The 208,438-nt window shown below is 69.1% G+C and carries 179 protein-coding genes, 2 tRNA genes and 1 pseudogene (1 of these 182 running past the window's edge); 77 read left to right on the top strand and 105 right to left on the bottom strand.

Annotated features, from left to right (window positions below):
* Positions 1-43: 43 nt before the first annotated feature.
* The 4 genes from ACTJKJ_RS01155 to ACTJKJ_RS01140 all read right to left on the bottom strand — a co-directional run bounded on the left by ACTJKJ_RS01155 (position 44) and on the right by ACTJKJ_RS01140 (position 4,287).
* A complete protein-coding gene (locus ACTJKJ_RS01155) occupies positions 44-1,810 on the bottom strand; it encodes a M61 family metallopeptidase (protein WP_440819335.1) in 1,767 nt (588 codons plus the stop codon).
* Positions 1,811-1,885: 75 nt separating this feature from the next.
* Entirely contained in the window at positions 1,886-2,353 is a 468-nt protein-coding gene (locus ACTJKJ_RS01150) for a DUF3429 domain-containing protein (protein WP_183482384.1), read from the bottom strand.
* Between the two features lie 4 nt (positions 2,354-2,357).
* The gene (locus tag ACTJKJ_RS01145) at positions 2,358-3,137 is read right to left on the bottom strand and encodes a DsbC family protein (RefSeq protein ID WP_440819334.1); all 780 of its coding nucleotides are present in this window, start codon (positions 3,135-3,137) and stop codon (positions 2,358-2,360) included.
* A gap of 40 nt (positions 3,138-3,177) precedes the next feature.
* Positions 3,178-4,287, bottom strand: coding sequence for an FAD-dependent monooxygenase (locus tag ACTJKJ_RS01140; protein WP_440819333.1), 1,110 nt, complete (start codon positions 4,285-4,287; stop codon positions 3,178-3,180).
* A 147-nt stretch (positions 4,288-4,434) separates the two neighbouring features.
* Between ACTJKJ_RS01140 and ychF the strand changes: the two genes are divergently transcribed.
* Complete coding sequence (ychF, locus tag ACTJKJ_RS01135) at positions 4,435-5,529, top strand: redox-regulated ATPase YchF (protein WP_091726829.1); 1,095 nt, start codon at positions 4,435-4,437, stop codon at positions 5,527-5,529.
* A 24-nt stretch (positions 5,530-5,553) separates the two neighbouring features.
* Here ychF and ACTJKJ_RS01130 read toward each other — a convergent pair whose 3' ends face one another.
* A complete protein-coding gene (locus tag ACTJKJ_RS01130) occupies positions 5,554-6,543 on the bottom strand; it encodes a helix-turn-helix domain-containing protein (RefSeq protein ID WP_440819332.1) in 990 nt (329 codons plus the stop codon).
* Between the two features lie 143 nt (positions 6,544-6,686).
* Here ACTJKJ_RS01130 and ACTJKJ_RS01125 point away from each other — a divergent pair, with 143 nt between their 5' ends.
* The 3 genes from ACTJKJ_RS01125 (at position 6,687) to rpoH (ending at position 11,358) form a co-directional block, all read left to right on the top strand.
* Positions 6,687-7,382, top strand: coding sequence for a hypothetical protein (locus ACTJKJ_RS01125; RefSeq protein WP_440819331.1), 696 nt, complete (start codon positions 6,687-6,689; stop codon positions 7,380-7,382).
* Positions 7,383-7,519: 137 nt separating this feature from the next.
* Positions 7,520-10,285, top strand: a complete 2,766-nt coding sequence (locus ACTJKJ_RS01120) for a CHASE domain-containing protein (RefSeq protein WP_440819330.1) — start codon at positions 7,520-7,522, stop codon at positions 10,283-10,285.
* Positions 10,286-10,443: 158 nt separating this feature from the next.
* On the top strand, positions 10,444-11,358 hold the full coding sequence (rpoH, locus tag ACTJKJ_RS01115; RefSeq protein WP_091726835.1) for an RNA polymerase sigma factor RpoH: 915 nt from the start codon (positions 10,444-10,446) through the stop codon (positions 11,356-11,358).
* Between the two features lie 89 nt (positions 11,359-11,447).
* Here the strand turns inward: rpoH and ACTJKJ_RS01110 are convergent, their stop codons facing one another.
* The 5 genes from ACTJKJ_RS01110 to ACTJKJ_RS01090 are packed head-to-tail and all read right to left on the bottom strand — an operon-like array spanning position 11,448 to position 15,781.
* Positions 11,448-12,065 carry an SCO family protein gene (locus ACTJKJ_RS01110; RefSeq protein ID WP_091731470.1) on the bottom strand — a complete coding sequence of 206 codons (618 nt, stop codon included), beginning with the start codon at positions 12,063-12,065 and terminating at the stop codon, positions 11,448-11,450.
* A gap of 47 nt (positions 12,066-12,112) precedes the next feature.
* Entirely contained in the window at positions 12,113-13,021 is a 909-nt protein-coding gene (gene cyoE, locus ACTJKJ_RS01105) for a heme o synthase (protein WP_091726838.1), read from the bottom strand.
* On the bottom strand, positions 13,018-14,226 hold the full coding sequence (locus ACTJKJ_RS01100) for a COX15/CtaA family protein (protein WP_440819329.1): 1,209 nt from the start codon (positions 14,224-14,226) through the stop codon (positions 13,018-13,020). The genes cyoE and ACTJKJ_RS01100 overlap by 4 nt, the downstream gene beginning before the upstream one ends.
* A gap of 27 nt (positions 14,227-14,253) precedes the next feature.
* A complete protein-coding gene (locus ACTJKJ_RS01095; RefSeq protein WP_440819328.1) occupies positions 14,254-15,012 on the bottom strand; it encodes an SCO family protein in 759 nt (252 codons plus the stop codon).
* A complete protein-coding gene (locus ACTJKJ_RS01090) occupies positions 14,993-15,781 on the bottom strand; it encodes an SURF1 family protein (RefSeq protein WP_440819327.1) in 789 nt (262 codons plus the stop codon). Before ACTJKJ_RS01090 ends, ACTJKJ_RS01095 begins: the two co-directional genes overlap by 20 nt.
* A 70-nt stretch (positions 15,782-15,851) precedes the next feature.
* On the opposite strand from ACTJKJ_RS01090, the gene ACTJKJ_RS01085 reads away from it, so the two are divergent.
* The gene (locus tag ACTJKJ_RS01085; protein ID WP_091726850.1) at positions 15,852-16,061 is read left to right on the top strand and encodes a DUF2909 domain-containing protein; all 210 of its coding nucleotides are present in this window, start codon (positions 15,852-15,854) and stop codon (positions 16,059-16,061) included.
* A 134-nt stretch (positions 16,062-16,195) separates the two neighbouring features.
* Here ACTJKJ_RS01085 and ACTJKJ_RS01080 read toward each other — a convergent pair whose 3' ends face one another.
* From ACTJKJ_RS01080 to ACTJKJ_RS01050, 7 genes are all read right to left on the bottom strand, one after another.
* Positions 16,196-17,080, bottom strand: coding sequence for a cytochrome c oxidase subunit 3 (locus ACTJKJ_RS01080; RefSeq protein WP_343603818.1), 885 nt, complete (start codon positions 17,078-17,080; stop codon positions 16,196-16,198).
* 25 nt (positions 17,081-17,105) lie between these two features.
* A complete protein-coding gene (locus tag ACTJKJ_RS01075) occupies positions 17,106-17,357 on the bottom strand; it encodes a DUF2970 domain-containing protein (RefSeq protein ID WP_091726857.1) in 252 nt (83 codons plus the stop codon).
* Between the two features lie 30 nt (positions 17,358-17,387).
* The gene (locus ACTJKJ_RS01070) at positions 17,388-18,008 is read right to left on the bottom strand and encodes a cytochrome c oxidase assembly protein (RefSeq protein ID WP_091726861.1); all 621 of its coding nucleotides are present in this window, start codon (positions 18,006-18,008) and stop codon (positions 17,388-17,390) included.
* 31 nt (positions 18,009-18,039) lie between these two features.
* Complete coding sequence (locus ACTJKJ_RS01065) at positions 18,040-18,159, bottom strand: cytochrome oxidase small assembly protein (RefSeq protein ID WP_217648442.1); 120 nt, start codon at positions 18,157-18,159, stop codon at positions 18,040-18,042.
* Positions 18,160-18,184: 25 nt separating this feature from the next.
* Positions 18,185-19,816 (bottom strand): cytochrome c oxidase subunit I, encoded by a 1,632-nt coding sequence (gene ctaD, locus ACTJKJ_RS01060; RefSeq protein ID WP_091726864.1) that lies wholly within the window; start codon positions 19,814-19,816, stop codon positions 18,185-18,187.
* An 85-nt stretch (positions 19,817-19,901) separates the two neighbouring features.
* Positions 19,902-21,086 (bottom strand): cytochrome c oxidase subunit II, encoded by a 1,185-nt coding sequence (coxB, locus tag ACTJKJ_RS01055; protein ID WP_440819326.1) that lies wholly within the window; start codon positions 21,084-21,086, stop codon positions 19,902-19,904.
* Between the two features lie 290 nt (positions 21,087-21,376).
* Positions 21,377-22,294, bottom strand: coding sequence for a biotin synthase (locus tag ACTJKJ_RS01050; RefSeq protein ID WP_255511730.1), 918 nt, complete (start codon positions 22,292-22,294; stop codon positions 21,377-21,379).
* Between the two features lie 117 nt (positions 22,295-22,411).
* Here ACTJKJ_RS01050 and ACTJKJ_RS01045 point away from each other — a divergent pair, with 117 nt between their 5' ends.
* Positions 22,412-23,236 (top strand): ComF family protein, encoded by an 825-nt coding sequence (locus tag ACTJKJ_RS01045; RefSeq protein WP_440819325.1) that lies wholly within the window; start codon positions 22,412-22,414, stop codon positions 23,234-23,236.
* 32 nt (positions 23,237-23,268) lie between these two features.
* Positions 23,269-23,739 (top strand): tRNA (cytidine(34)-2'-O)-methyltransferase, encoded by a 471-nt coding sequence (locus tag ACTJKJ_RS01040; protein ID WP_297383237.1) that lies wholly within the window; start codon positions 23,269-23,271, stop codon positions 23,737-23,739.
* A 174-nt stretch (positions 23,740-23,913) separates the two neighbouring features.
* Here the strand turns inward: ACTJKJ_RS01040 and ACTJKJ_RS01035 are convergent, their stop codons facing one another.
* The 8 genes from ACTJKJ_RS01035 to ACTJKJ_RS01000 form a co-directional block, all read right to left on the bottom strand.
* Positions 23,914-24,942 (bottom strand): Bug family tripartite tricarboxylate transporter substrate binding protein, encoded by a 1,029-nt coding sequence (locus ACTJKJ_RS01035; protein ID WP_440819324.1) that lies wholly within the window; start codon positions 24,940-24,942, stop codon positions 23,914-23,916.
* A 134-nt stretch (positions 24,943-25,076) separates the two neighbouring features.
* Positions 25,077-26,087: an NAD(P)H-dependent glycerol-3-phosphate dehydrogenase gene (locus ACTJKJ_RS01030; RefSeq protein WP_440819555.1), complete on the bottom strand. Its 1,011-nt coding sequence runs from the start codon at positions 26,085-26,087 to the stop codon at positions 25,077-25,079.
* Between the two features lie 109 nt (positions 26,088-26,196).
* Positions 26,197-26,667: a protein-export chaperone SecB gene (secB, locus tag ACTJKJ_RS01025; RefSeq protein ID WP_091726883.1), complete on the bottom strand. Its 471-nt coding sequence runs from the start codon at positions 26,665-26,667 to the stop codon at positions 26,197-26,199.
* A gap of 121 nt (positions 26,668-26,788) precedes the next feature.
* The gene (gene grxC / locus ACTJKJ_RS01020; RefSeq protein ID WP_091726888.1) at positions 26,789-27,046 is read right to left on the bottom strand and encodes a glutaredoxin 3; all 258 of its coding nucleotides are present in this window, start codon (positions 27,044-27,046) and stop codon (positions 26,789-26,791) included.
* Between the two features lie 72 nt (positions 27,047-27,118).
* The gene (locus ACTJKJ_RS01015) at positions 27,119-27,538 is read right to left on the bottom strand and encodes a rhodanese-like domain-containing protein (RefSeq protein ID WP_091726892.1); all 420 of its coding nucleotides are present in this window, start codon (positions 27,536-27,538) and stop codon (positions 27,119-27,121) included.
* Positions 27,539-27,610: 72 nt separating this feature from the next.
* Complete coding sequence (locus tag ACTJKJ_RS01010; RefSeq protein ID WP_440819323.1) at positions 27,611-29,125, bottom strand: methyl-accepting chemotaxis protein; 1,515 nt, start codon at positions 29,123-29,125, stop codon at positions 27,611-27,613.
* Positions 29,126-29,234: 109 nt separating this feature from the next.
* On the bottom strand, positions 29,235-29,651 hold the full coding sequence (locus ACTJKJ_RS01005) for a hypothetical protein (protein WP_091731487.1): 417 nt from the start codon (positions 29,649-29,651) through the stop codon (positions 29,235-29,237).
* A gap of 29 nt (positions 29,652-29,680) precedes the next feature.
* On the bottom strand, positions 29,681-30,889 hold the full coding sequence (locus ACTJKJ_RS01000) for a porin (protein WP_440819322.1): 1,209 nt from the start codon (positions 30,887-30,889) through the stop codon (positions 29,681-29,683).
* A gap of 206 nt (positions 30,890-31,095) precedes the next feature.
* On the opposite strand from ACTJKJ_RS01000, the gene gpmA reads away from it, so the two are divergent.
* Positions 31,096-31,839: a 2,3-diphosphoglycerate-dependent phosphoglycerate mutase gene (gene gpmA, locus ACTJKJ_RS00995; protein WP_183482425.1), complete on the top strand. Its 744-nt coding sequence runs from the start codon at positions 31,096-31,098 to the stop codon at positions 31,837-31,839.
* Between the two features lie 39 nt (positions 31,840-31,878).
* On the opposite strand, the gene ACTJKJ_RS00990 is transcribed toward gpmA, so the two are convergent.
* The 7 genes from ACTJKJ_RS00990 to ACTJKJ_RS00960 form a co-directional block, all read right to left on the bottom strand.
* Positions 31,879-32,751 carry a ribose-phosphate diphosphokinase gene (locus ACTJKJ_RS00990; protein WP_440819321.1) on the bottom strand — a complete coding sequence of 291 codons (873 nt, stop codon included), beginning with the start codon at positions 32,749-32,751 and terminating at the stop codon, positions 31,879-31,881.
* A 230-nt stretch (positions 32,752-32,981) separates the two neighbouring features.
* Entirely contained in the window at positions 32,982-33,719 is a 738-nt protein-coding gene (locus tag ACTJKJ_RS00985; RefSeq protein ID WP_440819320.1) for a lysophospholipid acyltransferase family protein, read from the bottom strand.
* Positions 33,719-35,047, bottom strand: coding sequence for a dihydroorotase (locus ACTJKJ_RS00980; protein WP_183492809.1), 1,329 nt, complete (start codon positions 35,045-35,047; stop codon positions 33,719-33,721). Before ACTJKJ_RS00980 ends, ACTJKJ_RS00985 begins: the two co-directional genes overlap by 1 nt.
* Positions 35,044-36,006: an aspartate carbamoyltransferase catalytic subunit gene (locus tag ACTJKJ_RS00975; protein ID WP_091726920.1), complete on the bottom strand. Its 963-nt coding sequence runs from the start codon at positions 36,004-36,006 to the stop codon at positions 35,044-35,046. Before ACTJKJ_RS00975 ends, ACTJKJ_RS00980 begins: the two co-directional genes overlap by 4 nt.
* A gap of 4 nt (positions 36,007-36,010) precedes the next feature.
* Positions 36,011-36,511, bottom strand: a complete 501-nt coding sequence (gene pyrR, locus ACTJKJ_RS00970; RefSeq protein WP_297384062.1) for a bifunctional pyr operon transcriptional regulator/uracil phosphoribosyltransferase PyrR — start codon at positions 36,509-36,511, stop codon at positions 36,011-36,013.
* Positions 36,508-36,912, bottom strand: coding sequence for a Holliday junction resolvase RuvX (gene ruvX, locus ACTJKJ_RS00965; RefSeq protein ID WP_440819319.1), 405 nt, complete (start codon positions 36,910-36,912; stop codon positions 36,508-36,510). The genes pyrR and ruvX overlap by 4 nt, the downstream gene beginning before the upstream one ends.
* Positions 36,913-36,926: 14 nt before the next feature.
* Positions 36,927-37,505, bottom strand: a complete 579-nt coding sequence (locus ACTJKJ_RS00960) for a YqgE/AlgH family protein (protein ID WP_091726932.1) — start codon at positions 37,503-37,505, stop codon at positions 36,927-36,929.
* Positions 37,506-37,540: 35 nt separating this feature from the next.
* Between ACTJKJ_RS00960 and ACTJKJ_RS00955 the strand changes: the two genes are divergently transcribed.
* On the top strand, positions 37,541-39,067 hold the full coding sequence (locus ACTJKJ_RS00955; protein ID WP_440819318.1) for a cryptochrome/photolyase family protein: 1,527 nt from the start codon (positions 37,541-37,543) through the stop codon (positions 39,065-39,067).
* A 24-nt stretch (positions 39,068-39,091) separates the two neighbouring features.
* Here the strand turns inward: ACTJKJ_RS00955 and ACTJKJ_RS00950 are convergent, their stop codons facing one another.
* The 11 genes from ACTJKJ_RS00950 to ACTJKJ_RS00900 form a co-directional block, all read right to left on the bottom strand.
* Positions 39,092-39,976 carry a response regulator gene (locus tag ACTJKJ_RS00950; RefSeq protein ID WP_175538339.1) on the bottom strand — a complete coding sequence of 295 codons (885 nt, stop codon included), beginning with the start codon at positions 39,974-39,976 and terminating at the stop codon, positions 39,092-39,094.
* Positions 39,977-40,131: 155 nt separating this feature from the next.
* On the bottom strand, positions 40,132-40,770 hold the full coding sequence (locus ACTJKJ_RS00945) for a response regulator (protein ID WP_091726945.1): 639 nt from the start codon (positions 40,768-40,770) through the stop codon (positions 40,132-40,134).
* On the bottom strand, positions 40,751-42,175 hold the full coding sequence (locus tag ACTJKJ_RS00940) for a CHASE3 domain-containing protein (protein WP_440819317.1): 1,425 nt from the start codon (positions 42,173-42,175) through the stop codon (positions 40,751-40,753). The genes ACTJKJ_RS00945 and ACTJKJ_RS00940 overlap by 20 nt, the downstream gene beginning before the upstream one ends.
* Before the next feature lie 415 nt (positions 42,176-42,590).
* Positions 42,591-43,643 carry an alpha/beta hydrolase family protein gene (locus ACTJKJ_RS00935; protein ID WP_440819316.1) on the bottom strand — a complete coding sequence of 351 codons (1,053 nt, stop codon included), beginning with the start codon at positions 43,641-43,643 and terminating at the stop codon, positions 42,591-42,593.
* Between the two features lie 4 nt (positions 43,644-43,647).
* A complete protein-coding gene (locus ACTJKJ_RS00930; protein WP_297384081.1) occupies positions 43,648-44,706 on the bottom strand; it encodes a GGDEF domain-containing protein in 1,059 nt (352 codons plus the stop codon).
* 65 nt (positions 44,707-44,771) lie between these two features.
* A complete protein-coding gene (locus ACTJKJ_RS00925; RefSeq protein ID WP_440819315.1) occupies positions 44,772-51,620 on the bottom strand; it encodes an Hpt domain-containing protein in 6,849 nt (2,282 codons plus the stop codon).
* A gap of 84 nt (positions 51,621-51,704) precedes the next feature.
* Positions 51,705-53,969 (bottom strand): methyl-accepting chemotaxis protein, encoded by a 2,265-nt coding sequence (locus ACTJKJ_RS00920; protein WP_297384085.1) that lies wholly within the window; start codon positions 53,967-53,969, stop codon positions 51,705-51,707.
* A 61-nt stretch (positions 53,970-54,030) separates the two neighbouring features.
* Complete coding sequence (locus tag ACTJKJ_RS00915; RefSeq protein ID WP_440819314.1) at positions 54,031-54,549, bottom strand: chemotaxis protein CheW; 519 nt, start codon at positions 54,547-54,549, stop codon at positions 54,031-54,033.
* A gap of 4 nt (positions 54,550-54,553) precedes the next feature.
* A complete protein-coding gene (locus tag ACTJKJ_RS00910; RefSeq protein WP_088406380.1) occupies positions 54,554-54,919 on the bottom strand; it encodes a response regulator transcription factor in 366 nt (121 codons plus the stop codon).
* A gap of 122 nt (positions 54,920-55,041) precedes the next feature.
* The gene (locus ACTJKJ_RS00905; protein WP_091726969.1) at positions 55,042-55,437 is read right to left on the bottom strand and encodes a response regulator; all 396 of its coding nucleotides are present in this window, start codon (positions 55,435-55,437) and stop codon (positions 55,042-55,044) included.
* Positions 55,438-55,532: 95 nt separating this feature from the next.
* A complete protein-coding gene (locus ACTJKJ_RS00900) occupies positions 55,533-55,724 on the bottom strand; it encodes a rubredoxin (RefSeq protein ID WP_084452486.1) in 192 nt (63 codons plus the stop codon).
* 133 nt (positions 55,725-55,857) lie between these two features.
* Between ACTJKJ_RS00900 and thiD the strand changes: the two genes are divergently transcribed.
* The 4 genes from thiD (at position 55,858) to ACTJKJ_RS00880 (ending at position 60,893) form a co-directional block, all read left to right on the top strand.
* On the top strand, positions 55,858-56,817 hold the full coding sequence (thiD, locus tag ACTJKJ_RS00895; protein WP_404932646.1) for a bifunctional hydroxymethylpyrimidine kinase/phosphomethylpyrimidine kinase: 960 nt from the start codon (positions 55,858-55,860) through the stop codon (positions 56,815-56,817).
* Positions 56,818-56,892: 75 nt separating this feature from the next.
* Positions 56,893-58,179 (top strand): glutamate-1-semialdehyde 2,1-aminomutase, encoded by a 1,287-nt coding sequence (hemL, locus tag ACTJKJ_RS00890; protein ID WP_440819313.1) that lies wholly within the window; start codon positions 56,893-56,895, stop codon positions 58,177-58,179.
* Between the two features lie 122 nt (positions 58,180-58,301).
* Positions 58,302-59,666 (top strand): UDP-N-acetylmuramate:L-alanyl-gamma-D-glutamyl-meso-diaminopimelate ligase, encoded by a 1,365-nt coding sequence (mpl, locus tag ACTJKJ_RS00885; RefSeq protein WP_091726979.1) that lies wholly within the window; start codon positions 58,302-58,304, stop codon positions 59,664-59,666.
* A 147-nt stretch (positions 59,667-59,813) separates the two neighbouring features.
* Complete coding sequence (locus ACTJKJ_RS00880; RefSeq protein WP_183482450.1) at positions 59,814-60,893, top strand: AI-2E family transporter; 1,080 nt, start codon at positions 59,814-59,816, stop codon at positions 60,891-60,893.
* Positions 60,894-61,044: 151 nt separating this feature from the next.
* Here the strand turns inward: ACTJKJ_RS00880 and ACTJKJ_RS00875 are convergent, their stop codons facing one another.
* Complete coding sequence (locus tag ACTJKJ_RS00875) at positions 61,045-63,801, bottom strand: zinc-dependent metalloprotease (protein WP_297384098.1); 2,757 nt, start codon at positions 63,799-63,801, stop codon at positions 61,045-61,047.
* A 258-nt stretch (positions 63,802-64,059) separates the two neighbouring features.
* Here ACTJKJ_RS00875 and ACTJKJ_RS00870 point away from each other — a divergent pair, with 258 nt between their 5' ends.
* On the top strand, positions 64,060-64,680 hold the full coding sequence (locus tag ACTJKJ_RS00870; protein WP_297384100.1) for a YqiA/YcfP family alpha/beta fold hydrolase: 621 nt from the start codon (positions 64,060-64,062) through the stop codon (positions 64,678-64,680).
* Positions 64,681-64,711: 31 nt separating this feature from the next.
* Here ACTJKJ_RS00870 and ACTJKJ_RS00865 read toward each other — a convergent pair whose 3' ends face one another.
* Entirely contained in the window at positions 64,712-65,734 is a 1,023-nt protein-coding gene (locus tag ACTJKJ_RS00865) for a transporter (RefSeq protein ID WP_297384102.1), read from the bottom strand.
* Positions 65,735-65,738: 4 nt separating this feature from the next.
* Entirely contained in the window at positions 65,739-66,632 is an 894-nt protein-coding gene (gene asd, locus ACTJKJ_RS00860; RefSeq protein ID WP_440819312.1) for an archaetidylserine decarboxylase, read from the bottom strand.
* Between the two features lie 79 nt (positions 66,633-66,711).
* Between asd and ACTJKJ_RS00855 the strand changes: the two genes are divergently transcribed.
* The gene (locus tag ACTJKJ_RS00855) at positions 66,712-68,382 is read left to right on the top strand and encodes an aminotransferase class III-fold pyridoxal phosphate-dependent enzyme (protein ID WP_440819311.1); all 1,671 of its coding nucleotides are present in this window, start codon (positions 66,712-66,714) and stop codon (positions 68,380-68,382) included.
* A gap of 37 nt (positions 68,383-68,419) precedes the next feature.
* Here ACTJKJ_RS00855 and ACTJKJ_RS00850 read toward each other — a convergent pair whose 3' ends face one another.
* Complete coding sequence (locus ACTJKJ_RS00850; RefSeq protein ID WP_147239835.1) at positions 68,420-69,316, bottom strand: alpha/beta fold hydrolase; 897 nt, start codon at positions 69,314-69,316, stop codon at positions 68,420-68,422.
* An 88-nt stretch (positions 69,317-69,404) separates the two neighbouring features.
* Complete coding sequence (locus ACTJKJ_RS00845; protein ID WP_091727019.1) at positions 69,405-70,046, bottom strand: hypothetical protein; 642 nt, start codon at positions 70,044-70,046, stop codon at positions 69,405-69,407.
* A gap of 133 nt (positions 70,047-70,179) precedes the next feature.
* Between ACTJKJ_RS00845 and ACTJKJ_RS00840 the strand changes: the two genes are divergently transcribed.
* Positions 70,180-71,490: a glycosyltransferase family 4 protein gene (locus ACTJKJ_RS00840; protein ID WP_440819310.1), complete on the top strand. Its 1,311-nt coding sequence runs from the start codon at positions 70,180-70,182 to the stop codon at positions 71,488-71,490.
* Positions 71,491-71,652: 162 nt separating this feature from the next.
* Here the strand turns inward: ACTJKJ_RS00840 and lplT are convergent, their stop codons facing one another.
* Positions 71,653-72,891 carry a lysophospholipid transporter LplT gene (gene lplT, locus ACTJKJ_RS00835; RefSeq protein ID WP_440819309.1) on the bottom strand — a complete coding sequence of 413 codons (1,239 nt, stop codon included), beginning with the start codon at positions 72,889-72,891 and terminating at the stop codon, positions 71,653-71,655.
* Positions 72,892-73,090: 199 nt separating this feature from the next.
* On the opposite strand from lplT, the gene ACTJKJ_RS00830 reads away from it, so the two are divergent.
* The 12 genes and pseudogenes from ACTJKJ_RS00830 to ACTJKJ_RS00775 all read left to right on the top strand — a co-directional run bounded on the left by ACTJKJ_RS00830 (position 73,091) and on the right by ACTJKJ_RS00775 (position 84,271).
* Positions 73,091-75,154 (top strand): ribonuclease catalytic domain-containing protein, encoded by a 2,064-nt coding sequence (locus ACTJKJ_RS00830; protein ID WP_440819308.1) that lies wholly within the window; start codon positions 73,091-73,093, stop codon positions 75,152-75,154.
* 20 nt (positions 75,155-75,174) lie between these two features.
* Positions 75,175-76,032 carry a TonB family protein gene (locus ACTJKJ_RS00825; RefSeq protein WP_297384308.1) on the top strand — a complete coding sequence of 286 codons (858 nt, stop codon included), beginning with the start codon at positions 75,175-75,177 and terminating at the stop codon, positions 76,030-76,032.
* Between the two features lie 52 nt (positions 76,033-76,084).
* Entirely contained in the window at positions 76,085-77,002 is a 918-nt protein-coding gene (gene aroE, locus ACTJKJ_RS00820; RefSeq protein ID WP_440819307.1) for a shikimate dehydrogenase, read from the top strand.
* A 36-nt stretch (positions 77,003-77,038) separates the two neighbouring features.
* The gene (locus ACTJKJ_RS00815; RefSeq protein WP_440819306.1) at positions 77,039-77,785 is read left to right on the top strand and encodes a transglycosylase domain-containing protein; all 747 of its coding nucleotides are present in this window, start codon (positions 77,039-77,041) and stop codon (positions 77,783-77,785) included.
* 50 nt (positions 77,786-77,835) lie between these two features.
* The gene (locus tag ACTJKJ_RS00810; RefSeq protein ID WP_440819305.1) at positions 77,836-78,432 is read left to right on the top strand and encodes a hypothetical protein; all 597 of its coding nucleotides are present in this window, start codon (positions 77,836-77,838) and stop codon (positions 78,430-78,432) included.
* The gene (locus tag ACTJKJ_RS00805; RefSeq protein WP_343605461.1) at positions 78,433-78,993 is read left to right on the top strand and encodes a TlpA disulfide reductase family protein; all 561 of its coding nucleotides are present in this window, start codon (positions 78,433-78,435) and stop codon (positions 78,991-78,993) included.
* Positions 78,994-79,160: 167 nt separating this feature from the next.
* Positions 79,161-79,613, top strand: a complete 453-nt coding sequence (aroQ, locus tag ACTJKJ_RS00800) for a type II 3-dehydroquinate dehydratase (protein ID WP_297384126.1) — start codon at positions 79,161-79,163, stop codon at positions 79,611-79,613.
* 79 nt (positions 79,614-79,692) lie between these two features.
* Positions 79,693-80,163, top strand: a complete 471-nt coding sequence (gene accB / locus ACTJKJ_RS00795) for an acetyl-CoA carboxylase biotin carboxyl carrier protein (protein ID WP_297384128.1) — start codon at positions 79,693-79,695, stop codon at positions 80,161-80,163.
* Between the two features lie 11 nt (positions 80,164-80,174).
* Positions 80,175-81,524: an acetyl-CoA carboxylase biotin carboxylase subunit gene (gene accC / locus ACTJKJ_RS00790; protein ID WP_091727054.1), complete on the top strand. Its 1,350-nt coding sequence runs from the start codon at positions 80,175-80,177 to the stop codon at positions 81,522-81,524.
* 167 nt (positions 81,525-81,691) lie between these two features.
* Positions 81,692-82,588, top strand: a complete 897-nt coding sequence (gene prmA, locus ACTJKJ_RS00785; protein WP_147242897.1) for a 50S ribosomal protein L11 methyltransferase — start codon at positions 81,692-81,694, stop codon at positions 82,586-82,588.
* Between the two features lie 187 nt (positions 82,589-82,775).
* Positions 82,776-82,844: pseudogene (locus ACTJKJ_RS00780) on the top strand (MJ0042-type zinc finger domain-containing protein); the annotation flags it as partial.
* Positions 82,845-83,065: 221 nt separating this feature from the next.
* Positions 83,066-84,271 carry a DUF3426 domain-containing protein gene (locus ACTJKJ_RS00775; RefSeq protein WP_440819304.1) on the top strand — a complete coding sequence of 402 codons (1,206 nt, stop codon included), beginning with the start codon at positions 83,066-83,068 and terminating at the stop codon, positions 84,269-84,271.
* 170 nt (positions 84,272-84,441) lie between these two features.
* Here ACTJKJ_RS00775 and ACTJKJ_RS00770 read toward each other — a convergent pair whose 3' ends face one another.
* From ACTJKJ_RS00770 to ACTJKJ_RS00735, 8 genes are all read right to left on the bottom strand, one after another.
* Positions 84,442-85,065 (bottom strand): histone, encoded by a 624-nt coding sequence (locus tag ACTJKJ_RS00770; protein WP_091727062.1) that lies wholly within the window; start codon positions 85,063-85,065, stop codon positions 84,442-84,444.
* A 15-nt stretch (positions 85,066-85,080) separates the two neighbouring features.
* Entirely contained in the window at positions 85,081-85,227 is a 147-nt protein-coding gene (locus tag ACTJKJ_RS00765) for a hypothetical protein (protein ID WP_297384134.1), read from the bottom strand.
* A 61-nt stretch (positions 85,228-85,288) separates the two neighbouring features.
* The gene (locus ACTJKJ_RS00760) at positions 85,289-86,461 is read right to left on the bottom strand and encodes a ribonucleotide-diphosphate reductase subunit beta (RefSeq protein WP_183482473.1); all 1,173 of its coding nucleotides are present in this window, start codon (positions 86,459-86,461) and stop codon (positions 85,289-85,291) included.
* Between the two features lie 315 nt (positions 86,462-86,776).
* Positions 86,777-89,704: a ribonucleoside-diphosphate reductase subunit alpha gene (locus tag ACTJKJ_RS00755; protein WP_440819303.1), complete on the bottom strand. Its 2,928-nt coding sequence runs from the start codon at positions 89,702-89,704 to the stop codon at positions 86,777-86,779.
* 560 nt (positions 89,705-90,264) lie between these two features.
* The gene (locus ACTJKJ_RS00750; protein ID WP_440819302.1) at positions 90,265-91,965 is read right to left on the bottom strand and encodes a sigma-54-dependent transcriptional regulator; all 1,701 of its coding nucleotides are present in this window, start codon (positions 91,963-91,965) and stop codon (positions 90,265-90,267) included.
* A complete protein-coding gene (locus tag ACTJKJ_RS00745; RefSeq protein WP_440819301.1) occupies positions 91,955-93,691 on the bottom strand; it encodes a sensor histidine kinase in 1,737 nt (578 codons plus the stop codon). The genes ACTJKJ_RS00750 and ACTJKJ_RS00745 overlap by 11 nt, the downstream gene beginning before the upstream one ends.
* Positions 93,692-93,703: 12 nt before the next feature.
* A complete protein-coding gene (locus ACTJKJ_RS00740) occupies positions 93,704-93,994 on the bottom strand; it encodes a PP0621 family protein (RefSeq protein WP_440819300.1) in 291 nt (96 codons plus the stop codon).
* A 46-nt stretch (positions 93,995-94,040) separates the two neighbouring features.
* The gene (locus ACTJKJ_RS00735) at positions 94,041-94,874 is read right to left on the bottom strand and encodes a cytochrome C assembly family protein (RefSeq protein WP_183482490.1); all 834 of its coding nucleotides are present in this window, start codon (positions 94,872-94,874) and stop codon (positions 94,041-94,043) included.
* Between the two features lie 37 nt (positions 94,875-94,911).
* On the opposite strand from ACTJKJ_RS00735, the gene ffh reads away from it, so the two are divergent.
* The gene (ffh, locus tag ACTJKJ_RS00730; RefSeq protein ID WP_183482492.1) at positions 94,912-96,306 is read left to right on the top strand and encodes a signal recognition particle protein; all 1,395 of its coding nucleotides are present in this window, start codon (positions 94,912-94,914) and stop codon (positions 96,304-96,306) included.
* Between the two features lie 86 nt (positions 96,307-96,392).
* On the opposite strand, the gene ftsY is transcribed toward ffh, so the two are convergent.
* Positions 96,393-97,691: a signal recognition particle-docking protein FtsY gene (gene ftsY / locus ACTJKJ_RS00725; RefSeq protein ID WP_297384148.1), complete on the bottom strand. Its 1,299-nt coding sequence runs from the start codon at positions 97,689-97,691 to the stop codon at positions 96,393-96,395.
* A 99-nt stretch (positions 97,692-97,790) separates the two neighbouring features.
* Between ftsY and ACTJKJ_RS00720 the strand changes: the two genes are divergently transcribed.
* Positions 97,791-97,867: transfer RNA gene (locus ACTJKJ_RS00720), tRNA-Met, on the top strand.
* Positions 97,868-98,025: 158 nt separating this feature from the next.
* Here ACTJKJ_RS00720 and ACTJKJ_RS00715 read toward each other — a convergent pair.
* From ACTJKJ_RS00715 to ACTJKJ_RS00700, 4 genes are all read right to left on the bottom strand, one after another.
* On the bottom strand, positions 98,026-99,474 hold the full coding sequence (locus ACTJKJ_RS00715; RefSeq protein ID WP_440819299.1) for a pectate lyase family protein: 1,449 nt from the start codon (positions 99,472-99,474) through the stop codon (positions 98,026-98,028).
* Between the two features lie 300 nt (positions 99,475-99,774).
* Positions 99,775-101,241: an efflux transporter outer membrane subunit gene (locus ACTJKJ_RS00710; RefSeq protein ID WP_440819298.1), complete on the bottom strand. Its 1,467-nt coding sequence runs from the start codon at positions 101,239-101,241 to the stop codon at positions 99,775-99,777.
* Positions 101,238-102,461, bottom strand: a complete 1,224-nt coding sequence (locus ACTJKJ_RS00705) for an efflux RND transporter periplasmic adaptor subunit (RefSeq protein ID WP_440819297.1) — start codon at positions 102,459-102,461, stop codon at positions 101,238-101,240. Before ACTJKJ_RS00705 ends, ACTJKJ_RS00710 begins: the two co-directional genes overlap by 4 nt.
* Entirely contained in the window at positions 102,451-105,702 is a 3,252-nt protein-coding gene (locus ACTJKJ_RS00700) for an efflux RND transporter permease subunit (protein ID WP_440819554.1), read from the bottom strand. Before ACTJKJ_RS00700 ends, ACTJKJ_RS00705 begins: the two co-directional genes overlap by 11 nt.
* Before the next feature lie 354 nt (positions 105,703-106,056).
* Here ACTJKJ_RS00700 and ACTJKJ_RS00695 point away from each other — a divergent pair, with 354 nt between their 5' ends.
* The 3 genes from ACTJKJ_RS00695 to miaB all read left to right on the top strand — a co-directional run bounded on the left by ACTJKJ_RS00695 (position 106,057) and on the right by miaB (position 108,686).
* A complete protein-coding gene (locus tag ACTJKJ_RS00695; protein ID WP_440819296.1) occupies positions 106,057-106,719 on the top strand; it encodes a hypothetical protein in 663 nt (220 codons plus the stop codon).
* A 100-nt stretch (positions 106,720-106,819) separates the two neighbouring features.
* Positions 106,820-107,290, top strand: coding sequence for a hypothetical protein (locus ACTJKJ_RS00690; RefSeq protein ID WP_440819295.1), 471 nt, complete (start codon positions 106,820-106,822; stop codon positions 107,288-107,290).
* 55 nt (positions 107,291-107,345) lie between these two features.
* On the top strand, positions 107,346-108,686 hold the full coding sequence (miaB, locus tag ACTJKJ_RS00685) for a tRNA (N6-isopentenyl adenosine(37)-C2)-methylthiotransferase MiaB (protein WP_440819294.1): 1,341 nt from the start codon (positions 107,346-107,348) through the stop codon (positions 108,684-108,686).
* 15 nt (positions 108,687-108,701) lie between these two features.
* Here miaB and ACTJKJ_RS00680 read toward each other — a convergent pair whose 3' ends face one another.
* Positions 108,702-108,974, bottom strand: a complete 273-nt coding sequence (locus ACTJKJ_RS00680) for a hypothetical protein (RefSeq protein WP_091727104.1) — start codon at positions 108,972-108,974, stop codon at positions 108,702-108,704.
* A gap of 130 nt (positions 108,975-109,104) precedes the next feature.
* Between ACTJKJ_RS00680 and hemA the strand changes: the two genes are divergently transcribed.
* From hemA to ACTJKJ_RS00650, 6 genes are all read left to right on the top strand, one after another.
* Positions 109,105-110,433 (top strand): glutamyl-tRNA reductase, encoded by a 1,329-nt coding sequence (hemA, locus tag ACTJKJ_RS00675; protein ID WP_091727109.1) that lies wholly within the window; start codon positions 109,105-109,107, stop codon positions 110,431-110,433.
* 132 nt (positions 110,434-110,565) lie between these two features.
* On the top strand, positions 110,566-111,657 hold the full coding sequence (gene prfA / locus ACTJKJ_RS00670; RefSeq protein ID WP_440819293.1) for a peptide chain release factor 1: 1,092 nt from the start codon (positions 110,566-110,568) through the stop codon (positions 111,655-111,657).
* The gene (gene prmC / locus ACTJKJ_RS00665) at positions 111,654-112,529 is read left to right on the top strand and encodes a peptide chain release factor N(5)-glutamine methyltransferase (protein ID WP_440819292.1); all 876 of its coding nucleotides are present in this window, start codon (positions 111,654-111,656) and stop codon (positions 112,527-112,529) included. Before prfA ends, prmC begins: the two co-directional genes overlap by 4 nt.
* A 212-nt stretch (positions 112,530-112,741) precedes the next feature.
* Positions 112,742-113,359, top strand: a complete 618-nt coding sequence (locus ACTJKJ_RS00660; protein WP_091727117.1) for a hypothetical protein — start codon at positions 112,742-112,744, stop codon at positions 113,357-113,359.
* Positions 113,360-113,508: 149 nt separating this feature from the next.
* Complete coding sequence (gene grxD, locus ACTJKJ_RS00655) at positions 113,509-113,823, top strand: Grx4 family monothiol glutaredoxin (protein ID WP_091727119.1); 315 nt, start codon at positions 113,509-113,511, stop codon at positions 113,821-113,823.
* Positions 113,823-114,416: a UbiX family flavin prenyltransferase gene (locus ACTJKJ_RS00650; RefSeq protein ID WP_175538343.1), complete on the top strand. Its 594-nt coding sequence runs from the start codon at positions 113,823-113,825 to the stop codon at positions 114,414-114,416. The genes grxD and ACTJKJ_RS00650 overlap by 1 nt, the downstream gene beginning before the upstream one ends.
* Positions 114,417-114,505: 89 nt before the next feature.
* Here the strand turns inward: ACTJKJ_RS00650 and ACTJKJ_RS00645 are convergent, their stop codons facing one another.
* The 3 genes from ACTJKJ_RS00645 to ACTJKJ_RS00635 all read right to left on the bottom strand — a co-directional run bounded on the left by ACTJKJ_RS00645 (position 114,506) and on the right by ACTJKJ_RS00635 (position 118,065).
* Complete coding sequence (locus tag ACTJKJ_RS00645; protein ID WP_440819291.1) at positions 114,506-115,147, bottom strand: lytic transglycosylase domain-containing protein; 642 nt, start codon at positions 115,145-115,147, stop codon at positions 114,506-114,508.
* 78 nt (positions 115,148-115,225) lie between these two features.
* Entirely contained in the window at positions 115,226-116,326 is a 1,101-nt protein-coding gene (locus ACTJKJ_RS00640) for a DUF418 domain-containing protein (RefSeq protein WP_440819290.1), read from the bottom strand.
* Positions 116,323-118,065: a proline--tRNA ligase gene (locus ACTJKJ_RS00635; protein WP_440819289.1), complete on the bottom strand. Its 1,743-nt coding sequence runs from the start codon at positions 118,063-118,065 to the stop codon at positions 116,323-116,325. The genes ACTJKJ_RS00640 and ACTJKJ_RS00635 overlap by 4 nt, the downstream gene beginning before the upstream one ends.
* A 134-nt stretch (positions 118,066-118,199) precedes the next feature.
* Here ACTJKJ_RS00635 and ACTJKJ_RS00630 point away from each other — a divergent pair, with 134 nt between their 5' ends.
* Positions 118,200-118,910 carry an RNA pyrophosphohydrolase gene (locus ACTJKJ_RS00630; RefSeq protein WP_343605505.1) on the top strand — a complete coding sequence of 237 codons (711 nt, stop codon included), beginning with the start codon at positions 118,200-118,202 and terminating at the stop codon, positions 118,908-118,910.
* A 98-nt stretch (positions 118,911-119,008) separates the two neighbouring features.
* On the opposite strand, the gene proB is transcribed toward ACTJKJ_RS00630, so the two are convergent.
* From proB to rplU, 4 genes are all read right to left on the bottom strand, one after another.
* The gene (proB, locus tag ACTJKJ_RS00625) at positions 119,009-120,154 is read right to left on the bottom strand and encodes a glutamate 5-kinase (RefSeq protein WP_147240013.1); all 1,146 of its coding nucleotides are present in this window, start codon (positions 120,152-120,154) and stop codon (positions 119,009-119,011) included.
* Between the two features lie 63 nt (positions 120,155-120,217).
* Positions 120,218-121,462: an Obg family GTPase CgtA gene (cgtA, locus tag ACTJKJ_RS00620; protein WP_175538345.1), complete on the bottom strand. Its 1,245-nt coding sequence runs from the start codon at positions 121,460-121,462 to the stop codon at positions 120,218-120,220.
* A 230-nt stretch (positions 121,463-121,692) separates the two neighbouring features.
* On the bottom strand, positions 121,693-121,950 hold the full coding sequence (gene rpmA / locus ACTJKJ_RS00615; RefSeq protein WP_091727137.1) for a 50S ribosomal protein L27: 258 nt from the start codon (positions 121,948-121,950) through the stop codon (positions 121,693-121,695).
* Between the two features lie 37 nt (positions 121,951-121,987).
* Positions 121,988-122,299 (bottom strand): 50S ribosomal protein L21, encoded by a 312-nt coding sequence (rplU, locus tag ACTJKJ_RS00610; protein ID WP_067065598.1) that lies wholly within the window; start codon positions 122,297-122,299, stop codon positions 121,988-121,990.
* 366 nt (positions 122,300-122,665) lie between these two features.
* Here rplU and ACTJKJ_RS00605 point away from each other — a divergent pair, with 366 nt between their 5' ends.
* From ACTJKJ_RS00605 to ACTJKJ_RS00565, 9 genes are all read left to right on the top strand, one after another.
* Complete coding sequence (locus ACTJKJ_RS00605; protein WP_091727143.1) at positions 122,666-123,595, top strand: polyprenyl synthetase family protein; 930 nt, start codon at positions 122,666-122,668, stop codon at positions 123,593-123,595.
* Positions 123,596-123,621: 26 nt separating this feature from the next.
* Positions 123,622-123,698: transfer RNA gene (locus ACTJKJ_RS00600), tRNA-Pro, on the top strand.
* Positions 123,699-123,970: 272 nt separating this feature from the next.
* On the top strand, positions 123,971-126,796 hold the full coding sequence (locus ACTJKJ_RS00595) for an autotransporter family protein (protein ID WP_440819288.1): 2,826 nt from the start codon (positions 123,971-123,973) through the stop codon (positions 126,794-126,796).
* 173 nt (positions 126,797-126,969) lie between these two features.
* Positions 126,970-128,703, top strand: a complete 1,734-nt coding sequence (pilB, locus tag ACTJKJ_RS00590) for a type IV-A pilus assembly ATPase PilB (RefSeq protein ID WP_091727150.1) — start codon at positions 126,970-126,972, stop codon at positions 128,701-128,703.
* A 125-nt stretch (positions 128,704-128,828) separates the two neighbouring features.
* Positions 128,829-130,067: a type II secretion system F family protein gene (locus ACTJKJ_RS00585; RefSeq protein ID WP_091727152.1), complete on the top strand. Its 1,239-nt coding sequence runs from the start codon at positions 128,829-128,831 to the stop codon at positions 130,065-130,067.
* A gap of 3 nt (positions 130,068-130,070) precedes the next feature.
* Entirely contained in the window at positions 130,071-131,012 is a 942-nt protein-coding gene (locus ACTJKJ_RS00580; protein WP_297384316.1) for a prepilin peptidase, read from the top strand.
* 20 nt (positions 131,013-131,032) lie between these two features.
* A complete protein-coding gene (gene coaE / locus ACTJKJ_RS00575; protein ID WP_297384185.1) occupies positions 131,033-131,626 on the top strand; it encodes a dephospho-CoA kinase in 594 nt (197 codons plus the stop codon).
* A 76-nt stretch (positions 131,627-131,702) separates the two neighbouring features.
* The gene (gene zapD / locus ACTJKJ_RS00570; RefSeq protein ID WP_091731524.1) at positions 131,703-132,458 is read left to right on the top strand and encodes a cell division protein ZapD; all 756 of its coding nucleotides are present in this window, start codon (positions 131,703-131,705) and stop codon (positions 132,456-132,458) included.
* A gap of 13 nt (positions 132,459-132,471) precedes the next feature.
* Complete coding sequence (locus ACTJKJ_RS00565) at positions 132,472-132,681, top strand: DNA gyrase inhibitor YacG (protein ID WP_091727156.1); 210 nt, start codon at positions 132,472-132,474, stop codon at positions 132,679-132,681.
* Between the two features lie 37 nt (positions 132,682-132,718).
* Here ACTJKJ_RS00565 and ACTJKJ_RS00560 read toward each other — a convergent pair whose 3' ends face one another.
* From ACTJKJ_RS00560 to tal, 3 genes are read right to left on the bottom strand one after another with little or no spacing between them, the layout of a single operon-like run.
* The gene (locus tag ACTJKJ_RS00560) at positions 132,719-133,339 is read right to left on the bottom strand and encodes an HAD family hydrolase (protein WP_297384188.1); all 621 of its coding nucleotides are present in this window, start codon (positions 133,337-133,339) and stop codon (positions 132,719-132,721) included.
* A gap of 34 nt (positions 133,340-133,373) precedes the next feature.
* Positions 133,374-135,002, bottom strand: a complete 1,629-nt coding sequence (pgi, locus tag ACTJKJ_RS00555) for a glucose-6-phosphate isomerase (RefSeq protein ID WP_297384190.1) — start codon at positions 135,000-135,002, stop codon at positions 133,374-133,376.
* Positions 134,999-135,949: a transaldolase gene (gene tal / locus ACTJKJ_RS00550; RefSeq protein WP_297384191.1), complete on the bottom strand. Its 951-nt coding sequence runs from the start codon at positions 135,947-135,949 to the stop codon at positions 134,999-135,001. Before tal ends, pgi begins: the two co-directional genes overlap by 4 nt.
* 228 nt (positions 135,950-136,177) lie before the next feature.
* Between tal and zwf the strand changes: the two genes are divergently transcribed.
* Positions 136,178-137,623, top strand: coding sequence for a glucose-6-phosphate dehydrogenase (zwf, locus tag ACTJKJ_RS00545; protein ID WP_091727164.1), 1,446 nt, complete (start codon positions 136,178-136,180; stop codon positions 137,621-137,623).
* 10 nt (positions 137,624-137,633) lie between these two features.
* On the top strand, positions 137,634-138,494 hold the full coding sequence (locus tag ACTJKJ_RS00540) for a MurR/RpiR family transcriptional regulator (protein ID WP_067065809.1): 861 nt from the start codon (positions 137,634-137,636) through the stop codon (positions 138,492-138,494).
* An 88-nt stretch (positions 138,495-138,582) separates the two neighbouring features.
* Here ACTJKJ_RS00540 and ACTJKJ_RS00535 read toward each other — a convergent pair whose 3' ends face one another.
* The 6 genes from ACTJKJ_RS00535 to ACTJKJ_RS00510 all read right to left on the bottom strand — a co-directional run bounded on the left by ACTJKJ_RS00535 (position 138,583) and on the right by ACTJKJ_RS00510 (position 142,877).
* Positions 138,583-138,897: an STAS domain-containing protein gene (locus ACTJKJ_RS00535; protein WP_091727166.1), complete on the bottom strand. Its 315-nt coding sequence runs from the start codon at positions 138,895-138,897 to the stop codon at positions 138,583-138,585.
* A gap of 4 nt (positions 138,898-138,901) precedes the next feature.
* A complete protein-coding gene (locus ACTJKJ_RS00530) occupies positions 138,902-139,546 on the bottom strand; it encodes an MlaC/ttg2D family ABC transporter substrate-binding protein (RefSeq protein WP_297384196.1) in 645 nt (214 codons plus the stop codon).
* A gap of 104 nt (positions 139,547-139,650) precedes the next feature.
* Positions 139,651-140,712 carry an MlaA family lipoprotein gene (locus ACTJKJ_RS00525; protein ID WP_297384198.1) on the bottom strand — a complete coding sequence of 354 codons (1,062 nt, stop codon included), beginning with the start codon at positions 140,710-140,712 and terminating at the stop codon, positions 139,651-139,653.
* The gene (mlaD, locus tag ACTJKJ_RS00520; RefSeq protein WP_091727179.1) at positions 140,709-141,197 is read right to left on the bottom strand and encodes an outer membrane lipid asymmetry maintenance protein MlaD; all 489 of its coding nucleotides are present in this window, start codon (positions 141,195-141,197) and stop codon (positions 140,709-140,711) included. Before mlaD ends, ACTJKJ_RS00525 begins: the two co-directional genes overlap by 4 nt.
* A gap of 61 nt (positions 141,198-141,258) precedes the next feature.
* Positions 141,259-142,038 (bottom strand): lipid asymmetry maintenance ABC transporter permease subunit MlaE, encoded by a 780-nt coding sequence (gene mlaE, locus ACTJKJ_RS00515; RefSeq protein WP_183482516.1) that lies wholly within the window; start codon positions 142,036-142,038, stop codon positions 141,259-141,261.
* Positions 142,035-142,877, bottom strand: a complete 843-nt coding sequence (locus ACTJKJ_RS00510; protein WP_183482518.1) for an ABC transporter ATP-binding protein — start codon at positions 142,875-142,877, stop codon at positions 142,035-142,037. Before ACTJKJ_RS00510 ends, mlaE begins: the two co-directional genes overlap by 4 nt.
* Positions 142,878-143,256: 379 nt before the next feature.
* On the opposite strand from ACTJKJ_RS00510, the gene ACTJKJ_RS00505 reads away from it, so the two are divergent.
* Genes ACTJKJ_RS00505 through ACTJKJ_RS00480 form a run of 6 tightly spaced genes read left to right on the top strand, consistent with a single transcriptional unit; the run spans position 143,257 to position 150,516 of the window.
* On the top strand, positions 143,257-143,712 hold the full coding sequence (locus tag ACTJKJ_RS00505) for a type IV pilin protein (RefSeq protein WP_297384202.1): 456 nt from the start codon (positions 143,257-143,259) through the stop codon (positions 143,710-143,712).
* Complete coding sequence (locus tag ACTJKJ_RS00500; protein WP_297384204.1) at positions 143,670-144,341, top strand: GspH/FimT family pseudopilin; 672 nt, start codon at positions 143,670-143,672, stop codon at positions 144,339-144,341. Before ACTJKJ_RS00505 ends, ACTJKJ_RS00500 begins: the two co-directional genes overlap by 43 nt.
* Positions 144,338-144,748 carry a type IV pilus modification PilV family protein gene (locus ACTJKJ_RS00495; RefSeq protein WP_440819287.1) on the top strand — a complete coding sequence of 137 codons (411 nt, stop codon included), beginning with the start codon at positions 144,338-144,340 and terminating at the stop codon, positions 144,746-144,748. Before ACTJKJ_RS00500 ends, ACTJKJ_RS00495 begins: the two co-directional genes overlap by 4 nt.
* 2 nt (positions 144,749-144,750) lie before the next feature.
* Entirely contained in the window at positions 144,751-145,974 is a 1,224-nt protein-coding gene (locus ACTJKJ_RS00490; protein WP_440819286.1) for a PilW family protein, read from the top strand.
* A 50-nt stretch (positions 145,975-146,024) separates the two neighbouring features.
* Positions 146,025-146,639, top strand: a complete 615-nt coding sequence (locus ACTJKJ_RS00485; protein WP_440819285.1) for a pilus assembly PilX family protein — start codon at positions 146,025-146,027, stop codon at positions 146,637-146,639.
* Positions 146,640-146,652: 13 nt separating this feature from the next.
* Positions 146,653-150,516: a pilus assembly protein gene (locus tag ACTJKJ_RS00480; protein ID WP_440819284.1), complete on the top strand. Its 3,864-nt coding sequence runs from the start codon at positions 146,653-146,655 to the stop codon at positions 150,514-150,516.
* Between the two features lie 135 nt (positions 150,517-150,651).
* Here the strand turns inward: ACTJKJ_RS00480 and ACTJKJ_RS00475 are convergent, their stop codons facing one another.
* The 12 genes from ACTJKJ_RS00475 to ACTJKJ_RS00420 form a co-directional block, all read right to left on the bottom strand.
* Positions 150,652-152,127 (bottom strand): glutamate synthase subunit beta, encoded by a 1,476-nt coding sequence (locus tag ACTJKJ_RS00475; RefSeq protein ID WP_091727211.1) that lies wholly within the window; start codon positions 152,125-152,127, stop codon positions 150,652-150,654.
* A 50-nt stretch (positions 152,128-152,177) separates the two neighbouring features.
* Complete coding sequence (locus ACTJKJ_RS00470; RefSeq protein ID WP_297384215.1) at positions 152,178-156,998, bottom strand: glutamate synthase-related protein; 4,821 nt, start codon at positions 156,996-156,998, stop codon at positions 152,178-152,180.
* A 147-nt stretch (positions 156,999-157,145) separates the two neighbouring features.
* Positions 157,146-157,847: a transposase gene (locus ACTJKJ_RS00465; protein WP_297384217.1), complete on the bottom strand. Its 702-nt coding sequence runs from the start codon at positions 157,845-157,847 to the stop codon at positions 157,146-157,148.
* A gap of 87 nt (positions 157,848-157,934) precedes the next feature.
* The gene (locus ACTJKJ_RS00460) at positions 157,935-159,068 is read right to left on the bottom strand and encodes a deoxyguanosinetriphosphate triphosphohydrolase (RefSeq protein ID WP_147239795.1); all 1,134 of its coding nucleotides are present in this window, start codon (positions 159,066-159,068) and stop codon (positions 157,935-157,937) included.
* Positions 159,069-159,089: 21 nt separating this feature from the next.
* On the bottom strand, positions 159,090-160,235 hold the full coding sequence (gene aroB, locus ACTJKJ_RS00455) for a 3-dehydroquinate synthase (RefSeq protein ID WP_440819283.1): 1,146 nt from the start codon (positions 160,233-160,235) through the stop codon (positions 159,090-159,092).
* Positions 160,216-160,827, bottom strand: a complete 612-nt coding sequence (locus tag ACTJKJ_RS00450) for a shikimate kinase (protein WP_440819282.1) — start codon at positions 160,825-160,827, stop codon at positions 160,216-160,218. The genes aroB and ACTJKJ_RS00450 overlap by 20 nt, the downstream gene beginning before the upstream one ends.
* Positions 160,818-163,097 (bottom strand): hypothetical protein, encoded by a 2,280-nt coding sequence (locus tag ACTJKJ_RS00445; protein ID WP_297384223.1) that lies wholly within the window; start codon positions 163,095-163,097, stop codon positions 160,818-160,820. Before ACTJKJ_RS00445 ends, ACTJKJ_RS00450 begins: the two co-directional genes overlap by 10 nt.
* Before the next feature lie 167 nt (positions 163,098-163,264).
* The gene (gene pilQ, locus ACTJKJ_RS00440; RefSeq protein ID WP_297384320.1) at positions 163,265-165,457 is read right to left on the bottom strand and encodes a type IV pilus secretin PilQ; all 2,193 of its coding nucleotides are present in this window, start codon (positions 165,455-165,457) and stop codon (positions 163,265-163,267) included.
* A gap of 26 nt (positions 165,458-165,483) precedes the next feature.
* The gene (locus tag ACTJKJ_RS00435; protein WP_147239785.1) at positions 165,484-166,035 is read right to left on the bottom strand and encodes a pilus assembly protein PilP; all 552 of its coding nucleotides are present in this window, start codon (positions 166,033-166,035) and stop codon (positions 165,484-165,486) included.
* Complete coding sequence (locus ACTJKJ_RS00430; protein ID WP_183482532.1) at positions 166,035-166,742, bottom strand: type 4a pilus biogenesis protein PilO; 708 nt, start codon at positions 166,740-166,742, stop codon at positions 166,035-166,037. The genes ACTJKJ_RS00435 and ACTJKJ_RS00430 overlap by 1 nt, the downstream gene beginning before the upstream one ends.
* Positions 166,743-166,749: 7 nt before the next feature.
* Positions 166,750-167,280, bottom strand: coding sequence for a PilN domain-containing protein (locus ACTJKJ_RS00425; RefSeq protein WP_321170197.1), 531 nt, complete (start codon positions 167,278-167,280; stop codon positions 166,750-166,752).
* A gap of 74 nt (positions 167,281-167,354) precedes the next feature.
* Positions 167,355-168,434: a pilus assembly protein PilM gene (locus ACTJKJ_RS00420; RefSeq protein ID WP_091731533.1), complete on the bottom strand. Its 1,080-nt coding sequence runs from the start codon at positions 168,432-168,434 to the stop codon at positions 167,355-167,357.
* 440 nt (positions 168,435-168,874) lie between these two features.
* On the opposite strand from ACTJKJ_RS00420, the gene ACTJKJ_RS00415 reads away from it, so the two are divergent.
* Positions 168,875-171,316, top strand: a complete 2,442-nt coding sequence (locus tag ACTJKJ_RS00415; protein WP_297384228.1) for a penicillin-binding protein 1A — start codon at positions 168,875-168,877, stop codon at positions 171,314-171,316.
* A 134-nt stretch (positions 171,317-171,450) separates the two neighbouring features.
* On the opposite strand, the gene cyaY is transcribed toward ACTJKJ_RS00415, so the two are convergent.
* On the bottom strand, positions 171,451-171,783 hold the full coding sequence (gene cyaY, locus ACTJKJ_RS00410; RefSeq protein ID WP_440819553.1) for an iron donor protein CyaY: 333 nt from the start codon (positions 171,781-171,783) through the stop codon (positions 171,451-171,453).
* Here cyaY and lptM point away from each other — a divergent pair.
* On the top strand, positions 171,679-172,053 hold the full coding sequence (lptM, locus tag ACTJKJ_RS00405) for an LPS translocon maturation chaperone LptM (protein WP_440819281.1): 375 nt from the start codon (positions 171,679-171,681) through the stop codon (positions 172,051-172,053). The two genes, cyaY and lptM, sit on opposite strands and share 105 nt — an antisense overlap.
* Positions 172,054-172,283: 230 nt before the next feature.
* Here lptM and ACTJKJ_RS00400 read toward each other — a convergent pair whose 3' ends face one another.
* The 7 genes from ACTJKJ_RS00400 to ACTJKJ_RS00370 form a co-directional block, all read right to left on the bottom strand.
* Entirely contained in the window at positions 172,284-173,306 is a 1,023-nt protein-coding gene (locus ACTJKJ_RS00400; RefSeq protein WP_091731543.1) for an ABC transporter ATP-binding protein, read from the bottom strand.
* Between the two features lie 26 nt (positions 173,307-173,332).
* Positions 173,333-174,328 carry an ABC transporter ATP-binding protein gene (locus ACTJKJ_RS00395; protein WP_091731539.1) on the bottom strand — a complete coding sequence of 332 codons (996 nt, stop codon included), beginning with the start codon at positions 174,326-174,328 and terminating at the stop codon, positions 173,333-173,335.
* Between the two features lie 19 nt (positions 174,329-174,347).
* Entirely contained in the window at positions 174,348-175,310 is a 963-nt protein-coding gene (locus ACTJKJ_RS00390) for an ABC transporter permease (protein WP_091727247.1), read from the bottom strand.
* Positions 175,311-175,368: 58 nt separating this feature from the next.
* The gene (locus ACTJKJ_RS00385; RefSeq protein ID WP_440819280.1) at positions 175,369-176,601 is read right to left on the bottom strand and encodes a M20 aminoacylase family protein; all 1,233 of its coding nucleotides are present in this window, start codon (positions 176,599-176,601) and stop codon (positions 175,369-175,371) included.
* Position 176,602: 1 nt separating this feature from the next.
* Complete coding sequence (locus ACTJKJ_RS00380; protein WP_091727255.1) at positions 176,603-177,580, bottom strand: ABC transporter permease; 978 nt, start codon at positions 177,578-177,580, stop codon at positions 176,603-176,605.
* A gap of 246 nt (positions 177,581-177,826) precedes the next feature.
* A complete protein-coding gene (locus ACTJKJ_RS00375; protein WP_297384236.1) occupies positions 177,827-178,891 on the bottom strand; it encodes a porin in 1,065 nt (354 codons plus the stop codon).
* Between the two features lie 298 nt (positions 178,892-179,189).
* Positions 179,190-180,209, bottom strand: a complete 1,020-nt coding sequence (locus ACTJKJ_RS00370) for a porin (RefSeq protein WP_440819279.1) — start codon at positions 180,207-180,209, stop codon at positions 179,190-179,192.
* A gap of 272 nt (positions 180,210-180,481) precedes the next feature.
* Between ACTJKJ_RS00370 and coq7 the strand changes: the two genes are divergently transcribed.
* Positions 180,482-181,141 (top strand): 2-polyprenyl-3-methyl-6-methoxy-1,4-benzoquinone monooxygenase, encoded by a 660-nt coding sequence (coq7, locus tag ACTJKJ_RS00365; protein WP_440819278.1) that lies wholly within the window; start codon positions 180,482-180,484, stop codon positions 181,139-181,141.
* A gap of 61 nt (positions 181,142-181,202) precedes the next feature.
* Here the strand turns inward: coq7 and ACTJKJ_RS00360 are convergent, their stop codons facing one another.
* The gene (locus ACTJKJ_RS00360; protein ID WP_091727272.1) at positions 181,203-181,625 is read right to left on the bottom strand and encodes an OsmC family protein; all 423 of its coding nucleotides are present in this window, start codon (positions 181,623-181,625) and stop codon (positions 181,203-181,205) included.
* 456 nt (positions 181,626-182,081) lie between these two features.
* Between ACTJKJ_RS00360 and ilvA the strand changes: the two genes are divergently transcribed.
* Positions 182,082-183,668 carry a threonine ammonia-lyase, biosynthetic gene (gene ilvA / locus ACTJKJ_RS00355; protein ID WP_440819277.1) on the top strand — a complete coding sequence of 529 codons (1,587 nt, stop codon included), beginning with the start codon at positions 182,082-182,084 and terminating at the stop codon, positions 183,666-183,668.
* 158 nt (positions 183,669-183,826) lie between these two features.
* Entirely contained in the window at positions 183,827-184,945 is a 1,119-nt protein-coding gene (locus tag ACTJKJ_RS00350) for a nicotinate-nucleotide--dimethylbenzimidazole phosphoribosyltransferase (protein WP_091727278.1), read from the top strand.
* Positions 184,946-184,970: 25 nt separating this feature from the next.
* Here the strand turns inward: ACTJKJ_RS00350 and ACTJKJ_RS00345 are convergent, their stop codons facing one another.
* A complete protein-coding gene (locus ACTJKJ_RS00345; RefSeq protein ID WP_343605567.1) occupies positions 184,971-185,588 on the bottom strand; it encodes a hypothetical protein in 618 nt (205 codons plus the stop codon).
* 61 nt (positions 185,589-185,649) lie between these two features.
* Here ACTJKJ_RS00345 and gspG point away from each other — a divergent pair, with 61 nt between their 5' ends.
* The 11 genes from gspG to gspF all read left to right on the top strand — a co-directional run bounded on the left by gspG (position 185,650) and on the right by gspF (position 196,444).
* Positions 185,650-186,081 carry a type II secretion system major pseudopilin GspG gene (gene gspG, locus ACTJKJ_RS00340; protein ID WP_440819276.1) on the top strand — a complete coding sequence of 144 codons (432 nt, stop codon included), beginning with the start codon at positions 185,650-185,652 and terminating at the stop codon, positions 186,079-186,081.
* Positions 186,082-186,145: 64 nt separating this feature from the next.
* Positions 186,146-186,628 carry a type II secretion system protein gene (locus tag ACTJKJ_RS00335; RefSeq protein ID WP_091727289.1) on the top strand — a complete coding sequence of 161 codons (483 nt, stop codon included), beginning with the start codon at positions 186,146-186,148 and terminating at the stop codon, positions 186,626-186,628.
* Positions 186,625-187,032 (top strand): type II secretion system minor pseudopilin GspI, encoded by a 408-nt coding sequence (gene gspI, locus ACTJKJ_RS00330; RefSeq protein WP_091727292.1) that lies wholly within the window; start codon positions 186,625-186,627, stop codon positions 187,030-187,032. Before ACTJKJ_RS00335 ends, gspI begins: the two co-directional genes overlap by 4 nt.
* Positions 187,032-187,709, top strand: a complete 678-nt coding sequence (locus ACTJKJ_RS00325; RefSeq protein WP_091727295.1) for a prepilin-type N-terminal cleavage/methylation domain-containing protein — start codon at positions 187,032-187,034, stop codon at positions 187,707-187,709. Before gspI ends, ACTJKJ_RS00325 begins: the two co-directional genes overlap by 1 nt.
* Positions 187,706-188,740 (top strand): type II secretion system minor pseudopilin GspK, encoded by a 1,035-nt coding sequence (gspK, locus tag ACTJKJ_RS00320; RefSeq protein WP_343605573.1) that lies wholly within the window; start codon positions 187,706-187,708, stop codon positions 188,738-188,740. Before ACTJKJ_RS00325 ends, gspK begins: the two co-directional genes overlap by 4 nt.
* Positions 188,741-188,904: 164 nt before the next feature.
* Positions 188,905-190,128: a type II secretion system protein GspL gene (gene gspL / locus ACTJKJ_RS00315; RefSeq protein ID WP_297384257.1), complete on the top strand. Its 1,224-nt coding sequence runs from the start codon at positions 188,905-188,907 to the stop codon at positions 190,126-190,128.
* Positions 190,125-190,622, top strand: a complete 498-nt coding sequence (gene gspM / locus ACTJKJ_RS00310; protein ID WP_091727306.1) for a type II secretion system protein GspM — start codon at positions 190,125-190,127, stop codon at positions 190,620-190,622. The genes gspL and gspM overlap by 4 nt, the downstream gene beginning before the upstream one ends.
* Before the next feature lie 3 nt (positions 190,623-190,625).
* On the top strand, positions 190,626-191,486 hold the full coding sequence (gene gspN, locus ACTJKJ_RS00305; protein ID WP_440819275.1) for a type II secretion system protein N: 861 nt from the start codon (positions 190,626-190,628) through the stop codon (positions 191,484-191,486).
* Between the two features lie 2 nt (positions 191,487-191,488).
* Complete coding sequence (gene gspD / locus ACTJKJ_RS00300; RefSeq protein ID WP_440819274.1) at positions 191,489-193,717, top strand: type II secretion system secretin GspD; 2,229 nt, start codon at positions 191,489-191,491, stop codon at positions 193,715-193,717.
* A gap of 13 nt (positions 193,718-193,730) precedes the next feature.
* Complete coding sequence (gene gspE / locus ACTJKJ_RS00295; RefSeq protein WP_440819273.1) at positions 193,731-195,164, top strand: type II secretion system ATPase GspE; 1,434 nt, start codon at positions 193,731-193,733, stop codon at positions 195,162-195,164.
* Between the two features lie 65 nt (positions 195,165-195,229).
* A complete protein-coding gene (gene gspF / locus ACTJKJ_RS00290) occupies positions 195,230-196,444 on the top strand; it encodes a type II secretion system inner membrane protein GspF (protein ID WP_440819272.1) in 1,215 nt (404 codons plus the stop codon).
* A gap of 168 nt (positions 196,445-196,612) precedes the next feature.
* On the opposite strand, the gene ACTJKJ_RS00285 is transcribed toward gspF, so the two are convergent.
* From ACTJKJ_RS00285 to ACTJKJ_RS00275, 3 genes are read right to left on the bottom strand one after another with little or no spacing between them, the layout of a single operon-like run.
* Positions 196,613-197,887 carry a hypothetical protein gene (locus tag ACTJKJ_RS00285; protein WP_440819271.1) on the bottom strand — a complete coding sequence of 425 codons (1,275 nt, stop codon included), beginning with the start codon at positions 197,885-197,887 and terminating at the stop codon, positions 196,613-196,615.
* The gene (locus ACTJKJ_RS00280; protein WP_440819270.1) at positions 197,887-199,500 is read right to left on the bottom strand and encodes a TonB-dependent receptor domain-containing protein; all 1,614 of its coding nucleotides are present in this window, start codon (positions 199,498-199,500) and stop codon (positions 197,887-197,889) included. Before ACTJKJ_RS00280 ends, ACTJKJ_RS00285 begins: the two co-directional genes overlap by 1 nt.
* Positions 199,395-200,111, bottom strand: a complete 717-nt coding sequence (locus ACTJKJ_RS00275) for a TonB-dependent receptor plug domain-containing protein (RefSeq protein WP_440819269.1) — start codon at positions 200,109-200,111, stop codon at positions 199,395-199,397. Before ACTJKJ_RS00275 ends, ACTJKJ_RS00280 begins: the two co-directional genes overlap by 106 nt.
* 209 nt (positions 200,112-200,320) lie before the next feature.
* On the opposite strand from ACTJKJ_RS00275, the gene ACTJKJ_RS00270 reads away from it, so the two are divergent.
* Entirely contained in the window at positions 200,321-201,220 is a 900-nt protein-coding gene (locus ACTJKJ_RS00270) for a 5'-nucleotidase (RefSeq protein WP_343605587.1), read from the top strand.
* Between the two features lie 107 nt (positions 201,221-201,327).
* Positions 201,328-204,798, top strand: a complete 3,471-nt coding sequence (locus ACTJKJ_RS00265; RefSeq protein WP_440819268.1) for a S41 family peptidase — start codon at positions 201,328-201,330, stop codon at positions 204,796-204,798.
* A gap of 182 nt (positions 204,799-204,980) precedes the next feature.
* On the opposite strand, the gene tyrS is transcribed toward ACTJKJ_RS00265, so the two are convergent.
* Positions 204,981-206,159 (bottom strand): tyrosine--tRNA ligase, encoded by a 1,179-nt coding sequence (gene tyrS, locus ACTJKJ_RS00260; protein WP_440819552.1) that lies wholly within the window; start codon positions 206,157-206,159, stop codon positions 204,981-204,983.
* Positions 206,160-206,538: 379 nt separating this feature from the next.
* On the opposite strand from tyrS, the gene ACTJKJ_RS00255 reads away from it, so the two are divergent.
* Both ACTJKJ_RS00255 and ACTJKJ_RS00250 read left to right on the top strand, forming a co-directional pair.
* Positions 206,539-207,924: a M23 family metallopeptidase gene (locus tag ACTJKJ_RS00255; RefSeq protein ID WP_183492908.1), complete on the top strand. Its 1,386-nt coding sequence runs from the start codon at positions 206,539-206,541 to the stop codon at positions 207,922-207,924.
* A gap of 34 nt (positions 207,925-207,958) precedes the next feature.
* A protein-coding gene (locus ACTJKJ_RS00250; RefSeq protein ID WP_440819267.1) for an anhydro-N-acetylmuramic acid kinase crosses the window boundary here: on the top strand, positions 207,959-208,438 show its beginning. 651 nt of this gene lie beyond the right edge of the window; only the first 480 of its 1,131 coding nucleotides appear in the window; it begins with the start codon at positions 207,959-207,961; its stop codon lies off the right edge, out of view.

Genomic DNA, 208,438 nt, shown 5'->3' with positions numbered 1-208,438 from the left:
CGGCGCGGGCGCGGCCCTCTGCCGACGTCGCCGGAGGCGGCGTTCAGCCGCCCAGCCATGCGCGCCGCAGGCTTTGCGCCCGTGCCGGCGCCTTCTCCAGCAGGCCCAGGCAGACCGGCCGCGCGGCGCTGTCCTGCGTGGGCAGCATCAGGGCGAGCGACAGCATGCGCTGGTCGCGCGCCACCAGCAGCTCCAGGCGCTGCGGATCGACGTGGTTGAGCGTCAGCGGCAGGTCATCGAGCTTGCGCACGCGCCAGTCGTTGCAGGCGACGATCTCGTCCCCGGCGCTCAGCCCGGCGGCCAGCGCGGCGCTGTCCAGCAGCACCTGCTTGACCGTCACGACGCCGTCGCTCTCCGACACCCGCAGCCCGAGCCGCTGCGCCAGCGTCGGCTTGTCCAGGCACCAGCGCACGCCCATGCGCTCGAGCAGTTGGGGCAGCGGCAGGTCGTCGGTGCCATGCACCCAGGTCGACAGCGTCTGCGCGATCGCCTCGCCGCCCAGGTCCGCGAGCTTGCCCAGGATGCGCGCCTCGTCGACCGGACCGCCGCCGCTGTCCTTCCACAGGCCGCGCATCAGGTCGTCCAGCGACGCCGGCTTGTCGCTCTTCTCCGCGCCGCGCAGCGACAGGTCCAGCGCCAGCGCCACCATCGCGCCCTTGGCGTAGTAGCTGACCACCGCGTTGGGCGTGTTCTCGTCCTGGCGGTAGTACTTGGTCCAGGCCTCGAAGCTGGAGCGCGCCACGCTGTGGTGCTTGCGTCCCGGCGCGCCCAGCACCTGGGTGAAGGTCTGCGCGATCAGCTTCAGGTAGCGGGCCTCGTCGATCAGGCCGGTGCGCACCAGGAAGAGGTCGTCGTAGTAGGAGGTGAAGCCCTCGAAGAACCACAGCAGCTCGGTGTAGTTCTCCTGCTCGTAGTCGTAGCGCTCGAACACGTCGGGGCGCAGCCGCTTGACGTTCCAGGTGTGGAAGTACTCGTGGCTGATCAGGCCCAGCAGCTTGACGTAGCCGTCGGACACCTCGGCCTGCCCCAGCCGCGGCAGGTCGCGTCGCGAGGCGATCAGCGCGGTGCTGGCGCGGTGCTCCAGGCCGCCATAGCCGTCGTCGGTGCAGTTGAGCAGGAAGACGTAGCGCGACATCGGCGGCTTGCCCTTGCCGCAGTGCCAGAAGGCGATCTGGGCCTCGCAGAGCTTCTGCGCGTCGCGCAGCAGCCGCTCGCCGTCGAACACCGGCAGCGCGCCGGCGACGACGAACTCATGCGGCACGCCGCCGGCGATGAACTCGCCGCGCCAGAACGGCCCCAGCTCGAAGGGGTGGTCGGCCAGTTCGTCGTAGTCGGCGGCCTCGAACTGCAGTGGCGCGCCCTCGATGGGGGCCATCGCCGTCGCCACCTCCCAGCCCGCCGGCAGGCCGGTCAGCTCGACGCGGTGCGGCAGCTGGTCCTTGCCGTGCGCTCGCAGGCACAGGCTGGTCGCGTTGAAGAAGCCGCGATGCGCGTCCAGGAAGGCGGCGCGCACCGAGGTGTCGAAGGCGTACACCGGGTAGCTGACGACCAGCGCGCCACGGCCGGCGCAGTCGAATTCCCAGCGGTTCTTCGCGGTCTGCGTGACGAGGACCTCGCGGTTGCCCTGGCGCGCGCTGACGGCGCCGAGGTGGCGGGAGAACTCCCGCACCAGGTAGCTGCCCGGAATCCAGACCGGCAGGCTGAGGGCCTGGCGCGGCTCGGGCGCCGGCACGGTGAGGGTGACCTCGAAACGGTGCGCATGCGGGTCGGCGACGGCGATGCGGTAGTGGATCGTGGGGCTTGCGGTCATGGGAACAGCCTACCAAGCCTGGGCCCGCCGCGGCATGCGGCTGGGCGGTTCTCGTTCAGGCGCCGATCAGGGTTTTCAGGTGCCCTGCGCGGCGATGAAGCAGCTCAGCGCGGCGATCGCGCTCAGCCGGAAACGCAGCGTCAGCCAGGCCGACGCGCCCAGCGACGGATAGAGCTTGCGGTCGGCGACATAACAGCCGATCAGCAGGAAGCCCTCGATCACCAGCCCGGCGTAGGGCGGCATCGTCGAGGCGATCCAGGCCAGCAGCGCCGGCACCACGCCCCAGATGAAGGGCGCCGGCGACGGGATGGTCTGGCGGAAGCCCAGGCCCCAGTGGATGGCGCCGAGGAAGCTGATCACGATGGCCGCGTAACGCGACAAGCCGTCGGTGACGTAGGGATGTGCGTCCGCGCGCACCAGCCAGACCAGCGCCGCGCCCAGGACGAAGGGGATGAGCCCGGCGTAGCCGAGCCGCAGGGCGATCGGGTTGACGGCGGCCGAGCCGGCGTGGGCCGGGGCGGTGTGGGCGGTGCGGTCGTTCATCGGATCAGGATTTCTTCGGGGTCTTGTCGGTCTTGTCCGGGGCCTGGACGGCCTGCAGGCGCTTCTCGAGCTGCTGCGGGCTGAGCGCGCCCGGCGCGCGGGTGCCGTCCTCGAAGAGGATCGCCGGCGTGCCGGTCACGCGGATCTTCTGGCTCAGCGCCAGGTTGCGATCGATCGCGGCGACGTCGCACGCGGCCTCGGCCTTGGGCAGCGCATCGCCGTCGATCATCCAGTTGCGCCAGGCCAGCGTGTTGTCCTTGGCGCACCAGGCGGCCCGCGACTTCTCGGGCGAGTCGCCGCCCAGGATCGGGATCACGAAGGTGTAGACGGTGATGTTGTCCACCTCCTGCAGCGACTTCTCGAAGCGCTTGCAGTAGCCGCAGTTCGGATCGGCGAAGACCGCGATGCGGCGCTTGCCGTCGCCCTTCTTCCAGACGATCGCGTCCTTGAGCGGCAGCGAGGCGAAGTCGACCGACGACAGCTTCTCCAGGCGCTCCTGCGTCACGTTGCGGCGGTTCTTGAGGTCGAGGATGTCGCCCTCGATCAGGTACTGGCCGCTCGCGTCGCTGTAGCGGATCTCGTTGCCGATGCGCACCTCCCACAGCCCGGCGATCGGGCTGGGGCGGACCTCGTCGATCTTGATCTCCTTGGGCATCGCCGCGGCGAGGTTCTTGCGGATGGTGTCCTCGTTGGCCTGGGCCGAGCAGCCGGACAGGCCGAGCACCGCGAGCGCGGCGGCCAGTGCCAGCGACTGGCGGGAGATCGGGAAGGTCGTGAACTTCATGGGGGACTTTCGAAGACGGTCGGGAGGCGGCGCGGGCGTGTCAATGGCCAAGCGCGCGGGCGGTGAGCCACTTCTTGAGCGGGCCGGCGCGGTCGACCAGGCGCAGGCCCTCGTTGCGGAGCCGGGCGATCACCGGCGCCTGGCTGGCGAAGCCGCGCAGCAGGCCGTCGGTGAGCTCGCCCATCGCCCAGGTCGGCGCGACGCGGGCCCGGGCGTAGCGGCGCAGCAGCTTCTCGTCGCCGAGGCTGCGCCAGGATTCACGCCGGGCGATCACGTCGACCAGCGCCTCGACATCGGCCAGGCCCAGGTTCAGGCCCTGGCCGGCCAGCGGATGGACGAGATGCGCGGCATCGCCAAGCAGCACCCAGCCCGGTCCGCACAGCCGGTCGGCCCGGCACAGCTGCAGCGGCCAGGCCTGGCGGTCACCGGCCAGGCGCAGCGTGCCCGCGGCGCCGCCGGTGGCTTCCAGCAGGGCGGATTCGAATTCGGCCGCGCCCGCGGCGAGCAGCCGGCGGGCCTCCTCGTGGGGCAGCGACCAGACCAGGCCGTAGCCATGGCCGGGTTCGGGCCGGTCGAAGGGCAGCAACGCCAGCACGTCCGGCGAGCGGAACCACTGCCAGGCCTGCCCCTGGTGCGGCTTGCTGGCGACCAGCCGAGCGGCGACGCCCAGGTGGCCGTAGTCGTGGCGCTCGTAATGGACGCCGAATTCCTCGGCGGCACCGGTGTCGCGGCCTTCGCACAGCGCCTGCAGCGTGGCGGGCACCGCCTCGGTGACGCGCTGTACGTGCGGGGCGAAGCGCAGCGCGGCATCGAGCTGGTCCTCCAGCGCGGCCGCGTCGACGATGTGGGCGAGCTCGCCGGCGCCCTGCTGCCAGGCGCTGAAGTGCAGTTCGGCGCCCGCGCGGTCGCCGTGGATGCGCATGTCGTGGACCGGAGTGCGGGCGTCCTCGGCCAGGCCTTCCCAGACGCGCAGGCGGCTGAGCAGCGCGACCGACGCCGCATTCAGCGCATAGGCGCGCACATCGGCGGAGGACCGCGGGGCGGTCGGCCGGGCCAGCAGTGCCACGCGCAGGCCGCGGGCGCCCAGCGCCAGCGCCAGGCTGCGGCCGACGCAGCCACTGCCGCGAACCAGGACGTCGAACTTTTCCATGGGCCGGGATTGTAGGCAGCGGGACGGCCCCGATCGTCGGCAATGGCTGAGCGGGCGTCGGCTGCGGACTGGCGGCTTGACTAAAATGGCGGTTTCGCCCGCGCGCGTCGCCGCAGGCCCGAACAGCATTTCCCCCGAAAGCCAACCATGAGCCTCAAATGCGGCATCGTGGGCCTGCCCAACGTCGGCAAGTCCACCCTCTTCAACGCGCTGACCAAGGCCGGCATCGCCGCCGAGAACTATCCCTTCTGCACGATCGAGCCCAACGTCGGCATCGTCGAGCTGCCGGACCCGCGCCTGCAGAAGCTGGCCGAGATCGTCAAGCCCGAGCGCATCGTGCCGGCGATCGTCGAGTTCGTGGACATCGCGGGTCTGGTGGCAGGCGCGTCCAAGGGCGAAGGCCTGGGCAACCAGTTCCTCTCGCACATCCGCGAGACCGACGCGATCGTCAACGTGGTGCGCTGCTTCGAGGATCCCAACGTGATCCACGTCAACGGCAAGGTCGATCCGATCTCGGACATCGAGGTGATCCAGACCGAGCTGTGCCTGGCGGACCTGGGCACGGTGGAAAAGGGCCTGCAGCGCGCGCAGAAGCTGGCCAAGGCCGGCGGCGACAAGGACGCGGCCCGCCTGGTGGAGGTGCTCAAGAAGTGCGAGGCGGCGCTGAACGAGGGCAAGCCGGTGCGCACGATCGACTTCAGCAAGGAAGAGCTGGTGGTGCTCAAGCCGCTGTGCCTGATCACGGCCAAGCCGGCGATGTTCGTGGGCAACGTGGCGGAGGACGGTTTCGAGAACAACCCCTTCCTCGACCGCCTGAAGGAATACGCGGCGGCGCAGAACGGCCCGGTGGTGGCGATCTGCGCGAAGACCGAGGCCGAGCTGTCGGAGATGGAGGACGAGGACCGCGCGCTGTTCCTGGCCGAGATGGGTCAGGACGAGCCGGGCCTGAACCGCCTGATCCGCGCGGGCTTCAAGCTGCTGGGCCTGCAGACCTACTTCACGGCCGGCGTGAAGGAAGTGCGGGCCTGGACCATCCACGTCGGCGACACCGCGCCGCAGGCCGCGGGCGTGATCCACACCGACTTCGAGCGCGGCTTCATCCGCGCGCAGACGATCGGCTTCGACGACTACATCCAGTTCAAGGGCGAACAGGGTGCCAAGGACGCGGGCAAGATGCGGGCGGAAGGCAAGGAGTACGTGGTCAAGGATGGCGACGTGCTGAACTTCCTGTTCAACGTCTGACCGGGCGACGAGCCAGCGCCGCGCTCACGCCGCCCGGCCCCTCCTGCACGCCGACGGCGACATCCCGAACGCCGCCCGGAACAGCTTGCTGAAGTGGCTCGGGTCCTCGAAGCCCCAGTGCCGGGCGATCTCGGAGACATGGCGGACCGCCAGCGTGCTGCTTTCCAGGTCGCGCCGGCACATCGCCAGGCGCCGGCCGCGGATATGGGCGCCGACCGTCGTGCCCTGCTGCTCGAACAGCTTGTGGACATTGCGATCGGTCATGCGGAAGGTCCGGGCCAGTTGACCCACGCCCAGCGCCGGATCGGTCAGGTGCCGCTCGATGTGCCGCTTCATCTGCTCGAGCACCACCTGCCGCAGCCGGGGCGGCGGTAGCGCGTCCTGGGCGCCCAGCGACAGGCACAGCAGGTCCAGCGTCCCGTCCAGCACCGCGCCATGGCTCGCCGACGGCAGGTCGGCGAAGCGCGCGATCAGCGCCTGCAGGTGGTCCACGAAGAGGCCGCCCAGGCCCGAGCGACCATCGATCGGCCGCCCCACCAGGTCGCGCACGCGGGGCATGCGCCGCAGCAGGTCCTCTTCCGGAATCAGCAGCGACATCTGGCGCAGGTGCTCGCCGGTCGCGAAGGACAGCGGCCGCGCGCTGTCCCAGAGCGTGAACATGCCGGGCTGGAGCAGCAGTTCCTGCCCGTCGTGGAAGCTCAGCGCCTCCGTGCCCTGCGCCGCCAGCACCACCGTCAGACAGTGACCCTGGCCGTCCTGCGCGATCTGGGCACGGCCGCGCCGGCCGCTCACCCGCGCCGGCGCCGTGCAGTCGGTCAGCCGCAGCCCACCGACGCGGTGCTGGCGCATGAACGCGGGAAAGGCCTCGCAGCCGATGTCCGGGATGTCCCAGCGCAGGTGGGCATCGACGATGAGCTCGCGCCAGGCCTCGAATTGGCGCTTCGGCGCCAAGGTGTCGGCGGACCAGTACTCGGTGGTGGGGGGTGCTCGTTCCGTGTCCGGGAAGGCGCTCATGGCGGTGGCGCCGGCGCAACGCCGGCTGGTGCGGGAGCGAACGAGGTGTGGTCGGCGGGCGATCGGCCCCTCGCTTCGTGTCCCCGGCGACCCGCGCCTGGCACACATTGGCAAGGTTCCTTCACCAACCGCGTCCCTCTTTCATGTTGCACTCCGTGTTCCATCCCCGAAATCTCGTCGCGCTGCTGTGCGCCTCGTCCTGCCTCGTCCTGAGCGCTTGCGGCGGCGGCGACGACAACGACACCGTCCAGCCGGCCGACGCACCCCTGCCCACGAAGCTCGGCAATTGTTTTGACGTCACGCCCGGCACCGCGTTCACGATGAGCAACGGCGACCGGATGCTGGCGACGCAGGAAGCCTTCGAAGGCGCGACCCGCAACGCCCTGGTGCTGATGCTCGGCAACAGCACCACGCGACGTTCGTTCGTGGATTATTGGTCGCGAGATTCGTCAGGCGTACGTTTCTGGGGCCAGCAGGAGTATCAAGATGATGCGGGCAACACCGTCTCGTCCAAGACGGTGTCCTCGGCCGGACAGACGCTGCCGCTGTCGCTGCAGCTGGGTCAATCGGTCACGCTGAACTACGTCGAGACCACCACCGCGGACGGCCAGACCTCGACCCGGAACCTCCAGGAAACCTGGACCTTCACCAGCTTGGCCTCGCAGACGCTGGGCGGCAAGCAGTTCGTCGACATGTGCCGCATCGACATCGCCGACGCCGACGGCAGCGCGAGCCAGTGGTGGGCCAAGGGCTTCGGCGTCGTCCGCTACGAGATCAAGAACCTGCAGGGCACGGTGATCGACTCGGCCCAGCTGGATGCCATCACGGCGCAGCCCTGATCCGCGGCCCTGATCCGCGGCCCGGATCCCGCCGGCCCCCTCGCCTCGGTGGGGTGGCCGGCTTTCCCGTGACAGGCTCCCCGGCGGCGGGCAAGTCTGCGTGTCGGCATGCGCACAGCGGCGCTACGCTGGTGCCCATGACCGAAGCGCCTTCTTCCACGAACGTCGCCGCCGCTCCCGGTCCTCATGCGCCGGAGGATCCGCCGCCGCGGCGCTCGCTGGCGCGGCTCGCGGCGCTGAATGCCGCCCTCGCGCTGGCCTACGCCGTCCTCGGCGTGCTGGCGCTGCGGCTGATCCTGCCACCCGACTTCGTCTCGCCCATTTATCCCGCCACGGGCCTCGCGGTCGCCGCGACGCTGCGCTGGGGACGGGCCGTGCTGCCGGGCATCGCGCTGGGCGGCGCGGCCGTCAGCCTCGCCTTCGGCATGGAACGTGGCCACCTCGACCTGCTGCAGCCCTTGCTGGTCGCCGTCGGCGGCGCGCTGCAGGCCTGGCTGGGCGCGGCGCTGGCCCGGCGCTGGACCGGCCCCCATCCGCCGCTGTGCGAGCCCGCCGAGCTGCTGCGCTTCCTCGCCGCGACCGCCGGCGTCGCCTGCCTCGTCGCGCCAAGCATCGGCGTCGCGGCGCTGTGGCTCACCGGCGCGATCGGGCCGTCGCAGGTCGCGTCGCACTGGCTGGCCTGGTGGATCGGCGATGCGATCGGCGTGCTGATCGGCGCACCGGTGTCGCTGGCGCTGTTCGGCCTGCCGCGCCGGCACTGGGCACCGCGCCGGCTCAGCGTGGCGCTGCCGCTGGCCGTCACCTGCGCGCTGCTGTTCGCCGCCAACCGGCACGTCGCCGACAACGAGGAAGGTCGCCGCCGCCATGCCTTCGAGCTCGAGGCGACCAACGCGCTGAACACGCTGGCCGACACGCTGTCCATGCCGCTGACGGCGCTGGAGGCCAACCACAGCCTGCTGCTGGTGGCCCCGGACATCAGCCGCGCCGACTTCGAGCGCGCCCATGCCGAGCGCGCCCGCGCCGGCGGCGCGGTGCATGCGGTCGGCTGGGCGCCGCTGCTGCGGCCGCAGGAGGTGCCGGCGTTCGAGCGCGCGGCGCAGGCCGATGGCTACCTCAACTACCGCGTCTTCGAGCGCCGCCGGCCCGGCGACCTGCCGCCCGACCGCGACCAGCTGCTGCCCATCCGCCTGATCGCGCCGTATGGCCGCAATCGCGCGGCGATGGGCGCCAACATCCGCAGCATTCCGCAGGCGCGCGCAGCCCAGGACCGCGCCATCGCCACCGGCCAGCCGGCGGCCACCGAGAGCTTCCCGCTGTCGCAGGATGTCGGCGTGACCCTGATGGGCGTGGTGGTCTACCGCGCGCTGTACGAGGGCGGTTCGACCGAGCCGCGCGACGCCGCCGGACGACCGCGGCGCCCGCTCGGCGTGGCCTTCGCCACGCTGCGCCCGGAAGCGCTGCTGCGCGGCGCCCTGCCGGCCCGCGCCAGCCGGCTCGACTACTGCCTGCTCGATGCCACGCCCGGCGGCCAGCGCCCGCTGCTGGCCGGCGACGCGCGCTGCCTGCAGCTGCCCGCCGCGCTGCCGAGCCAGTCGCGCGAACTGGACTTCGCCGGCCGGGCCTGGCGCCTGGTCGTCTACAGCCCCACCGGCCTGCCGGCGCTCGAGGGCAGCGCCGCCCTGCCCTTCGCGATCGCCGGCCTCACCGGCACCGCGCTGCTGGGCCTGCTGCTGCTCACCATCACCGGCACCACGGCCCGCGTGGCGCGCCGCGTCGAAGAAGCCCGGCTGCGGCTGCGCGACAGCGAGGAGCGCTTCCGGACCATCGTCGAGCACGCGCCCATCGGCGTGGTGTCCTGCGACCTCCAGGCGCGGCCGCAGGAGATCAACCCCTATTTCTGCCAGCTGCTGGGCATGAGCGTCGAGCAACTGAAGGCGCGCTCGGTGATGGCGATCACCCACCCCGACGACCGGGCGGAGGACAGCCGGCTGGGCATGGCGCTGATCCGCGGCGAACTCGGCCGCTACAGCCGCATCAAGCGCTACATCGGCGCCCAGGGGCAGGTCATCACGGTACGCGCCACCGTCAGCCTGCTGCGCGATGCCCAGGGCCAGCCCTACCGGCTGCTGGGCGTCGTCGAGGACATCGGCGAGCAGTTGCGGCTGGCGGAACTGGAGCGCGTGCATGAGGCCGAGCTCGCCGCCAACCGCGCCAAGAACGAGTTCCTCTCGCGCATGAGCCACGAGCTGCGCACGCCGCTGAACGCGATGCTGGGATTCGCCCAGCTGCTCGAGGCGGACCACGACCCCATCCTCAGCCCCCGGCAGCGCGGCTGGCTGGCGCAGATCCAGCAGTCGGGCTGGCATCTGCTGCAGATGATCGACGACACGCTGGACCTGTCGCGGCTCGACGCCGGCCAGTTGCGCGTGCGGATCGAGCACCTCGACCTGGAGCCGATCGCGGCGGACAGCCTGGCGATGGTCGAGTCGCAGCGGCGGCGGCTGGGGGTGTCGATCGAGGTCGAACTGGACTCCGACGCCTGCGAGCTGCGCGCCGACGCCACCCGGCTCAAGCAGGTGCTGACCAACCTGCTCAGCAACGCGGTCAAGTACAACCGTCCCGGCGGGCAGGTGTGGCTCCGCGCCCGGCGGGTCGGAGACTCGATGGTCGAACTGAGCGTCGCCGACACCGGCCCCGGCCTGAGCGACGCCCAGAAGACGCAGCTCTTCCAGCCCTTCAACCGCCTGGGCCGGGAGGTCGGCGCCATCGAGGGCACCGGGATCGGGCTGGTCATCACGCAGCGCCTGCTCGCGCTGATGGACAGCCAGCTCCAGGTGGACAGCGCACCGGACAAGGGGGCCACTTTCAGCTTCCTGCTGCCGGTTTCTTCGGCAAATCAATGACTTAAGTCGGTCCTAAGACGGCAAGTCCACACTGATTTGAGCAGGTAGCCCTTCCCGGACTGACCTGTTTTTGGGAGCTTTAGCACTCGCCGCCCATGAGTGCTAATATCCCCAGCCATCGGGCCGGAAGACCGGCCCGAGACAGGAGAAACGAACACATGTCCAACAGCCTTGCATTGAAGGTGCGCGATCCCTGGTCCCTGGTGCCGTCGCTCGGCAACCTGGATGCGTACATCACGGCGATCAACCGCGTCCCGCTGCTGACGGCCGAGGAAGAAAAGGACTACGCCACGCGCCTGAAGGAAAAGGGCGACGTGGAAGCGGCCGGCCGGCTGGTGCTGTCGCACCTGCGCCTGGTGGTGTCGATCTCGCGCCAGTACCTGGGCTACGGGCTGCCGCAGGGCGACCTGATCCAGGAAGGCAACGTCGGCCTGATGAAGGCGGTCAAGCGCTTCGACCCGGACCAGAACGTGCGCCTGGTGTCGTACGCCATGCACTGGATCAAGGCCGAGATCCACGAGTACATCCTGAAGAACTGGCGCATGGTCAAGGTCGCGACGACCAAGGCGCAGCGCAAGCTGTTCTTCAACCTGCGCTCGATGAAGCATGCGCTGAAGGAAGGCGCCGAGAACCAGCAGCGCGCGTCGCTGACCGAAAGCGAGATCGCCCGCGTGGCGGAGGAGCTCAACGTCAAGCGCGAGGACGTGCTGGAGATGGAGACGCGCCTGTCCGGCGGCGACGTGGCCCTGGAGCCGCAGACCGACGATGACGGCGAGACCTTCGCGCCGATCGCCTACCTGGCGGACGACACGCAGGAACCGACCCGCGTGATCGAGTCGCGCTCCCGCGACCGCCTGGCCAGCGACGGCCTGCAGCAGGCGCTGGAGGTGCTGGATCCGCGCAGCCGCCGCATCGTCGAGGAGCGCTGGCTGAAGGTGAACGACGACGGCTCGGGCGGCATGACGCTGCATGAACTGGCCGCCGAATACGGCGTCTCCGCCGAGCGCATCCGCCAGATCGAGGTCGCGGCGATGAAGAAGATGCGCAAGGCGATGGTCGCCGAGACCGCCTGAGCCCTCCTGACGGCCGCCCGCTGGCGACCGTCGCCAGCACCACGAAGAAGGCCCCGCAATGCGGGGCCTTTCTCATTGCGGGGTGGCGCTCACTGGCCGGCGATCAGCGCCTTGATGTCCGACATCAGCGCCGTCGCCCCCGCGCCATACCGGGAGAACACCCGCACCCGCCCCTGCGGGTCGAACAGGAAGCTCGCGGCGGTGTGGTCCATCGTGTAGCTGTCGGGCGTCTTGCCGGGGACCTTGGCGTAGTAGATCTTGAACTCCTTGGCCACGTCCTTGAGCTGCTCGGGCGAGCCGCGCAGCGCGACGAAGCCCGGGTCGAAGCTCTCCAGGTAGGCCTTGAGCAGTTCCGGCTTGTCCCGCTCGGGGTCGACGGTGATGAACACGCCCTGCACCTTGTCGCCGTCGGCGCCCAGCGCCTTCTTCACCTGTGCCAGTTCGGCCAGCGTCGTCGGGCAGACGTCGGGGCACTGGGTGAAGCCGAAGAACACGACCACCACCTTGCCCTTGAAGTCCTCGAGGGTGCGCGTGCGGCCGTTCTGGTCCGGCAGGCTGAAGCCGCGCGCATAGGCCGCGCCGGTCAGGTCCACGCCCTGGAAGCTGGCCTTGGGCGCCGAGGAGAAACCCAGCTTGTCGCAGCCCGCCAGCAGCGCCGCGCCCACCGCGCCGAGCGCGCCCAGTCCGAGAAAACGTCGCGAGATCATCAGCACATCCGATCCGTAGGAAGGTCGCCAGCGCGCGCGTCCGCGGCTCAGCCGAGCCAGGGACTGAGGTAGTGATCCAGCAGCAGCGCGCCGAACAGCAGCGACAGGTGCAGGATCGAGAAGAGGAAGGTCTTGCGCGCCAGCGCCTCCGAATAGGCCTTCCAGAGCTTGAACGCGTGATGGCAGAACATCAGGCCGAGCACGATCGCCGCGGCCAAGTAGAGCCAGCCGCTCATGCCGGTGAGGAAGGGCAGCAGCGTCGCCGCGAACAGGATCCAGGTATAGAGGAAGATCTGCAGCCGCGTGAAGGCGTTGCCGTGCGTCACCGGCAGCATCGGCAGGCCGGCCTTGCGGTAGTCCTCGCTGCGGTACAGCGCCAGCGCCCAGAAGTGCGGCGGCGTCCACAGGAAGATGATCAGGCACATCAGCCAGGCCTCGGCGCCGAGCTCGCCGCGCATCGCGGCCCAGCCCAGCACCGGCGGCATCGCGCCCGAGGCGCCGCCGATCACGATGTTCTGCGGCGTCATCGGCTTGAGGATGACGGTGTAGACGATCGCGTAGCCGACGAAGGTGGCGAAGGTCAGCCACATCGTCAGCGGGTTCACCAGCAGGTACAGGATGGCCGAGCCCAGCGCGCACAGCCCGGCCGAGAACAGCAGCGTCTGGTTGCGGCTGAGCTCGCCGCGCGCGGTCGGGCGCCAGGCGGTGCGCTTCATCTTGGCATCGATGTGCTGCTCGATCAGGCAGTTGAAGGCCGCCGCGGCGCCCGCCACCAGCCAGATGCCGGCCGTGCCGGCGATCAGCCGCACCCACTCGTCGCCCTGCGGCAGCCCGGGGATCGCCAACGCCATGCCGATGACCGCGCAGAACACGATCAGCTGCACGACCTTGGGCTTGGTCAGTTGGTAGAACTGCCACCAGCGGGAGGGCATGGCGGCCTGCGTCGCGGAACTCATTTCGAACCCATCGTCAGGAGGCCGGCGCGCTGCGCCGCCGGCTCGATCACGGTCGACGATCTGCCGGCACGCAGCCGCGCCAGCAGGATCGCGCACATCAGCAGCAGCGCCGCGGCGCCGCCGGTATGGGCGAGCGCGGCCACCAGCGGCCAGCCCAGCACCACGTTGGACAGCCCGGAAGCCAGCTGCCATCCGCCCACCGCCAGCAGGCGGCGCGCCCAGCGGCGGCCTTCGCCGCCGGCGCCCTGGCCGCCCGGGCCGCTCTGCCCGTCCTGGCGCCACAGCGCCCAGGCCAGCGCCAGCAGCGCCGCGAACATCACCATCGCGCCGGCGCGATGCGCCAGGTGGATGGCGGTCAGCGCCTCGAAGGGCAACCAGTCGCCATGGGCGCCGCGTCCCAGTTCGCGCCACAGCGTGAAGCCGTGCTGGAAGTCGGTCGGCGGCAGCCATTGCCCCTGGCAGGTCGGGAAATCCTGGCAGGCCAGCACCGCATAGTTCGTGCTGACCCAGCCGCCCAGCGCCACCTGCGCGATCGCCAGGCCGGTGAAGGCCAGCACCGCCCGCCGCAGACCGGCCGGCCAGCGCAGCGGCTTGGGCGCGTAGGACTCCGCCTGCCAGGCCAGCAGCATCAGCAGGCCCAGCGCCAGCAGCAGGTGCAGGGTGACGATCGCCGGGAACAGCTTCATGGTCACGGTCCAGGCGCCGAAGAGCCCCTGCACCAGCACCCACGCGAGCGACAGCGTCGCCCACCAGGGCGAGGGCGTGGCCTCGCCGGTGCGGCGGCCGCGCCACCAGACCCACCAGCTCAGCCCGGCCAGCACGACCAGCAGGAAGCCGACTCCGCCCGCCATGTAGCGGTGCAACATCTCCATCCAGGCCTTGCCGTGCGTCACCGGGCCGGTGGGCATCGCCGTCTGCGCGGCGAGGATCTCGGCCTTCGCCCCGATCGGCGAGGCGCTGCCGTAGCAGCCCGGCCAGTCGGGGCAGCCCAGGCCGGAATCGGTCAGCCGCGTCAGCGCGCCGATCAGGATCAGGTCGAAGGTCAGGAAGGTCGCCAGCACCGTCAGCGCGCGCAGCCGCCGCGCGGCCGTGTCGCCGCGGTGGCGCCATTGCCACGCCAGCAGCGGCACCGCGCCAACGAGCGCGGCCATCGCCAGCAGCTCCAGCAGCGGCTCGAAATCGAAACCGATCGCCAATCCGTTCATGCGCGCGGGTCCTGTTCCTTGCGATCGTCAGCGGCCCGGCTTGTCCCAGCCGGCGTTGGCGCGCATCAGGCGCTCCAGGTCCTTCTTCACCGCGGACGGTTCCGGCGTCGCCGGCGTGCGCAGCATCCAGCGCCCCATCGGGTCGACCAGGAACAGGTGCTCGCCCATCCGGTGCCCGGGCGCGGCCATCAGCCAGGCCTCGATCCCCGCGCGCGGCGCGCGCAGCACCGTCGCCGGCGCGCCATGCGCGGTGAGCGCGTCGACCTGCGCCGGCGTCAGCGCGACGTCGTCCGGCACCAGCACCAGCTTGTCGAGCCGGTCGCGGTCCTTGCCGAGCATCTCGCGCAGCTGGCGCTGCATGAACAGCATGCGCTCGCAGCCCTCGTCGCAGGCGCGGTCCGGCACATAGGTCAGCAGCCACTGGCCGTGGAGCGAGGCGGCGGCCACCGGCGCGCCCTTCAGGTCGGTCAGCGCCAGCGAGGGCGGCAGGTCGCGCGTGGGCTGGATCAGGTCGCCGTAGGCGCGGCCGCGCAGGTCCAGCACGTAGAAGCTGAAGTAGGACGCGACCACCGGCGCGGCGCAGACCAGCAGCACCAGCCACAGCGTCCAGCGCGAGCGCTTGGGAGGGTCGAGGTCGGGCATCGGCACCGAGTGCACCGCCAGCGTCACCGGGCCGTCCGGCGGCAGCGGCGTGTCGACCGGCGCCGGGGCCGCGTCCTGGCCGTGCGCGCGGCCGTCGTGGCCGTCGTGGCCGCCATTGCGCTCGTCACGCATGGCGCTGCTCATCGGCGGATTCGTCGGCGCGGGCGGCTCGGCCAGCCCGATGGGGAGCGAGGACTTGGAACCAGACATAAAGACCCAGGATCAGCGCCGCGAGCGCAAACCATTGAAACGCGTATCCGTAATGCTTGTGGACGTCGACGGCCGGCGGTGGCCAGTGGCGGCGCAGGCCGTCCGCGCCATCTGCACCGTTCACGCCGCCCGCGCCTGGCGCGGCGCCCGTCGCCGCGTCCGGCTCCGTCTGGAGCAGCACCAGCGGCAGCAGCCGCAGGCCCGTCTCGGCCTGGAAGGCCGCGAGGTCGACATTCTGCCGGATCGGCCCCCCTTGCGCGTCCTGCCCCAGCGCATAGGCGCGCGATGCCGACAGCGCCAGCCGGCCGGCGATCCGCACATCGCCCGTGGGCGTGGCCACCGGCGGCAGCGCCTCGCGCCGCGCGGCGTTGCGGGGCGCCCAGCCGCGCTGGACCAGGATGGCCTCGTCGCGGCCGGCCAGTTTCAGCGGCGTCACGACGTAGAAGCCGGTGTGGCCGTCCATCACCCGGTTGTCGAGGTAGACCGTGTGCGCCACGTCCCAGCGCCCGGCAAGGTCGGCGCGACGATGCTCGAGCCCCGGCGCGGGCGGCTCGGCCGCGGACGGCAGCGCGGCGGTCGCCAGCGGTGCCTCCCGGGCGCGTTCGTCGATCGCCCGTTGCATCGCCTTTTTCTGGTCGGCGCGATCGAGTTGCCAGACCCCGAGCGCGAGCGCCGCCGCCACGCCGGCCAGCGTCGCGATCACCACGACGCCATGCCGCCTTCGGGGCCGGCCCGATGGCTGGGTCGGGTCGCGGTGGGAATAATCGTCCGCCATGAAAGTCATCGTCCTCATCGCGTTCATCGGCATCCTGGGCGCGCTGTTCTCCGCCGGCGTCCTGATGCTGCGCAAGCAGAAGGGCAAGGCCACCATGGCCCGCGCGCTGGCGGTGCGCGTCGGACTGTCAGTGGCGCTGTTCCTGTTCATCCTCTTCAGCGCCTGGATGGGCTGGATCCATCCGACCGGGCTGCCCCTTGGCAAGTGACCGGCAAGTGACCGGCAAGTGACCGGCAAATGACCGCGACAGGGGCCGCCCCGACGAAGTGATCCCGGGAAACACAAAGCGCCGCTTCGAGCGGCGCTTTGTCGTTCAGCGGCGGACCGCGCCGGTCCGCGCGATCACATCCAGTAGACGATGACGTACAGGCCCAGCCAGACCACGTCCACGAAGTGCCAGTACCAGGCCGCGCCCTCGAAGCCGAAGTGGCGCTCCGGCGTGAAGTGGCCCTTCATCAGCCGCAGCGTGATGAACAGCAGCATCAGCATGCCGACGAACACGTGGAAGCCGTGGAAGCCGGTCAGCATGAAGAAGGTCGAGCCGAAGATGCCCGAGCTCAGCTTCAGGTTCAGCTCCTGGTACGCATGCCAGTACTCGTAACCCTGGAAGCACAGGAACACGAAACCCAGCAGCACCGTCGCCCACATCCAGCCGATCGTCTTGGCGCGCTGGCCGGCGATCAGCGCATGGTGGGCGATCGTCAGCGTCACGCCGGAGGTCAGCAGCAGCGCGGTGTTGATCGTGGGAATCGGCCACGGGCCCATCGTCGAGAACGCGTCCACCGTGCCCGCCGGCGAGGCCGTCGCGCCGGCCGCCACGCTGGGCCACAGGCCGTTGAAGTCGGGCCACAGCAGCGCGTTGTCCAGGCTGCCCAGCGTCGGGATGCTGTAGCCGCGCGACCAGAACAGCGCCCCGAAGAACGCGGCGAAGAACATCACCTCCGAGAAGATGAACCAGCCCATGCTCCAGCGGAAGGACAGGTCGATCCGGTCGCTGTACTGGCCGCTCTCGCTCTCGTGGATCGCGTCGCCGAACCACTGCTTCAGCGTGAAGGCCCACCACAGCAGGCCGAACAGCAGCGACCACTTGCCCCAGTCGTGGCCGTTGACCCACTGCCCCGCGCCCAGGATCACCCAGAACAGGCCGAAGGCGGCCATCGCCGGGTGCCGGGACGGGCCGGGCACGAAGTAATAAGGCTGATTGCCATGAGTCGTCGTTGCCGACATGCGTTCTTCTCCTCGAACTCAGTTCTCAGTTCATTGCCGCACCGCTGCTTACCACCCAGCGGACCAGCAGGATCAATCCCAGCACGAACAGGACCGCCGCGAGCACCCCCGCCACGATCACGTGCAGCGGATTGAGCTGCGACACATCCTGCTCGTAGTCCGAGCCCTTCCTCACGCCGAAGAAGGACCAGGCCACCGCCCGCAGCGTGCCAAGGAAGGATCCTCGGCGCTGCATCGCCCGCTTCAGATCCTCGCCCGGCTTGAGCTCGTCGGCCATCGTCGTTTCCACCGTCCGGCGTTCAGGCGCTCAGGCGCCCGGCCGTCCCTTCGGATCCACCGGCGCCGCCGCCTGCGCCTTGCCCTTCCCCGCCACCTCGAAGAAGGTGTACGACAGCGTGATCGTGCGCACGTCCTTCGGGATCTTGGGGTCGATGACGAACACCACCGGCCATTCCTTCTGCTCGCCCGGCTTGAGCGTGTATTCGTTGAAGCAGAAGCACTCCAGCTTGTTGAAGTAGGGCGTCGCCTGCTTGGGCGCGTAGCTCGGGATCGCCTGCGCCGACATGGTCCGCTGCTGGATGTTCTGGAAGGTGTACATCACCGTCGTCAGCTCGCCCGGGTGGACCGTCAGGTGGCGCTTGGCCGGCTTGAAGTCCCAGGGGCCGCGGGCGTTGGCGTCGAACTCGATCGTGATCTGGCGGCTGTAGTCGATCTGCGTGTTCTTCACGTCCTCGGCGCGCACCGCATGCTGGCGCTCGGACAGCGACAGCACGTTGATGCCCAGCGCCGTGCAGATCGCGCGGTACATCGGCACCAGCGCATAACCGAAGCACGACATCACCGCCACCACGACCAGCAGCTTGCCGGTCATCCGCAGGTTCTCCCTGCGGATCCAGGCGGCGAGCTTGCTGGCGGGCGGGCTGCTCATGGCGATCTCGGGGCGGCCGGAGCCGGCGCGTTCAGGTCGCGCCGTACAACGCGATCTTGGCCACGAAGCCGATCGCGAAGACGGCGGCCACGCTGGCCAGGATCAGCGCCAGGCGCAGGTTGCTCTTGCGTTGCTCGGGCGTCGGTGCCATCGCTGCCACTCCTCCTTCGCGGCGCTCAGCCGATGATCCGGGTCGCGGTGACGTCCAGCTTGGGCGGCGTCTCGAAGGTGTGGAACGGCGCCGGCGACGGCACTTCCCACTCCAGGCCCTCGGCCGCTTCCCAGGGCTTCTGCGGCGCCTTGGCGCCCTTGCCCCGCATCATCGGGATCACGACGAAGACGAAGAAGTAGACCTGCATCAGCCCGAAGCCGAAGGCGCCGATGGAGGCCAGCGCGTTGAAGTCGGCGAACTGCATCGGATAGTCGGCATAACGACGGGGCATGCCGGCCAGGCCCAGGAAGTGCATCGGGAAGAAGGTCACGTTGAAGGTGATCAGCGAGCCCCAGAAGTGGATCTTGCCGCGCGTCTCCGAGTACATGACGCCGGTCCACTTCGGGCCCCAGTAGTAGACGCCGGCGAACAGCGCGTACAGCGAGCCCGCCACCAGCACGTAGTGGAAGTGGGCCACGACGTAGTAGGTGTCCTGGATCTGGATGTCGATCGGCGCCATCGCGCAGATCAGGCCGGTGAAGCCGCCCATCGTGAACACGAAGATGAAGCCCACCGCCCACAGCATCGGGGTCTCGAAGGTCATCGAGCCGCGCCACATCGTCGCCAGCCAGTTGAAGATCTTCACGCCGGTGGGCACCGCGATCAGCATGGTCGCGTACATGAAGAACAGTTGGCCCGTCACCGGCATGCCGGTGGCGAACATGTGGTGCGCCCACACGATGAAGGACAGGATCGCGATCGAGGCGGTCGCGTACACCATCGAGGCGTAGCCGAACAGCCGCTTGCGCGCGAAGGCCGGGACGATCTGGCTCACGATGCCGAAGGCCGGCAGGATCATGATGTAGACCTCGGGGTGGCCGAAGAACCAGAAGATGTGCTGGTACATCACCGGGTCGCCGCCGCCCGAGGGCGTGAAGAAGCTGGTGCCGAAGTGGCGGTCCGTCAGCGTCATCGTGATCGCGCCGGCCAGCACCGGCATCACCGCGATCAGCAGGTAGGCGGTGATCAGCCAGGTCCACGCGAACATCGGCATCTTCATCAGCGTCATGCCGGGGGCCCGCATGTTGAGGATGGTCACGATGATGTTGATCGAGCCCATGATCGAGGACGCGCCCAGGATGTGCATCGCGAAGATGCCGGCGTCCATCGACGGACCCATCTGCAGCGTCAGCGGCGCGTAGAGCGTCCAGCCCGCGGCGGGCGCGCCGCCGGGCATGAAGAACGAGCCCACCAGCATGAGGGCCGCGGGGATCATCAGCCAGAAGCTGAAGTTGTTCATCCGCGCGAAGGCCATGTCGGACGCGCCGATCTGCAGCGGGATCATCCAGTTCGCGAAACCGACGAAGGCCGGCATGATCGCGCCGAACACCATGATCAGCCCGTGCATGGTGGTGAACTGGTTGAACAGTTCCGGATTGAAGAACTGCAGGCCCGGCTGGAACAGCTCGGCGCGGATGCACAGCGCCAGGGTGCCGCCGATCATCAGCATCGTGAAGCTGAACAGCAGGTACAGCGTGCCGATGTCCTTGTGGTTGGTCGCGAAGACCCAGCGCCGCCAGCCCGTCGGGGCATGGTGGTCGTGGTGATCGTCATGGTCATGGGCATGACCGGTCGGGTGGTCGAGCACTGCACTCATGTCAAATCCTCGGTGGCTGCCCGTCCCCGGGGGACGGGCTGGCGTTCAAACGCGTTCCTGCGGTCGGTGGATCAGGCGGCGCGCCTCACTTGGCGCGCTCGGCCACGACTTCCGCGGGCTGGATCAACTGGCCGGTCTTGTTGGACCAGGCGTTCTTCGTGTAGGTCACGACGGCGGCGATCTCGCTGTCCTTCAGCACGCCCTTCCAGGCCGGCATCTGGCCCTTGCCGTTGAGCACCAGGTGCAGCTGCGCGGCGTGGTCCTCGGCCTTGACGATGGCCGAGCCGTCCAGCGCCGGGAACTGACCCGCGCCCTTGCCGTCGGCCTTGTGGCAGACCGCGCAGTTGGTGTCGAACAGCTTCTGGCCGCGGGCCATCAGCTCGTCCATCGTCCAGACCTTGCTGGGGTCGTCGGCCTTGGCGGCGATCTTCTTCATCTCGCCGTCGACCCACGCGGAATAGTCCTTGGCGCTGAGCACCTTGACGTGGATCGGCATGTAGGCGTGCTCCTTGCCGCAGAGCTCGGCGCACTGGCCGTAGAAGTCGCCGGTCTGCTCGGCCTTGAACCAGGTGTCGCGCACGTAGCCGGGGATCGCGTCCTGCTTGACGCCGAAGGCCGGCACCATCCAGGCGTGGATGACGTCGTCGGCCGTGGTGATGATGCGGACCTTCTTGCCCACCGGCACCACCAGCGGGTTGTCCACCTTGAGCAGGTAGTTGTCGACCGAGCCGGGGTGGCCGGAATCCGACAGCGCGCGGTGCGAGGCGTCCAGCGTCGAGACGAAGCCGATGCCCTCGCCCTCGCCCTTGAGGTAGTCGTAGCCCCACTTCCACTGGTAGCCGGTGGCCTTGATGGTGAGGTCGGAGTTGGTGGTGTCCTTCATCGCCACGACGACCTTGGTCGCGGGCAGCGCCATCAGGATGACGATGATGAAGGGCACGATGGTCCAGGCGATCTCGACCTTCACGCTCTCGTGGAAGTTCGCGGACACCGCGCCCTTGGACTTCCGGTGCTTGAAGATCGAATAGAACATGACCCCGAACACGGCGATGAAGATCGCCAGGCACAGGATCAGCATCATGTTGTGGAGCCACATCTGCTCATGCGCGATCTTGGTGACCGGCGGATGCAGGTTCAGCTGGTTGACGGCCGGACCTCCGGGGAGGTCGTTGACCGCCAAGGCGACCTGGCTGGCCAGCGCGGCCGTCAGGCCGAACGCGAGCTGGCTGCAGCGGCGCCCCAGTTGCACACAACTGTGTTCAATCGTCATGGTCGTCTCTTTATCCAGTCTTTCTCAAGCTCTTGTCACCCGGGTCTCCTCCAGGCGGCTTCGGCGCTCGAGCCCGCTTGTAGCGCGGGCTTCGGCGCCAAGCGGTGGCGGAAACCTACGGGGCCAGCAGACGTACTCCAGTCGGGCGCGGATTCTAGCCCACCCCTCTGGCGCACTATGACCGCCCCCAGAGGGCCGAACGGCCCAGGATTACCCTCAGACAGAGGGGCCCTCGCCCTCTGTCGCGACACCGTCACGCGAGCCCTAGCCGAGGCCGCGCGCGATGGGGGTCAGTGTTTGCCCGCGCCGCGGACCATGGCCCGCATCTGCTCGAGCGACACCTCGGTGGTGGCCGCGACCTTCACCTTCGGCTGGGGCTTGAACGCATGACCGTAGACCAGCTCGATGCTCAGCGACAGCCGGCCGTCGGCGCCGCGCAGCGACTCGAGCGCGCGCAGCAGCCGCGCGCGCCACGCCTTCGTGCGCAGACCGCGCGCGCGGGCCGGCGCGAGGTTGCCGCCGAGTGCGCGCAGATCGCGCAGCAGGTCCTCGGGCGAGCCCCAGGTCAGGCGCAGGTGCTCCTGGTCCATCACCGGATCGGCGAAGCCGGCGTGCACCAGCATGTCGCCCAGGTCGTGCATGTCGACCCAGTCCGGCGCCGGGACGCCCCAGCCCTCGCGCGCGAAGACCGGACGCAGCTCGATGAAGCTGTCCGGCCCCAGGCACGAGAACATCAGGCAGCCCTCGACCGCCAGGCCGGCCTGCCAGCGCTTCATCAGCGCCGGCTTGTCGGCTTCGGCATGCAGTTCCATGTTGGACCACGCCAGCTGCGCCGCGGCTGCGGGCGGCTCCGCGACCAGCTCCGTCGGCGCGCCGCCGCGCAGCTTGTCCATCACCGATTGCATGAAGCCGCGCTTGAGGCGCTGCTGCAGCAGCGCGCGGACCTCGGCATCGGGCTCGAGCCAGAGCTGCGTCGCTTGCGGATAGTGCTGGCGCAGGCCCGCGTCGCCGCCGCCGATGGAAGGGCGGCTCTGCAGCACGGCGGTGGGTTGCAGGCGGATCACCGGCAGCCGGTCCAGCATGCGCGTGGCGACCTCCTGGTGCAGCCAGGGCGCGTCCTCGGACGCGGCCAGGCGACGACGCTGCCGTTGCGCCGCGCCCGCATCGATCTGCTGTGTGCCCGGCGGCAAGGCCTCATCTCCAGTCATGGGGCGCGATTGTAGGTGGGCATGCTTGACCCGATCCGGCGCCGGCCTTTGACGCGATCCCCGATGGCGTGCGGTATCGCGCGGATCGCGCGGGCCGGTCGGGCGCTCGCGGCGGTCATGGGGACAAGGGCGCTCAAGGCGCTCGACACGCTCAAGGCACTCGTGGCGCTCAAGGCGATCAAGGCACTCGTGGCGCCTAATGCGCTCGCGGCGCGCCCCGACGGCCCGTGGCGGTGGCCCGGTCAATGCGCGCTGTGCCGCCGCTGGTGTCGCGGTGGCACCTGCGCGGATTGCGACGCGCTGCATCCCCCCGATGCCCACCCGCGCTGCGCGCTCTGCGCCCTGCGGCTGCCGCCGGGAGCCTCCGCGGCCGACGCGCCCGATCCCCGTTCGCTGCGCTGCGGCGCTTGCGCGCGCCGGCCGCCACCGTTGTCGCGCTGCGTGGCGGCCATGGACTACGCCTTTCCCTGGGACCGGCTGCTGCTGGCGCTCAAGTTCGGCGAGCAGCTCGAAGTGGCGCCGCTGCTGGCGGGACGGCTGTCGCTCGCGCTCGCACGCGCCGGCATCGACGCGCCCGACCTGATTCTGCCGGTGCCGCTGTCGGCGGAGCGGCTCCGCGAGCGCGGCTACAACCAGGCGCATGAGATCGCCCGGCGGCTCGCGCGGCCGCAGGGGGCGGGCGAGGTCGAGCGACAATCGCGCCTTTGCGCCCGGACGCTGCTGCGCCTGCGCGACACCCCCCAGCAGGCGCGGCTGCCGCTGGACGAGCGCCGGCGCAACCTGCGCGGCGCGTTCGTGGTGCTCAAGCCGGTGCGCGGGCTGCGGGTCGCGATCGTCGACGACGTCATGACCAGCGGCGCCACGCTGCACGAGGCCGCGCTCGCGCTGCGCCGCGCCGGCGCGGCGGACGTCCAGGCCTGGGTGGTCGCGCGCACGCCGTAGTCCTCAACGAAAGAGCGAAAGAGCCTCGCCCCATGTTCAACATCGTGCTGGTCCATCCGGAGATCCCGCCCAACACCGGCAACGTGATCCGGCTCGCGGCCAACACCGGCTGCCGGCTGCACCTGATCGAGCCGCTGGGCTTTTCGATGGAGGACCGGCTGCTGCAGCGCGCCGGCCTGGACTATCACGAGTACGCGCCGGTGCTGCGGCACGCGGACTGGGCGCGTTTCCTGGCGACGGAACAGCCGGACCCGACGCGCCTGTTCGCGTTCACCACGCGCGGCAGCCGCCTGCTGCCGACGGTCGCGCTGAAGCCGGGCGACTGGCTGGTCTTCGGTTGCGAAACCTCCGGCCTGCCGCCGGCGCTGCGCGATGGTTTCCCGCTCGAGCAGCGCGTGCGGCTGCCGATGCGCGAAGGCCAGCGCAGCCTGAACCTCAGCAACGCGGTGGCAGTGTCGGTCTTCGAAGGCTGGCGGCAGAACGGCTACGCGGACGGCGTTTGATCGTCCGCCTCTCAACTCCCTCTCCCCTGAAGGGGGAGAGGGTGGGGGTGAGGGGGTTGTCGAAGTACGCCAATGGTGTCCTGCACAGAGCCCCCTCACCCCTGCCCTCTCCCCCATGGGGAGAGGGAGTGGGCCGCGGGAGGCTGGCGCTCGATCGTTCACTTGCTCAGGCGCTCACTCGCGCTCGAGCTTCAACTGCTTGATCAGGGCGCCCCAGCGCTGACGCTCGTCGCGCATCAGGCTGTCCAGGCCTTCCGGCGAGGTGCCGGCGGCGCTGAAGAACAGCGGCAGCAGCTCGCGCCGGAAGGCCTCGCCGCGGACGATGCGGACCACCTCGTCCGACAGCCGCCGCACGATCGCCTCCGGTGTGCCGGCCGGCGCCAGCAGCGCCTGCCACGAGGTGGCCTCGAAGCCGGGATAACCGGACTCGGCCACGGTCGGCAGCTCCGCGAGCGCGCCGAAGCGGCCGGCGCTGGTCACCGCCAGCGCCTTCAGCTTGCCGGCCCGCACCTGCGGCATCGCGATGGCGGGCACCATGAAACCGGCGTGGATCTGGCCCGCGAGCATCGCGCTGACGACCTGCGGGAACCCGGCATACGGCACGTGGACCATCGCCAGGCCAGCGCGAGCGATGAACGAGGCCATCGCCAGATGCGCGGCGCTGCCGTTGCCGACGCTGCCGTAGTTGAGTTCACCAGCGCGCCGCCTGGCCAGCGCGACGAACTGCGCGAGCGTCTCCACGCCCAGCGACGGCGGCACGACCAGCACGTTCGGCGAGCTGGCGATGAAGCTCACCGAGCGCAGCTCGCGCTGCGGGTCGTAGGGCAGCGACTTCGCCAGCAGCGGCGCAGTGATCAACGGTCCCTGGATGGTGAAGAGCAGCGTGTGGCCGTCGGGCGCGGCCTTCGCGACCGCGCCGGTGCCGATGTTGCCGCCCGCGCCCGGCTTGTTGTCGACGACCACCGGCTGGCCGAGCGTGTGCGCGAGCGGCTCGGCGAGATAGCGGGCCACCAGGTCCGGCGAGCTGCCCCCCGGGAAGGGGACGACGAGGCGGATCGGTCGCGACGGCCAAGAGCCAGCGTTGCCGGCAGTCCCAGCGGCGATCGCGCCAGTCGGCATCAGGCCAAGGCCGGTGCCCGCCGCCGTCGTGCTTGCCGCCGCCACCGCGGAAAGTAGGTCGCGCCGCTTCATGAGCCCGCTCATGCCATGGTCCTCATCTCATAGCCCTCACAGCCCTCAGAGCTCCCACAGGGGTCACCGGGCTCACGTCACGATCGTCATGCCGGCTGTTCATGCCGCGGGCCTCGTGCCGCCCTGCATGCCTGGCCTCGCGCGCCTCACCATTCGGACTTCGCCTGGCGGCCCATCAGCGCGTCCAGGGCCTCGTGCGGCGTCAGCCGGCCTTCGAGCACCTCGACGACCGCCGCGGTGATCGGCATGTCGACCCCGGCGCCGCGCGCCCGCGCCAGCACCGTTGGCGCGCTGTAGACGCCCTCGGCGACATGGCCCAGCTTCGCCAGGATGCCGGGCAGGTCCAGGCCCTCGGCCAGCAGCAGGCCGACGCGACGGTTGCGCGACAGATCGCCGGTGGCCGTCAGCACCAGGTCGCCCAGGCCGGCGAGCCCGAGCAGCGTCTCCGGCTGCGCGCCCAGCGCGAGCGCGAGCCGCTGCATCTCCGCCAGGCCGCGCGTGATCAGCGCGGCGCGGGCGTTGAGGCCGGGCCCCTGCCCGCCCTGCGCCTGCGCGACCAGCCGCAGGCCATCGGCGATGCCCACGGCGATCGCCATCACGTTCTTGACCGCGCCACCCACCTCGACGCCGACCGGATCGGCCGACGAGTACACGCGCAGCCGCTCGCTGTGGAAGGCCGACACGCCCAGCTGCGCCAGCGCGGCATCGCCCGAGGCGGACACCAGCGCCGTCGGCTGCCCGGCCGCCACCTCCTGCGCGAAGCTGGGACCCGACAGGACGCCGGTGGCCAGCCGCGGCGCGACCTCGCGGGCGATCTCGTGGCCGAGCAGGCCGGTGCCGGCCTCGAAGCCCTTGCACAGCCACAGCGCGCGCGCGCCATCGGGCAGCCGCGCCAGCATGCCGCGCAAGCCCGACATCGGCGTCGCGATGACGATCAGGCCATCGCGGCCGTGCGCCAGCGCTTCGTCGAGGTCGTCGGTCAAGCCGAGCGTCGCGGGCAGCGCCGCATCCGGCAGGTAGCGGTCGTTGCGGCCGGCGGCGCGCATCGCGGCGATGGCGCCGGCGTCGCGCGCCCACAGCCGCAGGTCGTGACGCGCGCTCGCGGCGATCGCCAGCGCCGTGCCCCAGGCACCGGCGCCGAGCACGCTGATCTTCATGCGCGGAGCAGTCATGGTCGGTCAGGGAGAACGAGGAGGAAGCGCCCGCAATGCAACACGCCGGCCGGCGGACAGGTCCGCGGGGCCGGCGTGCTCATGGGCCCCGGGATCAGTTCGGGATGGCTTCGCCGTTGGACTGGCCGGCGGCGGCCATCTGGGCCTGCTGGGCCTCGAACATGGCCTGGAAGTTCACTTCCGTCAGCATCACCGGCGGGAAGCCGGCGCGCGTGCAGACGTCGGAGACGATCGCGCGCAGGTAGGGGTAGATCATCTGCGGGCAGACGATGGCCAGGATGCCTTCGAGCTGGTCCTGCGGCAGGTTGCGGATCTCGAAGATGCCGGCCTGCTTGGCCTCGATCAGGAACAGGGTCTTGTCCTGCACCGTGGTCGTGACGGTGGCGGTGACGCTGACCTCGAAGAGGCCCTCGGCCACCGGCTCGGCGGCCAGCGAGAGCTTGATGTCGACCTGCGGCTGGGCCTGCTCCAGCAGGATCGCCGGGGCGTTGGGCTGCTCCAGCGACAGGTCCTTCAGGTACATGCGCTGGATCTGGAACACGGGAGCGTTGTTGTCGTCGGCCATGGGGGTCATCCAAATGAAAAGGCCCGCCAGCGGCGAGCCGTGGCGGGCATTATGACCGAGCGCTCATGACCGCCCGGTGAGGGAATTCCGGAGGCCGCCAGGCGGCGTCCCGGGAGGGGCCTCAGGCCTGCAGCAGCGGCTGCAGGCCGCCGCGCTGGTCCAGCGCGATCAGGTCGTCGCACCCACCGACATGGGTGTCGCCGATGAAGATCTGCGGCACCGTGCGGCGCCCCGTCAGCTGGATCATCGAATCGCGCTGCGACGGATCCAGGTCCACCCGCACTTCCTCGATCTGATCCACGCCCCGCTGCTTGAGCAGGGACTTGGCCCGCACGCAGTACGGGCAGACCAGGGTCGTATACATCTTCACGGCGGCCATCGCCAATCTCCAAAGTCGAATCGAGCGTCCGGTGGACCGGCAAACCGGGTGCCGGTGCGGCTGCCAGGGCGATCAGGCCGCGGACTTCTCGACGGGCAAACTCGCTTCGCGCCAGGCGGCCAAACCGCCCTGGACCGCGACCGCGTTCGCGTAGCCCTGTTTCTGCAGGATGCCAGCGGCACGCTGCGCGCGTGCGCCGGTCTTGCACATCAGCACCACCGGCAGGGCCTTGTTGCTGGGCAGTTGCTTGGCCGGCAGTTCGGTGCCAGTCAGCGTCGACAGCGGCACGTTGCGGGCGCCGTTGGCATGGCCGGCCGCGTACTCGGCGGGCTCGCTGACATCGATCAGCACGCCCTTCTCGCGGTTGACCAGGCGCACCGCCTCGGCGGTCGCCACGCCGCCCGCCTTGCCGCGCAGCGAGGGCCACAGCAGCAGGCCGCCCGAGGTGAGCGCGGCCAGCACGAGATACCAGTTTTCGATCAGGAACTTCAAGGCGGGGCCCGTGGGTTGAATCCAAAAGCTGCGGATTATAGGAAGGCCGGGGGCCGCGACGGCCCCCGGCGCTCACGCCAGCTTGAAGGTCGAGACTGCCGACTGCAGCGCCCGCGCCTGCTGCTCCAGGCTGTTGGCCGCTGCGGCCGCCTCCTCCACCAGCGCCGCGTTCTGCTGCGTCATCTGGTCCAGCTGCACCACCGACTCGTTGACATGGCCGATGCCCTGGCTCTGCTCGGCGGACGCCGCGGTGATCTCGCTGATGATGTCCGAGACCCGCTGCACGCTCGCCACGATCTCCTCCATCGTCGCGCCGGCGTCCTGCACCAGGCGCGAGCCCGACTCGACCCGCGCCACGCTCGCACCGATCAGGGTCTTGATCTCGCGCGCGGCTTCCGCGCTGCGCTGCGCCAGCGAGCGCACCTCGCCGGCCACCACCGCGAAACCACGCCCCTGCTCGCCGGCGCGCGCGGCCTCGACCGCGGCGTTCAGCGCCAGGATGTTGGTCTGGAAGGCGATGCCGTCGATGACGCCGATGATGTCGCCGATGCGGCGCGAGCTCGCGCTGATCTCGTCCATCGTCGAGACCACCTGGCCCACCACCTCGCCGCCCTTCTTCGCGACGGTGGCGGCGCTGCCCGCGAGCTGGTTGGCCTGGCTGGCCGCGTCGGCGCTCTGGCGCACGGTCTCGGTCAGCTGCTGCATGTTGGAGGCGGTCTGCTCCAGCGAGCCGGCCTGCTTCTCGGTGCGCACCGACAGGTCCTGGTTGCCGGCCGCGATCTCGCGCGAGGCCACCGTCATCGAGTCGGTACCGCTGCGCACGTCGCTCACGATCGCCGACAGGCCCTGCGACATGTCGCGCACCGCCGCCAGCAGGCTGGACTCGGCGCCCGGCGCCACCACGATGGTTTGCGACAGGTCGCCGCCGGCCATCTGGCGCATGACGTCGCGGGCATATTCGGGCTCGCCGCCGAGCTGGCGCCACACGCTGGCGATCAGCAGCCACGATCCCGCGCCCAGGCAGACGACCACGATGAGGCCGCTCAGCACCGTCGCCCACAGGCCCGAGCCGACGCCCTGCTCCGCGCGCGCCAGCGTCCCGTCGAAGGTGGTCCTGGCATCGGCGCGGGCGTCGCCCAGCGTCTGCTCCAGCGCCTTCTGCGCGGCCTGCATCTTGGGAATGGCGCCCGCCTGGTCGCCCTGCTTGATGCCGAGGAACAGCTGCGCGGTCTCGACCGAGGCGGCGTAGTAGGCCTCGAAGCCGCTCTCCAGCCGGGCGCCGGCATCGGCGCGCCCCGGGATGGCCTTGATCGAGGCGATCACCTTGCGCATCGCGGTGGCGCGCTCGGCGGCCTCGTCCAGGCGCTTCTTCTCGCCCTCGGCGACGGCGGACTGGATCGTCCCACCCAGCGCCTCGAGCTGCGCGGCCACCTGGTTGGTGGCCACCAGATACGGATAGTCGGCCTCGCCCAGCGCGTGGATGGCGCCCGAGGTCCGCGACGAAAAGAACAGCACCACCGCGATGCCCACCGCGAAGACGATCGCCGCCAGCACCGGCAGCATCGCGATACGGGTCTTCAAGTTCATGCCTGACTCCAATTCATCCTGTGTCTCCAACGACCTCCCCGGGTCGATGGCGCCCCGCCCTCCCACGACGGCGAGGCGGGCGGGCGGCCGAGGCCGACCGCCGCCGGCGTCAATCGACGCTCAGCACCACCTTCACCGAGCCGTCGACGGCCGACTTCTCGATGTAGCCGATCGCATCGGCATTGGCCGCGACGAACTTCTTCACGTCGGCCGAGCTGCCCAGCTCCTTGGGCGGCGTGCCCTTGCCCGAGAACACCAGGCGCGACCAGGCGGCCTTCACCTGGGCCGAGGACTTGCCGGTGGCCTTCGAATAGAAGTGCTCGCGCGCCGCGGCGCTTTCCGGCAAATCCACCGCCTGGGCGGCGCCGCCGCTGGGCAGCTGGTTGGACTTGCCCAGGAAGATGCTCGCGACCTGGTCGGCGCTCATCGAGGCGACCGGGCTCTTCGGATTGACCACGACGGCGACCTGCGCCTGTGCGGCCACGGCGGCGACCAGCATCGCGGCGCCGATGAGGGGCTTGATCATGTTGAACTGCATGAGGGTCTGTGCTCCGCTCAGAACACGAAGTCGACGGCGACGCTGTAGACGCCGACGCGCTCGTTGTTGAAGCCCGGCTGGACGTTGTAGAACTGGCCGGCGCCGGTGGTCTTGATGCTGTCGTACTGGGCCTTCACCGCGACGTTGCGCCAGGCATCCCAGCGCACGCCGACGGCGATGGTCTTCTGCGGCGTGCTCTGCGCGGCGGTGACCGCGTCGACGACGGCGCGCAGCGGCAGGCCGCCCACGACCACCGTGCCCGGGATCGTGTTGTTGACGTTGCTGCTGTCGGTCTTCTGCTGCGACAGCGTCGCGTACGGCGTGAACTTGCCGACGCGGTAGCCGACCGTCGTGTACCAGCCGGTGGTGTCCGGCACGAAGGAATCGTTGCGGCGCTTGGTGTACTCGGCGGCGACGACCCACTGGCCCTCGTCATAGCTCAGGCCCACGCCGGAGAAACTCGCATCCTTGTCGGTCGGGTCGATCTCGTTGCCGACCGAGGCGAACGGCGTCTGGCGCAGCGCGCCGACCAGCGAGCTCACCGTGGCGCTGTGCGCGGTCAGCTTGCCCTGCGCATGGCCCACGCGCAGGTTCAGGCCGTCGGCCAGTTCGACGGTGGCGTTGACGCCGACCATCTTCTTGAGCTCGAGCTTGGTCTGGCGCACGTAGGACGAGCTCTCGCCGCCGAAGACCTGCAGCGAGACGCTCTTGCCCGCGACCTGCGTGCTCCAGTTGACGTCGACGCCGTCGAAGTGGCTCACCGGCACCTGGCCGTAGACATCGATCGGCGGACGCAGCCAGGTGTTGGCATAACCGACGTCGCGGAAGTCGGACACCGCGAAGAACGGCGCGCCCATGCGGCCGGCGCGGATCGCCAGGCCCGGCGTGGCCTGCCACTTGGCGAAGGCCCACTCGACCTGCGGCGTCCAGTCGCCCTTGCCGGTCTGCTTGGTCAGCACCTGCGCCGTCGCGGAAAACTGCGCATTGAACTTGGCCGTGCCCTGCAGGCCCAGCTTCGAATCGACCTCGCCGCTCAGCGACTTGTCGGCGCCATGGACCTGGCCCGGGATGACGTACTCGGCGCCATTCCTGGTCGTGCCCGTCAGGCCGACCGTGCCGAAGCCGGAGAACGAGAACATCGATTCCGACTGGCTTTGCGCCTGCGCGCCGAATGCCAGCAGCGCCAGCGCCACCGGCGCCAGTCGCAAGCTCTTCACCACCATCATTGCAAGTACTCCTGTACAGCGTGAATGCCCAACGCGGGCGTGTTCTTTTTTCGAACCAAACTTGGGCGCCCGATACGCCTTTCGCCCGGTGCGAAAGCAGTTGTCGGCGCTCCGGAAGGCTTCTTGAGACGGGGGCCCTGGAGGGCTGCCTCTAGAATCCGCCGGGCCTGCCGGAACCCGGCCAAACCTCACGAAACCCAAGACCCATGTACAAGCTCGTGCTGATTCGCCATGGCGAATCGACCTGGAATCTCGAGAACCGCTTCACCGGCTGGACCGACGTGGATCTGACGCCCACCGGGGTGGAGCAGGCCAAGCAGGCGGGCCGTCTGCTGAAGGAAGCGGGCGTCGACTTCGACGTGGCCCACACCTCCGTGCTCAAGCGCGCCATCTGGACCCTGTGGCATTGCCTGGACCAGATGGACCGCCAGTGGCTGCCGGTGCGGCACAGCTGGCGCCTGAACGAACGCCATTACGGCGGCCTTCAGGGGCTGAACAAGGCAGACATGGCCAAGCAGTACGGCGACGAGCAGGTGCTGGTGTGGCGCCGCAGCTATGACACCCCGCCGCCGGCGCTGGAAGCCTCGGACCCGCGCAGCGAGCGCGGCGACATCCGCTATGCCGGCCTGCAGCCGTCGGACATTCCGCTGACCGAGTGCCTCAAGGACACCGTGGCCCGCGTGCTGCCCTACTGGAACGAACAGATCGCACCCGCCATTCTGTCGGGCCAGCGCGTGCTGATCGCGGCCCACGGCAACTCGATCCGGGCCCTCGTGAAGTATTTGGACGGCATCGCCGACGAAGACATCGTTGGCGTGAATATTCCCAACGGCATCCCGCTGGTGTACGAGCTGGACAAGGACCTGAAGCCCATCAAGAGCTATTACCTCGGCGACGCCGAGGCTGCGGCCAAGGCGGCCGCGGCAGTGGCCAACCAGGGCAAGGCCTGAACCTTCAGGCCTGACACCGCCGGCCGCCCGGCCGGTGCTCTATTTGCGACGCAGCGCGGTCGCGAGCAATTCAGCGATGCAGACCGCGTTGGTCTCGTGCGGGACCGCGTTGCTGCTCCAGATGTGACGCACGCCGGCCGCGCGCAGCGCCGGCAGGGCATCGCCGTTGAACAGCGCATGCGTCACGGCGACATCCACGCTGGCCGCACCGCGCTCGAGCGCCTCACGCGCCGCGCCGATCAGCGTCCGGCCGGTCGAGGCCATGTCGTCCAGCAGCACGACCGAGCGTCCGCGCACATCCAGTTCGGGAAACGCCAGCTGCACCTGCGTGTCGCCGAAGCGCACCTTGCGGCCGACCGCATGCTCGAGCTTGCCGGCGCGCGCCGCCTCGGCGACCCACTGCCCCGACTCCTCATCCGGTCCGACCAGCACCGCGCCCGGCACCTGCACGGCGATGAAGCGCCCGAGCTGCGCCGCCGCCGACAGCGCGACGCCACGCCCGCGTGGCATCACCTCGTCCAGGCTGGCGATCCGGTGCAGGTGCGGGTCGACAGTCACCACGCGGTCGAACTGCGTCGACAGCAGCGCCGCGATATGACGCTGGCTGACCGCCTCGCCCGGCGTGAACTCCATGTCCTGCCGCATGTAGGCCAGATAGGGCGCGACCAGCATCAGATGCCGCACGCCCCAGCCCCGCGCGGCCGGCGCGGCGATCAGCAGCTCGACCAGACGGTCGTTGGGCTGATGCTGCATCCCGCGCAGCACGATGACGTCACTCGGCAACGGCTTGGGCAGCACCACACGCGTCTCCCCATCCGGGAAACGATGTCGCGTGATGACCCCCATCGGGCGGCCCAACTCCCTGGCCAGCCGCGTGGCCAGGTCCTGTTCGTCGTCGAAGCACAGCAGCATCGGCGGATCCTCGCATCAAACCGCGGCCGGAGGGCATGCGGCATTCCCGCTGATGGGCGATTGGAGGTGCCGGTGAATGGGGGACCTGCGCTCCTTGGCGCCTTTTGGGGGCGAAGCGGAGGGGTGAGGCTGCCTACCTGCCATCTCCAGCGCGCTTGGCCGCCAAGGCATGGGGCCTTGGCGTCAAGCGCCAAAACCCCACGCCTTGCCGTCCCCGACCGACCGAGGACTCAGGGCCTGGGGAGTGCGTTTGAAATCGTTTCGGCGAGGGCCTCGGCGAGGTGGCGACGGTCGAGACCTTCCGTCGGCATCGCGGGCAGTGAGCGGACTTCGACCGCCAGGTCCTTGGCGGTCAGGATGCGCCACAGGCTCTCCATCAAGGACATCTGGCCGATGTATTGCGCGGCCTCGCTGTACGGCTGGCCCGGCTGGTGCCAGCGCAGCACCACCGGCTGCAACGGGGTGTGCGTGCTGATCGCTGCCTGCAACAGGTTGCCGTGCAGCGGCAGCAGCGGGTAGCCCGGGCCGGTCGTGCCCTCGGGGAAGACCGCCACCGTCTCGCCGGCGGCCAGCGCCTCGGCCGTCTTGTGCACGACGCGCAGCGCGTCACGCTTGCTGGCGCGCTCGATGTAGAGCGTGCCCACCGCCGTCGCCAGCGATCCCACCAGCGGCCAGGTCGCGATGTCCGCCTTGGAGACGAAGCGCGCCTCCGGCATCACCGCATGCATCGCCGCGATGTCCAGCCACGAGATGTGATTCGCGGTGATCAGGCGCGGCGCCGGCGCCTGCGGGCCCGGCGACTCGAGCCGCACCCCCAGCACCCGCAGCAATTTGCCCGACCACCAGCCGACATGCCGCTGCTTCGTCGGCGTGTCGAAACCGGACCAGCGCATCTGCACGATGAAAACCCCGTGCGCGATGTGCGCCAGCATCCGCAGCGCCCGCCAAAGGCCGACGAGGGCACGCATCAGGCCGTCCGCTCGACGTCGGTGACCAGCGATTCGTAGGCGACCGTGCCGGCCACCAGCGTGTAGCGCACCCGGCCAGGCAGCTCGAAGCCGGTGATGTCGAAGGAGAACGGCGTGTGCTTGCCCTGGCTGACCAGCCGCTCCGGCGTGACCGCGCCGCTGGCCTCGGCGTCGAAGACGACGACGTCGCCCACACCGCCCTCGACCAGCCGGCCGGCGCTTGCCGCCAGCGAGCCCAGCGCGCCGCCCAGGACCTTGACCGGACGGCCGGTGATGGTGTCGAGCGTTCGCGCCAGCGAGAGGCCCTCGTCCTGGCCCCAGCGCAGCGCCAGGCTGAGCAGCAGCTCCAGGCCGGTGGCGCCGGGCGTGGCCTCGGCGAAGGGCAAGGTCTTTTCGTCGGCGGCGACCGGGTTGTGGTCGCTGACCAGCGCATCGATCGTGCCGTCGGCCAGCGCGGCGCGCAGCGCGGCGCGGTCGCGCTGCTGGCGCAGCGGCGGGGTGAGCCGCATGGACGGGTTGAAGTAGCCGATGTCGACGTCGCTCAGGTGCAGCGAGTTGATGGAGACGTCCGCCGTGACCGGCAGGCCGTCGCGCTTGGCCTGGCGCACGAGTTCGACGCCGGCGGCGCTGCTCAGGCGGCACAGGTGGACGCGGCAGCCGGTCACGCGGACCAGCTCGAGGATGGTGTGCAGCGCGATGGTCTCGGCCGCGACCGGCTCGCCCGAGAGGCCCAGCCGCGTCGCGACCGGGCCGCTGGCGGCGACGCCGCCGCTGAGCCACGGATCCTGCGGATGCAGCCACAGCGTGTAGCCGAAGCTGGCGGCGTACTGCATGGCCCGCTGGACGGTGAGCGTGTTGCGGATCGGGCGGTAGGCCTGCGAGAAGCCGACGCAGCCGGACTCGGTGAGCTCGGCCATTTCGGTCAGCGCCTCGCCGTCCAGGCCGCGGGTGAGCGCGCCCAGCGGGAAGAGGCGGCAGCGGCTGAGCTTGCGGGCGCGGAACTTGAGCATGTCCACGAGGCCCGGCTCGTCCAGCGCCGGATCGGTGTCGGGCGGGCAGACCAGGCTGGTGACGCCGCCGGCGGCCGCGGCGGCAAGCTCGCTCTCGAGCATGCCTTCATGCTCGTGGCCGGGCTCGCGCAGCCGCGCGGCCAGGTCCACCAGGCCCGGTGCAACGACCAGGCCGTCGGCATCGATGACGCGGTCCGCGCTGAAGTCGCCGACCTGGCCCAGGCCGACGATGCGGCCCGACGCGATCGCGAGGTCGCCGCGCTGGTCCAGGCCCGAGGCGGGATCGAGCAGGCGGCCGTTCTGGATGAGGATCTTCATGCTTCGTTCCCGGCGAGGATGGACATGACCGCCATGCGGACCGCGATGCCGAAGGTCACCTGCGGCAGGATCACGCTGTGCTGGCCGTCGGCGACGGTGGACGAGATCTCGACGCCGCGGTTGATCGGGCCCGGATGCATGACGATCGCATCCGGCTTGGCCAGCGCCAGCTTCTCCGGCGTGAGGCCGAAACTCTTGAAGTACTCGCCGGCGCTGGGCAGCATCGCGCCGCTCATGCGCTCGTTCTGCAGGCGCAGCATGATGATGACGTCGGCATCCTTCACGCCCTCGGCCATGTCGTGGCAGACGCGCACGCCCATGTCCTTGAGGTCGCCCGGCACCAGGGTCTTGGGGCCGACCGCGCGGATTTCCGGCACGCCCAGCGTGGTGAGCGCATGGATGTCGCTGCGCGCGACCCGCGAGTGCACGATGTCGCCGACGATCGCCACCGTGAGGTTGGTGAAGTCCTTCTTGTAGTGACGGATCGTGTACATGTCCAGCAGGCCCTGCGTCGGATGCGCGTGGCGGCCGTCGCCGGCATTGACGACGTGGACATGCGGCGCGCAGTGCTGCGCGATCAGGTAGGGGGCGCCGGACTCGCTGTGGCGCACGACGAACATGTCGGCATGCATCGCCGAGAGGTTGGCCACCGTGTCCAGCAGGGTCTCGCCCTTGGCGGTGCTCGATCGCGCGATGTCCAGGTTGATGACGTCGGCCGACAGGCGCTTGGCGGCGATCTCGAAGGTGGTGCGCGTGCGGGTGCTGTTCTCGAAGAACAGGTTGAAGACCGACTTGCCGCGCAGCAACGGCACCTTCTTGACCTCGCGGTCGTTGACCGACAGGAAAGTGCCGGCCGTGTCCAGGATCTGGTGCAGCACGGCCTTGGGCAGGCCCTCGGTGGACAGCAGGTGGATCAGCTCGCCATGCTTGTTCAGCTGCGGATTGCGTTTGCTCAGCATGGGATCAGTCCTCCTTCACGTCGAAGCTGAAGCGGCCGGTCTCACCCTTGACCAGGCTCAGGCGCTGATGCGGCGCGACCGCGACGCGCGCGGCGGAGAACGCCGGCTCGATCGGCAGCTCGCGGCCGCCGCGGTCGACCAGCACTGCCAGCGTCACGCTCGCGGGGCGGCCGAAGTCGAACAGCTCGTTGATGACGGCACGGGTGGTGCGGCCGGTGTAGAGCACGTCGTCGATCAGCAGGATGTGACGGCCCTCGACCTCGAAGGGCAGCCGGGTGTGGTCGGCGCTGGCGTTCATGCCCTTGCTGCCGAAGTCGTCGCGGTGCAGCGCGCTGGAGATGACGCCGTGCTGGCCCGGCAGCTTCAGGTCCTGCTGGAGGCGCTCGGCGAGCCAGGCGCCGCCCGACCAGATGCCGACCAGCGCGCAGTCGGGTTGCAGCAGGCGCTGGACGCCGCGCGCGAGGTCGGCGTAGAGCGCTTCCGCATCGAGGTGCAATGTGCTCATGGGTGTTCCCGGAAGAATTGTTCGAGGATCAATGCCGCGCTCGCGGCATCGAGGTCGCGCGCGCCCTGGGACTGGGCTTCCGCGCTGGTGTAGCGTTCGTCGACTTCGACCACCGGCAGCCGGTAGCGGCCACGCAGTTGGCCCGCGAACTTGAGCGCGCGGGCAGTCATCTCATGCGGGGCGCCGTCCGGATGACGCGGCACGCCGATGACCAGCGCATCGGGCTGCCACTCCTGGATCAGCGCCGCGATCGCGGCCCAGCGCGCATCGCCCTGCTCGGTGATCGTCCGCAAACCCCGCGCGCTGCCCAGCATCCGGTTGCCGGTCGCCACGCCCAGGCGCTTGGTACCGAAATCAAAACCGAGGGGGGAAACGAAAGACGACGGGGAAGCGATGGTCATGGCGCTTCCGGGATTCATGCGTGCCCGGCCTCCTGGCTGAGCATGCGCGGATCGATGCCCAGCAGGGCGAGGGCCTTGTCGTAGCGCTCCTCGATGGGCGTGTCGAAGATGATCTCGGGCGTGGCGTCGACGGTGATCCAGCCGTTGCGGCCCAGCTCCTCCTCGAGCTGCCCCGCCGCCCAGCCGCTGTAGCCCAGCGTGACCAGCACCCGCTTGGGGCCGGCACCGCTGGACAGCGCCTCCAGCACGTCGCGGCTGGTGGTCATCTCGAGCCCGCCGGGCACGGCCAGCGTCGCGTTGTAGTGGTTGCCCTGCTCGTCCAGCGGCTCGTGCAGCACGAAGCCGCGTTCCGTCTGGACCGGGCCGCCGAAGAAGACCGGCCGCGCGGCCATGTCCTCGTCGTTCAGCTCGAGCTCGACCTTCTCGAACAGGTTGCCCAGGGTCAGCGAGATCGGCTTGTTGATGACCAGTCCCAGCGCGCCCTTCTCGTTGTGCTCGCACAGGTAGACGACGGAGCCGGCAAAGGTCTCGTCCACCATGCCCGGCATGGCGATCAGGAACTGGTTGGTCAGGTCGATGCGTTCCTTGGACATAGGGGCGGATTCTATTTCACCGACACTCCGTCCCCATGACGCGAACGTCCTCTTCCCCCGCTTCCCGGCCCCCCGCGCCGACGGACGGCGCGGACAGCGCCCTGGTGTGGTTCCGCCGCGACCTGCGGGCCGACGACCATGCGGCGCTGTACCACGCGCTGCGGCGGCACCGCCGGGTCTACTGCGCCTTCGTGCTGGACACCGACATCCTGGACCCGCTGCCGCGGGCGGACCGGCGCGTGGCATTCATCCTCGACGCGCTGGGCGTCCTGGATGCGGACCTCGCCACGCTGGCCCCCGGCGCCGGCCTGATCGTGCGCCACGGCACGCCGCGCGAGCAGATCCCGGCGCTGGCCGCCGAGCTGGGCGTGCAGGCGCTGTACTTCAACCACGACGACGAGCCCGACGCGCTGCGCCGCGATGCCGCCGTCGGGGAGACCCTGCTGGCGCGCGGCGTGCAGGTCGAGAGCTTCAAGGACCACGTGGTCTTCGAGCGCTCCGAACTGCTGACCGGCGCCGGCAAGCCTTACGGCGTCTTCACGCCCTACAGGAACGCGTGGCTGCGCGCGATCACGCCCTTCTTCCTCAGCAGCTATCCGGTCGAGCGCCACGCCTCGCACCTGGCGACCGGCCCCGAGGTGGCGGCGCGCCGGGGCGTGCCCGCGCTGGCCGACATCGGCTTCGAGCCCGCCGGGCTGAGCGCGACGCTCTCGGGCGGCAGCGCGGGCGCGCGGCGGCTGTTCGACGAGTTCCTCGAGCGCATCGACCGCTACGGCGAGACCCGCGACTTTCCCGCCGTCAAGGGCCCGAGCTACCTGAGCACCCACCTGCGCTTCGGCACGATCTCGATCCGCGTGCTCGCGCGCGAGGCCTGGCGGCGTGGCTACACGGGCAGCAGCGCCAGCGCGGGGGCGCAGACCTGGCTGTCGGAGCTGATCTGGCGGGACTTCTATCACCAGGTCCTGCACCACCATCCGCGCGTGGCGGAACGCGCCTTCCGGCCCGAGTACGACCGCATCGCCTGGGCCGAGGGGCCGGAGGCCGATGCCGACTTCGAGGCCTGGTGCCAGGGCCGTACCGGCTACCCGCTGGTCGACGCGGCGATGCACCAGATCAACCAGACCGGCTACATGCACAACCGGCTGCGCATGGTCACGGCCAGCTTCCTGATCAAGGACCTGGGCATCGACTGGCGTCGCGGCGAGGCCTATTTCGCCGAAAAGCTGATCGACTTCGATCTCGCCGCCAACAACGGCGGCTGGCAATGGGCCGCCTCCAGCGGCTGCGACGCCCAGCCCTACTTCCGCATCTTCAATCCGGTCAGCCAGAGCGAGAAGTTCGACCCCGACGGGAAATTCATCCAGCGCTACCTGCCGCAACTCTCGCGGCTGCCGCCGGCGCTGATCCACGCGCCCTGGCTCGCGAAGCCGGCGGAACTGGCCGCCTGCGGCGTCGTGCTGGGCCGCGACTATCCCGAGCCGATCGTGCGTCACGAGACCGCGCGCATGGCGACGATGGCGCGCTACGCCGTGGTCAAGGACCGCGGCTTCGCGCCGGACTAGGTTCCGGCCCGCACGCCCGCACCGTCAATGCACCACCGCGCTGCCCTTCTGGGGCAGGCGCAGGCCGTGCGCCCGGGCTTCCGCCAGGATCAGCAGGCCGCGCGCGGTGATCGCGTCGCGAGGATGCAGCGCCACGCCGACATGGCTGTCGAGCCGCACCGGATGGCCGCCTAGGTCGAAGGGCTGCGCCAGCGCATCGCGGATGCGCTCGCCCATCGCTTCGGCCTCCTGCACCGACCCGGCGCGCGAGACCACCAGCGCGAACTGCTCGTTGGCGTGCCGCGCCAGCAGGTCGACCGGACCGGCGCAGGACGACAGCCGCCGGCCGACCTCCACCAGCACCGGCGCCGCCGCCTGCACGCCCTGGCTGCGCAGCAGCGCCTCCAGGCCCTTGAGCACCACCACCGTGACGGCCACCCGGCCGGACTCGGCATTGACCATGCGCAGCACCTGATCCAGGCGCTCCAGCAGCGCCACCTGGCCGAGCAGCCCGGTGGCGGTGTCGCGCAGCAGCGGCGAGGGCCGCGTCTGCCGGCCGGCCGCGCGCTCGCTCTGCAGCAGCTCGTCCAGGTCGCCGAACAGCGACTCCAGGCCGCTGCCCTTGTCGTAGAAGCCGTCCGCCCCCGCCTGCATGCACATGTCGCGGTAGGCGTCCATCGCGTGATGGGTGAGCATCAGGATCCGGCCCTGGAAGCCCTTGTGGCGCAGCGCCCGCAGCACGTCGACGCCGGTGCCCACCAGCAGGGTCATGTCCAGCAGCACGGTGTCAGGCTGCAGCCAGTCGATCAGCGCGATCGCCTGCGGCGCGGAGTCCGCCTCGCCGACGACGCGCACGCCGGCCATGTCCTCGAGCCGCCGTGCCAGGAGCCGGCGGATGGCCGACGAGTCCTCGACGAGAAAAATGTCCATGAAGGGATGCTCCGGATCGCGGCGGCGACTGGTTGTCACCGCCTGTCCGGCATCTTGCGCGAGGCCCGGCGCCGGCATCAGCAGCGCCCCGCGCATGCTGGTGTCGGGGCCTGTCCGCAGGATTTGTCGGGCGATCCCCTACAGCGCCCGGCCGCTCACTGGATGTCCGTCAGCCCGTGCTGGACGCAGTACTTGGTGAGCTCGGTGTTGTTGCGCCAGCCGGTCTTCTCGAGGATGCGCGCGCGGTAGGTGCCGACCGTCTTGGCCGACAGGTGCATGGTCTCGGCGATCTCCGCCGGCGTCTTGCCCGCGGCGATGAGCAGCATCACCCGGTGCTCCTGCGCCGACAGCTGCTCATGGGGCAACTGGCCCGGCGTCGCGCCGCTGAGCAGCCCCAGCAGGTGGTCCGCCATCGCGGCCGTGACGTAGCGCCCGCCCTGCAGCAGGCGCTGCAGCGCGACGACCAGCTCGTCCGTCGCCTTGTCCTTGGGCAGGTAGCCGGACACGCCCATCTGCAGCAGTCGCGCCGCGTAGGCGGACTCCGCGTTGAGGCTCAGCACCAACACCGGCACGCCCTTGAGCGCACGCAGCATGCGGCTGGCGCCCTCGGTCCCGCTGGCGTCGGGCAGCGACAGGTCCAGCACCAGCGCATCCGGCTTGTTGGCCTGGCCCAGCTGCAGGGCCTCGGCGATGGTCGATGCCTCGTCCAGCACCGCCGATGGCCAATGGCCCTGGATCAACTGCTTGACCCCGAGCCGCATGATCGGATGGTCGTCAACGATCAGAAACCTCATCCCAACCCTCCTCGTTCTCCCGGGTCGCCCCGGTGCTGTCCCCCTCGTCCGCGACGCCGGCCAGCGGCACGCGGACATCGATCCGCGTGCCACGCCGCGGCGCCGGCCCGAAGACCAGTTCACCGCCCGCCAGCACGGCGCGCTCCCGCATGTTCCTCAGGCCTGACGCATCCGCCCTCACCTGGCCCGGGCCGATGCCGTCGTCCTCGATGCGCAGGCGGTATTCCCCGTCCTCGATGCGGGATTCGATCGTCAGCTGGTGCGCCTGCGCATGCCTCAGCACGTTGGTCGCGGCCTCCTGCAGCAGGCGGAACAGCTGGTTGTGCTGCTCGCTGCTGAGCGCCTCGTCCGGCGCCAGGTCCAGGTCGACCACCAGCTCGCTCTGCCGCTGCAGGCCCTGCGCATAGTGCTGGACCGCCGCGCCGAAGCCGAAGTCGTCCAGCAGCGGCGGCCGCAGCGTGTTGGCGATGCGGCGCGCGGCGCCGATGACCTCGTCGGCGATGGCCAGCATCTCGTCGTGCATCGGCTCCTTGGCCGGCGCGATCTTGCGCGCCATCGACAGCACCAGCATCTTCGCCGCCGTGCCGAGCTGGCCGAGCTGGTCGTGGACCTCGCGCGCGAGCCGGCGCCGCTCCGCCTCCACGCTGCGGTCCAGTTCGGCGGCGAAGCTCTGGATGCGGGTCAGCGCCTCGCTCAGTTCACGGGTGCGCTCGGCGACGGCCCCCTCCAGCCGCGCATGGCTGTCGCGCAGCGCGCGTTCGGCCCGGTCGCGCCGTTCGCGCTCGACCCACAGCGCCGCCATCGCCGCGGCCACCAGCAGGCCCCCGACCAGCGGCAGCACCTGCGCCAGCAGCGTGGTTTCCTTGGTCTGCAGCGCCACCGCCGATTCGATGCCATCGATGCGGCGTTGCTGCACCGACTTCAGCCGCGCCAGCTCGCCGCGGATCTCGTCCATCAGCTGCTTGCCGGCGACATAGGCCTGGCGGTCGTTCAGCGCCTCGGCGCCCAGCTTCCAGCGCTTCGCGACCTGGTCCTCGACCTGGCGGCGACGCTCGGCGATGAAGCGGTCCAGCCGCGCGAAGGCCTGGTCCTGGCGGTCGCCGCTGACCGCCAGCGCATCCTTGAGCTGGGCGTAGCTCGCGTCCAGGTCGCGCTGGGCGCGCTCGTAGGGCTGCAGGAAGGCCGCGTCGCCGGTGATCAGGAAACCGCGCGTGCCGGTCTCCAGGTCGATCAGCAGGCCGTTCAGGTCGGACAGCTGCTGCTGCGTGCGCAAGGCATGGGCGCGCCCCGCCTCCTGACGCGTCAGCTCGCCCAGGCTGCGGTAACCGCCATAGGCGGTGGCCACGAAGGCGACGCAGCCGGCCAGCAACAGGCCCGCAGCCACCGGAAAGGTCAGCAAGCGCATGGATGGTCCGGGCCTCCGGGCCCGTGTTCGTACAACCCTGCGGACGCCGCGTTCCAGCGATGACAAGCTCGCCGGCGTCCACCCCACTGCAGTCGGGCCCCGGGTGTCAGGCGCATCGGACGTCTTTCGCTCCGCTTGCGCCGGTCGGGCCGCTTTCGCTTCTGTGTCGCATGGATTTCGCCCTTCGGTGGGAGGGCTTGCTCGCGCGCTCGCTCCCTGGCGAACGCTCACGTGGGCCTAACGCTAGAGGTGCGGCGCGGGAAAAGCAAGTCCCTGCTCACGCGCCGCGTGCCGGGAAAGCCACGTCCTCGGGCAGCAGGCGGGCAGAAGGCGAGCACTTTCACGCGGTCGTCGGGCGCCGCTCGCCGGGGTCAGGACTTGTCCCACCGCCCCTCCCGGGGGCGCCCCTCGCCCGTCAGGGCGCCTGCCAACGCGACAGCAGCGTGCCATGGCGCTGCTGCCAGTCGCGCAGCGGCGCCGCCTCGCCGTCGAGCACCAGCCGCAGGTAGGCGAGGCTGAGTTCGCGCGTCGCGGCCTTGACCTTCGGGTTGAGCTCGAAGCCGCCGGTGTTCATCCGGTCGGTGAAGATGCTGTGCGAACCGCCGCTGAACATCGCCAGCGCCTTGCGCGGCCCGCCGATCGCGTCGAACAGCGCCACCCGGTCCGACGGTCCGCTGTAGTAGCCGGGAATGGTGATCTCGTCGGCGGTGGCGCTGATGTGCAGCGTGGGGATGGCGATGCCGGACAGGATGGGCGCCGGATCGCCCTCCCCGTAGAACGGCGGCGCGGAGATCAGGATCGCCGCCTTGAAGCGCGGATCGGCCAGCGAGGATAACGACGACGACGCGCCGCCAATCAGTCCGGCGGGCACCGGCACCTTCGCGCCGGCGATCAGCAGGCTGGTGTTGGCGCCGTAGGAATGCCCGGCGATCGCCAGGCGCGTCGCATCCAGCCGCGGCCCCAGCGGTCCGGCCAGCAACTGGTCCAGGGCGAAGCGGATGTCCTGCGTGCGCTCGATGGCTTCCTCCGGCTGCGCCGCATGCTGCAGGCGCCGCACCAGCGTCAACGAGTTCGACCAGCCGAAGCCGCCGGCCCAGAGCCGGCGGTCGCTGCCGATGTGCTGCACATGCATCGCGACGATGCCGTGCGCCGCCCAGTAGCTGCCGAGGTAGCTGTAGCCGCGGCGCGAGCCGCCCATGCCGTGCGAGAAGACCACGACCGGCCACCCACCCGCCGGCGGCTCGCCGCGGGGCCAGTAGACGCGCACCGGGACCGCGCGCTCGCGGGCGGGATCGCTCCAGTCGAAGTCCTGCCAGTGATGGCTGCCGTCCTCGGCCGCCTGCGTGCCGGGCTGGGCCGGCAGGTCGGGACCGGCCACCGGCGGCGGCGTCGCGCAGCCGATCAGCAGGGCCGCGACCGCCGTCGCCGCCGAGGCGGCGAGCGCGGTCCAGCGCCAGGTCCTGTTCACGGGATCAGAAAAGTTCGACGTCGCTGAGGTGGCTGGCCTCGGCCATGCGGCCCTGCGCGACCAGCGTCGCGTGGCTCTGCACCTGGTTCCGGCCGGCGCCCTTGGCGTGGTAGACCGCCTTGTCGGCGCGCTCGAAGGCCGCGGCCGGCGAGTCGTCGCTGCGGATCTGCGTGAAGCCGATGCTGACCGTGATGCGCCCGACCTGCGGGAAGGCGTACTGGGCGGTGTTGAGGCGGAAGCGCTCGAAGGCGTGCGCGGCGTCGGGTTCATCCTCGCAGCGCATCAGCACGACGAACTCCTCGCCGCCGAAGCGATAGAGCAGGTCGTTGAAGCGGAAGCTGCTGCGCATCAGCCGCGACAGCAGCAGCAGGACCTCGTCGCCGATCAGGTGACCGAAGCGGTCGTTGATCGACTTGAAGTGGTCGATGTCGATCACGCCGATCCAGTAGCGCGGATGCACGGCGGCATGGCGACGGTCCTGATCGGGCTCCTCGGGCTTGGCTTCCTCGGCCTGGATCCGCAGCGGCAGCTCCGAGACGGCCTTCAGGAAGCTCTCGTCGAAGGTCTTGCGGTTCAGCAGGCCGGTCAGCGTGTCGCGCTCGCTGTAGTCCAGCAGGCCCTGGAAGTTGTGATAGATCCGCAGCACGCTGCTGACCATGCGCTGCGCCTCGGTCTTGAGCCGGCGCGCGGTGTGCAGCTCCAGCACGCCAACCACCTCGCGCTCGGTCGCCAGCGGGAACAGCGTCACCCACTCGTTGTTTTCGCGCTGCTGCAGCACGCTGCGCTGCGTCAGGCATTCGAGGCGGCGCGGATGCTCGGCCAGCCGGGGGAGGGTCTCGGGATCGACCCAGAGCGAATCGGCGGTGGCGACCGCGTCGCCGGCGTGCAGCCGGGCGCGCGTCAGCCAGCGCTGCTGGCCGGGCTCGCCGACGCAGCGATAGATCGCCACGGCGGCCGCGGGGCCATTGAGCAGGTCACGCAGCGCGGTGACCAGGGTGACGTCCATGACGTCGCGGTCACGGAAACCCGTCAGCTCGGCAAGATGGTCGACTACCCCGGACATGGTGTTTGCAGCGTGGAGGGAGGATCCAGGCGCCGGCAACCACCGATGGTCCGGGGGCCCGGACGCTACGCCCTCGCCGGCTTTCCGGCGGAATGGTGCGAAGTGTATCGGGCGATCAGGCCGAGCAGGTGCTCCTCGTCATAGGGCTTGCCCAGGTAATCCTCGACTCCGAGCCGTTGTGCATAGTCGCGGTGTTTCTGAGCGATGCGCGACGTGATCATGATCACGGGCAGCCCCGCCAGACGCGCGTCGGCACGCAGGTTGCGGACCAGGTCGAAGCCGTCCATGCGCGGCATCTCGATGTCCGACAGCACCAGTTGCGGCAATTCCTCGCCGGCCAGGCGCTCCATCGCATCCAGGCCGTCCTTGGCCAGCAGCACGCGGTAGCCCTCGCGCTCCAGCAGGCGCTGGGTGACGCGGCGCACGGTCAGCGAGTCGTCGACCACCATCACCAGCGGCGCGAGCTGCTCGGTGACCGCCTCGACCACCACCTGGCGCGCGGCCGCCTCGGCGTCGTGCACGCGCTGCTGCGCGGCATGGCCGTAGCGGTTGGCCAGCGCCACCGGGTTGTAGATCAGCGCCACATCGCCCGAGGCCAGCAGGCTGATGCCCGCCAGGCCCGGCACCTGCATCAGCTGCGGGCCCAGGTTCTTAACGACGACTTCCTGGTTGCCCAGGACTTCGTCGACGTGCAGCGCCAGGCGCTGCTGGGCGCTGTGCACCAGCGCCACCGGCAGGGTCTTGCCATGGGCGACGCCGCGGTCGCTGTGGTGCATCAGGCCGCCCAGCCAGTAGAAGGGCATGCGTTCGCCGGCGGCCATCAGCGCGCCGTCGACATAGGCCTGCTCGACCGTCTCGACCGGCAGGCGCTGCACCGACAGCATCAGGCTGGCCGGCACCGCGACCTTGCGGTCGCCGTAGCGCAGCACGACGACCTGCGTCAGCGCCGTCGTCAGCGGCACGCGCAGCTCGAAGCTGGCGCCCTGCCCCGGCGAGGACTGCGTCAGCACGTAGCCGCCGAGCGTGTTCACTTCGGAGCGGACCACGTCCATGCCGACGCCGCGGCCCGCCATCTCGGTCAGCGATTCGGCGGTGGAGAAGCCCGGCTCGTAGATCAGGTCCATCAGCTGGGCGTCGTTCAGGTCCTGACCCGGCTGGATCAGGCCCTGGCTCTCGCCGCGGGCGCGGATGCGCGCCAGATTCAGGCCGGCGCCGTCATCGCTGAAGCGGACCTGGATCTCGTTGCCTTCCTGGTGCAGGTTCAGCACGATGCGGCCCACCGGCGCCTTGCCCGCCTGCTGGCGGACATCCGGCGTCTCGATGCCGTGCACGACGCTGTTGCGCAGCAGGTGCTCGAAGGCGCCGGTCAGGCGCTCCAGCACCGCGCGGTCCAGTTCGACGCCGCCACCGCGGATCTCGAGCTGCGCCTGCTTGCCGCTTTCGCGGGCGGCCTGGCGGACGACCCGGTGCAGGCGCTCGCCCAGGCTGCTGTCGAACTCGACCATCCGCGTGCGCAGCAGGTCGTCCTGCAGTTCGCGGGTCAGCCGGGACTGGCCGGCCAGTTCGTCTTCGCCGGCCGCGACGTTGCGCTGCAGGCCGCGCTGGACCGTGGCCACGTCGTTGACCGACTCGGCCAGCATCCGGGTCAGTTCCTGGAAGCGGGTGTAGCGGTCGAACTCGAGCGGGTCGAAGTCCTTGCCGGTCGCCTGGGCGGCTTCCTGGCGGGCGGCGATGCGGGCCTCGGCCTGCAGTTCCAGCTCGCGCAGCTGCGTGCGCAGGCGCTCCAGGTTGTCGTCCAGGTCGGACAGCGAGGTGCGCATCTGGCCCAGTTCGGACTCCAGGCGCGCACGGCGGATGGAGACTTCACCGGACAGCGCGGCCATGCGCTCCAGCAGCGCGCCACGGACACGCACCTGGGCGGCCGGCGCCACCGGGGCGCTTTCCAGCGGCTGACCCAGGTCGGCGATCTCGCTGAAGTGGGCCCAGTCGATCTCGATGTCGGCCGGCGGCGTCGCCACCGCGGGCTCGGCGACCGGCGCCTCGACCGGCGCGGCGGCCTCCACGACCGGCTCGGCCTCCAGCGGCGCCAGCGCCACCGGTTCGGCGACCGGCTCAGCGACCACGTCGGCCACCGGCTCGATCGGCGCCAGTTGGGGAGCCGATGCCGGGATCGCGTCGGAGCCTTCGGCCGGCGCCTGGATGGTCTCGACCGCCACGGCGGGCGGGATCGGCGCGGGCAGGTCGGCGACCGGCGCAGCCGGGGCCGACGGCGCCATCGGCGCGGGCACCACCGGTGCCGGGTCGCGCCAAGTGCGCTGCAGCGTCTTGAAGCTGTGTTCCAGGCTGTCGCCAGCGTCCTGCAGCGCGAGCAGTTGCTCGTAGCCCGGTTCGCCGTCGGCCAGCAGGTGCTCGATCTGGGACTCCAGGCGGTGGGCCTGCTCGCCCAGGCGCATCGCGCCGGCCAAGCGGGCACCGCCCTTGAAGGTGTGCAGCACCCGCATGCAGGCGGCGGCGCGGCCGGTGTCGGCCGGCTGGGTCGCCCACTCGCGCAGCGCGCCGTGCAGTTCGCCCAGCAGGTCCTCGGCTTCCTCCTCGAAGATCGGCATCAGTTCCGGCTCGATCTGGTCGGGCTGGCTGAAGTCGAAATCGTCGGCGGTCGCCTCGGCGGCCTGGTGGAAGGCGTAATGCGAGGTCGGCAGGGCCGGTTCGGCCGTGTGATCCACCAGCAGGTGGGCCGGCAGCGCGGCTGTCGACACCTCCTCCAGCGACATGGCCAGCAGGCCCTCGTCGCTGTCGGCATGGCTGTCGGGCAGCAGGGCGCCCGGCTCGAAGGCCTGCAGTTCCGCCAGCAGGCCGGCATCGGCTTCCTTCAGGAAACCGGCGGCGAACTGGTGCAGCAGGCGGCGGATCTCGTCGGCGGCGCGCTGGAACAGCGTCGGGTCGGCGACCTGATGGCCCTGGGCCCGCTCCAGCGCGTGCTCCAGGCAACGGGCCAGCGTGGACAGGTCCTCGAAGCCCACCGTCGCGGCGCTGCCGGCCAGGCCGTGCGCCAGGGCTTCCGCGTCCTGCGGCAGCGGCGACTGGGGCAGCAGCGCCCACTCGCTCAGCTCCACCTGCAGGCGGCGCGAACGCTCGTCGGCCTCGTTCAGGAAGATGTTGAACAGCGCGATGCTGATGCGCAGCGGCCCGATGACCTTGACGCCCTCGTCGCTGTCCTCGACGGCCTCTTCCGGCTGCGCCTCGGCCTCGACCTCGGCGGTCGAAGGCGTGACGGCGGTGCCGCCGACCAGGCTCAGCGCCGGCGCGGCGTGTGCCAGTGCCGCGCCCAGGTCGGGCAGGTCCAGGTCCGGCAGATCCAGGTCGGACAGGGTGCGCGGCGACAGGCCTTCGGGCGCGGTCGCCTCGACAGCGGCATCGGCGGCATCGGCGGCCGCGTCGCTCAGGTCGAGCACCGCGTCGGCGGCGGCCACCGGGACCACCGGGGCTTCCGCCGGCGCGGACACCAGTTCCTGGCCGAGGTCCAGCGTCAGCGACAGGTCCGCGGCGAACGGCGCATCGATCGCGGCGACCGGCTCGGTGTTGAGGTCGGACAGATCCAGCAGGTCCAGCGCCGGCTCATCGGCGGCGGGTTCGGCCGGCAGCGCGTCCAGCGGCATCGGCGTCGTCGCCTCGATCTCGACCAGCGGCGCGTCGGCCGGCCAGCCGTCGGGCAGTTCCATCGTGACGGTGGCCTCGTCGGCGGGCGTCAGCGTGGGTTCGAGCGACAGCGTCGGTTCGTCCTGGAAGGCCGGCGGCTGGGCCGCGGCAGCTTCCACCGCGGCGGGCTCCAGCAGCGCGGACGGTTCGACCACGTCCGCCACCGTCGGCAGCGACATCGTCGTGTCCAGCACCGGCGGCTCCGCGGTCAGCGCGGGCAGTTCGACGGCGGACAGCGCGTCCAGGTCGATGGCGGCGTCCAGTTCGGGCACCGCCTGGGTCAGTTCGGGCACGTCGGCCGGGAATTCCGGCGACAGCGCGTCGATCGCGACGGGCGTCGGTTCGGTCGCGGTCACCACGTCCAGGTCGGCCACAGGCAGCGGCGGCACGTCCAGGCCCGGCAGGTCCAGCGCGGGCAGGTCCAGCGACGGCAGCACCGAGCCGGCCGCGGCATGTTCCGCGTCCAGTGTGGCCAGCAGGTCCAGCGCGGCCAGTTCGTCGGCCGCGGACGGCGTCGCCGGCGCGGGCGTCGCCACTTCGTCCGCCAGCGACAGTTCCGGCAGCACCTGCAGGCCGGCCAGATCGATCTCCGGCGCGGGGGCCGGGACCTCGGCGACTTCGGCGACTTCGGCGACTTCGGGCAGCTCGGCGACCTCGATGACTTCCGCCACCTGGGGCAGCTCGGCCACCTCGATCAGTTCCGGCACCGCCAGGACCGGCGCCGCGGCGGACAGCTGCAGCGGGGTGTAGCGGTTCTCCAGACGCAGCGCGTCGGCCACAGCGCGGAACGGCGCGCTGTGATAGCCGTGCGGCCGGCCTTCGCCGATCGCGGCGGCCCAGGCCTGGAACCCGTCCAGCGCCTCGTTGCTGGCGCGCAGCAGGTCCGAATCGGCCTGCGGATGCTCCGACAGGCGATGGTTGTAGAGCTGTTCGAAGGCCCAGCCGGCTTCGCCGAACTCGTTCAGCCCGACCATGCGCGAGCTGCCCTTGAGCGTATGGAAGGCGCGACGCACCGTCGTCAGCTGTTCCTTGTCGCTGGCGCTGCGCGCGAGCGCGGTCAGCGCGTCGCGGGCGGTCGTCACGACCTCGGCGGCCTCTTCCAGGAAGATGCCCAGCATCTCCTCGTCGATGGCGGCCTCGGCCTGCGGGATCGGCGCGCTCGGCGCGGGCGCGGGCGGAGCGACGGGCGCGGCGGCCTCGATGAACTGCTGCAGCGATTCGGCGGCCTGGCTGCCCGCGGCGTCACCGCCGGACGAGAGCAGCTGCTGCTGCGCCTGCTGCGCGGCCTGCGCCAGGCCGAGGTCGTCGGCGGCGCGGGCTTCGTGGGAAATGCGTTCCAGGTCGCGCGCCAGGTCCTCGGTCGAACGATCGCCCTGCGCGACCGCCTGGGCAGTCGCCTGGAGCTGATCGATCAACTGCGGCTGGACCGCGGCTTCGGCGGCGGCCAGTTCCTGCGCGTGGGCGTGCTGTTCGCTCTCGCGGCCGACCAGCGACTGCAGCAGCCCGGTGTCGTCCTCGAAGCGGAACATGCGCTTGGCCAGCTGCGGCTGGACGCTCAGCATGTCGATCAGGAAGCCCAGCGCGCCCAGGTTGTGGGCGAGCCGGTCGAATTGCGCGCGCGGTCCGGGCAGCGAGGGATCGACCTCGGTGTTGGCCAGTTCGTCGACCTGGTCGCGCATCTTCAGCGTGGCCTGCGCGGCCTGCGACAGGCCCAGCACGCTGAACACGCCGCGCATCGCCTGCAGCTGGCCCGGCACCGGGATCAGCAGGTCGCGCTTGGACGGGTCGCGGAAGTATTCGTCGCACTGGCGCTCGACCTCGGAGAGGCTGGCGCGCAGTTCATGGACGACGGAGCCGAGCGTCTGCCGGTCGGCGACGCGGCGGTACAGCTCCTCCATCCAGCTCTCGAGCGCCAGCGGCGCTTCGCCGTGGCCGACCGACTCGATGCGGCGGGCCAGGCTCTTGACGCGTTCGGCCTGCTCGGGCTGGTCGAAGGCCTCGTCCTCGAGGGCCGCTTCCAGGTAGAGCATGGACGTGGCGATCTCCATCGCCAGCGCCGGCTCGGGCGCGCGGCCCGAACGCAGCGTCGTGACGACGGCGCGGCGCAGCGTGTCGCCGAGCACCTCGCCACTGGGGAACAGCTTCTGCAGCGATTCGGCGACGTGGGCGAACTGCTCGTCCAGGCCGCCCAGGCGATGGGTCTCGCCCTCGGCGGCGGAGGCCCAGGATTCCTTCGCGGCGGCGACGCGGCGCTTGGCGGCGGCGACCCAGTTCGGATCGATGCGGCCCAGCGTGTCGTCGCGGTAGTCGACCTGGTCGGCCTCGATCAGGCCGTAGGCCTGCTGGACCGCGGTCAGGCGCGGGGCGCTGCCCGGCTCGGCGTGCTTCGCGGCGGCACAGAAGAACAGCAGGTCCTTGGCCAGGCGCTCGGACGGCGCGGCATCGCTGCCGGCGCGCAGCTGCGCCAGCAGGCGCGAGCCCAGGCGCTTGACCAGCGTGTCCACCGGCAGCAGCCCGCGCGACTGGGCCTCGAACTGGCCCGCGGCCAGCATCCAGAGCGTGCGCGCGTTCGCCTGCGTCTGCGTCAGCGCCAGGCCGGCGCACAGGTCGCTCAGCAACTGGCCCTGGCCCGGCGCCGGGGCGCGCATCTGCTTGAGCAGCAGCGCCTCGAACGGCGCGCGCATCTGCTCGGCGCTCAGCGCGCGGACGTTGCGGTCCAGCGGCAGTTCGCGCCAGCGGAATTCCTCGGTCCACAGGTCGGCCGGGTGGATGCGGCCCGCGCCGTTGAGTTCCTGCAGCGTCTGGTAGGCGGGGAACAGCGCCAGCGAGCTCGGCTGACCGCCGGCCAGCGTCTTGGCGATGAAGGCGAGTACCGCGAAGTCCGCGCGCTCGACCGCCTCGATCTCGGCGATGGTCACGCCGGCGGGGTTCTCCGCCAGGCGGAACAGCGTCGCCTCGGCGGCGCGCAGCAGGTGCGCGGCGGCCGGCAGGCTGACCACCGCCAGCACGCCGGCGGCCTGGTGCATCTGCTGGGCCGCGCCTTGCAGCGCCGGGCTGGGCTGGCCGTCGCCGCCCAGGGTCGTCGCTCGCGCATCGGCATCGCGCAGCACGCGGCGAAGGGCCTTGTGCACCGATTCCAGCGTGCGGCGCAGTTCCTCCTGGACCCAGGCCAAGGGGCTCAGGTCGGCGGGGAACTCGGATTCGCGCGTAAGGTCCATGCTCGCTCTTGTTCTCTCTTTTATGTCGACGCGGTGCGGGGCTCTATCCCTGTTCTACCGGGCGGGGCAGTCGGCCGATGCCGGTCAGGTCACCTTGAACCGGGCCACCGACTGCTTCAGCGCCTCGGCCGACCGCGACAGCTCATGCACCATCTGGGCGGTCGAACGCGTACCGTCGGAGGTCTGCTCGGTCACCGCGAAGATGTGCTGGATGTTGGCGCCGACCTCGTTGGCGGCGCGCGCTTCGTTCTGCGCCACCGTCGAGATCTGGCCGATCAGCTCGTCCAGGCGACGCGACACCGAGTCGATGTCTTCCAGCGCGCGTCCGGCCGCGTCGGACAGCTTCGTGCCCTCGACCACCCCCAGCGTGGAGCGCTCCATGGCGGCCACGGCGTCGTGGGTGTCGGTCTGAATGGTCTTGACCAGCGCCGCGATCCGGCGCGTCGCGTCGGCGGAGCGTTCCGCCAGCCGCTGCACTTCTTCCGCCACCACCGAGAAGCCGCGACCGGCTTCACCGGCGGACGCCGCCTGGATGGCCGCGTTCAGCGCCAGCACGTTGGTCTGCTCGGTAATGTCGGAGATCAGCTCGGTGATCTCGCCGATTTCCTGCGAGGACTCGCCCAGCCGCTTGATGCGCTTGGACGTTTCCTGGATGTGGTCGCGGATCTGGTTCATACCGCCGATGTTGTTCTGCATCGCCTGCAGACCCTGTTCGGCGGCTTCCCGGGACTGGCGGGCCACGTCGGCGGTCTGTTGCGCCTGCGCGGACACGTCGTTGATCCGGTGCGCCATCTGCAGCACGGCCTCGCCGGTGGCGCGGATCTCGTGCAGCTGTTCGGTCGAGGCGGCCAGCAGCTCGGTCGAGGTCTGGTCGACCTGCGCGGTCGTGTCCGTCACCCGGACCGCCGTCGTCTGCACCTGGTGCACCAGCGAGCGCAGTTCTTCCACGGTGTAGTTCACCGAGTCGGCGATCGCGCCGGTGATGTCTTCCGTCACCGTCGCCTGGTGCGTCAGGTCGCCTTCCGCGACCGTCTGCAGTTCGTTCATCAGACGCAGAATCGCGGCCTGGTTGGCGTCGTTGACGCGCTTGGCTTCCTGCTCCTGCGCCTCGGCCTCGCGGCGCTGTTCTTCCGCCATCTGCGCGCGGCGCGCCTGGTCGGACACGTACAGCCGCAGGAAACCGACCGCGCCGATCACCAGCATCGCCAGCGAGGCCGCCATGGCCAGCAGCAGCAGCGGGTTCATGCCGCCGGCGGACTCCAGGCCCTGGCCCAGGTCGTCCAGGTCTTTGCGCAGCACTTCCGAGTCGTTGAGGATGGCCGTCTGCGCTTCCCGCGCGGACACCAGGCCCTGCAGGTTGGACAGGATGGCCGTCGCCTGCGAGCGGGTCTGGTCGTACTGGCTCAGCAGCACCTTCAGGCGCTCGCGCACCTGCGGGTCCTTGGCACCGTTCAGGCGCAGCTCGGGATTGCCGTTGAGCAGCGCCTGGGCGATCTCGCGGAACGCGTTCAGGTCCTTGCCCAGCAGGAACACGGCCTCGGGGCTCACGCCTTCCTGCGTCAGGAATTCGTTGGCGGACTTGCCGATCCGCTGCGTCAGCATCACCAGCTGGCCGACCGCGGCGACTTCGCCGGTCGGGGCCGAGCTCTGCAGCGACAGCGAAGCCACCGCCTCGGCGCTTTCCAGCAGGTCCGACGACTGGCGGTTGATCGCGCGCAGCGCGGCGCCCACCTGCGTCAGCACCTTTTCCTGGGCCAGCATCACCTTGGTGTTCTTGTCGGCGCGCGCCACCATCGGGCTGATCTTCTCGAGCAGCGCATCGACCGAGCCCGGGGCCTTGGCCAGTTCGCCGCTGCCGTCGCGCAGCGAGGTGGTCACGCTGGTCAGGATGTCGGCCGCTTCCTTCATTTCCGGGAAGGCGTTCTTGTTGCCCAGCAGCGCGGTCGAGACCGCCTTGGCCAGACGCTGCGACTGCGTCGCGGCCTGACCGGCGCCGCGCACCTGCGCCGCCGAGCGGTTGCCGTTGATCAGCGCCATCGAGACGGTGCCGGCGGTGAAGAGCACGCCCGCGGCCGTCAGCGCCGTCAGCAGGCCGGTGCGGCGCTGCTCGGGCTGCTTCAGGACCTCCGGCATCGGGGTCGGGCTTTCCGGGGCGGACGCCGAGGGCTGGTAGCCCGCGGACGTGTCCTGGAACTCCGGCGTGGGCTGCGCCGCGGTGATGATCGAAGGCTGGAAGTCCGTCGTGTCCTCCGGCGCCGACGAGCCCGACGCGTCGGTCCGCGGACCGTCGTCGAAGTCGTCGTTGCCCTCGTTCTTGCCCTTGTTCTTGATCTTGTCCAGGAAGCTCATCTCACCCTCGTTTGATCTCGTTCGTCGAATCGGCGCCTGTGACGGGACCGTCGTCTGGCTATCAGTTCAAAACAATGCGCAGGAATTGCGGATGCTGCGTCAGCGCATCCAGGTCCAGCACTTGCCAGCGCCGGCCCTGCCCGTCGCGCATGCGGGCAGGAGCGAAATCGGGATGGCCGGCCGCATCGGGCTCGGCCTGCAGTTGTTCGTCGCCGCGCAGCCCCAGCAGCTGGTCCACCAGCAGCGCGCAGTTGATGCCCAGGTCGGGATTGATCGACACCAGCCGGTGGGCCGACGTCATCGGGATCGGACCGCGCAGGCCCAGGAAGGCCGACAGGTCCACCACCGTGTGCAACCCGCCGCGCAAGTTGGCCACACCCAGCATCCAAGGCTGCGTGTACGGCACCGCCTGAAGTGGGACTGGCGTGAAAATTTCGCCGGATTGCTTGAGCGGAAGCAGCAGGCCCAGGCCCGCGCACTCGACCGCCAGCCAGTTCGCGGCCTGGGGCGCCTCGCGCGCCGCCTGCATGCGCTGCGCCAGCCGTTGTTGAAGTTCGCGCAGCGCTTGCTTGTTGGCCATGGTGTCAGCCCAGCGCCTTGATCTTGGCCAGCAGCTCGTCCGCCTTGACCGGCTTGACGACGTAGTCACGCGCGCCCTGGCGCATGCCCCAGACCTTGTCGGTCTCCTGGTTCTTGCTGGTGCACATGATCACCGGCACGTCGGCGTAGCGCTCGTCGCGGGTGATGGCGCGGGTCAGCTGGAAGCCGTTCTGGCCGGGCATCACCACGTCCATGAGGATCAGGTCGGGCTTTTCCTCGGCCAGGCGCTTCATCGCCTCCTCGCCGTTCTCGGCGGTGCGGACGGTGAAGCCGCGCTTGGTCAGCAGGTCGCTCAGCGCGTGCAGTTCGGTCTTCGAATCGTCGACCAGCAGGATCTTGTGGATGGGCATGGAATCTCCCTCTCTCTCGGCTCGCGTCGATTCGCGTCGGGCAGTGCGTCGGTCGAGCCTGGGGTGAGCGTCGTTGGATGTCGGTGGAATGGGTCGTGGAATGCGGGGCGCCGTCCGGCCGGTCAGCCCGCCCGGCAGTGCTGTTGCACCGCCTGCAGCAGCTGGTCCTTCGTGAAGGGCTTCGTCAGGTAGTCCTGCGAGCCCACCATGCGGCCTCGCGCCTTGTCGAACAGGCCGTCCTTGGACGACAGCATGATCACCGGCACCGACGCGAACTGCGGATTGCGCTTGATGATGGCGCAGGTCTGGTAGCCATCCAGGCGCGGCATCAGGATGTCGCAGAACACGAGGTCGGGCTGGTAATCGCTCAGCTTGGCCAGCGCATCGAAGCCGTCCTCGGCCAGCACGACTTCGTGCCCGCCCTGTTTCAGGAAGATCTCGGCGCTGCGGCGGATCGTGTTGCTGTCGTCGATGACCAGCACCTTGGTCGCCGTGCGGGGGCTTGCGCTGGAATCCAAGCTCTTCTCCGTATTGTTCAGACGATGGTTGTCAGGGAAATTTCAGGCGCGCGACAGGCGCGACCGGATGGCTTCATCGAAGGGCGATGCGCGGGTCAGATCTGGACCATTTCGAAGTCCTCCTTGCGGGCACCGCATTCGGGACAGGTCCAGTTCATGTCGACATCCTCCCAGCGCGTGCCGGCGGCGATGCCGTGTTCGGGATCGCCCGCGGCCTCGTCATAGATCCAGCCGCAGATCAGGCACATCCAGGTCCTTGCTTCGCTCACGATGGGTTGACTTTGCATCACTACAATGATCGAAAGATTGTAGCCACGCCCCCGGGCTGACCCGGGGGGCGGAAGTACCGATGAAACAACAGTCGATAGCGGTCCTTCTTCACGTTATGCGCATCAGTTCACGGCTTCGCGCCAACCATCCATGAGCCGCCCAGACCCGCACCAACCAGACCCCCAGGACGCCGCCGCGATCGATGACCAGGACTCGCCGCCGCCGGCCTGCGTGATGAGCTTCAATGCGTCGGACCCCAGCGGCGCGGGCGGCAGCGCCGGCGACGTGGCGACGATCGCCGCCATGGGCGCGCATGCGCTGCCGGTGGTGACCGCCATCGTGATGCGCGACACGGCCGAGGTCTTCGACCACCAGACGCTGGACGGCGACTGCATCGTCGAGCAGGCCCGCTCGATCCTCGAGGACGTGCCCGTCGCCGCCTGGAAGGTCGGCTTCCTGGGCAGCGCCGAGGGCGTCTCCTCGGTCGCCGAGGTCCTCTCCGACTACCCCGACGTGCCGCTGGTGGCCTATCTGCCGAGCATCTCCTGGCTGGACGAGGAACAGCAGCAGAGCTACCTGGACGCGTTCCGCGAGCTGGTGCTGCCGCAGACGCTGGTGCTGGTGGGTAACCAGAAGACGCTGATCGACTGCCTGTTGCCGGACTGGGACGCGGACCGCCCCGCCTCACCGCGCGAGCTGGCGGTGGCGGCGCAGCAGCACGGCGCCGCGCACGTGCTGGTGACCGGCATCCAGCTGCCCAACCAGTACATCGACAACGTCCTGGCGAATTCCCAGGGCGCGATCACCGGCGAGAAGTTCGAGCGTTTCGAGGCCAGCTTCGTCGGCGCCGGGGACACGCTGTCGGCCGCGTTGGCCGCCCTGCTGTCGGTCGGCTCGGAGCCGCACGACGCGGTGGGCGAGGCGCTCGCCTTCCTCGACCAGTCGCTGGAGGCGGGCTTCCGCCCCGGCATGGGCAACGTGGTGCCCGACCGCTTCTTCTGGGCGCTGCCGCCCGGCGAGGAGGGCGAGGAAGGCGCCGAGACCGTGCCCGCCACCGACGAGATGACGATCGACGAGCCGCCCAGCCGCGGCCCCCGCCGGATCCATTGAGTCCCCGAGGGCGCCCGCGCGGCGCCCTCCGTCTTTTCCTGCATTGATGCGCCTCAGCAGTACCGGAATTCCGATATGAGCCAGAACGAGACCCTGTTCGCCCGCGCCCAGCGCGTCATTCCCGGCGGGGTGAACTCGCCGGTGCGCGCCTTCCGCGCGGTCGGCGGCACGCCGCGCTTCATCACTCGCGGCGAAGGCGCCCACATCGTGGACGCCGATGGCAGGCGTTACATCGACTACATCGGCTCCTGGGGTCCGATGATCCTGGGCCATGGCCATCCGGCGGTCGTCGAGGCGGTCCAGAAGGCCGTGCTGGAGGGCTTCTCCTTCGGCGCGCCGACCGAGCGCGAGGTCGAGCTGGCCGAGGAGATCCTGGCCCTGGTGCCCAGCTGCGAGCAGATCCGGCTGGTGAGCTCGGGCACCGAGGCGACGATGAGCGCCATCCGGCTGGCGCGCGGCGCGACGCAGCGCAGCAAGTTCATCAAGTTCGAGGGTTGCTACCACGGCCACACCGACGCGCTGCTGGTGAAGGCGGGCTCCGGCCTGGCGACCTTCGGCCATCCGACCTCGGCCGGCGTGCCCGAGGCCACGGCGCAGCACACCATCGTGCTGGAATACAACAACGTCGCGCAACTCGAGGAAGCGTTCGCGCTGCACGGCGCGGAGCTGGCCTGCGTGATCGTCGAGCCCATCGCCGGCAACATGAATTTCGTGCGCGCCAGCGTGCCCTTCATGACCCGGATGCGCGAGCTGTGCCGCCAGCACGGCGCCCTGCTGGTGCTGGACGAGGTGATGACCGGCTTCCGCGTCGGGCTGCGCAGCGCGCAGGGCGTCTATGCCGACCTGATCCCCGGCTTCGTGCCCGACATCAGCGTGTTCGGCAAGGTGATCGGCGGCGGCATGCCGCTGGCGGCCTTCGGCGCGAGCCGCGAGATCATGCGCCACCTGGCCCCGCTGGGCGGCGTGTACCAGGCGGGCACGCTGTCGGGCAACCCGGTGGCCACGGCCTGCGGCCTGGCGACGCTGCGCGAGATCAAGAAGCCCGGTTTCTTCGAAGCCCTGTCGACGCGCACGCGCCGGCTGGTGGACGGCCTGAAGGCGGTGGCGACCGAAAACGGCGTGCCCTTCAGCGCCGACAGCGAGGGCGGCATGTTCGGCTTCTTCCTGCTCGGGGAGCTGCCGCAGAACTACACGACCGTGATGACGACGGACAAGGAGCGCTTCAACCGCTTCTTCCACGCGATGCTGGACGCCGGCGTGTATCTGGCGCCGGCGCTGTACGAAGCCGGTTTCGTGTCCGCCGCGCACACCGACGCGGACATCGATGCGACGCTGGAGGCCGCCCGCCGCGCGCTGCGTTGAGGGGCGGCGATGCCCCGGTGAGGCCGGCGTGGCAATTCCCGGGCCTGGTTTGTCGCAATCTTTTCAATCTGCGACAGGCATTACGCTTGCTTACCGGTTGGTACAGCAGCTGAGAGACAGACATGCATATCCACATCCTGGGCATCTGCGGCACCTTCATGGGTGGCCTGGCGGCGCTCGCGCGCGAGGCGGGCCACACGGTGACCGGCTGCGACGCCAATGTCTATCCGCCGATGTCGACGCAGCTGGAAGCTCTGGGCATCGAGCTGATCCAGGGCTTCGGCGCGGAGCAACTGGCGCTCAAGCCGGACCTGTTCGTCATCGGCAACGTGGTGACGCGCTCCTCCGAGGGGCGCTTCCCGCTGATGGAGGCCATCCTCGATGCCGGGCTGCCTTACACCAGCGGCCCGCAGTGGCTGGCTGAGCATGTGCTGCAAGGCAAGCACGTGATGGCGGTGGCCGGGACGCACGGCAAGACCTCGACGACCTCGATGCTGACCTGGATCCTGGAATCCGCGGGCCTGGCGCCCGGCTTCCTGATCGGCGGCGTGCCGCAGAACTTTGGCGTGTCGGCGCGGCTGGGCGGCGGGAAATACTTCGTCATCGAGGCCGACGAATACGACACCGCCTTCTTCGACAAGCGCAGCAAGTTCGTCCACTACCGGCCGCGCACGGCGATCCTGAACAACCTCGAGCACGACCACGCGGACATCTTCCCGGACCTGGCCGCCATCGAGACCCAGTTCCACCACCTGGTGCGCACGGTGCCGCCGTCGGGCCGGCTGGTGGTGAACGCGCGCGAGGACGCGCTGCAGCGGGTGCTGTCGCGCGGCTGCTGGAGCGAGGTCCAGCGTTTCGGCGCGCGCAAGGAGGAACCCGGCGCGCTGCGCGCCCGCGGTGAACCGCAGTCCTTCGACGTGCTGCGCGGCAGCCTGAAGGTGGGCCACGTCACCTGGGAGCTGCTGGGCGAGCACAACCAGCTCAACGCGCTGGCGGCGATCGCCGCGGCGGAGCATGTCGGCGTCGATCCCGAGCGGGCCGCCGAGGCGCTGGGCGGTTTCAGGAACGTGCGGCGCCGGCTGGAGCTGCGCGGCGAAGCCGGTGGGGTGAAGGTCTACGACGACTTCGCGCACCATCCGACGGCGATCCACACCACCATCGACGGCCTGCGCCGGCGCATCGCACCGCAGGAACGCATCCTGGCGGTCTTCGAGCCGCGCTCCAACACGATGAAGCTGGGCACGATGAAGGCGCAGCTGCCCTGGGCACTGGAGGAAGCCGACCTGAGCTTCTGCAACCAGGACGGCCTGAGCTGGGACGCGCGCGAGGCGCTGGCGCCGCTGGGCGAGCAGGGCCTGGTGGGCGCGGACGTCGAGGAACTGGTGGCGATGGTCCGGCGCGCGGCGCGGCCCGGCGACCATGTGCTGTGCATGAGCAACGGCGGCTTCGGGGGTATCCACGAAAAGCTGCTGGACGCGCTGAAGTAAACCGGCGATCCTGCGCCGCGCGCGGCGACGCGCGCCCTGGCGAGCGATCGACAACGGTTCGATCCGCCGCCGATCCTGGGGTCCGGAACGGCCCCCGATCGACTGATAGTCCCGATTGACCTCATTCACGCGAGGAGCGACGACACGATGAGTGGTCCTGGCAAGCTGGTGCCCGCGCTGCAGAACCGATCCTTCCTGTGCCTGCTGGCGCTGGTGACGGTGGCGTTCGGCTGGATCCTGTGGCCGATGCTGAGCGCGCTGCTGTGGGGGGTGGCGCTGGCCATCGTGTTCCAGCCGCTCTATCGCAAGTTGCTGCGCAAGACGCGCCGGCCGGGGCTGTCCTCGGGGCTGACCATCCTGGTGATCCTGCTGCTGGTGGTGCTGCCGCTGACCTACGTGATGGGCGCGCTGGTGCGCGAGGCGGCGGTGGTCTTCGAGATGGTCAAGTCGGGCCAGTTCAACTTCAACACCTACGTGGCGCAGGTCTACGCGGCGTTGCCGTCGTGGCTGCTGGACGTGCTGGAGCGGCTGGGGCTCCACGACCTGGCCAACCTGCAGGAGAAGCTGGGCAGCGCGCTGAACCAGGGCAGCCAGTTCATGGCGACCAAGGCGCTGGGTTTCGGCCAGGACACCTTCGACTTCCTGGTGAGCTTCTTCGTGATGCTCTACCTGCTCTATTTCCTGCTGCGCGACGGCGAGCAGCTATCGGCGCGCATCCGCGACGCGCTGCCGCTGCAGGACTCCTACAAGCGCCAGCTGGGCGAGAAGTTCCGGACGGTGATCCGCGCGACGGTCAAGGGCAACATCGCGGTCGCGGCGCTGCAGGGCGCGCTGGGCGGTTTCGCGTTCTGGGCGCTGGGCATCCACGCGCCGGTGCTGTGGGCGGTGCTGATGGCCTTCCTGTCGCTGCTGCCGGCGGTGGGGGCGGCGCTGGTGTGGGCGCCGGTGGCGATTTATTTGCTGGCGACCGGCCACATCGCGTCGGGGGTCGGCCTGCTGCTGTTCGGCACCATCGTGATCGGCCTGGTGGACAACCTGCTGCGGCCGCTGCTGGTGGGCAAGGACACGAAGATGCCGGACTACGTCGTGCTGCTGTCGACGCTGGGCGGCATGGCGGTGTTCGGCATCAACGGCTTCGTCATCGGCCCGCTGATCGCGGCGATGTTCATCGCGGTCTGGGACATCGTCGCGGCGGAGCGGCGGTATCCGGTCGGTGATCAGCACTGAGCACGGGGCGCCCCGCACACGCATCAGCGCGGCGAGCCCAGACAAGTCTGGCCTGCGCCCACGAGCGCTGCAGCGCATCGCCATGAAAAAGGCCGGCTTTCGCCGGCCTTCGCGCTGATGGACAGGCGCAGTCGATGGACCGCGCCGGCGCTCAGGTGCGCACCATCGTCGCCTTCAGCACCGTGCTGAGGAAGTCCAGGCTCTCGGCCAGGTGGGCGCGGGTCTCGAGCGAGCCCTTGCCCTGCGCCGCGCGCAGCTCGCTCTGCAGCTGCACCGCGTGCAGGCGCAGCACCGCGTAGGCATCGGCGAACTGGCCCGAGGCCGCGCCGCTCTTCGTCAGGTTGGCCTGGATGCGGCGCAGGTACTCGCGCTGCAGGTTGCGGCGCAGCGGGTCGATGTCGCCGCCGGTCTTGAGCTCGCTCCAGATCGAGGACTGCAACGTGCCGTAGACCTCGCCGATCGAGATCAGCCCCTTGCGCTGCGACACCGGCACGTAGGCCGGCAGCTCCATCAGGCGGATCGCCGTCTGCGCCTGCAGCAGGCGGTCCAGCGAACCCAGCTGCACCCGCGCCACCGCCGCCGGGATGTTGACGAAGCCCGCCCGGTTGAACTCGACGTAGTCGGTCGTGATCGAGGTCAGGAACTCCGGCTTGAAGCGGAAGCTGTCGGCGCTGAAGATGCCCTGCGCCAGGAAGCGCAGCGCCTCGCGCTGCTTGGCCGGATCGACCGGACGCATCGCCGCGACCGAAGCCCCCGGCACGTCGCGGTGCGTGTACATGCCGCCGACGTACTTGCCCACCAGGTCGGACGCGCGCGCCAGCTGGCTGAAGCCGTTGGCCAGCTGACGGCGCTGGCGCAGCGGATCATCGGTCGCCTCGGGCGCGCGGTTCTGCACCCGGGCCCACAGCTCCTGGGTCAGCTTCAGCCGCTTGCGGAAGTAGGCCATCGGATCGTCGCCGAGATCGAAGCGGTTGATCGTCGGATCCATGCCGTCGAACGGGCCGAAGCCGCCGGCATCGGTGTCGTCCGCGTAGGCGTGGCCAGGCTGCGTGTTCTGCGAGGCGATGCGCTTGAGCTCGCTCTCCTCCTGCTCCTTGGGCACCTGCTTGTAGGCGTACTCGATCGCCCAGTAGTCGTAGGCGCCCAGCGTCGTGTTGTTGTACGTGGTGGGCGCCTCGCCCTGCAGCGGGATGTTGTAGGCGTTGTAGTCCATGACCGAGGCCGACAGCCCGTGCGCATCGGTCCAGGCCTTGTCCTTGAGCTGCGCCTGCGTCACCTGCGTCGAGGCCTTGAAGTTGTGCTTCAGGCCGAGCGTATGCCCCACCTCATGCATGATCACGTCCTTGATCCGCGCCTGGATGAAGGCGTCGGCCTCGGGGCTGTCGGGCGCGATGTCGCCGCGCGCTTCCAGCACGTCCAGCGCGAAGTCCATCTCGGCCGCGGCGTCGTGCGCGTAGGTGCAGTAGGTCGCGTTGCGGCCCTCGCGCCAGCCGTGGTTCAGCGCGGCCAGCGCCTGGGCTTCCTCGGCCAGCGTCGACACCGGGGCACCGGCCAGGCCGCGCGGCGCGTCCTCGCTGATGAAGGCCCGGCCGCCGCGGGCGAAGACGTCGCTCATGCCGATGTCGGCGTCCAGGATCTCGCCGGTGCGCGGATCGACATGGCTCGGCCCGATGGCGAAGCCCACGTCCGAGCCGACGAACCAGCGGATCGACGCATGCGAGGCGTCCATGTTGTCCCAGTCCGCGTCATCGGGCTGCTGCTTGGCCACGACCGCGTCCTTGAAGCCGATCTTCTCGAAGGCCTTGTTCCATTCCAGGATGCCGGCCTCGACCGCCGCGCGGTACTTCGGCGGGATGTTCTTGTCCATCCAGTAGGTGATCGGCTCCACCGGCTCGGACAGCGCGGCCGCCGGGTCCTTCTTCTCCAGGCGCCAGCGGTTGATGTAGTGCACGCGCGGGTTGGCCTTGAGGTCGTCGCTCAGGTCGGTGAAGGTCTCGGTGAAGTGACCCAGCCGGCCGTCGGCGCGACGCGGCGACATCTTCTCCTCCGGCAGCGCGCGGAAGTTGTAGACGAAGCCCATGAACATCGAGCGCGGATCCGGCGTCGCCTGCGGCGGCGTCGGCACCGGCACCGGCGGGGCCACCAGCGGCGGCGCCGGGATGCGTGGCGTGAAGTAGTGGACCTTGGCGTTCAGCGTCGTCAGCTTCTCGTCGGCGCGGGTCAGCTCGAAGTAGGAGTTGCCGCGATCGACGTTGTAGGGCAGCCGGTAGGCCATCTCCAGCCGGGTGGACATGCCGGGGATGTCGCTCAGCAACAGGCCGGCGTCGACCAGGAAGGCCTTGCGCTCCGGATGATCCGCGCTGGCGACCGGCCCCGCGGCCAGCAGGCTGGGCGAGAACGCCTCCTCGCCGGCGCGCTTGCCGCCGCCTTCGGCGCGGAACTCGGTGTTCAGCGCCACCAGCTGGATCGTGTTCCCGATGCGGCGCCACTCGGCCATGATCTCCGGGCCCATCTGGCTGGCGTAGAAGCCGCGCTCGCCGATCGAGCTGGAGATGTTGATGGTGAACAGGAAGGGCTTGTTCAGCATCGCGCGCGGGATCTCGAGCCAGACCTTCTCGTCCTTGCGCAGGATCGGGAACAGGCCATCGTCGCGCTTGGCGTCGCGGCTGACCTCGGCGAAGGGCTTGGGCGCGGTGGGATCGGCGGCGGGACGCGGTGCCGTCATCGGCGAGGTGGCGCCGGGCTGGCCGGGCGCACCCGAGGCGGCGCCCGCCGGCGCGGACGCGGCCTGGGCGGCCGGCGCGGCGGAGGACGAGGAGGAGCCGGTCGTGCCGGTCGTGGCGCAAGCGGTCAGCAGCAGCGCCGCGGCCGCGATGGCCGTCAGCTGGATCGTGTCCCTGTGGATCATGGATCTGTGTGGTCGGGGGTCCGTCCGGGGTCGGCCGGCCGGGCCCTGTTGAGAGAAATTCGGGCGCTGCGGTCTTCTGGCCGCAGTCGCCCCGACGGAACGGGCAATGTGCCGGGGCCGGAGCCCCTGCGTCAATGCGCACTAACGAGCGCGCGGCCCTCGCCGGCCGCGACGGTGGCGATGATCGCCCAGCCATCCCCCCGTGCCGGAAGTGACCCGCCCACCCGACGGAGAGGGACACCCCTACACTGCCCGCCCATGACCCTCCCCTCCCCTCCGCCGGAGGCCCCCGCGCCGGCGCGCCGCACCCACCTGCTCTACCTGCACGGCTTCCGCTCGTCGCCGCGCTCGGCGAAGGCGCGCCGCATGGCCGAGTGGACCGCCGCCCATCGACCGGACCTGGTGTTCGCCTGCCCGCAACTGCCGCCCTCGCCGCGCGACGCGATGGCGCTGGTGGACGCGCTGGTCCGCGACTGGCCGCGCGACACGATGGCGGTGATGGGCAGCTCGCTGGGCGGCTTCTACGCGACCTGGGTGGCGCAACGCACCGGCGCCCGCACGGCGCTGCTGAACCCGGCGGTGGACCCGGCCCGCGATCTCGCCAACCACATCGGCGAGCAGACCTGCTGGCAGGACCCGGACGAGCATTTCTTCTTCCGCCGCGAGTTCGTCGATGAACTGCGCGAACTCGACGCCGGCGCGCTGGCGCATCCGGAGCGCCTGATGGCGGTGATCGCCAAGGGCGACGAGGTGCTCGACTGGCGCGAGATGCACGCGCGCTACCAGGGCTGCCGGATCAAGCTGCTGGAGGGCAGCGACCACGGCCTGGCCGACTTCGACGACCACCTCGACGAACTGGCCGAGTTCCTCGGCCTCTGAAGGGCCGCGCCGTCGGCCCACCGACTTCCGCCTACTTCCGCCTTCCGGTCGCCTTCAACAGCAGCACAGTCACGAGCCCCGTCAGCACGACGATCAGCCCGACCACGACCCAGAAGCCGTGCTTGTGCTCCAGCAGCGGCAACCCGCCGACGTTCATGCCGAACAGGCCGCTGATCAGGTTGATCGGCAAGGCCAGCACGGTGACCATCGTCAGCACGTACAGCGTCTGGTTGTTCTCCTGCGCGACCCGCGCCGAGGTCTCGTCCTGCACCGCGCGGATGCGCTCCTGCAGCGCCTGGATGTCGCGCAGCACCAGCGCGAATTCCTCGCTCGCCTGCTGCAGCTGCTGCTTGTCCTTCTCGGCGACCCAGTCCGGCGGGTTGGACAGCATCCGCAGCAGCGCGCTCGGCTCCGGCGCGAGCAGCCGCTGCAGCCGCACCATCAGCCGGCGCAGCGCCGCCACTTCGGATTCATGGCCCGCATGCCGGCCGGCGAGCAGCGCATCCTCGATGTCGTCGACCCGCTCGGTGGCCTGGCGCACGATGCGCTGCAGTTCGTCGGCCTGGTCGCGCAGCAGGTGGTCGAGCAGCGCCACGCTCGACCGCGGTCGGTCGCCGCGCTTGATCGCCATGCGCAGCCGGTCCACCGAGCGCAGCGGCGCGCGGCGCACGCTCAGCACCAGGTGCTCGCTGGCTTGCATCCACAGCGTCGACACATCGCCCACGTCGAAGGCGAAATCGAAGGTCACGTCGTTGAGCACCGCGAACAGGTGCTCGCCGACGCGCTCGATGCGCGACGAGCGCGAGCCCTGCTGCTGGGCCTCGTCGAAGCTCTCGGCCAGCGCCGCGTTGCGGCGCAGCCAGGGCAGCGCGCCCGCATGCGCGAGGTTCAGGTGCAGCCACAGGAAGCCGCCCTCGGGCTGCGCCAGCCGGGCCTGCGCCTGGGCCAGCGTGGGTAGCGCCTCGGTGGGGCGCTCGGGATGGATCCAGAAGCCGCAGATCAGCCCGTGTTCATCGCCGCCATACGGGGCCGCCAGTCCCAGCGGGGACGGCATCGTCTCATTCATCGCCATCGGTGGATGGTAGACGCGCGATCGCCTCGCCCATGCGGATCCGCTGGCCCGGCTGCAAGCTGGGCGACAGCTTCACGCCCAGCGGGAGGAACACGAGGATGGTCGAGCCCTGCTCGAACCAGCCCATCTCCTCGCCGCGGGCGTGATCGTGGCCGAGCTCGAAGCGGTGCGGGCCCGGATGGTCCGGCCGCAGCGTCAGGTCCAGCGCATGCAGGCGCAGGCTGGCCACGAGGATGGCCGCCACCGGCACCAGGGCGATCGGCGTGCCGTCCGGCAGCGTGCACTCGATGGCCGCACGCACGTTGCGGCAGAACAGCCGCTCGACGCGCTTGAGCGCGATCGGGTTGACGTTCCAGGTGTCGCCGGCGATGTGGGTGACGCGATGGATGCGCAGGTCGGCCGGCGCATGGAAGCGGTGGTACATCGCCGAGGTCAGCCGCAGCGTCAGGTAGGTGCCATTGAGGTAGGGTGCGGCCCGGGTGGCGTCGCCGAACAGCTCGGCGATGCGGTAGTCCATGCCCTTGGCCTGCAGCGCCATGCCGCGCTCGACCGGCCCGTGCGCGCCGACGATCGCGTCGCAAGGGCTGACGATCGAGCCCGGCGCCGGATCGATCAGCCGGCGCCCCGGCTCGAGCCGCCGCGTGAAGACCTCGCGCAGCGAGCGGTAGCCGCGCGCGGGCGCTTGCGCCTCGCTCAGGTCCAGGTCGGTGAACAGCCGCCACACCGCGACGCTCAGGCGCGTCAGCGCCGGCGACTCGATCCGGCTGTACCAGCCCATGAAGCGCGTCAGCGCCAGGCGCGGCACGCGGTTGGTCAGGAGGAAATTGAGGTCTTCCTGCTGGGTCAGACGGTCGATCCAGCGCGCCGATTTCATGGACATGTCAATTCCGTCGGATACATATCTCCGCAATTTGCCAATGCTGTGTGACAGCAGAACGAGGCTCCGGAGGTCCATGCCCATGTCCACGACGTTCTTCACCTTCGACCTGCTGCCGGTCGCCGCCGCCGCGGCCGGGCTCGTGGCCCTGTACTACGCGCCGACCGGCTGGCGCCGGCTGCAGCTCTCGCGGGCGAAGCACCCGTCGCTGGCGGGCCATTCGCGGATGGCCGTGCGGCTGGCGCGGCTGATGCCGACGCGGCGCTTCGACGACCAGCGCTTCTTCAACGCCGACGACGCGCCGGACGCCATCGTCGCGACGCGACGCGCCAGCTTCACGGCGCTGTCGCGCACGCTCAAGACCCGCCATGCGCGCAGCATCGCCGCGACGCAGGCGATGAAGCCGTCGCTGCCGGACCTCCAGTTCACCAGCAACTACCGCGTGCCGCCGCCGTTCAGCCCGCTGGTGCAGCGCGAGCTGCCGCTCGGGCCGGTGATGGTCTCGAGCGACGGCCACTGGCTCACCGACCTCGACGGCGAACGCTTCATCGACCTGGCCGGCAGCTACGGCGTCAACCTCTTCGGCTACGCGTTCTACCAGCGCTGCATCGCGGAAGGCGCGCGGCGGGTAGAGGCGCTCGGCCCGGTGCTGGGCGTCTACCACCCGCTGGTCGAGGACAACGTGCGGCGCATCCTCGCGCATGCGCGCATGGACCAGCTGTCCTTCCACATGTCGGGCACCGAGGCCGTGATGCAGGCGGTGCGGCTGGCCCGTTATCACACGGGGAAGACGCACCTGGTGCGCTTCTGCGGCGCGTACCACGGCTGGTGGGACGAAGCCCAGCCCGGCCCCGGCAATCCGCTGCCGGCCGAGCGCACCTACACGCTGCGCGACATGCACGCACGCAGCCTGCAGGTGCTGCGCACCCGGCGCGACATCGCCTGCGTGCTGGTGAATCCGCTGCAGGCGCTGCATCCGAACAAGCCGGCGCCGGGCGACGGCTCGCTGGTCGACAGCTCCCGCCGCGCGTCCTACGACAAGGCCGCCTACACCGCCTGGCTGCGCGAGCTGCGCGAGGTCTGCACCGAGCGCGGCATCGCGCTGATCTTCGACGAGGTGTTCATGGGCTTCCGCCTCGGCGCGGGCGGCGCGCAGAGCTACTTCGGTGTGCAGGCCGACCTGGTCACCTACGGCAAGACGCTGGGCGGCGGGCTGCCGGTGGGCGTGGTCTGCGGCCGCGCGGCGTGGATGAAGCGCTACCGCGACGAGCGCCCGGCCGACATCTGCTTCGCCCGCGGCACCTTCAACACGCATCCGCATGTGATGGGCGCGATGTCGGTGTTCCTGGACGCGCTCGAGGACCCCGAGCGCCTGCGCCAGATCGACGCGCAGGAGACGCAGCAGGACGCGCGGCGCGAGCGGCTCAACGCGGCGCTCGAGGCCGAGGGGCTGCCGCTGCGCGCGGCCAACATGTCCTCGGTCTGGACGCTCTATTACACCGAGCCCTCGCGCTACAACTGGATGCTGCAGTACTTCCTGCGCGAGCAGGGCCTGGCGCTGAGCTGGGTGGGCACGGGGCGGATGATCTTCAGCCTGGACTTCAGCGACGCGGACTTCGACGAGGTCCAGCGCCGCATCCTGGCCGCGGCCCGCGCGATGCGCGACGGCGGCTGGTGGAGCAGCCCGGCGCTGCCGAGCAACCGGGCGATCAAGCGGCGCCTGCTGATGGAGACGCTGGGGCTGCGCGGCTGAGCTTCGTCGGCGCGGGGGAGGCCCGCGCGCACCACGCTCAGCGGGACGCCGCCGCCGCGGGGGAACGCAGGGCCATGCCCGGTGGCGACGGATGACCGCGCTCGCGCGCTTCCCGGACGACCGCCTCGATCGCCTCGGCCACCACCTCGGGCTTGTCGCGCTGGATGTAATGCCCGGACCCCGCCACCGGCTGGATCTCCTTGCCGCCGACCAGCGGCAGCCAGTTCGGCTCCAGGCCATGCACCATGGACTCGAACCCGCTGGCCACTTCCATCGGCGAATACACCGTGCGCGTCAGCACCCGCACCGGCACGTCCGGCCGCGGCTTCTGCCACAGCGTGTCGATGCAGTCCTGCTGCTGCAGGAATTCGGCCTGCATCATCCCGCGGAACACCCGCCGGCTCATGCTGTCCAGCATGTTGGCCATCACCGGCACCTCCACCTGCATCTTGCGCAGGTGCAGCGGATGGGTCGCGTCGACCAGCACGATGCCGGCGACCTCGTCCGGATACAGCCGCGAGAACGCGTACTGGTAGAGCCCGCCGATCGAATGCCCCACCAGCACGTAGGGCGGCTTGATGCCGGCGCTCTGGAGCAGGCCATGCAGTTCGGTCGCGATGCCGCAGGGGTTGCGCGGCGTCGGCGGCGTGGCGGTGCTGTCGCCGTAGCCGGGGCGGTCGTAGGCGAAGACGCTGTAGTCGGCGCGCAGGGCGTTCAGCACCGCCGCCCAGGGATCGCGGCCATCGCCCAGTCCCGATTGCAGGACCACCGTGGGCTCGCCATGGCCGACATGGGTGAACACGATCGGTCCCCCGGTGACGCGCTGGTTGCCGGTGTTGGGCATCGGGCTGGCGCAGCCGGCCAGCACGGCGGCGACCGTGACGACCCACGCCAATGACTTCGGCGCCCGAAGGCGCCGTTCAACTGCGGACATGCGGAACACTCCATCTGGCCGGCGGCCGCCTGTCCCCGCGTCGATCGCGATCCCATCGCCCGGGATCGCGTCGCGCCATCCCGTCGGATCAGGCCGTCTGCTCGCCGTTGCCGGCATTGTGCCCATCGGCGCGCGGCCACAGTGCGGGATCGAGCCGCTCTCCGCGCAGCAATTGCAACGGGGCGCGGTGGTAGAGCTGGATGTCGTGGAAGGGGTCGGTGATGATCTTCGTCGCCCAGGCCAGACCGGTGCGCAGGTCGCGGATCACCGCCAGCTGCAGCACGCGGAACACCAGGCCACCCACGCCCAGCCAGAACCAGAGCAGGCCCAGCTGGTGCAGGTAGTCGCCGAAGCCGGTGGCCGGCTCGAACAGGCCGAACAGCCCCGGCTGCAGCCACAGCGCGACCGGCGACAGCGCCCACAGCCCCATCAGCACGACCTTGCGGCGCAGGTTGTAGCCGACCTTGATCTCTTCCTTGTGCTCGTGCGTCGCCTGGTTCACGTGGTCGTAGCCCTTGGGCTCGAAGAAGAAGTGACCGGCCTGCCGGCTGGTCATCGAGACGCCCCAGGCCAGCAGCGCCGACCAGGCCGGATCGACCAGCAGCAGCCCGTAGGCGACCACGAAGCAGCAGGCGCTGAGCAGATGCAGCGACTGGTTGATGCGGCAGTGGTGGTAGTAGCGGTGGTCGTCCCAGCGCTGTTCATTCAGAAGTGCCAGAAAGTCCTTCATGCGGGCCTCGTCCGTGAGATGACCATGAGATGAGCCGTGGAGCGTGCCGTCACTCGATGGCAGTGCCGTGATGGCACGATGGCGCGTCGATGACGGACGCGTGGCGACTGTGTCCATCGGGCGTGTCAGGCGCGTGACGATCGGCGCCGTCACAGAACTGTTGCGTTGGCCGCCCATCATCCGCGCCATGACGACCCCGCCGATCGAACTCGAAGTCGACGAGTTGCCCACGCGCCAGCGGCATTTCCGCGTCGCGGTGGTGACGGAGACCTATCCCCCCGAGGTCAACGGCGTGGCGCGCAGCATCGCGTGCGTCGTCGGCGGACTGCAGGCGCGCGATCACGCGGTGCAGCTGCTGCGGCCGCGTCAGGCGCCAGCCGGCGCGCCCGCGGCCGGCGAGCCGCCCGTCGACGAGATCCTGATGCGCGGCCTGGCGGTGCCGCGCTACCCGCACCTGCGCATGGGCGTGGTGTCCAAGCGCACCCTGGTCAACCTCTGGGCCAGCAAGCGGCCCGACGTCGTCCACATCGCCACCGAAGGCCCGATGGGCTGGTCCGCGCTGCAGGCCGCCCGCCATCTCAAACTGCCGGTGGTGTCGGAGTTCCGCACCAACTTCCATGCCTATGCCCAGCATTACGGCATCGGCTGGCTGCGGCGGCCGCTGCTGGCCTATCTCCGCAAGTTCCACAACCGCTGCCACGCGACGATGGTGCCGAACGCGGCGCTCGCGGGCGAGCTGATGGCCCAGGGATTCCGGCACGTGAGCGTCATCGCCCGCGGCGTCGACACCCAGCTCTTCCATCCCTCGCGCCGCAGCGAAGGGCTGCGGGAGCACTGGGGCGCAGCGCCCGGCGACCCCGTCCTCCTCCACGTGGGCCGGCTGGCTGCCGAGAAGAACCTCCAGCTCCTGGTCGACCTCTGGCCCACCATCCGCCAGCGCCATCCGCGCGCCCGGCTCGTGCTCGTCGGCGATGGGCCCGCGCGCGCCGACTTCGAGCACGCGCTGCCACCCTCCTCCAACGTCGTATTCGCCGGCATGCAGCATGGGGAACGGCTCGCCGCCTGCTACGCCAGCGGCGACCTCTTCGCCTTCCCCAGCATCACCGAAACCTACGGCAACGTCACGCCCGAAGCACTCGCCAGCGGCTTGCCAGTGATGGCCTACCAGTACGCCGCAGCTGCCCTGCTCGTGCGCGACGGCGTGAATGGCGGACTCGCGCCGTTCAATGAACCAGCGGCGTTTCAGGCTCGGACGCTGGCACTGCTCGAGGACCTGCCTCGCCTGCGTGCAATGCGCATCGCCGCGCGAGCGAGCGCGGAATCCCTCGACTGGGAAGGCATCGTGCAAGGGATCGAACAGGTCTACGCCTCCGCCATCGACGGCACCTCGGTCGCGCTGCGGGCGGGGTCCCAGCTGTCAGGGATCGAGGCACGGGCACATTGACGGCAGCGGACAAGCGCAGGTGAAGGAAGCCCGGGGCCGGCAGCGGCGCCCGCTTTGGGCACTCAACTCCCGCCGCTCACCTTCGGCTCGCTTTGGTCAGACAGAACGTGCCTGGTCAGTTTTGGAAGCGGGCGCCGCTGCCGGCCCCGGGCTCCCTTCACCTCACACCAGAGAGCGGTTCGAAGAGGTCGGCGCCACACCATCACGGACGCGACGGCGGATCATCAGGATCAGCACGCAGGCGAAGACGAAAGCGCCCAGCGCGCTCATCAACCAGATCAGCGGAACACCCATCGCCTGCAGCGCGGTGTAGCAACCCAGCATCAGCAGGATGCTCAGGTTCTCGTTGAAGCCCTGCACCGCAATCGAACGGCCAGCGCTCAGGATCTGCACGCCACGGTGCTGCAGCAAGGCGTTCATCGGGACCACCATCGCACCGCCCACCGCACCCACCAGCACCATCGCCGGCAGCGCCCAACCCAGCGACGTCACCCAGGGCGTGCCCAGCATCAAACCACCCAGCATCAGACCCAGCGGCATCACCCGCAGCGAGTGGTGCAACGCAATCCATCGGCCCGCCAGGCCCGCACCCACCACAACCCCAATCGCCACCGTGGCCTGCAGGTACGCCCCCTGGTTCAAACGCAGACCCAGCACGTCCTGCGCCCATTGCAGGACCGCCAGTTGCAAGGTCGCACCCGCACCCCAGAACAGCGTCGTCATCGACAGCGACAAGCGACCACCCAGTCGGTCGCGCCACAGGGCTCGGTTGGAGATCCGGAAATCACGCACGATGTCCAGCGCGCGACGAGGCGGCCGGGGATAGACGATGCCGCTCTCGGGCACGCGCAGCTGCAGGAGCGCCGCCAGCGCATAGACGCCCAGCAGCGCGTACAACGACGCGATCAGCGGACGCGTCACGCCCCATCCACCCATCGCCGCCATCCACCACGGACTGACCAGCAGACCGCCGACCAGCGTGCCCAGCAGCACCGAACACACCACCGACACCTCGATCCACCCGTTGGCCGCCACCAGGCGCGTCGGCGGAACGATCTCCGTGATGAGGCCGTACTTGGCCGGCGCATAGCAGGCCGCGGCCGTGCCGACGATGCCGAATGCCAGCAGCGGATCCAGGCCCAGCGCCATCGCGCCGACCCCCAGCGCCTTCAGCCCGTTCATCCAGCTCATCAGCGCCACCTTGGGCCAGGCATCGGCGATCAATCCCACCACTGGCGCCAGCCCGACGTAGGCGAGCGTGAAGCACAGCTTCAGCAGCGGCGCCCACCAGGCCGGCTGTCCCATCTCGCGCAGCAGCGCGATGCCGACGATGAGGAGCGCGTTGTCGGCGAGCGCGGAAAGGAACTGCGCGGCAATGAGGGTGTGGAATCGCGGGGGCATGTGGGGTGGCCAGTGCGCGGCGAGTATGCGAAGGCGCCGTGACCGACCGTTGACACGCGATTGACATCGCCGCGACAGCCCGCGGACAGCCCCCCGCGGCGCGTCCGCATCCGCCGGGTCGCCACCGGGAACGAATTGACACGCCCGCCGCGCGGACCCGTCCGGCACCCCCTCCACGATCAGCGACAATCCCGCCGCTATGTTTGCCCTGTTCGAAGACGCCGGAAAATTCCTCGCCGGCCGCATCCTGTCCGAAGCCGAATCCTCGATGCAGATCGAGCTCGATTCGGGCAAGCGCGTCAAAGTGAAGACCGCCCATGTGCTGCTCAAGTTCGACAAGCCCGCGCCGGCCGAGCTGATCGCGGAGGGCCAGCGCCTGGCCGCCGAGATCGACCTCGACCTGGCCTGGGAGTTCGCGCCCGAGGGTGAATTCGGCTTCGCCGACCTGGCCCGCGACTACTTCGACGAGAAAGCGACGCTCGGCCAGCAGACCGGCGCGCTGTTCCGCCTGTTCGAGGCGCCGCACTATTTCCGCCGGATGGGCAAGGGCCTGTTCAAGAAGGCGCCGGCCGAGATCGTCAAGGCCGCGTTGCTGGGCATCGAACGCAAGAAGCAGGTCGCAGCGCAGATCGAGCAGTGGGCCGACGAGCTCGCCGCGGGCCAGTGCCCGGCGCCGGTCGGCGACCAGATCTACAAGATCCTCTTCCGCCCCGACAAGAACGGCCCGGAGTACAAGGCCGTCGTCGAGGCCGCCAGGCGCAGCCACAAGGCGCCGCTGGACCTGCTCAAGGACGCCGGCGCGATCGCCAGCCCCTACCAGTTCCACTGGAAGCGCTTCCTCTTCGAGCACTTCCCCAAGGGCACCGGCTTCCCCGCGCTGTCCGCGCCGCAGATCAAGGACGAGCTGCCGCTGGCCGGCGTGCGCGCGTTCTCGATCGACGATTCCGCCACCACCGAGATCGACGACGCGCTGTCCGTCCAGGGCCTGGGCACCGGCACGGTGGTCTTCGGCGTGCACATCGCCGCGCCGGGCTTGGCGATCCAGCCGGATTCGCCGGTGGACAAGGTCGCCCGCGAGCGTTTCTCCACCGTCTACATGCCGGGCTGGAAACTGACCATGCTGCCCGACGACGTGGTCCAGGCCTACACGCTGATCGAAGGCCGCGACTGCCCCGCCGTCAGCATCTACCTGACGATGGACGAGGCGACGCTGGAGATCACCGCCCGCGAGACCCGGCTCGAGCGCGTGCCCATCGCCGCCAACCTGCGCCACGACAAGCTGGACCACGTCATCACCGACGCCACGCTGACCGGCGCGGCGCCGGCCGACTACGACTTCGCGCCGGAACTGGCCTTCGCCTACCGCCTGGCCAAGGACCTCAAGGCCAAGCGCGAGGTGGTGCGCGGCAAGCCCGAGACCTTCAACCGGCCGGACTACAACTTCCGCCTGGAGGGCAACGGCGAGCACGAGCCGGTGGGCGCCGAGCAGGTCAGCATCTCGGTGCGCCAGCGCGGCACCGCGCTGGACCTGATCGTGGCCGAGGCCATGATCCTGGCCAACTCCAGCTGGGGCGGCATCCTCGCCGACTGCGGCGTGCCCGGCATCTACCGCAGCCAGGCCAGCCTGGCGCCGGGCATGAAGGTCCGCATGGGCACCAAGCCCGCGCCCCACGCCGGCATGGGGGTGGCGCAGTACACCTGGGCGACGTCGCCGCTGCGCCGTTATGTCGACCTCGTGAACCAGTGGCAGATCATCGCCTGCGCCCGCCACGGCAAGACCGCCGCGCTGGCGGCGCCGTTCAAGCCCAAGGACGCGGCGCTGTTCTCGATCATCTCGGGCTTCGACGCCGCCTACAGCGCCTACAACGGCTTCCAGTCCGGCATCGAGCGCTACTGGACGCTGCGCTACCTGCAGCAGCAGGGCATCACCGAGCTGACCGCCGCGGTGCTGAAGGACGGCCTGGTCCGCGCCGACGAGCTGCCGCTGGTGTTCCGCGCGCTGGGCTGCGAATCGCTGCCGCGCAACAGCCACGTCAAGGTCCGCATCACCGGCCTGGATGAGCTGACGCTGGAGGTGCACGCCAACCTGGTCGAGCGCCTGGATGCCGAGGCCGCCCCGTCCGTCGACGCGGAAGCCGAGGAGGACGAAGAGCCCAGCGGCGTGCTGACGCTGGCGATCGACGTCAACGACGAAGGCGCGGATGGCACCGACACGACCAAGGACACGGACGGCGCGGCGACGCCCGCCCCCGCCGCCTCCTGATCCGCTTCCGCATGTTCACGATGCCCAAGCTCAGCCTCCTGCAGTACGCGCTGATCGTCTCGGCCGGGGTGCACCTGGGCCTGGGGACGCTCAAGTTCGTCGCGCCCGACCAGTTCGACCGCCTGTTCCAGGACACGCCACTGGAGGTGGTGCTGGTCAACGCCCGCGGCCAGGAAGCGCCGGTCAAGGCGCAGGCGCTGGCGCAGGCCAACCTGGCCGGCGGCGGCGAGATGGCGGCGGACGTGCGCGCCACGTCGCCGCTGCCGCCCGCGCCCAAGGCCGAGACCGGCGACAGCACCGAGGTGCAGCACAGCCAGATCCAGCAGCTGCAGACGACGCAGGAACAGCTGCTCACCCGGGTGCGACGCGAGCTCGCGCTGCTGCCGCCGCCCGACCCGCAGCGCGACAAGGGCACGCCCGAGGCGCGCGAGCAGGCCGAGCGCCGCCGCCAGCTGGTGCACCTGCTCGCCGAGATCGAGAAGCGCGTCAACGAGGAGAACGCGCGGCCGAAGAAGCGCTACGTCAGCCCGGCCACGCGCGAGGTCGTCTACGCCCAGTACTACGACCAGCTGCGCCGCCGCATCGAGAGCCGCGGCACCCGCGACTTCCCGACCTACCAGGGCCGCAAGCTCTACGGCGAGCTGACGATGAACATCCACGTGGACGCCCGCGGCCGCGTGGTGGAGACCGACATCGTGCGGAGCTCCGGCAACGCGGTGCTGGACCGACGCGCGGTGGCCATCGTCCGGGCCAGTGCGCCGTTCGGCAACTTCACGACGCAGATGCGCCAAGGCGCGGAACTGCTGGTGATCACCTCGCGCTTCCGCTTCACCCGCGACGAGAACCTGGAAACCACCCTCAGCGGGCAGCCGTCCTGACGGCGCCCGCCGCGGCCGGATCGCGTGGCCGCGCCCCTCTTATATAGACGTCATGAGCGCTGATCCGACTTCCGCCGCCGCGACCGCCACGACTGCCACCACCGCCGGGCCGGACCGGTACGCCGTCGCTGGCAACCCGGTGGCGCACAGCCGTTCGCCGGAGATCCACGCCGCCTTCGCCGCGCAGACCGGGCAGTCGCTGGTCTACGAGCGCCTGCTCTGCCCGCTCGATGGATTCGAGGCCGCGATCCGCGACTTCGTCGCCGGCGGCGCGCGCGGCTGCAACGTGACGGTGCCCTTCAAGTTCGACGCCTTCCGGCTCGCGGCCCGCCGCACGCCGCGCGCCGCGCTCGCCGGCGCGGTCAACACGCTGCGCTTCGACACCGAGGGCGGCTGGCTCGGCGACAACACGGACGGCGCCGGCCTGGTGGCCGACATCGAGCGCAACGCCGCGCGCCCGCTGCGCGGCCAGCGCGTGCTGCTGATCGGCGCTGGCGGAGCTTCCGCCGGCGTGCTCGGCAGCCTGATCGGCGGCCGGCCCGCGGAGATCCGCATCGTCAACCGCAGCGCCGACAAGGCGCTGGCGCTCGCGGCCAACCACCGCGCCTGGGCCGACGACCACGGCGTGCGCCTGAGCGCGGGCGGGCTCGACGCCCCCGCGCCGGACGGCCGGCACGACGTGCTGATCAACGGCACCAGCGCCTCGCTCAGCGGGGCGGGCCTGCCCTTGCCGGATCCGGACGCGCTGGTGCTGGCCTCCGGCGGCTTGGCCGTCGACATGATGTATGGCGCGTCCGCCGCCCCTTTCCTGGACTGGGCTGCCGGCCAGGCGGGCGCTGGCGGCGCGACCCGCGATGGCCTGGGCATGCTGGTCGAGCAGGCGGCCGAGGCCTTCCTCCTCTGGCGCGGCGTGCGGCCGGACAGCGCGGCGGTGCTGGCCGACCTGCGCCGTCGACTCGCCGCCCCTTGAGACCCACCCGATCGAGGATCCATTGAGGACCGCTCCATGAAACAGTTCTGGCGATTCGCCGGCATGCTGCTGGTCAGCATCCTGTGCCTGCAGCTGTTCTTCGCCGCCCGCATCGCGCTGATGGCGGTGGTGTCGCCGCAGTCGACGACCTTCCAGCGTTCCGAAGCGCTGCGCCTGCTGCGCGAGAAGCACCAGATCCTCTGGGCCCAGCAATGGGTCGACGGACCCTTGATCAGCAAGCACCTCAAGCGCGCCGTGATCGCCAGCGAGGACGCCGGCTTCAACGAGCACGGCGGCGTGGATTGGGACGCGCTCGAAAAGGCCTGGGACAAGAACCAGCGCGCGCAGGAGCTGGCCGATCAGCGCGCCGCCCGCCTGGCCAAGACGAATCCGAACAAGCCGGCGCCGGTCCCCAAGGTCATCGGCGGCTCGACGATCTCGCAGCAGCTGGCCAAGAACCTGTTCCTGAACTCGGAGCGCAACTTGCTGCGCAAAGGCCAGGAACTGGTGCTGACGCTGATGCTGGAAGCGCTGCTCGACAAGCAGCGCATCCTCGAGATCTACCTGAACAACGTCGAGTGGGGCGAGGGCGTGTTCGGCGCCCAGGCCGCCGCCCGTCACTACTACCGCGTCGACGCCGCCCGGCTGGGCCCCAACCAGGCGGCGCGCCTGGCGGTGATGCTGCCGGCGCCGAAGCGGTTCGAGAAACGCCCAGGTTCGCCGTATGTGATCGGGCGGGCTGGCACCATCGAGGCCCGGATGGGCGCGGTCGACATCCCCTGACGCTTGGGCCAGGGACCGCCCGCCCAGGGCCGAGCCGCCGAAAGGGCGCCATGACACCCGAATTGACGACCGAGATCGCCGCCACCGCCGCTCGCCTGGTGGTGGAGGAAGGCCTGGAATACGGCCCCGCCAAGTCGCGCGCGCTGAAGGTGCTCGGCCTGCCGCCGCGCACGGCGCTGCCCAGCAACGATGAGCTGGAAGACCAGGTGCGCGAGTATCTGGACATCTTCTGCGCCGACACGCAGCCCGCCGAGCTGCGGGCCCTGCGCGAACTGGCGGCCACCTGGATGGAGCGGCTGGCCGAGTTCCGCCCCCACCTGAGCGGCGCCGTCTGGCGCGGCACCGCCACCCGGCTGTCCCACATCCATCTGCAGTTGTATTGCGATGACAGCAAATCGGCGGAGATCGCGCTACTGAACCAGGGCGTGGATTATGACGTCGGCCAATCCCGCAATGCCAAGGGCGAAACCGTGGACCAGCTCGTCCTGGATGTGCCCTGCCGCGCGCTGAACGAGCGGGTGGCGATCGCGCTGACCATCCTGGATCACGACGACCTGCGCGGCGCGCTCAAGCCCGACGCGCGCGGCCGGACCGAACGCGGCGACCTCGCCGCACTGCGCCAACTGCTGAACGCGAAGGAAGATTGAATGCAACGACGCGCTGTTCTGGGACTGGGCGCCGCCGGCGTGGTGGCCGCCGGCGCGGGGGCCTACCTCGCGCTTCATCATGAAAGGCAGGCCGGCGGCGGGGGCGGCGCAGCGCCATCGGGACCGCTCTCAGCGGAAGCCGCGGCCTTCTGGAACGCCAGCTTCGACACGCTCGACCAGCAGACCTACCAGCCCGCCGCCCACCTGCGCGGCAAGCCGCTGCTGCTGAACTTCTGGGCCACCTGGTGCGCGCCTTGCGTCAAGGAACTGCCGGAAATCAATCAGTTTCACGACGAGTTCGCGTCGAAAGGGTGGCAGGTGCTCGGCCTGGCCGTCGACGCGCCGACGCCCGTGCGCGGCTTCCTGGAGAAACTTCCATTGAAGTTCCCGGTCGCCCTCGCCGGGCTGACCGGCACCGATCTGTCCAAGACCCTGGGCAATGCCAAGGGAGGCCTGCCGTTTACCGTCGCCTTCAGCGCGCAAGGTGAGCCGATCTGGCGCAAGTTGGGAGCCACCCACCTGGAAGAACTGCGCGAGATGGCCCGCGCGATGAAGTCCTGAAGCCCCGACCGAAGCCGCCGTCAAGGCGTGCTCGGCCATAGCGGGCGGCCTGAAGCTGGTCAAGCCTTTTATTTTTGGCTTGCTGCCGGGATCTGAACCCAAAAGGCGTAAAGTCGACCCTTTTACGCTTCTAGTGTCTTCGCTCTAATTGCGGGACCGGTCGCTGAATGCAAGTCCTGGTACTACACGGCCCCAACCTCAACCTGCTTGGTACCCGAGAGCCTGGGGTCTACGGCGCGACCACTTTGGCGGAGATCGACGCAGATCTTCGCCGGATCGCGCAGGAAGCCGGCGTAGCTCTGGAGAGCTATCAAAGCAACCACGAAGGTGGCCTGGTAGACCGCATTCAAGCAGCCGGACGCGACGGCACGCGCTTCATCATCATCAATCCGGCGGCCTACACCCACACCAGCGTCGCGATCCGCGATGCGCTGGCGGCGGTGGCGCTGCCGGTGATCGAAGTGCACCTGTCCAACATCCACAAGCGCGAACCGTTCCGTCACCACAGCTACGTGTCGGCGGTCGCGGAAGGCGTGATCTGCGGACTGGGTCCGGCCGGCTACCGGTTGGCGCTGCAGTTCGCGATCCAGCAATTGAGCCGGCCGGCCTCGTCCCCCTGAGCGCCGCGGTCCGTCGACCCTCGTGGCGGACCGGAAGACATCACCGAAGATCACAACCGATCCCCGTTGGAGAGTTCATATGGATTTGCGCAAGCTCAAGACCCTGATCGACCTCGTCTCCGAGTCGAACATCTCTGAACTTGAAATCACCGAAGCCGATGGCAAGGTGCGCATCGTCAAGTCCGATGGCCAGCCCGTCGTGGCGGCCATGCCCATGATGCAGGCGCCGCAGATGGTCGCCGCGCCGGTGCAGGCCGCCGCCCCGGTCGCCGCCGCCGCCACGCCGGCCGCCGCGCCCGCCCCGGCCGCCGAGACCGGCCACATCGTCAAGTCGCCGATGGTCGGCACCTTCTACCGCGCCTCCAGCCCGAACGCCAAGCCGTTCGCCGAGGTCGGCCAGCAGGTCAAGGAAGGCGACCCGATCTGCATCATCGAGGCCATGAAGATCATGAACGAGATCGAAGCCGACAAGACCGGCACGATCACGAAGATCCTGATCGAGAACGGCCAGCCGGTGGAATTCGGCCAATCGCTGATCGTCATCGAGTAAGGCGGTCCGAGATGTTCAAGAAGATCCTCATCGCGAATCGCGGCGAGATCGCCTTGCGTATCCAGCGCGCTTGCCGCGAACTGGGCGTGAAGTCGGTCGTCGTGTATTCGGAAGCGGACCGCGACGCGAAGTACGTGAAGCTGGCCGACGAGGCCGTCTGCATCGGCCCCGCCCCGTCCGCGCAGAGCTACCTGTCGATGCCGGCCATCATCGCGACGGCGGAGGTCACCGACGCCGAGGCGATCCACCCCGGCTACGGCTTCCTGTCCGAGAACGCGGACTTCGCCGAGCGCGTCGAGCGCAGCGGCTTCACCTTCATCGGCCCGACCCCGGACAACATCCGGACCATGGGCGACAAGGTCTCGGCCAAGCAGGCCATGATCAAGGCCGGCGTGCCCTGCGTGCCCGGCTCCGAGGGCGCCCTGCCCGACGATCCCAAGGAGATCGTCCGCATCGCCCGCGCGATCGGTTATCCGGTGATCATCAAGGCCGCCGGCGGCGGCGGCGGCCGCGGCATGCGGGTCGTCCACACCGAGGCCGCGCTGGTCAACGCGGTGCAGATGACCAAGGCCGAAGCGGCCGCGGCCTTCGGCAATCCGCAGGTCTACATGGAGAAGTTCCTGGAGCATCCGCGCCACGTGGAGATCCAGGTGCTGGCCGACGGCCACAAGAACGCCGTCTGGCTGGGCGAGCGCGACTGCTCGATGCAGCGCCGCCACCAGAAGATCATCGAGGAAGCGCCGGCGCCGGGCATTCCGCGCCGCCTGATCGAGCGCGTCGGCGACCGCTGCGCCGCCGCCTGCAAGAAGATGGGCTACCGCGGCGCGGGCACCTTCGAGTTCCTGTACGAGAACGGCGAGTTCTACTTCATCGAGATGAACACCCGCGTGCAGGTCGAGCACCCGGTGACCGAGCTGGTGACCGGCGTCGACATCGTGCAGATGCAGATCCGCATCGCCGCCGGCGAGAAGCTGCCCTTCACCCAGCGCAACATCACGATGCGCGGCCACTCGATCGAGTGCCGCATCAACGCCGAGGACCCGGTCAAGTTCATCCCGTCCCCGGGCCGCATCACGATGTGGCACCCGCCGGGCGGCCCCGGCGTGCGCGTGGACTCGCATGCGTACACCAACTACTTCGTGCCGCCGAACTACGACTCGATGATCGGCAAGATCATCGTCCACGGCGACACCCGCGAGCAGGCCCTGGCCCGCATGCGCATCGCGCTGTCGGAGACCGTCGTCGAAGGCATCCAGACCAACATCCCGCTGCACCGCGAGCTGATGGCCGACGCCAAGTTCATCGAAGGCGGCACCGACATCCACTACCTCGAGCAGTGGATGGCCGCCCACAAGCGCTGACACGAAGGCGCCGCCCGCTCAGCGCCGACCGTCGCTGAGCGACAATGCGCAGGCCCTCAAGCGTGGACGCTGGTCCGCCTTGAGGGCTTCTCCATTTCAGAAGTCCCCGAAGTCCCGGAGCCGCCATGAGCGAAAACCACGGCGAAGACCACGCCAACGATCCCCTGCTGCACGAGCTCGTGCTGATCTGCCGCGAGGAGGATGTCGAGACCGTCAGCGACGCGCTGATGGAGATCGATTCGCTGGCCGTCTCCGTCGAGGACGCCGATGCCGACACGCCCGCGGAGCGCGCGCTGTTCGGCGAGCCCGGCATGCCCGCGCCGCGCGCGGGCTGGGAGCGCTCGGTGGTGAAGGCGCTGTTCGCCGAGGAAGCCGAGGCCACCGAGGCCGCGACGCTCATCCTGGCGCAGGACTGGGCCACCGACGTCCACGTGCAGGCGATCCAGACCGTGGCGCAGCAGGACTGGGTGCGGCTGACCCAATCGCAATTCGCGCCGGTGGAGATCACGCCGGAGTTCTGGATCGTCCCGTCCTGGCATGAGGCGCCGGCGCAGGCCAGGCAGGTCATGCGCCTGGATCCGGGCCTGGCCTTCGGCACCGGCACCCATCCGACGACACGCATGTGTCTGCGCTGGATCGCGCGCCACGGCGCCGAGGCCGCCCAGTGGGATCGCGTGCTCGACTACGGCTGCGGCTCCGGCATCCTGGCCATCGCGGCCGGCTTGTTCGGCGCGAAGTCCATCGATGCCGTCGACATCGACCCGGCCGCGCTGATCGCCTCGACGCACAACGCCAAGGACAACGGCGTGACGCTGAACGCCGCGATGCCCGATGCCGCGAACGGCGAGTACCCGGTGGTGCTGGCCAACATCCTGGCCACGCCGCTGAAGCTGCTGGCGCCGCTGCTGTGCAACCACCTGCGCCCAGGCGCGCACCTGGTGCTGGCCGGCATCCTCGAGCGCCAGGCCGATGAATTGAAGGCCGCTTACGCGCCGCACGTGGCCCTCGAGGTCGCCGACAGCGAGGACGGCTGGATCCTGATGACGGCGCGTCGCCCCGCCTGATCCATCGCTCGAAGGACCACTCGCCGCCCGCACGCCAGCCCTCCCGACCCATCGCCCGCGGGCACCTCCATTGCCTCGCCCGGGCCGATGAACAGCCACATCGCGGGTCGCGCGCCCGTGGTGACGGTGTGTCAACCGGGGGTGTTCGCGTCAAGGACTGACCCTGCTTCGTGGCATCATCGCGCCCATGAATCTCGCGACCCGCTGCACGACCTGCGGCACCATCTTCCGGGTGGTGCAGGACCAGCTGCGCGTCTCCGAAGGCTGGGTCCGCTGCGGCCGCTGCGCCGAGGTCTTCGATGCCCGCGAGCAGCTGTTCGATCTCGAGCGCGACAGCCCGCCGCCCTGGCCGCCGCTGAGCCCCTCGGCAGAGCCCGCGNCCGGCGCCCGCCACCGCCCGCGCCGACGCCGCCCCCACCGGCCTATCGCGACGACTTCCCGCCGAGCCAGCCCGCGCCCTTGCCGCCGTCGAGGCCGGTGGCGCCGCCCCCGCCGGTCTTCGCGCCGGAGCCCGTCTTCGCACCGGAGCCGCCGGCTCACCACCAACCACCGCGCGACAGCGGCTGGATCGCCGCCGACGACGAGTCGCTCAATCCCTTCGCGCCGCCGCGCCGCATGGCCGACGACGAGCCGATGGACGACATCGTCGACGCGCGCTTCAACGCGACCGGCGTCGACGAGCGTCCGCACGAAGCCCGCCGGGAACCCTTCCTCGAGGCGCCCGCCGCGCCCGATCCGCGATCGCATTTGCCCGAACCCAAGGGCATGCGCTTCGAGGAGGATGAGCTGCCGCCGCCGATGATCGACGACGACGAGCGCCCTGACGTGACGCTGGCGCTGAGCCCGGCCACCGCGGCGCAGCTGCGCGCGAATGAACCGGCGCCGGAGCCGGACCTGGGGCCGTCGCTCGAACCTTCGTCGTCGATGATGGCACCCGACGAGGACGCCATCGCCGAGGCCAAGCGTGCGGCCAAGGCCGCGAGGAAGCGCCGGTTCTGGAATCCGTTCAAGCGCCGCCGGGCCGCCGCGCCGCGACCGACGGAGAGCCCCGAAACCACGATGACAGTGCTGGCGGCGGAGTCCGAACTCATGGCCGCCCGCGCGGCCGCGTCGACCGCCAGCGCGGACGCGATGTCCGTGCAGGGCTCACCGAGCGTGATGCCGGACCAGTTGCCGAGCTTCATGCGCCAGGCCGAGTCGGCACGACGTTGGAATCGCCCCGGCGTGCGCCTGGCGCTGGGCAGCGCCGCGACGATCCTGGCGCTCGGGCTGATGGGCCAGTTGCTCTGGCATGCCCGCGAGGCGATCGCGGCGCAGTACCCGACGGCCAAGCCGGCGCTGGTCTCGGTGGCGCAGGCGCTGGGCCAGGAGATCAAGCCCTGGCAGCACATCGAGGCCTTGAGCGTCGAAAGCAGCAGCCTCAATCCGGCTGGCGCCGCCAACCACTACCGCTTCAGCATCAGCCTGCGCAATCGCAGCAATTGGGAAGTGGCGCAGCCGTGGGTGGACCTGAGCCTGACCGACGCGAGTGGCGTGCTGGTCGTGCGCCGCATGCTCTCGCCGACCGAGATGCAGGCCGGCCGCGTCGCGCGGCCGGCCGGCGCCGACCAGCAGCTGCAGCTGGTCTTCGACAGCGGCGCGCAGAAGATCAGCGGCTACTCGGTCGAGCTCTTCTACCCCTGACTGGGGATACGGGCCACTGCCCGAACGATCCTTCCCCCTCCGAAGGGCGCCGCGCAGGCGCCCTTCTTCTTTGGACGCCAAATAGCGTGGCCCCAAAGAAAAAACCCGGCTCGCGCCGGGTTCGGAGGGCTCGACGAACCGGACCCGAAGGGCCCGGTCATCGTTCAAGCTCAGGGCTTGTTGCCGGTCGGGAAGGGCCAGGCGGCTTGCGGGCTCAGCGCGGTCTTCGCAGCCGGGGCCGGCGCAGCGGCAGGCTTGGCAGCGGGGGCAGCGGCAGGCTTGGCAGCAGCCTTCTTCGGTGCAGCGGCCTTCTTCGGAGCAGCAGCCTTCTTGGCGGCCGGCTTCGCAGCAGGCTTGGCGGCGGCCTTGGGGGCAGCCTTCTTCGCGGCAGCGGCCTTCTTGGCAGGCGCAGCCTTCTTCGCGGCGGGCTTCGCAGCCTTGGCAGTGGCCTTGATCGGCGGCTTCTTGGCGGCGGAGGCCTTCTTGGCCGGCGCAGCCTTCTTGGCAGCGACCTTCTTGGCCGGTGCGGCCTTCTTGGCCGCAACCTTCTTCGCCGGTGCCGCCTTCTTCGCAGCAGCCGCCTTCTTGGCCGGAGCGGCCTTCTTCGCCGGCGCCGCCTTCTTCGCAGCAGCGGCCTTCTTCGCCGGCGCAGCCTTCTTGGCCGGAGCGGCCTTCTTCGCCGGCGCGGCCTTCTTGGCCGGAGCCGCCTTCTTCGCGGCCGGAGCCTTCTTCGCAGCGGCCTTCTTGGCCGGAGCCGCCTTCTTGGCCGGAGCGGCCTTCTTCGCAGTTGCCATTTCAGTTCTCCTTGATCAAGTGGAAATAGCCCTGCCCGTCATCAACCGGTTGATGCCGGTGCAGGTATTCACCGCCCACGACGCGCGGGAGTTGCGCTCCGCGGTGCGGTGAATCGGGTTGCGGTGCGTCTCCGCCGCTTCTATGTCGGTCGGTCGGCGCATCGCCAAGCTTGATCTCTTCTTCAACAAACAATGCTCGAGGGTCACTCCGCCTCGGACTTCATCAGTCCCAGGACAGCGCGCCGCCCGATTGGTATTCGATCACTCGCGTTTCGAAGAAGTTGCGTTCCTTCTTCAGGTCAATCATTTCGCTCATCCAGGGGAACGGGTTTTCCTCGTTCGGGAAGAGCGCTTCGAGGCCGATCTGCGTCGCGCGACGATTCGCGATGTAGCGCAGGTAGCCCTTGAACATGGCCGCGTTCAGGCCCAGCACGCCGCGCGGCATCGTGTCCTCGGCGTAGCGGTACTCGAGCTCCACGGCCTTCTGGAACAGCGCCTTGATCTCCGCGCGGAATTCAGGCGTCCACAGGTGCGGGTTCTCGAGCTTGATCTGGTTGATCAGGTCGATGCCGAAATTGCAGTGCATCGACTCGTCGCGCAGGATGTACTGGTACTGCTCGGCGGCACCGGTCATCTTGTTCTGGCGGCCCAGCGCCAGGATCTGCGTGAAGCCGACGTAGAAGAACAGGCCTTCCATCAGGCAGGCGAAGACGATCAGCGACTTGAGCAGCGTCTGGTCGTTCTCCGGGGTGCCGGTGACGAAGTTGGGATCCATGATCGCGTCGATGAACGGGATCAGGAATTCGTCCTTGTCGCGGATCGACTGCACCTCGTGATAGGCGTTGAAGATCTCGCTCTCGTCCAGGCCCAGCGACTCGACGATGTATTGATACGCGTGGGTGTGGATCGCTTCCTCGAAGGCCTGGCGCAGCAGGAACTGGCGGGCTTCGGGGGCCGTGATGTGGCGGTAGGTGCCCAGCACGATGTTGTTGGCGGCCAGCGAATCGGCGGTCACGAAGAAGCCGAGGTTGCGCTTGATGATTCTGCGTTCATCGTCGGTCAGACCGTTCGGGTCCTTCCACAGCGCGATGTCGCGGGACATGTTCACTTCCTGCGGCATCCAGTGATTCGCGCAGGTGGCGAGGTACTTCTCCCACGCCCACTTGTACTTGAACGGGACCAGCTGGTTGACGTCGGTCTGGCCGTTGATGATGCGTTTGTCGGCGACGTTCACACGGCGCTCGCTCGCGTTGGCGATCGACGAGGCAGAAGAGGACACCGAACCCGCCGCGGAGGCGGCGGCATCACGCGCGACGGCGTGCGTCGCTGCGTGGATCGATGCGCCCGACTGCGGCGCGTTGCTCGAAGGTTGACGGTCTTCTTCCCAAACCAGCATGGTGGTCTTCCTATGGTCGCGGATTATCGGAGTGTTGTGTTCAAACACAAAGGACTTCTTGACTTTGACGCCGCTTCGCTGTTGCTGGTCCGCATCGCATTCGACGCGTCGGACCACGTGCGTCGCATCTCCTGATGAGTGCGATGCCGCGCGATCTCGACACGCGGCGGGAGCCGGAGCGGACGTCCGATCAAGCGTTCATCGATCGCTCGCGAGGCCGGGCGGAAAAATCGCCGATCGCCGCGAACATCGATGAACACTCGCATCGCGAGCGTCGGAGGTGTCGACGCATGACGCCGACACCTCCTGTTTCGATTACTGGCAGGCCTCGCAACCGGGGTCGTCGATGGCGCAGAACTTGACGTCCGTCGCCGGCGACACGTCGCCCAGATCCGGCGAGACCGAAGTCTCGATCGGCGCGACCGCAACCGGTGCCGCCGCGACCGGCGCGGCGCTCAGGCCACCGATGCCGCTGCTCACCGCGTTGAGCTGGCCGGCGTTCTGCACGGTGCTCTTCTCGGCATGCGTCGCGCCCATCGTGCGGAGGTAGTAGGTGGTCTTCAGGCCACGCTGCCACGCCAGCTTGTAGGTCTCGTCCAGGCGCTTGCCCGAGGCGCCGGCCATGTAGATGTTCAGGCTCTGCGCCTGGTCGATCCACTTCTGGCGGCGCGCGGCGGCTTCCACCAGCCACACCGGATCCACTTCGAACGCGGTGGCGTACAGGTGCTTGAGTTCCTCGGGCACGCGGTCGATGCGGCGCAGCGAGCCGTCGAAGTGCTTGAGGTCCATGACCATCACGTCGTCCCACAGGCCCAGCTTCTTGAGGTCGCGGACCAGGTGCTCGTTCACCACGGTGAACTCGCCCGACAGGTTGGACTTCACCGACAGGTTGCCGAAGCAGGGCTCGATCGACGCGTCGACGCCGATGATGTTGGAGATCGTCGCGGTCGGCGCGATCGCCACGCAGTTGCTGTTGCGCATGCCGTCACGGGCGATCTTGGCGCGCAGCGCGTCCCAGTCCAGCGACGACGAGCGGTCCACGTCGACGTAGCCGCCGCGGGCTTCGGCCAGCAGGTTCAGCGAGTCGATCGGCAGGATGCCGCGATCCCACAGCGAGCCGCGGTAGCTGCTGTAGCGGCCACGCTCGGCGGCCAGCTCGGTCGAAGCCCAGTAGGCGTGATAGCAGACGGCTTCCATCGAGCGGTCGGCGAACTCGACCGCGGCGTCGGAGGCGTAGGGCACGCGCAGCTGGTACAGCGCATCCTGGAAGCCCATGATGCCCAGGCCCACCGGACGGTGGCGCAGGTTGGAGTCGCGCGCCTTCTTGACCGCGTAGTAGTTGATGTCGATGACGTTGTCGAGCATGCGCATCGCCGTCGACACCGTCTTCTTCAGCTTCTCCTGGTCGATCTTGCCGTCCTTCAGATGCTGCGACAGGTTGACCGAGCCCAGGTTGCAGACCGCGATCTCGTTGTCGTTGGTGTTCAGCGTGATCTCGGTGCACAGGTTGGACGAGTGCACGACGCCGACATGCTGCTGCGGCGAGCGCACGTTGCAGGCGTCCTTGAACGTGATCCAGGGATGGCCCGTCTCGAACAGCATCGTCAGCATCTTGCGCCAGAGGTCGCGGGCCGGCATGCGCTTGTGCAGCTTGAGCTCACCGCGGTCGACCTTGGCTTCATAGGCCGTGTAGGCGACCTCGAATTCCTTGCCGAACAGGTCGTGCAGGTCCGGGCAGGTGGACGGGCTGAACAGCGTCCAGTCGCCGCCTTCGATGACGCGCTTCATGAACAGGTCGGGAATCCAGTTCGCCGTGTTCATGTCGTGGGTGCGGCGACGGTCGTCACCGGTGTTCTTGCGCAGCTCGAGGAATTCCTCGATGTCCAAGTGCCACGTCTCCAGGTAGGCGCAGACGGCGCCCTTGCGCTTGCCGCCCTGGTTCACCGCGACGGCGGTGTCGTTGACCACCTTGAGGAACGGGACCACGCCTTGCGACTTGCCGTTCGTGCCCTTGATGTGCGAACCCAGCGCGCGCACCGGCGTCCAGTCGTTGCCCAGGCCGCCAGCGAACTTGGACAGCAGCGCGTTTTCCTTCAGCGCTTCATAGATGCCGTCCAGGTCATCGGCCACCGTCGTCAGGTAGCAGCTCGACAGCTGCGAGCGGCGCGTGCCCGAGTTGAACAGCGTCGGCGTGGAGCTCATGAAGTCGAAGGTCGACAGGACTTCGTAGAACTCGATGGCGCGGGCTTCGCGGTCGATCTCGCCCAGCGCCAGGCCCATCGCGACGCGCATGAAGAAGGCCTGCGGCATCTCGATGCGGGTGCCGTCGACATGGAGGAAGTAGCGGTCGAACAGCGTCTGCAGGCCCAGGTAGTCGAACTGCAGGTCGCGCTCGGCCTTCAGCGCGGCGCCCAGCTTGGCCAGGTCGTACTGCTGCAGCTTCTCGTCCAGCAGCTCGGCCTGCACGCCCTTCTTGATGAAGCCGGGGAAGTAGTCGGCGTACGCGGTGGCCATCTCGGCCTGCGTGACCTCGCGGCCCAGGATCTCCTTGCGGATCGTGTGCAGCAGCAGGCGGGCGGTGGCGCGGGTGTAGCCCGGGTCCTTCTCGATCAGCGTGCGGGCGGCCAGGATGGCGGCCTTGTAGACCTCGTCGATCGGGACGCCGTCGTACAGGTTGCGCTTGGTCTCGGCCAGGATCGGATCCGGCTTGACGTCGGCGCCCAGGTTCTCGCAGCTCGACGAGATCAGCGCCGCCAGCTTGTTCAGGTCGAGCGGCACGCGCACCCCGTTCTCGACCACCGAGATGCCGGACTCCAGCACCGCGGCCTGGCGCTGCTCGCCCTGGGCGGCGCGCTCCTGGGTGCGGCGCTCGCGGTACAGCACGTAGGCGCGCGCCACTTCATGGTGGCCGCCGCGCATCAGCGCCAGCTCGACGTGATCCTGCACGTCCTCGATGTGGAAGGTGCCGCCGGCCGGGCGCGAGCGCAGCAGCGCGCGCGTCACCGAATCGGTCAGCGCGTCGACGGTCTCGCGCACGCTGGCGGACGCCGCACCGCTGGTGCCGTGCACCGCGAGGAAGGCCTTCATCATCGCCACGGCCACCTTGCTCGGCTCGAAGTGCACCACCGCGCCGTTGCGGCGGATGATCTGGTGCTGCGGGAAGCTGGCCGAAGCGGCGGCGGACTCGCGCGGAGCCTGGGCCAGGCCCGTTTCAGCGGTCGGTGTGGCGGCGACTGTCTGCATGGGATCCTCGTCTGTTCTGGTGTCTGGAAAAACAAAAAAAGCTTCGCCCGGCCCGGCTTGTCCGAAGGGCCCAGCGATCAGGGGGTCAGGTGATGTTGGCGATGCTGCCGATGCGCCTGGACTTGGGATTCCCGGTCCTCCGACCAAGGGGTCGGCAGCGCGGGCAAGACGTCTGAGGGAGCATTCATCGCCGTGTTTGCGAAGTCAGCAGGATAGCATGCAAAACACTATATCTAGTGGTCACGGCACCTTCAAGGAACTAGCGGTAGCGTCATCGCCCTTGACGTCCGCCATGTGCTGGTCTAGCTGGAAGACCTGACCCCGCACAGCCCCGATGGATTCGCGCATCGTGTCCGCGACGCCAGGATTGGCGCGGGCTGCAGCGGGGAATCGGGCGCAAGGGCCGATGGTTGCTGAGCAGGCGTCGATGGCGTCTCGATGACACGCCGCGCCGCTGTCCCCACCCGTTAGGACAACCCCGCCCTAGGACCTTCCCGGAGGGGCCACCGGCGGTGGGGTCATGGACGCATTGCGCGCAGTTCCGCTGGGATGCGAACCGGTCAGGACTCGTCGCCGCCGACCGAGATCTCCAGCCGCGCCATGCGGTAGCGCATCTGCCGCAGCGACAGGCCCAGGCTGGCGCCGGCCGCGGTGCGGTTGTTGCGGTGCTGCTCGAGCGCCCGCAGCAGGATCTGCTTCTCGACCTCGTCCAGATAGGTGGCGAGGTCCGCCGGCAGCGGCGCACCGCCCCGCGCCTCGGCGGGCAAGGCGGCGCCCAGCGGCGGCTCCACGGCCACCTCGGCGGTCTCCGCCGGCGCATCGTCCAGGCCCAGCACGCTGTCGGGCAGGCCGAGGTCGGCCAGGTCGATGCCGTCGCCGTTGGACAGCGCGAGCGCGCGATGCAGCAGGTTCTCGAGCTCGCGCACGTTGCCCGGGAAGCTGTAGCGCGACAGCGTCGCCAGCGCCGCCGGCGTCAGCGCGGGCACCGGCGCCACGCCGGCGTCGGCGGCGATGCGCTGCAGGATGCGCGCGCTGATCGGCGCCAGGTCCTCCATGCGCTCGCGCAGCGGCGGCACGCGGATCTGGATCACGTTGAGCCGGTAATACAAGTCCTGGCGGAAGCGGCCGCCGGCCACCTCCGCGGTCAGGTCCTTGTGGGTCGCGCTGAGCAGCCGGACATTGACCGGCATTTCCGCCACCGCGCCCACTGGCCGCACCGAGCGCTCCTGCAACGCGCGCAGCAGCTTGGACTGCATCGCCAGCGGCAGGTCGCCGATCTCGTCGAGGAACAGCGTGCCGCCCTGCGCCGCCTGGAAGAAGCCCTCGCGGTCCTCGCTCGCGCCGGTGAAGGCGCCCTTGCGATAACCGAAGAACTCCGCTTCCAGCAACTGCTCCGGGATCGCGCCGCAGTTCACCGCGATGAAGGGCTGGGGACGGCGCGCGCTGACGTCATGGATCGCACGCGCCACGAGCTCCTTGCCGGTGCCGGACTCGCCGTTGAGCAGCACCGGCGCCATGCTGCGCGCGACCTTCTCGATCAGCTCGCGCACCTGGCGCATCGGCGCCGAATCGCCGACCAGCCGCTCCAGCGCCGTGGTCGAGCCGGTCAACGGCGGCACAGCGCGGGCCGGCTTGCGCGCTTCGGCCGGCGCGGGCCGGGAGGCCTCGACCGAGCCCAGCACATCGAAGGCGCCGGGCGCGGTCGGCGCGAAGGCATCCGGCGCGGCGGCGACGGACATCGCGCTCGAGGCCGCGTTCGATGCCGCGTTCGATGCCGGGTTGAATGCCGGGTTCGACGACGCGTTCGACGCGTTCGACGGCGCACTCCACCCCGGGCCCGACGCCGCCGGCGCGGACGAGAACGGCTTGGGCACCGGCCCTTCCATCTTCGGCGTCCGGCCGAGCGCCGACGCGACCACCATCCGGAACTGGCGCAGGTCCACCGGCTTGGTCAGGTAGTCGTAGGCCCCGGCCTTGAGCGCCTCGACCGCGTTCTCGGCCGAGCCGTAGGCGGTGATGACCAGCGCGCGCTCGCTGCGCCCCTGCTGCTCCAGCCAGCGCAGGATGTCCAGGCCGCTGCCGTCGGGCAGCCGCATGTCGGTGATGACCGCGTCGTAGCGGCGCGTGCCCAGCAGCTCCAGCGCGTCCTCGACGGTGCCGGCGCTGTCCAGCGAGAAGCCCTCGCGCAGCAGCGTCATTTCATAGAGGGTGCGCAGGTCGGGCTCGTCGTCGACGACCAGCAGGCGGGGATCAGCGCTCATGGAGTTCGGTATCGGGGAAATGGGAATCCGGTCCCGCGGACGGGACCGAGGCAAGCGCGGCGCCTGGCGAAGCCGGCCGCGGCAGCAGCACACGGAACTCGTTCGCCTCGGCGTTCGGGCCGGCGTCGCGGCGGTGGTATTCGATGCGGGCGCCGTAGCGCTCGCACAGTTCGCGGCAAATGTACAGGCCCAAGCCCGAGCCCCGGCTGCGCGTGGAGAAGAAGGGCTCGAACAAGTGTCTTTCGACCTCGGCCGGGATGGGCTCGGCGCGGCTGAACACCGACAGCCGCACCCACTCGCGGTCCTCGCCCAGCTGCACGCGCAGCGCGCCCGGACCGGGGCGCGCGTGGCGCAGGCCGTTGTCCAGCAGGTTGATCAGGACGCGGCGCAGGTGCTCGGGCTCGAAGCTGACGAGCAGGCCGTCGCGCTCGATCTCGACGCGCAGCGGGCTGGCCTCACCGCCGGGCAGCCGCTGGGTGGTGGCCCAGTCGGCGCAGTACTCGCGCACCAGCGGCGCGACGGCGAGCGTCAGCGCCACCGGCGCGATGCCGGGCGCGACCTCCATCACGTCGTCGACCAGGCGCTTGAGCCGCTCGACGTTGGACGCCACCATGCGGGTGAGCTGCTCGCCCTTGGGGTCCTGCGCGAGGTCCTCCGACAGCAGCGCGTTGGCCTGCGCGATCGCGGTCAGCGGATTGCGGATCTCGTGCGCGATGCCGGCGGACACGCGCCCCATCGCCGCCAGCTTCTCCTGGCGATTGCGGGCTTCGAGCAGGCGGTTGTCCTCGAGGAAGAGCACGCACAGGTCGTCGCCGTCCAGCGGCCGCAGCGTGAAGCGCATGCGCACCCGCAACGAGCGCTGCGAGCCGCGGCCGAAGTCCAGCAGCAGATCCCGGCCGGCCTCCGGCCAGAGCTCGCCGGCGAAGGCCTTCTCGACCGCCCGCAGCAGCGGCTTCCAGGCCGGCGTGGTGTCCAGCCGGAACGCCCCCGAGCGCAGCGAGGCGCCTTCCGCGAGCAGCGCCCGCGCCGCCGGATTGGCGGTGCGCACCAGGCCGCGGCGGTCGACGACGGCGACGCCCTCCTCCATCTCCTCGATGACGAGGCGGTTCAGGTCGGCCTGCTGGCGGGCGTACTCGAGGCTGCCGCGCGCGGCGCGCTCCTCGCGCGCCAGGCGTGACGCGATCTCGTTGGCCAGCAGCGTGACCACGAACAGGCCGCAGCCCAGCAGCCCGGCCTGGCTGATGCGCAGCGCGCCGTCCTGCTCGTTCAGCACCGCCCAGCCGGACATCGACAGCAGCACCAGGCTGGGCAAGGCGGCGCAGCCCAGCGCGCGCAGCCGCGGCTGCAGCGCGCCGGCCATCAGCGCCGGCATGAAGAACAGCGCGCCATAAGGGCCGCTGGGATCGCGCACCTGCAACAGCGTGAACAGCACCAGGTCGGCGCCGATGCTGACCATGAACTGCCGCGTGCTCAGGCCGGCGCGCTCCTTCGACGGCGTCTCGCCGCCGCCGAACCAGCGCGGCAGCATCCACGCCAGCACCGCCTGCGTGCCGTAGATCAGCGAGATCAGCGTCGTCCAGCCAGTGGGCTTGGCCCCCATCAGGCCGGCCAGCGACTGCGTCGCCAGCAGCGCCAGCCCCAGCGCCGCGCGCGCACCCATGAAGGCGCGATACAGGCGCTGGATGGTGCTGGCGCTGATGGCGCCGACGGTCTCGGAGGTGGCCATGTGGTCCGGCGCTCAGGTCGCGGCGTCGTCGCGCCGGCCGCGCGCCGCCTCGGCGGCTTCCAGGCGATGCTCGTGCGCCGCGCGATGGGCGGCGCCGCAGAACTGCCCGCCACGGCCGGGCAGCGCATCGCTGGCCGGGAGATGCATGCCGCACTCGGCGCAGCTCACCATGTGCTCGGGCAGGCGCGGCGCAGGCGGCGGCGCGGGCCGGGCGTTGTCGCGCGGCGTCGGCCGGCCGCGCTTGAAGCCGATCACGAAGGCGATCACCGCCAGCAGGACGATCCAGAAAAGCAGCTTGATCACGATGGGCGCGCCGGAAGCTTCGGGGAGGAGGTCGACGGGGTCGGCATCAGACGGGCGGACGCTGCAGCACGACCTCGAGCACGAAGCGCGAGCCGGCATAGGACAGCAGCAGCAGTGCGGCGCCGAAGTAGAGCCAGCGCGTCGCACGCCGGCCGCGCCAGCCAAACACGCGACGCCCCGTCAGCAGCCCGGTCAGCACGACCCAGCCCATCACGGCGAACAGCGTCTTGTGATCCCAGCGCCATTGCGGCGTGAAGGCCACGCCCAGCAGCAGCGCGATCGACAGCACGACCACGCCGGCGCCGACGAACTGGAAGGTCAGGCGCTCCAGGCGCAGCAGCGGCGTGCCGAGCGCCGGCGCGCCCTGCCCCTTCTGGGCGCGCATCTGGCGCTCGGCGCGGTTCAGCATGACCGCATGCATCACCGCGACGCCGCACAGGCCGTAGGACGCCAGGCCCATCGCCCAGTGCAGCGGCGCCAGCGGCGAGCCCGCCTGCGGTCGGTATTCGCCCGGGAACATCCAGGCCACCAGCATCACCAGCAGGCCCAGCACGCTGAGCAGGCGCTGGGCCGAGGGCAGCGGCAGGAAGCGGCTCTCGACCAGATAGACGCCGGTCACCAGCCAGATCGTCATCGACAGCGAGGGCGCGAAGCCGAAGCGCGCCGCGTGGCTGCCATTGACCGGCGCGGCGCCGATGCCGCCGATGTCCACGACCAGCGCGGCCAGGTGCAGCAGCCAGGCCAGCACCAGCACCGAGCGCCAGGTGCGGGGCCGCAGATGCGCGAAGGCGGCGGCGACGGCATAGGCCACCGCGCCGGCGGCGCTGAGGGCGGCCAGGAGCAGGCCGCTGGGCTCGGCGGAGGCGGACGATAAAATCATCCGCAAAGTGTAATGACGAGCGCCNGGCGCCAATACGATGGCTTCCACCCTGACCGATCGACTGAGCCGGCTCGTGAAGACGATGCGCGGCCAGGCCCGCATCACCGAGTCCAATGTGCAGGACATGCTGCGCGAGGTGCGCATGGCGCTGCTGGAGGCCGACGTCGCGCTGCCCGTGGTGCGCGACTTCATCGCCCGCGTGAAGGAGAAAGCGCTCGGCCAGGAGGTGGTCGCCTCGCTGAATCCGGGCCAGGTGCTGGTCTCGGTCGTCCACAAGGAACTGGCCGCGACGATGGGCGAAGGTGTCGCCGACATCAACCTGGCCGCGCAGCCGCCCGCCATCATCCTGATGGCCGGCCTGCAGGGCGCCGGCAAGACGACGACCACCGCCAAGCTCGCCAAGCACCTGACCGAGAAGCGCAAGAAGAAGGTGCTGACGGTCTCGGCGGACGTGTACCGCCCCGCCGCGATCGAGCAGCTCAAGACGGTGACGAAGCAGGCGGGCGCCGAATGGTTCCCGTCGGCGCCGGACCAGAAGCCGCATGACATCGCCCTGGCGGCGCTTGACCATGCGAAGCGCCACTTCTTCGATGTGCTGCTGGTCGACACCGCCGGCCGCCTGGCGATCGACGAAGCGCTGATGGCCGAGATCCGCGACCTGCACGCGACGCTCAAGCCGGTGGAGACGCTGTTCGTGGTCGACGCGATGCAGGGTCAGGACGCGATCAACACGGCCAAGGCCTTCAAGGAGGCGCTGCCGCTGACCGGCATCGTGCTGACCAAGCTGGATGGCGACTCGCGCGGCGGCGCGGCGCTGTCGGTGCGGCAGATCACCGGCGCGCCGATCAAGTTCGCCGGCGTGTCCGAGAAGATCGACGGGCTCGAGGTCTTCGATGCCGACCGCCATGCGGGCCGCGTGCTCGGCATGGGCGACATCGTCGCGCTGGTCGAGGAAGTGCAGAAGGGCGTGGACGTCGAGGCCGCGCAGAAGCTGGCCGAGAAACTCAAGTCCGGCGACGGCTTCGACCTGAACGACTTCCTCGCGCAGATCTCGCAGATGAAGAAGATGGGCGGGCTGTCGGGGCTCATGGACAAGCTGCCCACCCAGATGACTGCCAAGGCCGGTCAGCCCGACATGGACAAGGCCGAGCGCGACATGAAGCGCATGGAAGGCATCCTCAACGCGATGACCGCCAAGGAGCGCCGCCAGCCGTCGCTGCTGATGGACGGCAAGTCCAAGGCCAGCCGCAAGCGCCGCATCGCCGCAGGCGCCGGCGTGCAGATCCAGGAGGTCAACCGCCTGCTCAATCAGTTCGATCAGATGCAGGGGATGATGAAGAAGATGAAGGGCGGCGGCCTGATGAAGATGATGAAGAAGATGGGCGGCCTGAAGAACCTCATGGGCGGCGGGGGCGGCGGCTTCCCGATGTAAATGCAAAGAGCTCCCTTGGGAGCTCTTTTGCATTCCGGGGGGCGCACGTCGCCCTTCGACGGATCTGCGACCGAGGACTTCGGGTCTTATTCGAGCAGGGCCTGCGCGAACTCGCGCGCGTCGAAGGTCTGCAGGTCCTCGAGCTTCTCGCCGACGCCAATGAAGTAGACCGGGATCGGGCGCTCGCGCGCGATCGCCGCGAGCACGCCGCCCTTGGCCGTGCCGTCCAGCTTGGTGACGATCAGGCCGGTGAGGCCCAGCGCGTCGTCGAAGGCCTTCACCTGCGTGAGCGCGTTCTGGCCGGTGTTGCCGTCCACGACCAGCAGGACCTCGTGCGGCGCGGTCTCCTGCGCCTTGCCGATCACGCGCTTGATCTTCTTCAGCTCCTCCATCAGATGGAGCTGGGTCGGCAGACGGCCGGCGGTATCGGCGATGACGACGTCACAGCCGCGCGCCTTGCCCGCGACCACCGCGTCGTACGTGACCGCCGACGGATCACCGCCCTCCTGGCTGACGATCTGCACCCGGTTGCGATCCGCCCAGACCGCCAACTGCTCGCGCGCGGCGGCACGGAAGGTGTCCGCGGCGGCCAGCAACACATTGGCCTCGGCATCGGCCAGGTGGCGCGTCAGCTTGCCGATGCTGGTCGTCTTGCCGGCGCCGTTGACGCCCACCACCATCATCACCATCGGCGACTGCTCACCGATCACCAACTGGCGCTGCAGCGGCTGCAGCAGCTCGGTCAGCGCGTCGACGAGCAGTTGACGCACGACGGCGGGCTCGGTGGCCTTGGCGTCCTTGACGCGACGCTTCAGATCCTCGAGCAGGAACTCGGTCGCCTTGACGCCTGCGTCCGCCATCAGCAGCGCGGCCTCGAGTTCTTCATAAAGCGCATCGTCGATCTGCGTGCCGGTGAAGACCTGGGCGATGCTCGAGCCGGTCTTGCGCAGGCCCTGGCGCAGCTTGTCCATCCAGGACTTGCGCGGCGCGGGCTCGGGCTCGGGCTCGGCCACTGGTGCCGCGGCTGCGACGGGAACGGTGGCCGGAACAGGCGTGGGCACCGCGACGACCGGCGCCGGCGCGGGCGCATGCACGACGGGCGGCGACGCCACCGGCGCGGGCGCGACGACAGTCGAAGGGGCCGCGACGGAAGCGTTCGGGCTGGGATTGGGTACCGGCGCGGGTGCGGTCGTCGAAGGCGGAGCGAGGACGGGCGCGATCTCCGGAGCCGGGGACGGGGCTTGCGGTGCCGGAGCCGAAACGGGCTCGACGGCGACCGGCGGGGCCGGGATGGCGGGAGGGGGCGCAGGGACCGCTTCGGGAGCGGGCGCTGGCGTGGGTTCGGAGGATCCGAAGCCCAGTTTTTTCTTGAGGAAGCTGAACATGGAGGGGTCGAGAGGACTCGCGCGCCGAACGTTTGTCGCCGTGCTCGGCGGGGGCTTGCATTGTCTTCGAAAACTTTGCTATAGTCGCGTTCTTCGCAAGGCGCTTTAGCTCAGCCGGTTAGAGCGACGGAATCATAATCCGCAGGTCCGGGGTTCGAATCCCTGAAGCGCCACCAAATACAAACCCCAGCAAGACGCAAGTCCTGCTGGGGTTTTCCATTTGAGCGGTCACTTGTCGCTCAAGGCCTGCATTCGAGCAGGTCAAGCGGCCGATCGCGCATGTACCGGTGCCCGACGCTTGTCGCGGCGCCCNTTGCGTGAGGGCGCGCTCCGCTCAATTGCAGCTCAGCGTCGCCAGGTTCTTCCCTGCTCCGGCCACACCCGCGAGCTTCTGCTTCACGCACGCCGGGTCGTGCACGACGTACGCATACGGGATGCCGACCGGGAAGTTCGCCGTCGTCGTCCAGTCGGTCGCGTCCCGCGAGGGGCTGGAGCCGCTGGCCACCCACTTGATGCCGTAGGTCGCGAAGTCCGCCGGGCTCTTCACGTTGTTGTTGCGCAGCTCCCAGTAGCCGATGGCGGAGCTGTCCCGCGAGGTCACCGGGTTCTGCGCGTTTTCGAAGTAGTTGCCCTCGATCAGCGAGTACCCGCCCATCCGGATGTTGGCCCCCGACGTGAGCACGTTCGAGTACAGGTTGTTGTAGAGGTGGGTGTAGCCCGCGCGCTGCAGCGGCAGCCGCGACACCACGTTGCTGTACACGTTGTGGTGGAAGGTGATGTAGCGGTCGCTGGCGTCGCTGTCGCTGGAGCCGATCAGCCCGACCTTCTGGTGGTCGTGGATGTAGTTGTACGAGTAGGTGATGTGATGCGCGCCCGCCTTGCTGTCGATCAGGCCGTCGAACTCGAGGTCACCGGCGCCGGCGCAGTCCTTCGTCGAGCTGAAGAGCGTGTTGTGGTCGATCCAGATGTTGCTCGGCACCCCGCCGCTCTGGCCCTCGATGCCGATCGCGTCGATCTTCCCGGGCAACAGGCCGATCGTCATGTTGCGGATGATGATGTTGCTGGCCGCCGCCTTGATCGCAAGCCCGAAGTTCGCGGCCGAGCCGTTGACGCCCTCGATCGTGACGTTGCTCTTGTTCTTGATCTCGACGATCGCGCCGGCCGGCTTCTGCCATTGCGCGCAGGTATCGGTGATCGTGCCGAAGTCGAAGGTCCCGGCATACCGGATCACCAGCCCACCGCTGCCGCTGTAGGCATTGATGGCCGCCTGCATCTGCGCCGCGGTGGTGACCGTCACCGGTGTCGCCGAGCCGCCGCCTGTCACCGTCCCGGCATAGCCACCGCTGTGCCCTGCGGGCGCGGGTGCCGGTGCGGGCGATGGCGCGGGGGCCGGGGAAGGCGCCGGCGAAGGAGCCGGTGCGGGCGAGGCGGCGGGGCCGACGGCGCATTTCTCGGCGATGCCCGGGTTCGGGTCAGCGCCGCCGAAGGTGGCCGAGGTGCAAGGCACCGTGCCGCTGAGCGTCTTGATGACCCACTTGTCCTTCACGCCGAAGGAGACCTGGCGCGCGGTCGCGCCGACCTTGCAGCTGCCGCCCTCGTCGGCGCACTTGGAGAAGCCGGAGGGCCAGTCCACGGCGTGCGCGGCGCCCATCGGGGCCACGGCCCCCACCACGACGGCCATGGCGGCCAGTCCCTGGCGCGGGCGCGGCGCGCGCAAAACGCCAAGCACGGGGGGCTGGGGCGCGACCAGTTCGACGGACGCGTCAGTACGGATGTTCTTCATGAATGTCTCCGAGATCGTTGGAGCGATCCGGCGCGGGCATGGCTCCGCCCTCACCGGTCACCGGTGAATCGAAAAATTGCTCGGGAAACCCAACTGCCGATTCGCCCGCCTCGCGCGCCGCGGACCAGCAGGGTCCACTTCGGGGACGGTGACCGTGGGCAGCGGCCAGCGCCGACACGCCAGCGCGCAGGCGCGGCCATGTCGACAACGGGCGCAGACTAACGAGATCGCCCGTTTTCGGAAAGGCGTTTTACATTTGCCGATCTGGCGTTACGGAAATATCGAAGAACGGCGGCTCGATCAGCGCGCAGCACTGACCTTCAACTCGGTCTCGGCGTTCCAACCACCGCCAAGCGCCTTCACCAGCGCCACCGTCGCCCGTCTCTGCCTGGTCTCCAGATCGACCGCGCTGCGCCTGGCCTGCAGGCCCGCCGTCTGCGAGGTGACGACTTCCAGATACGCCGCCGCGCCCGCGCGATAGCGGTTCGTCGCCAGCGCCAGCGAGCGCTCGGCCGCATCGACCGATTTCTTCTCCGCCTCGAGCGCCTCGCCATAGCGATCCAGCAGCACGAGCTGGTCCTCGACCTGCTGGAACGCCGCCAGCACCGCACCGCGATAGCGCTGCGCCGATTCATCGAGCGCCGCGCCCGCGCGCGCTTCCTCCGCCTTGCGCCGCCCGCCGTCAAGCAGGTTCATCGCCAGCGTCGGACCGATCGCCCAGAACAGGTTGGGCGCCTCGATGAAGCGGCCGAGATCGCTGCTCTGGAAGCCGCCTTGCGCGCTCAGCACCACCGACGGAAAGAACGCCGTCCGCGCGACGCCCAGCGTCGCCGTCGCCGCCACGACGCGCTGCCGGGCGGCCGCGATGTCGGGACGCCGCTCCAGCAGCGTCGACGGCAAGCCCGGCGGCACCACCGGCGTCGCCAGCTGGAGCGCCGGCGCCGGCTCGATGCGGAAGCTCGACGCGTTCGCGCCGACCAGCGCGGCGATCGCGTGCTCCAGCACCGCGCGCTGCGCCTGCGACTGGCGCCGCTGCGAGCGCGCCGATTCCAGTTGCCCTTGCGCCCGCGCCTGATCCAGGCCCGAGGCGATGCCGGCCTCATGCCGGCGCGAGATCAGATCGAAGGCGCGCGCGTAGGCCTCCTCGGCATCGGCGAGCAAGGCGTTGTCGCGATCGAGTCCACGCAGCTGCAGCAGCGAATCGGCCAGCTGCGCCTGCAGCGCCAGCCGCGCGGCGGCGAGATCCGCGGCGGCCGCGCGCTCCGAGGCCACGCCCGCCTCGACCTGCCGGGACACGCGGCCCCACAGGTCGACCTCATAGCTGAGGTCCAGGCCCAGCGTCGCGCTGTTGTACCAATCGGGCGAGGTCGGCCCGAGCACCCGCAGCGGCCGTCTCTCCGACTGCCGGTCGCGCTGCGCGTTGAGCGAGGTGTTGAGCGTCGGCGACTGCGCGGCGCGCAGGCTGTCGGTGGCCGCCTTCGCCTGCTGATAGCGCGCCAGCGCCGAGGCGAGATCCGGACTGTTCTCGATCAGCCGCTGCTGCAGCGCGTCGAGCTCGGGATCGCCGTAGCCCTGCCACCAGCCATCGAAGGCGATCGCCGCCGTCGAGGCGCCCGCTTCAATCCAAGGGCCACGCGCCTCCTTGAAGGCGGAGGCCATCGGCACGTCAGGCAACTGCGTCCGTGGCGCCTGCGCGCAGCCGGCCATCCATGCCGTCACGGCGAGCGCGATCGCCGCGCTCAGGTGCCGCTTGCCGCGCGTGCTCATGACCGTCCCTTCGGCGACGCCACGGACGTCGACGCGGTCGGCGATGCCGCCGGCTGCGCGACGCGCACGAGCTCGCCCTCGGCGAGCCCGTCCGGAGGATTCGCGATGACGCGATCAGCGGGACCGAGCCCCGCGCCCACTTCAATCCGGGTGCCCATGTCTCGCGCGATCGTGATCCTGCGCAGGCGCACGCGGTTGTCCGCGTCGACAGTCGCGACCTGCACGCCGTCCTTGTTGATGATCACCGCGCCCGGCGGCAGCGACACGCCGCCAACCGCCTGAGCTGCGCCGCCGCTCTTGGCCGGGCCTTCGAAGCGCACCGTCGCGAAGCCGCCCGGCAGCAGTTCGTCCTTGTCGTTGTCCACGGCGAGCTGCACCAGCATCGCCCCGCTCGCCGTGTTGATGGACTGCGACAGCGACCGCACCGTCGCCGCGAAACGCTGGCCCGACCGCTCGGGCACGGTCAGCACGGCCTTGTCGCCGGTGCGCACCTGCACGACCTGTCGCTGCGGCACGTTGACGTAGACGCGCAGCCGCCGCATGTCCGACACGACGAACAGCTCGCTGCCCGGCGCGCCGCCCACGTTGATCAACGCGCCCACGTCGGTATTGCGCGCGGTCACGACCCCATCGAAGGGCGCGCTCAGTTGCGTGAAGCGCTTCAGCGCCTCGATGCGCTCGACGTTGGCCTGCAGCGCCGCCGCCTGCGACTGCTTCGCGGCCATGTCGCCGGTGCGCTCATCCACCTCCTGCCTGGACACCGAGTCCGACGCCAGCAGCCCTTGCCAGCGCTTGGCCGTGCTCGCCGCCAGCGCCGCGTTGCTGCGCGCCGTCGCGAGCTCGGCCTTCGCCTGCATCAGCTGCTGATCGAGGTCAGGGGTCTCGATCTCGGCAAGCTGCTGCCCCGTTTTCACCTTGCCGCCGATGTCGACGTTCCAGCGCTTCAGGTAGCCGCTGACGCGCGCGTAGATCGGTGCGCGCGACCAGGCTTCGATGCGCGCGGGCAACTCGAGCCCGCCCTCGGCCAGCGGCTGCGGCGCGATCAGCGCGACGGTCGGCTGGCCGCGCGCCTCGGCCGCGCCGCGCAGCTGCTCGGCGTTGGACCTGCGGGACCACAGGCCCGCCGCGACGATGACGATCGCCGCCAGCACCGCGACGGTCGCGGCGAGCTTGAAACGAGGGGGACGGGCGGCCTCGACGGCCGTGGCATCAGTTCGCATGGGAGGGATCTCCGGCCCCGGGCAGCGCGGTCGCGGCGCCGGTGGTCAAGTCGTTCGGTTCGAGGGAGTCGGCAGCGGTCGCGGTCCCGCGGTGATGGCGATGCACGAGGCTGAACACCACCGGCACGAAGACCAGCGTCGCGAAGGTCGCGAAGATCAGTCCGCCGATGACGGCCCGGCCCAGCGGTGCGTTCTGCTCGCCGCCTTCGCCCAGGCCCAGCGCCATCGGCAGCATGCCGATGACCATCGCGAGCGCCGTCATCAGCACCGGCCGGAAGCGCACGAAGCCCGCCTCCAGCGCGGCGGCGGTGGCGTCGCCAAGGGCCTCCAGCCGCTCGCGCGCGAAGCTGATCACCAGCACGCTGTTGGCCGTGGCCACGCCCATGCACATGATCGCGCCGGTCAGCGCGGGCACCGACAGCGTGGTGCCGGTCGCGAACAGCATCCACACGATGCCGGCCAGCGCCGCGGGCAGCGCCGACACGATCACCGCCGGATCCAGCCAGGACTGGAAGTTCACGACGATCAGCAGGTAGATCAGCACCACCGCGCCGAGCAGCCCGAACAGCAGGCCCGAGAACGCGCGGTCCATCGTGCGCACCTGGCCGAGCAACTGCACGTTCGAGCCCTTGGGCACCTCGGCCTTCGTCTCCGCGAGCACGCGGCGGATGTCGCCCGCGACCGCGCCGAGGTCGCGATCCTGCGTCGTCGCGTGGATCTGCACCATGGTCTGCACGTCGTACTGGCTGATCAGCGCCGGACCGGTCGCGCGCTGGAAGCTCGCCAGCCCGCCCAGCGTCGAGCCACCCGCCGCCGCGCCATTGCCGATCGGCAGATTGCCCAGCGCGGCGAGCGAATCCAGCTGGTGCTGCGGCGTCTGCATCACGATCGAGTAGCTCACGCCGTTCTGCGGATTCAGCCAGAAGGTCGGTGCGACCTGGCTGCTGCCGGCCAAGTTCACCACCAGGCTGTTGGCGACGTCGCGCGTAGTCAGGCCCAGCAGCTGCGCCTGCGTGCGATCGACGTCGACGTTGAACACCGGCGCCTTGTTGGACTGCTGGATGCGCGCGTCGGCCACGCCGGGGATCGCCTGGATCCGCTTGAGCAACTGCTGGGCGTAGGCGAAATTGGCGTCGACGTCGCGCCCGCGCACCTGCACGTCGATCGGCGCCGGCGCGCCGAAGTTGAGGATCTGGCTGACGATGTCGGCCGGCGGGAACGAGAAGGTCGTGTCCGGGAATTCGCGCGGCAGCGCCTCGCGCAGGCGGCGGACGTAGTCGGCCGTCGGCGGATGGCCTTCCTTCAGCGCGATCTGGAAGTCGCCATCGGAGGTGCCCAGCACGCCGGTGTTGTTGTAGGTCAGGTTGATCGACGACGGCGGCAGGCCGATGTTGTCGACCATGGTCTCGATGCCTTCGGACGGAATGACGCGGCGGATCGCCTGCTCGATGCGCGCGAAGCGCGCGGCGGTCTCCTCCACCCGCGTGCCCACCGGCACCCGCGCATGCATCAGGATCTGGCCCGAATCCACCTGCGGGAAGAAGTTGCTGCCGATGAAGGGCACCAGCGCGAAGGACACCAGCACCACCGCGGCGAAGCCGATCAGGAAGGGCCGCCGCCGGCCGAGCGCCGTCTCCAGCAGCGCGCGATAGCCCTCGCGCACGCGCTCGAAGCGCGCCTCGAAGTCGCGCTGGAAGCGCAGCAGCGGATTGCGCGACGGCGGCTGCGCTAGGTGGCCGTGGCCATCGGTCAGCGGCGCATGCGGACGCAGCAGGTACTTGGCCATCGTCGGCACCAGCGTGCGCGACAGGATGAACGAGCAGACCATCGCGAAGATCACCGCCTCGGCCATCGGCACGAACAGGAAGCGCGACACGCCTTCCAGGAAGAACATCGGGATGAACACGATGCAGATGCACAGCAGCGACACGAAGGCCGGCGTCACGATCTGGCGCGCGCCGTCCATGATCGATTCCTCGACGCCCTTGCCGTGCTCCAGGTGCCAGTTGATGTTCTCGATGGTCACGGTCGCGTCGTCGACCAGGATGCCCACCGCCAGCGCCAGGCCGCCCAGCGTCATCAGGTTCAGCGTCTCGCCGATCGCCGCCAGACCGATGATCGATCCCAGGATCGACAGCGGGATCGACACCGCGATGATCACCGTCGAGCGCCAACTGCCCAGGAACAGCAGGATCATCGCGCTGGTCAGCGCGGCGGCGATCGCGCCCTCGATGGCGACGCCCTTGATGGCCGCCCGCACGAACACCGACTGGTCGTTGATCGGCTTGACCTCGAGCTCGTCGGGCAGCGAGGGCCGCAGCTCGGCGAGCTTGGCGCGCACGCCGTCGACGATCGCGAGCGTGGAGGCCGCGCCGTTCTTCAGCACCGACATCAGCACCGAGCGGCCGCCGTCGACGTGGACGATGTTGGTCTGCGGCGCGTTGCCGTCATGCACGTCGGCGACGTCGCGCAAATAGATGGTCGAGCCGCCGGCCACCTTCACCGGCAGCCGGCCCAGGTCCTCGATCGCGGAGGGCGCGCTGTTGAGCTGCAGCGTGTACTCGAGCTCGCCGATCTTCTGCGTGCCGATCGGCGTCAGCACGTTCTGCGCCGCGAGCGCGCTGGCGACGTCCTGCGCCGACAGCCCGCGCGCCTGCAGCGCGGCGGGGTTCACGTCGATCTGCACCTGGCGCTGCTTGCCGCCGTAGGGCAGCGGCAGCGCCGCGCCCGGCACGGTCACCAGCGGCGTGCGGATGGTGTTGAAGCCCAGGTCGAACAGCTGCTGCTCCGACAGTCCCTTGCCCGACAGCGCCAGCTGCAGGATGGGCACGGTGGCGGCGTTGTAGTTCAGGATCAGCGGCGGCGTCGTGCCGGCCGGCATCTGCCGCACCGCGACCTGCGCGATCGCGGTCACCTGCGCGTTGGCCACCGAGATGTTCACGCCCGGCTGGAAGAAGATCTTCACCACCGAGACGCCGGGATAGGTGTTGGCCTCGATGTGCTCGATGTCGTTGACGGTGGTCGTCAGCGAGCGCTGGAACAGCGTCGAGATGCGTCCCGACATCTGATCCGGTGGCAGCCCGGTGTACTGCCAGGCCACGGCGATCACCGGGACGCGGATCTCCGGGAAGATGTCCGTGGGCGTGCGCATCGCCGCCAGCGGGCCGATGATCAGCAGCAGCAGCGCCAGCACGAAGAAGGTGTAAGGGCGTCGCAGCGCGACGCGCACGGCGGCCATCAGCATGGCCAGGTTCCCACGGTCGGTGTCATCGTTGCTCTCTTCTTGCTGGCCCGGGCCAGACGAGGTGGAGCGCGGATTTTGTGTGTCCGCCCGCGCCCGGATGTTGCTGCCGCGTAATTACCGTACTCGTACGGGATCGGACCGTATTTTTGTACGGACCCGGGCGGCCGCTAACGTACGCGCATTCCTGCCGCTCTTCGCCCGGCTTACAAATTCCCGGGAAAGTCCGGGCGTTTCCGCGCACAGATCGACATTTGAAACAGGCCGTTGCTCCTTAATATGCGGCCCCAGCGGACAGCCCGGCCCTTGCCGAGGCAAGCAGAAACGGTCCGCCAGAAGGACATCGGGCAGTACATGAAGTCGATCGGGTCGTTGGGGACCGCGCTGCGGCGCGGACTGGTCTGGATGCTGGCGGGCTTGCCGCTGTTCGCGATGGCCGCCGGCGCCGCGCCCGCCGTCGACTTCCGCGGCGAATCCGCCTCGCCGCAAGCGCGCGCGATGGCGCGCACCGCCGTCGAACGCGGCGATGCCCGAGGGCTGCCCTTCGCGGTCGTCGACAAGAAGGAAGCCCGGCTCTTCGTCTTCCATGCCGATGGGCGGCTCGCCGGCACCGCGCCCGCGCTGCTGGGCCTGGCCCGCGGCGACAGCGTCGCGCCGGGCGTTGGCCAGATGGTCGCCGCCGGCATCCCGCCGGCCTGGCGCACCACGCCCGCCGGCCGCTACGACAGCCAGCCCGGCCCCAACCTCAAGGGCGAGACCGTCATCTGGGTCGACTACGACGCCGCCTTCGCCATCCACCGCCTGCGCCCGAGCCCGGCCCACGAGCGCCGCGCCGAGCGCCTGGCCTCGCCCTCTCCGGACGACAACCGGATCTCGCTGGGCTGCGTGGTCGTCGCGGGCGAGTTCTTCGACCGCGTCGTCGCGCCGGTGCTTGGCCATGGCGCCGGTGTCGTCTACGTGCTGCCCGAGCCCGCGCCGGCACCGCTGGCGCAGGGTGACGCCACCCGCCAACTCTGACGCCCGGGCCCGAGGCCGCGCGGGCGGCGGCGAGCCCCGCCGCGCTCGTCCCGTTAAACTCGCGCCCTTGCGAATTTTCCGCAGCCACTGGATCTACACCATGTACCGCTGTGCCCCGCCCGCCCTGCCCCGTCGTCGCCTGCTGACGACGTCGGCCGCCAGCACCGCCGCCGCCGCCTTCGCGGTCCTCTCGACCGTCGCCGGCATCGGCGCGTTCACCGCGCCGTCGACCGCCCACGCGCAGATCGTCCCCGGCCACCGCTATTTCCCGCAGCGCGCGCTGCGCGGCGAACTGGTCATCGGCGTCACGCCGGACGTGAAGCTCAACGGCAAGGCCGCCCGGCTCGCGCCCGGCGCCCGCATCCGCAACGCGGTCGACCAGGTCGCCACGCCGGGCTCGCTGTACGACCAGAAGCTGACCGTCCTCTACACCACCGACATCAATGGCCTGCTCATGGACGTCTGGGTGCTGAACGAGGTGGAGCTGGCCAACAAGTCCTGGCCGACCTCCCCGCAGCAAGCCTCCCAGCTGGTCTTCGACCAGGCCAGCCAGGTCTGGCGCAAGCCCTGATCCCCTGAACGCCGGCCCGCCCCGCGGGTCGCGCCGATGTCTCCCGGAGCTCCCCATGAGCAAGAAAGTCTTCATCAAGACCTTCGGCTGCCAGATGAACGAGTACGACTCGGACAAGATGGCCGACGTGCTGCGCGCCGCCGAGGGCTACGAGCCCACCACCGACGTCGAGCAGGCCGACCTGGTGCTGTTCAACACCTGCTCGGTCCGCGAGAAGGCGCAGGAGAAGGTGTTCTCCGACCTGGGCCGCATCAAGCACCTGAAGGCCAAGGGCGTGATGATCGGCGTCGGCGGCTGCGTCGCCAGTCAGGAGGGCGCGGCGATCATCGAGCGCGCGCCCTACGTCGACGTCGTCTTCGGCCCGCAGACGCTGCACCGCCTGCCGCAGATGCTGGCTCAGCGCCAGCAGCAGCTCCGCCCGCAGGTGGACATTTCCTTCCCCGAGATCGAGAAGTTCGACCACCTGCCGCCGGCCCGCGTGGAGGGCGCCTCCGCCTTCGTGTCCATCATGGAAGGCTGCTCCAAGTACTGCTCCTACTGCGTGGTGCCCTACACCCGCGGCGAGGAGGTCAGCCGCCCCTTCGAGGACGTGCTGGAGGAAGTCGCCGGCCTGGCGGACCAGGGCGTCAAGGAAGTGACGCTGCTGGGGCAGAACGTGAATGCCTACCGAGGCAAGATGGGCGACTCCGACGAGATCGCCGACTTCGCGCTGTTGCTGGAGTACGTGGCCGAGATTCCCGGCATCGAGCGCATCCGCTACACGACCAGCCATCCCAACGAGTTCAGCCAGCGTCTGATCGACGCCTACGGCAAGATCCCGCAGCTGGTGAACCATGTCCACCTGCCGGTGCAGCACGGCTCGGACCGCATCCTGATGGCGATGAAGCGCGGCTACACCACGCTGCAGTTCAAGAGCATCGTGCGCAAGCTGCGCGCGGTGCGGCCGGACATCCGCGTCGCCTCGGACTTCATCGTCGGCTTCCCCGGCGAGACCGACGAGGACCACGCCAAGACCATGCAGCTGGTGCGCGACATCGGTTTCGACGCCTCGTTCAGCTTCATCTTCAGCCCGCGCCCCGGCACGCCGGCCGCCAACCTGGCGGACGACACGCCCCATGAGGTGAAGGTGCGCCGCCTGCAGGAACTGCAGGCCGAGATCGAGGCCACCGCGATCCGCTACAACGACAGCCTGGTGGGCAAGACGGTGCCGGTGCTGGTGTCGGGCCATGCGCGCAAGGACGCCACCGAGCTGATGGGCCGCACCGAGTGCAACCGCATCGTCAACTTCAAGGGCCATGAGCGGCTGATGCACCAGATCATCCCGATGCGCATCACCGAGGCCTTCGCGCACTCGCTGCGCGGCGAGGTGCCGATCACCGCCGACCTGGCCGGCTGAGCCGCCCGCTCAGCCTCAGCGCTTGTAGCTGACGCCCCACTGGGCGGCGGTGACGCCCAGCAGCATCAGGCCGTAGCCGGCCATGGTGCCGTCGCGCCCGGTCAGCATCAGCGCGGCGGCGATGCCCATCGTCCCGCCCAGTCCGCCCCAGACGGCCAGCGTGCGCCAGCGCATGCCGGCGACGGTCTCCCGCCAGATCAGCTTGAGCGCCAGCGCCATCAGCGCGGCCACGCCCCAGGCGGGCAGGAACAGGTTGCCGAAATGCCAGACGGCGTCGAGTGGGTCCACGGGTCGGTTCGCTCCGGGCGAGGGGAAAAGGTGTGACGAAAGCGCCATTCTTGACGCATCCCGGGGCGATGAGCGCGCCGCCAAGGCCGGTGCGATGCACGGGTCGGGGCGGAATTTTATAATCGCCGCCATGTCCGTCTTCGCCCTCGGCCTGAACCACACGTCCGCGCCCCTCGACCTGCGCGGACGTTTCGCGTTCACGCTCGAGCAACTGGCGCCGACGCTGCTGCGCTTCCAGGACCAGGTCGGCGCGCCGCAGCGCCGCCGGGCCACCGCGGCGGAAGCCGCCATCCTGTCCACCTGCAACCGCACCGAGCTCTACGTCGCCGGCGACGCCGACATGGTCCGCCCCGCGGTGGACTGGCTGGCGCAGGTGGGCGGCGTCGGCAGCGCGACGCTGATGGACCATGCCTATGTCGTCGAGGACGGCGCCGCGGCCCGGCACGCCTTCCGGGTCGCCAGCGGGCTGGACTCGATGGTGCTGGGCGAGCCGCAGATCCTGGGCCAGCTCAAGCAGGCCGTGCGCGAGGCCGACCAGGCCGGCACCCTCGGCACGACGCTGCACCAGCTCTTCCAGCGCAGCTTCTCGGTCGCCAAGGAAGTGCGCAGCTCCACCGAGATTGGCAGCCACTCGATCAGCATGGCCGCCGCGTCGGTCCGGTTGGCCGCCCAGTTGTTCGAGCACCTCGCCGACATCCGCGTGCTGCTGGTCGGCGCGGGCGAGATGATCGAGCTGGTCGGCACCCATTTCGCGGCCAAGGGCCCGAAGTCGATCTCGGTCGCGAACCGGACGCTGGAGCGCGGCGAGAAGCTCGCCAGCCACCTGGGCGCCGAAGCCTTCCGCCTCGCCGACCTGCCCGACCGCCTGCACGAATTCGACGCGGTGATCTCCTGCACCGCCTCCAGCCTGCCGCTGATCGGGCTGGGCGCCGTCGAGCGCGCGCTGAAGAAGCGCCGCCACAAGCCGATGTTCATGGTCGACCTCGCCGTGCCGCGCGACATCGAGCAGGAAGTCGCCCAACTGGACGACGTCTATCTCTACACCGTGGACGACCTGTCCAAGCTGGTCCAGACCGCCGGCGAGAAGCGCCAGGCCGCCGTCCAGCAGGCCGAGGCCATCATCGAGACCGGCGTGCAGAGCTTCGTCCACTGGCTGGGCCAGCGCCACACGGTGCCGCTGATCCAGGCCCTGCACCAGCAGGCCGACAGCTGGCGCCAGGCCGAGCTCCAGCGCGCCCGCAAGCTGCTGGCCAGAGGCGAGGACATCGACAGCGTGCTGGACGCGCTCGCGCGCGGGCTGACGCAGAAGATGCTGCACGGCGCGATGGCCGAGCTCAACGGCAGCGACGGTGAGCAGCGCCTGCAGATGGCGCAGACCGTGTCGCGGCTGTTCCTGCGCGGCAGCGCGAAGACGCCCGGCCTGCGCGCCGACGCGCTCGGCGACGAAGCGGACTCGTAGCGGCGATCGCCGCCGGCACCGGCGATGCGCCCGGTGCCCGTTCCGCCCGCGGCCACCGCCGCGCCGTGTTTCCCCCCGCCGACCGCTCCGTCCGCTCCCCCTTCGAGGGGCCGCACTCCCTCCGGATTCCCCATGAAAGACGCCCTGCGCCAGCAGTTCGACCGCCTCGGCTACCGGCTGGCGGAACTCGACACCACCCTCGCCGACGGCAGCGTCGCCGCGGACATGAAGCGCTACCGCGCGCTGACGCGCGAGCAGGCGGAGGTGTCCTCGCTCGTCGAGCGCTACCGCCGCTACGTCCAGCGCGAACAGGACCTGGCCGCGGCGCGCGAGTTGCTCGACAGCGGCGACGCGGACATGGCCGAGATGGCGCGCGAGGAGATCGACGCGGCCCAGGCGGACCTCGATCAGCTCGACCAGGAGCTGCAGCTGGCACTGATTCCCAAGGACCCCGACGACGATCGGCCCGCCTTCCTGGAGATCCGCGCCGGTACCGGCGGCGACGAATCGGCGCTCTTCGCCGGCGACCTGACCCGCATGTACACGCGCTTCGCCGAAGCCCAGGGCTGGCGCTGCGAGGTGCTGTCGGCCAATGAATCGGATCTGGGCGGCTACAAGGAAATCGTGCTGCGGCTCGATGGCGACGGCGTCTACGGGCAGCTGAAGTTCGAATCCGGCGGCCATCGCGTGCAGCGCGTGCCGGCGACCGAGTCGCAGGGCCGCATCCACACCAGCGCCTGCACGGTCGCCGTCATGGCCGAGCCGGACGAGGCCGAGGAGATCCAGCTCAATCCCGCCGACCTGCGCATCGACACCTTCCGCGCCAGCGGCGCGGGCGGGCAGCACGTCAACAAGACCGACAGCGCGATCCGCATCACCCATCTGCCCACCGGCCTGGTCGCCGAATGCCAGGACGACCGCAGCCAGCACCGCAACAAGGCCAAGGCGATGGCGGTGCTCGCCGCGCGGCTGCGCGAGAAGGACCGCAGCGAGCGCGCCGCCAAGGAGGCGGCCCAGCGCAAGAGCCTGATCGGCAGCGGCGACCGCAGCGATCGCATCCGCACCTACAACTTCCCGCAGGGACGCCTGACCGACCACCGGATCAACCTGACGCTGTACAAGCTGGGCGCGATCATGGATGGCGACCTCCGCGACGTCCTCCAGGGCCTGCAGCAGGCGCAGGCGGCCGAGCAGCTTGCCGCGCTGGAAGGCGGGGCGACATGAGCATCCGCAATGGCCACGCCGACCCGGGCGCTCGACCGGGCGGCGGCTCCGCGCTGACCGTCATCGACGCCGAGCGGGCCGCGATCGCCGCCGGCCTGCCGCGCGCCGAGGCGCAGTACCTGCTGCAGGCGCTGCTCGGGGTCTCGCGCGCTTGGCTGATCGGCCATGACACGGACCCGCTCGACGCCGTGGCGACGGAGCGCTTCCACCACTGGCTGGCGCGCCGCCTGGATGGCGTGCCGCTGGCGTATCTCACCGGCGAGAAGGAGTTCTTCGGCCTGACGCTGCGCGTCACCCCCGACACCCTGATCCCCCGTCCCGACACCGAGCTGCTGGTGCAGTGGGCGCTGGAGCGCCTGGAGGGGCCGCGTCCCCCGCGCGTCGTGGACCTGGGCACCGGCACCGGCGCGATCGCGCTGTCGATCAAGTCGCAGCGGCCGGACGCCGATGTCCGCATGGTCGACTTCAGCCCGGGCGCACTCGCGGTGGCGCTGGACAACGCGCAGCGACTGGGCTTGCAGGTCGACGGTCACCTGGGAAGCTGGTTCGAGCCCCTGGCGGGTCAGGCCCCCTTCGACCTGATCGTCAGCAACCCGCCCTACGTGGCGGGGGACGACCGCCACCTGGACGCCCTGAAGCACGAACCTCGCACCGCGCTCACCCCCGAAGGGGATGGCCTGGCCGACCTTCGCCACCTGATCGAGGGGGCCCCCGCATGGCTGCGCCCCGACGGGTGGCTGCTGCTGGAGCATGGCTTCGACCAGGCCGACGCCGTCGCCGCGATGCTGCGCGGGCGCGGCTTCCTCGAGGTCGAGACCCGCCGCGACCTCGGCGGCCAGCCCCGCGCCACCGGCGGTCGCTGGCCCGGCTGAGCGCGCGCCGCGTTCGGATCTCAACCATTTGCACCCAACTTCACACGCTGTTTCCACACTGCGGGAACCCGCGCCGGGAATCCGCAACAGTGCCGGGAAACCCCCGCAACTCGATCTGGCGCGGTAACTCGGTGGGGCGTAGCATGGTCTGACTTGGTGCCCGTTTTGAACCATTTCGAAACGGGTGTTGTCGTCAGTCTGGGAGACCTGTCATGCGCGCCGCCCCCTTGCTCTTGCGCCTTGCCGTGGTCCTGGCCGGCAGTGTCTGCATGGCCGGTGCCGCCTGGGCCCAACAAGGCCTGCAGTTGAAGCCCGACCGCAAGGCCTTCACCGCCTGGCAGGCCCGCCTGCAGGTGAGCCAGAGCCAGGACGACGACGCCCTCTCCTTCGACGCCCGCCGCGGCAGCCGCCTGCTGAGCGCCAACCTGCTGGCGGACTATTACCTGACCGGTTCCGGCCTGGGCGCCGGCACGCGTGGCGGCCTGCGGGCCACCGGCGGGCTCATGCTGGGCCCGATGTCGCTGCTGCAGAGCAGCTCCGGCCTGGCGCTCGGCCGCGGCGCGGCCTTGACGCCGTCGCTGTCGGCGGGCAGCCGCAGTCTCAGCCTGCTCACCGGCCCGGATCGCGAGCCCAATCTCTCGCTGTCCTACGTCGGCGTCGGCTACACCAGCTACTCGCTGCGGGGCGGTTGGGGCTTCAGCGCCGACCTGGGCGTGGTCGGTGGCGGCGCCTCCGCGCTGCGCCTGGGCAACAGCGCGCCGCAGGCCGATCTGTCGCAGGACCTGCGCTACCGGCCGGTCGTCCAGTTCGGCGTCAGCTACAGCTTCTGAGCGTCACCGCCGGCGGACCGACGGGCCTTGGGCTCCGCCGAGCGCGGGCATGTCCGCTGCCCGATAATCGCCGGATCGCGCGGCCCGCCGTGCCGTCCCGGCGCGCTCCCGCACACGTCTTCCCGCATCAGCTTTCAGAGGATTCCGCCATGAGCGACGTTCAGCAACGCATCGACGACCTGGTCAAAGGCAACCGGGTCATGCTCTTCATGAAGGGCACCGCCCAGTTCCCGATGTGCGGCTTCTCCGGCCGCGCGATCCAGATCCTGAAGGCCAGCGGCGCCAGCGAGCTGAAGACCTTCAACGTCCTCGAGGACGAGGGCGTGCGCCAGGGCATCAAGGAATACGCGAACTGGCCCACCATCCCGCAGCTCTACATCGACGGCGAGTTCGTCGGCGGCTCCGACATCATGATGGAGATGTACGAGAGCGGCGAGCTGCAGCAGCTGCTGGCCAAGGCCTGATGACGGCCGCCGCGGCGCAGCGTCCGCGCCTGATCGTCGGCATCACCGGCGCGACGGGCGCGGCCTACGGGCTGCAGCTGCTGCGCCGCGCCCGCGCGATCGGGGCGGAAACCCACCTGATCCTGAGCCCCGCCGGCGTGCTGAACGCCCACCATGAACTGGGGCTCGCGCGCGATGCGCTCGAGCGCGAGGCGGACGTTGCCTACGCGCCCGGCGACATCGGCGCCTGCGTCGCCAGCGGCAGCTTCCCGACCGCCGCGATGGTGATCGCGCCCTGCTCGATGCGCACGCTCGCCGCGGTCGCGCACGGGCTCTCGGACAACCTCATGAGCCGCGCCGCCGACGTCACGCTCAAGGAGCGCCGCCGGCTGATCCTGATGGTGCGCGAGACGCCGCTGAACCTTGCCCACCTGCGCAACATGACGGCGGTGACCGAGATGGGCGGCATCGTCTTCCCGCCGCTGCCGGCGCTTTACCTGAAGCCGACCTCGATCGAAGAGATGGTCGCGGAAACGGTCGAACGCGTGCTTGAACTGGCGCAGTTGCCGGGCGCCGCGCCGCAGGCCTGGCAGGGATTGCGTTCCCACGCCTGAACCCGATGCGGCCGGGCATCGAGGGCGCCCGCCGGTGGTCCGACCTGAGCGCTCGCGATCACCCGTGAGCGCGCTCCCGCGCCGGGGCCTCAGCTCTGTCCCGGCATCAGCCAGGCCTTGCGCGCGCCCATCACCAGGTTGGGATACTCGGCCCGACCGCGGCTGCCGTTGTAGCGCCCCAGCGCGAGGAACAGATTGCCCTTCTCGATGTCGAGGTAGTGACGCAGGATCACGCAGCCGAAGCGCAGGTTGGTCTGCATGTGGAACAGCCGGGACACCTGCCCGTCACCGATCGAGCGCGTCCAGAACGGCATCACCTGCATGTAGCCGCGCGCGCCCGCCACGCTGATCGCGTACTTGCGGAAGCCGCTCTCCACCTGCACCAGGCCCAGCACCAGCGCCGGCTCCAGGCCCGCCCGCGCGCTCTCGTACCAGAGCGTCTCCAGGAACTCGATCCGCGTCTGCGCTTCGCTCTTCTTGCGCTTCATGCGCTCGCTCATCTCCCCCAGCCAGCGCAGGTAGGCCAGGCGCGGCTCGATGGCGTCGAAGCGGGGCTTGGGCGGAGCGTCCGAGGCAATCGCCGCCGACAGCGCCGAGCGCACGGCATCGGCCAGCGGCTCTTCCTGCTGGGCACCGGCGACGGCCGGTCGCGGCAGGCAGGCGGCCGCGCCCGCAAGCAGCAGCGCGCGGCGGGAACTCGGGGAGATCGTTGGGGAGCGGAAAGCGGTCACGTCAACGGAAAGAGGATCGGCGGCGATCGACATCGGAAAGGGGGAGGCGCGGCATCGTAACGGCGCTGGCCGGCGCCGTCAGCGCGACAGCCAGCGTTCCAGCGGCAAAGGTCGCGGTCCGCGCGCCCGCGCGAGCAGCAGCCCGCCCACCCAGTACGCCAGCGCCAGCCCCGTGGTGACCAAGGTGCCTGGCTGCCACGACAGCCCCGCGCCGCTGAACAGCGCAAAGCTCAGCACCGAGCTGAACAGATAGAGCGTCAGCGTGTGCCGGCCCAGCGGCGCCAGCGCTTCCAGCAGGCGAGGATCGCGCCGCATCCGCAAGACCAGGGCCGGTACCGCGGCACTGAGCAGCAGCATCGTCGGATAGAGATAGAAGATCGCGTAGCGCCCGGTGACGAAGCTGTCGCCATCGCGCAGGCCCGGCCAGAGCAGCGAGGTGAACGCGATGTTCACCGCCACCGCCGGCCACAGCCAGCGACGCGACCAGCGCCGCAACGCGGGTTCCCAGCGCGGGTGGGAGAACAGGCGCAGCCGCGCCGCCATCAAGCCGCCCGTCATCAGGAGCAGCGGCACCGGGATGCCCAGCGTCATGAAGGCGATCGTCGTCGCGGTGAAGTGGCCGGCATTGCGCAGCGTCCACTCCGCCCAAGGCGCCGGCGCCATCAATGGCACCGAGGGTTCGCCGGCCAGCGGCAGATTCGCCAGCACCACCGTGAAACCGATCACCGCCAAGTTCAGGGCGATCAGCACCCGGATCCGCAGCTTCAGCTTGGCCATCGAGTGGCCGGCCCAGACCGCGAGCAGCGAGCCGGCCACGGCATACAGCGTCAGGATGTCGCCCATGTAGAGCAGGCAGCCGTGCAGCAGGCCCAGCGTCAGCATCTTGGCCAGCCGGCGGCGGCGCTTGACCAGGGCGTCCACCCCGCGCGTCTGCGACAGCCCCTGGCTGTAGCCGAAGAGGAACGCCAGCAGCGCGATGCCCTTGCCAGCCACCAGCGCATGCAGCAGCCAGGACAGCGCCTGGGCCACCAGGCCTTCGTCGCTGGCGGGCGGGCTCAGCGGGCCGGCGTCGGGCAGCGCCGGATAACCGACCCAGTTGACCGCGACCACCGGCAGCAGCGCCAGCGCGCGGAGCGCGTCCACCGCCGCGACGCGCTGCGGCGGACGAGCCGGACTCACGCCAGGCGTTGCTTCAGGTGGGCGACCACCTCGGCCAGCGCCAGCTTGGTGGCGGCGGCATCGCGACGGCCCTGGACCTCGACCTGGCCTTCCTTCAGGCCGCGATCGGAGATCACGACCCGGTGCGGCACGCCGACGAGTTCCCAGTCGGCGAACATCGCGCCGGGGCGCTCGCCACGATCGTCCAGCAGCACGTCGATGCCCAGGTCCAGCAACTCGTCGTAGAGCTTCGTCGCGGCGGCCTTCACGTCCTCGTTGCGGTCCATGCCGATCGGGCAGATCACCACGGTGAAGGGGGCGATCGACGCCGGCCAGACGATGCCGCGCTCGTCGTGGTTCTGCTCGATCGCCGCGCCCAGGATGCGGGTCACGCCGATGCCGTAGCAGCCCATCTCCATCAGCTGCGGCTTGCCGTTCTCGTCCAGGTAGGTCGCGTTCATCGCGGCCGAGTACTTCGTGCCCAGATAGAAGACGTGGCCGACCTCGATGCCGCGCTGGATCGCCAGCACGCCCTTGCCGTCCGGCGACGGGTCGCCTTCGACGACGTTGCGGATGTCGGCGATCAGGTCGGGTTCGGGCAGGTCGCGGCCCCAGTTGGCGCCGGTGAAGTGGAAGTCGGCCTCGTTGGCGCCGCAGACGAAATCGGACATGTTCGCGACCGTGCGGTCGGCGATGACCTTGACCGGCTGCTTCAGGCCGATCGGGCCCAGGTAGCCGGGCTTGCAGCCGAAGTGGGCGTCGATCTCCGCGGCGGTGGCGAAGCGGAAGCCGCCCTTCAGGCCTTCCAGCTTGCCGGCCTTCACTTCGTTCAGGTCGTGGTCGCCGCGCACCAGCAGCAGCCAGACCTGCGACTTGACGATGGTGCCGTGTTCATCGAGTTCGTCGGTCGCCAGCACCAGCGACTTCACCGTCTGCGACAGCGGCAGCTTCAGCAGCTCGGCCACATCGGCGCAGGTCGCCTTGCCGGGCGTCGGCGTCTTCGTCAGCGCCTGCGTCGCGGCACCCCGCGTCGCGATCAGCGACAGCGCCTCGGCCAGCTCGATGTTGGCGGCGTAGTCGCTGGTCGGGCAATAGATGATCGCGTCCTCGCCGGTCTCGGCGATGACCTGGAATTCATGCGAGCGGTCGCCGCCGATCGCGCCGGTGTCCGCCGCCACGGCGCGGTATTGCAGGCCCAGGCGATCGAAGATCCGGCAGTAGGCCGCGTACATGTTGTCGTAGCTGCGGCCGGCCGCGTCCTTGTCGCGGTCGAACGAGTACGCGTCCTTCATCGTGAACTCGCGCCCGCGCATGATGCCGAAGCGGGGCCGGCGCTCGTCGCGGAACTTCGTCTGGATGTGATAGAAGTTTTTCGGCAGCTGCTTGTAGCTGCGCAGCTCCTGGCGGGCGATGTCGGTGATGACCTCCTCCGATGTCGGCTGGATGATGAAGTCACGGCCGTGGCGATCCTTCACCCGCAGCAGCTCGGGGCCCATCTTGTCGAAGCGGCCGGTCTCCTGCCAGAGCTCCGCCGGCTGCACGACCGGCATCAGCAGCTCGACCGCGCCGGCGCGATTCATCTCGGTGCGGATGATGTGCTCGACCTTGCGGATCACCCGCAGGCCCATCGGCATGTAGTTGTAGATGCCGGCGCCCAGGCGCTTGATCATGCCGGCCCGCATCATGAGCTTGTGGCTGACGATTTCCGCGTCGGCGGGGGCTTCCTTGAGCGTGGAGACGAAGAACTGGGAGGCTTTCATGGGCGCAGAAAATAAAAGTCCGCGGTCAGCCGTGCCGCCGCGGAAAAACCGTTCACCACCGAGGGTTAGCGATGATCGCGCCGGGGCTCGGGCCCGGTGCAATAATCAATCCAACGAATGATTTGAGGTTGATTATGCTCGACCGTGAAGGCTTCCGGCCCAACGTCGGCATCATCCTGCTCAACCACAAGAACGAGGTGTTCTGGGGCAAGCGCATACGCACCCATTCTTGGCAGTTCCCCCAAGGGGGCATCAAGCATGGCGAAACGCCCGAGCAGGCGATGTTCAGAGAGCTGCATGAGGAAGTGGGCCTCACCGCAGACCACGTGCGCATCATCGCGCGCACCCGCGACTGGCTGCGCTACGAGGTTCCCGATCACTTCATCCGGCGCGACGCGCGCGGCCACTATCGCGGGCAGAAACAGATCTGGTTCCTGCTCCAGATGACCGGTCGCGACAGCGACATGAATCTGCGCGCGACCGACCACCCCGAGTTCGATGCCTGGCGCTGGAACGAGTATTGGGTGCCGCTGGAAGCGGTGATCGAGTTCAAGCGCGGCGTCTACCAGATGGCGTTGACCGAACTCGCCCGCTTCCTGCCCCGGCTCAATCATCACAATCGCTATCTGCGGGCGGGCATGCGGCCGCCACCGCGCGGCGATCGGCATGGCGGGTCCAACGAGCAGGATCATCACCGGCACGACCGCGTCGACCCTCGGCCTCACGAGCAGGAAGTCGCCGCGCACGCCGCGGATGGTCATTCCCAGGAAGCCCGCGAGCGTCGCGATGCCGCCTCGCCGGTTGCCGCCCCCCAAACCGGTTCGGTGGAGCCGGCGAAGGACTGATCGGACCGGCGCCGCCCTGGAGGCGGCGGACCGGGCAAGACAAAGGCGCCCTCGGGCGCCTTTCTTCTGGGTCGTGGTTGGATGCTCGCGCCGATCGATCAGCGCAGCACGAGGTTGTCGCGGTGGATCAACTCGGGCTCGGCGGCGTAACCCAGCACCCGCTCGATGTCGAAGGACGGCTTGCGCGCGATCAGCCGCGCCTCGGCGCTGCCGTAGTTGGTCAGGCCGCGCGCCAATTCCTTGCCCGTCAGGTCGATGACCGCGATGACGTCGCCGCGATGGAACTCGCCGGACACCTCCTGCACGCCGATCGGCAGCAGGCTCTTGCCTTCGTCGCGCAGCTTGATCGCCGCGCCGGCATCGACGACCACCTTCCCTCGCAACTGCAGATGGTCGACCATCCACTGCTTGCGAGCCGCCAGCTTGGCGGTCGACGCCATCAGGGCCGTGCCGATCGACTCGCCGTGCGCCAGCCGCAGCAGCACGTCGGGCTCCCGCCCCCAGGCGATCACCGTGTTGGCGCCGCTGCTCGCCGCGCGCTTGGCCGCCAGGATCTTGGTGATCATCCCGCCCCGCCCGATGCTCGATCCCGCGCCGCCGGCCATCTCTTCCAGCTCGGGTCTGCCAGCGGTCGCGCGATCGATGAAGCGCGCGTTCGGGTCCTTGCGCGGGTCGGCGGAATACAGGCCCTTCTGGTCCGTCAGGATCACCAGGGCGTCCGCCTCGACCAGGTTGGCCACCAGCGCGCCCAGCGTGTCGTTGTCACCGAACTTGATCTCGTCGTTGACGACCGTATCGTTCTCGTTGATGACCGGCAGCACACGATGCTGCAGCAGCGCCAGCAAGGTCGAGCGCGCGTTCAGGTAGCGCTCGCGATCGGCCAGGTCGGCATGCGTCAGCAGCACCTGCGCGCTGGTGAGGCCCTGTTCGCGCAGCTTGGTCTCGTACATCTGCGCCAGGCCCATCTGGCCGACGGCGGCGGCCGCCTGCAACTCGTGCAGCTCCTTCGGCCGGCTGGCCCAGCCCAGGCGTTTCATGCCTTCGGCGATCGCGCCGCTGGAGACCATCACCACCTCGCGGCCCTCGCGGGCCAGTTCCGCCAATTGGCGGCACCAGTTGCCGATGGCCTCGGCGTCCACGCCCCGCCCCTCGTTGGTCACCAGGCTGGAACCCACCTTCACGACGATCCGTCGCGCGTCCCGCAGGACACCAGTCAATTCGCCGTTCAGGTTGCCGTTGCTCATGCGATGGGAGGATGAGGGAGTCGTGGACCGAAGCCGGAAGTCAGGGCAATGCCGGGGACGCGTTCAGGGCAGCGGGTCGAAGCGCGGATCGCGTTCGGGCGGCTTCTCCGCCTTCTCAGCCTTGTCAGCCTTCTTGCCGCGCGGCGTCTTCGCGGGCGTCGCCCCGGCGGACTCCGCCTTCGCCGCCTTGATCACCTTGGCCTTGGCGGCGCGCGTCTTGCGCGTTTCCTGGAAGGCCTTGGGCGGATCGATCGTCGGCTCGTCGAAGCGCGCATCCGGGTCCTCGACCGGCGGCGCCTGGATCGCGGCGACGTGATCGTAGATGGCGCGGATCAACGGCTCGCAGCCCTCGCGCGTCAGCGCGGAGATCTCGAACACCGGTCCCTTCCACTTGTAGCGCTTGACGAAATCCTTCACGCGGGCGGCGCGCTCCTCGGCCGGCACCATGTCCAGCTTGTTGAGCACCAGCCACCGCGGCTTCTCGTACAACGCCTCGTCGTACTTCTTCAGTTCCTTGACGATGGCCTTGGCCTCCGCGACCGGATCCACGTCGGGATTGAACGGCGCCAGGTCGACCACATGCAGCAGCACGCGCGTGCGCTGCAGGTGACGCAGGAACTGGTGACCCAGGCCGGCACCTTCGGCGGCGCCCTCGATCAGGCCCGGGATGTCGGCGATGACGAAGCTCTTCTCCGGCCCGACGCGCACCACGCCCAGGTTGGGATACAGCGTGGTGAAGGGGTAATCGGCAATCTTGGGGCGGGCATTCGAGACGGCCGCGATCAGCGTCGACTTGCCGGCGTTGGGCTGGCCGAGCAGGCCGACGTCGGCCAGCACGCGCAGTTCCATCTTGATCTTCTTGACCTCGCCCGGCCAGCCGGGCGTCTTCTGACGCGGCGCGCGGTTGGTCGAGGTCTTGAAATGCAGGTTGCCGAAGCCGCCATCGCCGCCCTTGGCCAGCAGCACCGGCACATCGGGCTCGAGCAGCTCGGCGATGATCTCGTCGGTCTCGAGGTCCCGCACGATGGTGCCGACCGGCACCTTCAGCATGATGTCCTCGGCCGCTGCGCCGAACTGGTCCGAGCCCCGGCCCGCTTCGCCGTTGCGCGCCTCGTGGCGCCGCGCATAACGGTAGTCGATCAACGTGTTGAGGTTGCGATCGGCCACCGCATAGACGCTGCCGCCGCGGCCGCCGTCGCCCCCGTCCGGACCGCCGAAGGGAATGAACTTCTCGCGGCGGAAACTGGCGCAGCCCGCACCGCCGTTGCCGGCGGCGATATCGATGGTGGCTTCGTCAACGAACTTCATGGATGGCCTTCAGTCCCGGAGCGGGGCTATCGTAATTCAGGCCCCCGTGCTCCCGCGCGAGGACATGCTTTGAATCGGAGCGAGTCAGGTTTCGCCGGAACTTGCGGTCGGCGCCGGAACCCACAGTCACGGGTCCCGAAAAAACAAAGCCCCGGACGAAGCCGGGGCTCTGGGTCCGCCGGAAGCGGAAGACCAGGTCTTCCGCCCGCGGCGTCAGGACATCAACGCGCTCAGGCCGCCGTGACGACGACGGTGGAGCGGCTGTTTTCGCCCTTGACGGTGAAGGACACCGTGCCGTCGATCAGCGCGAACAGCGTGTGGTCCTTGCCCATGCCCACGTTGGTGCCGGCGTGGAACTTCGTGCCGCGCTGGCGGACGATGATCGAGCCTGCCGAGACGGTCTGGCCGCCGTACACCTTGACGCCAAGCATCTTCGGCTTCGAGTCGCGGCCGTTTCGTGTCGAGCCGCCGCCCTTTTTCTGTGCCATGGATTACTCCTTGATCAGATTGCGAGTGAGTCGAGGATCAGCCGTTGACCGCGCTGATTTCCAGCTCGGTGAACGTCTGGCGATGGCCTTGGCTCTTCTTGTAGTGCTTGCGACGACGCAGCTTGAAGATGCGCACCTTGTCGTGCTTGCCATGAGCCACCACGGTGGCCTTGACGCTGGCGCCAGCAACCAAGGGAGTCCCGATCTTGAGGTCCGCGCCGTTTCCGACAGCCAGCACCTGGTCAATCACGATCTCTTGGCCAACTTCCGCAGCAATCTGTTCTACCTTGATCTTTTCGCCAGCAGCAACCTTGTATTGCTTGCCACCGGTTTTTATGACCGCGTACATATCAGCCCTTTCACATGCGAGCGATCCACGAAGCGCCACGAGGCACCCTGCCGACCGCCCAAGAAAAAACACCGCATGGAGATGCGGAGCCCGAGAATGTAGCACAGGCACCCCTGCTGATGCAAACCCTGAGACGCGCCCAAGCCCGCAGCCATCGGCCTTCGCGCTTGGCGGAACGTCCGGATGCGCACTCCGCCACGGGTCGTCACGGCGCCGGCCAGTCGCGCGGGTGCGCAAGAGCGCGTGGCTCAGCCGGCGCCTCGCGCGGGCCTTCCTATAATCCGCGCTTCCCCTCACCGTGAGTCCAGAGTGCAACCCATTGCCTCTACCCCTGTTGCCGAGGTCCTCGAGGCGCTGAATGCGCAGATGAACGAAGTCGATGCCGTGATCGCGCAGCGGCTTCGATCGGACGTCGCGCTGATCAACCAGATTTCCGCGTACATCATTCACGCTGGCGGCAAGCGGATGCGGCCCAAGCTGGTGCTGATGTTCGCCAACGCGCTGGGCGCCGACTCCCCCGCCAGCCGCGAGCTCGCGGCGGTCGTCGAATTCATCCACACCGCGACCCTGCTTCACGACGATGTCGTCGACGAGTCCGCGCTGCGCCGCGGCAAGCAGACGGCCAACGCCCTGTTCGGCAACGCGGCCAGCGTGCTGGTGGGCGACTTCCTGTATTCGCGCGCCTTCCAGATGATGGTGTCGGTGAATCGCATGCGCGTGCTCGAGGTGCTGGCCGACGCGACCAACGTCATCGCCGAGGGCGAAGTCCTGCAGCTCATGAACATGCATGACCCGGACGTCGCGGTCGACAGCTATCTGCGCGTCATCCGCTACAAGACGGCCAAGCTGTTCGAGGCCAGCGCGCGCCTGGGCGCGGTGCTCGCCGATGCGCCCCCCACCCTGGAGGAAGCCTGCGCCGGATACGGCCGCTCGCTGGGCACCGCCTTCCAGCTGATCGACGACGCGCTGGACTATGAGGGCACCAGCGATTCGCTGGGCAAGAACGTCGGGGACGACCTGCGTGAAGGCAAGCCCACCCTGCCGCTGCTGATCGCCATGGAACGCGGTACCGACGACGACCGCGCCCTGATCCGCCACGCGATCGAGCATGGCGAGGTGGAACGGCTGCAGGACATCGTCGCGATCGTGCGCCGCACCGGCGCGCTGGAGGCGACCCGCGAGGCTGCCCGCGCGGAAGTCGCACAGGCGCGACAACATTTGTCGGCACTCCCCCTTTCCAAGTGGAAAGAAAGCCTGCTAGAATTTGCGGCTCAGTCGGTGGAGAGAAGTTCTTGAACAAACTCTCGATCGAATGACCAAAACGGGGTGTAGCTTAGCCTGGTAGAGCGCTACGTTCGGGACGTAGAGGCCGGAGGTTCGAATCCTCTCACCCCGACCAGGATTCAAAAAAGCCCAAGTGGATCGACCACTTGGGCTTTTTCCTTTTCGGCGCTCCGCGTCGACGCATTCAGCACCCTGCGCCGCCTCGCACCGGGTTCCGCGGCAGATCCCGGGCCCCTGCTACCGAAGACAGCACCAACATCGCACCGTTGGGAATCGGACAGGACATGCCCCCGTCCGCTCCCTACATTCACCCTGCGGCAACGGCCTGCGACGGGCGCATATCCAGGGTCAGCCGGCAGCGCCGTCCGCACTGCCAAGGATCTGATCATGCAAGGCTCCCGCCCCTCCTTCTCGTTGCCCGGCCCCGATGCCGGCACTCCCTCCCGCATGCTTGTCGCAGCACTGATCGCTGCGGCATTCACCCCCCACGAGGCCTTCGCGGCATGCACCGGCACGGCCGGCGCCTGGCTGCAAGCGAGCAACGGCACGACTTGCACCGCCAGCGGCAGCTACTCGAGCACCGGCGCCGCTTCCGGCATGGGCGTCCTGTCCTCGGTTGGCGGCGGCGTGATCAATGCCGCGACCGCCACCACCGTGACCCTGTCGAGCAACGGCCGTTCCGGCGCCTACGCGACCGGCGCCGGCTCGCAGGTCAACTTGCGGGGAGGCGCCACCATCAGTCGCGCGCCCACCGGCAGCGGCAATCAGGGTCTCGTCGCCGATGGCGGCGCGACCATCACGGTCGACGGGCCGTTGACGATCACGCTGCCCAACGGTTCGGGCAACCACGGCGCCCTGGTCCAGGACGCCGGCAGCACGATCACGCTCAATGGCACGACCCAGATCACCATGGGTCGCGGCAGCGCCTACTCGCCGGGCCTGCGCGCCATTGGCGGGACATTGATCGTCAACGGCGATGTGACTGTCAGCACCGCGGGCGATTCGAGGTCCGACGCCGTTGTCGCCGACACCGGCGGAACCGTCACGCTGAACGGCGCAGCGAACCTCAGCACCAGCGGCCTCCAGGCCTCGGGCCTGAAAGTGAAGACGGCCGGAACCATCACCTACAACGGCCCGACCACGATCACCGTCGGCAGCGTCAATGGATCCGGCATCCGGACGGTGACCGCGGGCATCGTGAATGCCGGCGCTTCCTCGACCACCACGATCGATGTCAGCGGCGTCAATGGGCAAGGCGTCTCGGCAAGAGACATCGGGTCGCAGGTGAACCTGGCCGGCGCGGTGACGATCAATGTCACCGGCGTCACGCGGGCGGATGTTCCGGCCGGCAACCCGGAGTCCTACGCGGCCGGCCTGCTGGCCGACCTGGGCGGCGCCATCAACGCGACGGGAACGCTGCATGTCGCCACGAACGACGCCACCAGCTTCGGCGCGCTGCTCGTCGCCGACAACGCCACGATCGCGGCCACCGGCGGTGGCACGATCAGCGCGGCGGGCACCGCCATCGGTTTCGCGCCGGGCGCTTCCCAGCAGGCCCGCTTCGACCGCTTCGTCATCACCAACGCGTCGGGCGACCTCGTTCGCGCCGAGGGCGCCGCCGGCGGCGCGCTGACCTTGAACGACAGCACGGCCACCGCCATCGCGGGAAGCAACGTGATCAGCGCCGTCAACGGCAGCACGCTCACCGCAACGGCAAGTCGCAGCACCTTGAACGGCAACCTCGCCGCCGATGCCTCCAGCGTCCTGAACGCCCGCTTGCTCGAGTCGTCGCGCCTCGTCGGCAGCATCGCGGGAGCCCATCTCACCGTCGACGGCACCAGCCAATGGACGATGACCGCCAACTCCACGTTGAGCGGACTCGATCTCGCCGGCCACATCGCCACCCCCGACCCCGAGCAGGTCTTCACCCCCCGCACCCTGACCGTCGCGGGCAACTGGGTCGGCCAGGGCGGCACGGTGCAGCTGCACACCGCGCTGGGCGGCTCCGACTCGCAGACCGACCGCATCGTGGTCGATGGCGGCACGGTGAGCGGCAGCACCACGCTGCGGATCACCAACGTCGGCGGCCTGGGCGCCCCGACCACCGGAGACGGCATCCGGATCGTCGAGGCGATCAACGGGGCCACGACGACGGCCCAGACCAGCAAGGACGCCTTCAGGCTGGACGGCGACCATGTGGACGCCGGCGCGTACAGGTACAGGCTCCAGGCGGCCGACGCGACCGGCGCCGGCGAAGACTGGTATCTGCGCTCGACCTACCGGACCGATGCAGCGCTCTTCGCCGCATTGCCGGCGCAACTGCGCCAGGCGGACCTGGCCATGCTGGGCAACCTGCACCGCCGCATGGGCGACGACACCGGCGAGGCCGGTCGTCGCGCCTGGGCTCGCGCCGTCTACAGCGACCTCGACATCCGCCAGGCCGGCGACATCGCCCCGCGGAGTCAGGGACACGTCTCCGGCCTGCAGGCCGGCACCGACCTGCTGGTGAACGGCGCCTGGCGCGCGGGCGTCTTCCTCGGCCTGATGGACGGTCGGACCGACGTGGACGGCCGATTCGGGGGCCTCCAGGCGCGGGCCGGCAGCACCGACCTGCAGTCGCGCCATCTCGGCGGCTACGCGACCTGGAGCGATCCAGATGGCTTCTATGCCGATGGCGTGCTCCAACTCGGCCGCCATCGCTACAGCGTGCGTCCGGAGGACGACACGAACTCGACCGCCCGCGCCCGTGGCGTCACGGTCTCCCTCGAAGCCGGCAAGTCGCAACCCGTCGCTGCCGGATGGAGCCTCGAGCCCCAAGCGCAGGTGATCTATCAGGCGAGCCGCTTCGACGACGCACAAATCAGCGGCGCCACCGTGCAGCAACAACCGCAGGGCCGATGGACGGGCCGGCTGGGCCTGCGCCTCAAGGGCGACGTCGCCACCGGCGCCGGCCGCCTGCAACCCTACGCACGCCTCAACCTGTACCGCACGAGCGGCGGACACGACCTCACGCGGTTCGTCGGACCGGCATGGACGACCGACCTCGCCGCCGGCACCGGCGCCAGTGCCGCAGAGCTCGCGGCCGGCTTCACGCTGACCCTTTCCCCGACGGCCAGCGCCTATGGCGAAATGGGACACGTCGCGGCCATCGGCGGCGAGTCTCGTTTCAACTCGTCGCTGCAGGGCAGCGTGGGGCTGAAACTCCGCTGGTAGCCTCCAGCCCTCGCACATTTCCCGCTCAATTTCCAGTGCCCAACGCCGAAATTGCACGGAGCGTCTGACTTCAGTGAATGCCCGGGGCATCCCCGGCGTCACCCCTTCGTTCAAGGGGGTAAAGTGAGAGGTCGTTCCGGCGCCAGCGCCGGGCATCAGGCAAGACCCAACCGATGGCGATATCCGTGGACACCACATTGGCCGAACCCCCTCAGTCCGCCCTGTCCGGCGTTGCCCGCGTGCTGGTGCATGCCGGCAAGCTCAAGCCGCAGGCCGCCGAGGACCTGGTCAAGCTGGCGCGGGAGAAGAAGACTAGCTTCGTCAACGCGGTCATGGCATCGGGGACCGTGTCGCCCTCGGACCTGGCCCATACGCTCTCGCACGCGCTGGCGCTGCCGCTGCTGGACCTGAACGCGGTCGACGCGCACAAGCTCCCGCAGAACATCATCGACGCCAAGCTGGCCACCCAGTACCAAGTCGTCGTGCTGGCACGGCGGGGCAACCGGCTCTTCATCGGCGGCGCCGATCCGACGGAGCAGGAGGCGGTCGAGCGCATCAAGTTCGCGACCCAGCTGACCCCCGAATGGATCATCGTCGAGCACGACAAGCTCGCGAAGCTGCTGGGCATCACGGCCGCGTCGACCGCCGAGGCGCTGGAGGCGATCTCCGGCGAGGACTTCGACTTCGACATCGCCGAGGAAGACGCCCCGCCGCCGGAAGAGTCGCAGGACATCACCGACGTGGAGGACGCGCCGGTCGTGCGCTTCCTGCAGAAGATGCTGGTCGACGCCATCAACATGCGGGCATCGGACCTCCACTTCGAACCGTTCGAGTACCACTACCGCGTGCGCTTCCGCGTCGACGGCGAACTGCGCGAGATCACCCAGCCGCCGATCGCGATCAAGGACAAGCTGTCCTCGCGCATCAAGGTCATCTCGCGGCTGGACATCTCCGAACGCCGCGTCCCGCAGGACGGCCGGATGAAGCTGAAGTTCGGCTCCAAGGCCATCGACTTCCGGGTCTCCACGCTGCCGACGCTGTTCGGTGAAAAGATCGTGATCCGGATCCTGGACCCGTCGTCGGCGAAGCTGGGCATCGAGGCCCTGGGCTACGAGAAGATCGAGAAGGAGCGGTTGCTGCAGTGCATCCACCGCCCCTACGGGATGATCCTGGTCACCGGGCCGACCGGCTCCGGCAAGACGGTGTCGCTGTACACCTGCCTGAACATCCTGAACCAGCCCGGCACCAACATCTCGACCGTCGAGGACCCGGCGGAAATCAACCTGCCCGGCATCAACCAGGTCAACGTCAACGACAAGGCGGGACTGACCTTCTCCGCGGCGCTCAAGGCCTTCCTGCGCCAGGATCCCGACATCATCATGGTCGGTGAGATCCGCGACCTGGAAACGGCCGACATCGCCATCAAGGCGGCGCAGACCGGCCACATGGTGATGTCGACGCTGCACACGAACGACGCGCCCACCACCCTCACGCGTCTGCTGAACATGGGCGTGGCCCCGTTCAACATCGCCTCCAGCGTCCTGCTGATCACCGCCCAGCGCCTGGCCCGCCGGCTGTGCGAAAACTGCAAGGCGCCGGCCGAGTACCCCCGCGAGGCGCTGGTCCGCGCCGGGTTCGCCGAGGAGGAACTCGACGGCAGCTGGAAGCCCTATCGCGCCGTCGGCTGCTCGAATTGCAACAATGGTTATCGAGGCCGTGTCGGTCTTTACCAAGTGATGCCCATCAGCGAGGCGATTCAGCGGATCATTCTGTCCGAGGGAACGGCCATGGACATCGCCGAGCAGGCCCGCGCCGATGGCGTGCGGGACTTGCGGCAGTCCGGGCTGGTCAAGGTCCGGGCGGGCGTCACGACACTGGAAGAGGTGCTGGCGGCCACCAACGAATGACACCGGCGACATGACGCGGCGTCCTCGGGCGCCGCGTTCGTGCGTCTGGCGTCCGGCCACCGGGACCGTTCGAACGAATCAAAGATTGGGAGCGCCAGTCCCCTGGCGCGACGGCAGGAGGTGATATGGCGACGACCACCGCAAGCGGCAAGAGCGCGACCAGCAAGAACATCAAGGAATTCGTCTTCGAGTGGGAAGGCAAGGACCGCAACGGCAAGATCGTGCGCGGCGAGATGCGCGCTGGCGGCGAAGCCGTCATCAGCGCCTCGTTGCGGCGCCAGGGCATCCTGGTCACCAAGGTCAAGAAGCGGCGCAGCTCTGGCGGCAAGTCCATCAAGCAGAAGGACATCGCCGTCTTCACGCGCCAGCTGGCGACGATGATGCGCGCCGGCGTGCCGCTGCTGCAGGCCTTCGACATCGTCGCCCGGGGCAGTCCCAACCCCCGCCTGACCAAGCTGCTGACCGACATCCGCCAGGACGTCGAGACCGGCACCTCGCTGTCGGCGGCCTTCCGCAAGCATCCGCTCTACTTCGACGCGCTGTACTGCAACCTGGTCGAGGCCGGCGAGCAGGGCGGTATTCTCGAAGCGCTGCTGGACCGCCTGGCCATCTACCAGGAAAAGACCGTCGCGCTGAAGGGCAAGATCAAGTCGGCGTTGACCTATCCGATCGCGGTGCTGGTGGTGGCCTTCGTCGTGACGGCGGTCATCATGATCTTCGTGATCCCGGCCTTCAAGGACGTGTTCAAGTCCTTCGGCGCCGACCTGCCCGCGCCGACGCTGTTCGTGATGGCCATGTCCGAGATCTTCGTCGCCTACTGGTGGCTGATCTTCGGCGTCATCGGCGGCGGCCTTTACTTCTTCTTCCAGAGCTGGAAACGCTCGGAGAAGATGCAGAAGTTCATGGACCGGCTGCTGCTGAAGATCCCCGTCTTCGGCCAGTTGATCTACAAGTCGGCGGTGGCGCGTTGGACGCGCACGCTGGCGACGATGTTCGCCGCCGGCGTGCCGCTGGTGGAAGCGCTGGACTCGGTGGGCGGCGCCTCCGGCAACGCGGTGTTCGTCGAGGCGACCGAGAAGATCCAGCGTGACGTGTCCACCGGCGCGTCGCTGACGACCTCGATGCAGACGACGGGGATCTTCCCGGTGATGGTTCTGCAGATGTCCTCGATCGGCGAGGAGTCCGGCTCGCTGGACCACATGCTCGGCAAGGCCGCCGACTTCTACGAAGAAGAAGTGGACGACGCGGTGAAGGCGCTGTCCAGCCTGATGGAACCCATCATCATCGTGTTCCTGGGCACGCTGATCGGCGGCATCGTGATCTCGATGTACCTGCCGATCTTCAAGCTCGGCGCGGTGGTGTAAGTGCTGGACCAGAGCCTGCTGGAAGCGCTGCTGTCGCCCGCTTTCCTCGGCCTGATCGGCCTGTGCGTCGGCAGCTTCCTGAACGTGGTCATCTACCGGACGCCGGTGATGCTGCATCGGACCTGGCTGTCCGATTGCGCGGACCAGCTGGCCCAGGAAGACGACCTGCGCACCCACGCGGGACTGGATGAGGCCAAGGCCAGGCAACTGGCCGCCTCCGTCGCCCCCTTGCGGGAAGCCCTGGACCGCCAGCCCGCGTTCTCGCTGATCCGGCCGGCGTCGCGCTGCCCGCATTGCGGTCACGCCCTGCGCTGGCACGAGAACCTGCCGCTGCTAGGCTGGCTGCGTCTGGGCGGGAAGTGCGCCGCCTGCAAGGCACCGATCTCGCCGCGGTATCCCTTCGTCGAACTGCTGACCGGCCTGCTGTTCGCCGGCATCGCCTGGCGCCTGGGCCCGCAACCGAGCGCCTTGCTCTATTGCGGCTTCGCGGCGGCGCTGGTGGCGCTGGCGGGGATCGACTGGGACACGACGCTGCTGCCGGACAGCATCAACCAACCCTTGCTGTGGGCGGGACTGGTCGCCGCGCATGCGGGCTGGATCCCGGTGTCCTTGCCGAACGCGCTGATCGGCGCGCTGGCCGGCTACCTGTCCCTCTGGTCGATCTACTGGATCTTCAAGCTGGCCACCGGCAAGGAAGGCATGGGCTACGGCGACTTCAAGCTGCTGGCCGCCCTGGGCGCGTGGCTGGGTTGGCAGATGGTGCTGCCGGTCGCGCTGTTCGCCTCGCTGATCGGCGCGGTGGTCGGCATCGCGCTCAAGCTGCGAGGCGGCTTGCGCGAAGGCCGCTATGTCCCGTTCGGTCCGTTCCTGGCGGGCGGCGGGCTCGCGGTGCTGCTGATCGGCACCGCCGAAGTCACCGCCTGGCTCGGTCTGCAGGCGATCTGATCCCGTCCGCCGGGCCTCCCATGCGCATCGGACTCACCGGCGGCATCGGCAGCGGCAAAAGCACCGTGGCGGCGGCGCTGGTGGAACTGGGCGGCGCGCTGCTGGTCGACACCGACGCCATCTCGCGCGCATTGACGGCCCCGGGCGGGGGCGCGATGGCGGCGATCGAAGCCCGGTTCGGCCGACCGTTCGTTGCCAGCGATGGCGCGCTGGACCGCGCCGCGATGCGCGAACTGGCCTTCCGCGATCCCGCTGCGAAACAGACGCTCGAAAGCATCCTCCATCCGATGATCGGCGCCGAGACGGCACGGCAGGCCGCGCTCGCCTCGGCCGGCCAGCGGGTCGTCTTCGACGTGCCCTTGCTGGTCGAGTCGGGCCGCTGGCGGCGCCTCGTGGACCGCGTGCTGGTGGTCGACTGCGACGAATCCACCCAGATCGCCCGGGTGATGGCCCGGTCCGGCCTGAGCGAGGGCGCCGTGCGGGCCATCCTCGCCCAGCAGGCGACGCGGGCGCAGCGTCGCGCCGCCGCCGATGCGGTGATCCACAACGACGGCCTGACCCTGTCGCAACTGCGAGAAGAAGTCGGCCAACTGCTGACCAGTCCCCTGTTCTGACCACCCCTCACCCGGCCAGGGTGATGCATCGGCGCACTGTGGAACAATGGCCCCTTGCCGCAAAGGGATGGTCGACTTGGTCCTCTACGAATATCCGTTCAACGAGAGCATCCGCACGATGCTCAGACTCGAACACCTGTTCGATCGGCTCGGTCAGCTGATGGCGCGCGACACCGCGATGGATCACCACTTCGCGTTGGCCACCATCTTCGAGGTCATGGATGTCGCCTCGCGCGCCGACCTAAAGGCCGACCTGCTCAAGGAGCTGGAACGCCACCGCACGCAGTTCAACGGCTACCGCGGCAATCCCGCGGTCTCGGAAGCGGTGCTGGACGAGGTGGTCGGCCGGATCGACGCCGCGTTCGACAAGCTCAACCAGTTGCCGGGCAAGGCGGGCCACGCGCTCACCACGAACGAATGGCTGATGAGCATCCGGAGCCGGATTTCCATCCCGGGCGGCACCTGTGAATTCGACCTGCCAGCCTACTACGCCTGGCAGCAACTGCTGCCGGTGCGCCGGCGCAATGACCTCATGCAGTGGGCCCAGACGCTGATGCCGATGGCCGAGGCGCTCAACGTCCTGCTGGGCTTGCTGCGGGACAGTGGCTCGCCGCACAAGGTGGCGGCGCATGGCGGCCAGTACCAGCAGAGCCTGCCGCCGGGTCGCAGCTTCCAGCTGCTGCGCATGCGCATCGATCCGAGCCTGGGGCTGATTCCGGAGATCAGCGGCCACCGTCTGATGGTCTCGATCCGCCTGATGCGCCAGGACGAGGACGGGCGCTTGAAACCGGCACCCGTCGACGCCACCTTCGAACTCACCCTGTGTTCCTGACAGCCGTACCGTCATGACCGAGCGATTCATTCCCGCCACCCCGGCGCCGCGCATCGTCCCCTGCCCGACCTGTGGCGGCGACAGCCTGTTCTCGCCGGACAACCTCTGGCGCCCGTTCTGCAGTGAGCGCTGCCGCCAGATCGACCTGGGCCACTGGTCCGACGAGTCCTTCCGGGTGGCCGCGCCCCCGACGACCGTCGACGAGGACGACGCCTCCAAATGAAAGAACCGGCCCTCGGGCCGGTTCTTCATTGCGCGCCTCAGGCGGGAAGCAACTCCCGCCGCACGAGGTCCTGGCGAGCGAGCTCAGGCGTCGTGAACAGGTGGGTGTGCCACCCGAGTTCTTTCGCCGCGGCGATGTTGGCCGGATGGTCGTCGAGGAAGAGCACCTCGTCCGCCTTCGCGCCGAACTGCGCGAGCGCCAGGTCGAAGATGGCCTTCGACGGCTTGGACTCCTTCACCCGGCCCGAGAACACGCCCGACACGAACCAGTCCTTCAGCGGGAAGGTCTGCTCAAGATAGTCCGCGTACGGTTCCGGCATGTTGGACAGGAAGTGCAGCGTGTGCCCCTGCGCCTTCAGGTCGCGGATCAGCGCGGCCGTGCCCTCGATCAGCTTGAGTTCCGACGGCACGGCGTCCATCACCGCCACGATCTCTTCGCGCGGCCAGCCGGTGCGGGCATGGATGCGATCGGCGGTCGTCGGCGCGTCGATCAGCCCCTGGTCGAACGCGCCCCAGTCGCCGCTGTAGGCCTGGAAGAAGTGCTTGGCGATCTCGGCGCCCTCGATCTCGTCGGGAACGCGATGGGCCCAGACGCGGGCCAGGAAGCTCGGCGGATGCCAGTGGAACAGCACCGCGCCGAAGTCGAACACGATCTTCATCTGTGGGGATCTCTACTGCTGAGGGAGAAGGGGATCAGCCGCGCACCTTGGCAAGCAGCCCGGCGGTCGAGCCGTCCAGGCCCGTCGCGTCGCCGGAGCTCAGGCGCGGCAGCAGGCTGTTGCACAGCGCCTTGCCGAGTTCGACGCCCCACTGGTCGAAGCTGTTGATGTTCCAGATCGCGCCGCTGACGAACACGCGGTGCTCGTACAGCGCGATCAGCGCGCCCAGCGACGACGGCGTCAGCGCGTCCAGCAGCAGCGTCGTGCTCGGACGGTTGCCCGGGAAGCTGCGATGGCGGGCGAGCACGTCCGGATCCAGGTCCTTGGACGCCGTAGGCGCGGACTCGGCGCGGGCCGCCTCGGCGGTCTTGCCCTGCATCAGCGCCTGCGACTGCGCCAGACAGTTCGCGAGCAGCTTGACGTGCTGGTCCTTGAGCCGATCCAGCAGTTCACCCCGCACGTGGTCGCCGAAGTTGGGCGTCTTCACCGCGATGAACTCGACCGGGATCACGTCGGTGCCCTGGTGCAGCATCTGGAAGTAGGCGTGCTGGCCATTGGTGCCGGCCTCGCCCCAGACCACGGGGCTGGTGCCGAAGCTCAGCGGATCGCCGGCGCGGTCGACGCCCTTGCCGTTGCTTTCCATCTCCAGCTGCTGCAGATAGGCGGGCAACCGGCGCAGGCCCTGGTGATACGGCGCCACCGAGCGGCTGCTGAAGCCATGGAAATTGCGGTACCAGACGTCCAGCAGGCCCAGCAGCACGGGGAGATTCTTCTCCAGCGGCGCACTGCGGAAGTGCTGGTCCATCGCATGCGCGCCGGCCAGCAGCGCGCGGAAGTTGACCGAGCCCACCGCGATCGCGATCGGCAGGCCGATCACCGACCACAGCGAGTAGCGGCCGCCGACCCAGTCCCAGAAACCGAAAGTCGTGTCGATGCCGAACTCGGCCGCCGCCTTGGCATTGCTGGTGGTCGCCGCGAAGTGGCGAGCGATGTCGGTGCCGCCGCTGTCCAGGAACCAGGCCTTGGCGGCCATCGCGTTGGCCAGCGTCTCCTGCGTCGTGAAAGTCTTGGACGCGACGATGAACTGCGTCGTCTTCGGATCCAGGCCGCGCAGCACCGGGGCCAGGTCGTGCCCGTCCACGTTGGAGACGAAATGCAGCTTCAGCCCCGCCGGCACATACGACTGCAAGGCCTGCACCACCATCGCCGGACCGAGGTCCGAGCCGCCGATGCCGATGTGCACGACATCGGTGATGCCGCTGCTGGCCTGGTCACGCACCCGATCGGCGAAGGCGAGCATGCGATCGAGCGAGGCCTGCACCTCGTCCGAGAACGGCCCCTGGCCGGCGGGCGCGCGCAGCGCCGTGTGCAGCACCGCGCGGCCCTCGGTCGCGTTGATGGGGTCGCCGTTGAAGAGCGCCTCGCGCTGCGACTCCAGCTGCACGTCCCGGGCCAGCTGCAGCAGCAGTTCCAGCGTGCGGGCGTCGATGCGGTTCTTCGACAGGTCCGCGAACACCTCCGGCGCCTGCAGCGACCAGGCCGCGAAACGGCCGGGGTCGGCCGCGAAGGCCTGGCGCACGTCGAACGCGCGGCCGGATTGCTGGAAATGGCTTTGCAGGGCTGCCCAGGTCGGGCTGCGGTCGCAACGCGGGGACTCGGTCATCGCAGGCTTTCGATCATCTGGTCCAGCTTGCCGGCGTCGGCGGCAAACAGGCGGATGCCTTCGGCCAGCTTCTCGGTGGCCATGGCGTCCTGGTTGAGGGCGAAGCGGAACGCCGCTTCGTTGAAGGAGACCTTGGGCAAATCCAGCGCCTTGGCCGCGTCCGCGTCCAGCGCGTGCGTCAGCGGGGCCTCGCTGGCCTGCAGCTGGGCCAGCAGGTCGGGGCTGATCGTCAGCAGGTCGCAGCCGGCCAGCGCCTGGATCTGGCCGACGTTGCGGAAGCTCGCGCCCATGACCTCGGTCTTGATGCCCTGCTTCTTGAAGTAGTTGTAGATCGCCGTCACCGACTTCACGCCGGGATCGTTCGCGCCGGCGTTGGCGGCCTCGTCCCAGTTCGCGCCGGCGGACTTCTTGTACCAGTCGTAGATCCGGCCGACGAAGGGCGAGATCAGCTGGATGCCGTTCTCGCCGCAGGCCACCGCCTGGCAGAAGGAGAACAGCAGCGTCAGGTTGGTGCGGATGCCTTCGAGCTCGAGCTCGCGCGCGGCCTGGATGCCCTCCCAGGTCGAGGCGATCTTGATCAGCACGCGCTCGCGGCCGATGCCGGCGTCCTCGTACATCTGGATCAGGCGGCGCGCACGGGCCAGCGTCGCGACGGTGTCGAAGCTCAGGCGCGCGTCCACCTCGGTCGACACGCGGCCGGGCACGACCTTCAGGATCTCCAAACCGAAGGCCACCAGCACCTTGTCGACCATCAGGTCCAGCGCGTCGGTCTTGTTGGCGGCGACGGTGTCCTCGAGCAGGTGGGCGTAGTCGGGCGACTGCACCGCCTTGAGGATCAGCGACGGGTTGGTCGTCGCGTCACGCGGGGTGAACTGGGCCAGTTGCTTGAAGTTGCCGGTATCGGCGACGACGGTGGTGAAAGCCTTGAGTTGTTCGAGCTGGTTCATGTGCGTGGACGCCTGGGAGGGTCGGGAACGGGACGGAGCGCGTCGGGGTATGGGCTTTGCCCCTCGACGCAGACGGGGAAACCCCCTATTAGAACTGCTTGTGGTCCGCTGCCCGGAGGCTCCGCGCACGTTGACCGGCCCAAGAAACTGGGGCATCATAATTCCGGTAACTCCGTTACATCAAGACATCGCCAACAACTCTTACGCCCGGATGCGGGCGCCGCGCTCATGTCCTTCGATCTCGTCTTTTTTGGTGGCACCGGTGACCTGACCTGGCGCAAGCTGATGCCCGCGCTTTTCCAGGCGTTCCGGCACGGCAAGCTGCCCGAGGGCGGCCGCATCCTGGCCGTCGCGCGCGACGACCAGTCCGATGAGCGCTACCGCGAGTGGCTCAAGGAGCGCTTCCAGGAGGTCGAGGCCGGCAAGCGGCCCAACGACGAGGAGTTCGCCCGCTTCTCCGAGCTGGTGCATTACCGCCGCATGGACCTGTCGCAGCCGGACCATTACGCGCGCCTCAAGGAGTGGCTGGGCGAGCGCAATGCCGACACGGTCGTCTTCTACCTAGCGACGAGTCCCCACCTGTTCACGCAGATCTGCCAGCAACTCGGCGCCGCCGGCCTGAACGGCGACAAGGTGCGCGTCGTGCTGGAGAAGCCGCTGGGCCACGACCTGGCGAGCGCCCAGGAGATCAACCGCGTGGTGCGCTCGGTGTTCGCCGAGACGCAGGCCTTCCGCATCGACCACTACCTGGGCAAGCCCTCGGTGCAGAACCTGATGGCGCTGCGCTTCGGCAACGCGCTGTTCGAGCCGCTGTGGCGCCGCGAGAGCATCGCCAACATCCAGATCACGCTGGCCGAAGGCCTGGGCGTGGGCACCCGCGGGCCGTTCTACGACGGCACCGGCGCGCTGCGCGACATGATCCAGAACCACGCGCTGCAGCTGCTGACGATGATCGCGATGGAGGCGCCCTCCTCCAACGACGCCGACGCCATCCGCGACGAGAAGCTCAAGGTGCTGCGCGCGCTCAAGCCCTTCACCGCCGAGAGCGTCGCACGCGACGTGGTGCGCGGCCAGTACCGCGCCGGCAATGTCGATGGCAGGCAGGTGCCGGGCTACCTCGACGAGGGCAAGATCCCCGCCGACAGCCACACCGAGACCTTCGTCGCGCTCAAGACCGAGATCCAGAACTGGCGCTGGGCCGGCGTGCCCTTCTACCTGCGCACCGGCAAGCGCCTGGCGGCGCGCGACGCGCAGATCGTCATCAACTTCCGTCCGGTGCCGCATCCGATCTTCCCGGGCGGCAGCTGCCCCAACCGGCTGATCATCAAGCTGCAGCCCGAGGACGGCCTGGAGCTGCAGCTGATGGCCAACAAGGGCGGCTCCAGCAACGAGGCGCTGAGCCCGGTCTCGCTCGACCTGGACTTCGACAAGGCCTTCGCCCACACGCGCGTGGGCGCCTACGAGCGGCTGCTGCTGGACGCGATCGCCGGCCGCCTGAACCTGTTCGTGCGCAGCGACGAGCAGGAGCAGGCCTGGCGCTGGGTCGAGCCCATCCTCAACTTCTGGAAGCAGGACAGCACCGGCCCGCGCACCTACGTCGCCGGCAGCTGGGGCCCGCCGGCCTCCAGCGCGCTGGTGGCGCGCGACGGTCACTCGTGGATCGAGGAATGCTGACGCGATGAGCATGCTCGAACGCATCAAGGCCGCGCTGCCGGCACTGCCGCCGGCGGAGCAGCGGGTCGCCAAGCTGCTGCTGGCGGATCCGCGCTCGTTCGCGAACCTGCCGGTCAGCGAGCTCGCCGACCGCTCGCACGTGAGCAAGCCCACCGTCGTGCGCTTCTGCCGCAGCGTGGGCTACGACGGGCTGGCCGACTTCAAGCTGAAGCTGGCCGGCAGCGTCAACGAGGGCGTGCCCTTCGTGCACCGCGCCGTCGACGAGGACGACAAGCCCGGCGACCTGATCGTCAAGGTGGTGGACAACGCCGTTGCGGCGTTGCTCCATTACCGCAACGACGCGGCGAGCCATGCCTTCGAGCGCGCCATCACGGCGCTGTCGGAGGCGGCGCGCCAGCACCGCCGCATCGAGTTCTATGGCGTCGGCAACTCCGGCATCGTGGCGCAGGACGCGCAGCACAAGTTCTTCCGCCTGGGGGTGAACACCTTCGCGTGCAGCGACGGCCACGTCCAGCTGATGAGCGCGACCATGCTGGACAGCGGCGACTGCGCGGTGATCATCTCCAACTCGGGCCGCAGCCGCGACCTGATGGACGCCGCCGAGATCGCCCGCAAGAAGGGCGCGACGACCATCATCATCACCGCCAGCGGCTCGCCGCTGGCGCAGATGGGACAGCTGCCCGGCCAGGTCCTGCTGGCCGTCGACCACCCCGAGGACTACGACCGCTACAGCCCGATGGTGTCGCGGCTGCTGCACCTGATCGTGGTGGATGTGCTGACCACCGGCGTCGCGCTGCGCCTGGGCGAGAACCTGCGGCCGATGCTGCAGGAGATCAAGCGCAACCTGCGGACCAAGCGCTACGCGCAGTAGGCAGCGGGCGGTCGCCCGGCGCCAAAATCGAAAACCCAAAATGACGACGGGCCGCTCATCGCGGCCCGTCGTCATTGGTGCTGGCTCGTCATGCCATCTCGGCGGGCGCCGCGACGTCGGGCCAGAACAGATGCTCCAGCGCATAGACCCGGGCCAGTTCACGCAACTCGCGCGGCGCCTGCTGCAGCGTCAGCTGCCAGCCGTCCTGGCCGCACAAGCGCAGCGCGCTGAGCAGCAGGCTGAGCGCGGCGGAGTCGAAGTCGTTCAGGCCGCTCGCGTCCAGCGTGATGCCGCGACCGGCCGCATTGCCGACCTGCGCCAGCTCGGCGCGCAGTGCGCCCTCGAGCCGCGCCCATTCCTCGGGCGCGTTGTCCAGGCGCAGCCGCGACGGCAGCTTGAGCATCGCCTCAGCCCTTCTTCGCGGCGGAGGCTGCCGGCGCGGGACGGGCGTTGCGCTCGGCCAGCGACTTGATCAGGCCGTCGATGCCCTTGGCGTTGATCTCCTGCGCGAAGCTGTTGCGGTACTGGTCGGCCAGCCAGATGCCCAGCACGTTCACGTCATAGATCTTCCAGCCGCCGTCGGTCTTCTCGACGCGGTAGTCGAGTTGGATGGGATCGCCCTTGCCCCGGATCTCGGTGCGCACGACCACCTCGGTGTCCTCCGGCGCGGCGCGCATCGGCTTCATCGCGATGGTCTGGTCCTTCACCTGCGTCAGCGCGCCGGCATAGGTGCGCACCAGCAGGGTCTTGAACTCATCCTGCAGGCGCTGCTTCTGCTCGGGCGTGGCCTGGCGCCAGAAGCGGCCCACGGCCGAGGAGGTGATGCGCTGGAAGTCCACGTGCGGCATCACCTTGTTGTTGACCAGCTCCATGACCTTGCTGACATCGCCGGCCTGGATCGCCTTGTCGCTCTTGACGGCGTCCAGCGTCTCGATGGACAGCTGGCGGATCAGTTGATCCGGCGTCGAGTTGTCCGCGGCGAACGAGGCCAGCGGGCTCAGCGCGGCGATCGACACGATCGCGTTCAGCAGCAGTCGTTTGGTGGCATTCATGCTTGTCCTTTCTCTCTCTTCATGACACGGACCGGCCCACAACGTGGCAGGTCCGGTGCCGGTTCACCGGCCACCCCCGCGGGCGTTACCGGTTGTTGCCAGGATCAGCGGTCGCCCTGCGGGTTGACCGGCTTCTCGTCCGGGGTGATGACTTCGTAGTCGTCGTCATCGTCTTCCTGCTGTTCCTTGTGGGACTTGATGTTGCGACGCTGCAGGTAGGCGTCGCGGACGAAGGTGTACTTGTCCAGCGCGATGCCATCCAGCATGTCGGTCACCCGCAGCAGGTTGGCACGGGTGTTGATCACCTGCAGCGCGGTGATCGCGAACTTGTATTCGCCGTCATCGAAGAGATAGGCCGGCGAATAGTAGGCGTTGACCGGCAGCGCCACCGAGTCCCGCAGCGAGGACGGGCCCAGCAGCGGCCACACGATGTAGGGCCCGGTCTTGACGCCCCAGTAACCGAGCGTGCGACCGAGGTCCTCGGAGGTCTTCTCCAGACCCGCCGGCGTGGCGATGTCGATCAGGCCGGCGATGCCGAACACCGAGTTCACCGCGACACGCATCGTCTGCGACGCGCCGTTCTTGAAGCGCCCCTGCAGGAACAGGTTGACCGCCGACCAGGCGTCCGAGAAGTTGCCGAAGAAGTTGTCGACCGCCTGGCGCGCGGGTTGCGGCACGAGATCCGAGTAGGCCGTGGCGACCGGGCGCAGCACGTGCTCGTCCAGCTTCTCGTTGAAGTTGAAGACCTTGCGGTTCCAGCTTTCCCAGGGATCGAGGCGGTTGCGCACGCGCGGGCCCGGCGCCGGCGCATCCGCCGCGGCCGCAGCCGCACCGGCCTGCCCCGCCGCGGCCGGCTCGGCGGCCGAACCCGACGGGGCCGAGGCGGCCTGATCCTGGCCTTCCGCCAATGCTTCGTCCGCGGCGTTCGCCGCCGCCTTGTCCGCGGCATCGACGTCGGCGGCGGCTTGTCTCAGTTCGGCCGGCACGGGGACCGACAGGGCCAGCGGCGTCGCCAGCGCCACGTCCAGTGGCGGCGCGATCGCCGGGTCGGCCTGGAACTGGGCCATCGCGGGCGCCGCGGCGCCCAGGAGCGCCGCGCTCAACAGCGCGGCCGCGAGGTCGGTCCGTCGCGCTCCGAGCGCGGGACCGGTCGTGGTGGTGGTCATTGTTTCTCTCCCGAGGCCGGCGCCGCGGAGGCATCGGCCGCCTTGTTATAGAGGAACTGGCCGATCAGGTTCTCCAGCACCACCGCCGACTGCGTCTGCGTGATGATGTCGCCTGCGGCGAGGTTCTTTTCTTCCGCACCCGGCTCCAGTCCGATGTACTGCTCGCCCAGCAGGCCGGAGGTGAGGATCTTGGCCGAGCTGTCCTTGGGGAACGCGACGCCCTGGTTCATGTTCAGGATCACGCGGGCCTGGAAGCTCTTGTCGTCGAAGGCGATGCTGCCCACGCGGCCGACCACGACGCCGGCGCTCTTGACCGCCGCGCCCGGCTTGAGGCCGCCGATGTTGTCGAACTTGGCGGTGACGGTGTAGGTGTCCTGGAAGTTGAGCGTCAGCAGGTTGCCCGCCTTCAGGGCCAGGAACAGCAGGGCCGCGCCGCCCAGCAGCACGAAGAACCCGACCAGCGCGTCATAACGAGAGGATTGCATCAGGCAACTCCAGAAGAACTCTTAATTTCAGTTGTCGGTTCGATGATCCGCGCGCCGCGCGTCAGATCGAGAACATCATGGCGGTCAGGATGAAGTCCAGGCCCAGCACGGCCAGCGAGGACAACACCACGGTGCGCGTCGTCGCCTGCGACACGCCTTCGGGGGTGGGTTTGCAGGCATACCCCTGCAGCAGCGCGACGAAGCTGACGGTCACGCCGAACACGACACTCTTCACGAAGCCGTTGCCGACGTCCTTGAACACGTCGACGCCGCCTTGCATCTGCGACCAGAACGAGCCGGCATCGATGCCGATCAGCGGCACGGCCACCAGCCAGCCGCCGATGATGCCGACGGCCGAGAACACCGCCGCCAGCAAGGGCATCGCGATGAAGCCGGCCCAGAAGCGCGGCGCCAGCACGCGCTGCACCGGGTCGACCGCCATCATCTCCATGGCGCTGAGCTGCTCACCGGCCTTCATCAGGCCGATCTCGGCGGTCAGCGAGGTGCCGGCCCGGCCGGCGAACAGCAGGGCCGCCACCACCGGTCCCAGTTCGCGCACAAGGCTGAGGGCGACCAGCAGGCCGACGGCCTCGGCCGAGCCGTAACGCTGCAAGGTGTAGTAGCCCTGCAGCGCCAGCACGAAACCGACGAACAGCCCGGACACGCCGATGATGGACAGCGAGCGGTTGCCGAGGAAATAGATCTGCTCGCGCACCAGCGCGAAGCGGCGCAGGCAGGCGCCCAGGTGCAGCAGCAGGGCGCCGAGCAGCCGCGCCGACCAGCCCCAGTCGCCGAGCTTCAGGCGCAGGCCTCGCCCGATGGAGGTCGCGAGGCCGATCATGCGGAGATCTCCTGGGGCAGCCCGAAGTCCTCGCGCACCGGCTTGGCGGGCTGATGGAAGCGCACCGGGCCGTCGGACTCGGCGTTGACGAACTGGTGCACCAGCGGATCCTGGCTGTGGCGCAATTCCTCCGGCGTGCCCTGGGCGACGACGCCGCCGTTGGCGACCATCACCACGTGGTCGGCGATGCCGAAGGTTTCATGGATGTCGTGCGAGACGATGACGCTGGTCAGGCCCAGCGCGTCGTTCAGGTCGCGGATCAGGCGGGCGGTGACGCCCAGCGAGATCGGATCCAGGCCCGCGAAGGGCTCGTCGTAGAGCACCAGGTCGGGATCCAGCGCGATGGCACGCGCCAGCGCGACCCGGCGCGCCATGCCGCCGGAGACCTCGTTGGGCATCAGGTCGCGGGCGCCACGCAGGCCGACCGCGTTGAGCTTCATCAGGACCAGGTCGCGGATCATCGGCTCGGGCAGACGGGTGTGCTCGCGCAGCGGGAAGGCGACGTTCTCGAACACGCTGAGGTCGGTGAACAGGGCGCCGAACTGGAACAGCATGCCCATGCGCCGGCGCTGGGCGTAGAGCTGGGTCTGGTCCATCGGCGCCAGGTCCTGCCCGTCGAACAGCACCTGCCCGGACTGCGGGCGCAGTTGCCGGGTCAGCAGCCGCAGCAGCGTCGTCTTGCCGCCGCCGGAGGATCCGATCAGCGCCATCACCTTGCCGCGCGGCAGGGTGACGTTGACGTCCTTCAGGATGACCCGGTCGCCATAACCGACAGTCACGCCCTTCACCTCGATCAGCGGGCGGGCGTCAGGGGAGGAAGAGGGATCGGTGAATGCCATTTCTTGGAATAGATCCGGGACGATGCCGGGCGGCAGGCGTCCGGGAGCCGGGATCATAGGGTAAAGCCCGAATTGATGCCGGAGGACACCTGGGGCGGGGTGGCGATATGCGACAGCCCGATGAAGGGGGATTGACGCCGGGATCGAGGGCTTCGCGACTCGTAACCGCTGGTCACAATGGGCCCGCGTGCGTGGCTTGCCGATGGGCGGGGCCGGTGCACGGGACGCCCGGCGACGCTTGCCCAAGGCGTCGACGGGCGCCAAACCGTGACGGACGTCACAGTCGAAGGCCGCCGCGAGACGGGCGGAATCCGAGGCACGACGAGCGGCCTCGCCTTCCAGGGGCGGCTGCCGATAATTTCAGCAAACAGGAGCGCTTATGTTCGGGAACTTTTCGTCGCCGGCTCGCCGGTCCACGTCGCGTGGCTTCACGCTGATCGAGTTGATGATCGTGGTGGCGATCGTGGGCATCCTGGCGGCGATCGCGCTGCCGAGCTATCGCTCCTATTACATCCGGGGCGCGCTCACCGACGCCGCCACGGGTCTCACCATGATGCGGACCGACATGGAGGCCTATTTCCAGAACTTCCGGACCTACGAGGCGAGTGGCGGCGCAACCCCGCCCTGCTCCGGTGGCAAGAAAGTCGGCAAGTTCACCATCAGCTGCGCCGTGACTGCGAGTACGTACACGCTGACCGCTGCCAGCACGGACAACCTGCTGTCCGGCTTCGAGTTCACCGTCGACCAGGCGGATGCCCGGAAAACCACCAAGGCGCCCACCGGCTGGAATACGTGCACGACCCGCTGGGTCATGGTGAAGGGCGAATCATGCTGAGAGCCGGGTGCCGCGCGCCGCGCGGTTTCTCGCTGATCGAACTGATGATCGTCCTGGCGATCGTCGGTCTGACGACGGCGCTGGCTGCGCCGGCGTTGCGTTCCTGGGCGGCCAATGCGCAGATCCGCACTACCGGCAGCAACCTGACCACCAGTATCCGCCTGGCGCAGGCCGAGGCCATCAACTCCTACCAGCCGGTGGTGTTCTACCGCACCAACGACTCCACCTGTGCCGTCAACTCAAGCGCCTCGGCGACCGGGCGGTACTGGGTCGTCAAGGTGATACCCAACGCACTGATCACGCAGAACACGCCGGCTCCTCCGGTCCAGTGCGGCTCGATCACCGACTCGACGTCCAACATCGCCGTCACCGGTCCGACCGCCATCTGCTTCGGCCCGAACGGCCGGCCGATGCTGCTGACCAATCCGGTGAACGGCGCCAACTGCAACGTCAATCCCGACGGCATCTCGGTCTATTGGGTGGACACGAGCGCCGAGGTGACCAATCTGAAGAAGCTGTCCGTCTGGGTCACGCTGGGCGGAACGGTCCGGCTCTGCGACCGCGAACGACAGCTGTCGGCCACCGTCACCGATGGCTGTGAAATCGTGAACAAGGCGGCCACTCAATGAGCAAGTCGTTCTCCCTTCGTTCTGTCCGGGCCGGCGCACGCACCGGCGCTCGAGGCATGACCTTGATCGAACTGATGGTCGCGATGCTGATCATGACCATCGGCATGGTCGGCCTGGTGGGCATCATGGCGCGCGCCTCGCAGGCCAGTTCCGGCGCCGATGAGAACCAGCGTGCCGCCACGCTCGCCGCGGATCTGGCCAACGACATGTGGCTCTATAACAACCGCAATCCGCCCACCATCGCCGCATGGACCCAGCGCGTGGCGAACTCGGGCCTCGTCGGCGCCGTCGGCGCCGTGGCCGACGCGCCGACCGCGACGCTGACGAACACCAAGCGCATCACGATCCGGTGGAAAACCCCTTCCGGCGCGGACCGCGTCTATTACACCGATGTGCGGCTGAACTGACCATGACGATGCATCGCCGCCCCTCCTCGCCATTGCGCGCGCCTCGCGCCTCCCGAGGATTCACGCTCATCGAACTGCTGATCTCCATGACGATCGGCCTGGTCCTCATGGCCGCGCTCGGCGTCATGATGAACATGTTCGAGAAGTCGAAGCGCCAGAACTCGACCACCTCCGACCTTGCGCAGAGCAGTGGCTATCTGGCCTATGAACTGGACCGGCAGTTCCGCAGCATCGGCTCGGGTCTGTTCCAGAACGCCGGGCTGACCTTCGGGTGTCCGTTGAACGCCATTCGCAATGGGGCTCAGATCCTGCCGCGCCTGACGCCGTTCCCGGCCCCCTTTCAGGCGGTGCCCGCCGCAGTGAACGTCAGCCCGGTCATCGTGTATTCCGGCGCGGGCGCGGACGCCGGCTTCGGCAACGGACCGTCCGATGTCATCCAGTTCATGACCACCTCGGCCGGCCTGAGCGAGACCCCCCAGGAGGTGGTCGCCGGCTCCGTGCAGGTGAACACCTTCACGATGAACAACACGTTGGGCATCCGCAGCGGTGACCTCCTGATGCTCACGGAATCGTCCCGGCCGTGCCTCATCACGCAGGTCGGCCCCAATTTCGTCGGCTCGACTGTGACGGGTGTGCCGCTCAATGGCGAGTTCTACGCGCAGGGGGTGGGCGCGAACAGCCTCGTTGCCTATGGCGTGAGCGCGCCGCTGAGCGTCTCTAACCTCGGCAACGTCGCCGGCAACCAGCCGCGCTTCCAGTTGCTGGGCGTCAGTGCCAACCAGCAACTGGTGGCCTACGACATCCTGCAGCTGAACAACATGCCCAATGCCGACCTGCCGGTGCCGCTGGCGGACAACGTCGTGGACATGCGGGTGCGCTTCGGCGTGGACGCCGCCGGTGTCAGCGACGGCATCATCTCGACCTGGGTCAATCCGGCCGCCGCACCGTTCAATGCGGACGGGCTCAACACAGTCAACCCGGCTCAGGCGTCCAACATCGTCGCGGTCAGCATCTCGATGCTGGTGCGGGGCGACCGGATCGAGCGGGAAGGCGACCCCCTGGTGTCGCCCGGGACCTTCACGATGTTCTCGGCATTGCCGCCGGCAATGCAGATGGTGATCAAGCTCCCGGCCGCCGAGCAGCGCCGCAATTACCGCCTCATCGAGCTGACGATCCCATTGCGCAATGCCATCGTCACTGCGCCCGCGCGCACCCCGCCGCCGTGATGGGCCGCGGCCCCGCCTGTAGTCACGACGCCCCCTTCCCAGAGGCCCCCATGCGATCCTTCGCTCCGCCCCCCGCACCACTCGCGCGCCGCCAGCGTGGCGTGATCATGGTGATCGCGCTGATCACCCTAGCCGTGCTGCTCATCGGCGCCGCCGCGGCGATGAAGTCGATGAACGTCACGCTCGCCAGCGTGGGCTATTTCGGTTTCAAGCGCGAGATGACCAACCAGGGAGAGCGGGCGATTCGTCTGGCCGCCAACGCGTTGTCTCCCGCCGGCACCCTCGGCCCCGCCGCGGCGCGCATGGTCAGCAACCCGGCCCAGAACTACAGCGCCACGATGCTGGCCAGCGACTCGTCCGGCATCCCGCTGGCACTGCTGGACACCACGACCGCAGCGGCCCTCGGCGGTCTGGGCAGCTCCGCCAACGAAATCAAGCTGGACGGCGACAGCATCACCGTGCATTACCTGATCGATCGGCTGTGCGTGAACCCCGGCGCGTTTTCCGCAGCTCATTGTCAGGTGTTGGGTCGGGTGAACAACTTCGGATCGAGGCAGGGCAATCCGAGCCCGCCGCCGCAGCCCACCTACCGCATCACCGTGCGTGTCACTGGTCCTCACAACGCGTACTCGTTCTACCAGAGCACGTTCACCACCCTGGATTAAGCAGAGGCTCACGATGTCCCCCTCTCGTCTTCTCTTGCGCCTGAGCGGCGCGGCGGCCCTGCTGGCCGCGGTGTCGGCGGCCTGTGCGCAAACGGCCCTGGCCGACAAGCCGGTGTTCGCCTCCGTCGCCGTGCCAGGCAACCTGGCGCTGGCGCTGTCGGTGGAATATCCGACCGCAGTCAGCAACGCCCACACGGACGGCACGTACAACCCGACCTCCACCTACCTCGGCTACTTCGATCCGGACAAGTGCTACGACTATCGGCTCGCCGATACCAGCGGCGCGGCCAACGCGATCAAGGTAAATCATTTCGCGCCGACGGCCATGGCGGCCAACCACGTCTGCAGCAAGAAGTGGAGCGGCAACTTCCTGAACTACGCGTCGATGCAGACCATCGATCCGTTCCGCTGGGCGCTGACCGGCGGTTCGCGGGTGGTCGACACGAAGACGGCGACGGTCCTGGAGAAGGCCTACGCCAGTGGCCAGGGCAACACCGGCAACTTCCCTGACCGTGTCATGAACCGGCCGAGCTGGATTGCCGGCGCCACCCCGCTGGTGAGCAAGGGCGGCACGACCTGGAGCGGCCTGAAGCTGCGCATCCAGGGTCTGGGCGTGAGCATGCGCTTCACCAACAGCGGCGACAACAACGCCGGATCGCCCGAAGGATTCGACCCTACCCCAAAGAACGGGTGGTGGGACGACAGCAAGTCCTACAGCGTGGATATCCGCGCCCGGGTCTGCGACAAGACCTTGGGCATTGATTACCTGGAAAAGAACTGCAAGGCCTACGCCGGCGGCACCATCCATAAGCCCGAAGGCTTGATCCAGAACTATTCCAGCCAGATCCGCTTCAGCGCGTTCGGCTACCTCAACGACACAAGGCTGGCGCGCGACGGGGGCGTCCTGCGCTCCCGCCAGAAGTATGTCGGCCCGACCAAGCCCGTGCCAGGCGGGGATCCGGTGGACAACCCGCTGAGGGAGTGGGAGCCAGACACCGGCATCATGCGGAACAACCCCAATGTGGACCTGAACGCGAAGATCAACGACGTCGCGGACATGTTTGCCTATTACGGCGTCACCGTCGATTACAGCGGGGTAATGAATTACCTGAACAAATTCGGTGCATCGGGGTCGTACAAGACCTATGACCCGGTCAGCGAGCTGTACTACGCAGCCCTGCGCTACTTCCGCAATCTGGGCAACGTTGCCAGTTACTCCACCCCCGACGGCTCCAGTTCGGCGGCAACCCAGGCGGACGGCTTCCCTGTCATCTCCAACTGGGGCGACCCGATGGAGTACTCGTGCCAGAAGAACTTCATTCTGGGCATCGGCGACGTCAACACCCATGCGGACCGCAACTTGCCTGGCGCGACCGGCAACTCCGAGCCGACCAAACCCGTGGAAGTCACCAACGACAAGGCGTTCAACGCCGTCGAATGGACGAACCGCGTCGGCAAGCTCAGCGGTGTGAATGACGCCCTTGGCAACGTGCAAGGCTATGGCGGTTGCTGCAACAACAACGGCGCGCTGATCGCGGGCATGGCGTACTGGGCCAACTCGACGGACATCCGTCCCGACCTGGCAAGTGATCCGAATTCAGCCGGCATGCAGACCGTCCAGACCTATTGGCTGGACGTGCTGGAGTTCAGCACCTACAAGTCCAACAACCAGTACTACCTCGCAACGAAATACGGTGGCGCCACCCTGCCTTCCGATTTCGATCCGCTCACACGCACGACTGACCTGAACCAGAGTTGGTGGCACGCCGGCGACAGCACCGACGTCGTCGGCAACCAGCTTCGCCCCGACACGTACTTCACGTCCGCGAAGGCGGACCAGATGGTCAATGGCCTGTCGTCCGCGTTCGCCAGCATCGCCTCTCGGATGAAGGCGTACTCCACCGCCTTCAGCACGGCCTCCCAGCAGATCACGTCCGTGGGCGTGGCCAGCTATGCCACGCAGTACGACGCCAAGGACTGGACCGGAGAGGTCATTGCCAGCACGCTGAGCGCCGCGGACGGAACCTCCGCGACACGCCAGGTCGAGGCCTGGCGGTTCACGCAGAAGCTCAAGGCGCAACTCACCGGCACTGGCTGGAAGGACAAGCGCTTCATGGTGACCTACGACCCCGCGGCCAAGGCGGTTGTGCCGTTCCTGGAAGGCAGCCTCAGTGCCGACCAGAAGAATGCGTTGGCAACCCCCTACGCCGACAAGGTCACCGTTTCCGACTACGTCAACTACCTTCGCGGCGATCGCACCAACGAGGTGGCCTCCAAGTTCCGGGTTCGTTCGGAGTTGGTCGGCGATGTCGTCAACGCCAAGGTGACGGTGGTGCCGCCGCCGTCGTTGACCCTGTCGGAAGGCGCCAACCCCGGCTACAGCGGCTACAAGACCACGGCAAAGAATCGTCCCAACTACCTGGTGGTCGGGACGAACGCGGGCGTGGTCCACGTGATTGACGGCTCACTCACCGGCGACACCGCCGGTCGCGAGATCTTCGCGTATGTGCCCGGCGCGCTGTACAAGGGACCGAGCAGCCCCTCCACCCCCACCGTCGACGGTTTGGCCTCGCTCGGGAACCCGAACTTCAACCATCGCTTCTTCGTCGATGCGCGTCCGGCCACTGCGGATGTGGACTTCGGCTTCACTGGTGGCACGCGGAGCGACGCGGACTGGCGCACCATCGTCGTGGGCGGCTTGGGCAAGGGTGGCCGAAGCGTCTATGCGCTGGACTTGACCGACCTCTCCGGCGTCAACTCCGAGGGTGCCGCCGCGAGCAAGGTACTGTGGGAGTTCACCGCACCCGACATGGGTTTCCTGTACGGCGAGCCGGTCATCACCAAGACCGCCACGCACGGCTGGGTCGTCCTGGTTCCGACCGGCCACAACAATGGCACGGGCAAGGCGCGCATCTACATGCTGAACCCGAAGACCGGCGCGATCATTGCGACGATCAGCGCCAACGACGAACTGTCGGATGACGCCAAGCCCGCCGATCCTGCCGGTCTGAACCAGTTGACGCCGTTCTACCCTGACCTGGCGACCGCAGTGGTCGAGTCGGTCTACGGCGGCGACCTGCGTGGCAACGTCTGGCGCGCGGACCTGCGCTCGGGCAGCTCCGGCTACCCGAACCTGGTGAAGGTTGCGCGTGCGGTGGGTCCCAACAACACGCCGCAACCGATCACGACGGCGGTGGTGCCCATTGGCGACACCACCACCTATCGGCGCTTCCTGGCGTTCGGCACCGGAAAGATGCTGTACGCCAACGACATCAACAGCACGCAACTGCAGCGCCTGTATGGCATCGTGGACGGTACCGTTGCGAAGTTCAGCAACTCGGGCGATGCGCCGACCAATACGGTCTTCCCGATCACCTCGGCCAATCTGGTCCAGCTGACCGACCTGACGCAGAAGGCGAACATCGACTACAAGGTCAAGTCGGGCTGGTACTTCGACCTCTCAAGCGGCTACCGCGTGCTGAACGACCCGACGTACTTCATGAGCGTCGTGGCGTTCTCAGCGACCTTGCCGTCGTCGGCCAACGCCTGCAACCCGGGCGGCACGAGCCGGGTGTATCTGATCGATCTCTCGACGGGCCAAACACAGTTCGCCAACAACGCGGCCTACCTGGACCCCGGCTTCGCTGTGACGGACATGCTGTTCTACAAGACGGACAAGAGCATCGACCTGGTGTTGAGCGGCTCCACCGCATCGACGCCCAACAAGACTTGCAAGGAGGGTGACCCCACCTGCAACGTCTGCCCGGAAGGCGATCCGCTGTGCCGTGCCAAGCCCAATCAAGGCGGGTCGGTCGGCACCAAGATCCTGAACTGGCGCGAGATCCCCTTGCGCAACAGCACGAACGGCGCGCTCTGATCGCCCGCTCCGCAACCGAAGCCCGGCTACCTGCCGGGCTTTTTTTCGTCTTGCCAGCCGCTCGCTACGGCTCCGTGGGCATGAAAAAACCCGCTGTCTCACGACAGCGGGTTTTCGCTTTATGGATCCGACTGATCAACGCGGCAACGCGCTGTCCCCCATCAGGAACTCATCGACCGAGCGTGCCGCCTGGCGCCCTTCGCGGATGGCCCAGACCACCAGCGACTGGCCGCGGCGCATGTCGCCGGCCACGAACACCTTCGCTGCGTTCGTCTTGTAGCCGCCGTTGAAATCGGTGGTCGCCTTGGCGTTGCCGCGCGCATCCTTGGTGACGCCGAAGGCGTCGATGATCGACGCGACCGGGCTGACGAAACCCATCGCCAGCAGCACCAGGTCCGCCTTCAGGACCTGCTCGCTGCCCGGAACCTCGACCATCTTGCCGTTGGACCACTCCACGCGCACCGTCTTCACGCCGGTGACCTTGCCCTTCTCGCCGAGGAATTCCTTGGTCGCGATCGCGAATTCGCGCTCGCAGCCTTCCTCGTGGCTGGACGAGGTGCGCAGCTTGATCGGCCAGTAGGGCCAGGTCAGCGGCCGATCCTCGACCTCCGGCGGCTGCGGCATCAGCTCGAACTGGGTGACGCTCTTGGCGCCGTGGCGGTTGCTGGTGCCGACGCAGTCGCTGCCGGTGTCGCCACCGCCGATCACGATGACGTGCTTGCCGTCGGCGCGCAGCTGGTTCTTCAGCTTGTCGCCGGCGTTGACCTTGTTCTGCTGCGGCAGGAACTCCATCGCGAAATGCACGCCGGCCAGGTCGCGGCCCGGCACCGGCAAGTCGCGCGATTGCTCGGCGCCACCGGCGAGCAGCACGGCATCGAACTTCTCGGTCAGTTCATCGGCCGTGACCACATCCTTGGCCCAGTTGGTGACCTTGGATCCCTCGGGCAGGTGGGCGACCATCACGCCGGTGCGGAACACCACACCCTCCGCTTCCATCTGCTGGACGCGACGGTCGATGTGGCTCTTCTCCATCTTGAAGTCGGGGATGCCGTAGCGCAGCAGGCCGCCGACACGATCGTTCTTCTCGAACACGGTGACGCTGTGACCCGCGCGCGCCAGCTGCTGCGCCGCGGCCAGGCCGGCCGGGCCGGAACCCACGACCGCCACCGTCTTGCCGGTCTTGACCTTCGCAGGTCTGGGCGGCACCCAGCCCTCGGCCCAGGCGCGGTCGATGATCGCGTGCTCGATCGACTTGATGCCCACCGCGTCGTCATTGACGTTGAGCGTGCAGGCGGCCTCGCAGGGGGCGGGGCAGATGCGGCCGGTGAACTCGGGGAAGTTGTTGGTCGAGTGCAGCACCGCGATGGCGCTCTTCCAGTCGGCATCGCCTCCCCGGTACACCAGGTCGTTGAAGTCCGGAATGATGTTGTTGACCGGGCAGCCGCTGTTGCAGAACGGCGTCCCGCAGTCCATGCATCTGGCGCCCTGCTGCTTCGCCTGCTCGACGTTCAGGCCGATGACGAATTCCTTGTAGTTCTTGAGACGCGCCTCGACGGGCTCATAGCCCTCTTCCAGACGTTCGTACTCCATGAAGCCGGTGACTTTTCCCATGGCGGCTCGCTCCTGAATTCCTGAATCTCTTGCGACTTCGATGCGACGGATCAGACCTTGGCCTTGGCGGCGGGCGCCTTGGCGTGGGCGATCGTCGCGGCAGCTTCCTTGGCGGCACCCAGCTCGCCCAGCGCGCGGCGGTACTCCGTCGGGAACACCTTCACGAACTTGGCGCGCGACTCGGCCCAGTGGTCCAGGATGTCGCGGGCGCGCTGGCTGCCGGTCCAGCGGTGGTGATCCTCGATCAGCTTCTTGAGGATCGCCTCATCGGTGCGGGCCTCACCATCGCCGAGCTTGTGCCAGATCGCCTTGTCCATCGTGGCTTCCTGCTCGTGCGCGGGCAGCAGCTTGTCCAGCGAGACCATCGCCGTGTTGCAGCGCTTGGCGAACTGGCCATCCTCGTCGTAGACGTACGCGATGCCACCGCTCATGCCGGCGGCGAAGTTGCGACCGGTCTTGCCGAGAACGGCGACGGTGCCGCCGGTCATGTACTCGCAGCCGTGGTCGCCCGTGCCTTCGACGACCGCGGTCGCGCCGGACAGCCGCACCGCGAAGCGCTCGCCCGCGACGCCGCGGAAGAAGGCCTCGCCCTTGGTCGCGCCGTACAGCACGGTGTTGCCGACGATGATGTTCTTCGTCGCGTCACCCCGGAAGTCGATCGACGGGCGCACCACCACGCGGCCGCCGGACAGGCCCTTGCCGGTGTAGTCGTTGGCGTCGCCGATCAGGTAGAAGGTGATGCCGGGCGCCAGGAAGGCGCCGAAGCTCTGGCCGCCCGTGCCTTCCATCTGGATGAAGATGGTCTGGTCCTCGAGTCCTTCCGGACGACGGCGGATCAGTTCGCCCGACAGCATCGCGCCCACCGTACGGCGAACGTTGGTCACTTCCTGCATGAAGCGCACCTTCTCGCCTTTCTCGAAGGCGGGCAGGCACTTCTCGATCAGCTTGACGTCCAGCGCGCGGTCCAGGCCGTGGTCCTGGTGATCGTTGTGCAGGCGGGCCACGTCGGCCGGCAGTTCCGGGCGATGGAAGACGCGGGTGAAGTCCAGGCCCTTGGCCTTCCAGTGGCTGATGCCCTTCTTCGTGTCGAGCAGGTCGGCGCGGCCGATCAGCTCATCGAACTTGCGGATGCCCAGCTGCGCCATGATCTGGCGCGCTTCCTCGGCCACGAAGAAGAAGTAGTTGACGACGTGCTCGGGCTTGCCGCTGAACTTCTTGCGCAGCACCGGATCCTGCGTCGCGACACCGACCGGGCACGTGTTCAGGTGGCACTTGCGCATCATGATGCAGCCCTCGACCACCAGCGGCGCGGTCGCGAAGCCGAACTCGTCGGCGCCCAGCAGCGCGCCGATGACGACGTCGCGGCCGGTCTTCATCTGGCCGTCGGCCTGCACGCGGACGCGGCCGCGCAGGCGGTTCAGCACCAGCGTCTGCTGCGCTTCGGCCAGGCCCAGTTCCCACGGCGTGCCGGCATGCTTGATCGACGACCACGGCGACGCGCCGGTGCCGCCGTCATGGCCGGCGATCACGATGTGGTCGGCCTTGGCCTTGGCCACGCCCGCCGCGATCGTGCCCACGCCGACTTCCGAGACCAGCTTGACCGAGACGTCGGCGCGCTGGTTGACGTTCTTCAGGTCGTGGATCAGCTGCGCCAGGTCCTCGATCGAATAGATGTCGTGGTGCGGCGGCGGCGAGATCAGACCCACGCCCGGCACCGAATGGCGCAGGAAGCCGATGTAGTCGGTGACCTTGCCGCCAGGCAGTTGCCCGCCCTCGCCGGGCTTGGCGCCCTGGGCCATCTTGATCTGGATCTGGTCGGCGCTGACCAGGTACTCGGTCGTGACGCCGAAGCGGCCCGACGCGACCTGCTTGATGCGCGAGCGCATCGAGTCGCCGTCCTGCAGTTCGTAATCGACCTCGACGACCTTGCTGCCGACGACGTCCGACATCTTCGTGCCGGCCGTGATCTTGATGCCCTTGAGCTCGTTGCGATACCGCGCCGGGTCTTCGCCGCCCTCGCCGGTGTTGCTCTTGCCGCCGATGCGGTTCATCGCGACGGCCAGCGTCGCGTGCGCCTCGGTCGAGATCGAGCCCAGCGACATCGCGCCGGTGGCGAAGCGCTTGACGATCTCGGCGGCCGGCTCGACCTCCTCGAGCGGGATCGCCTGGGTCGGGTCGAACTTGAACTCGAACAGGCCGCGCAGCGTCATGTGGCGGCGGCTCTGGTCGTTGATCAGCTGGGCATATTCCTTGTACGTGTCGAACTTGCCCGAGCGCGTGCTGTGCTGCAGCTTGGCGATCGCGTCGGGGGTCCACATGTGCTCCTCGCCGCGGGTGCGCCACGCGTATTCGCCGCCGGCGTCCAGCATGTGCTCCAGCACCGGGTCGTCGCCGAACGCGGCGCGATGCAGCCGCAGCGCTTCCTCGGCGACCTCGAACACGCCGATGCCGCCGACCTGCGTCGGCGTACCGCGGAAGTACTTCGCGACGAAGTCGGACTTCAGGCCGATGGCCTCGAAGATCTGCGCGCCGCAATAGGACATGTAGGTCGAGATGCCCATCTTGGACATGATCTTCGACAGCCCCTTGCCCACCGCCTTGATGTAGTTGTAGATCGCCTTGTCGGCCGACAGCGCCGCCGGCAGCTCCGCGCTCATCGCCTGCAGCGTCTCCAGCGCGAGGTAGGGATGGACCGCTTCGGCACCGAAGCCCGCGAGCACCGCGAAATGGTGGACCTCGCGTGCCGTGCCGGTCTCGACGACCAGGCCGCAGGTGGTGCGCAGGCCCTCGCGGACCAGGTGGTGGTGCACCGCCGACAGCGCCAGCAGCGCCGGGATGGCGACCCGGTTCGCGCTCAGGTGCCGGTCCGTGATGATGAGGATGTTGTGGCCGCCCTTGATGGCGTCCACGGTTTCAGCGCACAGCGAGGCCAGCTGCGCCTCCACGCCCTCACGGCCCCAGTCCAGCGGGTAGGTGATGTCGAGCTCGTAAGGCTTGAACTTGCCGTTGGTGTGATGCTCGATCGCGCGCAGGCGGGCCATCGATGCGAAGTCCAGCACCGGCTGCGTCACCTCCAGGCGCATCGGCGGGTTCACCGCGTTGATGTCCAGCAGGTTGGGCTTGGGACCGATGAAGCTGTTCAGCGACATCACGATCGCCTCGCGGATCGGGTCGATCGGCGGGTTGGTGACCTGCGCGAACAGCTGCTTGAAGTAGTTGTAGAGCGGCTTGTTCTTATCGGACAGCACGGCCAGCGGGCTGTCGTTGCCCATCGAACCGATGCCTTCCTCGCCGTTCGCGGCCATCGGCGCGAGCAGGAACTTCACATCTTCCTGGGTGAAGCCGAAGGCCTGCTGGCGGTCCAGCAGCGAAGCGGGGAACACCGGCGCGGCCGCTTCCGGCGCGGGGATCTCGTCGAGCTTGACCCGCACGTTCTCGATCCACTGGCGGTAGGGACGCGCGTTCGCGTACTGCGTCTTCAGTTCCTCGTCGTCGATGATGCGACCCTGCTCCAGGTCGATCAGGAACATCTTGCCGGGCTGCAGGCGCCACTTCTGGACCACCCGCGATTCCGGAATGGGGAGCACGCCGGATTCGGAGGCCAGCACGACGAGGTCGTCATCGGTGACCCAGTAGCGGGCCGGGCGCAGGCCGTTGCGGTCCAGCGCGGCGCAGACCTGGCGCCCGTCGGTGAAGACCATGGCGGCGGGGCCGTCCCACGGCTCCATCATCGCGGCGTGGTACTCGTAGAACGCGCGGCGGCGTTCGTCCATCCACTCGTGCTGCTCCCAGGCCTCGGGAATCATCATCATCGCGGCGTGCGCGAGCGGGTAGCCCGACATCGTCAGCAGCTCGATGGCGTTGTCGAAGGTGGCTGTGTCGGACTGGTGCTCGAAGCTGATCGGGTACAGCTTCTTCAGGTCGTCGCCCAGCACCGGCGACTTCATGACGCCTTCGCGGGCGCGCATCCAGTTGAAGTTGCCCTTGACGGTGTTGATCTCGCCGTTGTGGGCCACCATCCGGTACGGGTGGGCCAGCGGCCACTCGGGGAAGGTGTTGGTCGAGAAGCGCTGGTGCACCAGCGCGATCGCGGAAACCACGCGCGGGTCGGCCAGGTCGCGGTAGTACTTGCCCACCTGGTCGGCCAGCAGCAGACCCTTGTAGATGACGGTGCGGCAGCTCATCGACGGCACGTAGTACTCGCGGCTGTGCGTCAGATGGAGCGCCTGGATCGCGCTGGAGGCCGTCTTGCGGATCACGTACAGCTTCCGCTCGAGCGCGTCGGGGACGATGATGTCCGGGCCGCGGCCGATGAAGATCTGGCGAATGATCGGTTCCTTCTCGCGCACGGTCGGCGACATCGGCATGTCGCGGTCCACCGGCACGTCCCGCCAGCCCAGCAGCACCTGGCCCTCGGCCTTGATCGCACGGGCGAGTTCCTGCTCGCAAGCGAGGCGCGAGGCGTGCTCCTTGGGCAGGAAGATCATGCCGACGCCGTATTCGCCCGGCGGGGGCAGCGTGACGCCCTGCCGGGCCATCTCGGCGCGATAGAACTCGTCGGGGATCTGGATCAGGATGCCGGCGCCGTCACCCATCAGCTTGTCCGCGCCGACCGCACCGCGATGGTCCAGGTTCTCCAGGATCTTCAGGCCCTGCTGGACGATGTGGTGGGCCTTCTGGCCCTTGATGTGGGCCACGAAGCCCAGGCCGCAGGCGTCCTTCTCGTTGGCGCCGTTGTACAGGCCATGGGCGGCCAGCTCGCGGATCTCGGTCGCGGACGGGCCGGCCGTCGGCAGCGTGGCGGAAACCGCGTCGGCGGTCGTGGCGGGGGACGACGATTGCGCTGCGCGCGGATCTTGAGCTGCCGACATCGGTGGCCTCCTGAACTCTCGAAAACGAAACCCGCGCAGGTTAAGGCGCGTGCCGGCATGGCACAAGCATAACTAAATGGGGTCAGTCTCGAATTGCAGGATGCGTTGCGGGCGCGAGCCTATTAAATGGGGACAGATAGGAAATGATCATGTTGCCTCCCCCGGCTTCACCTTGCGAGGCCGACCGCGGGGGCGCGGACTCATCGGGCGCTCGCTCAATTCGCCCAGCAGTTGCAGGAAGCGTGCCGATCCGAGCGGCCACCCTTTCAGCGCGGAGTCGATCAGCTTCTGGCGCTCGGTTTCGGTTTCGCCCTCCTCCAACCACCGACGCCAAGCCAGTTCGCGCTCGAATGGGGTATTGCCCAGGGCCCAGAAGCCGGGCGGGTCGCTGATCAGAGGGTCGCGCCGGTGACCGAGATGGTGCGCGGCGGAGGACCACGGGTAGTCGCCGGGATCGCCCAGCCCCGCGCGTCCCGGGTTCAGTTCAATGCTGCGCATGACTGCGAGCAGGTGAGTGTCCGCCTCCAGCGGCGCCGCACGGAAACGGCCTTCCCACAAGGTGCCCACACGGCCGTGGCGGAGGTTGAAGGCGCTCACGTAACGTCGCCCGAGCGCCTGCATCATGCGGCTCAGGCCGTCCGCCGTGGAAGGCGTGGCCAACAGGTGCAGGTGATTCGGCATCACGACGTAGGCGTGGATCGCCACCTTGTGCGTCGCGGCGCTGTCCTGCAGCGCCGCCAGCAAGGCCTTGCGATCTTCGTCGTCGACGACGATCGGCTGCAGGTTGTGACCGCGATGGATCAGGTGATGCAGATGGCCGGCGAGCGCCAGCCGAGGGAGTCTTGCCATGGTGGGGACGGAAGTCTGTCCCCAATTATGGCGCCGGCTGTCGATCGAGCATTCGCAGCCGCCGGAGGCGGCATTCGCCGACGTGGATCAGGCCGCGATGAGACGCTTGCCGGTGAGCCGCTCATGCTCCCTGAGCGCGAACCGGTCGGTCATGCCGGCGATGTAGTCGGCGCAGGCGCGGGCGTGGTCCTCGCCATCCGCGAAATCCGCCGGCAGCCGGCCAGGATCGGTGAGGTAGATCTGGAACAGCTCTCGCAGCACCTGCTCGGCGCGGTCGCGCTGCGCCTGGACCGCCGGATGGCGATAGAGGTTCTTGAAGAGGAAGCGCTTGAGCTCGGTGCTGGCCTGCCGCATGTCGGGGCTGAAGCGCACCAGCGGGCCCTTGGTGCGGGCGTCCTCGGCGTCGGCCGGCGCGGCGGCCTCGATGGCGCTGCGCGTGGCGTCGATGACGTCGTAGACCTGCTGGGACAGCATTCGGCGGATGGTCTCCGCGAGCAGTCGCTTGCCGGTCAGGTCCGGATAAGCCGACAGCGTCTCCCGCAGATAGCGATGCGTCAGCGCCACCTCTTCGAGCTGCTCCAGGGTCACCAGCCCCGAGCGCACGCCGTCGTCGACATCGTGCGCGTTGTAGGCGACTTCGTCGGCCAGGTTGCAGAGTTGCGCCTCCAGGCTCGGCTGGCCGCCATGGAGGAAGCGCGCGGCGACGCCGCCGGGTTCACGCTGCTCGATCCGTTCCGCGTCGCGACGGCTGCAATGCTTGAGGATGCCCTCGCGGCTCTCGAAGCTGAGGTTCAGCCCGTCGAAGGCGGGATACCGCTGCTCCAGCTTGTCGACCACGCGCAGCGACTGCAGGTTGTGCTCGAAGCCGCCATGCGCCTTCATGCAGTCGTTCAGCACGTCCTGGCCCGCGTGACCGAAAGGCGTGTGGCCCAGGTCGTGCGCCAGGGCGACGGTCTCGATGAGGTCCTCGTCCAGGCCCAGGCTGCGCCCGATCGAACGCCCCAGCTGCGCCACCTCCAGCGAATGGGTCAGCCGGGTGCGGAACAGGTCGCCTTCATGGTTGAGGAAGACCTGCGTCTTGTAGACCAGCCGACGGAAGGCGGTGCTGTGGACGATGCGGTCGCGATCGCGCTGGAATTCGCTGCGGGTCGGCGCCGGCGCCTCGGGATGACGGCGACCGCGGCTGCGCGCGGGATCGGAGGCATAGGGCGCGCGCAGCATCGTCATCGTGGGTTGAGCTTCTCAGCGTTGTCCGGGCTCGGTGTGGGCCTCGATCACCTCGGCCACCAGCGCATCGGGGGCGCCCCGCAGGCCGGCCTTGCCCAGGGACTCGATGACGACGAAACGGATCTCGCCGCCCTCGTTCTTCTTGTCGACGCGCATCAGTTCGAGCCAGCGCTCGATCGGCATCCGCGGCGCCTTCACCGGCAGCCGGGCGCGCTCGAGCAGGCGCGTCATCCGGTCGACGAATGCTGGCGGCATCAAGCCCAGTCGTGCCGACAACTCGGACGCCAGCACCATGCCGCAGCCCACTCCTTCGCCGTGGAGCCACTCGCCGTAGCCGAGGCCGGTCTCGATCGCGTGGCCGAAGGTGTGGCCGAAGTTCAGGATCGCGCGCAGGCCGCTCTCGCGCTCATCCTGGCCGACGACCCAGGCCTTGATCTCGCAGCTGCGCCTGACCGCGTGAGCCAGCGCTGACTTGTCGCGTGCGAGCAGGGCGTCGAGGTGGCGCTCGATCCAGTCGAGGAAGTTCGCATCGGCGATCGGTCCGTACTTGATGATCTCCGCCAGCCCGGCGGACAACTCGCGATCGGGCAGGGTATCCAGCGTGTCGAGATCGGCCACCACACGCACCGGCTGGTAGAACGCACCGACCATGTTCTTGCCGCGCGGGTGGTTGATCGCGGTCTTGCCGCCCACCGACGAATCGACCTGCGCCAGCAAGGTCGTCGGCACCTGCACGAAGGGCACGCCGCGCATGTAGATGGCGGCCGCGAAGCCGGTCAGGTCGCCGATCACGCCGCCGCCCAGTGCGTACAGCACCGTCTTGCGATCGGCCGCAACGGCGAGCAGGTGATCGATGACCCGGTCCAGCGAGGCCCAGTTCTTGTGCTGCTCCCCGTCCGGCAGGATGACCGACTCGACCTGCTTGTAATGCGGCGCCAGCTGGCGCTTCAGGCGTTCGAGGTAGAGCGGCGCGACGGTGTCATTGGTGACGATCAGCGCGACGGCCGCGCGCGGCAGGCCGGACCAGGTCGACGCGTCGTCGAAGAGTCCGGGGCCGATCTGGATGTCGTAGCGGCGATCGCCGAGATCGATGGCGACCGTGGTCGCACCGGCGGCCGACGCCGCCGCGGAAGACGTGGAATCAGGAAGCGGAGCGGTCATTCCCGGAAGTGTACGGGGCCTCGCTTGCCCCCACGGTCGCCGCCACCCGGGCCGGGTCGATCAGACCCGCGAGTTCCAGCTGCATCAGGATCATGTTGGCCAGCCCATGCACCGACGGGCGGCTCGACTCGAGCACGAAGTGCGCGCAACGGCGGTAGAGGGGATCGCGCTGGCCATAGAGGTCGCGCAGCTTCGCCAGCGGATTGGACACTTGCAGCAGCGGCCGCTGGGTGTCGTGCTTCAGCCGACGGAAGAGTTCTTCAGGCGACGAGCGAAGGTACACGACTGTCGAATGCGCCTTGAGCCGTTCGCGATTGATCTCGCGCAGCACCGCGCCGCCGCCGGTGGCCAGGATCATTTCCCGGTGCGCTCCCGCGCCCTCGAGCAAGCGCGCGATCACGCGCGATTCGAGGTCCCGAAACGACGCTTCGCCCTGACGGGCGAAGTAGTCCTTGATCGACTCGCCACCGAGATCCTTTTCGATCTCGGCGTCGGAGTCGACGAAAGGCATGTCGAGCTGTCTGGCCAGCAGTCGACCGACGGTGGATTTGCCACCACCGGGCATGCCGACCAGGCTCAACGTCAGTTGCACGCTGCTGGAGTTCCGGGGACAGCGGCCTTGGCCACGTTCTGCGCAAACGTCACCCCAGTACCGCTGGGCGAAGTAACCGTGATGTACACAGTGCCGGACGCAGTGGTGTCCGCGAACTTGACATCGATCGATGCGCCCGTGGGATATGACGTGCTCGGCGTGGTGGCACCGGCCTGGACCGTGACCGTCAGACCATCGCTGCCGGTCGCCGTGACCTTGGTGCCTGCCGGCATCGGATTGAAGGCCACCGGATTGTTGTCGCTGACAAAGAAGAACAGCGACAGGCTCGACGCGCCGCCCGAATAGACGACGCCCGTACCCACCGGAGCCACCTGACGGAGGTTGGGGCGAGCCGCTTCGTCCTGGGAATAGCCCAGCCAGGTCGAACGCTGCACGACGTTATTCGCGTCGCGGTAGTAGCCGTACAGACCACTGCCCTTGGGCTCCTCTCCAAAGGCACCGAAGTCGATCAGTTCACGCTTGTCCGGGCAGGTACCGCGCAGGTTGTCCGGCGCCTTCAGACCCCAGACGATGCCAGCCGTCGAAGACGAGAAGACCGTCTCCACCGCACGACGGACATAAGCCTTGCCCTGGCCCGCATCGCAGGTGTTCGGCACATACGGCGTGTAGGCGGAGAAGCTGAACAGCGAGGTAGCCGGCTGCGTCAGCACGTTGTTCGGGTCATTCGTGCAGACGTTGGTCCCGGTGCTGTCGTTCTGCTTGATGAACTGATCGGTGTTGCTGTAGTGGTTGTTGTACAGGCGGTCCAGGAACACCGAGCCGAGGTTCTGGAACTGCTCGCCGGCATCGTAGACGTTGTTACCGTTCTGGTCGATGAAGGACTCTTCACCCAGCGCATACGCCAGCACCGTGACGCGGCCGTCCGCCGGGCGCGGTTCCGACGAAACAAAGTTCGACGTGGCGCGCGAGATGCCACTGGCGTCCTTGGCCGTGAACACCGTGTTCACCACCTGGCCAGCTTCCGACACGAAGTTGATTGCCGTTCCGTCCGGCACCGGGTTGCCCAGGCGGTCGGACGCGATGATCGAATAGGTGTTCGCCGTGCCGTCACGGCTGCCGCCTTCGATGTTGATCGTCCCCTGAGCCAGCGAGAAGTTCAGCTGCGAAGGCAAACCGACCGCGATGGACAGCGCGCTGGACACGGTGGAGATCGACGTGCCCTTGAGGGTCGCGGACACCCGCACCGGTGTCGGCACCGTGCCGGAATTGACCCGCACCACCACGTCGCCGTTGTTGTCGGTGTTCTTGGTGATCGTCGTCTGCGTTGCACCATCCAGCGTCAGACCACCGGACCAGATGTTGGCGGTCAGGTCGATCGGCTGGTTCGGCACACCGTTGCCGCTGGCGTCCACCAGTCGGAAGGTCACGTTCGCGAACTCGGTGTAGCCCGATCCCTTCAGGTAGATCGTCTGGGTCGAGTTGCTGGTTGACTGGATGCTTTGAGCCGAGGGCTTGCCCAGATTCAGCGACAAGGACTGCGTGGCGGCACTGCCGGCGATGGTCGCCTGATAAGTGTCGGTGTTCTGGAAGCTGCCGCAGCTGTTGTCGCGGAATCGGAACGTCGCCACGCCGGTGCTCGTCGTCACGCTGCTGGCAGGCGTCAAGGTGCCGCGGCCGGCGATGACGCACGCCGACGTCAACGACACGTTCACTGGCGTACCGATCGCGGACGAGGACAGCGCCACCGTCAGCGTGGTTTCACCGTTGGGCGGGAGCGCAGGCAAAGCCAGGTCCGACGTCAGCGAGGTGATCGTGACGTTGGTCGCCGCCAGCTGGAAGCCGGCGCTCGCCGTCACACTGGCCGCGTTGACGCTTGCCGTCGCGGTAATCGTGTCGGCACCGGTGCTGGTGGCGCTGGCCGGAGACAGGGTCACCGTCGCGTCGCCGCTGTCATTGGTCAGTGCCGAGGCCGGCTCGAACTTGCCCAGATTGCCGGTGGTGGCGAACGTCACCACCGTGCCCGGGATCGGAGCGCCAGTGGCGGTCCGCAGCGAAGCGGTCACCGTGGCCGGCGCGTTCGCGGTCACCGTCGACGAGGACAAAGCCAAGGTCATCGTCGGCGTGGTGACCGGCGTGGTGCCACCGCCGCCCGTGCCGCCACCGCCCACCACCGGGGTGCCGGCATCACCACCGCCACCACCGCCGCCGCAAGCGGCCAGCACGGCCACCATCGTGGCCGTCAGCATCAGGCGGGCGGCGCCGCGCGTCATCCCGTTGCCGGCGCCGGCCACTTGTTCGATTCGCTTCATGTCTTGCTACTCCTGCGTCCGCAGCATTTGTTCTGGCCGCGGCATCCTCTCTGATATGCGCTCGCGCCGCCGGCCCTTTCCGGCTCTTGTGGCGGCATTTCTCACGCGAACGCCCTTTGGTTCATGACGGCCGTTGCGGCGAAGCGGCGCCCGAGGCGCCGCCACGATCAGCGCGTGGCCGTGACGCGATCGCTCACCACCTTCGGCGTGATGAAGATCAGCAATTCCGTCTTCGCCGAGCTGCGCGACTTGTTCTTGAACAGATTGCCCAGCAGCGGGATATCGCCCAGGTACGGGACCTTGTTTTCGGTCTCGAGGTCTTCCTGCGTGTAGATGCCGCCGATCACCACCGTGCCGCCGTTCTCGACCAGCACCAGCGTCTGCACATGCTTGTTGTTGATCGCATAGCCCTGGGGGGTCAGCGTGCCGCGGCTGTCCTTGTTCACGTCCACCGTCAGGATGACGTTCCCTTCCGGCGTGATCTGCGGCGTGACTTCCAGCTTCAGCACGGCCTTCTTGAAGGTGATCGAGGTCGCGCCACTGGAGGTCGACTGCTGATACGGGATTTCCTCGCCCTGCTCGATCAGCGCCTTGGTCTGGTCCGCCGTCACGACGCGCGGGCTCGACACCACCTTGCCGCGGCCATCGGCCTCCAGCGCGGAGATCTCCAGGTTCAGGAACCGGTTCGCCGTGGCGCTGAACAGCGACAGCGCGAAGTTGGCCGCCGTCGCACCGCCGAAGGCGTCACCTGAGACATTCGCCGGCAGGTTGACGAACTGCGAGTCGTTGTAGTTGTAGCTCGTCTGCTGGTTGGTCTGCGATCCGACCGCGGAGTAATTGCCGCCAATCGTCACGTAGTTGCTGCCACCGACGTTGTAGCCCGGGATGCCGCCCTGGCGGCCCCGCAGGTCGGAGGCGCCCAGCTTCACACCCAGCGCGCGGCCGAACTTGTCGTCGGCCTCGACGATGCGGGCCTCGATCAGCACCTGACGCACCGGCACGTCGATCTTGGCGATCAGCGCCTGGATCTCTTCCAGCTTGGACGGAATGTCGCTGACGAACAGCTGGTTCGTGCGGGTCTCCCAAATCACGCTGCCACGCGGCGAGAGGATGCGCGACGTGTTCGTGCTGCTACCGCCCTGGTTGTTCTGCCCGGTCAGGCCCTTGGCCACTTCCTCGGCCTTTGTGTAGTTCATCTGGAAGGACTGCGTGCGCAGCGGCTCCAACTGGGCCACGGCCTGCTTCGCCTCAAGCTCGGCCTTTTCCTTGTTGGCCAGCTCTTCCTTCGGCGCGATCCACAGCACATTTCCGGATTTACGCAGTCCCAGCCCCTTGGCCTGCAGGATGATGTCTAGCGCCTGGTCCCAAGGTACGTCCTTGAGTCGCAGGGTCACGTTGCCCGTGACGGTGTCACTGGTCACCACGTTGAAGTTGGTGAAGTCGGCGATGACCTGCAGAAGCGCGCGCACATCGATGTTCTGGAAGTTCAGGCTCAGCTTGTCGCCGCTGTAGCCCGGACCTTGCGTCAGCTTGTTCGGGTCGACCTTCTGGGGCCGCACTTCCAGCACGAACTGGTTGTCGCTCTGGTAGGCGCTGTGCTCCCACGATCCCTTAGGGGTGACGACCAGACGTACACGGTCGCCCTGCTGGGTGGCCGTCACCGTTTGCACGGGCGTCCCGAAGTCAGTCACGTCCAGCTTGCGACGCAGACGTTCCGGAAGCGCACTGCGCAGGAACTCGACCACCAGGGTCTGGCCTTGCTGTTGGATGTCCACGCCAACTTGGCTACTCGGCAGGTTCACAACGACGCGCCCGGCGCCGTCATTGCCGCGGCGAAAGTCGATGTCCTGAAGTGCCTGAGCTGTCGCGTTCTGGCTCGGCGCGAAATGCACCGGCTCGGTGGTCGCCGTGGCGGGGCCCGCGGCGGCGGCCGTCGCGGCCGACGGCGCTGCATCCAGGAAGATCAGCAGCGAGTTGTCCTGCAGCTGCGCGCGGTAGGTGCTCGCCTGACGCAGGTTCAGCACGACGCGGCTGCGGTCGCCGGCTTGCGCCACATTGGCGGAGCGCATGTTGCCGGAGTTGATCTCGACCGCATTGCGGCCCATGCCGTTGGAGACGCCCGGCAGGTCCAGCGCGATGCGCGGCGGCGCTTGCACGGCGAAGCCGCGCGGCAGTTCGGTCAGGGGTTTCGCGAGCTCGATGCGCACGATGTCGGCGCCGCCCTGCTGGGTCGAACTGATCGACCGGATCATGTTCTGGGCCCAGGCCTGCACCGGCATCAGCACCGCCAGGCTCATCGCGCAGGCCAATGCTTGCCAGCGCTTGGCGCGCCCGGCTCGTTCCCTCGTCTGGACGCTCATCGAAGCGTTCTCCACAACAGTGTTCTTCATCGTCCCTGCTCCTGAAGCTGGAGAGTACTGGTGCGTTCAATCCATTCGCCCGCAGCGTCCTGGACGACTTCTCGCAACGTGATTTCGGTCTCGCTGATCTTGGTGATGCGGCCGAAGTTCTGGCCCAGGTAATCACCGACCCGGGCTTGATACAGCAGGTTGTCGACCCGCAGCAGCGCGTAAGGACGACCCTCGCGCGAGACGCTACCGACCATGGCCATGCTGTCCAGCGGGAAGGCTTCCAGCGGCTCGCGACGGCGCTTCATCTCGGCCGCCAGCAGCGAGCTGGGCTGCGCCGCCTCGCGCCGCAGCGCCACCGTCAGCTTCTGGGTGCTGAAGGGGTCAACCACCGCGAGCGCCTCATAGCGCTGCGGCTGGAAGGTCTTGGGCGGCGTCAGCGGCTTGACGGTCGGGCGCGTCTGCTGGCGCTGCTCGTCCATCCACTGCTGCAGTTCGTCGGTTCCAGCGGAGCAGCCCGCCAGGGCGGCACCGACCAGGACGAGACCCAGCAGGCCTCGCGTGCGGTCGGAAGAGCGAACGAGGCGCATCATTTCTTCTTCTCCGCGGCCGCCGCAGCCTTCTTCTGCTCCGCGACCTCGTTGGGGTCGAGGTAGCGATAGGTCCGCGCGGTGGCTTCCATCGTCAGGGTCGCGTTGGTGTCGGTGCGCGGCGGCGCGTTCTGTCCGCCGGTCGCTCCGGGCGCGAGGATCGACATGTCGTGCAGCGTCACGATCCGGGACAGGTTGGACACGTCCGCGGTGAACGAACCGATGTCGTGATAGCGGCCCGTCACCTTGATCGCGATCGGCTGCTCGGCGTAGTAGTCGCGCATGACGATGCCGCCCGGACGGAACAGCTCGAACTGGAGCCCGCGGCCCAGACCGGCCTGGTTGATGTCCGACAGCAGCGCATCCATCTCGGCCTTGCCGGGCAGCTGCTTCTCGAGCTGCAGGACGTATTCCTCAACCTGGCTCTTCTGCTTGCGCAGCTCCGGCAGGTTCACGGCCTGCGTCAGCTTGCTGTTGAAGTCTTCCTTGAGCTGCGGTTCCTTCTCGCGCTCGGCGTCGAGCGCCGACTGCTCGTCCGACAGCACCGCGAACCAGCCCAGCACGACGGTGAGCAGCGCCACCACGATGAACGACACGTAACGCGGCGCCGGCGGCCACTGGCCGGGCTCCTGCATGTTCAGGTTCTGGAACTGGCTGGAGAAGTCCGCGAACCAGGCGTTGAGGTCCAGGTTTTTCAACGTTGCCATGGGGTCCTCACGACTTCTTCGGCGCAGCGCCGGCGCCGCTGGCCGCGCCCGCGGCGGCTTCGGGATTCGCGCTCTTGATGCCGACCTTGATCGAGAAATCGTAGAGGCGGCGTGGATCGCGAGGGTTGATCGGAGCGGCCTTGATCTCGACGAGATCCGGCGCTTCGACCCACTCGGCACGGCTGAGATTACGCAGCATCTCGGACACGCGCTCATTGGACGCGGCCACGCCGGCGATCACGACGACCTTGTTGGTCTGACGCACCGACTGCAGGAACACCCCTTCCGGCGTGAACTGGGCCAGTTCGTTGAGCAGGTGAACCGGCGTGTTGCGATCGCTTTGAAGGTTTTCCACCGCGCGCTGGCGGGCACGCAGTGCCTCGATCTCGGCGCGCAGCGTCGCGATGTCCTTGATCTGCGTGTCGAGCTTGGTGATCTCGGCCTTCAGATAGTCATTGCGCTCCGCCTGGGCGGCGGTCAGTTGCTGCAACAGCAGGTAGATGAACGCGGCGATCAGCAGACCGACGACGAAGGACATTCCCAGCCCGACGAAGAACGCGGCCTTGCGGCGCTTGCGCTTCTCCTCGCGGTGCGGGAGCAGGTTGATCAGAATCACTGAAAGAACCTCCGCATGGCGAGGCCGCAGGCCGTCAGGTACGCAGGGGCTTCACGGCGCAGCTTGGACTCGCGCACCGCGGACCCGAGCACCATGTTCTCGAACGGGTTCACCACCATGCAGGCAAAGCCGGTCAGTTCGGTCACCCGTTCCTTCAGGCCCGGCAGCGTGGCGGTGCCGCCGGCCAGCATCACGTAGTGCACCTTGTGGTGCGGGGTGCTGGTGAAGAAGTACTGCAGCGCCCGGCCGATCTCCTGAGACAGGGAATCGACGAACGGGGTCAGCACCTGGGGCTCATAGTCATCAGGCATTTCGCCGCTGAGCTTCTTCTGCTCGGCCTCCTCGAACGAGAAGCCGTACTGGCGCGAGATCAGCTGCGTCAGTTGCGAACCGCCGAAGGCCTGGTCACGGTCGTAGAGCATTTCGTCGTCGCGCAGCACCTTCAGCGAGGTGGTGTCGGCGCCGATCTCGAACAGCGCGACGAGCGCGTCCTTGCCCTCGTTGGGCAGCGTCTCGACCAGCCGACCCACCGCCATGCGGGAAGCATGCGACTCGATGTCCAGCACGACGGGCTTGAGGCCGGCGGCCTCCGCGAGCGCCTGCCGATCCTGCACGCGGTCCTTGCGAGACGCGGCGATCAGCACCTCGACGTCGCCCACCGACGTGGGGCTGGGGCCGATGACGCAGAAGTCCAGCGACACCTCGTCCAGCGAGAACGGGATGTACTGGTTGGCTTCGGCCTCGACCTGCAGCTCGAGTTCTTCCTCGCGGAGCCCCGCGGGAAGCATGATCTTCTTGGTGATCACCGAGCTCTGCGGCATCGCCAGCGCGGCCTGCCGCGTGCGGCTGCCGCTGCGGGTGACCACCCGCCGGACTGCGTCCGCGACCTCGTCGAATTTCTCGATCTGGCCGTCGGTAATCCAGCCCTTTTCAAATGGCTCGGTCGCGAAACGTTCCAAAACGTATTCGCCACTCGAGTTTTGACTCAATTCCACAAGCTTGACACTGGACGATGAGATGTCCAGGCCAATCATGGGTGGATGCGCACGTCCGCGCAGTAGATCCAACAGCCCCATGATGCGTTCCCCCAACGCGCCGCTCATGCGCCGGTTTGTTAATAAGTTACTTGAATGCTATCAGCAAAGCCTTTGTCAGCCCAAGGCAAAGCGGTCACAGCAAGTAACGCAGCGTTGCGTAACATACACGCCACCGAGGGGTGGTAAAGCGTCGAAAAATGCTCTTTCGACACCCCATTCCGTACGGTTTCGCGGCAGATTTCCGCTTTGCCCAATTCCCCTTTCGACCACCTTGTGAGGGATGTCTCGCGGGGAGGAAAAGGCAGCCGCGCAGTGTCCGCGAAAGTCCCGACAACTCCTGTAACAGTCAAGGGCGGTGGTCCGGGACGCGTCGGGCCGGCTCCGAGGCCGTTCCTATAATCGCCGCTCGCGGCCCGCATCGTCACCCGTAGAGGCCCTGATAGGGCGCGGCCAGGCACGCAAGATTGCACACTCCGGCCATGCCCTCGAAGCATTCCTCCGACAACGAACCCTCCTTCGACGCCCCCTCCGATGCCGGCAAGGGCGCCGCTTCCAAGCCAGACAAGGGCGGCTCCCCCCGCAAGAAGGCCAAGGGGGGAGACAAAACCCGGCGGCCCTGGTTCGTTCGAGCGCTGGGATGGCTGGTCGGGCTGATCCTGGCCGGCGCGGGCGCGGTGGTGTTGCTGGTGGGCATGGCCCTGGCGATTGCCTATCCGCAGTTGCCCGACATCAGCGGGCTGACGGACTACCGCCCCAAGCTGCCGCTGCGCGTGCTCTCCAGCGAGGGTCAGTTGCTGGCCGAGTACGGCGAGGAGCGCCGCAGCTACTCCGACATCCGCGAGATCCCCAAGGTGATGCAGGACGCGATCCTGGCCATCGAGGACGCGCGCTTCTACCAGCACGGCGGCGTGGACTACCTGGGCGTGATCCGTGCCGGCCTGGCCAACGTCAGCGAGTCCAAGAGCCAGGGGGCGTCCACCATCACGATGCAGGTGGCCCGCAACTTCTACCTCTCCACCGAGAAGACCTTCACCCGCAAGATCTACGAGATCCTGCTGGCGCTGAAGATCGAGAGCGCGCTGCCCAAGGAGAAGATCCTCGAGATCTACATGAACCAGATCTTCCTGGGACACCGGGCCTACGGGTTCGCGGCGGCCAGCGAGGTCTATTTCGGCAAGCCGCTCAAGGATCTGTCGATCGCCGAGGCCGCGATGCTGGCCGGGTTGCCGAAAGCACCATCTGCTTACAACCCGATCAACAATCCGCGCCGCGCAGTGTTGCGCCAGCAATACATCATCGACCGGATGCTGGAAATGGGCTTCATCACGCCCGAGCAGCACGCCCAGGCGAAGGCTGAAAAGCTACGCATCCGCCCGCCGCAGGAAGCGGCCAGCCACGCCGAGTACGTGGCCGAGCTGGCCCGCCAACTGATCTTCAGCCAATACGGCGACGAGGCCTACACCCGCGGCCTGAACGTCTACCTGACGCTGCATGCCGACGAACAGGAGCGCGCCTACCGGGCGCTGCGCCGCGGCATCATGGATTACGAGCGGCGGCAGGTGTATCGCGGTCCCGAGGCTTACGTGGACCTGCCGGCCGACCCCAAGGAGTTGGACACCCGGATTGCCGAGGCGCTTTCCGATCACCCCGCCAATGACGAGTTGCTGGCGGCCGTGGTGCTGGAAGCCAGCCCCAAGCAGGTCGTGGCGGCGCTGCAGAGCGGTGAGTCGGTGACGATCACCGGCGATGGCCTCAAGCCGGCGACCTCCGGCCTGTCCGAGAAGGGCAATCCCAAGACGCGCATCCGACGCGGCGCAGTGATCCGTGTGATCAAGCTGGTCAAGAACAACAAGGACGAGTGGACGATTACCCAGTTGCCGGAAGTCGAGGGCGCGATGGTGGCGCTCAGTCCGAAGGACGGCAGCGTGCGCGCGCTGGTCGGTGGCTTCGACTACAACAAGAACAAGTTCAACCACGTCACGCAGGCCTGGCGACAACCCGGCTCGAGCTTCAAGCCGTTCATCTATTCGGCGGCGCTGGAAAAGGGCTTCAACGGCGCCACCATCGTCAATGACGGTCCGCTGTTCTTCGACGCCACGACGACGGGCAGCCAGCCTTGGGAGCCGAAGAACTACGACGGCCAGTTCGATGGCCCGATGCCGCTGCGGCGAGCGTTGGCCAAGTCCAAGAACATGGTGTCGATCCGGGTGCTGCAGTCAGTGGGCGTCAAGTACGCGCAGGACTGGATCACACGCTTCGGTTTCGATGCCGACAAGCACCCGGCCTACCTCACGATGGCACTGGGCGCCGGCTCGGTGACGCCCATGCAGATGGCGCAGGCGTATTCGGTGTTCGCCAACGGCGGCTACCGGATCGCGCCGCAACTGGTGCAGCGCATCACCGACCACGCCGGGCGCGTGCTGTATCAGCAGCAAGCGAAGCCCTTCGAGGATTCGCAGCGCGCGATCGAGCCGCGCAACGCCTTCCTGATGGACAGCCTCCTGCAGGAGGTGGCGCGCAGCGGCACGGCGGCGCGCACGCAGGCCACGCTCAAGCGGCCCGACATCTACGGCAAGACCGGCACGACCAACGATTCGATGGACGCCTGGTTCGCGGGCTTCCAGCCGGACCTGGTCTCGGTCGTCTGGATCGGCTACGACCAGCCTCGCAAGCTGGGCGACCGCGAGACCGGCGGCGGACTCGCGCTGCCGGTGTGGATCGAGTTCATGCAGTACGCGTTGCGCAACACCCCGGTGCAGGAGATCCAGCCACCCGAAGGGGTGGTCAACGTCAATGGCGAGTGGTTCTACGACGAGTTCACCAACAACAACGGGGTGAAGGCGCTCGGCAACGAGGAGCACGTGCCGACGTCCGGCACCGAGGAAGAGAAGAAGAGCATCCTCGACCTCTTCAAGCGCTGAGCGGCTTGGCCGCCCTCAAGTGCGAAGGCGCCCCGCGGGGCGCCTTTTTCATGCCGGGCTCATGCCGGGCTGTGCACTCATGCGGGACTGTGCTCATGCCGGGCCTTGCGTCGCCGGCATCCCGGGGTGGGCCGTCAGACGCCGATGAACTTCAGCGCCTTGGCGCCGTGGTGGGAGGCTTCCTCGGACAGCCGGGTGAAGAACTCTTGGCCGTCCTTGGTATCGCGCCACTGGCCGTCGACGAATTTGAAGTGGTAGCCGCCGCGACGCGACGCGAGCCAGAGCTCGTGCAGCGGTGGCTGCGTGTTCACGACGATCTTGCTGCGATCCGGGAACTGCAGTTCCAGAAGCCCGCCGGTCCGATGCTGGTCGACGTCGATGACGTCGTCGTCGAGCCAGGCGTCGACGGTGGATTCGATGCTGGCCAGCACGGCGTCGGTGCGTGCGTCGTATTCGGCGTCGGTCAGCGGGGTGGCGGTCATGTGCAGCGGGAAGCGGACTCGCTAGACTGCGAGCCCATGAAGAACGTGAAGACGCGAAGTGTAGGCGCAGCCTGCCGACCCGCTCGTCGTGGCGCCCCCAAGGCCCTGACGACCTTGATGTTGTGCGCCGCCCTGGCCCTCACGGCCTGCGGCCAGAAACGCCCGCTGCAACTCCCCCAGCACGCCAAGCATCCGCCCGCGGCCGCCGCCGCTCCCGCGCAGCCTGCCGCCTCCGCCGCCAGCGCCCCGAACTGACCCCACCGCCACAGTCGAAGTGCTCCCGCCCTCACCGAAGTCCTCGTTCTCACTTCGTGGGCAGGGCCGGGGCCGGCGACGAAGTCGTGCCGTCCAGACTGACTGGGCGCGTTCTGTCTGACCAAAGCGAGCCGCAGGCGAGCGGCGGGAGTTGAGCGCCTGAGGCACGACGGGAGTCGCCGGCCCCGGCCCTGCCCACGCCGCTCACCAGCCGAAGTAGGCCCCGGTCATCAGATCCTCCCCTCCTCCACCGCATGGCAAGCGACCCGAACGCCGTTGAGTGCCAGCAGCTTCGGCCGCTCCGCACTGCAGCGCGAATTCGCATGCGGGCACCGCGGATGGAAGCTGCACCCGCTGGGGGGATTGAGCGGATTCGGCACTTCTCCCTGAACGGGTGTCCGCGCCCGTCCTGACATGTGGATGTCGGGAATCGCGTCCAGCAGCATGCGGGTATACGGATGGCGCGGCGTGGCGAACAGTGCGCGCTTGTCTGCCTGTTCGACCAGCCGGCCGAGGTACATCACGCCGACCTGGTCTGCGACATGCCGCACCACGGCGAGGTTGTGGGAGATGAAGAGGTAGGTCAGTCCCTGCTTGCGCTGCAGGTCTTTCATGATGTTGAGGACTTGCGCCTGGACTGAGACGTCGAGCGCCGAGGTGGGCTCGTCGCAGACGAGGAACTCTGGTTCCGTGGCCAGTGCCCGGGCGATCGAGATGCGTTGCCGCTGCCCGCCGGAGAACTGATGCGGGAACTTTTCCGCGTCGGCTGGCGAGAGACCCACGGACTGCAGCAACTCGCCGACGCGGCGCTTGAGTCCATCGGCATCGCGCACCAGGCCGTGCTCGCGCAGCGGCTCCGCGACGATGTCCTGCACTTTCCAGCGCGGGTTCAGGCTTGCATAGGGGTCCTGGAAGATCATCTGCATCCGGCGTCGCAAGGCCAGTGCCTTCGGGCCTTTCAGCGTGGTCGCGATGTCCTCGCCGTCGAAGCGCACTTCGCCCTGGGTCGGGGTGTACAGGCCGACCAGCAGGCGGGCGACGGTACTCTTGCCGCACCCGGACTCGCCGACCAATGCGAGCGTGCGGCCCTTTTCGATCGTGAAGCTGACGCCGTCCACCGCATGCACGAACTGCCGCGGCTTGCGCTCGACCACGCGGTTCAGCCACGGGGCCGACACGTCGAAGGTCTTGGCCAGTTCGCGCACCTCGACAAGCGCGGTACCGGGCGTCGTCGCCGCCGCATTGGCGTCCATCAGGTGGGACGTCTCCGTCATCACGGTCATGCAACACCTCCCTGCACCGTGGCCAGGTCAGCCGCGTGCAGCCAGCAGGCCGCGTCGGTGGCGGCGGCCTTCATCAGTTCAGGGCGCTGCTGATGGCAACGATCGAAGGCTTTCGGGCAGCGCGGATGGAAGGCGCAGCCGGTTGGGATCGCATTGAGGCGAGGCATCGAGCCGTCGATCTGCACCAGCCGCTCGCGGTCCTCGTCCATCGCCGGGATCGAGCCCATCAGGCCCGAGGTGTAGGGATGGCCGGGGCGATGGATCACCTCCTGCACCGGACCGATCTCGGCCACGCGCCCGGCGTACATCACCGCCACGCGATCGCAGGTCTCGGCGATGACGCCCATGTCGTGGGTGACCAGCATCACCGCCGCGCCCTGCTCGCGGCATACCCGCTTGAGCAAGGCGATGATCTGCGCCTGAATGGAGACGTCCAGCGCGGTCGTCGGCTCGTCCGCCACGATCAGCTTCGGATCCGCCGCCAGCGCCAGGGCGATCACCACGCGCTGCCGCATACCGCCGGAGAACTGGTGCGGGTACTGGTCCACCCGAGCCTCGGGCGCCGGAATGCCGGTCGCGGCCAGCAACTCGATCGCGCGGGCGCGTGCCTGTTTGGCCGTCAGCCCCAGGTGGGTCGTGATGGTCTCCACCAACTGGCGACCCACCGTGTACAGCGGGTTCAGCGAAGTGAGCGGATCCTGGAAGATCGCGCCGATCTGTCGCCCGCGGATCCGCCGCATCTGGTCGGCGGGCAGGTTGTCGATGCGCTTGCCCTCGAGGAGGATCTCGCCGCCAGCGATGCGCCCGGGCGGTTCGAGCAAACCGATGATCGCGGAGCCGGTCAGCGACTTCCCGGCGCCGGACTCGCCGACGACGCCGAGCACCTCGCCCGGCGCGATGTCGAAGGACACGTCGTCCAGCGCCAGCAGCGTGCCGCGCCGGGTCGGAAATTCCACGCGCAGGTGGCGGACTTGCAGGAGAGCTGCGGTCATGGGGCCGTCCATCGAAGCATCAGCGCAGGCGGGGATTGAGTGCGTCGCGCAGCCAATCGCCAAGCAGGTTCACCGACAGCGCGATCAACACCAGCATCGCGCTCGGCCAGATGGTGATCCACCATTCGCCGGAGAACAGGAAGTCGTTGCCGATGCGGATGAGCGTGCCCAGCGACGGACTGGTCGGCGGCACGCCGACGCCGAGGAAGGACAGCGTCGCCTCGGTCAGGATCGCGGACGCCACCTGCAGCGTCGCCAGCACCAGCACCGGCCCGGTGACGTTGGGCAGCACATGCCGCCACATGATCGCCAGCGGCTTGACGCCGATCACGCGCGCGGCCTGCACGTATTCCTTGTTGCGCTCGACCAGCGTCGAGCCCCGCACCGTGCGCGCGTACTGCACCCAGCCGGTCAGCGCGATCGCCAGGATCAGCACGGCGAAGGCCAGCGTGTCGTGCGCGTCCTTGAAGACCACGCGGCCGATCCCGTCGATCAGCAGCGCGATCAGGATGGACGGGAAGGACAGCATCACGTCGCAGATACGCATGATGAAGGCATCGACCTTGCCGCCGACGAAGCCGGCCAGCAGTCCCAGCCCGACGCCGATGATCATCGACAGGATCACCGACGCCACCCCCACCAGCAGCGAGATGCGGGCGCCGTACATGATCGCGGAGAGCAGGTCGCGGCCCTGGTCGTCGGTGCCCAGCAGGTACTTGCTGGAACCGCCCTCGATCCAGGCCGGTGGCAGGCGCGAGTCCATCAGCTCGAGCGCGGACAGGTCGAAGGGATCGTGCGGCGCGATCCAGGTCGCGAAGAGCGCGCAGACCACGCAGCACAAGGCCACGAAGGCGGCGACCATCGCCGTCGGCGAGTGGGTGAAGGAGTGCCAGACGTCGCCGTCCAAGAAGCGGCTGAGCGCGTTGGGCGGCCGGGCAGCCGGCGCGCCGGAGGCCGGCGAAGGGGGAAGTGAGGCGGTCATTCGGGAATGCGGGCAGCGGGCTGTCGGATCGATGGCGAGCGGAACGCGCGGCGTCCGCTCAATGCGGCGGGAGAGGCAGGCCCTGCTCCACCAGCGCCGCGAACAGCGCGGAGCCCAGCGGCAGGATCTCGTCGTTGAAGTCGTAGCGTGGCTGGTGCAGGCCGCAAGGACCACCCTGCCCCAGCCGCAGGTAGGCGCCGGGCCGGGCCTGCAGCATGAAGGCGAAATCCTCGGAGCCCATGCTCGGCACCAGCTTGTCGTCGACGTTCTCGGCACCGACCAGCGACTGGGCGACACGCACGGCGAAGTCAGCTTCGGGCGCGCTGTTGATGGTGGCGGGATACAGGCGTTGGTAGTCGACCTTGGCGCTCGCGCCGAAACCCAGCGCCACCGATTCGACCAGCCGCGTCATGCGCTCCTCGAGCAGTTGCTGCACCTCGGGCTTGAAGCTGCGGACCGTGCCGGTGATCTGGGCCATCTCGGGGATCACGCTGAAGGCGCTCGATTCGCCGGCCTGCATTGAGCACAGGCTGACCACCGCCTGCTCGATCGGCGCGATGTTTCGCGACACGAGGCTTTGCACCGCGGTGATCACGTGGCCGGCGATCAGCACCGGATCGACGCTCAGGTGCGGATGCGCGCCATGGCCACCGCGGCCCTGGATGGTGATGGTCACCCGGTCCGCCGCGGCCATCATCGCGCCGCGGTTCAGGCCGATCTTGCCCGGAGGCAGATGCGGCCAGTTGTGCATCGCATAGATGGCCTCGACCGGGAAGCGCTCGAACAGGCCGTCGGCGATCATCTCGCGCGCGCCGCCGTAGCCCTCCTCGCCGGGCTGGAACACCAGCACCGCGGTGCCTGCGAAGCGCCGGGTCTGCGCCAGGTAGCGGGCCGTGCCGACCAGCATCGCGCAATGGCCGTCGTGCCCACAGGCGTGCATCAGACCAGGTGTCGACGAGCGCCAGGCAAAGTCGTTCTGCTCGCGCAGCGGCAGTGCATCCATGTCGGCGCGCAGGCCGAAGAGGCGCGGCTTGGCGTCGGGCGCCGCGCCGGGCACCGGCTGGCCATGGATGGTCGCGACGATGCCGGTGCGGCCCAGGCCCTGGTGGATCTCATCTACGCCGCAGGCCTTGAGCGCCTGCACGATGCGGGCCGCCGTGCGGTGTTCCTCGAAGCCGAGTTCCGGCATCGTGTGCAGCTCGCGGCGCAAGGCCACGAGCTCGCCGCGCGCCTCGAACAGCTGCTGGTAGGTGCCCGCCGCGGCGGCGGTCAGGTGCTCCGGAGCGTTCATGTCAATGCGCGCCGCCGCTCACGCGCAAGCGCGGATCGACGGCGAAGTACAGCAGATCGACGACAAGGTTGATCACGACGAAGATCAGCGAGATCAGGCACAGATAGGCCGCCATCACCGGGATGTCGGCAAACTGCACCGCCTGGATGAACAGCAGGCCCATGCCGGGCCATTGAAACACGGTCTCGGTAATGATCGCAAAGGCAATCAGCGATCCCAGCTGCAGCCCGGTGATCGTGATCACCGGCACCAGCGTGTTCTTCAGCGCATGACCGAAGTAGATGGTGCGGTCGCTCAGGCCGCGGGCCCGCGCGAACTTGATGTAGTCGGCGCGCAGCACTTCCAGCATCTCGGCGCGCACGATGCGCATGATGAGCGTCAGCTGGAACACCGCCAGCGTGATGCCCGGCAGCAACAGGTGGCGCAGGCCATCGGTCGTCAGCAGGCCGGTGCTCCAGGCGCCGAACATGACGACCTCGCCTCGGCCGTAGCTTGGCAACCAGGCCAGTTGCACCGCGAAGATCAGGATCAGCAGGATGCCGATGAGGAAGGTCGGCAGGGCCACGCCCAGCAGCGACAGCGTCATCAGCACCTGCGAGCCGAAGCTGCCGCGCCGCAGCGCGGCGTAGACGCCCAGCGGGATGCCGAACACCAGTGCGATCACCGCGGCCGTGGCGGACAGCTCGAGCGTCGCGGGGAACCGCTCGGCAATCAGCGCCGAGACCTTGCGGCCTTGCTTCAGGCTCACGCCGAACTCGCCCTGCACCGCATTGCCGGCGAAATGCGCGAACTGCACGGCGAAGGATTGATCGAGGCCCAGGTCCTTGCGCAGTTGCTCGCGCTGCTCCGGCGTGGCGTCCTGTCCGAGCAGGTTGTTGACCGGATCGCCGACGTACTGGAACAGCATGAAGGCGATGAAGGCCACCGTCAGCATGACGACGACGGCCTGCGCCAGGCGGCGAAGAATGAAAACCAGCATGGACGATGGCCTCCGGCGACGGCTTGGGCGAGTCGGCTCGTGGCCTGCCCTGGCACGACCTGACCCCGGAGGCAAGACGCTTCAGAAGTCAACGATCATCGAGGAGCGTCCAGCGCCCGGCAAGTGGGTTACTCCTTAACGCAGCATGAACGCGACGTCGTCTCACCGTCGCGCGCCAACGAAAAAACCGCCCGAAGGCGGTTTTCCAAGTGGCCAGCGAGCGCGGGTTGCGCCCGCATGCCGGGATCAGAAGCGATGGCGCATGCCGACGATGGCGCCGCCGCGCTTTTCAGCGCCGTTGGCGAAGCGGACCGCACCGTCATGCTTGGTGTAGTCCAGCTCGACATAGGCGTCGGTGCGCTTGGAGAAGGCGTAGTCCGCCACGAAGGCTAGGTAGTGGCCCTTGCTCTTCGTGTTGGCGAGCGCCGCGCTGTAGTGCGTTTGCGTCGCGTACCAATAGTGGCCGCCCAGGTTCAGCTGCGGAGTCAGCTGATAGGTCGCGCCGACGGAGATCATGTCGCGCTTGCGCACATCGTTCGCCGCCGCATTCAGCACGTTGCCCAGCAGGCCCGAGGTATAGGCCGCGCCGAGCAGGCCACCCCGATCGAACTTGTTGGTCGCCCAGGACAGGTTGACGTACCAGGGACCGGCCGTGTAGCCGCCGCCCGCGGTGTAGCCCTTGACCTTCTTGCCGAGGGTGTCTTCGACCTGCAGGTACGCGCCGCCAAAGGCGATCGGGCCCTGCGAGTAGCGCAGCATGCCACCGTAGGACTTGTTCTGGGAGTTGCCTTCACCGGCCGAGACCTGGATTTCGCCGCGCACCGGGCCGGTCTCGAACAGGTACTTCACCATGTTGTCCTGACGGGCGCCCATGGACAGGCCGATCTCGGGCTTGTAGGCCTCGATGTAGGGCGAGTACTTGAACGAGGCGTAGGTCGACGTGTAGATGTCGAACAGGATGTTGTATTGGCGACCCAGGGTGAGGCGGCCGAAATCGCTCGACTGGATGCCCACCCACGACTGGCGCCAGAAGTCGGTGGGAGACGACTGGGCGCCCGTGTCGGAATTCAACCGATGTTCCAGGTTGGCGATCGCCTTCAGGCCGCCACCCATGTCCTCGGTGACGTTCACCCCAAGCCGGCTCTGCGACATGCCGCCGGGGATCACCTGCTTCTCGGAAGATCCCACGTTCGCATTGCTGGTCCAGCGCAGACCGACGTCCACGATGCCGTAGAGCGTGACGCTCGACTGGGCCCAGGCGGCGCTGGTGCTGGCTGCCAGGATGCTCAGCGCCAAGGCGGCTTTCTTCATGTGATGTCTCCTTTGATTTGGTTTGGTCGCCGTGATCGATTCTCAGCGAAGCCTTCAAACGGAGACGCGCTGTGTTGCACATCGCCCACGCGAGCAAACCCTGTCAAGTTTGTGACGACCAGACAGAGGGAAAACCCGCGATCACTATTCACAAAATCAACAACGGTGCGTTGCGGCGACAGAGCTTGATCGCCGGACGCAAGGCCTGGCCCCGCACCCGCGTACCGCACGGACGGCACAGACGAAAAAAAGCCGCCCCGAGGGGCGGCTTTCGTTGCGCAGCGCGCTGATCCGGGGATCAGAAGCTGTGCTTGATACCGACGTCGATACCACCCGACTTGCCGCCAGCAGCTGCCGCGACGGCGTTGTTGGCAACGCGGAAGTTCGAGTTGTCGTTGTCGATGATCGAAGCGGTCGTGTACAGCGCGGTGCGCTTGGACAGGTTGTGCTGGTAGCCGATCGAGAAGGCTTGAGCATCACCACGCACGCCGATGGCGGCGGCGTCAGCCGTGCCATTGGTTTCAGCCTTGGTGTACTGGGCGGTCACCGAGCCGGCGGCCGTCACCGGCACCACGGCGCCGATCGTGTACACGTTCTGCTTGCGCGAACCGAACTTCAGTTGGCTGTACAGGCCGCTCACCTTGACGACCTTGAAGTCGTAGCTGGCGCCCAGCGACAGCTGCTTGAACTTCGAGTTCGCCACGTCGGTGGTCTGATAGCCGCCGGCGACGTTCAGGTCACCAGCCTTGTAGCCCAGACGGCCGCCGTACGACTTCTTGCCGTCGGTGCCTTCACCAGCGGCCACGTCGAACGAGCCGTACACGCCGCCCAGGTCGGCCGGCAGGAAGTACTGCACCAGGTTGTCGGCACGGTTGAACGTGTCGATGCCCGAGCCCAGCAGGCTGTACGTGCGGGTCACGTCGCCCAGACCGGTCGTGGTGTAGACGTCGAAGTCGTCGACGACCAGGCGGGTCGAGGTCTTGCCGCGGCCCAGACGGACTTCACCGAAGTCGCCCATCAGGCTCACCGAGGCGCGACGGCCCCAGAAGCGCGAGCTGTCGGCGGTGCCGGTGTCGGCAGCCAGGGCGCCTTCCAGCCAGAAGCCGGCCTTCAGGCCGCCACCCAGGTCCTCGACGCCACGGACGCCGATACGGCTGGAGCTGCTGCCGTCGTTCGACAGCTGCTTCGTATCCTGGCCGTTGGCCTTCGTGTAACGGGCTGCGACGTCGATCACGCCGAACAGGGTGACGGACGATTGAGCGGCAGCGGCACCGGCGAAACCAGCCAGCACAGCCAGCGCGACGAGAGATTTCTTCATTAGAGACTCCTAGATCTTCAATGAGGTCGCGGTCGGTAGATCGTCCGCAAACCAAGCTCCTGCAATGAAGCTGTGGTGTATTGCAACAGGTCCGATCCCGCCTGACCAGCAGCCACCCCGTAAAAGTCCTGATTTCGTTGGTCCGAAGCAACGCGTATGAGGTTAAAAAAATGTGTCATCACGCATTCGCACAAAGGATCAGACAGCGCCGGGGAATCGCTTGACGCTGCCCTTCTAAACTGAAGGCTCATTTGCCACGGTATGCGCTCACGATGCAATTTCAGACCCGACACCCGGCGCGCAGTTTCACCCGCATGGACGCGTGGATATCCACGCTGGACCAAAGCCTGAAGACGCTGGCGGGCGTCGCGCCGATGTCGCGCCCGGCGCCGCAGGCGACCGCCCCGGACGAGGCGCTCGACGAAGGTCAGCGCCGGTTGTCGGCTTCGCTGATGCGGGTCAACCATGTCGGCGAGGTCTGCGCCCAGGCGCTCTATCGCGCCCAGGCGCTGAGCACCCGCGACGAGCAACTTCGCGAGCATCTCCAGCACGCCGCCCAGGAGGAGATCGACCATCTCGCCTGGTGCGCGGACCGACTGCGCGCGCTCAATGATCGACCCAGCCTGCTGAATCCGCTCTGGTACGGCGGCGCTTTCGCGATCGGGACGGTCGCGGGGCTGGTCGGAGACAAGGTCAGCCTGGGCTTCGTCATCGAGACCGAACGGCAGGTGGAAGCCCACCTCGCCAGCCACCTGGAACGCCTGCCCGACGGCGACCGCAGTTCCCGGGCGATCGTTGCGCGGATGAAGGAAGAGGAGGCGCGCCACGCCGAAGAGGCGCGCGACCGCGGCGGCATCGACCTGCCGCGCCCGGTGCGGGGCCTGATGCGCATGGCCGCCAAGGTGATGACGCGGACCGCCCACCACCTTTGACGCGCCTCTCTAGATAGTAGAGAGGGCGGGAGGAAGGGCGCTCAAGGCCCCCTCCAGCGGCTTACGCCTCGACGATCTCCACCGATGTCGTGATTTCCGCCGTCTTCGCCAGCATGATGCTGGCGGAGCAGTATTTCTCGTGGGACAGCTGGACGGCGCGTTCGACCGCCCCTTCGGGCAGCCCCTTGCCGGTGACCACGAAGTGCATGTGGATCTTGGTGAACACCTTGGGATCCGACTCGGCGCGATCGGCGCTCAGCTTGACCTGGCATCCGCGCACGTCGTGGCGGCCGCGCTTCAGGATCAGCACGACGTCATAGGCCGTGCAGCCTCCCGTCCCCGCCAGCACCGTTTCCATCGGCCTCGGCGCCAGATTGCGGCCACCGCCGTCCGGAGAGCCGTCCATGTTGATCATGTGGCCGCTGCCGGTTTCCGCGATGAAGCTCATGCCATCGGCGCCCATCCAGTTGATCGTGCATTCCATTCGTCGTTCCTTGGTTCGATGGGCCAGGTCGGGCGCCTTCGGCACCCTGACCCGTTTTTTCGATCCCCGCCGTGTTGCAGCGATCGACTCTGGCGGTGATTTTGCGCATTTAGAGGCCCGACTCCATGGTCGAAGCCCTCGAAAAATATTGCAGCGCAACATGCATCGCCCTAGAATTCTAGGCATGCGACAGCGCTACCCCACTCGTGGGGTCAGCCCCGCACCGATTGTCTCCTCCACCGCCTCCATGGTGGATTCAGCCCGAGGCCACAAGCCTCGGGCTTTTTTTCGTCCCTTGGGCGCTCCGCCCAGCCGCAAGGCTTGCTCCTCCAATCGCGAAAGCGCGCCCGCGCCGCGCCGCTGGCGAGCCACCGCGCCCCGGACAAACCCTCGCTATCATCGTCCGCCCGATGGTCGGCGCGTCCCGCGCGGTCAAGGGGAACTGGAGGGAATTCCATGGCCGGCACCCGCCGCGCATCGCGCAAGACCGTCTCGAAGCGCCCACCGGCGCAGCACCCGGCGTTACTCCCCGCGGATCAGAGTTATCTGCAACGGATTCTTAACGCGAAGGTGTATGAGGTCGCGCAGGAAACCTCCCTCGACGCCGCCCGCAATCTCTCCAAGCGCATCGGCAACAAGGTCTGGCTGAAACGTGAGGATCAGCAGCCGGTATTCAGCTTCAAACTGCGGGGCGCCTATAACAAGATGGCAAATCTCGCGCCCGGGCAATTGGCCCGGGGGGTGATTTGCGCGTCCGCCGGGAATCACGCGCAGGGCGTGGCCCTGTCCGCGAAGAAACTCGGCTGCCGGGCCGTGATCGTGATGCCGGTGACCACGCCCAAGGTCAAGATCGACGCCGTCCAGGCCCTGGGCGGCGAGGTAGTGCTGGCCGGCGAATCCTTCACCGACGCCTACGGCCACGCGCTCGAACTGGAGCGCGAGCAGGGCCTGAGCTTCGTCCATCCCTTCGACGACCCCGACGTCATCGCCGGCCAGGGCACCATCGCGATGGAGCTGCTGCGCCAGCACCCGGGGCCCATCGACGCCATCTTCGTGGCCATCGGCGGTGGCGGCCTGATCGCCGGCGTGTCGGCCTACATCAAGGCAGTGCGGCCGGAGATCAAGATCATCGGCGTCCAGACCAAGGATTCCGACGCGATGGTGCGTTCGGTGCGCGCCGGCAAGCGCGTCGCGCTCAGCGACGTCGGGCTGTTTTCCGACGGCACCGCGGTGAAGCTGGTGGGCGAGGAAACTTTCCGCATCTGCCGCGAGCTGGTCGACGACTACATCCTGGTCGACACCGACGCCGTCTGCGCCGCGATCAAGGACGTCTTTGTCGACACGCGCAGCATCCTGGAGCCGGCCGGCGGGCTGGGCGTCGCCGCGATCAAGCAGTACGCGGCGCAGCACGGGACCAAGGGCGAGACCTACATCGCCATCACCTGCGGCGCGAACATGAACTTCGACCGGCTGCGCTTCGTGGCCGAGCGCGCCGAGGTCGGCGAGGAGCGCGAGGCGCTGTTCGCCGTCACCATCCCCGAGGAGCGCGGCAGCTTCCGCCGGTTCTGCGAGCTGGTCGGTGGCCGCAGCGTCACCGAGTTCAACTACCGCATCTCGGACCGGAACGAGGCCCACGTGTTCGTCGGCGTCTCCATCGCCAAGCGCGAGGAAGCCGACAAGCTGGCCCGCAGCTTCGAGAAGCACCGCTTCCCGACGGTCGACCTCACCGACGACGAACTGGCGAAACAACATGTGCGCCACATGGTCGGCGGCCGGACCGAACTGGCCGAGAACGAGCGCCTGTTCCGCTTCATCTTCCCCGAGCGGCCCGGCGCGCTGATGCGTTTCCTGTCCAGCATGAGCCCGGACTGGAACATCAGCCTCTTCCATTACCGCAACCAGGGCGCCGATTACGGCCGCATCCTCGTCGGCCTGCAGGTGCCCAAGGGCGACGGCAAGGCGTTCAAGACCTTCCTCGACCAGCTGAACTATCCGTACACCGAGGAAACCGACAACCCGGTCTATCGCCTGTTCCTGCGCTGATCGGCTCACGCGTGAAGCGGCCGTGATCGACCGGGCGCTCGGCTCGCGGCGGTGATGGCTCGATACCACCCGCTGCCCCACGGACAGGGGGCAGGCGCGGCGCGGCTGGGCAATTGCCGATGGCCGCCCCGCGACGCGGCACGAGAATGGCGGTCCCCATGTCGATTCATCAGTCCCTCATCTCGCCGACGGCCAACCCGGAACTGGAGCGCGCCCTGCGCCAGCGCCTCGAACGCCGCTGCGCGCTGGCCGGCCGCCTGGGCGAACTCGAGCCGCTCGCGGTGCGGCTGGGCCTGATCCAGGCCACGCAGACGCCCAAGTTCCGTGATCCGACGCTGGTGCTCTTCGCCGCCGACCACGGCCTGGCCGTCGACGGCATCGCACTGCCCAACGGCCGCAGCACGCGCGAGCAGGCGCTGCTGGCGCTGCAGCACCGGTTGCCCGCCACCGTCTTCGCGCGCAACCAGGGGATGCATGTCACGGTCGTCGACTGCGGCATCGCCGAACCGCTGAGCCCGCAGCAGCGGCTGCTCGCGCGCAAGATCGCGCACGGCACGCGCAACTCGCGCGCCGGCCCGGCGATGACGCTGGACCAGGCCCATGCGGGCGTGCGCGTCGGCATGGAGATCTCCGACAACCTGGCCGGCAACGTGATCGCGTGCGCGGGCCTGGGGCAGGGATCGCTGGAAGCCTCGGCGCTGGTGCTGTCCCGCCTGATGGACATGCCGGTGCAGGACTTCGTCATCACCGGCCCGGACATGCCGCACGAGGAGCTGTCCCACCTGATGCTGGTGCTGCAGGGCGCGCAGACGCGTCACCGCGACGTGCAGGAGCCGATGGCGGTGCTGGCGGCGTTCGGCGGTTTCGAACTGGCGGTCATGGTCGGCGCGATGCTGGTCGCGGCCTCCAAGCGCCAACTGATCCTGGTCGACGGCATTCCGGCTTGCGCGGCGCTGAAGGTGGCCTCGATGATCGCCCCGCCGGTGACCGACTACGCCGTCTTCTGCCGCAGCACCACCCATCGCGGCCTGGACGAGGCGTTGCAGCTCTTCCACGCCGCGGCGCTGCTCGAACTGGGCATGGAATGCGGCGATGGCACCGGTGCGACGCTGGCCTGGCCGCTGGTGCGCTGCGCGGCGGCGCTGCTGACGGAAGTGCAGGACCTGCCCGAAGGCTCGATCCACAGCCGGCCGTCTGATCTGCGCGAGACCGGTTCGAGCGCGCCGGGCGCCCTGCCCTCGGGCGCCGGTCGATCGACCCTGGGCAGCAAGTACTGACCCCGGCAGCCGCCGGTGTCCCGTCCTACTTGGTCGGGTTGGCGCTTCCGTCGCCCGGTACCGGCTGAGGCAAGGCCCCGCCGATGGCCGTCGGCGGCACGATGCCTTCGGGCCCCGGTCCGCCGGCCTGCGGCTGCCCCGGGTGGGCGCCGAACTGCGGCGGCGGCATCGCGCCCGGCGGCAGCTGCCCCGGCAGCATCTGGCCGGGCACGGCTTCGGCGCCGCCGGCGCCAGGCGCCAGGCTCAATCTCACCGTGACCGCGTCCCCCGCGCCGAGCCCGACATCCCGCCGGTTGATCTCGATCAGCTTGAGGTCGCCGTCAACGACCTGCCCCACGCGCACCGGCTTGGGCAGGCCGCCGGCGACGGCAATCAGCGCGACGCCCTCGCCCGGATGGCGGGCATTCATCGAGGGCGCCACGACGCCCAGCAGCTGGTAGCGCGAGGAAGCGGCTTCGACCGGCGCTTCCGCGGCCTTGGCGGCGGCGAACAGGCGGGTCCAGTCGGCCGGCGCGCCGTCGGCGATCGCGGGGCGCGTCATCGCCGGCGCCTGGGGGCCCTTGGCCATGAGCATCAACGCCCAATACGCGAGGCTGGCCGCCAGCAGCGCCCAGACGACGAAGCTTAACCATCGTGCATGCATCCGACGATTATGATGCAGCGCGATGAGCCGCCGAGGGCGGCTCCGCGAGGATTGCCACACCATGCGCCGACCCCTGTCTCCGCGCCGCGCGCGCGGCTTCACGCTGATCGAACTGATCGTCGCCATCACCATCGTCGCCGTCATGGGCGCGGTGGTCGTTCCCGCGGTGATGAACCACGTCTCCGAAGCCCGCCGCACCGCGGCCCGGTCCGACGTGAACACGCTGATGCAGGCGCTCAAGCTCTACAAGATGGACAACGGCCGCTACCCGAGCGGCGAGCAGGGCCTGGGCGCCCTGGTGGCCAAGCCGACCAACGGCCCGGCCGCGCCCAACTGGAAGGTCTACATCGAGAAGCTGCCCAAGGACCCCTGGGGCAATCCGTACCAGTACGACAACCCTGGTCTGAAGGGCGAGGTCGACGTCTACAGCCTGGGCGCGGACGGCAAGCCCGGCGGCGAAGGCAACGACGCCGACGTCGGCTCCTGGGAGTGAGCGCACGGCCCGCCGCGCGTTCCACCTCCCCACCGTCCCGCTCCTTCATCGACCGCTCCGAGCCGTGCGCGCGCGTCCGTCCGGCCGTCCGTCCCAGCGCGGCTTCACGCTGATCGAGCTGATCGTGGCGATCACCATCGTGGCGATCGCCAGCGCGACCGTCGCGGTCGCCGTGCGGGACCGCGCCGACGTGCAGCTCGAGCGCGAGGCGCTGCAGCTGGCCTCGGTGCTCGAGACCGCCCGGGCCGAGGCCCGCGCCGCGTCGCTGGACGTGCGCTGGGTGCCGGACGCGGGCAACGATGGCGGCCGCTACCACCTCACCGGCCTGCCCGCCCCGCTGGTCAGGCGACTGGGCCTGGAGCGCCCCTGGCTGGGCGACACGCCCATCGTCGAGATCCAGGGCGCCGCCGCCAACGGCCGCACGCTGCGCCTGGGACCGGAGCCGCTCATCGGCGCGCAGCGCGTCACGCTGATCCGCGGCGATCACCGGATCACGCTCGCCACCGACGGCCTGCGTCCCTTCGCGATCACCAAGGGAGGCGCATGAGCGGCGCCCTCCGCCCCGGCCTGCCCCCGCCGCCCCTCGGGCGCGCGTCGCGTGCCGCCGGCTTCACCCTCATCGAGGTCCTGGTGGCGCTGACCATCGTCGCGTTGTGCCTGGCGGCCGGCCTGCGGGCCGCGGGCGCGATGACCTCGAATTCGGACCGGCTCGCCATCAACTCGCTGGCGCAGTGGTGCGCCGAGAACGAGCTGACCGAGATGCGCTTGACCAAGACCTTCCCCGGCGTCGGCGACAACAGCGCCAGCTGCACGCAGATGGGTCGGGACTTCAACGTCAGGCTGGCGGTCCGCTCGACGCCCAATCCCAATTTCCGGCGCGTCGAGGCGCAGGTCTTCGACGACCGCGACCGCCCGCTGCTGACCCTGACCACCATCGTGGGGCGCAACTGATGCGACGCCCGGGCGGTTCCTCCCTCCGGCGCGCGGCGCGCGGGTTCACGCTGATCGAGGTCGTGGTCGCGCTGGTCGTGATGGCGGTGATGTCGGTGATGGCCTGGCGCGCGGTGAGCGCGCTGACCACCAGCCGCGAGCACAACGAAGCCGCGATGGAGCGCGCCGAGACGCTGCAGACGCTGATGCGGCAGTGGGAACTGGACCTGCGCGAGGTGCAGGACAGCGGCGTGGTGCCCTCGGCGCTGGCCTTCGACGGCGCGACGCTGCGCATGACGCGCCGCCGCGAGACCGGCCTGCAGCTGGTGGCGTGGCAGTTGCGGGACGGCCGGCTGTCGCGCTGGGAATCGGCGCCGGTGGTGAACCGGGACGACCTGCAGGACGCCTGGTTCCGCAGCCAGCAGCTCAGCGCCGAGGAACTGCGCGCGATGCCGGGCCTGGACGGCGTGCTCGGCTGGCAGATGTTCTTCTTCCGCGGCAACGCCTGGTCCAACGCGCAGTCCAGCGGCGAGCTGGTGCCGCAGGACCCGGCCGCCTCGTCGCCGACCGGGCCCAATGCGCCAAAGCAGCGCGTGGCCGTGCCGCAGGGCGTGCGCATGCGGCTGCAGTTCGGCGAGGGCAGCGGCTATCGCGGCGAACTGGTCCGCGAGGTCGCGGTGGAAAGCAACGGCTCATGAGCAGGCCCCGTTCGCCATCGCGTCCGACGCTGCGCCCCACGCGGCGCGCGATCCCGCCCCGCGCCCCTCGCGGCGCCGCGCTGCTGACCGCGCTGCTGATCGTGGTGCTGGTGACCACGCTGTCGGCCGCGATGCTGTGGCGGCAGGCGCGCAGCATCCAGATCGAGGCCGCCGACCGCGGCCGCGCCCAGGCCGACTGGGTGCTGCAGGGCGCGCTGGACTGGGCGCGGCTGATCCTGCGCGAGGACAAGCGCAACAACATGAACGCGCGCGACGGCAAGCCGGCCTCGGACGACCTCACCGAGGTCTGGTCGGTGCCGCTGGCCGAGGCGCGCCTGTCCAGCTTCCTTTCGCAGGACGAGAACAACTCCGCCGACGCCGGGCCGGACGCCTTCCTGTCGGGCCACATCGAGGACGCGCAATCGCGCTTCAACCTGCGCAACCTGGTCGACAACAAGCCCGAGGAAGTGCGCGCCGCGGCCCAGCTCTTCCAGGCCGCCGGGCTGAGCACCAACCTGGTCGAGCAGTTGCGGCTCAGCATGAACTACGCGGCCGTGCCCGCCAGCGCGCCGTCCGGCGAGGTGCCGCTGCTGCCCACGCGGCTGGCGCAGCTGCGCTGGCTCGGCCTGAACGAGGAGCAGATCCGGCGCCTGAGCACGCTGGTGGTGATCCTGCCCAAGCGCACCCCGGTCAATGTGAACACCGCGCCGCGCGAGGTGCTCGCCGCGGTGCTGTTCACCGACACCGGCTCGGCGGACCGCATCGTGCGCCAGCGCCAGGTCAAGCCCTTCCGGAGCTTCGAGGACCTCAAGCCCTTCGTGCCGCAGGAGCCGGCGCTCAGCGCCGAGCGCACCGCCTTCACCAGCGACTTCTTCTTCGTCGAGGGCCAACTGCGCATGGACGACCGCGTGCTGGCGCAGCGCTCGCTGGTCGAGCGCCGCAACCTCGAGATGGTCGTGCTCGACCGCGAACGCCTGCAACGGCTGTCCACGCTGCCCGGCACCGCCGCCGGCTACGGGGCCACGCCTTGAACCCGTCGACACGCGGCGCGGCCGCAGGGCCTCCGGCGTCGACGCCGACACGACTGGACACACGAGGGACGGGATGCACGGACATGTAAAGGCTCAACTACGGGCTTCTTCGGGGGCCGGCGGCGCCGAAGCGTCATGCAAGCCCTCCTAGAATCCGCGATCTCATGAGTACCCTGCTCATCCTGCTGCCGGCCCACCCGCCCCAGGGCGGCCCCGCGCAAGACTACGAATACTGGTTCAGCCACGACGCGCAAGCGCCCGCCCACGCCCGGGGGCACGGCGAGCGCGCGCCGCTGTCCGCCTTGCCGCGCGCCGACCGCGTGATGGCGCTGATCGGCGACGACCAGCTCAGCTGGCTGCCGGCGCAGCTGCCCAAGGTCAAGGGCGCGAAGCTGCGCGGCGCCGTCGTCGGCGTGATGGAGGACCAGCTGCTCGAGGATCCCGAGCGGCTGCACTTCGCGCTGCTGGACAGTCCCGACGCCGACGGCCGCACCCACTGGGTCGCCGTGACCGCCCGCGAGCCGCTGCGCGCGCACCTGCAGGCGATCGAGGCGGCCGGGCTGCTGGTCGAGTCGCTGCTGCCGCTGTCCTGGCCGCAGCCGGCCTCGGGCAGCGCCGATGGCGGCTACGTCCACGCCGGTGCCGACGGGCGCGCGCGGCTGCGGGTCTCGCGCGCCGACGGCGTGGCGACCTTCCCGCTGGACAGCGGCGGCCTGCGCAACTGGCTGGGCGAGGACTGGTGGCAGCAGGCCCCGGTCAGCGCCAGCCCCGCCGCCGCGGCCGAGGCCGAACAGTGGCTGGGCCGTCCGGTGCGGGTGCTGAGCGACACCGACCGCGCCTGGGCCGCGCGCCAGGCGCCGGTCAACCTGCTGCAGTTCGACCTCACGCCGCGCCAGCGCGGCTGGCAGCGCCTGTACCAGGCCTGGCAGACGCTGCAGACGCCGGCCTGGCGGCCCTTCCGCTGGGGCGTCGTCGGCCTGGTCGCGGTGCAGGTGATCGGCCTGAACGCGATGGCCTGGCAACAGGGCCGCGCCATCGACGCGCGCAAGGCCGAGCAGGAGGCGCTGCTGCGGCAGAGCTTCCCGCAGGTGCGCGTGGTCCGCGACGCCCGCGCGCAGATGGTGCGCGAGACCGAGGCGCTGCGCGGCGGCGCCGGGCAGGTCGGCCCGGGCGACCTGGAAGACCTCCTCGCCGCCGTGGCTCGCGCCACGCCGCCAGGCGAGCCGCCGCTGCCGGGCCTGCGCTTCGAACCCGGCCGGCTGCAGTTGACCGGCCTGGGCGCGCCGCAGCGCGCGCAGCTGCGCGAGCGGCTCGGCCGCGATCCCGCTCTGCGGGTCGCCGAGGACGGCGACGCGCTCCAACTCAGCCTGCGACCCGAAAACCGATGAACAGCTTCACGACGATGCGCCGCGACCTCGAGGCCCGCTGGCAGGCGGCCGCGCCGCGCGAGCGCCTGATCGCGCGCCTGGCCGCGGCCTTCATCGGCCTGCTGCTGCTGTGGCTGGTCGCGCTCGCGCCGGCCTGGGGCACGCTGCGCAAGGCGCCCGGCGAGCTGGACCGGCTCGACCGCGAGCTGCAGCAGATGCGCGCGATGGCGATGCAGACGCAGGCGCTGAAGCAGGCGGTGCCGGTCTCGGCCGAGCAGTCGGTGGCGGCCCTGCGCGCCGCGACCGCGCGGCTGGGCCCGGCCGCCGAATTGACGATCACCGGCACCCAGGCGCAGCTGCGCCTGCGCGGCGTGCCCGGCGGCGCGCTGGCGATGTGGATTGGCGAGGCGCGCCAGGGCGCGCGCGCCAGACCGCAGGAGGCCGAGCTGCAATCCGGACCGCAGGGCTACAGCGGCCGCCTGACGCTGCTGCTGCCCGCCGCGGCGGGGAACTGAGCGATGGCCCGACGATCGAGCGCCCGGCTCACGACCTCGACGGCCAACGCCGCCTCGACCACCGGTTTCGTCCGCGCCTTCCGCTGGGCCGAATTCGGCGCGGTGCTAGGCCTGGTGACGGCGGTCGTCGCCTGGGCGCCGGCGGCCTGGCTGGCCTCGGCCGTGTCCTCGGCGACGCACCAGCGCCTGGTGCTGGCCGACGCCCGCGGCACGCTGTGGAACGGCAGCGCCCGGCTGATCCTGAGCCCCGGTCCCGGCAGCCGCGACGCCAGCGAGCTGCCGCAGCGCCTGGGTTGGACGATGCGGCCCGGCTGGATCGACGGCGGACCGGGCCTGCGCCTGACGCTGGACCAGTCCTGCTGCATCAAGCCGGCCGCGCCGCTGACGGCGAGCTTCGGCCTGGACCGCCTCACCGTGCGGCTGCCCGACGCGACGCCGGAGCAGCCGTGGATCCGCTGGCCGGCCGGCTGGCTGTCGGGCCTGGGCACGCCCTGGAACACGCTGGCGCCGGACGGCCTCATCGCCATCAGCGCGCAGGGCTTCGTCTTCGAGGGGCGCGGGGCCGCGGTCAACGTGAGCGGCGTGGCCCAGGTCGAGCTGCGCGACTTCTCCTCGCGTCTGGCGCAGGTGGCGCCGCTGGGCAGCTACCGGATGGGGCTGGTGGGCGGCGGGCAGACGCCGCAGCTGATCCTCACGACGATCCAGGGCCCGCTGCAACTGAGCGGCCAGGGCAGCCTGGGCGCGAAGCGGGCGCAGTTCCGGGGCGAGGCGACGGCCGCCCCGGGCAGCGAGGCCGCCTTGGCCAATTTGTTGAACATCATCGGGCGCCGCGAGGGCGCGCGCTCGATCATCTCGGTGGGATGAGCATGAACAAGCACATGATGCGACCGACGGCGCTGGGCATGGCGATCAGCCTGATCGCGGGCAGCCTGCCCCTGCAGGCCGGCGCACAGTCGAATCAGCAGCAGAACCGCCGACAGCCGGCCGTGCGCGCGAGCACGCCGGTCACGCTGAACTTCGTCAACACCGACATCGAGGCGGTCTCGCGCGCGATGTCCGCCGCGCTGGGCAAGCCCATCCTGGTCGATCCCCGGGTCAAGGGCACGATGACGCTGACCGCCGAGCAGCCGGTGCCGGTGCAGGAGGCCTACCTGAGCTACCTGGCGGCGCTGCGCGGCATGGGCTTCTCGATGGTGGAGTCCGGCGGGCTGCTCAAGCTCGTGCCCGAGGCCGAGGCCAAGCTGCAGACCGGCGCGGTGACCATCGCCGGCGAGTCGCGCGCCCGCGGCGACCAGGTCATGACGCAGATCTTCAAGCTCAACCACGAGAACGCCAACAACCTCGTGGCGGTGCTGCGTCCGCTGATCACGCCCAACAACACGATCAACGCCAACCCGGGCAACAACAGCCTGGTGATCACCGATTACGCCGAGAACCTGCAGCGCATCAGCCGCATCGTCGCGGCGCTGGACCAGCCCTCCAACACCGACATCGAGGTGATCCCGCTGCGCAACGCGGTGGCCTCGGACATCGTGCAGCTGGTGCAGCGGCTCTCCGACGGCGTCGGCGGCGCGCAGGGCGTGGTGACGCCGCAGGGCGCGGCCGGCGGCGGCAGCAGCAGCGTCATGGCCGATCCGCGCAGCAACGCGCTGATCGTGCGCGCGTCCAACCCGGCCAAGCTGATGCAGCTGCGCGCGATGATCGCCAAGCTCGACCAGCCCAGCACCGACACCGGCGGCAGCATCCGCGTGATCTACCTGAAGAACGCGGACGCGGTGCGCCTGGCCACGGTGCTGCGCGCGGCCTACACGAACAACGCCGGCCCGGGCGCGGGCGGCGGATCGAACAGCAACTCGGGCAGCGGCACCGGCAGCTTCGCCGGCGCGCAGACCGGCAGCGCCGGCACCAGCGGCGGCTTCGCGGGCAACAGCTCGTCCTTCGGCGGCAGCTCGACGAGCTCCGGCAGCAGCGGCTCCTCGGGCAGCGGCAGCGCGTCGACGCAGGTCAGCCAGACGGCGCAGGTCAACACCGGCGGCTTCGTGCAGGCGGACCCGGCGACCAACTCGCTGATCATCACGGCGCCCGAGCCGATGTACCGCCAGATCCGCGCCGTCGTCGAGCAGCTCGACACGCGCCGCGCGCAGATCTACGTCGAGGCGCTGATCGTCAAGGTCGACGCCTCCAAGGCCGGCCAGTTCGGCGTGCAGTTCCAGCAGCTCTTCGGCGAAGGCGCGATCGGCACCAACTTCGGCGCCGGCTACGCCAACATCCTCAACCTGACCGCGGCCACGGCCGGCGGCACCTCGGGCGTCAGCACCGCGATCCAGAGTGGCCAGATTCCGACCGGCCTGAACGTGGGCATCATCAAGAAGGTCGGCAGCCTCTACACGCTGGGCGCCATCGCCAACGTGCTGGGGTCGGTCAGCGGCACCAACGTGCTGTCGACGCCGTCGATGATCGTCCAGGACAACGAGGAAGCCGACCTGCTGATCGGCAGCAACGTGCCGGTGCTGACCGGCAACTCGACGACCACCTCGGGCACCACCACCAGTCCCTTCCAGACCTTCGAGCGCCGGGACGTCGGCCTGCGGCTGAAGGTGCGCGCGACCGTCGGCGAGAACGGCACGGTGCGCATGAAGGTTTACCAGGAGAATTCCAGCGTCGTCGCCTCGGCCAACTCGGCCACCCAGGGCCCGACCTTCGACAAGAGCGCGGTGGAGACCTCGGTGACGCTGGAGGACGGCCAGGTGCTGGTGCTGGGCGGCCTGCTCAAGGACGAGTACGTCGACGGCGAGGACAAGGTGCCGGGCCTGGGCGACATCCCGCTGCTGGGCAACCTGTTCAAGAACCAGACCCGCAAGCGGACCAAGTCCAACCAGATGATCTTCCTGCGGCCGGTGCTGCTGCGCACGCCGGAGAGCGCGCTGGCGCTGACGATGGACCGCTACGACGCGATCCGCGCCTACCAGCAGGAATCGCAGCCCAAGGCGTCCATGGTGCTGCCCGACACCGGCGCGCCGATCCTGCCGGAGAAGCCGGCCTCGGCGCCGGTGCCGGGCCCGGCCGCGCCGGCCAGCGCGCCGCAGGGCCGCTGAGCCGGGAGCCGCCATGGCCAGCCGCCATCCCCTTCCCTACGCCGTCGCGAAGTCGCAGCAGGTGCTGCTCGAGGACGACGGCCAGCAGCGCACCCTGTGGGCCACGCCGGCGCTGTCGCTGCCGGTGCTGTCGGAACTGCAGCGCGTGTACGCGCCCTCGCGCATCGAATGCCTGAGCGTGGCCGAGCTGTCGCAGCGCGTCCAGGCGGCCTACGCGGGCGGCGAGGACAGCGCCGCGCTGGTGGTGGGCGAGGTCGAGAGCGCCGTCGACCTGTCGCGCCTGATGCAGGACTTGCCGGCGGTCGAGGACCTGCTCGAGACCGCCGATGACGCGCCCATCATCCGCATGCTCAATGCGCTGCTGACGCAGGCCGCCAACAACGGCGCCAGCGACATCCACATCGAGCCCTACGAGCGCGAGAGCTCGGTGCGCTTCCGCGTCGACGGCACGCTGCGGGAGGTGGTGCGCCCGAACCGCGCGCTGCATGCGGCGCTGATCTCGCGGCTGAAGATCATGGCGGAGCTCGACATCGCCGAGAAGCGCCTGCCGCAGGACGGCCGCATCTCGCTGCGCATCGGCGGCCGCGCGATCGACGTGCGCGTGAGCACGCTGCCGTCGGCGCACGGCGAGCGCGCGGTGCTGCGCCTGCTGGACAAGTCGGAGTCGCGCTTCACGCTGGCGGCGCTGGGCATGGACGGCGAGCGGCTGGAGCGCTTCCAGCGCCTCGCGCAGCAGCCGCACGGCATCGTGCTCGTCACCGGCCCGACGGGCTCGGGCAAGACGACGACGCTGTACGCGGCGCTGCAGACGGTGGACACCTCGACGACCAACGTGCTGACCGTCGAGGACCCGATCGAGTACGAGCTGCCCGGCATCGGCCAGACGCAGGTCAACGCGCGCATCGACCTGAGCTTCGCCAAGGCGCTGCGGGCGATCCTGCGCCAGGACCCGGACGTGATCATGATCGGCGAGATCCGCGATTACGAGACGGCGCAGATCGCGATCCAGGCCTCGCTGACCGGTCACCTGGTGCTGGCGACGCTGCACACCAACGACGCGGTCAGCGCGGTGACGCGGTTGACGGACATGGGCGTGGAGCCCTTCCTGCTGAGCTCGTCGCTGCTGGGCGTGCTGGCGCAGCGGCTGGTGCGCAAGCTCTGCCCGGTGTGCAAGTCGCCGGAGCCGCTGCCCGAGGGCGGCGCGCGCTACCACCCGGTCGGCTGCCCGGCCTGCGCCAGCAGCGGCTACAAGGGCCGCACCGGCGTGTACGAGCTGATGGTCTGCGACGACACCATCCGCGGCCTGATCCACAACCAGGCGGCGGAGTCCGAGCTGCTGGCCGCGGCGCGCGCCAACGGCCTGCGCTCGATGCGCGAGGACGGCGACCGGCTGGTGGCCGCGGGCGTCACGTCCGAAGAGGAAGTGCTGCGGGTCACGCGCGAGTGAGCGCGGCCGGTCAAGACCGCGCACCCTGACGCCGCACGAAGCAGTCAATCACGAGGTTCCCAGCGATGCCCGCCTTCAAGTACGACGCCCTCGACGCGTCCGGCAAGTCCCAGCAGGGCCTGCTGGAGGCCGACACCGCGAAAGCCGCGCGCACGCAGCTGCGCGCGCAGGGGCTGGTGCCGATGGACGTGAAGCCGGTGGCGGCACCGGCCGGCAAGCAGTCGCCGCGCTTCGCGCGGCGCGCCTTCAAGGCGGCGGGGCTGACGGTGTGGACGCGGCAGCTGGCGGGCTTGGTCTCGGCGGGCCTGCCGCTGGAGCGCTCGCTGTCGGCGCTGGCCGACGAGGCCGAGGATCCGCGCCAGCGCGAGCTGATGTCGCAGCTGAAGTCCGAGGTCAACGCGGGCTCGTCCTTCGCGCGGGCGCTGGCGATCGCGCCGCGCGAGTTCGACGACGTCTACCGCGCGGTGGTCGCCGCCGGCGAGCAGAGCGGCGCGCTAGGCCCGGTGCTGGAGAGCCTGGCGGACGACCTCGAGGAGCAGCAGCGGCTGCGCTCGGAGCTGTTCGGCGCGCTGGCCTATCCGGTGATCGTCTGCATCATCGCGGTGCTGGCGGTGAGCTTCCTGCTGACCTACGTCGTGCCGCAGGTGGCGGCGGTCTTCACGCAGACCAAGCAGACGCTGCCGCTGCTGACGCGGATCATGATGGGCCTGTCCGACCTGATGCGGACCTGGGGCCTGGCGATCGTGGCGGTGCTGGCGGCGGTGTTCTTCGGCGCGCGCCAGATCCTCAAGCGCGAAGGACCGCGGCAGCGTTTCGACGCGGCGTGGCTGAACCTGCCGCTGCTGGGCCGGCTCTCGCGCGGCTACAACGCGGCGCGGTTCTCGGGAACGCTGGCGATGCTGGCCGGCGCCGGCGTGCCCATCCTGAAGGCGCTGCAGGCGGCGGCCGAGACGCTGTCCAACCAGGCGATGCGCGCCGACGCGCTGGACGCGCTGGCGCAGGTCCGCGAGGGCGCGCCGCTGGGCGCGGCGCTGGCCGGCAAGAAGCGCTTCCCGGGGCTGCTGTCGATGTTCGCGCGCCTGGGCGAGCAGACCGGCCAGCTGCCCGACATGCTGCAGCGCGCCGCGCGCCAGCTCGGCAACGAGGTCAAGCGCCGCGCGATGACGCTGGCCACGCTGCTGGAGCCGCTGCTGATCGTGGCCATGGGCGGCGTGGTCATGCTGATCGTGCTGTCGGTGCTGCTGCCGATCATGGACATGAACAAGCTGGCGGCGCAGTAGCCGGGCGCGGCGCGGCGCTTCGTCCGGCGGCAAGCAGCGGCCTCGGCCGCTTCTGCTGCTTCTGCTTCTGCTTCTGCTGCTTCTGCTGCTTCGGCTGCTTCGGCTGCTTCGGCTGCTTCGGCTGCTTTGCAGCTTTGCTGCGTTGGCCGCGTCGGCTGCTTCCGCCCGCTAACGGACGAACGGCCGGACCGGCTCGGCCGCTGGGACCACCGCCGTGTCGATCACCTGATCGACGAGATCGGCGAATCGACCCAGCGGGCACGCCGAGGCGCCGCCACACCCGGGTACCGACACAGGCTTCACGGCCATGTCGCCCGGCGCATCGAAGCGACCGCGGCGCAGCGCGCTCAAGGTCGGCATCGCGATGCCCAGCCGCACCTCGGCACTGGCCGCCCCGGCGACGAGATCGAAGACCAGCGCGCCGCCTGGCGGATAGTCATCCGGCCGTGCCGGGTCATGCCAGTCCAGGCCCAGCAGTCCGGCCACCGCCGCCAGGTTGGTGTCGTGCCCGACCAGGAACACCGTGCCGGCACCCGCCCCCTGCGCATCGCCCGCGAACGGCCGCGCGTTGCCCGCGCGCAGCGCCGCGGAGATCCGCGCCAGCAGATCGGAGGCGCGCCGCCGCGCCGCGACCGGATCATCCTTCCACTGCTGCACGAACGCCGCGTTGTGCAGTTCAACGATCCGACCGATGCCGGACTCGTCCAGGCGTCCCCAGGCTGGCGCCGGCAGGCCCTCGACGTACTCCAGCATCAGGTTCTCCGCCAGCGTCCCCATCGGCTTGCGCGGATCCGCCTGGTCGACCAGCAGCTGGTGCCCCGACGCGCGGGCCGCTTGCCGATCCGCTTCGCGAGCACCGCCGATGAGCACGGCCTGGAGCTCGTCCAACCCGTCCTTGGGAATGCGGTCCCGGCGCTTGACCGCGTCGGGGGAGGCCTCCTCGTCCGACCCGACGCTGCCCTGGAAGAGCGGATCGTGCTGCCCCGCCGGCAGACCGAAGTGGCCGACCTCCGGGCAACCGGGCAGCAGGCCCTCCATCAGCGCCCTCGCGCTCGCGTGGTTCCTGGGCGTGCTGTCCGAGATCACGAGCAGCGGCGCCCCGGCACCGGCCGATGCCGGACATCTCGCCGCGGGCCGATCGAGGCCGAGCTCGGTTCGCCACCAGCCGCCCAAGGCCTTCATCGCCGCGATGCCATGCGGCGTCAACTGTCCCGGCGCGACCGGCCAGCGCGCCCAGGGCTCGGTGGCGAAGGGCGCGAGCGCCTCGGGCGACTTCGTCGGCGAGCGCACGCCGTGCCGCATCAGCACGATGCGCAGCACCGGCGTCTGCGCGGGTCGCGAGACCGGCGTTCCGGCGTCCTGCGCCTGCGCCCGCGCCGCCGGCATCGTCAGCATCAAGGCCGCCACCGCGGCGGCGACCGCGCTCGCGACGCGCGCGCCCATCAGAACTTCACCGCCATGTCGACGAACGCGCCCCGGCCCGGCAGGCCGAAGTACAGCGGCGCGCCGCTCACCGACTGGTTGCCGGCGAACGCGGTGAGCTTCCTCGCGTTGAACAGGTTGTTGACGTCGAGGCTGACGGAGAAGCCCTTCGTGCCCCAGGGCCCCTGGTCCGCGCGATAGCCGAGCGCGGCGTCCACGCTGCTGTAGCCCCCCAGGTGTTGGCTGTTGGCGAAGACGGTGGTGCCCTTGGCATCGGTCGTGTTGTCGACGCCGTATTGCGCGCCGACCATCTTGGTCATCAGCGAACCGAACAGCCCTTGCTTGTCGCCATAGATCAGGCCGATGGCCGCGGTCGCCCGCGGCGTGCCGGCGACCCGCACCGACCCGCCCTTGTAGGTCGCGTGGTTGAGGCTGGCGTTGGCGTACAGGCTGAGCTGGCGCGTGAAGGCATAGGTGCCCTCGACCTCGATGCCCTTGTAGACCGCGCCGCCCGCGTTGACGTACACGCTCTCGCTGCCCGCGCCGCTGTCGATCGTCGTCTGGCTGATGTAGTTGCCGAAGTCGACGCGATAGACGTCGGCGCCGAAGTTGAACTCGCGCGTCGCATAGGCGGTGCCCAGCTGGTAGTTCGTCGTCAGCTCCGGATCCAGCCCGCGCGCCCCGTTGAGCTGGATCACGTTGACCGGCGGCGCGAGGAAGCCCTTGGCGACCTGCGCGTAGGCGGACCAGTCGTGGCTCAACTGGTCGTGCACGCTGATCGAGGGCAACCAGGCGTCGTAGGTCGCGCTGGCCTTGAGCGGCGCCGGCGGCGTCGACTTGTTGAGCTCGGCGTCGATGCCGCGGCGCACGCTCGAATAGCGCAGGCCCGGGCTCACGGTCACGCCCTCGGCCGCCTTCCAGTCGTACTGCACGTAGGGCTGGAAGGTGTCGGTCGTGTCCTTCAGCCGGTAGTTGTCGGCATAGCCGTACTTCGTGCCGGTGGCCGCGCCCGTGGTGAAGTCGACCGGCGTCTGCCAGCGCGCGTCGTCGTTGCGCTCCACCCAGGCGCCGACCTGCAAGCGCCCTGGCCCCGCCTCGCGCGCCAGGCGCAGCACGTCGCCATAGGCATGGAAGCCGTTGTCGGCCCGCTTGCCGGGGACGTCGGTCGCGGCCTTGGTGGTCTTCTTTCCCGCCGCGTCGTAGAACTGCACACCGTTGTGGGACGGATCGGTGTCGGTGGGATCGCTGGTCTTGTCCGACGCGTGGTCGAAGTCGTTGAAGTAGACCTTGTTGTCGACCGTCCAGCCGCCCAGCGTCGAGGTCACGCCGAGGTAGGTGAAGCTGGACCGGTAGCTCGCGCCGTTGTAGCCGGCATAGGTCTGCAGCGACGGGTCGTCGCCCAGGCCGAAGCGCCAGCCGTGCTGCGCGATCTGGTCGAGCGTCGCGCCTTGCACCGTGTTCTGGCGTTCGCGGTTGACGCTGGTGACGAAGGTCAAGGTCGTGTCGTCGCCCAGCGCGCTGACGGTCTTCAGGAACAGGTGCTTGCGGTCATCGCGCGTGTGCGACAGGAAGGTGTCGCTGGACTCCTTGGAGACCTCCGCGAAGACGCCGGTATCGCCGAAGTTGTGGTCCACCGACAGCCCCGCCGCGCGGGTGTTCCGCTGCCCAGGGTGAAGTACGGCGTGATGCCGTCGACGCTGGCCGGATCGCGCGTGCGCAGCGCGATGGTGCCGCCGAAGGTGGCGTTGCCGATCGACGCGCCGCCGCCCGGACCGCGATCGATCTGCGCCTGGCCCAGCACATGGTTGCTGAAGTAGGCCGAGGTGGTGTGATGCAGGTCGCTCGCGTCGCCGAACGGGATGCCGTCGAAGGTGATGTTGAACTGGCCGTCCTGGAAGCCGCGCAGGCTGATGCCTTCGCTCTTGCCCAGGCCCGGGCCTTCCGGCGAGCTCACCGTCATGCTGGGCGCGTACTTGACGATGTCGTCGAAGTTGGCGTTGAAGCGCAGCGCGTCGCGGATGAAGCGCTCATCGATCACCGAGGTCGGCTGGCTGGCATTGAGCGGCGCGGCGCTGGGTGCGAGCGTGTTCACCGAATTGCCGGTGACGCTGACGACGTCCAGCGTCTGCACGCGCTTGTCGTCGTCGGCATGGGCGGACGGCAGGCAACTCAGCACCGCGGCAGCGGCGATCAATCGGCGCGCAGACAGGCGGGCGGACAGGCGGGCGGGGCGGACGAGCGGCATGGAGAGCGTCTGGCGGATGAAAAGCCGGCGATGCTGGGGCGCCCGGATGTCCGGTCGATGACAGTCGGGCGGCTGTCTCGGATCACCAAATCGACAAGAAGTGTCGGGTTCATTGCGCCCTCAATGCCGCGTCAATGCGTGATCACGAAGGCCTCACGCCGCCATGTCCGATCCGGCGGCGGACCCGGGGACCCCTATCATCCCCACCCATGCCCGCCTCCCTCGACGGCCGCCTGGTGGTGGCCCTTTCCTCCCGCGCGCTGTTCGACTTCGAAGAGGAGAACCAGCTCTTCGAGAACAGCGACGACCGCGCCTACATGCGGCTGCAGCAGCAGCGCCTGGACGAGCCGGCCAAGCCCGGCACCGCCTTCTCGCTGGCGCGCAAGCTGCTCGCCTTCAACGCCCTGGGCGAGACGCCCCGCGTCGAGGTCGTTGTCCTGTCCCGCAACGATCCGATCTCCGGCATGCGCGTGTTCCGCTCCGCGCAGCATTACGGACTGACCATCGAGCGCGGCGTCTTCACCCGCGGGCAGAGCCCCTGGCGCTACCTCAAGCCGCTCAAGGCGCAGCTGTTCCTGTCGGCCAACGAGGACGACGTGCGCTCCGCGCTGGCCGCGGGCGTGGCCGCGGCCCGTGTCTTCCCGCAGTCGGCCCGCGCCTCCGCCGCCTATCCCGATGAACTCCGCATCGCCTTCGACGGCGACGCGGTGCTCTTCTCCGACGAGGCCGAGCAGATCTACCAGCGCGACGGCCTGGACGCGTTCCAGGCCCATGAGCGCGAACGCAAGCTCACGCCGCTGCCCGCCGGCCCCTTCAAGCAGGTGCTGCACGAGCTGCAGCGCCTGCAGGCCGCGCCCGCCGCGCCGATGCGCCTGCGCACCGCGCTGGTCACCGCCCGCAGCGCCCCCGCCCATGAGCGCGCCATCCGCACGCTGATGGACTGGGACGTCGAGGTCGACGAGGCGATGTTCCTCGGCGGCCTGGCCAAGGGCGAATTCCTGCGCGAGTTCGAGCCCGACTTCTTCTTCGACGACCAGCATGGCCACGTCCAGAACGCCGTGCCCCACGTGCCGGCCGGGCATGTCGCCATGGGGGTGACGAACCGCTGACGCCCCGCCCGGCGCCAGAATCCGCGCCGCATGACTTCCGGCTGCCGTCCGGCCGGTTCCCTTCTCGTTCCAACGCTCCGTCCCCGGACTCCACAAGGAAGACCTCGATGCGCATCACGCTCCGCCGCCTGGCCATCGCCTCGGCCTGCTCGATGGCCACCCTCGCCATCGCCGCCGAATCCACCGCCACCTCGGCCGCGACCTCGGCTGCCGCCCTCGGCGCCGCCGACGCCGTCGCCCGCGGCGCGGCCGCCCGTGCGGCGCTCGTCGATCCGGCGCTGGGCTTCTACCGCCAGCCTGCACTGCGCGGCGACCGGCTGGTCTTCGTGGCCGAGGGCGACCTGTGGCAGGCCTCCGCCGCCGGCGGCACCGCCCAGCGCCTGACCACCCATGGCGGCGTCGAGACCTATCCCGCCCTGTCCGCCGACGGCCGCTGGATCGCGTTCACCGGCCAGCAGGAAAGCGCAAGCGACGTCTTCGTCATGCCGGCCGCCGGCGGCGTGCCACGCCGCCTGACCTGGGACACCGGCGCGGTCCGCGTCTGGGGCATCACCGCGCAGAACGAGGTGCTCTACACCGGCAACACCGAGCGCGGCGAGCCCGGCACGCAGCTGCACCTGGTCGACATCGCCACCGGCAAGCACCGCGCGCTGCCGGTCGGCCAGGCCAGCGATGGCGCGCTCAGCGCCGACGGCAAGACCCTGTACTTCACCCGCAACGGCCTGCGCGGCGACAACGCCCGCCAGTACCGCGGCGGCGCCCTGGCGCGGCTGTGGGTGATGGACCTCACCGGCAGCGCCGAGGCCCGGCCGCTGGTCCCCGAAGGCGCCAACGACCGCCGGCCCATGCCCTACGTCGACGCCGGCGGCAACGCCCGCATCGCGTTCCTGTCCGACCGCGACGGCACCTTCAACCTCTGGTCGGTCAAGGCCGACGGCACCGACCCGCGCCAGCACACCCGCCTCAAGGGCTGGGACATCCGCCATGCGAGCCTGGACGGCGCACAGGCGGTCTTCGCCGTCGGCGCGGACCTCTACCGCCTCGATCTGAACGGCAGCGCCGCCGAGCAGAAGCTCTCCATCGCCCTGGGCGGCGACTTCGACCAGCAACGCAAGCGCTGGGTCAGCCGCCCGCAGGACTTCCTGACCGCGGTCTCGCTGTCGCCCAATGGCGAGCAGGTCGTGCTGACCGCGCGCGGCCGCCTGGCGACGCAAGGCGTCGGTCCGCTGCGCCGCGCCGAACTGCCGGTGCCCTCGGGCCTCGGCGACGCCGGCCGCTGCCGCGACACCGCCTTCAGCAGCGACAGCCGCGACGTCTTCGCGCTGTGCGACTACAGCGGCGAACTCGAGATCTGGCGCCTGGCCGCCAACGGCGCCGGCCAGCCGCGGCAGGTCACCGAAGGCGCCACCGCGATGCGCCGCAGCCTGTCGCCCTCGCCCGACGGCCGCTGGATCGCCCACACCGACAAGGAAGGCCGCCTCTTCCTCACCGACCTCAAGAACCCCAGCCGCGCCGCCGCGACCCGCGAGGTCGACCACGACACGCTCGGCGACGGCGCGGCCTCGCTGTCCTGGTCCGCCGACGGCAAGGCGCTGGCCTTCGTCCGCGCCACCAGCAATCCCTATCGCGAGCAGCTGATGCTGCTGACCGTCGCCGACGGCAAGGTCCACCAGCTCGGCAGCGACCGCTACGCCGCGACCGCGCCGGCCTTCAGCCCCGATGGCCAGTGGCTCTACTTCCTGTCGCGCCGCAGCTTCGACGTGACCGGCAACCCCGGCCCCTGGGGCGATCGCAACATGGGCCCGTTCTTCGACAAGGGCTGGAAGGTCTATGCGCTGGCGCTGCAGCCGGGCCTGCGCTTCCCGTTCGCGCAGCCGGATGAACTCCAGGGCCTGAAGGCCAAGGAGGAGGCCGAGGTCCGCGAGCAGGAGAAGGACAAGCCCGACAACAAGGAATCGAAGCAGAAGGTCGACCAGGCCAAGGCCGCCGCGGTGAAGGAAGAGAAGCCCGCAGCCAAGGGCAAGCCCGAGATCCATATCCCCGGCCTGTCGCTGCGCCTGTTCGAAGTGCCCATCGCCGCCGGCAACTACAGCGGCCTGGCCGTGGACTCCAAGCGCCTGTACCTGCACGAGGGCACCACGCTGCGCCAGCTGCCGATCGGTCCCGGCGAGACCAAGGTCGAGACCTTCGCCGAACAGGTCGGCGCCTTCGACCTGAGCGCCGACGGCAAGAAGCTGCTGATCCGCCGCCCCGCGGCGCCGGGCGCCGCGCCGGAGATCCTGATCGTCGACGCCGGACCGAAGATCCCCGGCGACCTGGACAAGTCGCGCGTGCGCTGGACCGACTGGCAGATCGCCGTCGATCCCAAGGCCGAATGGCGCCAGATGTTCAACGACGCCTGGCGCATGCAGCGCGACTTCTTCTACGACAAGGACATGCACGGCGTGGACTGGACCGCGATGCGCGCCAAGTACGCGCCGCTGGTGGAACGCGTCACCGAGCGCAGCGAGCTGGCAGAGGTCATGGCGCAGATGGTGGGCGAGCTCAGCCTGCTGCACAGCCAGGTGGCGCCGGGCGAGCTGCGCAAGGGCGCCGAGGAACCTGGTTTCGCCGGCCTGGGCGCGCAACTCGAACGCGACGCCAAGGGCTGGAAGATCGCCCGCATCTTCAGCGGCGATCCGGAACTGCCGGCCGACGCCGGCCCGCTGGCCGCGCCGGGGCTGAACATCCCGGTGGGCAGCGTGATCACGCAGATCAACGGCCGCGACGCGACCCAGGCCCCCGATCCCAGCGAACTGATGCGCGGCCAGGCCGGCAAGCAGGTGCTGCTGCAGGTGCGCGAGCCCTCCGGCAAGGAACGCCCCGTCGTCGTCACGCCGGTCGACCTGCGCCGCGAAGGCCAGCTGCGCGTCAACGACTGGCGCTACGGCCGCGCCCGGATCGTCGACACCGCCAGCAACGGCAAGATCGGCTACCTGCACCTGCGCGCGATGACCCGCGACGACATCGGCGACTTCGCCCGCGAGTTCTACGCGCAGAGCGAGCGCGAGGGGCTCATCATCGACGTCCGCCACAACAACGGCGGCAACATCGACAGCTGGATCCTGCAGACGCTGCTGCGCCGCGCCTGGGCCTTCTGGCAACCGCGCTCACCCTCCGGCAGCAAGCCCTATCCCAATATGCAGCAGGTGTTCCGCGGCAAGGTCGTCGTGCTGGCCAACGAGGAAACCTACTCCGACGGCGAAACCTTCTCCGAAGGCTTCAAGCGCCTGGGCCTGGGACCGGTCATCGGCAAGACGACCTCGGGCGCCGGGGTGTGGCTGTCCGACCAGAACCGGTTGATGGACAACGGGCTGATGCGCGCCGCGGAGAACGGGCAGATCACCGTCGACGGCCAGTTCCTCGTCGAGGGCAAGGGCGTGACGCCCGACATCGAGGTCGACAATCCGCCGCGCGCGACCGCCAATGGGCAAGATGCGCAGCTGGATGCGGCGATCGCCTGGCTCAAGGATGCGATCGCGAAGGATCCCGTCAAGATGCCGAAGCCGGGGCCTTATCTGCGGCCGATCAAGCAGTGAGCGCTGCGGGGCACCGGCGCTGCGCGACTGCCCGGCAGCCAGCGCGGCCCATCACAGGTAGGAGGCCTCGCGTCCGCGAACCTCCCACCCTGTTCCGGGCCCGGGGTCACTCGCTGACTGCAAGCAAAACGGGAGGCCTCGGCCTCCCGTTTTTCATGGCGTGATGCGGGGATCGGGACGGGTCAGGTCAGCGTCACGCGCGCGAACTGGCGCTTGCCGACCTGCAGCACCATCGTGCCGGCCTCGACCTTCAAGGCCTTGTCGCTGATGGTGACGCCATCGATCTTGACGCCGCCCTGCTCGATCTTGCGGTTGCCCTCGCCATTGGACGGCACCAGGTTGGCCGCCTTCAGCAGCGCGGCAATGCCCATCGGCGCGCCGCTCAGCGTCAGCTCGGGGATGTCGTCCGGAATGCCGCCGCGGGCCCGGTTGTTGAAGTCGACTTCCGCGTCCTCCGCGGCCTGCGCGCTATGGAAGCGCGCGGTGATCTCCTTGGCGAGCATCACCTTCGCTTCCTTCGGGTTGCGGCCGCCCTCGATCTCGCGCTTCAGCGCCGCGATCTCCTCGATCGACTTGAAGCTCAGCAGGTCGAACCACTTCCACATCTGCAGGTCGCTGATCGACAGGATCTTGGCGAACATGCTGTTGGCCGGCTCGGTGATGCCCACGTAGTTGTTCTTGGACTTGGACATCTTCTCGACGCCGTCCAGGCCCTCCAGCAGCGGCATGGTCAGGATGCACTGCGGCTCCTGGCCGTACTCGGCCTGCAGGTGCCGGCCCATCAGCAGGTTGAACTTCTGGTCGGTGCCGCCCAGTTCCAGGTCGGCCTTCAGCGCCACCGAGTCGTAACCCTGCATCAGCGGGTAGAGGAATTCATGCACCGAGATCGGCGTGCCGGCCGCGTAGCGCTTGGTGAAGTCGTCGCGCTCCATCATGCGGGCCACCGTGTACTTGGCCGCCAGCTGGATCAGGCCGCGCGCGCCCAGCGGGTCGGACCATTCGCTGTTGTAGCGGATCTCGGTGCGCGCCGGATCCAGCACCAGGCTGGCCTGCTTGTAATAGGTCTCGGCGTTGTGCTTGATCTGCTCCGGCGTCAGCGGCGGGCGCGTGGCGTTGCGGCCCGACGGGTCGCCGATCATCGAGGTGAAGTCGCCGATCAGGAAGATCACCTGGTGCCCCAGGTCCTGCAGCTGGCGCATCTTGTTCAGCACCACGGTGTGGCCGACGTGGATGTCGGGCGCCGTCGGGTCCAGGCCCAGCTTGATCCGCAGCGGCTGGCCGGTGGCCTCGGAACGGGCCAGCTTCTTCAGCCATTCGTCCTGCGGCAGCAGTTCCTCGCAGCCCCGCAGCGATTGCTGCATCGCATGACGGACCCGGTCGGTGATCGGAAATTCAGCGGCCGGCGAGGACTGGGTTCGAATGTCAGACATGGCACTTCGGAGCCCGCACGGGCTTACGTAAAGTCTTGATTTATCGGGTTTTCTAGCACTTGCAACCCGGGCGCGCCGGTATACTGCCGGCTGTTTTTGCGGGGCGCCAAGAGGGCAAATCTCATGCCCGATGGGACGCTGCAACGCAAGACGGCGATTCTAGTGGACGCTCCCCGCAGCATCAGGACGCCCCCGGCGTCCTTCGCTGGCCGGCACGTCGAATCGCCGGCCCGGGCCCTCCGGGCCACGCCCTGCGGCGTGGCGACGGGCGGCACTCCTCAGGCTCCAGAAAGAAGGTCTTCGGCGCGTGATGAATTGGACTGACGAATGGCAGCGCGTGCAGCGCACGCTCGCTCGCGCCGAATCCTTCGCGGCCAAGCACCCGCGCACCCTGACCGGCACCGTCGTCGGCGCCCTGAGCTGCTTCGCGGTGACCGCCTTCGGCGTCGCCCCGATGGCCCCTGACGCCGCGGACCTGCCGCAGCGCATCGTTTCCGAATCCATCCCGCTGCAGTCGCTGGACGAGCAACTGGCCGAACTGGCCGCGTTCGATCCGGGCCTGTCCCGCAGCGACCTCACCCGCGCCGCCGACACCGCCGACTCGCTGCTCAAGCGCATGGGCGCGGCCGACGTCGCCGCCGCCGCCTTCCTGCGCAGCGACGAGACCGCCAAGAAGCTGCTGACCGGTCGCGTCGGCAAGCGCGTGCAGGTCGTCGCGACCGCCAGCGGCGAAGTGCAGTCCCTCGTCGCCCGCTACGCCGCCGAGGCCAGCGAGCAGCAGGACACCCACTTCACCCGCCTGAGCATCACCCGCGAGGGCGACAAGTTCGTCTCGAAGCTGGAGACCGTGCCGTTCGAGACCCAGACCCGCCTGGGCAGCGGCTCGATCCAGTCCTCGCTATTCGCCGCGACCGACGAGGCCAACGTGCCCGACGCGATCGCCACCCAGCTGGCGGACATGTTCTCCGGCGACATCGACTTCCACCGCGAACTGCGCAAGGGCGACCGCTTCTCGCTGGTCTACGAAACCCTGACCGCCGACGGCGAGCCCATCACCTGGGGCAACCGCGCCGGCCGCCTGCTGGCCGCGGAGTTCGTCAACAACGGCAAGAGCTACCAGTCGGTGCTGTTCCGGGATCCGGCCAGCGGCAAAAGCAACTACTACGGCTTCGACGGCGAGAGCAAGCGCCGCTCGTTCCTGGCGAGCCCGATGGAGTTCTCCCGCGTGACCTCCGGTTTCGCGATGCGCTTCCATCCGATCCTGCAGACCTGGCGCCAGCACCAGGGCATCGATTACGGCGCCCCCACCGGCACCCCGGTGCGCAGCGTCGGCGACGGCAATGTTGAGTTCGCCGGCTGGCAGAACGGCTTCGGCAACGTGGTGCAGCTCAAGCACAGCGGCAACCGCATGACGGTCTACGCGCACCTGAGCCGCATCGACGTCAAGAAGGGCCAGAAGGTCGACCAGGGCCAGAAGATCGGCGCCGTCGGCTCGACCGGCTGGGCCACCGGCCCGCACCTGCACTTCGAATTCCGCGTGAACGGCAAGCAGCAGGATCCGCGCGTGATCGCGCGCTCGTCGGAAGCCGTCACGCTGCCCGCGACCGCCAAGGCCGCGTTCAAGGCCCAGGTCGCCAGCGCCAAGATCGCGCTCGACGCGGCCTCGTCCATCCACGAGGGCGTCGTCGGCGAATAAGCCGGCGGTCGCTCGCGACCTCCACGCCGCGGCGATGACGATGACCGGCGCCGAGCTCTACATCGGACTGATGTCCGGCACCTCGATGGACGGCGTGGACGCGGTGCTGGTGAGCGCCGAGGCCGACGGCAGCGTCCAAGCCCTCGCCCATGAATACCAGCCCTTCGGCGCCGAATTGCGTGCCGAACTGCTGGCGCTGAACAGCCCCGGCGACAACGAACTGCAACGCGCCGCCCTCGCCGGCAATGCCGTCGCTCGCGCCTATGCGCAGGTGTGCCGCGCGCTGCTGAATGCGCAGCGTCGGGTCCCGCAGGACATTCGCGCGCTTGGCGCGCATGGCCAGACCGTCCGGCATCGCCCCGGCGAATTCGACGGCACCGGCTTCACCCTGCAGGTGCTGAATGCGTCATTGCTGGCCGAGCTCACCGGCATCGCCGTGGTCCACGACCTGCGCAGCCGGGACCTGGCCGTCGGCGGCCAGGGCGCGCCGCTGGTGCCGGCCTTCCATCGTGCA

It is taken from the genome of Roseateles sp. 22389 (genome assembly GCF_052044995.1).
Classification (GTDB): domain Bacteria; phylum Pseudomonadota; class Gammaproteobacteria; order Burkholderiales; family Burkholderiaceae_C; genus Roseateles.
This window is presented reverse-complemented; position numbering and strand designations above follow the sequence as displayed.

What these genes read in the sequence shown, in the direction of transcription:
- ACTJKJ_RS01155 (WP_440819335.1), bottom strand. Translation starts at nt 1,810, where the DNA reads ATGACCGCAAGCCCCACGATCCACTACCGCATCGCCGTCGCCGACCCG.
- ACTJKJ_RS01150 (WP_183482384.1), bottom strand. Translation starts at nt 2,353, where the DNA reads ATGAACGACCGCACCGCCCACACCGCCCCGGCCCACGCCGGCTCGGCC.
- ACTJKJ_RS01145 (WP_440819334.1), bottom strand. Translation starts at nt 3,137, where the DNA reads ATGAAGTTCACGACCTTCCCGATCTCCCGCCAGTCGCTGGCACTGGCC.
- ACTJKJ_RS01140 (WP_440819333.1), bottom strand. Translation starts at nt 4,287, where the DNA reads ATGGAAAAGTTCGACGTCCTGGTTCGCGGCAGTGGCTGCGTCGGCCGC.
- ychF (WP_091726829.1), top strand. Translation starts at nt 4,435, where the DNA reads ATGAGCCTCAAATGCGGCATCGTGGGCCTGCCCAACGTCGGCAAGTCC.
- ACTJKJ_RS01130 (WP_440819332.1), bottom strand. Translation starts at nt 6,543, where the DNA reads ATGAGCGCCTTCCCGGACACGGAACGAGCACCCCCCACCACCGAGTAC.
- ACTJKJ_RS01125 (WP_440819331.1), top strand. Translation starts at nt 6,687, where the DNA reads ATGTTGCACTCCGTGTTCCATCCCCGAAATCTCGTCGCGCTGCTGTGC.
- ACTJKJ_RS01120 (WP_440819330.1), top strand. Translation starts at nt 7,520, where the DNA reads ATGACCGAAGCGCCTTCTTCCACGAACGTCGCCGCCGCTCCCGGTCCT.
- rpoH (WP_091726835.1), top strand. Translation starts at nt 10,444, where the DNA reads ATGTCCAACAGCCTTGCATTGAAGGTGCGCGATCCCTGGTCCCTGGTG.
- ACTJKJ_RS01110 (WP_091731470.1), bottom strand. Translation starts at nt 12,065, where the DNA reads ATGATCTCGCGACGTTTTCTCGGACTGGGCGCGCTCGGCGCGGTGGGC.
- cyoE (WP_091726838.1), bottom strand. Translation starts at nt 13,021, where the DNA reads ATGAGTTCCGCGACGCAGGCCGCCATGCCCTCCCGCTGGTGGCAGTTC.
- ACTJKJ_RS01100 (WP_440819329.1), bottom strand. Translation starts at nt 14,226, where the DNA reads ATGAACGGATTGGCGATCGGTTTCGATTTCGAGCCGCTGCTGGAGCTG.
- ACTJKJ_RS01095 (WP_440819328.1), bottom strand. Translation starts at nt 15,012, where the DNA reads ATGAGCAGCGCCATGCGTGACGAGCGCAATGGCGGCCACGACGGCCAC.
- ACTJKJ_RS01085 (WP_091726850.1), top strand. Translation starts at nt 15,852, where the DNA reads ATGAAAGTCATCGTCCTCATCGCGTTCATCGGCATCCTGGGCGCGCTG.
- ACTJKJ_RS01080 (WP_343603818.1), bottom strand. Translation starts at nt 17,080, where the DNA reads ATGTCGGCAACGACGACTCATGGCAATCAGCCTTATTACTTCGTGCCC.
- ACTJKJ_RS01075 (WP_091726857.1), bottom strand. Translation starts at nt 17,357, where the DNA reads ATGGCCGACGAGCTCAAGCCGGGCGAGGATCTGAAGCGGGCGATGCAG.
- ACTJKJ_RS01070 (WP_091726861.1), bottom strand. Translation starts at nt 18,008, where the DNA reads ATGAGCAGCCCGCCCGCCAGCAAGCTCGCCGCCTGGATCCGCAGGGAG.
- ACTJKJ_RS01065 (WP_217648442.1), bottom strand. Translation starts at nt 18,159, where the DNA reads ATGGCACCGACGCCCGAGCAACGCAAGAGCAACCTGCGCCTGGCGCTG.
- ctaD (WP_091726864.1), bottom strand. Translation starts at nt 19,816, where the DNA reads ATGAGTGCAGTGCTCGACCACCCGACCGGTCATGCCCATGACCATGAC.
- coxB (WP_440819326.1), bottom strand. Translation starts at nt 21,086, where the DNA reads ATGACGATTGAACACAGTTGTGTGCAACTGGGGCGCCGCTGCAGCCAG.
- ACTJKJ_RS01050 (WP_255511730.1), bottom strand. Translation starts at nt 22,294, where the DNA reads ATGACTGGAGATGAGGCCTTGCCGCCGGGCACACAGCAGATCGATGCG.
- ACTJKJ_RS01045 (WP_440819325.1), top strand. Translation starts at nt 22,412, where the DNA reads ATGGGGACAAGGGCGCTCAAGGCGCTCGACACGCTCAAGGCACTCGTG.
- ACTJKJ_RS01040 (WP_297383237.1), top strand. Translation starts at nt 23,269, where the DNA reads ATGTTCAACATCGTGCTGGTCCATCCGGAGATCCCGCCCAACACCGGC.
- ACTJKJ_RS01035 (WP_440819324.1), bottom strand. Translation starts at nt 24,942, where the DNA reads ATGAGCGGGCTCATGAAGCGGCGCGACCTACTTTCCGCGGTGGCGGCG.
- ACTJKJ_RS01030 (WP_440819555.1), bottom strand. Translation starts at nt 26,087, where the DNA reads ATGAAGATCAGCGTGCTCGGCGCCGGTGCCTGGGGCACGGCGCTGGCG.
- secB (WP_091726883.1), bottom strand. Translation starts at nt 26,667, where the DNA reads ATGGCCGACGACAACAACGCTCCCGTGTTCCAGATCCAGCGCATGTAC.
- grxC (WP_091726888.1), bottom strand. Translation starts at nt 27,046, where the DNA reads ATGGCCGCCGTGAAGATGTATACGACCCTGGTCTGCCCGTACTGCGTG.
- ACTJKJ_RS01010 (WP_440819323.1), bottom strand. Translation starts at nt 29,125, where the DNA reads ATGAACTTGAAGACCCGTATCGCGATGCTGCCGGTGCTGGCGGCGATC.
- ACTJKJ_RS01005 (WP_091731487.1), bottom strand. Translation starts at nt 29,651, where the DNA reads ATGATCAAGCCCCTCATCGGCGCCGCGATGCTGGTCGCCGCCGTGGCC.
- ACTJKJ_RS01000 (WP_440819322.1), bottom strand. Translation starts at nt 30,889, where the DNA reads ATGATGGTGGTGAAGAGCTTGCGACTGGCGCCGGTGGCGCTGGCGCTG.
- gpmA (WP_183482425.1), top strand. Translation starts at nt 31,096, where the DNA reads ATGTACAAGCTCGTGCTGATTCGCCATGGCGAATCGACCTGGAATCTC.
- ACTJKJ_RS00990 (WP_440819321.1), bottom strand. Translation starts at nt 32,751, where the DNA reads ATGCTGCTGTGCTTCGACGACGAACAGGACCTGGCCACGCGGCTGGCC.
- ACTJKJ_RS00985 (WP_440819320.1), bottom strand. Translation starts at nt 33,719, where the DNA reads ATGCGTGCCCTCGTCGGCCTTTGGCGGGCGCTGCGGATGCTGGCGCAC.
- ACTJKJ_RS00980 (WP_183492809.1), bottom strand. Translation starts at nt 35,047, where the DNA reads ATGAAGATCCTCATCCAGAACGGCCGCCTGCTCGATCCCGCCTCGGGC.
- ACTJKJ_RS00975 (WP_091726920.1), bottom strand. Translation starts at nt 36,006, where the DNA reads ATGCTGAGCAAACGCAATCCGCAGCTGAACAAGCATGGCGAGCTGATC.
- pyrR (WP_297384062.1), bottom strand. Translation starts at nt 36,511, where the DNA reads ATGAGCACATTGCACCTCGATGCGGAAGCGCTCTACGCCGACCTCGCG.
- ruvX (WP_440819319.1), bottom strand. Translation starts at nt 36,912, where the DNA reads ATGACCATCGCTTCCCCGTCGTCTTTCGTTTCCCCCCTCGGTTTTGAT.
- ACTJKJ_RS00960 (WP_091726932.1), bottom strand. Translation starts at nt 37,505, where the DNA reads ATGTCCAAGGAACGCATCGACCTGACCAACCAGTTCCTGATCGCCATG.
- ACTJKJ_RS00955 (WP_440819318.1), top strand. Translation starts at nt 37,541, where the DNA reads ATGACGCGAACGTCCTCTTCCCCCGCTTCCCGGCCCCCCGCGCCGACG.
- ACTJKJ_RS00950 (WP_175538339.1), bottom strand. Translation starts at nt 39,976, where the DNA reads ATGGACATTTTTCTCGTCGAGGACTCGTCGGCCATCCGCCGGCTCCTG.
- ACTJKJ_RS00945 (WP_091726945.1), bottom strand. Translation starts at nt 40,770, where the DNA reads ATGAGGTTTCTGATCGTTGACGACCATCCGATCATGCGGCTCGGGGTC.
- ACTJKJ_RS00940 (WP_440819317.1), bottom strand. Translation starts at nt 42,175, where the DNA reads ATGCGCTTGCTGACCTTTCCGGTGGCTGCGGGCCTGTTGCTGGCCGGC.
- ACTJKJ_RS00930 (WP_297384081.1), bottom strand. Translation starts at nt 44,706, where the DNA reads ATGTCCGGGGTAGTCGACCATCTTGCCGAGCTGACGGGTTTCCGTGAC.
- ACTJKJ_RS00925 (WP_440819315.1), bottom strand. Translation starts at nt 51,620, where the DNA reads ATGGACCTTACGCGCGAATCCGAGTTCCCCGCCGACCTGAGCCCCTTG.
- ACTJKJ_RS00920 (WP_297384085.1), bottom strand. Translation starts at nt 53,969, where the DNA reads ATGAGCTTCCTGGACAAGATCAAGAACAAGGGCAAGAACGAGGGCAAC.
- ACTJKJ_RS00915 (WP_440819314.1), bottom strand. Translation starts at nt 54,549, where the DNA reads ATGGCCAACAAGCAAGCGCTGCGCGAACTTCAACAACGGCTGGCGCAG.
- ACTJKJ_RS00910 (WP_088406380.1), bottom strand. Translation starts at nt 54,919, where the DNA reads ATGCCCATCCACAAGATCCTGCTGGTCGACGATTCGAAGACCGAACTG.
- ACTJKJ_RS00900 (WP_084452486.1), bottom strand. Translation starts at nt 55,724, where the DNA reads ATGCAAAGTCAACCCATCGTGAGCGAAGCAAGGACCTGGATGTGCCTG.
- thiD (WP_404932646.1), top strand. Translation starts at nt 55,858, where the DNA reads ATGAGCCGCCCAGACCCGCACCAACCAGACCCCCAGGACGCCGCCGCG.
- hemL (WP_440819313.1), top strand. Translation starts at nt 56,893, where the DNA reads ATGAGCCAGAACGAGACCCTGTTCGCCCGCGCCCAGCGCGTCATTCCC.
- mpl (WP_091726979.1), top strand. Translation starts at nt 58,302, where the DNA reads ATGCATATCCACATCCTGGGCATCTGCGGCACCTTCATGGGTGGCCTG.
- ACTJKJ_RS00880 (WP_183482450.1), top strand. Translation starts at nt 59,814, where the DNA reads ATGAGTGGTCCTGGCAAGCTGGTGCCCGCGCTGCAGAACCGATCCTTC.
- ACTJKJ_RS00875 (WP_297384098.1), bottom strand. Translation starts at nt 63,801, where the DNA reads ATGATCCACAGGGACACGATCCAGCTGACGGCCATCGCGGCCGCGGCG.
- ACTJKJ_RS00870 (WP_297384100.1), top strand. Translation starts at nt 64,060, where the DNA reads ATGACCCTCCCCTCCCCTCCGCCGGAGGCCCCCGCGCCGGCGCGCCGC.
- ACTJKJ_RS00865 (WP_297384102.1), bottom strand. Translation starts at nt 65,734, where the DNA reads ATGCCGTCCCCGCTGGGACTGGCGGCCCCGTATGGCGGCGATGAACAC.
- asd (WP_440819312.1), bottom strand. Translation starts at nt 66,632, where the DNA reads ATGTCCATGAAATCGGCGCGCTGGATCGACCGTCTGACCCAGCAGGAA.
- ACTJKJ_RS00855 (WP_440819311.1), top strand. Translation starts at nt 66,712, where the DNA reads ATGTCCACGACGTTCTTCACCTTCGACCTGCTGCCGGTCGCCGCCGCC.
- ACTJKJ_RS00850 (WP_147239835.1), bottom strand. Translation starts at nt 69,316, where the DNA reads ATGTCCGCAGTTGAACGGCGCCTTCGGGCGCCGAAGTCATTGGCGTGG.
- ACTJKJ_RS00845 (WP_091727019.1), bottom strand. Translation starts at nt 70,046, where the DNA reads ATGAAGGACTTTCTGGCACTTCTGAATGAACAGCGCTGGGACGACCAC.
- lplT (WP_440819309.1), bottom strand. Translation starts at nt 72,891, where the DNA reads ATGCCCCCGCGATTCCACACCCTCATTGCCGCGCAGTTCCTTTCCGCG.
- ACTJKJ_RS00830 (WP_440819308.1), top strand. Translation starts at nt 73,091, where the DNA reads ATGTTTGCCCTGTTCGAAGACGCCGGAAAATTCCTCGCCGGCCGCATC.
- ACTJKJ_RS00825 (WP_297384308.1), top strand. Translation starts at nt 75,175, where the DNA reads ATGCCCAAGCTCAGCCTCCTGCAGTACGCGCTGATCGTCTCGGCCGGG.
- aroE (WP_440819307.1), top strand. Translation starts at nt 76,085, where the DNA reads ATGAGCGCTGATCCGACTTCCGCCGCCGCGACCGCCACGACTGCCACC.
- ACTJKJ_RS00815 (WP_440819306.1), top strand. Translation starts at nt 77,039, where the DNA reads ATGAAACAGTTCTGGCGATTCGCCGGCATGCTGCTGGTCAGCATCCTG.
- ACTJKJ_RS00810 (WP_440819305.1), top strand. Translation starts at nt 77,836, where the DNA reads ATGACACCCGAATTGACGACCGAGATCGCCGCCACCGCCGCTCGCCTG.
- ACTJKJ_RS00805 (WP_343605461.1), top strand. Translation starts at nt 78,433, where the DNA reads ATGCAACGACGCGCTGTTCTGGGACTGGGCGCCGCCGGCGTGGTGGCC.
- aroQ (WP_297384126.1), top strand. Translation starts at nt 79,161, where the DNA reads ATGCAAGTCCTGGTACTACACGGCCCCAACCTCAACCTGCTTGGTACC.
- accB (WP_297384128.1), top strand. Translation starts at nt 79,693, where the DNA reads ATGGATTTGCGCAAGCTCAAGACCCTGATCGACCTCGTCTCCGAGTCG.
- accC (WP_091727054.1), top strand. Translation starts at nt 80,175, where the DNA reads ATGTTCAAGAAGATCCTCATCGCGAATCGCGGCGAGATCGCCTTGCGT.
- ACTJKJ_RS00770 (WP_091727062.1), bottom strand. Translation starts at nt 85,065, where the DNA reads ATGGCAACTGCGAAGAAGGCCGCTCCGGCCAAGAAGGCGGCTCCGGCC.
- ACTJKJ_RS00765 (WP_297384134.1), bottom strand. Translation starts at nt 85,227, where the DNA reads ATGCGCCGACCGACCGACATAGAAGCGGCGGAGACGCACCGCAACCCG.
- ACTJKJ_RS00760 (WP_183482473.1), bottom strand. Translation starts at nt 86,461, where the DNA reads ATGCTGGTTTGGGAAGAAGACCGTCAACCTTCGAGCAACGCGCCGCAG.
- ACTJKJ_RS00755 (WP_440819303.1), bottom strand. Translation starts at nt 89,704, where the DNA reads ATGCAGACAGTCGCCGCCACACCGACCGCTGAAACGGGCCTGGCCCAG.
- ACTJKJ_RS00750 (WP_440819302.1), bottom strand. Translation starts at nt 91,965, where the DNA reads ATGAGCGCTGATCCCCGCCTGCTGGTCGTCGACGACGAGCCCGACCTG.
- ACTJKJ_RS00745 (WP_440819301.1), bottom strand. Translation starts at nt 93,691, where the DNA reads ATGGCCACCTCCGAGACCGTCGGCGCCATCAGCGCCAGCACCATCCAG.
- ACTJKJ_RS00735 (WP_183482490.1), bottom strand. Translation starts at nt 94,874, where the DNA reads ATGATTTTATCGTCCGCCTCCGCCGAGCCCAGCGGCCTGCTCCTGGCC.
- ffh (WP_183482492.1), top strand. Translation starts at nt 94,912, where the DNA reads ATGGCTTCCACCCTGACCGATCGACTGAGCCGGCTCGTGAAGACGATG.
- ftsY (WP_297384148.1), bottom strand. Translation starts at nt 97,691, where the DNA reads ATGTTCAGCTTCCTCAAGAAAAAACTGGGCTTCGGATCCTCCGAACCC.
- ACTJKJ_RS00715 (WP_440819299.1), bottom strand. Translation starts at nt 99,474, where the DNA reads ATGAAGAACATCCGTACTGACGCGTCCGTCGAACTGGTCGCGCCCCAG.
- ACTJKJ_RS00710 (WP_440819298.1), bottom strand. Translation starts at nt 101,241, where the DNA reads ATGAGCACGCGCGGCAAGCGGCACCTGAGCGCGGCGATCGCGCTCGCC.
- ACTJKJ_RS00705 (WP_440819297.1), bottom strand. Translation starts at nt 102,461, where the DNA reads ATGCGAACTGATGCCACGGCCGTCGAGGCCGCCCGTCCCCCTCGTTTC.
- ACTJKJ_RS00695 (WP_440819296.1), top strand. Translation starts at nt 106,057, where the DNA reads ATGAAGTCGATCGGGTCGTTGGGGACCGCGCTGCGGCGCGGACTGGTC.
- ACTJKJ_RS00690 (WP_440819295.1), top strand. Translation starts at nt 106,820, where the DNA reads ATGTACCGCTGTGCCCCGCCCGCCCTGCCCCGTCGTCGCCTGCTGACG.
- miaB (WP_440819294.1), top strand. Translation starts at nt 107,346, where the DNA reads ATGAGCAAGAAAGTCTTCATCAAGACCTTCGGCTGCCAGATGAACGAG.
- hemA (WP_091727109.1), top strand. Translation starts at nt 109,105, where the DNA reads ATGTCCGTCTTCGCCCTCGGCCTGAACCACACGTCCGCGCCCCTCGAC.
- prfA (WP_440819293.1), top strand. Translation starts at nt 110,566, where the DNA reads ATGAAAGACGCCCTGCGCCAGCAGTTCGACCGCCTCGGCTACCGGCTG.
- prmC (WP_440819292.1), top strand. Translation starts at nt 111,654, where the DNA reads ATGAGCATCCGCAATGGCCACGCCGACCCGGGCGCTCGACCGGGCGGC.
- ACTJKJ_RS00660 (WP_091727117.1), top strand. Translation starts at nt 112,742, where the DNA reads ATGCGCGCCGCCCCCTTGCTCTTGCGCCTTGCCGTGGTCCTGGCCGGC.
- grxD (WP_091727119.1), top strand. Translation starts at nt 113,509, where the DNA reads ATGAGCGACGTTCAGCAACGCATCGACGACCTGGTCAAAGGCAACCGG.
- ACTJKJ_RS00650 (WP_175538343.1), top strand. Translation starts at nt 113,823, where the DNA reads ATGACGGCCGCCGCGGCGCAGCGTCCGCGCCTGATCGTCGGCATCACC.
- ACTJKJ_RS00635 (WP_440819289.1), bottom strand. Translation starts at nt 118,065, where the DNA reads ATGAAAGCCTCCCAGTTCTTCGTCTCCACGCTCAAGGAAGCCCCCGCC.
- ACTJKJ_RS00630 (WP_343605505.1), top strand. Translation starts at nt 118,200, where the DNA reads ATGCTCGACCGTGAAGGCTTCCGGCCCAACGTCGGCATCATCCTGCTC.
- proB (WP_147240013.1), bottom strand. Translation starts at nt 120,154, where the DNA reads ATGAGCAACGGCAACCTGAACGGCGAATTGACTGGTGTCCTGCGGGAC.
- cgtA (WP_175538345.1), bottom strand. Translation starts at nt 121,462, where the DNA reads ATGAAGTTCGTTGACGAAGCCACCATCGATATCGCCGCCGGCAACGGC.
- rpmA (WP_091727137.1), bottom strand. Translation starts at nt 121,950, where the DNA reads ATGGCACAGAAAAAGGGCGGCGGCTCGACACGAAACGGCCGCGACTCG.
- rplU (WP_067065598.1), bottom strand. Translation starts at nt 122,299, where the DNA reads ATGTACGCGGTCATAAAAACCGGTGGCAAGCAATACAAGGTTGCTGCT.
- ACTJKJ_RS00605 (WP_091727143.1), top strand. Translation starts at nt 122,666, where the DNA reads ATGAACGAAGTCGATGCCGTGATCGCGCAGCGGCTTCGATCGGACGTC.
- ACTJKJ_RS00595 (WP_440819288.1), top strand. Translation starts at nt 123,971, where the DNA reads ATGCAAGGCTCCCGCCCCTCCTTCTCGTTGCCCGGCCCCGATGCCGGC.
- pilB (WP_091727150.1), top strand. Translation starts at nt 126,970, where the DNA reads ATGGCGATATCCGTGGACACCACATTGGCCGAACCCCCTCAGTCCGCC.
- ACTJKJ_RS00585 (WP_091727152.1), top strand. Translation starts at nt 128,829, where the DNA reads ATGGCGACGACCACCGCAAGCGGCAAGAGCGCGACCAGCAAGAACATC.
- coaE (WP_297384185.1), top strand. Translation starts at nt 131,033, where the DNA reads ATGCGCATCGGACTCACCGGCGGCATCGGCAGCGGCAAAAGCACCGTG.
- ACTJKJ_RS00565 (WP_091727156.1), top strand. Translation starts at nt 132,472, where the DNA reads ATGACCGAGCGATTCATTCCCGCCACCCCGGCGCCGCGCATCGTCCCC.
- ACTJKJ_RS00560 (WP_297384188.1), bottom strand. Translation starts at nt 133,339, where the DNA reads ATGAAGATCGTGTTCGACTTCGGCGCGGTGCTGTTCCACTGGCATCCG.
- pgi (WP_297384190.1), bottom strand. Translation starts at nt 135,002, where the DNA reads ATGACCGAGTCCCCGCGTTGCGACCGCAGCCCGACCTGGGCAGCCCTG.
- tal (WP_297384191.1), bottom strand. Translation starts at nt 135,949, where the DNA reads ATGAACCAGCTCGAACAACTCAAGGCTTTCACCACCGTCGTCGCCGAT.
- zwf (WP_091727164.1), top strand. Translation starts at nt 136,178, where the DNA reads ATGTCCTTCGATCTCGTCTTTTTTGGTGGCACCGGTGACCTGACCTGG.
- ACTJKJ_RS00540 (WP_067065809.1), top strand. Translation starts at nt 137,634, where the DNA reads ATGCTCGAACGCATCAAGGCCGCGCTGCCGGCACTGCCGCCGGCGGAG.
- ACTJKJ_RS00535 (WP_091727166.1), bottom strand. Translation starts at nt 138,897, where the DNA reads ATGCTCAAGCTGCCGTCGCGGCTGCGCCTGGACAACGCGCCCGAGGAA.
- ACTJKJ_RS00530 (WP_297384196.1), bottom strand. Translation starts at nt 139,546, where the DNA reads ATGAATGCCACCAAACGACTGCTGCTGAACGCGATCGTGTCGATCGCC.
- ACTJKJ_RS00525 (WP_297384198.1), bottom strand. Translation starts at nt 140,712, where the DNA reads ATGACCACCACCACGACCGGTCCCGCGCTCGGAGCGCGACGGACCGAC.
- mlaD (WP_091727179.1), bottom strand. Translation starts at nt 141,197, where the DNA reads ATGCAATCCTCTCGTTATGACGCGCTGGTCGGGTTCTTCGTGCTGCTG.
- mlaE (WP_183482516.1), bottom strand. Translation starts at nt 142,038, where the DNA reads ATGATCGGCCTCGCGACCTCCATCGGGCGAGGCCTGCGCCTGAAGCTC.
- ACTJKJ_RS00510 (WP_183482518.1), bottom strand. Translation starts at nt 142,877, where the DNA reads ATGGCATTCACCGATCCCTCTTCCTCCCCTGACGCCCGCCCGCTGATC.
- ACTJKJ_RS00505 (WP_297384202.1), top strand. Translation starts at nt 143,257, where the DNA reads ATGTTCGGGAACTTTTCGTCGCCGGCTCGCCGGTCCACGTCGCGTGGC.
- ACTJKJ_RS00495 (WP_440819287.1), top strand. Translation starts at nt 144,338, where the DNA reads ATGAGCAAGTCGTTCTCCCTTCGTTCTGTCCGGGCCGGCGCACGCACC.
- ACTJKJ_RS00490 (WP_440819286.1), top strand. Translation starts at nt 144,751, where the DNA reads ATGACGATGCATCGCCGCCCCTCCTCGCCATTGCGCGCGCCTCGCGCC.
- ACTJKJ_RS00485 (WP_440819285.1), top strand. Translation starts at nt 146,025, where the DNA reads ATGCGATCCTTCGCTCCGCCCCCCGCACCACTCGCGCGCCGCCAGCGT.
- ACTJKJ_RS00480 (WP_440819284.1), top strand. Translation starts at nt 146,653, where the DNA reads ATGTCCCCCTCTCGTCTTCTCTTGCGCCTGAGCGGCGCGGCGGCCCTG.
- ACTJKJ_RS00475 (WP_091727211.1), bottom strand. Translation starts at nt 152,127, where the DNA reads ATGGGAAAAGTCACCGGCTTCATGGAGTACGAACGTCTGGAAGAGGGC.
- ACTJKJ_RS00470 (WP_297384215.1), bottom strand. Translation starts at nt 156,998, where the DNA reads ATGTCGGCAGCTCAAGATCCGCGCGCAGCGCAATCGTCGTCCCCCGCC.
- ACTJKJ_RS00465 (WP_297384217.1), bottom strand. Translation starts at nt 157,847, where the DNA reads ATGGCAAGACTCCCTCGGCTGGCGCTCGCCGGCCATCTGCATCACCTG.
- ACTJKJ_RS00460 (WP_147239795.1), bottom strand. Translation starts at nt 159,068, where the DNA reads ATGCTGCGCGCGCCCTATGCCTCCGATCCCGCGCGCAGCCGCGGTCGC.
- aroB (WP_440819283.1), bottom strand. Translation starts at nt 160,235, where the DNA reads ATGACCGCTCCGCTTCCTGATTCCACGTCTTCCGCGGCGGCGTCGGCC.
- ACTJKJ_RS00445 (WP_297384223.1), bottom strand. Translation starts at nt 163,097, where the DNA reads ATGAAGCGAATCGAACAAGTGGCCGGCGCCGGCAACGGGATGACGCGC.
- pilQ (WP_297384320.1), bottom strand. Translation starts at nt 165,457, where the DNA reads ATGAGCGTCCAGACGAGGGAACGAGCCGGGCGCGCCAAGCGCTGGCAA.
- ACTJKJ_RS00435 (WP_147239785.1), bottom strand. Translation starts at nt 166,035, where the DNA reads ATGCGCCTCGTTCGCTCTTCCGACCGCACGCGAGGCCTGCTGGGTCTC.
- ACTJKJ_RS00430 (WP_183482532.1), bottom strand. Translation starts at nt 166,742, where the DNA reads ATGGCAACGTTGAAAAACCTGGACCTCAACGCCTGGTTCGCGGACTTC.
- ACTJKJ_RS00425 (WP_321170197.1), bottom strand. Translation starts at nt 167,280, where the DNA reads ATGTCCTTCGTCGTCGGTCTGCTGATCGCCGCGTTCATCTACCTGCTG.
- ACTJKJ_RS00420 (WP_091731533.1), bottom strand. Translation starts at nt 168,434, where the DNA reads ATGGGGCTGTTGGATCTACTGCGCGGACGTGCGCATCCACCCATGATT.
- ACTJKJ_RS00415 (WP_297384228.1), top strand. Translation starts at nt 168,875, where the DNA reads ATGCCCTCGAAGCATTCCTCCGACAACGAACCCTCCTTCGACGCCCCC.
- lptM (WP_440819281.1), top strand. Translation starts at nt 171,679, where the DNA reads ATGCTGGTCGACGTCGATGACGTCGTCGTCGAGCCAGGCGTCGACGGT.
- ACTJKJ_RS00400 (WP_091731543.1), bottom strand. Translation starts at nt 173,306, where the DNA reads ATGGACGCCAATGCGGCGGCGACGACGCCCGGTACCGCGCTTGTCGAG.
- ACTJKJ_RS00395 (WP_091731539.1), bottom strand. Translation starts at nt 174,328, where the DNA reads ATGACCGCAGCTCTCCTGCAAGTCCGCCACCTGCGCGTGGAATTTCCG.
- ACTJKJ_RS00390 (WP_091727247.1), bottom strand. Translation starts at nt 175,310, where the DNA reads ATGACCGCCTCACTTCCCCCTTCGCCGGCCTCCGGCGCGCCGGCTGCC.
- ACTJKJ_RS00385 (WP_440819280.1), bottom strand. Translation starts at nt 176,601, where the DNA reads ATGAACGCTCCGGAGCACCTGACCGCCGCCGCGGCGGGCACCTACCAG.
- ACTJKJ_RS00380 (WP_091727255.1), bottom strand. Translation starts at nt 177,580, where the DNA reads ATGCTGGTTTTCATTCTTCGCCGCCTGGCGCAGGCCGTCGTCGTCATG.
- ACTJKJ_RS00375 (WP_297384236.1), bottom strand. Translation starts at nt 178,891, where the DNA reads ATGAAGAAAGCCGCCTTGGCGCTGAGCATCCTGGCAGCCAGCACCAGC.
- ACTJKJ_RS00370 (WP_440819279.1), bottom strand. Translation starts at nt 180,209, where the DNA reads ATGAAGAAATCTCTCGTCGCGCTGGCTGTGCTGGCTGGTTTCGCCGGT.
- coq7 (WP_440819278.1), top strand. Translation starts at nt 180,482, where the DNA reads ATGCAATTTCAGACCCGACACCCGGCGCGCAGTTTCACCCGCATGGAC.
- ACTJKJ_RS00360 (WP_091727272.1), bottom strand. Translation starts at nt 181,625, where the DNA reads ATGGAATGCACGATCAACTGGATGGGCGCCGATGGCATGAGCTTCATC.
- ilvA (WP_440819277.1), top strand. Translation starts at nt 182,082, where the DNA reads ATGGCCGGCACCCGCCGCGCATCGCGCAAGACCGTCTCGAAGCGCCCA.
- ACTJKJ_RS00350 (WP_091727278.1), top strand. Translation starts at nt 183,827, where the DNA reads ATGTCGATTCATCAGTCCCTCATCTCGCCGACGGCCAACCCGGAACTG.
- ACTJKJ_RS00345 (WP_343605567.1), bottom strand. Translation starts at nt 185,588, where the DNA reads ATGCATGCACGATGGTTAAGCTTCGTCGTCTGGGCGCTGCTGGCGGCC.
- gspG (WP_440819276.1), top strand. Translation starts at nt 185,650, where the DNA reads ATGCGCCGACCCCTGTCTCCGCGCCGCGCGCGCGGCTTCACGCTGATC.
- gspI (WP_091727292.1), top strand. Translation starts at nt 186,625, where the DNA reads ATGAGCGGCGCCCTCCGCCCCGGCCTGCCCCCGCCGCCCCTCGGGCGC.
- ACTJKJ_RS00325 (WP_091727295.1), top strand. Translation starts at nt 187,032, where the DNA reads ATGCGACGCCCGGGCGGTTCCTCCCTCCGGCGCGCGGCGCGCGGGTTC.
- gspK (WP_343605573.1), top strand. Translation starts at nt 187,706, where the DNA reads ATGAGCAGGCCCCGTTCGCCATCGCGTCCGACGCTGCGCCCCACGCGG.
- gspL (WP_297384257.1), top strand. Translation starts at nt 188,905, where the DNA reads ATGAGTACCCTGCTCATCCTGCTGCCGGCCCACCCGCCCCAGGGCGGC.
- gspM (WP_091727306.1), top strand. Translation starts at nt 190,125, where the DNA reads ATGAACAGCTTCACGACGATGCGCCGCGACCTCGAGGCCCGCTGGCAG.
- gspN (WP_440819275.1), top strand. Translation starts at nt 190,626, where the DNA reads ATGGCCCGACGATCGAGCGCCCGGCTCACGACCTCGACGGCCAACGCC.
- gspD (WP_440819274.1), top strand. Translation starts at nt 191,489, where the DNA reads ATGAACAAGCACATGATGCGACCGACGGCGCTGGGCATGGCGATCAGC.
- gspE (WP_440819273.1), top strand. Translation starts at nt 193,731, where the DNA reads ATGGCCAGCCGCCATCCCCTTCCCTACGCCGTCGCGAAGTCGCAGCAG.
- gspF (WP_440819272.1), top strand. Translation starts at nt 195,230, where the DNA reads ATGCCCGCCTTCAAGTACGACGCCCTCGACGCGTCCGGCAAGTCCCAG.
- ACTJKJ_RS00285 (WP_440819271.1), bottom strand. Translation starts at nt 197,887, where the DNA reads ATGGGCGCGCGCGTCGCGAGCGCGGTCGCCGCCGCGGTGGCGGCCTTG.
- ACTJKJ_RS00275 (WP_440819269.1), bottom strand. Translation starts at nt 200,111, where the DNA reads ATGCCGCTCGTCCGCCCCGCCCGCCTGTCCGCCCGCCTGTCTGCGCGC.
- ACTJKJ_RS00270 (WP_343605587.1), top strand. Translation starts at nt 200,321, where the DNA reads ATGCCCGCCTCCCTCGACGGCCGCCTGGTGGTGGCCCTTTCCTCCCGC.
- ACTJKJ_RS00265 (WP_440819268.1), top strand. Translation starts at nt 201,328, where the DNA reads ATGCGCATCACGCTCCGCCGCCTGGCCATCGCCTCGGCCTGCTCGATG.
- tyrS (WP_440819552.1), bottom strand. Translation starts at nt 206,159, where the DNA reads ATGCAGCAATCGCTGCGGGGCTGCGAGGAACTGCTGCCGCAGGACGAA.
- ACTJKJ_RS00255 (WP_183492908.1), top strand. Translation starts at nt 206,539, where the DNA reads ATGAATTGGACTGACGAATGGCAGCGCGTGCAGCGCACGCTCGCTCGC.